221 protein-coding genes, 2 tRNA genes and 1 other RNA gene (2 of these 224 cut by a window edge) are annotated in these 219,539 nt (G+C 63.3%); 116 read left to right on the top strand and 108 right to left on the bottom strand.

The window, feature by feature from the left end; translation table 11 throughout:
- The 3 genes from atpD to ACGYLC_RS05005 all read left to right on the top strand — a co-directional run.
- Window positions 1-328 carry the 3' portion of a F0F1 ATP synthase subunit beta gene (gene atpD, locus ACGYLC_RS04995; RefSeq protein WP_394401800.1) on the top strand. The gene continues 1,097 nt to the left of window position 1, outside the view, so only the last 328 of its 1,425 coding nucleotides appear in the window; the start codon falls outside the window, past its left edge; it ends in the stop codon at window positions 326-328.
- Window positions 329-340: 12 nt separating this feature from the next.
- Window positions 341-781 (top strand): F0F1 ATP synthase subunit epsilon, encoded by a 441-nt coding sequence (locus tag ACGYLC_RS05000; protein WP_394401797.1) that lies wholly within the window; start codon window positions 341-343, stop codon window positions 779-781.
- Window positions 782-891: 110 nt separating this feature from the next.
- Entirely contained in the window at window positions 892-1,242 is a 351-nt protein-coding gene (locus ACGYLC_RS05005; RefSeq protein ID WP_394422002.1) for an H-type lectin domain-containing protein, read from the top strand.
- A gap of 75 nt (window positions 1,243-1,317) precedes the next feature.
- Here the strand turns inward: ACGYLC_RS05005 and ACGYLC_RS05010 are convergent, their stop codons facing one another.
- Window positions 1,318-2,337, bottom strand: a complete 1,020-nt coding sequence (locus tag ACGYLC_RS05010) for a ribose-phosphate pyrophosphokinase (protein ID WP_067262737.1) — start codon at window positions 2,335-2,337, stop codon at window positions 1,318-1,320.
- A gap of 102 nt (window positions 2,338-2,439) precedes the next feature.
- On the opposite strand from ACGYLC_RS05010, the gene ACGYLC_RS05015 reads away from it, so the two are divergent.
- Both ACGYLC_RS05015 and ACGYLC_RS05020 read left to right on the top strand, forming a co-directional pair.
- Window positions 2,440-3,036, top strand: a complete 597-nt coding sequence (locus tag ACGYLC_RS05015) for a 2-hydroxychromene-2-carboxylate isomerase (protein ID WP_067262740.1) — start codon at window positions 2,440-2,442, stop codon at window positions 3,034-3,036.
- Complete coding sequence (locus tag ACGYLC_RS05020; RefSeq protein WP_394422003.1) at window positions 3,033-3,830, top strand: alpha/beta fold hydrolase; 798 nt, start codon at window positions 3,033-3,035, stop codon at window positions 3,828-3,830. The genes ACGYLC_RS05015 and ACGYLC_RS05020 overlap by 4 nt, the downstream gene beginning before the upstream one ends.
- A gap of 4 nt (window positions 3,831-3,834) precedes the next feature.
- Here ACGYLC_RS05020 and ACGYLC_RS05025 read toward each other — a convergent pair whose 3' ends face one another.
- The 6 genes from ACGYLC_RS05025 to ACGYLC_RS05050 form a co-directional block, all read right to left on the bottom strand.
- Window positions 3,835-4,869 (bottom strand): threonine aldolase family protein, encoded by a 1,035-nt coding sequence (locus ACGYLC_RS05025; protein ID WP_394422004.1) that lies wholly within the window; start codon window positions 4,867-4,869, stop codon window positions 3,835-3,837.
- Complete coding sequence (locus ACGYLC_RS05030) at window positions 4,869-5,339, bottom strand: YcgN family cysteine cluster protein (protein WP_394422006.1); 471 nt, start codon at window positions 5,337-5,339, stop codon at window positions 4,869-4,871. The genes ACGYLC_RS05025 and ACGYLC_RS05030 overlap by 1 nt, the downstream gene beginning before the upstream one ends.
- Window positions 5,336-6,268: a bifunctional riboflavin kinase/FAD synthetase gene (locus ACGYLC_RS05035; protein WP_394422007.1), complete on the bottom strand. Its 933-nt coding sequence runs from the start codon at window positions 6,266-6,268 to the stop codon at window positions 5,336-5,338. The genes ACGYLC_RS05030 and ACGYLC_RS05035 overlap by 4 nt, the downstream gene beginning before the upstream one ends.
- 62 nt (window positions 6,269-6,330) lie before the next feature.
- Entirely contained in the window at window positions 6,331-6,774 is a 444-nt protein-coding gene (locus ACGYLC_RS05040; protein WP_394422008.1) for a MaoC family dehydratase, read from the bottom strand.
- Between the two features lie 89 nt (window positions 6,775-6,863).
- Window positions 6,864-7,736 (bottom strand): TIGR01459 family HAD-type hydrolase, encoded by an 873-nt coding sequence (locus tag ACGYLC_RS05045; RefSeq protein ID WP_394422009.1) that lies wholly within the window; start codon window positions 7,734-7,736, stop codon window positions 6,864-6,866.
- 50 nt (window positions 7,737-7,786) lie between these two features.
- Window positions 7,787-8,707, bottom strand: coding sequence for a manganese-dependent inorganic pyrophosphatase (locus tag ACGYLC_RS05050; protein WP_394422011.1), 921 nt, complete (start codon window positions 8,705-8,707; stop codon window positions 7,787-7,789).
- Between the two features lie 198 nt (window positions 8,708-8,905).
- Between ACGYLC_RS05050 and ACGYLC_RS05055 the strand changes: the two genes are divergently transcribed.
- The 3 genes from ACGYLC_RS05055 to groL all read left to right on the top strand — a co-directional run bounded on the left by ACGYLC_RS05055 (window position 8,906) and on the right by groL (window position 11,747).
- Entirely contained in the window at window positions 8,906-9,586 is a 681-nt protein-coding gene (locus ACGYLC_RS05055; RefSeq protein ID WP_394422013.1) for a DUF2161 domain-containing phosphodiesterase, read from the top strand.
- 166 nt (window positions 9,587-9,752) lie between these two features.
- Window positions 9,753-10,040, top strand: a complete 288-nt coding sequence (gene groES / locus ACGYLC_RS05060) for a co-chaperone GroES (RefSeq protein WP_067267338.1) — start codon at window positions 9,753-9,755, stop codon at window positions 10,038-10,040.
- A 63-nt stretch (window positions 10,041-10,103) separates the two neighbouring features.
- Window positions 10,104-11,747, top strand: a complete 1,644-nt coding sequence (gene groL / locus ACGYLC_RS05065) for a chaperonin GroEL (RefSeq protein WP_394401766.1) — start codon at window positions 10,104-10,106, stop codon at window positions 11,745-11,747.
- A gap of 100 nt (window positions 11,748-11,847) precedes the next feature.
- On the opposite strand, the gene ACGYLC_RS05070 is transcribed toward groL, so the two are convergent.
- Entirely contained in the window at window positions 11,848-12,276 is a 429-nt protein-coding gene (locus ACGYLC_RS05070) for a response regulator (protein WP_067267334.1), read from the bottom strand.
- Between the two features lie 23 nt (window positions 12,277-12,299).
- Complete coding sequence (locus ACGYLC_RS05075) at window positions 12,300-14,375, bottom strand: ATP-binding protein (RefSeq protein WP_394422015.1); 2,076 nt, start codon at window positions 14,373-14,375, stop codon at window positions 12,300-12,302.
- An 11-nt stretch (window positions 14,376-14,386) separates the two neighbouring features.
- Here ACGYLC_RS05075 and ACGYLC_RS05080 point away from each other — a divergent pair, with 11 nt between their 5' ends.
- The 3 genes from ACGYLC_RS05080 (at window position 14,387) to ACGYLC_RS05090 (ending at window position 17,664) form a co-directional block, all read left to right on the top strand.
- The gene (locus ACGYLC_RS05080) at window positions 14,387-15,817 is read left to right on the top strand and encodes an ABC transporter substrate-binding protein (RefSeq protein ID WP_394422016.1); all 1,431 of its coding nucleotides are present in this window, start codon (window positions 14,387-14,389) and stop codon (window positions 15,815-15,817) included.
- 70 nt (window positions 15,818-15,887) lie between these two features.
- Complete coding sequence (locus tag ACGYLC_RS05085; RefSeq protein ID WP_394422018.1) at window positions 15,888-16,637, top strand: ATP-binding protein; 750 nt, start codon at window positions 15,888-15,890, stop codon at window positions 16,635-16,637.
- A 178-nt stretch (window positions 16,638-16,815) separates the two neighbouring features.
- Window positions 16,816-17,664, top strand: coding sequence for a DMT family transporter (locus ACGYLC_RS05090; protein WP_394422020.1), 849 nt, complete (start codon window positions 16,816-16,818; stop codon window positions 17,662-17,664).
- On the opposite strand, the gene ACGYLC_RS05095 is transcribed toward ACGYLC_RS05090, so the two are convergent.
- Window positions 17,630-18,094: an NUDIX domain-containing protein gene (locus ACGYLC_RS05095; protein ID WP_394422021.1), complete on the bottom strand. Its 465-nt coding sequence runs from the start codon at window positions 18,092-18,094 to the stop codon at window positions 17,630-17,632. The genes ACGYLC_RS05090 and ACGYLC_RS05095 overlap by 35 nt on opposite strands.
- 66 nt (window positions 18,095-18,160) lie before the next feature.
- Here ACGYLC_RS05095 and ACGYLC_RS05100 point away from each other — a divergent pair, with 66 nt between their 5' ends.
- Together ACGYLC_RS05100 and ACGYLC_RS05105 are read left to right on the top strand one after the other, a co-directional pair.
- Window positions 18,161-18,958 (top strand): esterase/lipase family protein, encoded by a 798-nt coding sequence (locus ACGYLC_RS05100; protein ID WP_394401752.1) that lies wholly within the window; start codon window positions 18,161-18,163, stop codon window positions 18,956-18,958.
- On the top strand, window positions 18,945-20,087 hold the full coding sequence (locus tag ACGYLC_RS05105; RefSeq protein ID WP_394422022.1) for an alpha-D-ribose 1-methylphosphonate 5-triphosphate diphosphatase: 1,143 nt from the start codon (window positions 18,945-18,947) through the stop codon (window positions 20,085-20,087). The genes ACGYLC_RS05100 and ACGYLC_RS05105 overlap by 14 nt, the downstream gene beginning before the upstream one ends.
- A 2-nt stretch (window positions 20,088-20,089) precedes the next feature.
- Here ACGYLC_RS05105 and ACGYLC_RS05110 read toward each other — a convergent pair whose 3' ends face one another.
- From ACGYLC_RS05110 to ACGYLC_RS05120, 3 genes are all read right to left on the bottom strand, one after another.
- Entirely contained in the window at window positions 20,090-21,160 is a 1,071-nt protein-coding gene (locus ACGYLC_RS05110) for a 5-(carboxyamino)imidazole ribonucleotide synthase (RefSeq protein ID WP_394422023.1), read from the bottom strand.
- Window positions 21,153-21,638 (bottom strand): 5-(carboxyamino)imidazole ribonucleotide mutase, encoded by a 486-nt coding sequence (purE, locus tag ACGYLC_RS05115; RefSeq protein WP_394401744.1) that lies wholly within the window; start codon window positions 21,636-21,638, stop codon window positions 21,153-21,155. Before purE ends, ACGYLC_RS05110 begins: the two co-directional genes overlap by 8 nt.
- Window positions 21,639-21,733: 95 nt before the next feature.
- A complete protein-coding gene (locus tag ACGYLC_RS05120; protein ID WP_067267347.1) occupies window positions 21,734-21,958 on the bottom strand; it encodes a YdcH family protein in 225 nt (74 codons plus the stop codon).
- A 163-nt stretch (window positions 21,959-22,121) separates the two neighbouring features.
- On the opposite strand from ACGYLC_RS05120, the gene ACGYLC_RS05125 reads away from it, so the two are divergent.
- From ACGYLC_RS05125 to ACGYLC_RS05135, 3 genes are all read left to right on the top strand, one after another.
- Window positions 22,122-22,535: an Hsp20 family protein gene (locus tag ACGYLC_RS05125; protein ID WP_394401741.1), complete on the top strand. Its 414-nt coding sequence runs from the start codon at window positions 22,122-22,124 to the stop codon at window positions 22,533-22,535.
- Between the two features lie 4 nt (window positions 22,536-22,539).
- Window positions 22,540-22,758 carry a DUF1150 family protein gene (locus ACGYLC_RS05130; RefSeq protein WP_394401738.1) on the top strand — a complete coding sequence of 73 codons (219 nt, stop codon included), beginning with the start codon at window positions 22,540-22,542 and terminating at the stop codon, window positions 22,756-22,758.
- A 77-nt stretch (window positions 22,759-22,835) separates the two neighbouring features.
- Window positions 22,836-23,714: a PhzF family phenazine biosynthesis protein gene (locus ACGYLC_RS05135; RefSeq protein ID WP_394401735.1), complete on the top strand. Its 879-nt coding sequence runs from the start codon at window positions 22,836-22,838 to the stop codon at window positions 23,712-23,714.
- Window positions 23,715-23,774: 60 nt separating this feature from the next.
- Here ACGYLC_RS05135 and ACGYLC_RS05140 read toward each other — a convergent pair whose 3' ends face one another.
- Window positions 23,775-25,487: a bifunctional sulfate adenylyltransferase/adenylylsulfate kinase gene (locus ACGYLC_RS05140; protein WP_394422024.1), complete on the bottom strand. Its 1,713-nt coding sequence runs from the start codon at window positions 25,485-25,487 to the stop codon at window positions 23,775-23,777.
- A 193-nt stretch (window positions 25,488-25,680) separates the two neighbouring features.
- Complete coding sequence (gene trxB / locus ACGYLC_RS05145) at window positions 25,681-26,685, bottom strand: thioredoxin-disulfide reductase (RefSeq protein WP_394422025.1); 1,005 nt, start codon at window positions 26,683-26,685, stop codon at window positions 25,681-25,683.
- A gap of 216 nt (window positions 26,686-26,901) precedes the next feature.
- Here trxB and ACGYLC_RS05150 point away from each other — a divergent pair, with 216 nt between their 5' ends.
- Window positions 26,902-27,402 (top strand): Lrp/AsnC family transcriptional regulator, encoded by a 501-nt coding sequence (locus ACGYLC_RS05150; RefSeq protein WP_067267317.1) that lies wholly within the window; start codon window positions 26,902-26,904, stop codon window positions 27,400-27,402.
- 2 nt (window positions 27,403-27,404) lie between these two features.
- Here ACGYLC_RS05150 and ACGYLC_RS05155 read toward each other — a convergent pair whose 3' ends face one another.
- The 5 genes from ACGYLC_RS05155 to lgt all read right to left on the bottom strand — a co-directional run bounded on the left by ACGYLC_RS05155 (window position 27,405) and on the right by lgt (window position 31,496).
- Window positions 27,405-28,118, bottom strand: coding sequence for a Hint domain-containing protein (locus tag ACGYLC_RS05155; RefSeq protein WP_394422026.1), 714 nt, complete (start codon window positions 28,116-28,118; stop codon window positions 27,405-27,407).
- A 271-nt stretch (window positions 28,119-28,389) separates the two neighbouring features.
- Window positions 28,390-28,533 (bottom strand): hypothetical protein, encoded by a 144-nt coding sequence (locus tag ACGYLC_RS05160; RefSeq protein WP_169306083.1) that lies wholly within the window; start codon window positions 28,531-28,533, stop codon window positions 28,390-28,392.
- A 271-nt stretch (window positions 28,534-28,804) separates the two neighbouring features.
- Window positions 28,805-29,560, bottom strand: a complete 756-nt coding sequence (pgeF, locus tag ACGYLC_RS05165) for a peptidoglycan editing factor PgeF (RefSeq protein WP_394422027.1) — start codon at window positions 29,558-29,560, stop codon at window positions 28,805-28,807.
- Window positions 29,557-30,615, bottom strand: a complete 1,059-nt coding sequence (locus tag ACGYLC_RS05170; RefSeq protein ID WP_394422028.1) for a class I SAM-dependent methyltransferase — start codon at window positions 30,613-30,615, stop codon at window positions 29,557-29,559. Before ACGYLC_RS05170 ends, pgeF begins: the two co-directional genes overlap by 4 nt.
- On the bottom strand, window positions 30,612-31,496 hold the full coding sequence (lgt, locus tag ACGYLC_RS05175) for a prolipoprotein diacylglyceryl transferase (RefSeq protein ID WP_394422029.1): 885 nt from the start codon (window positions 31,494-31,496) through the stop codon (window positions 30,612-30,614). The genes ACGYLC_RS05170 and lgt overlap by 4 nt, the downstream gene beginning before the upstream one ends.
- A gap of 93 nt (window positions 31,497-31,589) precedes the next feature.
- Between lgt and ACGYLC_RS05180 the strand changes: the two genes are divergently transcribed.
- From ACGYLC_RS05180 to ACGYLC_RS05200, 5 genes are all read left to right on the top strand, one after another.
- On the top strand, window positions 31,590-31,832 hold the full coding sequence (locus ACGYLC_RS05180) for an accessory factor UbiK family protein (RefSeq protein ID WP_394401720.1): 243 nt from the start codon (window positions 31,590-31,592) through the stop codon (window positions 31,830-31,832).
- Window positions 31,833-32,133: 301 nt separating this feature from the next.
- On the top strand, window positions 32,134-32,634 hold the full coding sequence (locus ACGYLC_RS05185; RefSeq protein ID WP_394422030.1) for a YbjN domain-containing protein: 501 nt from the start codon (window positions 32,134-32,136) through the stop codon (window positions 32,632-32,634).
- Window positions 32,635-32,664: 30 nt separating this feature from the next.
- Window positions 32,665-33,480, top strand: coding sequence for a pyrroline-5-carboxylate reductase (gene proC / locus ACGYLC_RS05190; protein ID WP_394422031.1), 816 nt, complete (start codon window positions 32,665-32,667; stop codon window positions 33,478-33,480).
- Window positions 33,473-33,811 carry a tRNA-binding protein gene (locus tag ACGYLC_RS05195; RefSeq protein ID WP_349578529.1) on the top strand — a complete coding sequence of 113 codons (339 nt, stop codon included), beginning with the start codon at window positions 33,473-33,475 and terminating at the stop codon, window positions 33,809-33,811. Before proC ends, ACGYLC_RS05195 begins: the two co-directional genes overlap by 8 nt.
- Entirely contained in the window at window positions 33,808-34,758 is a 951-nt protein-coding gene (locus ACGYLC_RS05200) for a 2-hydroxyacid dehydrogenase (protein ID WP_394422032.1), read from the top strand. The genes ACGYLC_RS05195 and ACGYLC_RS05200 overlap by 4 nt, the downstream gene beginning before the upstream one ends.
- Here the strand turns inward: ACGYLC_RS05200 and ACGYLC_RS05205 are convergent.
- A complete protein-coding gene (locus tag ACGYLC_RS05205; RefSeq protein ID WP_067267300.1) occupies window positions 34,755-35,336 on the bottom strand; it encodes a thymidine kinase in 582 nt (193 codons plus the stop codon). The two genes, ACGYLC_RS05200 and ACGYLC_RS05205, sit on opposite strands and share 4 nt — an antisense overlap.
- A 77-nt stretch (window positions 35,337-35,413) precedes the next feature.
- Window positions 35,414-36,538: a beta-ketoacyl-ACP synthase III gene (locus tag ACGYLC_RS05210; protein WP_394422033.1), complete on the bottom strand. Its 1,125-nt coding sequence runs from the start codon at window positions 36,536-36,538 to the stop codon at window positions 35,414-35,416.
- Window positions 36,539-36,953: 415 nt separating this feature from the next.
- Between ACGYLC_RS05210 and ACGYLC_RS05215 the strand changes: the two genes are divergently transcribed.
- Genes ACGYLC_RS05215 through ACGYLC_RS05225 form a run of 3 tightly spaced genes read left to right on the top strand, consistent with a single transcriptional unit; the run spans window position 36,954 to window position 39,729 of the window.
- Window positions 36,954-38,642 (top strand): pilus assembly protein, encoded by a 1,689-nt coding sequence (locus ACGYLC_RS05215; protein WP_394422034.1) that lies wholly within the window; start codon window positions 36,954-36,956, stop codon window positions 38,640-38,642.
- Window positions 38,639-39,169, top strand: a complete 531-nt coding sequence (locus ACGYLC_RS05220) for a TadE/TadG family type IV pilus assembly protein (protein WP_394401702.1) — start codon at window positions 38,639-38,641, stop codon at window positions 39,167-39,169. Before ACGYLC_RS05215 ends, ACGYLC_RS05220 begins: the two co-directional genes overlap by 4 nt.
- Window positions 39,166-39,729 carry a TadE/TadG family type IV pilus assembly protein gene (locus ACGYLC_RS05225; RefSeq protein ID WP_394422035.1) on the top strand — a complete coding sequence of 188 codons (564 nt, stop codon included), beginning with the start codon at window positions 39,166-39,168 and terminating at the stop codon, window positions 39,727-39,729. The genes ACGYLC_RS05220 and ACGYLC_RS05225 overlap by 4 nt, the downstream gene beginning before the upstream one ends.
- A 54-nt stretch (window positions 39,730-39,783) precedes the next feature.
- Here the strand turns inward: ACGYLC_RS05225 and carB are convergent, their stop codons facing one another.
- Together carB and ACGYLC_RS05235 are read right to left on the bottom strand one after the other, a co-directional pair.
- A complete protein-coding gene (gene carB, locus ACGYLC_RS05230; protein WP_394422036.1) occupies window positions 39,784-43,143 on the bottom strand; it encodes a carbamoyl-phosphate synthase large subunit in 3,360 nt (1,119 codons plus the stop codon).
- Between the two features lie 156 nt (window positions 43,144-43,299).
- Window positions 43,300-44,085, bottom strand: coding sequence for an alpha/beta fold hydrolase (locus ACGYLC_RS05235; RefSeq protein WP_394422037.1), 786 nt, complete (start codon window positions 44,083-44,085; stop codon window positions 43,300-43,302).
- Between the two features lie 54 nt (window positions 44,086-44,139).
- Here ACGYLC_RS05235 and ACGYLC_RS05240 point away from each other — a divergent pair, with 54 nt between their 5' ends.
- Window positions 44,140-44,514, top strand: a complete 375-nt coding sequence (locus tag ACGYLC_RS05240; RefSeq protein WP_394422038.1) for a hypothetical protein — start codon at window positions 44,140-44,142, stop codon at window positions 44,512-44,514.
- Window positions 44,515-44,532: 18 nt separating this feature from the next.
- Here the strand turns inward: ACGYLC_RS05240 and ACGYLC_RS05245 are convergent, their stop codons facing one another.
- Window positions 44,533-44,931 (bottom strand): cupin domain-containing protein, encoded by a 399-nt coding sequence (locus ACGYLC_RS05245; protein ID WP_394401691.1) that lies wholly within the window; start codon window positions 44,929-44,931, stop codon window positions 44,533-44,535.
- Between the two features lie 275 nt (window positions 44,932-45,206).
- A complete protein-coding gene (gene glyA / locus ACGYLC_RS05250; protein WP_394422039.1) occupies window positions 45,207-46,484 on the bottom strand; it encodes a serine hydroxymethyltransferase in 1,278 nt (425 codons plus the stop codon).
- Window positions 46,485-46,665: 181 nt separating this feature from the next.
- On the opposite strand from glyA, the gene ACGYLC_RS05255 reads away from it, so the two are divergent.
- Both ACGYLC_RS05255 and ACGYLC_RS05260 read left to right on the top strand, forming a co-directional pair.
- On the top strand, window positions 46,666-47,427 hold the full coding sequence (locus tag ACGYLC_RS05255) for an NAD kinase (protein ID WP_067267283.1): 762 nt from the start codon (window positions 46,666-46,668) through the stop codon (window positions 47,425-47,427).
- Between the two features lie 125 nt (window positions 47,428-47,552).
- Window positions 47,553-47,750, top strand: a complete 198-nt coding sequence (locus ACGYLC_RS05260; RefSeq protein WP_394401683.1) for a CsbD family protein — start codon at window positions 47,553-47,555, stop codon at window positions 47,748-47,750.
- Window positions 47,751-47,816: 66 nt separating this feature from the next.
- On the opposite strand, the gene ACGYLC_RS05265 is transcribed toward ACGYLC_RS05260, so the two are convergent.
- From ACGYLC_RS05265 to ACGYLC_RS05275, 3 genes are all read right to left on the bottom strand, one after another.
- Entirely contained in the window at window positions 47,817-49,058 is a 1,242-nt protein-coding gene (locus ACGYLC_RS05265; RefSeq protein WP_394422040.1) for a saccharopine dehydrogenase NADP-binding domain-containing protein, read from the bottom strand.
- A 19-nt stretch (window positions 49,059-49,077) separates the two neighbouring features.
- Entirely contained in the window at window positions 49,078-50,172 is a 1,095-nt protein-coding gene (locus ACGYLC_RS05270; RefSeq protein WP_394422041.1) for a carboxynorspermidine decarboxylase, read from the bottom strand.
- A gap of 224 nt (window positions 50,173-50,396) precedes the next feature.
- The gene (locus ACGYLC_RS05275) at window positions 50,397-52,289 is read right to left on the bottom strand and encodes a propionyl-CoA synthetase (protein ID WP_394422042.1); all 1,893 of its coding nucleotides are present in this window, start codon (window positions 52,287-52,289) and stop codon (window positions 50,397-50,399) included.
- A gap of 191 nt (window positions 52,290-52,480) precedes the next feature.
- Here ACGYLC_RS05275 and ACGYLC_RS05280 point away from each other — a divergent pair, with 191 nt between their 5' ends.
- Entirely contained in the window at window positions 52,481-53,242 is a 762-nt protein-coding gene (locus ACGYLC_RS05280; protein ID WP_394422043.1) for a MipA/OmpV family protein, read from the top strand.
- A gap of 141 nt (window positions 53,243-53,383) precedes the next feature.
- The gene (locus ACGYLC_RS05285; RefSeq protein WP_067267274.1) at window positions 53,384-53,494 is read left to right on the top strand and encodes a malic enzyme; all 111 of its coding nucleotides are present in this window, start codon (window positions 53,384-53,386) and stop codon (window positions 53,492-53,494) included.
- 57 nt (window positions 53,495-53,551) lie between these two features.
- Here the strand turns inward: ACGYLC_RS05285 and ACGYLC_RS05290 are convergent, their stop codons facing one another.
- Window positions 53,552-55,825, bottom strand: coding sequence for an NADP-dependent malic enzyme (locus tag ACGYLC_RS05290; protein WP_394422045.1), 2,274 nt, complete (start codon window positions 55,823-55,825; stop codon window positions 53,552-53,554).
- Between the two features lie 222 nt (window positions 55,826-56,047).
- Here ACGYLC_RS05290 and ACGYLC_RS05295 point away from each other — a divergent pair, with 222 nt between their 5' ends.
- From ACGYLC_RS05295 to ACGYLC_RS05315, 5 genes are all read left to right on the top strand, one after another.
- On the top strand, window positions 56,048-56,440 hold the full coding sequence (locus tag ACGYLC_RS05295) for a cytidine deaminase (RefSeq protein ID WP_067267269.1): 393 nt from the start codon (window positions 56,048-56,050) through the stop codon (window positions 56,438-56,440).
- A 4-nt stretch (window positions 56,441-56,444) separates the two neighbouring features.
- Window positions 56,445-57,749: a thymidine phosphorylase gene (locus ACGYLC_RS05300; protein WP_394422046.1), complete on the top strand. Its 1,305-nt coding sequence runs from the start codon at window positions 56,445-56,447 to the stop codon at window positions 57,747-57,749.
- Window positions 57,749-58,939, top strand: coding sequence for a phosphopentomutase (locus tag ACGYLC_RS05305; protein ID WP_394422047.1), 1,191 nt, complete (start codon window positions 57,749-57,751; stop codon window positions 58,937-58,939). Before ACGYLC_RS05300 ends, ACGYLC_RS05305 begins: the two co-directional genes overlap by 1 nt.
- A gap of 70 nt (window positions 58,940-59,009) precedes the next feature.
- The gene (gene upp / locus ACGYLC_RS05310; RefSeq protein WP_394401659.1) at window positions 59,010-59,651 is read left to right on the top strand and encodes a uracil phosphoribosyltransferase; all 642 of its coding nucleotides are present in this window, start codon (window positions 59,010-59,012) and stop codon (window positions 59,649-59,651) included.
- A gap of 87 nt (window positions 59,652-59,738) precedes the next feature.
- Window positions 59,739-61,178: an SPOR domain-containing protein gene (locus ACGYLC_RS05315; RefSeq protein ID WP_394422048.1), complete on the top strand. Its 1,440-nt coding sequence runs from the start codon at window positions 59,739-59,741 to the stop codon at window positions 61,176-61,178.
- Window positions 61,179-61,246: 68 nt separating this feature from the next.
- Here ACGYLC_RS05315 and ACGYLC_RS05320 read toward each other — a convergent pair whose 3' ends face one another.
- Window positions 61,247-62,260, bottom strand: a complete 1,014-nt coding sequence (locus ACGYLC_RS05320) for a hypothetical protein (protein WP_394422049.1) — start codon at window positions 62,258-62,260, stop codon at window positions 61,247-61,249.
- Window positions 62,261-62,344: 84 nt separating this feature from the next.
- A complete protein-coding gene (locus ACGYLC_RS05325) occupies window positions 62,345-63,970 on the bottom strand; it encodes an AMP-binding protein (RefSeq protein WP_394422050.1) in 1,626 nt (541 codons plus the stop codon).
- Between the two features lie 94 nt (window positions 63,971-64,064).
- Here ACGYLC_RS05325 and ACGYLC_RS05330 point away from each other — a divergent pair, with 94 nt between their 5' ends.
- Together ACGYLC_RS05330 and ACGYLC_RS05335 are read left to right on the top strand one after the other, a co-directional pair.
- Window positions 64,065-64,997: a DMT family transporter gene (locus ACGYLC_RS05330; RefSeq protein WP_394422051.1), complete on the top strand. Its 933-nt coding sequence runs from the start codon at window positions 64,065-64,067 to the stop codon at window positions 64,995-64,997.
- The gene (locus ACGYLC_RS05335; protein WP_394422052.1) at window positions 64,994-65,635 is read left to right on the top strand and encodes a sulfotransferase family 2 domain-containing protein; all 642 of its coding nucleotides are present in this window, start codon (window positions 64,994-64,996) and stop codon (window positions 65,633-65,635) included. The genes ACGYLC_RS05330 and ACGYLC_RS05335 overlap by 4 nt, the downstream gene beginning before the upstream one ends.
- 228 nt (window positions 65,636-65,863) lie before the next feature.
- Here ACGYLC_RS05335 and ACGYLC_RS05340 read toward each other — a convergent pair whose 3' ends face one another.
- From ACGYLC_RS05340 to ACGYLC_RS05370, 7 genes are all read right to left on the bottom strand, one after another.
- Window positions 65,864-68,065 (bottom strand): 3-hydroxyacyl-CoA dehydrogenase NAD-binding domain-containing protein, encoded by a 2,202-nt coding sequence (locus ACGYLC_RS05340; protein WP_394422053.1) that lies wholly within the window; start codon window positions 68,063-68,065, stop codon window positions 65,864-65,866.
- A 20-nt stretch (window positions 68,066-68,085) separates the two neighbouring features.
- Window positions 68,086-69,300, bottom strand: coding sequence for an acetyl-CoA C-acetyltransferase (locus tag ACGYLC_RS05345; RefSeq protein ID WP_394402974.1), 1,215 nt, complete (start codon window positions 69,298-69,300; stop codon window positions 68,086-68,088).
- 15 nt (window positions 69,301-69,315) lie between these two features.
- Window positions 69,316-69,954 (bottom strand): glutathione S-transferase family protein, encoded by a 639-nt coding sequence (locus tag ACGYLC_RS05350; RefSeq protein ID WP_394422054.1) that lies wholly within the window; start codon window positions 69,952-69,954, stop codon window positions 69,316-69,318.
- Window positions 69,955-70,088: 134 nt separating this feature from the next.
- Window positions 70,089-71,237, bottom strand: a complete 1,149-nt coding sequence (locus ACGYLC_RS05355; protein WP_394422055.1) for an acyl-CoA dehydrogenase family protein — start codon at window positions 71,235-71,237, stop codon at window positions 70,089-70,091.
- Window positions 71,238-71,260: 23 nt separating this feature from the next.
- Window positions 71,261-71,473 (bottom strand): hypothetical protein, encoded by a 213-nt coding sequence (locus ACGYLC_RS05360; protein ID WP_007119072.1) that lies wholly within the window; start codon window positions 71,471-71,473, stop codon window positions 71,261-71,263.
- A gap of 48 nt (window positions 71,474-71,521) precedes the next feature.
- Entirely contained in the window at window positions 71,522-73,303 is a 1,782-nt protein-coding gene (locus ACGYLC_RS05365) for an acyl-CoA dehydrogenase C-terminal domain-containing protein (RefSeq protein ID WP_394422056.1), read from the bottom strand.
- 52 nt (window positions 73,304-73,355) lie between these two features.
- Window positions 73,356-73,757: a MerR family DNA-binding transcriptional regulator gene (locus ACGYLC_RS05370; protein WP_067261195.1), complete on the bottom strand. Its 402-nt coding sequence runs from the start codon at window positions 73,755-73,757 to the stop codon at window positions 73,356-73,358.
- 185 nt (window positions 73,758-73,942) lie between these two features.
- On the opposite strand from ACGYLC_RS05370, the gene ACGYLC_RS05375 reads away from it, so the two are divergent.
- A complete protein-coding gene (locus tag ACGYLC_RS05375) occupies window positions 73,943-74,704 on the top strand; it encodes a LuxR C-terminal-related transcriptional regulator (protein WP_394422057.1) in 762 nt (253 codons plus the stop codon).
- A 99-nt stretch (window positions 74,705-74,803) separates the two neighbouring features.
- Window positions 74,804-75,028, top strand: a complete 225-nt coding sequence (locus tag ACGYLC_RS05380; protein ID WP_394402962.1) for a hypothetical protein — start codon at window positions 74,804-74,806, stop codon at window positions 75,026-75,028.
- Between the two features lie 9 nt (window positions 75,029-75,037).
- Here the strand turns inward: ACGYLC_RS05380 and ACGYLC_RS05385 are convergent, their stop codons facing one another.
- Window positions 75,038-75,418: a MerR family DNA-binding transcriptional regulator gene (locus tag ACGYLC_RS05385; protein WP_394422058.1), complete on the bottom strand. Its 381-nt coding sequence runs from the start codon at window positions 75,416-75,418 to the stop codon at window positions 75,038-75,040.
- 118 nt (window positions 75,419-75,536) lie between these two features.
- Between ACGYLC_RS05385 and ACGYLC_RS05390 the strand changes: the two genes are divergently transcribed.
- Genes ACGYLC_RS05390 through ACGYLC_RS05400 form a run of 3 tightly spaced genes read left to right on the top strand, consistent with a single transcriptional unit; the run spans window position 75,537 to window position 77,843 of the window.
- Complete coding sequence (locus ACGYLC_RS05390; protein WP_394402958.1) at window positions 75,537-75,959, top strand: PaaI family thioesterase; 423 nt, start codon at window positions 75,537-75,539, stop codon at window positions 75,957-75,959.
- Window positions 75,956-76,468, top strand: a complete 513-nt coding sequence (locus ACGYLC_RS05395; RefSeq protein ID WP_209218213.1) for a PaaI family thioesterase — start codon at window positions 75,956-75,958, stop codon at window positions 76,466-76,468. Before ACGYLC_RS05390 ends, ACGYLC_RS05395 begins: the two co-directional genes overlap by 4 nt.
- Before the next feature lie 22 nt (window positions 76,469-76,490).
- Window positions 76,491-77,843 carry an MATE family efflux transporter gene (locus tag ACGYLC_RS05400; protein ID WP_394422247.1) on the top strand — a complete coding sequence of 451 codons (1,353 nt, stop codon included), beginning with the start codon at window positions 76,491-76,493 and terminating at the stop codon, window positions 77,841-77,843.
- On the opposite strand, the gene arsC is transcribed toward ACGYLC_RS05400, so the two are convergent.
- From arsC to ACGYLC_RS05415, 3 genes are read right to left on the bottom strand one after another with little or no spacing between them, the layout of a single operon-like run.
- Window positions 77,840-78,181 carry an arsenate reductase (glutaredoxin) gene (arsC, locus tag ACGYLC_RS05405; RefSeq protein WP_394422059.1) on the bottom strand — a complete coding sequence of 114 codons (342 nt, stop codon included), beginning with the start codon at window positions 78,179-78,181 and terminating at the stop codon, window positions 77,840-77,842. The genes ACGYLC_RS05400 and arsC overlap by 4 nt on opposite strands.
- Window positions 78,178-79,218 carry a quinone-dependent dihydroorotate dehydrogenase gene (locus ACGYLC_RS05410; RefSeq protein WP_394422248.1) on the bottom strand — a complete coding sequence of 347 codons (1,041 nt, stop codon included), beginning with the start codon at window positions 79,216-79,218 and terminating at the stop codon, window positions 78,178-78,180. Before ACGYLC_RS05410 ends, arsC begins: the two co-directional genes overlap by 4 nt.
- A complete protein-coding gene (locus ACGYLC_RS05415) occupies window positions 79,218-79,568 on the bottom strand; it encodes a DUF952 domain-containing protein (RefSeq protein ID WP_271693120.1) in 351 nt (116 codons plus the stop codon). Before ACGYLC_RS05415 ends, ACGYLC_RS05410 begins: the two co-directional genes overlap by 1 nt.
- A 129-nt stretch (window positions 79,569-79,697) precedes the next feature.
- Here ACGYLC_RS05415 and ACGYLC_RS05420 point away from each other — a divergent pair, with 129 nt between their 5' ends.
- Window positions 79,698-81,257: a bifunctional metallophosphatase/5'-nucleotidase gene (locus ACGYLC_RS05420; protein ID WP_394422060.1), complete on the top strand. Its 1,560-nt coding sequence runs from the start codon at window positions 79,698-79,700 to the stop codon at window positions 81,255-81,257.
- Window positions 81,258-81,477: 220 nt separating this feature from the next.
- The gene (locus ACGYLC_RS05425; protein ID WP_394422061.1) at window positions 81,478-81,891 is read left to right on the top strand and encodes a VOC family protein; all 414 of its coding nucleotides are present in this window, start codon (window positions 81,478-81,480) and stop codon (window positions 81,889-81,891) included.
- Window positions 81,892-81,962: 71 nt separating this feature from the next.
- Here the strand turns inward: ACGYLC_RS05425 and ACGYLC_RS05430 are convergent, their stop codons facing one another.
- Both ACGYLC_RS05430 and ACGYLC_RS05435 read right to left on the bottom strand, forming a co-directional pair.
- Window positions 81,963-82,292, bottom strand: coding sequence for a hypothetical protein (locus ACGYLC_RS05430; RefSeq protein WP_394422062.1), 330 nt, complete (start codon window positions 82,290-82,292; stop codon window positions 81,963-81,965).
- Between the two features lie 89 nt (window positions 82,293-82,381).
- Window positions 82,382-83,281 (bottom strand): LysR substrate-binding domain-containing protein, encoded by a 900-nt coding sequence (locus ACGYLC_RS05435; RefSeq protein WP_067263618.1) that lies wholly within the window; start codon window positions 83,279-83,281, stop codon window positions 82,382-82,384.
- A gap of 97 nt (window positions 83,282-83,378) precedes the next feature.
- On the opposite strand from ACGYLC_RS05435, the gene ACGYLC_RS05440 reads away from it, so the two are divergent.
- Together ACGYLC_RS05440 and ACGYLC_RS05445 are read left to right on the top strand one after the other, a co-directional pair.
- Window positions 83,379-84,602 (top strand): acyl-CoA dehydrogenase, encoded by a 1,224-nt coding sequence (locus ACGYLC_RS05440; RefSeq protein ID WP_394422063.1) that lies wholly within the window; start codon window positions 83,379-83,381, stop codon window positions 84,600-84,602.
- A gap of 136 nt (window positions 84,603-84,738) precedes the next feature.
- Window positions 84,739-86,913 (top strand): thiamine pyrophosphate-dependent enzyme, encoded by a 2,175-nt coding sequence (locus ACGYLC_RS05445; protein ID WP_394422064.1) that lies wholly within the window; start codon window positions 84,739-84,741, stop codon window positions 86,911-86,913.
- Window positions 86,914-87,090: 177 nt separating this feature from the next.
- Here ACGYLC_RS05445 and ACGYLC_RS05450 read toward each other — a convergent pair whose 3' ends face one another.
- From ACGYLC_RS05450 to ACGYLC_RS05465, 4 genes are read right to left on the bottom strand one after another with little or no spacing between them, the layout of a single operon-like run.
- Window positions 87,091-88,323: a mandelate racemase/muconate lactonizing enzyme family protein gene (locus ACGYLC_RS05450; protein WP_394422065.1), complete on the bottom strand. Its 1,233-nt coding sequence runs from the start codon at window positions 88,321-88,323 to the stop codon at window positions 87,091-87,093.
- A 26-nt stretch (window positions 88,324-88,349) separates the two neighbouring features.
- Window positions 88,350-89,192, bottom strand: a complete 843-nt coding sequence (locus ACGYLC_RS05455; RefSeq protein ID WP_394422066.1) for an NAD-dependent epimerase/dehydratase family protein — start codon at window positions 89,190-89,192, stop codon at window positions 88,350-88,352.
- Window positions 89,193-89,204: 12 nt separating this feature from the next.
- Window positions 89,205-89,984, bottom strand: a complete 780-nt coding sequence (locus tag ACGYLC_RS05460) for an HpcH/HpaI aldolase/citrate lyase family protein (RefSeq protein ID WP_394422067.1) — start codon at window positions 89,982-89,984, stop codon at window positions 89,205-89,207.
- Window positions 89,981-91,183, bottom strand: coding sequence for an NAD(P)/FAD-dependent oxidoreductase (locus tag ACGYLC_RS05465; RefSeq protein ID WP_394402938.1), 1,203 nt, complete (start codon window positions 91,181-91,183; stop codon window positions 89,981-89,983). The genes ACGYLC_RS05460 and ACGYLC_RS05465 overlap by 4 nt, the downstream gene beginning before the upstream one ends.
- Window positions 91,184-91,439: 256 nt before the next feature.
- On the opposite strand from ACGYLC_RS05465, the gene ACGYLC_RS05470 reads away from it, so the two are divergent.
- The 4 genes from ACGYLC_RS05470 (at window position 91,440) to msrB (ending at window position 93,920) form a co-directional block, all read left to right on the top strand.
- Complete coding sequence (locus ACGYLC_RS05470; RefSeq protein ID WP_394422249.1) at window positions 91,440-91,940, top strand: sigma-70 family RNA polymerase sigma factor; 501 nt, start codon at window positions 91,440-91,442, stop codon at window positions 91,938-91,940.
- A complete protein-coding gene (locus ACGYLC_RS05475) occupies window positions 91,937-92,629 on the top strand; it encodes an anti-sigma factor domain-containing protein (RefSeq protein WP_394422068.1) in 693 nt (230 codons plus the stop codon). Before ACGYLC_RS05470 ends, ACGYLC_RS05475 begins: the two co-directional genes overlap by 4 nt.
- A gap of 171 nt (window positions 92,630-92,800) precedes the next feature.
- Entirely contained in the window at window positions 92,801-93,355 is a 555-nt protein-coding gene (locus ACGYLC_RS05480; protein ID WP_067268384.1) for a fasciclin domain-containing protein, read from the top strand.
- Window positions 93,356-93,437: 82 nt separating this feature from the next.
- Window positions 93,438-93,920 (top strand): peptide-methionine (R)-S-oxide reductase MsrB, encoded by a 483-nt coding sequence (msrB, locus tag ACGYLC_RS05485; RefSeq protein WP_394422069.1) that lies wholly within the window; start codon window positions 93,438-93,440, stop codon window positions 93,918-93,920.
- A 54-nt stretch (window positions 93,921-93,974) separates the two neighbouring features.
- Here the strand turns inward: msrB and hrpB are convergent, their stop codons facing one another.
- Entirely contained in the window at window positions 93,975-96,416 is a 2,442-nt protein-coding gene (gene hrpB, locus ACGYLC_RS05490; protein ID WP_394422250.1) for an ATP-dependent helicase HrpB, read from the bottom strand.
- A 61-nt stretch (window positions 96,417-96,477) separates the two neighbouring features.
- Between hrpB and meaB the strand changes: the two genes are divergently transcribed.
- Window positions 96,478-97,494, top strand: coding sequence for a methylmalonyl Co-A mutase-associated GTPase MeaB (gene meaB, locus ACGYLC_RS05495; RefSeq protein ID WP_394422070.1), 1,017 nt, complete (start codon window positions 96,478-96,480; stop codon window positions 97,492-97,494).
- Here meaB and ACGYLC_RS05500 read toward each other — a convergent pair.
- The 3 genes from ACGYLC_RS05500 to ACGYLC_RS05510 form a co-directional block, all read right to left on the bottom strand.
- The gene (locus ACGYLC_RS05500) at window positions 97,449-97,877 is read right to left on the bottom strand and encodes a PACE efflux transporter (protein ID WP_394422071.1); all 429 of its coding nucleotides are present in this window, start codon (window positions 97,875-97,877) and stop codon (window positions 97,449-97,451) included. The genes meaB and ACGYLC_RS05500 overlap by 46 nt on opposite strands.
- 105 nt (window positions 97,878-97,982) lie before the next feature.
- Window positions 97,983-98,927: a tyrosine recombinase XerC gene (locus ACGYLC_RS05505; RefSeq protein ID WP_394422072.1), complete on the bottom strand. Its 945-nt coding sequence runs from the start codon at window positions 98,925-98,927 to the stop codon at window positions 97,983-97,985.
- Window positions 98,924-99,631: a DUF484 family protein gene (locus tag ACGYLC_RS05510; RefSeq protein ID WP_394422073.1), complete on the bottom strand. Its 708-nt coding sequence runs from the start codon at window positions 99,629-99,631 to the stop codon at window positions 98,924-98,926. Before ACGYLC_RS05510 ends, ACGYLC_RS05505 begins: the two co-directional genes overlap by 4 nt.
- Window positions 99,632-99,901: 270 nt before the next feature.
- Between ACGYLC_RS05510 and ACGYLC_RS05515 the strand changes: the two genes are divergently transcribed.
- Window positions 99,902-100,822, top strand: a complete 921-nt coding sequence (locus tag ACGYLC_RS05515; protein ID WP_394422074.1) for a nitrilase-related carbon-nitrogen hydrolase — start codon at window positions 99,902-99,904, stop codon at window positions 100,820-100,822.
- Between the two features lie 63 nt (window positions 100,823-100,885).
- Here the strand turns inward: ACGYLC_RS05515 and fsa are convergent, their stop codons facing one another.
- Window positions 100,886-101,539, bottom strand: coding sequence for a fructose-6-phosphate aldolase (gene fsa / locus ACGYLC_RS05520; protein ID WP_067263530.1), 654 nt, complete (start codon window positions 101,537-101,539; stop codon window positions 100,886-100,888).
- 122 nt (window positions 101,540-101,661) lie between these two features.
- Between fsa and ACGYLC_RS05525 the strand changes: the two genes are divergently transcribed.
- The 4 genes from ACGYLC_RS05525 to ACGYLC_RS05540 all read left to right on the top strand — a co-directional run bounded on the left by ACGYLC_RS05525 (window position 101,662) and on the right by ACGYLC_RS05540 (window position 106,916).
- On the top strand, window positions 101,662-103,851 hold the full coding sequence (locus tag ACGYLC_RS05525) for a primosomal protein N' (RefSeq protein ID WP_394422075.1): 2,190 nt from the start codon (window positions 101,662-101,664) through the stop codon (window positions 103,849-103,851).
- A gap of 422 nt (window positions 103,852-104,273) precedes the next feature.
- Window positions 104,274-105,506, top strand: coding sequence for an MFS transporter (locus ACGYLC_RS05530; protein ID WP_394422076.1), 1,233 nt, complete (start codon window positions 104,274-104,276; stop codon window positions 105,504-105,506).
- A gap of 82 nt (window positions 105,507-105,588) precedes the next feature.
- Window positions 105,589-106,461, top strand: a complete 873-nt coding sequence (locus tag ACGYLC_RS05535) for a 50S ribosomal protein L11 methyltransferase (protein WP_394422077.1) — start codon at window positions 105,589-105,591, stop codon at window positions 106,459-106,461.
- 110 nt (window positions 106,462-106,571) lie between these two features.
- Window positions 106,572-106,916: a hypothetical protein gene (locus ACGYLC_RS05540; protein ID WP_394422078.1), complete on the top strand. Its 345-nt coding sequence runs from the start codon at window positions 106,572-106,574 to the stop codon at window positions 106,914-106,916.
- A gap of 91 nt (window positions 106,917-107,007) precedes the next feature.
- Here ACGYLC_RS05540 and ACGYLC_RS05545 read toward each other — a convergent pair whose 3' ends face one another.
- Window positions 107,008-107,226: a DUF1127 domain-containing protein gene (locus ACGYLC_RS05545; RefSeq protein ID WP_394422079.1), complete on the bottom strand. Its 219-nt coding sequence runs from the start codon at window positions 107,224-107,226 to the stop codon at window positions 107,008-107,010.
- 353 nt (window positions 107,227-107,579) lie between these two features.
- On the opposite strand from ACGYLC_RS05545, the gene ruvC reads away from it, so the two are divergent.
- From ruvC to folD, 17 genes are all read left to right on the top strand, one after another.
- A complete protein-coding gene (gene ruvC, locus ACGYLC_RS05550) occupies window positions 107,580-108,086 on the top strand; it encodes a crossover junction endodeoxyribonuclease RuvC (RefSeq protein WP_394422080.1) in 507 nt (168 codons plus the stop codon).
- Complete coding sequence (ruvA, locus tag ACGYLC_RS05555) at window positions 108,083-108,760, top strand: Holliday junction branch migration protein RuvA (RefSeq protein WP_394402915.1); 678 nt, start codon at window positions 108,083-108,085, stop codon at window positions 108,758-108,760. The genes ruvC and ruvA overlap by 4 nt, the downstream gene beginning before the upstream one ends.
- Before the next feature lie 76 nt (window positions 108,761-108,836).
- Entirely contained in the window at window positions 108,837-109,856 is a 1,020-nt protein-coding gene (gene ruvB, locus ACGYLC_RS05560) for a Holliday junction branch migration DNA helicase RuvB (RefSeq protein WP_394422081.1), read from the top strand.
- A 30-nt stretch (window positions 109,857-109,886) separates the two neighbouring features.
- Window positions 109,887-110,510: a hypothetical protein gene (locus tag ACGYLC_RS05565; protein ID WP_394402990.1), complete on the top strand. Its 624-nt coding sequence runs from the start codon at window positions 109,887-109,889 to the stop codon at window positions 110,508-110,510.
- Window positions 110,507-110,905 (top strand): YbgC/FadM family acyl-CoA thioesterase, encoded by a 399-nt coding sequence (locus ACGYLC_RS05570; RefSeq protein ID WP_209218189.1) that lies wholly within the window; start codon window positions 110,507-110,509, stop codon window positions 110,903-110,905. The genes ACGYLC_RS05565 and ACGYLC_RS05570 overlap by 4 nt, the downstream gene beginning before the upstream one ends.
- 130 nt (window positions 110,906-111,035) lie before the next feature.
- The gene (tolQ, locus tag ACGYLC_RS05575) at window positions 111,036-111,731 is read left to right on the top strand and encodes a protein TolQ (protein WP_394402912.1); all 696 of its coding nucleotides are present in this window, start codon (window positions 111,036-111,038) and stop codon (window positions 111,729-111,731) included.
- A gap of 3 nt (window positions 111,732-111,734) precedes the next feature.
- Window positions 111,735-112,208, top strand: a complete 474-nt coding sequence (gene tolR / locus ACGYLC_RS05580; protein WP_394402911.1) for a protein TolR — start codon at window positions 111,735-111,737, stop codon at window positions 112,206-112,208.
- 3 nt (window positions 112,209-112,211) lie between these two features.
- The gene (locus ACGYLC_RS05585; RefSeq protein WP_394422082.1) at window positions 112,212-113,372 is read left to right on the top strand and encodes an energy transducer TonB; all 1,161 of its coding nucleotides are present in this window, start codon (window positions 112,212-112,214) and stop codon (window positions 113,370-113,372) included.
- Window position 113,373: 1 nt separating this feature from the next.
- On the top strand, window positions 113,374-114,717 hold the full coding sequence (tolB, locus tag ACGYLC_RS05590) for a Tol-Pal system beta propeller repeat protein TolB (RefSeq protein ID WP_394422083.1): 1,344 nt from the start codon (window positions 113,374-113,376) through the stop codon (window positions 114,715-114,717).
- Window positions 114,718-114,816: 99 nt separating this feature from the next.
- Complete coding sequence (gene pal / locus ACGYLC_RS05595; RefSeq protein ID WP_067262930.1) at window positions 114,817-115,341, top strand: peptidoglycan-associated lipoprotein Pal; 525 nt, start codon at window positions 114,817-114,819, stop codon at window positions 115,339-115,341.
- 73 nt (window positions 115,342-115,414) lie between these two features.
- The gene (gene ybgF, locus ACGYLC_RS05600) at window positions 115,415-116,275 is read left to right on the top strand and encodes a tol-pal system protein YbgF (RefSeq protein WP_394422251.1); all 861 of its coding nucleotides are present in this window, start codon (window positions 115,415-115,417) and stop codon (window positions 116,273-116,275) included.
- Window positions 116,276-116,281: 6 nt separating this feature from the next.
- Window positions 116,282-117,553: a tRNA lysidine(34) synthetase TilS gene (gene tilS, locus ACGYLC_RS05605; RefSeq protein ID WP_394422084.1), complete on the top strand. Its 1,272-nt coding sequence runs from the start codon at window positions 116,282-116,284 to the stop codon at window positions 117,551-117,553.
- Window positions 117,554-117,654: 101 nt separating this feature from the next.
- Entirely contained in the window at window positions 117,655-119,571 is a 1,917-nt protein-coding gene (ftsH, locus tag ACGYLC_RS05610; protein ID WP_067262909.1) for an ATP-dependent zinc metalloprotease FtsH, read from the top strand.
- Window positions 119,572-119,716: 145 nt separating this feature from the next.
- Window positions 119,717-120,370 carry a hypothetical protein gene (locus ACGYLC_RS05615; protein WP_394422085.1) on the top strand — a complete coding sequence of 218 codons (654 nt, stop codon included), beginning with the start codon at window positions 119,717-119,719 and terminating at the stop codon, window positions 120,368-120,370.
- Window positions 120,371-120,409: 39 nt separating this feature from the next.
- Window positions 120,410-120,994, top strand: a complete 585-nt coding sequence (locus ACGYLC_RS05620) for an MOSC domain-containing protein (protein ID WP_394422086.1) — start codon at window positions 120,410-120,412, stop codon at window positions 120,992-120,994.
- 111 nt (window positions 120,995-121,105) lie between these two features.
- Entirely contained in the window at window positions 121,106-122,782 is a 1,677-nt protein-coding gene (locus tag ACGYLC_RS05625; RefSeq protein WP_394422087.1) for a formate--tetrahydrofolate ligase, read from the top strand.
- 74 nt (window positions 122,783-122,856) lie between these two features.
- Complete coding sequence (folD, locus tag ACGYLC_RS05630) at window positions 122,857-123,747, top strand: bifunctional methylenetetrahydrofolate dehydrogenase/methenyltetrahydrofolate cyclohydrolase FolD (RefSeq protein WP_394422088.1); 891 nt, start codon at window positions 122,857-122,859, stop codon at window positions 123,745-123,747.
- Here folD and ACGYLC_RS05635 read toward each other — a convergent pair.
- The 15 genes from ACGYLC_RS05635 to ACGYLC_RS05705 form a co-directional block, all read right to left on the bottom strand.
- Window positions 123,744-124,166 (bottom strand): PaaI family thioesterase, encoded by a 423-nt coding sequence (locus ACGYLC_RS05635; protein ID WP_394422089.1) that lies wholly within the window; start codon window positions 124,164-124,166, stop codon window positions 123,744-123,746. The two genes, folD and ACGYLC_RS05635, sit on opposite strands and share 4 nt — an antisense overlap.
- Entirely contained in the window at window positions 124,166-124,837 is a 672-nt protein-coding gene (pdeM, locus tag ACGYLC_RS05640) for a ligase-associated DNA damage response endonuclease PdeM (protein ID WP_394422090.1), read from the bottom strand. Before pdeM ends, ACGYLC_RS05635 begins: the two co-directional genes overlap by 1 nt.
- A 285-nt stretch (window positions 124,838-125,122) precedes the next feature.
- Window positions 125,123-127,576, bottom strand: a complete 2,454-nt coding sequence (locus ACGYLC_RS05645) for a ligase-associated DNA damage response DEXH box helicase (RefSeq protein WP_394422091.1) — start codon at window positions 127,574-127,576, stop codon at window positions 125,123-125,125.
- A gap of 44 nt (window positions 127,577-127,620) precedes the next feature.
- Window positions 127,621-128,928: an ATPase gene (locus ACGYLC_RS05650; RefSeq protein ID WP_394422092.1), complete on the bottom strand. Its 1,308-nt coding sequence runs from the start codon at window positions 128,926-128,928 to the stop codon at window positions 127,621-127,623.
- A gap of 127 nt (window positions 128,929-129,055) precedes the next feature.
- Window positions 129,056-129,550, bottom strand: coding sequence for a prepilin peptidase (locus tag ACGYLC_RS05655; protein ID WP_394422093.1), 495 nt, complete (start codon window positions 129,548-129,550; stop codon window positions 129,056-129,058).
- A 3-nt stretch (window positions 129,551-129,553) separates the two neighbouring features.
- The gene (locus ACGYLC_RS05660) at window positions 129,554-130,405 is read right to left on the bottom strand and encodes a tetratricopeptide repeat protein (RefSeq protein WP_394403751.1); all 852 of its coding nucleotides are present in this window, start codon (window positions 130,403-130,405) and stop codon (window positions 129,554-129,556) included.
- A gap of 27 nt (window positions 130,406-130,432) precedes the next feature.
- Window positions 130,433-131,032 (bottom strand): tetratricopeptide repeat protein, encoded by a 600-nt coding sequence (locus ACGYLC_RS05665; protein WP_394422094.1) that lies wholly within the window; start codon window positions 131,030-131,032, stop codon window positions 130,433-130,435.
- Window positions 131,032-132,009 carry a type II secretion system F family protein gene (locus ACGYLC_RS05670; RefSeq protein WP_394422095.1) on the bottom strand — a complete coding sequence of 326 codons (978 nt, stop codon included), beginning with the start codon at window positions 132,007-132,009 and terminating at the stop codon, window positions 131,032-131,034. The genes ACGYLC_RS05665 and ACGYLC_RS05670 overlap by 1 nt, the downstream gene beginning before the upstream one ends.
- A 10-nt stretch (window positions 132,010-132,019) precedes the next feature.
- Window positions 132,020-132,982: a type II secretion system F family protein gene (locus ACGYLC_RS05675; RefSeq protein ID WP_394403748.1), complete on the bottom strand. Its 963-nt coding sequence runs from the start codon at window positions 132,980-132,982 to the stop codon at window positions 132,020-132,022.
- 11 nt (window positions 132,983-132,993) lie between these two features.
- Entirely contained in the window at window positions 132,994-134,463 is a 1,470-nt protein-coding gene (locus ACGYLC_RS05680) for a CpaF family protein (RefSeq protein WP_394422096.1), read from the bottom strand.
- Between the two features lie 24 nt (window positions 134,464-134,487).
- Window positions 134,488-135,732: a CpaE family protein gene (locus tag ACGYLC_RS05685; RefSeq protein ID WP_394422097.1), complete on the bottom strand. Its 1,245-nt coding sequence runs from the start codon at window positions 135,730-135,732 to the stop codon at window positions 134,488-134,490.
- A gap of 289 nt (window positions 135,733-136,021) precedes the next feature.
- On the bottom strand, window positions 136,022-136,720 hold the full coding sequence (locus tag ACGYLC_RS05690) for an OmpA family protein (RefSeq protein WP_394422098.1): 699 nt from the start codon (window positions 136,718-136,720) through the stop codon (window positions 136,022-136,024).
- A gap of 4 nt (window positions 136,721-136,724) precedes the next feature.
- Window positions 136,725-138,152, bottom strand: a complete 1,428-nt coding sequence (locus ACGYLC_RS05695) for a type II and III secretion system protein family protein (RefSeq protein WP_394403744.1) — start codon at window positions 138,150-138,152, stop codon at window positions 136,725-136,727.
- 203 nt (window positions 138,153-138,355) lie between these two features.
- Window positions 138,356-139,216: a Flp pilus assembly protein CpaB gene (gene cpaB, locus ACGYLC_RS05700; protein WP_394422099.1), complete on the bottom strand. Its 861-nt coding sequence runs from the start codon at window positions 139,214-139,216 to the stop codon at window positions 138,356-138,358.
- 409 nt (window positions 139,217-139,625) lie between these two features.
- Window positions 139,626-139,820 (bottom strand): Flp family type IVb pilin, encoded by a 195-nt coding sequence (locus ACGYLC_RS05705; RefSeq protein WP_394422100.1) that lies wholly within the window; start codon window positions 139,818-139,820, stop codon window positions 139,626-139,628.
- Between the two features lie 359 nt (window positions 139,821-140,179).
- Between ACGYLC_RS05705 and ACGYLC_RS05710 the strand changes: the two genes are divergently transcribed.
- On the top strand, window positions 140,180-140,995 hold the full coding sequence (locus tag ACGYLC_RS05710; protein ID WP_394422101.1) for a lytic transglycosylase domain-containing protein: 816 nt from the start codon (window positions 140,180-140,182) through the stop codon (window positions 140,993-140,995).
- A gap of 44 nt (window positions 140,996-141,039) precedes the next feature.
- Here ACGYLC_RS05710 and ACGYLC_RS05715 read toward each other — a convergent pair whose 3' ends face one another.
- The 6 genes from ACGYLC_RS05715 to tldD form a co-directional block, all read right to left on the bottom strand.
- A complete protein-coding gene (locus ACGYLC_RS05715) occupies window positions 141,040-141,663 on the bottom strand; it encodes a CoA transferase subunit B (protein ID WP_394422102.1) in 624 nt (207 codons plus the stop codon).
- Complete coding sequence (locus ACGYLC_RS05720) at window positions 141,663-142,367, bottom strand: CoA transferase subunit A (protein ID WP_394422103.1); 705 nt, start codon at window positions 142,365-142,367, stop codon at window positions 141,663-141,665. Before ACGYLC_RS05720 ends, ACGYLC_RS05715 begins: the two co-directional genes overlap by 1 nt.
- A 95-nt stretch (window positions 142,368-142,462) precedes the next feature.
- Window positions 142,463-143,050, bottom strand: coding sequence for a L,D-transpeptidase (locus ACGYLC_RS05725; protein WP_394422104.1), 588 nt, complete (start codon window positions 143,048-143,050; stop codon window positions 142,463-142,465).
- 151 nt (window positions 143,051-143,201) lie between these two features.
- Window positions 143,202-145,886, bottom strand: coding sequence for a type I DNA topoisomerase (gene topA / locus ACGYLC_RS05730; protein WP_394422105.1), 2,685 nt, complete (start codon window positions 145,884-145,886; stop codon window positions 143,202-143,204).
- A gap of 231 nt (window positions 145,887-146,117) precedes the next feature.
- Window positions 146,118-147,272 (bottom strand): DNA-processing protein DprA, encoded by a 1,155-nt coding sequence (gene dprA / locus ACGYLC_RS05735; protein WP_394422106.1) that lies wholly within the window; start codon window positions 147,270-147,272, stop codon window positions 146,118-146,120.
- A 96-nt stretch (window positions 147,273-147,368) separates the two neighbouring features.
- Window positions 147,369-148,790, bottom strand: a complete 1,422-nt coding sequence (gene tldD, locus ACGYLC_RS05740) for a metalloprotease TldD (protein WP_394422107.1) — start codon at window positions 148,788-148,790, stop codon at window positions 147,369-147,371.
- 179 nt (window positions 148,791-148,969) lie between these two features.
- Between tldD and coxB the strand changes: the two genes are divergently transcribed.
- The 10 genes from coxB to ACGYLC_RS05790 all read left to right on the top strand — a co-directional run bounded on the left by coxB (window position 148,970) and on the right by ACGYLC_RS05790 (window position 158,040).
- Complete coding sequence (coxB, locus tag ACGYLC_RS05745) at window positions 148,970-149,887, top strand: cytochrome c oxidase subunit II (protein ID WP_394400378.1); 918 nt, start codon at window positions 148,970-148,972, stop codon at window positions 149,885-149,887.
- A gap of 68 nt (window positions 149,888-149,955) precedes the next feature.
- The gene (gene cyoE / locus ACGYLC_RS05750; protein WP_394422108.1) at window positions 149,956-150,891 is read left to right on the top strand and encodes a heme o synthase; all 936 of its coding nucleotides are present in this window, start codon (window positions 149,956-149,958) and stop codon (window positions 150,889-150,891) included.
- A complete protein-coding gene (locus tag ACGYLC_RS05755; protein ID WP_067267789.1) occupies window positions 150,891-151,058 on the top strand; it encodes a cytochrome C oxidase assembly protein in 168 nt (55 codons plus the stop codon). The genes cyoE and ACGYLC_RS05755 overlap by 1 nt, the downstream gene beginning before the upstream one ends.
- Window positions 151,058-151,633 carry a cytochrome c oxidase assembly protein gene (locus tag ACGYLC_RS05760; RefSeq protein WP_394400375.1) on the top strand — a complete coding sequence of 192 codons (576 nt, stop codon included), beginning with the start codon at window positions 151,058-151,060 and terminating at the stop codon, window positions 151,631-151,633. The genes ACGYLC_RS05755 and ACGYLC_RS05760 overlap by 1 nt, the downstream gene beginning before the upstream one ends.
- Window positions 151,634-151,668: 35 nt before the next feature.
- A complete protein-coding gene (locus ACGYLC_RS05765; RefSeq protein WP_394400373.1) occupies window positions 151,669-152,475 on the top strand; it encodes a cytochrome c oxidase subunit 3 in 807 nt (268 codons plus the stop codon).
- A gap of 95 nt (window positions 152,476-152,570) precedes the next feature.
- Entirely contained in the window at window positions 152,571-153,257 is a 687-nt protein-coding gene (locus ACGYLC_RS05770) for an SURF1 family protein (RefSeq protein WP_394422109.1), read from the top strand.
- A 4-nt stretch (window positions 153,258-153,261) separates the two neighbouring features.
- Window positions 153,262-154,650 (top strand): threonine synthase, encoded by a 1,389-nt coding sequence (gene thrC, locus ACGYLC_RS05775; protein WP_394422110.1) that lies wholly within the window; start codon window positions 153,262-153,264, stop codon window positions 154,648-154,650.
- Window positions 154,647-155,909 carry a M16 family metallopeptidase gene (locus ACGYLC_RS05780; RefSeq protein WP_394422111.1) on the top strand — a complete coding sequence of 421 codons (1,263 nt, stop codon included), beginning with the start codon at window positions 154,647-154,649 and terminating at the stop codon, window positions 155,907-155,909. Before thrC ends, ACGYLC_RS05780 begins: the two co-directional genes overlap by 4 nt.
- A complete protein-coding gene (locus ACGYLC_RS05785; RefSeq protein WP_067267819.1) occupies window positions 155,906-156,490 on the top strand; it encodes a GNAT family N-acetyltransferase in 585 nt (194 codons plus the stop codon). Before ACGYLC_RS05780 ends, ACGYLC_RS05785 begins: the two co-directional genes overlap by 4 nt.
- A gap of 134 nt (window positions 156,491-156,624) precedes the next feature.
- The gene (locus ACGYLC_RS05790; RefSeq protein WP_394422112.1) at window positions 156,625-158,040 is read left to right on the top strand and encodes an FAD-binding oxidoreductase; all 1,416 of its coding nucleotides are present in this window, start codon (window positions 156,625-156,627) and stop codon (window positions 158,038-158,040) included.
- On the opposite strand, the gene ACGYLC_RS05795 is transcribed toward ACGYLC_RS05790, so the two are convergent.
- On the bottom strand, window positions 158,037-158,567 hold the full coding sequence (locus tag ACGYLC_RS05795; RefSeq protein WP_394422113.1) for an adenine phosphoribosyltransferase: 531 nt from the start codon (window positions 158,565-158,567) through the stop codon (window positions 158,037-158,039). The two genes, ACGYLC_RS05790 and ACGYLC_RS05795, sit on opposite strands and share 4 nt — an antisense overlap.
- A gap of 168 nt (window positions 158,568-158,735) precedes the next feature.
- Window positions 158,736-159,608: an S-methyl-5'-thioadenosine phosphorylase gene (locus ACGYLC_RS05800; RefSeq protein ID WP_394422114.1), complete on the bottom strand. Its 873-nt coding sequence runs from the start codon at window positions 159,606-159,608 to the stop codon at window positions 158,736-158,738.
- A gap of 267 nt (window positions 159,609-159,875) precedes the next feature.
- Between ACGYLC_RS05800 and ACGYLC_RS05805 the strand changes: the two genes are divergently transcribed.
- Entirely contained in the window at window positions 159,876-161,507 is a 1,632-nt protein-coding gene (locus ACGYLC_RS05805; RefSeq protein ID WP_394422115.1) for a SulP family inorganic anion transporter, read from the top strand.
- 268 nt (window positions 161,508-161,775) lie between these two features.
- On the opposite strand, the gene ACGYLC_RS05810 is transcribed toward ACGYLC_RS05805, so the two are convergent.
- Entirely contained in the window at window positions 161,776-162,381 is a 606-nt protein-coding gene (locus ACGYLC_RS05810; RefSeq protein ID WP_394422116.1) for a flavin reductase family protein, read from the bottom strand.
- A 103-nt stretch (window positions 162,382-162,484) separates the two neighbouring features.
- Here ACGYLC_RS05810 and ACGYLC_RS05815 point away from each other — a divergent pair, with 103 nt between their 5' ends.
- A complete protein-coding gene (locus ACGYLC_RS05815; protein WP_394422252.1) occupies window positions 162,485-162,964 on the top strand; it encodes a GNAT family N-acetyltransferase in 480 nt (159 codons plus the stop codon).
- A 51-nt stretch (window positions 162,965-163,015) separates the two neighbouring features.
- Window positions 163,016-163,783 (top strand): EcsC family protein, encoded by a 768-nt coding sequence (locus tag ACGYLC_RS05820; RefSeq protein WP_394422117.1) that lies wholly within the window; start codon window positions 163,016-163,018, stop codon window positions 163,781-163,783.
- Here ACGYLC_RS05820 and modC read toward each other — a convergent pair whose 3' ends face one another.
- From modC to modA, 3 genes are read right to left on the bottom strand one after another with little or no spacing between them, the layout of a single operon-like run.
- Window positions 163,784-164,869 carry a molybdenum ABC transporter ATP-binding protein gene (modC, locus tag ACGYLC_RS05825; protein WP_394422118.1) on the bottom strand — a complete coding sequence of 362 codons (1,086 nt, stop codon included), beginning with the start codon at window positions 164,867-164,869 and terminating at the stop codon, window positions 163,784-163,786.
- On the bottom strand, window positions 164,869-165,561 hold the full coding sequence (gene modB, locus ACGYLC_RS05830) for a molybdate ABC transporter permease subunit (protein ID WP_394422119.1): 693 nt from the start codon (window positions 165,559-165,561) through the stop codon (window positions 164,869-164,871). Before modB ends, modC begins: the two co-directional genes overlap by 1 nt.
- A complete protein-coding gene (gene modA / locus ACGYLC_RS05835) occupies window positions 165,551-166,288 on the bottom strand; it encodes a molybdate ABC transporter substrate-binding protein (RefSeq protein ID WP_394422120.1) in 738 nt (245 codons plus the stop codon). The genes modB and modA overlap by 11 nt, the downstream gene beginning before the upstream one ends.
- Before the next feature lie 110 nt (window positions 166,289-166,398).
- Here modA and ACGYLC_RS05840 point away from each other — a divergent pair, with 110 nt between their 5' ends.
- The 5 genes from ACGYLC_RS05840 (at window position 166,399) to ptsP (ending at window position 171,828) form a co-directional block, all read left to right on the top strand.
- Window positions 166,399-166,866 (top strand): NUDIX hydrolase, encoded by a 468-nt coding sequence (locus ACGYLC_RS05840; protein WP_394422121.1) that lies wholly within the window; start codon window positions 166,399-166,401, stop codon window positions 166,864-166,866.
- Between the two features lie 92 nt (window positions 166,867-166,958).
- Window positions 166,959-167,426 (top strand): DUF1178 family protein, encoded by a 468-nt coding sequence (locus ACGYLC_RS05845; RefSeq protein ID WP_394422122.1) that lies wholly within the window; start codon window positions 166,959-166,961, stop codon window positions 167,424-167,426.
- Window positions 167,427-167,452: 26 nt separating this feature from the next.
- Window positions 167,453-168,097 carry an SDR family NAD(P)-dependent oxidoreductase gene (locus ACGYLC_RS05850; RefSeq protein ID WP_394422124.1) on the top strand — a complete coding sequence of 215 codons (645 nt, stop codon included), beginning with the start codon at window positions 167,453-167,455 and terminating at the stop codon, window positions 168,095-168,097.
- An 87-nt stretch (window positions 168,098-168,184) separates the two neighbouring features.
- A complete protein-coding gene (locus ACGYLC_RS05855; protein ID WP_394400341.1) occupies window positions 168,185-169,423 on the top strand; it encodes an aspartate kinase in 1,239 nt (412 codons plus the stop codon).
- 161 nt (window positions 169,424-169,584) lie between these two features.
- Window positions 169,585-171,828: a phosphoenolpyruvate--protein phosphotransferase gene (ptsP, locus tag ACGYLC_RS05860; RefSeq protein ID WP_394422125.1), complete on the top strand. Its 2,244-nt coding sequence runs from the start codon at window positions 169,585-169,587 to the stop codon at window positions 171,826-171,828.
- Between the two features lie 9 nt (window positions 171,829-171,837).
- On the opposite strand, the gene ACGYLC_RS05865 is transcribed toward ptsP, so the two are convergent.
- Complete coding sequence (locus ACGYLC_RS05865; RefSeq protein WP_394422126.1) at window positions 171,838-172,860, bottom strand: NAD-dependent epimerase/dehydratase family protein; 1,023 nt, start codon at window positions 172,858-172,860, stop codon at window positions 171,838-171,840.
- 197 nt (window positions 172,861-173,057) lie between these two features.
- On the opposite strand from ACGYLC_RS05865, the gene ACGYLC_RS05870 reads away from it, so the two are divergent.
- Entirely contained in the window at window positions 173,058-174,686 is a 1,629-nt protein-coding gene (locus ACGYLC_RS05870) for an alkaline phosphatase family protein (protein WP_394422127.1), read from the top strand.
- 49 nt (window positions 174,687-174,735) lie between these two features.
- Here ACGYLC_RS05870 and ACGYLC_RS05875 read toward each other — a convergent pair whose 3' ends face one another.
- The 5 genes from ACGYLC_RS05875 to ACGYLC_RS05895 all read right to left on the bottom strand — a co-directional run bounded on the left by ACGYLC_RS05875 (window position 174,736) and on the right by ACGYLC_RS05895 (window position 180,326).
- Window positions 174,736-176,424 (bottom strand): amidohydrolase, encoded by a 1,689-nt coding sequence (locus ACGYLC_RS05875; protein WP_394422129.1) that lies wholly within the window; start codon window positions 176,422-176,424, stop codon window positions 174,736-174,738.
- A 77-nt stretch (window positions 176,425-176,501) separates the two neighbouring features.
- On the bottom strand, window positions 176,502-177,521 hold the full coding sequence (locus ACGYLC_RS05880) for an extracellular solute-binding protein (RefSeq protein ID WP_394400331.1): 1,020 nt from the start codon (window positions 177,519-177,521) through the stop codon (window positions 176,502-176,504).
- A 20-nt stretch (window positions 177,522-177,541) separates the two neighbouring features.
- The gene (locus tag ACGYLC_RS05885) at window positions 177,542-178,345 is read right to left on the bottom strand and encodes an ABC transporter permease (RefSeq protein WP_394400329.1); all 804 of its coding nucleotides are present in this window, start codon (window positions 178,343-178,345) and stop codon (window positions 177,542-177,544) included.
- Window positions 178,338-179,249: an ABC transporter permease gene (locus tag ACGYLC_RS05890; RefSeq protein ID WP_394422130.1), complete on the bottom strand. Its 912-nt coding sequence runs from the start codon at window positions 179,247-179,249 to the stop codon at window positions 178,338-178,340. Before ACGYLC_RS05890 ends, ACGYLC_RS05885 begins: the two co-directional genes overlap by 8 nt.
- A 3-nt stretch (window positions 179,250-179,252) precedes the next feature.
- Window positions 179,253-180,326 carry an ABC transporter ATP-binding protein gene (locus ACGYLC_RS05895; protein WP_394422131.1) on the bottom strand — a complete coding sequence of 358 codons (1,074 nt, stop codon included), beginning with the start codon at window positions 180,324-180,326 and terminating at the stop codon, window positions 179,253-179,255.
- A gap of 171 nt (window positions 180,327-180,497) precedes the next feature.
- Here ACGYLC_RS05895 and ACGYLC_RS05900 point away from each other — a divergent pair, with 171 nt between their 5' ends.
- Window positions 180,498-181,256, top strand: coding sequence for a LuxR C-terminal-related transcriptional regulator (locus tag ACGYLC_RS05900; protein ID WP_394422132.1), 759 nt, complete (start codon window positions 180,498-180,500; stop codon window positions 181,254-181,256).
- Between the two features lie 254 nt (window positions 181,257-181,510).
- Window positions 181,511-181,702, top strand: a complete 192-nt coding sequence (locus ACGYLC_RS05905) for a hypothetical protein (RefSeq protein ID WP_394422133.1) — start codon at window positions 181,511-181,513, stop codon at window positions 181,700-181,702.
- A 484-nt stretch (window positions 181,703-182,186) separates the two neighbouring features.
- On the opposite strand, the gene ACGYLC_RS05910 is transcribed toward ACGYLC_RS05905, so the two are convergent.
- The gene (locus ACGYLC_RS05910; RefSeq protein WP_394422134.1) at window positions 182,187-183,116 is read right to left on the bottom strand and encodes a hypothetical protein; all 930 of its coding nucleotides are present in this window, start codon (window positions 183,114-183,116) and stop codon (window positions 182,187-182,189) included.
- Window positions 183,117-183,120: 4 nt separating this feature from the next.
- Window positions 183,121-184,425, bottom strand: a complete 1,305-nt coding sequence (locus tag ACGYLC_RS05915; RefSeq protein ID WP_394422135.1) for an AAA family ATPase — start codon at window positions 184,423-184,425, stop codon at window positions 183,121-183,123.
- Window positions 184,426-185,465: 1,040 nt separating this feature from the next.
- On the opposite strand from ACGYLC_RS05915, the gene ACGYLC_RS05920 reads away from it, so the two are divergent.
- Both ACGYLC_RS05920 and ACGYLC_RS05925 read left to right on the top strand, forming a co-directional pair.
- Window positions 185,466-186,473: a tyrosine-type recombinase/integrase gene (locus tag ACGYLC_RS05920; protein WP_394422136.1), complete on the top strand. Its 1,008-nt coding sequence runs from the start codon at window positions 185,466-185,468 to the stop codon at window positions 186,471-186,473.
- Window positions 186,474-186,777: 304 nt separating this feature from the next.
- The gene (locus ACGYLC_RS05925) at window positions 186,778-187,011 is read left to right on the top strand and encodes a hypothetical protein (RefSeq protein WP_394422137.1); all 234 of its coding nucleotides are present in this window, start codon (window positions 186,778-186,780) and stop codon (window positions 187,009-187,011) included.
- A gap of 15 nt (window positions 187,012-187,026) precedes the next feature.
- Here the strand turns inward: ACGYLC_RS05925 and ACGYLC_RS05930 are convergent.
- A tRNA-Cys gene (locus ACGYLC_RS05930) sits at window positions 187,027-187,100 on the bottom strand.
- Between the two features lie 143 nt (window positions 187,101-187,243).
- Here ACGYLC_RS05930 and ACGYLC_RS05935 point away from each other — a divergent pair.
- The 6 genes from ACGYLC_RS05935 to ACGYLC_RS05960 all read left to right on the top strand — a co-directional run bounded on the left by ACGYLC_RS05935 (window position 187,244) and on the right by ACGYLC_RS05960 (window position 194,154).
- Window positions 187,244-187,897, top strand: a complete 654-nt coding sequence (locus tag ACGYLC_RS05935; protein WP_394422138.1) for a protein-L-isoaspartate O-methyltransferase — start codon at window positions 187,244-187,246, stop codon at window positions 187,895-187,897.
- 121 nt (window positions 187,898-188,018) lie between these two features.
- Window positions 188,019-189,455: a TolC family outer membrane protein gene (locus ACGYLC_RS05940; protein ID WP_394422139.1), complete on the top strand. Its 1,437-nt coding sequence runs from the start codon at window positions 188,019-188,021 to the stop codon at window positions 189,453-189,455.
- Between the two features lie 93 nt (window positions 189,456-189,548).
- Window positions 189,549-190,748, top strand: coding sequence for a hypothetical protein (locus ACGYLC_RS05945; RefSeq protein ID WP_394422140.1), 1,200 nt, complete (start codon window positions 189,549-189,551; stop codon window positions 190,746-190,748).
- A gap of 127 nt (window positions 190,749-190,875) precedes the next feature.
- Window positions 190,876-191,334 carry a (2Fe-2S)-binding protein gene (locus ACGYLC_RS05950; RefSeq protein WP_322328186.1) on the top strand — a complete coding sequence of 153 codons (459 nt, stop codon included), beginning with the start codon at window positions 190,876-190,878 and terminating at the stop codon, window positions 191,332-191,334.
- A 1-nt stretch (window position 191,335) separates the two neighbouring features.
- Window positions 191,336-193,576 (top strand): molybdopterin cofactor-binding domain-containing protein, encoded by a 2,241-nt coding sequence (locus ACGYLC_RS05955; RefSeq protein ID WP_394422141.1) that lies wholly within the window; start codon window positions 191,336-191,338, stop codon window positions 193,574-193,576.
- A complete protein-coding gene (locus tag ACGYLC_RS05960) occupies window positions 193,573-194,154 on the top strand; it encodes a hypothetical protein (RefSeq protein ID WP_394422142.1) in 582 nt (193 codons plus the stop codon). The genes ACGYLC_RS05955 and ACGYLC_RS05960 overlap by 4 nt, the downstream gene beginning before the upstream one ends.
- Here ACGYLC_RS05960 and ACGYLC_RS05965 read toward each other — a convergent pair.
- Window positions 194,145-195,086, bottom strand: coding sequence for a YihY/virulence factor BrkB family protein (locus tag ACGYLC_RS05965; protein WP_394400307.1), 942 nt, complete (start codon window positions 195,084-195,086; stop codon window positions 194,145-194,147). The genes ACGYLC_RS05960 and ACGYLC_RS05965 overlap by 10 nt on opposite strands.
- Window positions 195,087-195,254: 168 nt before the next feature.
- On the opposite strand from ACGYLC_RS05965, the gene ACGYLC_RS05970 reads away from it, so the two are divergent.
- The 5 genes from ACGYLC_RS05970 (at window position 195,255) to ACGYLC_RS05990 (ending at window position 200,075) form a co-directional block, all read left to right on the top strand.
- A tRNA-Gly gene (locus ACGYLC_RS05970) sits at window positions 195,255-195,328 on the top strand.
- A 154-nt stretch (window positions 195,329-195,482) separates the two neighbouring features.
- Entirely contained in the window at window positions 195,483-197,294 is a 1,812-nt protein-coding gene (locus ACGYLC_RS05975; protein ID WP_394422143.1) for an ABC transporter transmembrane domain-containing protein, read from the top strand.
- Between the two features lie 148 nt (window positions 197,295-197,442).
- Window positions 197,443-199,323, top strand: a complete 1,881-nt coding sequence (locus tag ACGYLC_RS05980; protein WP_394422144.1) for an acyl-CoA synthetase — start codon at window positions 197,443-197,445, stop codon at window positions 199,321-199,323.
- A 259-nt stretch (window positions 199,324-199,582) separates the two neighbouring features.
- Window positions 199,583-199,825, top strand: a complete 243-nt coding sequence (locus ACGYLC_RS05985) for a DUF1127 domain-containing protein (protein WP_394400301.1) — start codon at window positions 199,583-199,585, stop codon at window positions 199,823-199,825.
- Complete coding sequence (locus ACGYLC_RS05990) at window positions 199,815-200,075, top strand: hypothetical protein (RefSeq protein WP_394400299.1); 261 nt, start codon at window positions 199,815-199,817, stop codon at window positions 200,073-200,075. Before ACGYLC_RS05985 ends, ACGYLC_RS05990 begins: the two co-directional genes overlap by 11 nt.
- Window positions 200,076-200,267: 192 nt before the next feature.
- On the opposite strand, the gene dtd is transcribed toward ACGYLC_RS05990, so the two are convergent.
- The 9 genes from dtd to ACGYLC_RS06035 form a co-directional block, all read right to left on the bottom strand.
- On the bottom strand, window positions 200,268-200,714 hold the full coding sequence (dtd, locus tag ACGYLC_RS05995; protein ID WP_394422145.1) for a D-aminoacyl-tRNA deacylase: 447 nt from the start codon (window positions 200,712-200,714) through the stop codon (window positions 200,268-200,270).
- Window position 200,715: 1 nt separating this feature from the next.
- Complete coding sequence (locus ACGYLC_RS06000) at window positions 200,716-201,393, bottom strand: nitroreductase (RefSeq protein WP_394400295.1); 678 nt, start codon at window positions 201,391-201,393, stop codon at window positions 200,716-200,718.
- A complete protein-coding gene (locus ACGYLC_RS06005; protein WP_394422146.1) occupies window positions 201,390-202,502 on the bottom strand; it encodes a primosomal protein N' (replication factor Y) - superfamily II helicase in 1,113 nt (370 codons plus the stop codon). The genes ACGYLC_RS06000 and ACGYLC_RS06005 overlap by 4 nt, the downstream gene beginning before the upstream one ends.
- A 111-nt stretch (window positions 202,503-202,613) precedes the next feature.
- Complete coding sequence (locus tag ACGYLC_RS06010) at window positions 202,614-203,735, bottom strand: SPFH domain-containing protein (RefSeq protein ID WP_394400291.1); 1,122 nt, start codon at window positions 203,733-203,735, stop codon at window positions 202,614-202,616.
- Window positions 203,736-203,770: 35 nt separating this feature from the next.
- The gene (locus ACGYLC_RS06015; protein WP_394422147.1) at window positions 203,771-204,733 is read right to left on the bottom strand and encodes a DUF2927 domain-containing protein; all 963 of its coding nucleotides are present in this window, start codon (window positions 204,731-204,733) and stop codon (window positions 203,771-203,773) included.
- Window positions 204,734-204,755: 22 nt separating this feature from the next.
- Window positions 204,756-205,952, bottom strand: coding sequence for a toxic anion resistance protein (locus ACGYLC_RS06020; protein WP_394422148.1), 1,197 nt, complete (start codon window positions 205,950-205,952; stop codon window positions 204,756-204,758).
- Entirely contained in the window at window positions 205,952-206,866 is a 915-nt protein-coding gene (locus tag ACGYLC_RS06025) for a 5-bromo-4-chloroindolyl phosphate hydrolysis family protein (protein WP_394422150.1), read from the bottom strand. Before ACGYLC_RS06025 ends, ACGYLC_RS06020 begins: the two co-directional genes overlap by 1 nt.
- Window positions 206,867-206,869: 3 nt before the next feature.
- Window positions 206,870-207,085 (bottom strand): hypothetical protein, encoded by a 216-nt coding sequence (locus ACGYLC_RS06030; protein WP_394422152.1) that lies wholly within the window; start codon window positions 207,083-207,085, stop codon window positions 206,870-206,872.
- Window positions 207,086-207,212: 127 nt separating this feature from the next.
- Entirely contained in the window at window positions 207,213-208,289 is a 1,077-nt protein-coding gene (locus tag ACGYLC_RS06035; RefSeq protein ID WP_394422154.1) for a pseudouridine synthase, read from the bottom strand.
- Between the two features lie 62 nt (window positions 208,290-208,351).
- On the opposite strand from ACGYLC_RS06035, the gene ACGYLC_RS06040 reads away from it, so the two are divergent.
- Window positions 208,352-208,807 (top strand): nucleoside deaminase, encoded by a 456-nt coding sequence (locus ACGYLC_RS06040; protein ID WP_394422156.1) that lies wholly within the window; start codon window positions 208,352-208,354, stop codon window positions 208,805-208,807.
- Between the two features lie 260 nt (window positions 208,808-209,067).
- Here the strand turns inward: ACGYLC_RS06040 and rpmG are convergent, their stop codons facing one another.
- From rpmG to gatC, 6 genes are all read right to left on the bottom strand, one after another.
- The gene (gene rpmG, locus ACGYLC_RS06045) at window positions 209,068-209,235 is read right to left on the bottom strand and encodes a 50S ribosomal protein L33 (protein ID WP_007119221.1); all 168 of its coding nucleotides are present in this window, start codon (window positions 209,233-209,235) and stop codon (window positions 209,068-209,070) included.
- Window positions 209,236-209,394: 159 nt separating this feature from the next.
- Window positions 209,395-209,876, bottom strand: an RNA gene (gene rnpB / locus ACGYLC_RS06050) — RNase P RNA component class A.
- A 33-nt stretch (window positions 209,877-209,909) separates the two neighbouring features.
- Window positions 209,910-210,578, bottom strand: a complete 669-nt coding sequence (locus ACGYLC_RS06055; RefSeq protein WP_394422158.1) for an N-acetylmuramoyl-L-alanine amidase — start codon at window positions 210,576-210,578, stop codon at window positions 209,910-209,912.
- 3 nt (window positions 210,579-210,581) lie between these two features.
- On the bottom strand, window positions 210,582-211,340 hold the full coding sequence (locus tag ACGYLC_RS06060; RefSeq protein WP_394422160.1) for a hypothetical protein: 759 nt from the start codon (window positions 211,338-211,340) through the stop codon (window positions 210,582-210,584).
- Between the two features lie 37 nt (window positions 211,341-211,377).
- Window positions 211,378-212,865: an Asp-tRNA(Asn)/Glu-tRNA(Gln) amidotransferase subunit GatA gene (gene gatA / locus ACGYLC_RS06065; RefSeq protein WP_394422161.1), complete on the bottom strand. Its 1,488-nt coding sequence runs from the start codon at window positions 212,863-212,865 to the stop codon at window positions 211,378-211,380.
- Complete coding sequence (gene gatC, locus ACGYLC_RS06070) at window positions 212,865-213,152, bottom strand: Asp-tRNA(Asn)/Glu-tRNA(Gln) amidotransferase subunit GatC (protein ID WP_394422162.1); 288 nt, start codon at window positions 213,150-213,152, stop codon at window positions 212,865-212,867. The genes gatA and gatC overlap by 1 nt, the downstream gene beginning before the upstream one ends.
- Before the next feature lie 269 nt (window positions 213,153-213,421).
- On the opposite strand from gatC, the gene ACGYLC_RS06075 reads away from it, so the two are divergent.
- From ACGYLC_RS06075 to ACGYLC_RS06085, 3 genes are all read left to right on the top strand, one after another.
- Window positions 213,422-214,114, top strand: a complete 693-nt coding sequence (locus ACGYLC_RS06075; protein ID WP_394422164.1) for a metal-dependent hydrolase — start codon at window positions 213,422-213,424, stop codon at window positions 214,112-214,114.
- Between the two features lie 86 nt (window positions 214,115-214,200).
- A complete protein-coding gene (locus tag ACGYLC_RS06080) occupies window positions 214,201-214,359 on the top strand; it encodes a hypothetical protein (protein WP_156505794.1) in 159 nt (52 codons plus the stop codon).
- 16 nt (window positions 214,360-214,375) lie between these two features.
- Window positions 214,376-215,065, top strand: a complete 690-nt coding sequence (locus ACGYLC_RS06085; RefSeq protein WP_394422166.1) for a VIT family protein — start codon at window positions 214,376-214,378, stop codon at window positions 215,063-215,065.
- Window positions 215,066-215,143: 78 nt separating this feature from the next.
- On the opposite strand, the gene ACGYLC_RS06090 is transcribed toward ACGYLC_RS06085, so the two are convergent.
- Entirely contained in the window at window positions 215,144-215,920 is a 777-nt protein-coding gene (locus ACGYLC_RS06090; RefSeq protein WP_394400270.1) for a Bax inhibitor-1 family protein, read from the bottom strand.
- A gap of 628 nt (window positions 215,921-216,548) precedes the next feature.
- Between ACGYLC_RS06090 and ACGYLC_RS06095 the strand changes: the two genes are divergently transcribed.
- The 4 genes from ACGYLC_RS06095 to ACGYLC_RS06110 form a co-directional block, all read left to right on the top strand.
- Window positions 216,549-216,923 (top strand): helix-turn-helix domain-containing protein, encoded by a 375-nt coding sequence (locus ACGYLC_RS06095; RefSeq protein ID WP_394400268.1) that lies wholly within the window; start codon window positions 216,549-216,551, stop codon window positions 216,921-216,923.
- Window positions 216,924-217,006: 83 nt separating this feature from the next.
- The gene (gene hisN / locus ACGYLC_RS06100) at window positions 217,007-217,807 is read left to right on the top strand and encodes a histidinol-phosphatase (RefSeq protein ID WP_394422167.1); all 801 of its coding nucleotides are present in this window, start codon (window positions 217,007-217,009) and stop codon (window positions 217,805-217,807) included.
- Between the two features lie 134 nt (window positions 217,808-217,941).
- Complete coding sequence (locus ACGYLC_RS06105; RefSeq protein ID WP_394422169.1) at window positions 217,942-219,276, top strand: 8-oxoguanine deaminase; 1,335 nt, start codon at window positions 217,942-217,944, stop codon at window positions 219,274-219,276.
- A protein-coding gene (locus ACGYLC_RS06110; RefSeq protein WP_394400262.1) for a CAP domain-containing protein crosses the window boundary here: on the top strand, window positions 219,273-219,539 show its 5' portion. Its footprint extends 153 nt past the window's final position; only the first 267 of its 420 coding nucleotides appear in the window; it begins with the start codon at window positions 219,273-219,275; its stop codon lies beyond the right edge, outside the window. The genes ACGYLC_RS06105 and ACGYLC_RS06110 overlap by 4 nt, the downstream gene beginning before the upstream one ends.

The following is a 219,539-nucleotide window of genomic DNA, read 5'->3' on the forward strand; positions in this document are numbered from 1 at the left end:
GGCGACAGACGTGCAGCAGGTGCTTCAACGCTACAAATCGCTTCAGGACATCATCGCCATTCTCGGCATGGATGAACTGTCGGAAGAGGACAAGCTGACCGTGGCCCGCGCCCGTAAGATCGAGCGTTTCCTCAGCCAGCCCTTCGACGTGGCTAAGGTCTTCACCGGGTCCGACGGCGTTCAGGTGCCGCTGGAAGAAACCATCGCGTCCTTCAAGGCCGTGGTTGCCGGTGAGTATGACCACCTGCCCGAAGGTGCCTTCTACATGGTTGGCGGCATCGACGAAGTGAAGGCGAAAGCCGAGAAAATGGCGGCAGACGCCGCTTAAGGAGCGCTGACAATGGCAGACACAATGCAATTCGACCTCGTTTCGCCGGAACGGCGGCTGGCATCGATGCAGGTGACGGCCGTGCAGATTCCGGGCACCGAGGGCGACATGACGGCCATGGCCGATCATGCGCCCACCATCACCACCCTGCGTCCGGGCCTTCTGCGCGTGGAAGGGCCGGAGGGCACGACCGAATACGTCGTGACCGGCGGCTTCGCCGAAATCGGCGGTCAGGGCGGCGTGTCTGTGCTGGCGGAACGTGCCGTGGCGCGTGCCGACATGACGCAGGAGCAGATGGACAGCATGGTGGCAGAGGCGCATGCCGTCTACACCCGCGCCAAGGACAACTGGGAGAATGAGCCCGGTCCCGTGGATGACGCCGCCAAGCTGCTCGCCGATATGGTTGCCGTGGGCGATCACATCGGGTTGTCGAGCAAACAGCCCAACCTGTAATGCGTTGAAAATCAGTGAAAAGCCCCGCCTTGGCGGGGCTTTTTGCTTTTCTGCCTCTCTCTGCTGCGGCATCATTGTGCGGTGATTACAAAAGCGGGCAGGCTAGGAATATGAGACGACTGCGCAGCCATACCATCGGCGTGGACAACGGCGATGTGATGCTGTTTTCCGAGTTCGAGGACGGTGGTTCGATGTGGACGGGCCATGGCCAGCGTGAACGCCGCCGTCGGATCAGCTTTTCAGAACCCTTCCGAGAGCCGCCCCATGTTCAGGTCACGATGTCGCTGTGGGACATCGACGCCAGCACCGTCACCCGCGCCGATATCTGCGCCGAGGCGGTGACCGAGGCAGGCTTTGACCTGGTGTTCCGCACATGGGGCGACACCCGCGTGGCACGCGCGCGGCTGGCGTGGACGGCAATCGGATCACTGGGGGAGGAAGATGACTGGGTCATCGGCTAGGCCCGTCATGCTGGGAGAGGGACCTAGCAGGGGTGGGCGGCCCGCTGGGGCCAACCCTAGATCACAGCACAAGGCCTAGCTCGCGGCATACATCCCGTCATAGATCGGGCCCAGCGTTTCCGCCTCGAACAGCGAGGAGACCGAGGTGCCATTCCAGATGTTCAGGATCGCTTGGGCGAACATCGGCGCGGTGGGCACGATGCGGATGTTCGGCGCTTTCTTAACCGCAGGGGTCGGCGCGATGCTGTCGGTGATGACAAGCGATTTCATGACGGAATTGGCCACACGTTCGACCGCCGGGCCGGACATGACACCGTGGGTGATGTAGGAGTGCACTTCCTTGGCGCCGTTCTCCAACAGCACTTCGGCGGCTTTGCAGAGCGTGCCCGCAGTGTCGCAGATGTCGTCCACGATCAGGCAGGTCTTGCCCTTCACATCGCCGATCACGGTCATTTCGGCCACTTCGCCGGCCTTTTCACGACGTTTATCGACGATCGACAGGGGGGAGTTGATCCGCTTGGCCAGTTCGCGCGCGCGGGCCACGCCGCCGACGTCGGGGCTGACGACCATCAACTCATCCATACGGTCTTTGAAAGCGTCCTTGATATCCAGCGCGAAGATCGGGGAGGCGTAGAGGTTGTCGACCGGAATGTCGAAGAAACCTTGGATCTGCGCGGCGTGCAGGTCCATCGTCAGGATCCGCTCGATCCCGCTGCCGGTCAGCATGTTGGCGACCATCTTGGCGGTGATCGGGGTGCGCGCCTTGGTGCGGCGGTCTTGGCGCGCGTAGCCGAAGTAGGGCAGCACGGCCGTGACCCGCGCGGCCGAGGACCGGCGCAGCGCGTCGGCCATGATCATCAGTTCCATCAGGTTGTCGTTCGCGGGGTTCGACGTGGGCTGGATGATGAACATATCCTCGCCGCGCACGTTCTCATAAACCTCGACGAAAATCTCGCCATCGTTGAACCGCTCGACCCGTGCGTCGACAAGGCCGACATTGACGCCGCGGTGCAGCGACATGCGCCGCGCGATGGCCTTGGCAAGCGGCATATTGGCATTGCCTGAGATCAGTTTAGGTTCTGAAGTGCGTGGCATAGGAGCTCCGGGGCAGCGGTAGGTTGCAGATTCGTGACGTTGACACCGCTTAGCATGCGCTTACGGTCGGGCAAAGCTGCACCGCCCCCGAAGGAGAGCCAAATGGCCCGGATCGACTATTTTTTCGCAACGCTGTCACCCTATTGCTACCTCGCCGGGAACAGGCTTGAGGCGATTGCCGAAAAGCACGGGGCCGAGATCGTTTACAAACCTTTCGACATCGTGGCAGCATTCCCGCGCACCGGCGGGCTGCCCCCGGCAGAGCGTCATCCCAGCCGGAATGAATACCGCGCCCAAGACCTGCCGCGGCAGGCGCGCAAGCTGGGCCTGCCGTTCAACCTCAAGCCCGCGCATTGGCCGACGAATGGCGCGCCCGCGGCCTATGCGGTCATTGCGGCGCAGAATGCGGGCGGGGGCGATTTGGGCAAGCTGACCCATGCCATCACCCGCGCGGTCTGGGCCGAGGAAAAGGACATCGGCCATGACGATGTGGTCCGCGCCTGTCTGAGCGAGGCGGGGTTCGATCCGGCTCTGGCCGACAGCGGGTTATTGCAAGGCGCCGAGACCTATGCCGCGAACCTTGAAGAGGCGGTGGCGCAGGGGGTTTTTGGCGCGCCGTTCTATATCGTCGGCGATCAGAAGTTTTGGGGGCAGGACCGTTTGGAAGACCTCGATCTGCACCTCGGGGGCAAGCTGTGACCCCAGAGATCAACGCGCGTCGGTTTGGTCACGGCCCGCGCCCGGCCTTGGCGATCCACTGCTCGCTGGCGCATTCCGGCGCGTGGCGGGGGATCGGGGCGGCGCTGTCGGATGAGTTGACCCTGCGTGCTTTCGACCTGCCGATGCACGGGCGGTCGGGCGATTGGGACGGGCAGGGGAATATCCACGACGTGGCGACAGAGATGGCGCTGAGCCTGCTCGAAGCGCCGATGGACCTGATCGGCCATTCCTTTGGGGCGACGGTGGCCATGCGTTTGGCGATCGAGCATCCTGAACTGGTGCGTAGCATTACCCTGATCGAGCCGGTCTATTTCGCCGCCGCCAAACAGGATGATCCCGAGGCGATGGCCGAATACAACGAGCAGAACGCGGCTTTTGAGGCGGCACTGGCAACGGGAGACGCGGAAACCGCCGCGCGGCTGTTCAACCGCGTTTGGGGCGATGGCACGAAATGGGATCAAATCCCCGCGCCAACCCGCGCCTATATGGTCGATCGCATCGGCTTCATCCCCGCCTCTTCGCTCTTTTTGGGGGAGGATAGCGCGGGGTTGCTGGCGCCGGGCATGTTCGACCGTGCGTCGATGCCCGCGCTTTTGGTCGAGGGCAGGGCCTCTCCCAAAGCGGCCCATGCGATCAACGCGTCGCTGATGCGCCGCTTGCCGGACGCACGGCGCGTCTCGGTCGAGGGGGCAGGGCATATGGTGCCCATTACCCATGCCGCCGAGGTCGCCGAGGCGATCCGCGATTTCCTGAAGGACGTGCCGCTGGCGTAAACGTCTAGAAGTGGCTTAGGAACTGGTCGATCCGCTCACGGCTGATCGACCAGTCGCAGACCATACGCGCCGCGACCATCTCGTCGTCATCGCCGTCGAGCGTGCCGTTCCACAGATAATAGCGCGCGCCTGCTTCGTGCAGCTTGCGGTGAATGGCGCGGGGGAAGCGGGCGAAGATCATGTTCGCCGCAGGCTCATGCAGGAATTCCGCCCCCGCCGCGCGTAGCCCTTGGGCAAGATGGGCTGCATTGGCATTGGCTGTCTTGGCCGTTTCCAACCATGTCCCTTCCGCAAGGTAGCCCGCCATCTGCGCCGAAAGATACCGGTGTTTGGAGAAGAGATGCGCACCGCGCTTGCGGCGCAACTCGAACTCCCACGCTTTTTGGGGGTCAAAGAACACCACGGCTTCGACGCCCATGCAGCCGTTCTTGGTGCCGCCAAAGCTCACCACATCAACACCCGATTTCCACGTCATCTCAGCCGGGGTGCAGCCCAGTGCCACCAGCGCATTGGCAAAACGCGCGCCGTCCATATGGACGGGCAGGTCGTATTCCTTGGCCACCGCGGTCAGCGCGCGCAGTTCTCCAAGGCTGTGCACCCCGCCGCGTTCCGTCACCTGCGTGATCGACACCGGGCCGCGTTGCGGCGTGTGCACGTCGCCCGCCACCCGCGCGACGATGGCCCGGCGCAGGGTCTCGGGGGTCATCTTGTCTTCGGTCTCCACCAGCGTCAGCTTGGCCGCACCTGCGTAGAACTCGGGCGCGTTGCACTCATCCTCTTCGATATGCGCGACCTTGGAGCAGAAGATCGTCTGCCACGGCTGGGTGTAGCAAGCCAGCGCCAGCGCATTGGCCGCGGTGCCGGTGGCGACGAGGTAGACCTCGGCCTCGGGTGCCTCGAACTGCTGCCGGATCTGGTCGCGGACCTCATCCATGATCGGGTCTTTGCCGTAGGGCATCGCGTAGTCCGTATTGGCGGCGATCACGCGCTCCATCACCTTGGGATGGACGGGGCCGGCATTGTCAGAGGCGAAAAACATCAGGTGGGCTCCTCGATAATATGGTCTTCCCATTCTTCGAACGGGGTATCAAATTCGGACACGGTATCAAATTGCACGCTCACCCCGGCGTCATGCACGCTGTCGGGCGTGCCGGTCTTGAGCGGGTGCCACTCGGGCAGGGGCTTGCCCTCCCACAGCAGGCGGTAAGCGCAGGTCTGCGGCATCCAATAGGCGTGGGTATCAAGGTTGTCGGGGCGCAGCACGATGCAATCGGGCACGAATTCATGCCGGTTCTCGTAATGCACGCAGCGGCAGCTGCTGTCGTCGAGCAGGCGACAGGCGACGCGGGTCAGGACCACTTCGCCGCTGTCTTCGTCTTCGAGCTTGTTGAGACAGCATTTGCCGCATCCGTCGCAGAGCGCTTCCCATTCGGTCTGGGACATCTCCGTCAGGGGTTTCTTCTCCCAGAACTTCGGGGTCAGACCCTTGCGGGGGATCGGATCGCTCATAACGCCGCCAGAATGGCCCGGGCGCGGTCGCAGTCCTGCCCCATTTGGCTGATCAGCGCATCGAGGCTGTCAAACTTCTCTTCGCCGCGCAGATGTTCGACCAGACCGACCGAGAGCGGGGCGCCATAAAGGTCGCCTTTGAAGTCAAAGACATAGGTCTCGATATTGGCTTTGTTCTCACCGAACATCGGGCGGGTGCCGATGCTGGCCGCCCCGTGGTAGCTGCCCTTATGCGGCCCCTCCAGCACGTCGACCAGCACGGCATAGACGCCGAAGGCGGGCGGGTGCAGTCCGTCGATGGACATATTCGCGGTGGGAAAGCCCAACTCGCGGCCACGCTGCTCGCCCGAGATCACGGGCCCGTCAATGCGGTGCCAATGGCCCAGCATGGCGGCGGCTTCGCGTGGCGCGCCGCGGGTCAGTGCCTTGCGGATGGCGGTGGAGGAGACGGTCAGCTCATCGCGCGCCATCAAGGGGGCGATGGTGACGCCAAAGCCATATTGCGCGCCAAAGCGGATCAGATCGTCGGCGGTGCCCGCGCGGCCCTTGCCGAAACAGAAGTCGGCACCGACGACCACATGGGCCAGCCCCAGCCCTTCATGCAGCACGTCACGGGCAAAAGCCTCGGGCGAGAGGCCCGCCAGCGTGCTGTTGAAGGCCAGTTCATAGAGCCGTTTGACGCCGATCTTTTCCAGCCGATGCGCGCGGGCCTCGCGGCCCATCAGGCGAAAGGGCGGGGCGTCGGGGGCGAAATATTCGCGGGGATGCGGCTCGAAGGTGACGACGCCAAGGGGCGCGTCGGGGGCCGCCTGCTGCGCCAGTTCGATCACCGACCGGTGGCCAAGGTGCACGCCATCGAAATTGCCGATCGCGGCGGTGGCACCGCGATCTGGCAGGTCGACGAATTGATAATCTCGGATGATCCGCATGCGCCTTGCCTAGCCGTGCTACGGGGCAAGAGCAAGATGCACAGGCGGCGAAAACCGCCCCTTCAGTCCAGCTTGGCCGAGGGGGCGAGGACCGTGGCCTCTCCGGCCAGCACGGGTTTGCCGTCGACCGTACAGCGGCAGTCCATTTTTACGCGGCGTTTGGCGATGTTCATGTCGGTCACGGTGACTTCGGCCAGCACCATATCGCCGGGGCGCACGGGGCCGAGGAATTTGAGCGATTGCCCAAGGTAGATCGTGCCATGACCGGGCAGCTGTTCCCCGATCACCGCCGAGATCAGCCCGGCGGTCAGCATGCCATGGGCGATGCGCCCCTCGAATATCGTCTCGCGGGCATAGTCGTCATCCAGATGCACCGGGTTGCGGTCGGTCGAGACCTGCGCGAAAAGTTCGATATCCATATCGGTCACGACCTTGCGCAGATGGCGCGACATGCCGATTTCGATATCTTCGATGCAGATCGTCCCGCGTGGCATATTGTCCAACATGACGGCTCCTTGGTAACAAAGTGACGCTAGGCTGCGCCGAGTTGCAACTTTATTACTTCGCAGGCGCAGAAAATCAAGATCTTTCTGGGTTAGCGCAGGAACCCGATGGCATAGGTCGGGGCCGATGCTTCGCGGTCGAGATAGGCGCGGAGTTTGGCTTCGTCTGGCTGCTCGGTCGTGGCGGTTTCCGCCGCGGCCAGCCCCCCGGTGATGAAGAGCGAATCGATGCCTTCGTCCATCGCGCCTTTGACATCCGTCAGGATGCCGTCGCCGATGGCGAGGATGCGACTGTCGGGGATGTCGACCTCAAGCGCGGCAAGGCGGCGGCGGGCGAGGTCATAGATCGGGGCGTGGGGCTTGCCGAAATAGAGGCTTTCGCCCCCCATTTCCGTATAGAGCTTGGCCAGCGCCCCGGCGCACCATTCGCGCACCTCGCCCCGGTCGACCACGATATCGGGGTTGGCGCAGAGCAGCTTCAGCCCGCGGGCGATGGCCTGCTCAAACTCGGGGCGCATAACTTCCGGGTCGGCCATGGCATCGACGGGGCCGGTGCAGACGATGCCCTCGGCCTGCGCCAGGGGGACGGTCTCGATCTCGACCGGGTCTTTCAGAATGGTTAACGGCTCGAAAAATTTGCGCTCTCTGGGATGGCCGATGAACCAGACCTTCTCGCCCACGGCCCCCCGGAACATCGCCGAGCGCGCGGAATCGCCGGAGGTGGCGATGCTGTCCCATGCGTCTTGCGGCACGCCGAATTGCTGCAACTGTTTCTCCACGCCCCCGCGGGGGCGGGGGGAGTTGGTGACCAAGACGACCTTGCCGCCGGTCTTGCGATAGGCCTGCAAGGCCGCCACCGCCGCGGGCAGCGCTTTGCGCCCGTCATGCACGCAGCCCCAAAGATCGACGAAAAGCGCGTCATATTGATCGGATACGTCGGGCAGGGCAGAGATAATGCGGGTCATGGGGCGGCCTTTCAAAAAGTGAGGGCGGGCACTTGGCCCGCCCGTTTGGCTTACATCTTGAGGTTCGGGATGATCTGCTTTTTGCGGCTCATCACACCGGGCAGCACGACCGTGTCGCCGGAGACCTCAGCGCCGAAGCTCTGCTCGGCGATGTGTTTGACCATGTCGTTGGGCACCAAAAGGGTCGCCTCTTCTTTCAGAATGTCGACGATGAACAAAAGCACCTGCGCGGCACCGTCGGCTTCGGCCACTTTGGGCATCTCGGCCATCAGCGCGTCCTTACGCTCCAACAGCGGCGCGGGGGAGGTGGTCTCCAACACGCTCACGCGCAGGTTGGTGCCGTCAAGGTCGAAGCCCTTGCTGTCCATGCGCAGCAGTTCCGCTTCGCTGAAGGAAGACACATCGGATTTCGCGGCGAACATTTCGGCCGCGTAATCCGTGATATCGACGCCGAGATCCTGCGCGATGTCATGGGCGATGGCGCGGTCTTCCTGGGTGGTGGTGGGGCTGCGGAACTCAAGCGTGTCCGACAGGATGCAGGACAGGGCCGCGGCCTTTACCCCGCGCGGGGCCTGCGCCCAATCCTTGCCGATCATCTTGTACATGATCGTCGCGGTGCAGGCGAGCGGCTGGATGTTGATCTCGATTGGGCCGCGTGTCTCAAGCCCTGCCACCAGACGGTGGTGGTCGATGATGCCGGTGATGTCGGCGTCATTGATGTTGTCGGGCAGTTCGGCGGGGTTGTTGGTGTCGACGATGACAACCTTGGTGTCGGCCTCAAGCTCGGTCAGGATTTCGGGCTTTTCGAGGTTCCATTTGTCGAGCACGAAGAGCGCTTCGGTATTCGGCTCGCCCAGCAGGACGGGTTTGGCGGGAATGCCTTTGATCTCATTAAGATACCATGCCCAAACGATCGGGCTGCCGGTGCTGTCGGTGTCGGGGGATTTATGGCCAAAAACAAGCGTTGTCATGGGGCGGTCCTGTCTGTTCGGGTGGATTTGCGCGCCTTATAGCAGGTTGAATAGGCTTGTCACCTGCGCGCGCTGCAATGCGGCATTGCGCGGGAGGGCAGGAGCCCCGGCCCGCGTGCGTTTCCTTGCGGATAGCGCGGCGCTTTCAAGCTGCGACGCCCTTTGCATAGCGCCGCGCGATGGGGCAAGTTGCGCGCCATGAGCAATCCGCGCGAAACCGATCTTTACCCGCCGATCAAAGCCTTCCTTGAAGATCAGGGCTATGTGGTGAAGGCCGAAGTCGGCGCGGCGGATGTGGTCGCGCTGCGCGGGGGGGAACCGCCGGTGGTGGTGGAACTGAAACTCGGTTTTTCGCTGACGCTGTTCCATCAATGTCTGGCGCGGTTGAAAGTGGCGGATGATGTCTATCTGGCCGTGGCCCGCCAACCGGGCAAACGCTTTGCCAAGGCGGTGAAGGACAATGTCACGCTGGCGCGACGGTTGGGGCTGGGGCTAATCACCGTGCGGCTGTCGGATGGGCTGGTCGAGGTGCATTGCGATCCCGGCCCCTATGCGCCGCGCAAGAATGCCAAACGGGCGGCGCTGCTTTTGCGGGAGTTTGCCCGGCGACAGGGCGATCCGAACGACGGCGGCCAGACCCGGGCGGGGTTGGTGACGGCTTACCGACAGGATGCGCTGAAGCTCGCGCTCTACCTGTTTGAGGCGGGCGCAAGCAAAGGCGCGGATGTGGCCCGCGCGACCGGCGTCTCTGCGGCGACCCGCATGATGCGCGACGATCACTATGGTTGGTTTGAAAAGGTCGACAAAGGCATATACGGCCTGACCCCGAAGGGGGCCGAGGCCGTGGCGACTGCGGGGCGCGTTTTGGGGGCCGGGTAATGGTTCCAATGCGCTCAAAATTTTTCGATGCCGTTGTTGACAGGCCGCGGGCCGCTCCTTAGCTATGCATCGTTATCACTCACATGGGTCGAGTGCTAACGGCTGCACCCCTCGCCCGGAGGGGGTGGCTTGGAAGAGTAACTTTGAGCCTTAAGGAGCTGCAAAGATGGCATTGAAACCGCTTCATGACCGTGTGCTGGTCAAGCGCACAGAAAGCGAAGAGAAAACCGCCGGCGGGCTGATCATCCCCGATTCCGCCAAGGAAAAGCCTTCCGAAGGTGAAGTCGTGGCTGTCGGCACCGGCGCCCGCAAAGACAACGGCGAGCTGATCGAAATGGCCGTCGCGCCCGGCGACAAAATCCTGTTCGGCAAATGGTCCGGCACAGAGGTCACCGTCGACGGCGAAGAAATGCTGATGATGAAAGAAAGCGACATCATGGGGATCATCGCGTAAGCCACCCGGCTTGCCGAACCCTGACGACGCTGACATCAATCCAAGATTTTAGGAGAAGACAACATGGCTGCTAAGGACGTCAAATTTGACACCGATGCCCGCAACCGGATGCTCAAGGGTGTGAACATTCTTGCCGATGCGGTGAAAGTCACACTCGGCCCCAAAGGCCGGAACGTGGTTCTGGACAAATCCTTCGGCGCACCGCGCATCACCAAAGACGGTGTTTCCGTGGCGAAGGAAATCGAACTGGAAGACAAGTTCGAGAACATGGGCGCGCAGATGGTCAAGGAAGTCGCTTCCCGGACCAATGACGAAGCCGGTGACGGCACCACCACCGCGACCGTTCTGGCCCAGGCTATCGTGCGCGAAGGCATGAAATCGGTTGCCGCTGGCATGAACCCGATGGACCTCAAGCGCGGGATCGATCTGGCGACTGCCAAGGTCGTCGAGGCGATCAAAGCCGCTGCACGCGACGTGTCCGACAGCGACGAAGTCGCGCAGGTCGGCACCATCTCCGCCAACGGCGAGCGTGAAATCGGCCGCCAGATCGCGGATGCGATGCAGAAAGTCGGCAACGAAGGCGTGATCACCGTCGAAGAGAACAAAGGTCTGGAAACCGAGACCGATGTCGTCGAAGGCATGCAGTTCGACCGTGGCTACCTGAGCCCCTATTTCGTCACCAACTCCGACAAGATGACTGTCGAGCTGGAAGACGCGATCATCCTGCTGCACGAGAAGAAACTGTCGAGCCTTCAGCCGATGGTGCCGCTGCTCGAGCAGGTAATCCAGTCCCAGAAGCCGCTTCTGATCATCGCCGAAGACGTTGAGGGCGAAGCCCTGGCGACCCTCGTGGTGAACAAGCTGCGTGGCGGTCTGAAAATTGCTGCTGTGAAGGCACCGGGCTTCGGTGACCGTCGCAAAGCGATGCTGCAAGACCTCGCGGTTCTGACCGGTGGTCAAGTGATCTCCGAAGACCTCGGCATGAAGCTCGAGTCCGTGACCATGGACATGCTGGGTTCGGCCAAGAAAGTGTCGATCACCAAAGACGAGACCACCGTTGTCGACGGCGCTGGCGAGAAGGCCGAGATCGAAGCACGTGTTGCTCAGATCCGCAACCAGATCGAAGAGACCACCTCCGACTACGACCGTGAGAAGCTGCAAGAGCGTGTTGCCAAACTGGCAGGCGGTGTGGCCGTGATCCGCGTTGGCGGCATGACCGAAGTCGAAGTGAAAGAGCGCAAAGACCGCGTTGACGACGCCCTGAACGCGACACGTGCCGCTGTTCAAGAAGGCATCGTCGTTGGCGGTGGTGTGGCTCTGGTGCAAGGCGCCAAGAAGCTGGAAGGCCTCACAGGCGACAACAACGACCAGAACGTCGGTATCTCCATCGTCCGCAAGGCGCTGGAAGCGCCGCTGCGTCAGATCGCTGAGAACGCTGGTGTGGACGGTTCGGTTGTTGCCGGCAAAATCCGCGAAAGCGACGACCTGAAGTTCGGCTTCAACGCTCAGACCGAAGAATATGGCGACATGTTCAAATTCGGCGTCATCGACCCTGCGAAAGTGGTGCGCACCGCACTGCAAGACGCAGCTTCGATCGCAGGTCTGCTGATCACCACCGAAGCGATGGTTGCCGACAAGCCCGCCAAAGAGGGCGCAGCCCCCGCAGGCGGCATGCCCGACATGGGCGGCATGGGCGGCATGATGTAAGCCAGCCCTTTCGGCTGAAGTTTCGGAGGCGCGCCAGCAATGGCGCGTCTCTCTGCGTTCAAGGGGGCTGCCATCTGTGGCTTGTCCGGTTCTGATCGGGTCAACTGGGCAGCTCTACGATCCGCGCATAGGTGTTCAGCATGTCGAGCGCATTGGCAAAGGTCTCTGACGGGTTCTCCTTCACGATATAGCCCGCGACATTTTTGCTATAGGCCGATTGCACGTCCGTGGGCATATCGGAGGTGGTGAAGACGAAAACCACCATACGCTCCAAGGCGGGATCGGCCCGGACGACTTCCAAAAATTCAAGCCCGCCCATGCGCGGCATATTCAGGTCGAGCGTGATGATATAGGGTGGCAAACGCCCATGCCGTTTCACTTCCTCTGCCAAAAACTCAAGCGCTTGTTGTCCGTCATGGCAAACCGCCGTCTCGTTAACGATCTTCAACTTGCGCATTGCGCGTTGCATGGCCATCACGCTGACTTTGTCATCATCGACGATAAGAAATTTCGCGGGCGTCGTTTTCATCCGATATTCCTTTCCGACTTCTGTCACGCGGCCGCCGCCACGGGCAGGGTTTGAGGCGCAGGTAAAGCCAAGGGAAGTTCGACCACAAAGGTTGCGCCGCGCCCTTTGACGGGATTGGAAATTAGCGTGACCTTGCCTTTTTGGTGGGACGCGAGCTTGCTGACGATGGCAAGGCCCAGGCCGCTCCCCTCGACTTCATCGCGGGGTTTAAGGGTTTGGAACAGTTCGAATATTTTCCCCTGGTGTCGAAGCTCTATGCCTGGCCCATCATCGCGGATGGTCAAAACCAGACGGTCCCGCCTCTTTTCCGCACTGATATGGATCGTCCCATGATCCCGGTCATGGTGTTTGATCGCATTCGAGATGAGATTGCCCAAGATTTGCTGCAAGGGTGTGAGTTGCGCATCGACGACCTGCTCTGCCCCGGTAAAGGTGACTTTGAAACGGCCTTCGGTATCGATGTAACGGGCGAGCTCGGCAACCAAACGTCCAAGATGCACGGGCTCCGGCGCAGGCTGGTCCTGCCCTGCGCGAGCGTAGTCCAAAAGATCGGCCAAAAGACGGTTTAGCCGGTCGATCCGTTGTTGAGACATCAGCAAATAACTTCGGCTATCGGCGCTTAGCGCGTTGTCCTCGTCCTCCAGCACCCAAAGGCTCAATTCATGCACTGCCCGGAGGGGTGAACGCAGATCGTGCGCAGCGATATAGGCGAATTTCTCCAGTTCGATATTCGAGCGCCGCAGCTCCTCCGCCGTGGTGCGGAAGACGGTCAACGCGCGCGCCATCTCTCCAAGCTCGTCCCGGCCTCTCACGGTAATCGGATGGTCGAGGTTCCCCCGAGCGATCGCGGTCACTGACTCGGTCAAGCGTCTGATGCGCCGGTTAAATTGCCGTTCGATAACCAAGCCGTTGGTCAGAGCAATCACGAGGAAAGCAGCGGCGATGGTGAGGCCCACCGTCCAAATGACCCGGTTGATGGTATCCCGTAGAGCCGCCGTCGCAGCATCCACCCGCTCTAGGGTATTCTGGGTCAGATCGGAGGAAATATCGGAGATTTCCACGATCATGGGCAAGTGTTCCGCGCGCAGCGTTTCAAAGTTGTTGTGAAACTGCAGGCGGGCCGTTGTATGGGCGAAAAAACCGGTTTCGGGGCCAAGCAGTTCGTCGCGCAGGGCATCAATTTGGCGGGCCAGCGACTGCCTGCTGGCCGTATCGTGGATGCGTGGTAATCGAGTGATGGCATCCTGAAGATGTTCTTCGACAAGCAGTTTCGCACGCTCGAATTGAAAGGGTTGGTTCTCTAACCCCTGCGACATAACGACGTTGATGAGCGTATCGAGACTGAGCCGAATGTCATTCAAATTGACCGCACTTAACAGCAGGTCTGGAAAGCGGGACGTAGAATTTTGAATCTGGCCGGAACTCGGAGGCCTAAAGGCTTCGGTTTGCCTTGAAAGCCGATAGGCCAGGTCATCAATGATGATGTGACTATGTTCTTGAATTTTCTCGACTAAATCGAGAGTCGAGGCGATCTTTGCCTCCGCATGCCGCATCTCCTGAAGGCTGACAACCGTCGCATTCGTCGCGCGCCGCGCCATCTCCAGACGCTTTTCCAACCGGGCTGCCAAGGGGGGCGCGATCTCCGACCTCGACACGTCATTTAAGAGCTTGGAGATCTTGCTTATCTTTGCCCCGATTTCCCGGCTGAGAGCGGAGGATGAGGCGGCGTTACCTTGTTGATTTAACTGTTCAATTAAAAGAAATACGCCATTCAATGACCGCTCGATCTGTTGGGACACGGCCAACATCGGCAGCGCTTCTTGGCTTAGGTGAGCATGGCTGGCCAAGACAGCGCGCATTTGCCCTGTAGCAATCCAACCCGCCAGACCGATGATAGCGGCAACGAGAAGAAATGCCGCCCGGAGCCGGGTGCTGATGCGGCTGCCGAAAAGTTGTAGCAGTCGCCAAGGGAGATGCATCGTTTTCATGTCATCTGAATAGCGGGGACCGATTAACGCAATGTTAATCGCCTTGGCCTTAAACCAGCAGCTAGAGGGGACGATGTCCCGGCAGCGGATCGGAGGATTGAACCGTGTCATGCGGGCGCAGGTTGACAAGGCGAAAGTTTTCTATCGGTTTGGGAGCCGGAGTCAGCACGCTGATCGCCGCACCGGCATTTGGGGAGGCAATCGATATAAAGGTGGCCGCGCAGGTCCGCGATTTGGGAGGTAGCGCCAAGACGCTTTCGGTTCTGTTGCCAGAAGGGTCGCGGGCCAATCTGGAGCCGGTCGCAAAGGTCTTTACAGAACGGACCGGGGTCGAGGTCGACTTGCAAGAAGTACATGTCGATCAGATCAACGCGGAACTGATGCTCAATAGTGTGCTTGGGGAGGCGCGATATGACGTGGCTTTGCCCGCGACTTTTGGTGTTGCAGACCTCGTGGCCGCAGGTGCGGTCCATGCTTTGGATGGCTTCGCCGCACGCTATGAACCGCCGGGGTTTCGCGATCCTATGCTGTACCAAGAAGGTGATAGGTTCGACGGTAAAACCTATGGTTTTCAAACAGATGGCGACGCCTATCTGATGTTCTACCATCGCGATATGCTTCGCGACCCGGATGAACAAGCGCGTTACGCCGATCGTTTCGGCTATCCACTTGTTCAGCCAGAAATTTGGGAGGAATTGGACCGGCAAATCCGGTTTTTTCATGCACCAGAGGCCGGTCGATTTGGTGGGTTGTTGTTCCGCACGCCGGGGTATCTCGCATGGGAATGGTGGGTGCGGTTTCACGCCAAAGGCTATTGGCCGCTGACCCCCGATATGACCCCGCAAATCGCAGATGAACCGGGTGTGGCGGCGCTGGAGGAGTTGATTGCGATTACGGACTGCCTTGCGCCCGAAACCTCAAGCCTTGGACTGTTTGGAAATTGGGCGCGCTACGCGAAGGGTGATGTCTTTTGCAACATTGGCTGGGGCGGAACGCAGAAATTCCTTAACTCTCCTCGATCGTCGATGCGCGGACGGATGGTCTATGGGCCAACCCCCGGGGGGCAGCTGGGGGAGGAATTGCTCGAGATCCCCTATTTCAATTGGGGATGGAGCTTTGTCATCAGCGCGGCATCGACCCAAAAAGAACTCGCCTACCTATTCGCCCTTTTCGCGGTCACGCCGGCAATGTCGACACTCGCCGTTCGACAGCCGGATGGGTTTTTCGACCCTTTTCGTCATGAGCATTATAGTGACCTGGGGGTAGAGGCGGCCTATTCAAAATCCTTTCTTGAGGTGCATCGCGCGGCGCTTAAACGTGCGATTCCGGATTTTTATCTGAAAGGACAGTCTGAGTATTTCCAAACATTGGGGAGGGGATTGGATAAGGCGCTTCAGGGCGAGGTTTCGCCCAAAATGGCTCTGACCCGGGTGGCACAGCAATGGCAGCTGATCACCAGCCGGGTTGGTCGCGAAAGGCAAATACAAAGGTGGGCGCGTCTGCGTGCGAAATATCCGGCCGAGGCGCGTCGACTCCTGAGGGAGATCGCTTGATGAAGCCGCTATTTTTAGTTCGCGCGCCCGGGGTAGTTCGCTCACGCGCCGATCGCTGGGAGATCGCGATATGACGCAGCGGCTGTTAAAGCTACCTGCAGGCCATGAGCTACCCTCGCGCGAACCGCCGCAGCCTCCCGGCGCGGATGCCGAGGAATTTATTCATTTGGTGAGCCACGATCTGCGCGGCTCCATTCGCGCGTTGTTGGAACTGCCTGAATGGATCGCCGAGGATATTGAGGACGCGGGGCTGGAGGTAAGCCCTGCGGTCCACAGTTCCATCGCCTTGATGATGCGGCATACGCGGCGGTTGGATCGGATGCTGGTCGACCTGCTTCAATACTCGCGCGCCGGAAGGGGCCGCAATGTGTCTGAGGTCGAGCTTCGGCAGGCCTTTGATGCCGCGGTAGAGGAAGTCGGGCTGCCAAAGGGTTTTGAGATTGACCACTACTTTGGGTGCGATTTTGTCCGCGTTGACGAACAGGACTTGCACAGTCTCTTCGCCGCATTGATTGGAAACGCGATCAAGCATCATGATCGGTGTTCCGGGCGGGTCGAGGTGGTTGTAAAAACCGAAGGGGCGGCCATGATAGTTACCGTTTCCGATGATGGGCCGGGAATACCGCCACGTTATCATGAGCGTGTCTTCCAGCCGATGACAACATTGCGATCGCGCGATGAAGTCGAGGGGTCGGGCTTGGGGCTGGCCTTGGTTCGCAAAATCGCCACGGCCTATGGGGGCCATGCCGGTTTGATATCCACGGGGGCCGGGCGTGGTACGACTGTATCCGTGCGTATGGAGGGGGTGGCAATGAAGTAGCAACCGCGGAGAGCCAAGACATTCCCACTGGCGCCATTAAAGTCATCCAAGGCTCGCACCACTCTATCCGTCCAAGCCAGCCGACGCGAAGGAGGAGATCATCACGACCCAGTTAGGGCACGATGCAAAATTCAATCCGCGCTTGGCGCGGCTGGTGAGGGCGGCTAAGCGATATGACATGCAGCTTTTTCTTCTTTCCGCTCTCACCATGTGCGCTTTTGCGGCGAACTCGATTTTAACCCGGATGGCCGTCGACGGCGGGCATATCGATCCGGCGGGCTTTGCTCTTGTTCGGGTCGGGGCGGGGGCTTTGGTCTTGGCAGTGATGGTTGCGCTGCGGGGCGGGCGGCTGCCGCTTTTGCGACGCAACAGGATCGGTGGGGCCGTGAGCCTGGCTGTCTATATGATCGGGTTCAGTCTGGCGTATCTGACGTTGGACGCGGGGCTCGGGGCGCTCATTCTCTTCGGCGTGGTGCAGATCACCATGTTCACCTACGCCGCTTTGACTGGCGCGGCGCCCACCGCGCGGCAGATCACGGGTGCTGCGGCAGCTTTTGCGGGATTGGTTTTGGTCCTTTGGCCGGATGGGCAGGGTTCCACGGATCCAATCGGCGCCGGGCTGATGGTGCTAGCGGGGATCGGCTGGGCCGCCTATACGATCATCGGTCGCAGAACTGGCGATCCGCTGGCAGCGACTTCGGCGAACTTTTTGCTGTGCTTGCCGTTCATGCTCATCCTGCCCGCTTTTGCGGGGGCGCATTTCAACGTGACGGGGCTTTTGTTGGGCGCGCTGTGTGGTGGGGTGACCTCGGGCCTCGGCTATGCCCTGTGGTATGCGGTGCTGACGCGGATCGACGGAGGCACGGCGGCGGTGGCGCAGCTGAGCGTGCCGATCATCGCGATTCTCGCCGGAGCGCTGCTGCTGGGTGAGCCGCTGAGCTTGACGCTTGTCCTCGCAACGGCCTTGGTTTTGGGCGGGATCGCTTGGGCGATTAGCGCAAAATCGGCTCCAACGGATCGTAGGTGATTGCCGCCTCCTCGGGGCCAAAGGCGACCGTGCCGAGGCTATCGGGCTTGTGCGGGACTTGTGCCAGTTCCGCTTGAGTGACCCATTGATGCCGCGTGACGATGGCTTCCCGGTCTTGCCATTCGGGGGCGATTTGGGCGGATCCGAGGATGTGGCATCTGAAATAGATGTCCACCTGATGGAAATCGCCGCCGGGGTCGTGGAACTCATTAACCAGACAGAGCGCGCCGACCGAGATCGTGAGGCCCGTTTCCTCAAAAACCTCGCGGCGCAGGTTGTCGGGGAGGGAGGCACCGGCCTCCACTCCACCGCCGGGGGCGCACATCAGGCCGAGCCGATCATCGGCATAGGCGTTGACCAGCAGCAGCCGGCCTTCGTGCAGCAGCACGGCGCGGGCGGCCAATCGAGGGCAAGGGCGGGGCATCGGCATACTTTCGTCAGGTAACGCGCCAAGACCATTTCACAGTCTGGGCAATCAGTCTATCTGGAGGGCATGATGAGAACTTTCACCCTGCTGATTGCCGCGATCTGTTTGGCGATCCCCCTGCCTGCCGCGGCCGAAAACGCGGCGGGGCGCTGTGTTGTTTTGCTGCATGGGCTGGCCCGGACCGAGATGTCTTTTGCCGTGATGGAAGCCGCCTTGGCCGCCGAAGGCTACCGCGTGGTGCGCCCGGGCTACCCTTCGACCGAGGCCAATATCGCGGAACTGGCCAAACAGACCCTGCCGCGCGCGATTGACGCCTGCGGCACCGCGCGGATTGATTTCGTGACCCATTCCATGGGCGGTATTCTGGTGCGCAAATGGGTGGCCGAGGCCGGGGCCGACCGGGTCGGGCGCGTGGTGATGCTGGGGCCGCCCAATCACGGAAGCGAGGTGGTGGACGAACTGGTCGAGAACCCCGCCTTCGAGTGGTTGAACGGCCCCGCGGGGGCCGAGATCGGCACCGATGCCGAGGCGCTGCCGAACCAATTGCCGCCGGTCCCATTCGAGTTGGGCGTGATTGCCGGGTCACAGTCGCTCAACCCCTATTTTTCCAGCCTTTTGCCGGGGCCGGATGACGGGAAAGTCTCGGTCGCCTCGACCCGTGTGGCGGGGATGAAAGACCATATCGTTCTGCCGGTGACCCATACGTTCATGATGAACAACCCGCGCGTCATCGCGCAAACGATGGCCTTTCTGAAAACCGGCCGTTTCGACCGGTCGATGACCTTTATCGACGGGGTCTTGAATGCGATCGGCTGCCCCGAAGCGGGCTGCCTGCCTGGGTTGGGAGGGGACGATGCCAAACCTTGATCTCGTCAACGCAGAGGTGCTTCACCCCGAGGGGCTGAGCCGCGCGCCGCTGTCTTTTGCCGGTGGGGTGATTGCCGATGCTCCGGTGGGGCGGCCTGTCGATCTGACCGGCTTTCAGGTCTTGCCGGGGATCGTCGATCTGCATGGCGACGCGTTTGAGCGGCATTTGGCTCCGCGTCGCGGGGCGATGAAGCAACTGTCCGAAGGGTTGGTCGCGGCGGAGGCGGAGCTTGCGGCCAATGGCATGACCACCGCGGTCCTGGCCCAATTCGTCAGCTGGGAAGGTGGGCTGCGGGGGCTGGCGTTTGCCGATCAGGTCTTTAGCGGCATCCGCGACACCGCGCCGGAGTTGGTCACCGACATCCGCCCGCAGCTGCGGTTCGAGACCCATATGCTCGACCTCTACGACAGCCTGCCGCAGCGCATGGCGGAGTGGGGCGTGGGCTATGTGGTGTTCAACGATCACCTGCCGCATGACCGTTTGGCGGCCGGTAAGACCCCGAAACGGCTGGTCGGGCAGGCGCTAAAGGCCGGGCGCAGCCCGGAGAGCCATTTGGCGCAGATGCAGGAGATGCACGCGCGGCGCGACGAGGTGCCCGCGGCGCTGGACGGGCTTTGCGCGGAACTGGCGCAGCGAGGCGTCAAGATGGGCAGCCATGACGACCAGACCGCCGAGGGCCGCGCCCTTTGGCGGGCGCGGGGCGTGACTCTGGCGGAATTCCCCGAAACGCAGGAAGCCGCCGAGGCTGCGCATGGGGCGGGGGATGCGGTCATCATGGGCGCGCCCAATGTGGTGCGCGGCGGGTCGCACAACGGCAACCTTTCGGCGCTGGACCTGATCAGCATGGGGCTCTGTCATGCGCTGGCGTCGGATTATCATTACCCCTCGCCGCGCCGCGCCGCCCTGATGCTGGCGCAGAGCGGGTTGCTGGACCTTGCGGGCGCTTGGGCGCTGGTCTCATCCGGGCCGGCGCAGGTGCTGGGGCTTTCGGATCGCGGCACGCTGGCGCCCGGCAAACGCGCCGATATCGTCGTCTTGGACAAAGCCACGGGCCGCGTCGCCGCCACTTTCGCGGCGGGGCAGGTGAGCTTCATGTCCGGCGCAGTGGCGGAACGGTTCTTCGGCTGACCTCAGCCGCGGGTGATCTGGTTGACATGGCCCATCTTGCGGCCCGGTTTGACCTCGGCCTTGCCGTAGAGATGCAGCGCCGTGTCGCGGGCGCGGGCGAGTTCTGGCACGCGGTCCATGTCATCGCCGATGAGGTTGGTCATCACCACATCCGCATAGCGCTGCCCGTCGCCCAAGGGCCACCCGGCCACGGCGCGGATATGCTGCTCGAACTGGTCGATGGTGCAGCCATTCTGGGTCCAATGGCCAGAGTTATGCACCCGGGGGGCGATCTCATTCACGATCAGCCCCTGCGGCGTGACGAAAAGCTCGACCCCCATGACGCCGACGTAATCCAGCGCGTTCAGCACGCGACCGGCGAGCAGCACCGCGTCGGTGCGCTGTGCATTGCTGATCTTGGCGGGCACGGTGGTGGTGTGCAGGATGCCGTCGCGGTGGACATTTTCGCCGGGGTCGAAACAAGCGACTTCGCCCGTGGCACTGCGCGCGGCGATGACAGAGATTTCGGCGCTGAAGTTCACGAAACCTTCGAGCACGGAAGGCGCGCCGTTCATCTCGGTCCAGGCGGCGTCGAGGTCGGTATCGTCTTTCAGCCGCGCTTGGCCCTTGCCGTCATAGCCGAAACGCCGGGTCTTGAGGATTGCAGGCGTACCGATCTGGGCCACGGCGGCCTTCAGGCTGGCGGCGTCGGTCACATCGGCAAAAGGGGCCACGCGCAGGCCAAGATCGCCGAGGAAGGTCTTCTCGGTCAGCCGGTCCTGAGAAATGCGCAGCGCCTCGCGGCCCGGGCGCAGCGGGGTGATCGCCTCGACCACGTCGAGCGCTTCGGTGGGGATGTTCTCAAACTCGAAAGTGACGATGTCACAGGCGCGGGCGAAAGCCTCCAGCGCCTCGTGGTCGTCATAGGGGGCGGTGGTCACCGCATGGGCCACATCGGCGGCAGGCGGGTTTGCGCCCGGCTCGAAGATATGGCTGCGAAAGCCAAGCCGTGCGGCGGCGACGGAAAGCATACGGCCCAATTGACCGCCGCCCAGAATGCCGATGGTGGCGCCGGTTTGCAGGGGGTCAGTCATGCGGCACCTCGGGGATCGAAGCGCTGAGCGCGTCGCGCCAATCGTCCAGCCGCTTGGCCAGTTCCGCGTCCTGTAGCGCAAGGATGCCCGCCGCCATCAAAGCGGCATTGGCCGCGCCTGCGGCCCCGATGGCCATGGTCGCGACCGGAAAGCCGCGCGGCATTTGCAGGATGGAATAGAGCGAATCCACCCCCGACAGCGCCTTGGTCTGCACCGGCACACCGATCACCGGCACGCGGGTTTTGGAGGCCATCATGCCCGGCAAATGCGCCGCCCCGCCTGCGCCCGCGATGATAACTTGCAAACCCCGGTCCACCGCCGTCTTGCCATAATCCCAGAGCCGGTCCGGCGTGCGATGGGCCGAAACGATGCGCGCCTCGAAGGGGATGTTAAGCTCGTCCAGCAGGGCTGCTGCTTCGCGCATGGTGGCCCAGTCGGACTGGGATCCCATGATGATGCCAACCGGGGGCGTGGTCATTGCTGCGGGCCTTCTCTTGGTGGATCAGAGCGCGCACTATACCCATCACGGCCCATCTGGCAACGCCGATTGCCGCGGGCCATGGGGATAATGGGTCAGGCGATGATATCGGGCGTCAGCCGATCTTCGATCTGGGCGATCAAATCCTTGAGACGCAGTTTGCGTTTCTTGAGGCGTTGCAGGGTCAGTTGATCCCCGGTGCCGCGTTCGACCAGCGCATGGATGGCGTCATCCAGATCGCGATGTTCCCGTCGAAAGACCTCAAGCTCGACACGCAGCACTTCGTCCGTTTTCATCGACAGATCGGTAGGGGCATTCATGGGCAGGTGATTCCGTTGGGCATCTGAACTTTGAATATAAGCGGTTGAGATCATTTGGCATAGCCCTTGCGCCCTTGCCGAAGCCCCCCCATATTCAATGCAACGGGCTGCCGGTTGCGGGGCCTGTGAAACACTGTCGCTTGACCTGATAAGGACGTGTCGCATGACGAAATTAACGCTTGCCTCTTACCCGCATATGCTTGGGTTTGAACAATTGGAACGGGTGCTTGAACGCAGCGCCAAGGCCGGAAACGAAGGCTATCCGCCGTTCAACATCGAACAAACCTCAGATTACAGCTATCGCATCACGCTGGCGGTGGCGGGTTTTTCGGAACAGGATCTGTCGATAACCGTTGAGGATAGACAGCTCGTGATCCGTGGGCGTCAGTCCGACGATGGCGAAAACCGGGTGTTTCTGCACCGTGGAATCGCCGCGCGTCAATTCCAGCGCTCGTTCGTACTGGCCGATGGGGTCGATGTGGGTGAAGCGGTTATGGAGAATGGTCTGCTGCATGTCGACCTGACCCGCGCCAAGCCTGAAACGGTGGTTCAAACCATCAAGATCAAGAAGGGGTAACATCATGCAAGACGCAATCACCCACGGAAACAACCGTATGGTCTATGTCAAAACCATCGCTGTCGCCGATCTGCCGCGCGAGGTGCGCGATCAGGCCGAGGGGCTTGAGCTTCTCTATGCCGTACACGATGCCGAAGGGCAGCAATTGGCGCTGGTCGGCGATCAGAAACTCGCCTTCTCATTGGCGCGAGAGCATGACTACCGCCCGGTGATGGTGCATTGACGCCGCACGGCACGACGATACGCTAAGCCCGATGCAAGGCCGCAGTTCGCTGCGGCCTTTTTATTGGGAGCGGTCTTATGGATTTCGATTTCGACTGGGTGGATGCCTTCACCGACCAAGTCTTCGGCGGCAATGGCTGCGCCGTGGTGCATGGCGGGGCAGGGTTGTCGGATGAGCTATGCATGGCCTATGTGCGCGAGACATCTCTCGTGGAATGCACCTTTACCGGCCCGTCGGAGGTCGCGGATTTCAGGGTGAAATACTACCTTGCCAGTCGTGAGATACCTTTTGCGGGCCATCCCACCATCGCCACCGTCGCGGCGCTGCGCCATCGCGGGCTGATCGGCGAAGGGCCGCTGCGGTTGGAGACCGGCGCGGGGATCGTTGAGGTCGAGGTCCGCGGCTCCCAAATCGCCATGACCCAGATCGCGCCGGTTTTCGGGGAAGAAGTGCCTGCCGATCTCGTCGCCAAGGTGGGTGGCGTGGCCCCCGAGGATATCATCGCGCCGCCGCAGGTGGTCTCCACCGGGTTGCCGTTCTGTATCACCGTTCTGCGCAGCCGCGCCGCCTTGGAAGGGCTGAAGCTCAACCCCGAGGCGCTCGCGGCCTATGATGCCCATCTGGGGCAGGGCAGCGATATGATGGAGCCTTTCTGGGTCACCCTCGAAGGCGCGACCGCGGCGGGCGATACCTATGCGCGGCTGCTGCTGGCCCCACCCAGCCCCGCCGAAGACCCTTTCACCGGATCGGCGACGGGTGCCATGGCGGCCTATCTCTGGGCGCGCGGATTGATCGACAGCCCGGCCTTCGTGGCTGAGCAAGGGCACCTCATGGGCCGCCCCGGTCGGGCAGGGGTTGAGGTGCTTGGCCCCCGCGATGCGATCACCGGTGTCCGTGTGGCGGGGCAGGGGCGTGTGGTGATGTCGGGCCAAGTCTTCATGCCAGAGACGGCCTGAGCCGAAACGCAAAACGCAGCCCCGAGGGGCTGCGTTTCCATCCTGCGGAGGCTCAGCGGTTTACCCCGCGATCAGCCCCATATTCTCAAGCTTCAGCAACACCTGATGCGCGCAGTTGTCGACCTCGACATTCTCGGTCTCCAGCACCAGTTCGGCGTTCTGCGGCACGTCGTAGGGGTCGGAAATGCCGGTGAACTCTTTGATCTTGCCTTCGCGCGCCAGTTTGTAGAGCCCCTTGCGGTCGCGGCGCTCGCATTCCTCGATAGAGGTTGCGACATGGACTTCGACGAAGGCGCCGAAGTTCTCCACATCCTCACGCACGGCGCGGCGGGTGGTGGCATAGGGCGCGATCGGCGCACAGATGGCGATGCCGCCGTTTTTGGTGATCTCTGACGCGACATAGCCAATGCGGCGGATGTTCAGATCGCGGTGCTCTTTGGAGAAGCCCAACTCAGAGGAAAGGTTCTTGCGCACGATATCGCCATCCAGCAGCGTCACCGGGCGGCCGCCCATCTCCATCAGCTTGACCATCAGCGCATTGGCGATGGTGGATTTGCCCGAACCGGAGAACCCGGTGAAGAAAACGGTGAACCCCTGTTTCGAGCGCGGCGGCGAGGTGCGGCGCAGCTCCTTCACGACCTCGGGGAAGGAGAACCACTCAGGGATCTCCAGCCCTTCGCGCAGGCGGCGGCGGAGCTCGGTGCCCGAGATGTTCAGGATGGTGACATCGTCTTTGTCCTTAATCTCATCCATGGCCTCATATTGCGCGCGTTCCTGCACCCAGACCATATGTTTGAAATCGACCATTTCGATGCCCATCTCCTCCTGATGCGCGCGGAACAGGTCCTGCGCATCATAGGGGCCATAGAAATCCTCACCGGCGGAGTTCTTGCCGGGGCCAGCGTGATCGCGGCCAACGATGAAATGGGTGCAGCCGTGGTTCTTGCGGATCAGCCCGTGCCAGACGGCCTCACGCGGGCCAGCCATGCGCATGGCGAGGTTCAAGAGGCTCATCGAGGTGGTGGCGGCAGGGTATTTGTCGAGCACAGCCTCATAGCAGCGCACGCGGGTGAAGTGGTCCACGTCGCCGGGTTTGGTCATGCCGACAACGGGGTGGATCAGCAGGTTGGCCTGCGCTTCACGGGCGGCGCGGAAGGTGAGTTCCTGATGCGCGCGGTGCAGCGGGTTGCGGGTCTGGAAGGCCACCACGCGGCGCCAGCCCAGCTTGCGGAAATAGGCGCGCAGCTCGTTGGGCGTGTCGCGGCGGGCGCGGAAATCATAGTGCACGGGCTGCTGGATGCCGGTCACCGGACCGCCGAGATAAACGTTGCCCGCTTGGTTGTGCAGGTAGTTCACCGCCGGATGCGCCTCGTCATCGGCACCAAAGACCTTCTCGGCCTCGCGGGATTTGTTCGGGGTCCAGCGGTCGCTGACGGTCATGGTCGCTAGGATCACGCCCTCTTGGTCACGCAGGGCGATGTCCTGCCCCAGTTCCAGCTTCTCGGCAAAAGCCTCGGTCACGTCAAGGGTGATCGGCATCGGCCAGAGGGAGCCGTCCGCCAGCCGCATATTCTCGACCACGCTGTCGTAGTCCTCTTCGCCTAAGAACCCTTTCAGCGGGTTGAAGCCGCCGTTCATCAGGAGTTCCAGATCGCAGATCTGGCGCGGGGTGAGGTCAAGGCTGACCAGATTGCCCGCCTCCACCTTCAGCTTTTGCGAAGACTCGTAAGAGACGTAGAGTTCGGGGATCGGCGTGAGGTTGCTGGGCATCATGACTATCACTTTTCTTCAGGGAACAGGCGGCTTCGGTCCTGGCTGCCATAGCTGCAATGGCAGTGAAAAGTCTATAGTTCTAAGGGATGTCGCCCCGTTAAAGGCCGAAATCCCACGATCCGAGGGTGGCCTGCAATTCGGGTGCGGAGGGGCGGCGGAAACCAGAATTATCTCCGCCGCGCCTTCGTCTGACTTAAACGTCTTCCTTCACCTCGGCCCCGTAGCCGAGCGGGAGGGAGGTATCTTTGCCCTCGTCATCGCCCACTTCGGCAAGGAAACGCTCGGCCTCAAGTGCGGCCATGCAACCCATGCCGGCGCTGGTGACCGCTTGGCGGTACTTGTGGTCGGTCAGGTCACCGGCGGCAAAGACGCCGGGGATCGAGGTCTCGGTGCTGTCGGGTTTGGTCACGACATAGCCCCCCATATGGGTCTCCAGCGTGTCCTTGACCAACTCGTTGGCGGGCGCGTGGCCGATGGCGACAAAAACGCCCTTGGCGGGAATGTCGGTGATCTCGCCGGTCTGGGTGTGCTTGACCTTCACGCCTTCCACGCCGAGCGGGTTGTCGGTGCCGTAAACCTCGTGCAGCTCGTGGAACCACAGCGGCTCGATCTTGGGGTTTTTCATCAGGCGGTCGATCAGGATTTTCTCGGCGCGCAGCTCATCGCGGCGGTGGATCAGCGTGACCTTGGAGGCGAAATTGGTGAGGAACAGCGCCTCTTCCACGGCGGTGTTGCCGCCGCCGATCACGACGATCTCTTGGCCGCGGTAGAAGAACCCATCGCAGGTGGCACAGGCCGAGACGCCGAAACCCTTGAACTTCTCTTCGCTCTCCAGCCCGAGCCACTTGGCCCGCGCCCCGGTGGCGAGGATCACTGCATCGGCCACATAGGTGGTGCCACTGTCGCCCTTGGCGTGGAACGGACGGCTCGACAGGTCGAGGTCGGTGATGATGTCGCCGATGATCTCGGTCCCCATCGCCTTTGCGTGTTCCTGCATACGGATCATCAGGTCGGGGCCCTGCACCTCGCTGTCGCCGGGCCAGTTCTCGACCTCGGTGGTGGTGGTCAGCTGGCCGCCAGGCTCGATGCCTTGAACGAGGATCGGCTCCAGCATGGCGCGGCTTGCGTAGACCCCGGCGGTGTAACCCGCAGGGCCGGAGCCGATGATCAGTACCTTGGTTTTACGTGTCTCGGCCATCTGGCGCCCCCGGGCTGTCATTGATATTGCCCGCCTCATATAGCGATAGCCGCGAAGCCGTTAAACCCCTGCCGTCGCGGCCCCGTCATGACGCCTACGTGAACGGGGGGGGCGGTTGACGTAAAGGGTCAGGGTAAAGAATATTGCGCTTGTGTGAAACTTTATTGCGCGCACCACGCAGGCTGCTATAAGAATCGAAAATTCACTGAGGATGTTATGGCGGGTACACGACTAGATCCGATAGACCGGATGATCTTGGCCGAGTTGCAATCTGATGGCCGGATGACAAATGTCGAACTGGCCAAACGCGTCGGTATCTCTGCACCGCCCTGTTTGCGCCGCGTGCGCACCTTGGAAGAGCAAGGCTATATCAAAGGCTATCATGCGGATGTCGACGCCCGCGAACTGGGCTTCGAGGTGCAGGTCTTTGCCATGGTCGGGCTGGCCTCTCAGGCCGAGGCCGATCTGAGCGCGTTTGAAGAGAAATGCCGTGGTTGGCCGCTGGTGCGCGAGTGCCATATGCTCAACGGTGAAGTCGATTTCATCCTGAAATGCGTGGCACCGGACCTGTCGAGCTTTCAAAGCTTCCTGACCGGGCAATTGCTGACCACGCCCAATGTGGAAAGCGTGAAGACCAGCCTCGTGATCCGCGGGGCCAAGGATGAGCCCGGCGTGCCTTTCGACGTGTTGGAAGCGCGGCTCTCGACCGCGCCTTAAGGTCAGCTGTCGGCGGGGTCTTTTGCCGTCTCAGGCGCGCGGGGATGGGCGAGGGGGCCGAAATCCCGCCCATGCGCGATCTGCGGAAACATGGATAGAAAGCGATCCCGCAGGCCGGGTGCCACCTCGCGCAGCGCTTGAGCGCCGGGGTGAAAGGTCTCCATCTCTAGCCCGCCTGCCTTGATGACCGCATGGCGCGACAGGCAGATGTGAAACAGGCGCACCGGGGTTGGCGGGGTGACCTCGATCACATTAACCCCATCCACGAATTCGCGCAGCGTGGTGAGCAGGCGATTGCCCTCCGCCGCGGCCCGCAGGCGGGGCGGCGTCTGAAGCACCCGCGCGGCGGGGCCGAGGGTAAGGAAGGCACTCGGGCGCCCCTCGCCGAAACTGTCGGGCATGATGCGGATGAGGGGCAGCCGTCCACTGTCCGCCGGGATGAAACGGCTCGACCCGATCCAGATCAGCGGCGCCGGTTCTGTGGTGCTTGTGTTGATCATGTCGCCGGGCTGGAGATCCTCGATGGCAATATCGCCCCGCACCGTTTGGATCGGCGTCCCGCGGGCAAAGGCCGCGAAAGCGGCTTCGAAAAGCGGTGCGGCGGGGGCGGTGTCTTGGCCGATATAGAGCGACCCGTCGGCGCGGAGCGCGGCGACTTCGTAGCTGCGCATCGGCGCGGGCGGCGGGCCTTCGGATTTGGTGGCGGTCTCAGTCATGCAAAACCCTGTGTCGGCCCGGCGCAGCGGTGCCAGTGCGGCACGCACCGGCGCGGGCTGCTGGATACTGCGCCATGTTCTGCGGGATTTGTCAAAATATCCGGCCTGAGTGCTGCGCTTTGCGCGCCAATCTCGGCGGAATGCGGGGGGCTGTTTCCGGGCCGGGTGCGTGATCGCCATATTCGCATGAAAACGCCCCTCGCAACGAATCAACGTTACGAGGGGCGGTCTGCTATACCGGGCACGTGGCACCGGTACCGGGGGAAACTTTTCAGGCGGTCTTGCGGACCGGGGCGTTGCCGGAGCGTTTGGCGATGAATGCGGCGCGGCGCGCACCGCGGGCCCAAGGCATGACGGTGTCGGTCTTGGCCGCCGTTTCGACAACGGATTTGATGAAGCGCGGGTTCTTTTTCATGGCTCTGTTCCTCTTCGGGTCACGCGGGCATCGTTGCATCCACTATCGCAGTGCAATCGGGCCGGTTTTTGACCGTGGGCGAGAAACTTGTGGGAATTTGGCGGGTTCGAAGGGCGGTTTGGGGCACCCTTGCCTTACTTCAAAAACTGTTATTTTTCGGCAGTTTGCGGGGTTCGCGGGAAACAGTGGCGCTGTTTTAGCTGGATTGGCTCAAATTTTACAACAGCAATGCGGCGCGAAGCGGGCAGGCGTTGCCGCAATTCCGCCCCGTTCAGAGGGTGATCGCCGAGAGCAAGCGACCATAGTCCGCTTCCTTGGCATGGGTCGTGCGCCGGTAGGAATAGAATCGCGCGGCATCGGCGTAGGTGCAATGCCGCGTCCATTCCGCGTGGCCCACCCCCGCCGCGCGCAGCCGGTTCAGGCCAAAGCCGGGCAGGTCGAAGTGTAGCCGGTCGCCTTCGCCCTGGGCAAAGTAGCGGGCAAACTCGGGGTCGGCGTTCATGAAGTTGTCCAGAAACTCCGGCCCGACCTCATAGGCGCGCTGGCTGATGGAGGGGCCGATCACCGCGGTGATCTTTTCGCGGGTGGCGCCGAGATCGACCATCGCATCGACGGTCGCTTCGAGTATCCCGTAAAGCGCACCGCGCCAGCCAGCATGGGCCGCGCCGACCACGCCGGCTTGTGCATCGGCGAAGAGCACAGGTTGACAGTCAGCGGTCAGGATCGACAGGGCGATGCCGGGGGTCTTTGTCACCAAGGCATCGGCGCGGGGTTTGTCGTCCTGCGGCTCCGTCACCGTGACCACCGTCGCGGAATGCACCTGATGCACCCCGACAAGGTGATCGGCAGGCAGGCCCATCGCCTCGGCGGCGCGGGCGCGGTTGATGCGCACGATCTCGGACTGGTCCGAGCTGCCGCTGCCGCAGTTCAGCCCGGAAAACACCCCCGACGACGCGCCGCCACGGCGGGTGAAAAACCCGTGCCGCAAAGGCGCAAGCGCATCGGATGTCAGAATTTCGAGCGTCATACTTCTGTCCCCTGGGGCGGCGTCTGACCCTTTTGGTAGAGCCCCATCACTTTGAACAGGTTTCCCATTTCCGCCGGGTGCGTCAACCGTCGATGTGCGGCAATATGGTTGCCAAGCGCGTCACCGGTCAGCGCCTCGGCCAATCTCTGCGCGCGGGGGGTGATGCCCAACCGTTCCAGAAAAACGCCTTGGGTGACCACGCGGCTATGGGGGCAGGGGCAGGCGCGGGCCAGCGCCTCGAAATCGACATGGGCGGTCAGGTCGGCCTGCCCGGGATTGGCGAGCGGATCGGCGGGGCTGTGGTTCTCCAGCGCTTGCAGCGTGTCGCCCAAGGCGCGCCAATCGCCATAGTCGATGATCAGCCCCGCCCCGCCGTGGGCCGCGATGCGTTTGCCGATCTCTTGCATGATCTCTGCCGCCGGGGCGCAAAGCTCGATAAGGTCGCCGTCCTTGGTATCCTCTAGCCGATGGGCGAGGGCGGGCTGTGGGGTCACGGGGCCGAGGCCAAAGGTCAGCGCCCCCTCTGCCGCACCCACCCGGCGCTCGGCCCAGCCTGCGCCTTGGCGGAGGAATTGCCGGATTGGCAGCGCGTCGAAAAACTCATTGGCGATGAGGAATAGCGGCGCGTCCGGCAGGTCAGCGGCACTTTCGGCCCAAGTGACCTCGACCCCTTGCAGGGTCTTGCGCTGCGCGTCGCGTAAGGAGGGGGAGGCTTCGATAAGCGTGACCTGTGCCGCCGCCTGAAACCCCGGCACCCGCGCCGTGGCACGCAGGATATCGGCCATCAACGTCCCGCGCCCCGGCCCAAGCTCGGCCAGTGTGAAGGGGGAGGGGGCGCCCTGATCCAGCCAGCTTTGCGCCAGCGACAGGCCGATCAACTCGCCAAACATCTGGCTGATCTCGGGGGCGGTGATGAAGTCCCCCTCCGGGCCGAAAGGCGCGCGGGTGGTGTAGTACCCCCAGTCGGGATGCATCAGGCAGGACTGCATATAGGCGTCCAGCCGCATCGGCCCTTCCAGCGCGATCCTTGTGAGCAGATGGTCCTTCAGGCTCATGCCTGCCGCCGCGCTCGGATGATCAGGAAGACGCCCACAGCGATCATCGGCAGCGATAGGATTTGCCCCATGGTCAGCCCCCAGCCGCCGATATGCCACGCCAGCCCCAGCGGGTTGCCGGGGGTGACGAATTGCGCGTCGGGCTGGCGCAGGAATTCCACCGCGAACCGCGCCGCGCCATAGCCCGCAAGGAAAGTGCCGCCAATCAGCCCCGGCATCTTGAGCGCGCCACGTTTCCACGCCATCCAGATCAGCACGCCGCCCAAGAGCAGCCCCTCCAGCAGCGCCTCATAGAGTTGCGAGGGGTGGCGTGCACAGATGCCCGCCACATCGGGGCAGAACTGCGCCGCCTCGCCGGGGAAGGCGACGCCCCAAGGCAGATCGGTCGGGCGGCCCCAAAGCTCGGCATTGATGAAATTCGCCAGCCGCCCCAGAAACAGCCCCGGTGCCAACCCCAGACAGACCATATCCCCGGTCGAGATCACCGGGATCCGGTGCCGCCATGTGTAGAAAAGACCGGCGAGAATGACCCCAAGCGCCCCGCCATGGAAGGACATGCCGCCCTCCCAAAGCTGCAAGATCGCGGCGGGGTTCGACAGGTAATAGGCCGGTTGGTAAAACAGCACATACCCCAAGCGCCCGCCGAGGATCACGCCAAGGATGACCCAAAAGAGCAGGTCTTCGACCTGAGCGGGCTTCATCACCGGCGTGTCGTTCTTCCACAGATGGGGGCGCTTGACCGCTGCGGTGGCGATGCGCCAGCCCAGCAAAATGCCCACGATATAGGCCAGCGCATACCAGCGCAGCGCGAAGGTGGAACCAAACAGGGTCACCGAAAAGATTTCCGGCGCGATATCGGGGAAGGGGAGCATGGCTATCATGCTGCTGATTGAGCAAGGCCGCGCGGGGAAGTCAACCTTGCGAGCAAGGGCGTCGCGCCCCATATAGAGGCTAACAACCTCCGGAGGCCAGACATGCAGACCCGTAACAAGTTTTTCGACGACGTTTCACAGATGATGACAAATGCGATGGGCGTCGCCCAAGGCGCCAAGGACGAGGCCGAGACCGCCTTCAAAGGCATGCTAGACCGTTGGCTTGCCGATCGTGATTTCGTCACCCGCGAGGAGTTCGACGCGGTGCGCGCCATGGCGCAGAAGGCCCGCGAAGAGAACGAAGCGCTGAAAGCGCGGCTCGACAAGCTCGAAGCCAAGGGCTGAGCCCGATAAAATTCGATCAGCCGCCCCGGCCCGGGGCGGCGATCCCCGGCGTGGACAGGGACCGTGCACGGCCCGTCGCACCCTCTCCCTCCAAATTATAGACGTTTTCCGCGATTTACCCACAAGTTATTGCGGTTATCCCCTATCAATTGTGGTTATCCCCAAGAAGAACCTTGCCAGACTGTTCCGCTGCAAGCACCATATCTTGTATAGGTGATGTGAACCTACACGCCTATTTGTGCAGGCTTCCATGCATGGTGGGCCAAGTCCCGCCCCGTGGAACAGATTGAGAGGTGGCGAAATGGCCCTGTCCGAGCATTACCTTGAAGAAGAAATCCACCCCATTGATATCGTTGAGAATATCGCGGCCCACCATGATTGGGAGTTCGACCGCGTGGCGGATGACCAGATCGCCATGGCAGTCGAGGGGCAGTGGCGGACCTATTCGATCACGCTGGCATGGTCGGCCTATGACGAAACGCTGCGCCTGATCTGCACCTTCGAGATGGAGCCTCCGGCTGAAAAACTGCCGGAACTTTACGAATTGTTAAACCTCGTCAACGATCAATGCTGGGCGGGGGCCTTCAGCTTCTGGGCCGATCAGCAGCTGATGGTCTACCGCTACGGGCTGGTTTTGGCGGGCGGACAGGTCGCGGGGCCAGAGCAGATCGACACGATGATCGGCGCCGCCGTCATGGGCGCGGAACGCTACTATCCCGCGCTGCAATTGCTGGTCTGGGGCGATCAAACCCCCAAGGCCGCGATGGACGTCGCCATTGCAGAGGCTTACGGCCGGGCGTAACAAAGTCCCCGAACAACTTCGGGGGATAGGATGAAAGACGGGAGAGTGGCACGCGACGGTCTGGTTTTGCTGGGCTGTGGCAAAATGGGATCGGCCATGTTGGAGGGCTGGCTGGCGAAGGGTCTGCCTGCAAGCGCGGTCTGGGTCGTGGACCCGAAACCCTCCGATTGGCTGCAAGGGACGGGCGTGAACCTGAACGCCGACCTGCCCGCCGCGCCGGCGGTGGTGCTGGTGGCGGTCAAACCGCAGATGATGGCGGACGCGCTGCCAACGCTTCAGGCGATGGGCAATGGCGAAACACTTTTCGTCAGCGTCGCGGCGGGCACGACCATCGGCTATTTCGAAAGCGTCCTTGGTGGCGACACGCCCATTGTGCGGGCCATGCCCAACACGCCTGCCGCCATCTCCAAAGGGATCACCGCCATTGTCGGTAACGCCAAGGCGGGCAGCCGGTCCTTGGATGAAGCCGAAACGCTGCTGAGCGCGGTGGGTGAGGTCGTCCGCCTGACCGAGGAGGCGCAGATCGACGCGGTCACCGGGGTCAGCGGCTCCGGCCCGGCCTATGTCTTTCACATGATCGAATGCATGGCCGCCGCCGGTGTGGCCCAAGGCTTGCCCGAGACATTGGCGATGCAATTGGCCAAGGCCACCGTGGCCGGGGCAGGGGCGCTGGCGATGCAAGCCGATGAAGACCCGGCGCAGCTGCGCGTCAACGTCACCAGCCCCAATGGCACGACCCAAGCGGCGCTTGAGGTTTTGATGGATGAGGCCGAGGGCTTCCCGCCCCTTCTCAAGCGCGCAGTCGCCGCCGCGGCAGACAGATCGCGGGAGCTGGCCAATGGCTGAGATCACTTTCGACGATTTCCTGAAGGTCGACATTCGCGTCGGCACCGTGACCCGGGCCGAAGCCTTTCCAGAAGCGCGCAAACCGGCGATCAAACTCTGGGTGGATTTCGGCGCGGAGATTGGCGAGCGTAAGACCTCGGCCCAGATCACCGCGCATTATACGCCGGAGACGCTGGTGGGGCGGCAGGTCGTGGCCGTGGTTAACTTCCCCGCGCGCCAGATCGGGCCTTTCATGTCCGAGGTGCTGGTGCTCGGCCTGCCTGACAAGGACGGAGAGATCGTGCTTTTGTCGCCCGATCAAAAAGTGCCCGAAGGAGGGCGGATGCATTGAAAAAGATATTGATTGCCAGACCCTTGCCCAAGGAAGTCACCGAAGCGTTGAAGGGCTGCGAAGTGACGGTGCGCGAAGAAACCGCGCCGCTTTCGGGCGAAGAAATGCGCGCCGCGCTGCGCGACTATGACGGGGTGATGCCGACCCTGGGGGATGCTTTCTCGGCCGAGGTTTTCGCCGATGTGCCCAAGCCGCGCTGCAAGATCCTTGCCAATTTCGGCGTTGGCTATAACCACATCGACGCGGCCGCGGCCCGCGCGGCGGGGGTGGAAGTGACCAACACGCCCGGCGCCGTCACCGATGCCACGGCGGATGTCGCCATGACGCTCATGCTGATGTCCGCCCGCCGCGCTGCCGAAGGGGAGCGGCTGGTCCGCTCAGGCGCATGGGCCGGTTGGCACCCGACGCAGATGCTGGGGCTGCACCTGACCGGCAAGCGGGTTGGCATCGTCGGCATGGGCCGGATCGGGCAGGCCATCGCGCGGCGCTGCCACCATGGGTTCGACATGCAGGTCAGCTATTTCAATCGCAGTGAGAAAGACCTCGATTTCCCCGCCACCCGTGTCGAAAGCCTGACCGCGCTGGCCGAAGCCGTGGATGTGCTTGTCATCGCCGTGCCCGGCGGCGGCGAGACCCGGCATCTGATCGATGAAACCGTTCTCCGCGCGATGCAGCCCCATGCCCATCTGATCAACATCGCCCGCGGCGATGTGGTGCAGGAGGCCGCGTTGATCGAAGCCCTTCAAGCGGGGCGCATTGGCGGTGCGGGTTTGGATGTCTATGAGTTCGAGCCCAAAGTGCCGCAGGCGCTGCGTGATCTCGACAATGCTGTGCTGCTGCCGCATCTCGGCACCGCGGCGCATGAGGTCCGTGTCGATATGGGGCTGATGGCGGTGGCCAATCTGCAAGCCTTCATCGACGGAGAGACCCCGCCAAACCGGGTTTAACCGTCGCCTACGGCGGCGCGCCAGTGTTTGCGGCAGAGCGAGACATAGGTCTCGTTCCCGCCGATCTGCACCTGCGCGCCGTCGCGCATCGCTTGGCCTTCGGCGTCGCGGCGCACGACCATCGTGGCCTTCTTGCCGCAATGGCAAATGGTGCGCACTTCGCGCATCTCATCGGCCAACGCCAGCAGGGTGGCGGAGCCGGGGAAAAGCTCACCCCGGAAATCGACCCGCAGCCCGAAGCACATGATCGGCACGCCCAGATCATCCACCGCACGGGCCAGTTGCCAGACCTGCTCGACCTCCAAAAACTGCGCCTCATCAACGAAGATACAGGCGCAGGGGCCTTGCTCCAGCCGGGCTTCGATCTTGGCCAGAAGGTCTTCGCCCGGGGCGAAAGTATCCGCCTCTTGCCCGATGCCGATGCGGGAGGCGATGCGCCCTTCGCCCGCGCGATTGTCGAATTGCGCGGTGAGCAAAAAGGGCACCATGCCGCGTTCCACATAGTTATGCGCCGCTTGAAGCAGCACCGTGGATTTACCGGCGTTCATGGTGGAGTAATTGAAGTAAAGCTTTGCCATGGGCAGGGTGTTACGCCGCCCATGACAGCGGATCAAGATGCAAACCCCGCCCCGATCTTAGGGCCGGGCGTTGCGCGTCAGCCGCGCTTTTTGACGATGACGGAGCCCACGGAATAGCCCGCCCCGAAAGAACAGATCAGCCCAGTGTCGCCGTCTTCCAGATCGTCGGAGTTCTTGGCGAAAGCGATGATCGACCCGGCGGAGGAGGTATTGGCGTAGTCCTGCAGAATGTTGGGCTGTTCGCCCGGCTCAGGCTCACGCCCCAGCACTTTGCGCCCGATGAAATCGTTCATCGACTTGTTCGCCTGATGCAGCCAAATGCGCTTGAGGTCGGCGGATTCCAGCCCGTTGTCGGCCATATGCCCGCCGATATGGTCGGCCACCATGGGTAAAACTTCCTTAAACACTTTGCGCCCATTCTGCATGAACTGCATATCGCGCCGGTCGCTCAGCCCGTCCGGGCGGGAGCGGCGGAGGAAGCCGTTGTTGTTGCGGATGTTGTTGGAATATTCGGTCGCGCAGCGGGTCGAGATGACGTCGAAACAGGGGCCGTCGACATCTTCGGCGCGTTCCAGCAGCGTGGCGGTGGCCACGTCGCCAAAGATGAAGTGGCAATCGCGGTCACGCCATTCGAGGTGGGCGGAGCAAATCTCGGGGTTCACCACGAGGGCAGAACGGATGGAGCCGGAGCGGATCATATCCGCTGCCGCCTGGATGCCGAAAGTGGCCGAAGAACAGGCGACGTTCATGTCGAAGGCGAAGCCCTTCACGCCAAGAAGCTCCTGAATCTCGATGGCCACGGCGGGATAGGCACGCTCTAAGTTCGAAGCGGCGCAGATCACCGCGTCCACATCCGCCGCGGTCTTTCCCGCGGCGGCAAGCGCTTTTTGCGCGGCATCAATGGCCATTTCAGCCATGAGGGAAGGTTCCTCATCCGCGCGCTGGCGCAGCAGGGGGTGCATCACATTGGGATCCAGCACGCCGGATTTATCCATGACATAGCGCTGCTCGATGCCGCTGGCTTTGACGATGAACTCTTCCGAGGAATGCGCCTTGGCCTCTAGGGTGCCCGCTTCGATTGCCTCGGCATTCTCGGCGTTGTAGAGGTCGGCATAGGCGTTGAAGGCTTCGACCAGTTCGGCGTTGGTGATGGTTTGCTGCGGCGTGAAAACGCCCGTACCGGTGATGGCGGCTTGATACATCGCTGTGATCCCTTTCTCTCCAACGGCATGGCTGGTCTAGTAAAGCTGAGCAGCCCCGGACGAATTGCAAGGGCCGTTGTCATGTCGGTGCACTTTGATGCAGGGGGCAGCAAGGTGCGGGTTCCATAGTTTAGCGAAACCGCACAGGACTTGCCACGGCTTTGACGGGGCAGACGTGTGAATGCCGCTACAGTCGGAAGGTTTGATCGCCCCGGCCCGCGCGCGCTGACTTGACTATACAACCGGAAGCGCGCAGTGATCGGTCATTAGCAATTATTAATTGAACAAAAACAGACACGATTTTTAAAGGCAGCGACCCCTCCGGCGCGTGATGTACAGGCCCACGATCCGCGGATGCCGCAGCCTAAAGCACAGAATGTGCTTGAGGATTCAACCTCCGAAAAAGAGAGGTGTCATGAGGCGCAGTATGATTGGTCGAATGTTTTGCGCGTGGGCAGAGCGTTTTCGCAAGGACGAGGCCGGCGGTATGCTGGTCCTCATGTTGATCGTGTTTTTCGGCATTACGATCTTTGGCGGGCTGGCCGTGGATCTGGCCAACCACGAGCGGACGCGGACCACCTTTCAGACCCATCTCGACAATGCTGTACTGGCCGCGGCCAGCCTGTCGCAAGACCTCGACCCGGAAGAGGTCGTGCGCAGCTATCTGACCTCAGCGGGGCTTGATGCCTCCGAGGTGGTGATCGCTTCGAGCGAAGAAAAGATCGGCGGCATTCTGGTGGGGCGCACCGTCGAAGCCTCGCTCCCCGCCGGGCTGAACACCTATTTCTTCCGGTTTTTCGACATTGATTCACTCGGGATGACGATCAGCTCCGAGGCGACCGAGCGGGTGGAGGATATCGAGATTTCGCTGGTGCTGGATGTCTCGGGGTCGATGGGGGAAAGAACCAGCGACCGTAGCCGGATGGTCAAACTTGACCTGCTCAAGAACGCGGCCAGCGATTTCGTTGAAACGATCCTAAGCGATTCCGAAGAGGGGCGGGTGTCGATTTCGATTGTCCCTTATTCGACCAAGGTGAACCCCGGCTCGGCGTTGCTTGGTCAGTATGCGGTGACGTCAGAGCATAATTATTCGCATTGCGTGGATTTCGATGCGGATGATTTCAGCCGTCTCGGGATCAGCACGAGCGCAGAGTTGCAACGGACAGGGCATTTCCTGATCGGGAATGAGTCGGCCTCATATCCGACTTCCGGTCAATGGGTCTGTCGCTTTGATGCCGGTTTCGCGATCACGCCCTTGTCGAGTTCGATCCAAGCGCTGAAAGCGCAGATTTCGGCGCTCACGGCTCTGGGGTCCACCTCGATCGATATGGGGGCGAAATGGGGCTTGGCGTTGCTTGACCCTTCGACGCAAAACCCGGTCTCCGGATTGATCGCCTCGGGGCAAATCGATGCGGCCTTCCGGGGCCGCCCCCATCCCTATGATGCCGACAACAGCATGAAGGTTCTGGTGCTGATGACCGACGGGGAGAATCGCGAGGAATATCGCCTAAGATCCCAATATGCCTCTGGGGAATCAGACCTGATCAAGACAACCTATCGCGGCAACACCTATTATTCGGTCATTTCCTCAGAAAGCTATTACGAGAATGACGATGACAGAGCTTACCCTGAATCCTACTTCTACGCAGAGCATCCATTCGGCAACCAACGGATGTGGGACGACGATACCATCGCGAACAATTCCAGCTATCGCTATGGAAACAGGAGCGAGGAAGAACGCCTAGATTGGCCTGAGGTCTGGGCGGAAATGTCGCCTTATTACTACGGCTACAACATGTATGGGCGGCGCTACAATTGGAGCTGGTACTGGGGGTCGCGTGCGTCCTTGTTCCGCAACAGCATGCAATGGACCGTCGACGCCGGTGAAAAAGACCGCCGCCTGCGCCAGATTTGCGGCCTCGCCAATAGCGCAGGGGTCGTCATTTATTCCATCGGCATGGATGTCGATAACACCAACTCCCTCAACCTGTTGAAAGACTGCGCCTCTTCCGAGGCCCATTACTTCGACGTTCATGGTCTGGAGATCCAAACCGCATTTGACATGATCGCGGCGTCCATCTCCATGCTGAGGCTGACCAAATGATCCGCTTCGTCAAAGACCGCTTTCGCCGGTCCGAGGCGGGCGGCGTCACCATCGAGTTCGTCATTCTCTTGCCGCTCGTCTTTTACTTCTTCTTCCTCGCGCTGGAGACGGGGCTGTGGAGCGCGCGTGAGATCATGCTGCGCCGTGCCACGAATTTGGCGGTACGGGACGTGCGTTTGGCCACCGGCTCTGTGCCAGGCTATGACGCGATGAAGGCGTTGATTTGCGAGCGGTCGGTTTTCGATGCGGGCTGCATCGAGAATATCCGGATCGAGATGCGCGCCATGCCGATCGCCGATTGGGCCGACTTGGGCGGGCCTGCGCCCTGTGTTGACCGGGATGAGGATTTCGACCCGGCAAATGGCTTTCTGCCCGGCCAGCAGAACAACCTGATGATGATGCGGGTCTGCCGTCTGTTCGATCCGCTTTTGCCGGGGACCGGCTTGGGCCGGAAATTACCCGAAGGGTCGGATGGCACATATGGCGTGCGGGTCACCACTGCCTTCGTGACGGAGCCGCGCGGATGACGGGAATGGTGTTCAAACGTTTCATCCGGTCCGAAGAGGGCAGCCAGACGATTGCCTTTCTGGTTCTGCTGCCGCTGCTGGTCTGGTCGATCATGGCGATGCTGACCTTTACCGATGCCTTTCGGGTGCGCGGAATGGCGACCGATGCCACCGCCGTCATCGCCGACAGCCTGTCGCGGCAGACGACGCCGATCAACGCCGCTGACCTTTTGGGCCTGCAATCGGTGGCAAAGCAGCTCACCGGTTACGAAGTCTCTCTGCGCGTCACGCAGGTGCGCTGCATTCTGAATTGCGACAGTCTGACCCGCCGGATTTTGGCGGTGGATTTCTCTCAAGGCATCGGACTGGACAGCCTGCTTGACCTCGACTTCATCGCGGGGCTTTCGCGCGACCGGGTGCCGCTGATGGCCAATGGTGACCGTCTGGTGCTGGTCGAGACCTCTTTCATGCACGAGCCGATTGCGCAGATCGGTTTGGAGGGCACGGAGGTCAACGTCTCGCATGCCACGCGGATGCGTTTCGCGCCTCAGCTTTGCTGGGTCAGGTGCATCATCAGCTAGGCGGGCATCATGCCCAGATGCGAAAGGGGCCGCCCGATGGGCAGCCCCTTTTTCTTATCCCTGAAGCGCTTTCACGCCGATCGCATCCTCGGCCTGCGCCTTGATCGCCAAGGCGGCGGCATGGGCGCCTGCGGCGGTGGTGAAATAGGGGATCTTGTCGTAAAGCGCGATAGAGCGGATCGACTTGCTGTCTTCGACCGCCTGCGCCCCTTCGGTGGTGTTCATCACCAGATGCACATCGCCGTTCTTCATCATATCGGTGATGTCGGGGCGCCCTTCGTAGACCTTGTTCACCACATCGCAGGCATGGCCATTGGCGGTGAGCCATTCCGCCGTGCCGCGGGTGCCGATGAGGGTAAAGCCTTGGTCCAGCAGGATCTTCGCCGCCTCCAGCATGTTCTGGCCCTTATCCGCATCCTTGACTGACAGGAAGGCGCAGCCCTTGCGCGGCAGCGGGTTGCCCGCGCCCATCTGCGCCTTGAGGAAGGCGCGGGGGAAGTCGCGGTCCCAGCCCATGACTTCGCCGGTGGAGCGCATTTCCGGCCCCAGCAGCGTGTCGACGCCGGGGAAGCGGGCAAAGGGCAGCACCGCCTCTTTGACCGAGAACCAAGGCATATTGGGGTCGGCCAGCGTCATCGGATCGCCCAGGGGCAGCGTGTCTTCATAAGCGGCCTGATCGGGGTAGGGCGGGCGCTGCGGGAAGTTCGACAGTGGCTCGCCGGCCATGATCCGCGCGGCGATGGAGGCGATGGCGCTGTCGGTCGCCTTGGCCACGAAGGGCACGGTCCGCGAGGCGCGGGGGTTGACCTCGATGAGGTAGATCTCGCCGTCCTTCACCGCGAACTGGATGTTCATCAGGCCCACAACGTTGAGCGCCTTGGCCAGCGCGCGGGTCTGTTCTTCGACCTCTTCGATCACTTCGCGCGGGAGGGAGTAGGGCGGCAGCGAACAGGCGCTGTCGCCGGAGTGGACGCCCGCCTCTTCAATATGCTGCATGATGCCCGCGACATGGACATTCTCACCATCGCAGAGCGCGTCGACATCAAGCTCCACCGCGCCCGACAGGTAGCTGTCGAGCAGCACCGGGCTGTCGCCCGAGACCACCACGGCATTGGTGATGTAGCGCTCAAGGCTGGCCTGATCGCGGACGATTTCCATCGCACGGCCGCCCAGCACGTAGGAAGGGCGGATCACCAGCGGGAAGCCGATCTCCTTGGCGATTTCCATCGCCTCCGCATCGGAATGGGCGATGCCATTGCGCGGCTGTTTCAGGCCGAGGTTCAGCACAAGCTGCTGGAAACGCTCACGGTCTTCGGCCAGGTCGATCATGTCGGGCGTGGTGCCGAGGATCGGAATACCCGCTTCTTGCAAACCATTGGCAAGCTTCAAGGGGGTCTGCCCGCCGAACTGAACGATGACGCCGTGCAGCGTGCCGTTCTCCTGCTCGACGCGCAGGATCTCCATCACGTGCTCAAAGGTCAGCGGCTCGAAATAGAGGCGGTCGGAGGTGTCATAGTCGGTCGAAACCGTCTCGGGGTTGCAATTGACCATGATGGTCTCATAGCCCGCATCCGTCAGCGCGTAGCAGGCGTGGCAGCAGCAATAGTCGAACTCGATGCCCTGACCGATCCGGTTCGGGCCGCCGCCGAGGATGACGACCTTCTTGCGGTCCGAGGGCCGCGCTTCGCATTCCGCCTCATCCATCAGCGGGGTCTCATAGGTGGAATACATGTAAGGCGTCTGTGCCTCGAACTCGGCGGCGCAGGTGTCGATGCGTTTGAACACGGCCTTGACGCCAAGTGCCAGCCGCGCGTCGCGGACCTGCGCCTCACGGCCGTCAGTCAGCATGGCGAGGCGGGCATCGGTGAAGCCCATCATCTTCAATTCGCGGAAGGTATCGGCGTCGCTCGGCAGGCCATGCGCGCGAACGCCTTCCTCGGCCTCGATGATCTCACGGATGCGGGCAAGGAACCACGGGTCGAACATCGTATGCGCGTGCAGATCGTCGTCGGACATGCCGTGGCGCATCGCTTGCGCGATGGTGCGCATCCGGTCGGGCGTGGGCGCCGACACGGCTTTGATAAGTGCGGCCATATTCTCGGGCGCATCGCCGGGCAGGTCTTTGTTGAGACCGGCGATTTCCACCTCGTCAAAGCCTGTGAGACCCGATTCCATCGACGCCAGCGCCTTTTGCAGGCTCTCGTGAATGGTGCGGCCAATGGCCATAGTCTCACCCACCGATTTCATCGCGGTGGTGAGGTAAGGTTCGGCCCCGGGGAACTTCTCGAAAGCGAATTTCGGGATTTTGGTGACCACATAGTCGATGGTCGGCTCGAAGGACGCGGGCGTGACGCCGGTGATGTCGTTGTCGAGCTCATCCAGCGTGAAGCCCACGGCGAGTTTCGCGGCGATCTTGGCGATGGGGAAACCCGTGGCCTTGGACGCCAGCGCCGAGGAGCGGCTGACGCGCGGGTTCATCTCAATCACCACCATGCGGCCATCGGCGGGGTTTACGGCCCATTGCACGTTGGAGCCGCCGGTCTCCACCCCGATCTCGCGCAGCACCGCGATGGAGTGGTTGCGCATGATCTGGTATTCTTTGTCCGTCAGCGTCAGCGCGGGGGCCACGGTGATGCTGTCGCCGGTGTGTACGCCCATCGGGTCGATGTTCTCGATCGAGCAGACGATGATGGCGTTGTCGGCGGTGTCGCGCACCACCTCCATCTCGTATTCCTTCCAGCCCAGCAGGCTCTCGTCGACGAGGATCTGGCCCATCGGCGAGGCATCCATACCCGAACGACAGTAGAATTCGTAATCCTCGCGGTTGTAGGCCACGCCGCCGCCGGTGCCACCCATGGTGAAGGCAGGGCGAATGATCGCCGGAAGGCCCACATATTCCAGCGCCTCGAGGGCAAGGTTCACGCCTGCGGCGAGGTCTTTCTTACCGTCTTCGCGCTTGGGCGCGGTGACGATGGTGGCCTTGGGGTTTTCGATGCCCAGACGGTCCATCGCCTCGCGGAAGAGTTTGCGGTCTTCGGCCATCTCGATGGCTTCGCGCTTGGCGCCGATCATCTCGACGCCGAATTTCTCCAGCACGCCCATCTCTTCGAGCGCCAGCGAGGTGTTGAGGCCGGTCTGGCCGCCCATGGTGGGCAGCAGCGCATCGGGGCGCTCTTTCTCGATGATCTTGGCGACGATTTCGGGCGTGATGGGCTCGATATAGGTGGCATCGGCGAGCCCGGGATCGGTCATGATCGTGGCGGGGTTCGAGTTGACGAGGATGACGCGGTAGCCTTCCTCTTTCAGCGCTTTACAGGCTTGGGCGCCGGAATAGTCGAACTCGCAGGCTTGTCCGATGACAATCGGCCCCGCACCAATGATCATGATCGACTGGATGTCGGTACGTTTCGGCATGGCGGCCCCCTAATTTTGCAAATTGTCCTGCCTTATAGGGATGGCGGCACGGGCTGCAAGGGGGGAATGGCTTTAACGGCCCCATAAATAAGGGCGGGGGCGCCTGTTCAACCCTTGCGGGCGCTGTGCTGGGGCGATCTGACAGGGCCGAAGCGGTCAGACCACAGGCGCGGCGCCTTCGGCGTTTAGAAAGATGCGCAGCGTGGCTTCGAACTCGCGCGGTTTCTCTGCGTGCAGCCAATGCCCCGCGCCGGGGATTTTGGCAAAGCGCGCTTGTGGGAACAGCGCCTTGATCGGCTCGCGGTGTTCGGGCTGTACATAGTCCGAGGCGCCGCCCGACAGAAACAGGGTCGGCCCCGGGAACTGGCCGGTCACATCCTCGGGCCAGCCGACGATCTTGGGCATCTCCGCCTCAAGCGCGTCGAGGTTCAGCCGCCAGCGCTTGCCGGGCAGGTCGAGCGATTGGGTGAAAAAGCTCTGCAAGGCGCGCTCCACCCCCGCCTCGGCCAATTGCGCCTCGGCGTCAGAGCGGCGCTCGACCCTGCTTAGGTCCACGCCGCGCATGGCGTCGATGAACATCTGTTGCGTGTGGCCGTAAGCGACGGGCGCGATGTCGGCGACGATCACGCGGCGCAGCAGCTCGGGCCGGGTCAGCGCCAGCATCATCACCGCCTTGCCGCCCATGGAGTGGCCGCAAATGTCCACCGGGCCGCCCAGATGCGTGATCACCTCGGCCAGATCCTGCGCCATTTCGGGGTAGCTGTGGGTGTCGTGATGCGGGCTGCCGCCGTGGTTGCGCATGTCGACGGTGACGACATGACGCGCGTCCGCAAGCCGTTTGGCGATCACGCCCCAGTTGCGGCCAGAGCCATAGAGGCCATGGACGATAAGCAGGGTAGGGCGGTCGGTGGCGGCTTCGCCATATTCGGAGTAATTTAACATGTGGGCAAATTTAAGGGCATTGCAGCCCGGGGGCCAGAGCGATTAGATGCGCCCATGATTGACCGCGAAGATTTCGACACCCGCGCCGAGGCGCTGCGCCCCCTGTTCGAGGACAGGCTCCGCATCAAGGCCCGCGATCTGCGTCAGGCGTTTCACCGCGCCGGGCCGGAACTGCCGCGCGGCATTCGCAGCGATGGGGTGTTGCTGAGCAAGACCGAGTATCTGGTCGCCAATCCCCATATCGCCCGCCAGTTGGAAGATGCCCCGGTCTGGGCCGCCTTCAATCGGGTTACGGCGCATTTGAAAGAGATCGACCCCAAAGCCCGGCGGCGCGGCATCATCCTTGACCGTCTGGCCGGGGTGGCCTTTAACATTCTGGTGGTTTTCGCAGGCTTTGTGATCTGGCTTTGGTGGCGCGGCTACGTGTAAGCCGCCGCGCCCAAGGGCTTAGGCCGGGTCGTAATCCGCGTCCGAGACTTTCTCCATCCATTCGACCGCCTCACCGACCTGTGCTTCTTGCAGGGCGATATGGGTCATGGCGCTGTCGGGCGCGGCCCCGTGCCAGTGTTTCTCTCCGGGGCCGAACCAGACGACATCGCCTTTGTTCAGCGTTTGCACCGGGCTGCCTTCGGTCTGGGCGCGGCCTGTGCCTTCGGTGACGATCAGGGTCTGGCCAAGAGGGTGGACATGCCACGCCGTGCGCGCGCCGGGCTGAAAGGTCACCGTCACGCCGCGCAAGCGGGCAGGCGCCGGGGCCGAGATCAGCGGGGCCATCTCGACCTCTCCGGTGAAGTAATCGTCAGGGCCGGGTTCAGAGGGGCGGCTGCCCTTGGGGTGAATGATCATGCGGTTCTCCTTTGCGAGAGAATGTGGCGCGGGGAGGGGGATCGGCAAGGGGGGTGTCTGGCGATGATCGCCCGCAATCAAGGCGCTTTGCGCCGCCGGGCAGCGCCCGACCGCCCCATGTGCGGGCGCTTTTGCTGCCGGGCACATCACCTTGACCGCACATCATGGTTGAGAAATAAAGGGGTAGGAACGCAGGTTGCGATGCCCACCCGCGGTCAGGCGCCGCCCGGCCTGAGGGTAAAGTGGCCCCCGCATCGCTGCGAGGGCCAAATTGCTTACAGGTTCGGATACATCGGGAAACGCTGGCACAGCGCTTCGACCTCGGCTTTCACCTTGGCCTCGACCTCGGCATTGCCATCGGCACCATTGGCCGCCAGCCCGTCGACCACTTCGATGATCCAATCGGCGATCTGGCGGAATTCGGCCTCACCAAAGCCGCGTGTCGTGCCTGCAGGGGAGCCAAGACGGATGCCGCTTGTCACCATCGGCTTTTCCGGGTCAAAGGGCACGCCGTTCTTGTTGCAGGTGATATGCGCCCGGCCCAGAGCCTTCTCGGTGTCATTGCCCTTCACGCCTTTGGGGCGCAGATCGACCAGCACCACATGGGTGTCGGTGCCATGGGTCACGGTATCAAGGCCGCCTTTGATCAATTGATCCGACAGCGCCTGCGCGTTGGCGATGACCTGTTTGGCATAGGCTTTGAACTCGGGCTGCTGCGCTTCGCCAAAGGCCACGGCCTTGGCTGCGATCACATGCATCAGGGGGCCGCCCTGAATGCCGGGGAAGATGGCGGAGTTGATTTTTTTCGAGATCGCCTCGTCATTGGTCAGGATCATGCCGCCGCGCGGGCCGCGCAGGGTCTTGTGGGTCGTGGTCGTCGCCACATGCGCATGAGGGAAGGGGGAGGGATGCTCGCCCGCCGCCACAAGCCCCGCGAAATGCGCCATGTCGACCAGCAGATAGGCGCCCACGCTGTCGGCAATCTCGCGCATCTTGGCAAAGTCGATCTGGCGCGGGATGGCAGAGCCACCGGCGATGATCATCTTGGGCTGATGCTCAGCCGCCAGTTCGGCGACCTGCTCATAGTCTAGCAGGTTGTCTTGTTTGCGCACACCGTATTGTACGGCGTTGAACCATTTGCCCGACTGGTTCGGCTTGGCCCCGTGGGTCAGGTGTCCCCCGGCATCAAGGCTCATCCCCAAAATGGTGTCGCCCGGTTGCAGCAGCGCGGTGAAGACACCTTGGTTCGCTTGGCTGCCGGAGTTCGGCTGGACATTGGCGAATGCGCAGTCGAACAGCGCGCAGGCGCGTTCGATGGCAAGGTTCTCGGCCACGTCGACATGCTCGCACCCGCCATAGTAGCGGCGGCCCGGATAGCCTTCGGCGTATTTGTTGGTCATGATGCTGCCCTGCGCCTCAAGCACCGCAGCCGAAACGATGTTCTCGCTGGCGATCAACTCGATCTCGTCGCGCTGGCGGCCCAGTTCGGCATTGATCGCAGCGGCGAGGGCGGGGTCGGAATCAGCGAGAGATTTGGTGAAGAAATCGGACATCAGGGGATCCTCATTGGAGCTGGTTTCGCGTGTTGCCTATCGGAAACGCGGGCCGAGGTGAAGGCTGTAAACCGACAGGTTGCAAGATATGTGCGTCAACACTGGTGGCGCTCGGAATAATGTGATTGTTTTGGCCTCAAACGCCGATGATCGGAAACTTCGCCGGGATGAGCCTGCTGACATGTCCTTAAAGATCGCTTTTGTGGCCAGCCGGGCCAGCGTGGCACAGACGGCGCGGGCCGCCCTGATCGGGCGGTATGGCGATGTGCCACTGCGTCAGGCCGAGGTGATCGTGGCGCTTGGGGGCGACGGGTTTATGCTGCATACGCTGCACAGCACCCAAGACATGGACGCGCCGGTCTATGGGATGAACCGCGGCACCATCGGCTTTTTGATGAACGCCTACCGCGAGGGCGACCTGCAAGCGCGGTTGGCGGCGGCGGAAGAGGCGGTGATCAACCCGTTGGTCATGCGCGCCACGCATATTGACGGGACCATCTCGACCGCGCTGGCAATCAATGAGGTGTCCCTGCTGCGCGCGGGGCCGCAGGCGGCCAAGCTGCGCATCACGATAGACGGGCGCCAGCGGATGGAGGAACTGGTCTGCGACGGGGCGTTGGTGGCGACCCCTGCTGGCTCCACCGCCTATAACTACTCCGCCCATGGGCCGATCCTGCCCATTGGCTCGGATGTCTTGGCCCTGACCCCCATCGCCGCCTTCCGCCCGCGCCGCTGGCGGGGGGCGTTGCTGCCGAAACGGGCCACGGTGCGTTTCGATGTGCAAGAGCCGCAAAAGCGCCCCGTGATGGCCGATGCCGACGGCCAGTCGCACCGCGATGTAACGACGGTCGAAGTCTCGTCAGACCCCAGTGTCAGCCACCGGATCCTCTTCGATCCCGGCCATGGGCTGGAAGAGCGGTTGATCTCGGAACAATTCAACTGACCCGGGGGGGGCGGCGCCTTTCCGCCGCACCTCGCGCCCTGCCGGAACCCAAACTTCGCGCCTGCGTTGAACCTGCAAGAGCGGGATCCCCCCGCATCTTAACAGCCGAAGAAAGGAGACCTGAGATGAATTGGGACCGTATCGAAGGCAATTGGAAGCAGATGACCGGCGCGGTGAAATCGCAATGGGGCGATCTGACCGATGACGAAATCACCGAATCTCGTGGCAACCGCGAGCAGCTGGTGGGCAAAATCCAAGAACGCTATGGCATCGCCAAAGACGAGGCCGAGCGTCAAGTCGATGACTTCGCCGCGAAATACTGATATTCGTCGGCAGACTTAAAAAAAAGGCGACCCCGTGCGGGTCGCCTTTTGCGTTTCAGGAGAGGCTCAAGCCTCGTGCCAAGCGCGGTCGCCCTTGTCGTCTTTGACGCGGGTGGGCAGACCGATATCATCCAGCAAGGCGAACAGGGGCTTGGGGTCCAGCTCTTCGACATTGACCATGGTGGCGGTGTCATAGGTGCCATCGGCGATCAGCATCGCAAAGGCCACCGGCGGCACGCCCGCGGTGTAGGAGATGCCTTGGCTGCCCACTTCGTTATAGGCGTCCTTGTGATCGGCCACGTTATAGACAAAGACCTCGACCTCTTCGCCGTCCTTCACGCCTTTCACCAAGTCACCGATGCAGGTCTTGCCGGTGTAGTTGGGCGCAAGGCTCGACGGGTCGGGCAGCACGGCTTTCACCACCTTCAGCGGCACAACCTCAAGCCCCTCGGCAGTGGTGACCGGCTGTTCGGAGAGCAGCCCGAGGTTTTGCAGCACGGTGAAGACGTTGATGTAATGATCGCCAAACCCCATCCAGAAGCGCACGTCGGCCTGCGGGTAGTTGGCCGAGAGCGAATGCACCTCGTCATGGCCCGACAGATAGGCTTTCTGCTTGCCGACCACGGGCAAGTCCCATTCGCGGCCCACTTCGAACATCTTGTTCTCTTGCCACGCGCCCTCTTGCCAGCTGTAGACCGTGCCGGTGAACTCGCGGAAATTGATCTCAGGGTCGAAGTTGGTCGAGAAATACTTGCCGTGGTTGCCGGCGTTGATGTCGACGATGTCGATGGATTTGACCTCATCCATGAACTCATCGACGGCGAAACGCGCAAAGGCGTTGACCATGCCCGGATCGAAGCCAGCGCCGAGGATCGCGGTCACGCCCGCTTCGGCACAGGCCTCGCGGCGCTTCCACTCGTAGTTGCCGTACCACGGCGGGGTCTCGCAAATCTTGCTCGGGTCTTCGTGGATCGCCGTGTCGATATAGGCGGCCCCGGTGTCGATGCAGGCCTGCAGCACGGTCATGTTCACGAAGGGAGAGCCCACGTTGATCACGATCTGGCAGCCGGTCTCCTTGATCAGGGCGGCCACGGCATTGCTGTCCATCCCGTCGACGGCATGCGCTTTGAAGACGCCATCCTGCTTCATCGCGTTTTTCTCATGCACGCTGGCGATGATTGCCTCGCATTTGGAAACCGTGCGGCTGGCGATATGCAAGTCACCCAAACGGTCATTATTCTGCGCGCATTTATGCGCCACAACCTGTGCGACGCCGCCCGCGCCGATGATAAGAACATTGCGTTTCATAGTGTTGACCTCTTTCTTGTCACGACAGGGCGGCGGCGAAATCGTCATAGTCGAAATCGCGCACCATTCGGGTGGTTCCGTCCAACTCGCGCAGCGCGATGCCGGGCATCTTGACGCCGTTGAACCAGTTTTTCTTGACCATCGTGTAGCCAGCCGCATCCTGGAACGACAGCCGGTCGCCTGCCTTCAGCGGCGCGTCGAAGCGAAATTCACCGAAGATATCGCCCGCAAGGCAGGATTTGCCGCAGATCATCCATTCGTCGTCACCGCTGTCAGGGCTGACCTTCGCTGGCTCGCGGTAGATCAGCAGATCGAGCATATGCGCCTCGATGGAACTGTCGACGATGGCAAGGTTCTTGCCGTTGTACATCGTGTCGAGCACGGTGACCTCCAGCGTCGCCGCGCCGGTGATCGCGGCCTCGCCGGGCTCCAGATAGACCTGCACGCCAAAGCGGTCGGCAAAGGCCTTGAGCCGCAGCGCCAGATCGTCGAGCGGATAGCCCTCGCCGGTGAAATGGATGCCGCCGCCAAGGCTGATCCACTCCATCTTATGCAGCACCGCGCCGAAGCGCTCTTCGATCAGGGTCAGCATCTCGTCGAAACGGGCGAAGTCGTCATTCTCGCAGTTGTTGTGGAACATCAGCCCGCTGATCCGATCCGCAACCGCGTCGATCGCCGCAGGCTCATGCTCGCCCAGACGGCTGAACGGACGGGCCGGGTCGGCGAGGTCGAAGTCCGAGGTGGAAACGCCGGGGTTCACCCGCAGCCCGCGGACATGGCCTGCGGATTGCGCATCGAACTTGTCGAGCTGGCCGATGGAGTTGAAGATGATCTTGTCGGCATGGCTTAGCACCTCGTCGATCTCATGTTCGGCATAGGCGACGGAATAGGCATGGGTCTCGCCGGGGAATTTCTCGGCCCCCAGTCGCACCTCATAGAGCGACGAGGAAGTTGAGCCGTCCATATACTCGGACATCAAGTCAAAGACCGACCATGTGGCGAAGCATTTCAGCGCCAGCAGGCAACGCGCACCGGAAAGCGCGCGGAGGCGGGCGATCTTCTCCATATTGTCGCGGAGATTGGCCTTGTCGATCAGGTAATAGGGTGTCTGCACGTCGAAAACCTTTCTGCGCGGCCGGAGGGCAAGCTCCGGGAGGGAAAAGACCCACTGAATGTGCTGTCGTGGTTGGCCCCGCCAGGGGGCATTTCCGGGGGCGCTTCGCATATTTTGCGCAAGCAACGCAATTGTAAAAAACGCGCGGGCTGGTCTGCGCGCGCGTTTCTGTGGGGTAACTGTAGCGCCGGACAGGCAAAGGTCCATCGCCATGTGGTTCTTGGTTAGCCCTGCGGGTAGCCGATACCCTCAAGCGCTGTGCGGATTTCGTCCAAAATCGCCGGATCGTCGATGGTGGCGGGGGTCTTGAAATCCTCCCAATCGGCGATCTTCACCATCGTCGCGCGCAGGATCTTGCCCGAGCGGGTCTTGGGCAGACGGTCCACCACCACGGCCTGTTTAAAGGCGGCGACGGGGCCGATCTGGTCGCGCATCCGGGTGACGCATTCGGCGACGATTTCCTCATGCGGGCGGTCGACACCCTTGGTCAGGCAGAGGAAACCGACGGGCATCTGCCCTTTAAGCTCATCGCTCACCCCCACAACGGCGCATTCCGCCACATCGGGGTGACCGGCCAAGACCTCTTCCATCGCGCCGGTCGAGAGGCGGTGCCCCGCGACGTTGATCACATCATCGGTGCGCGCCATGATCCAGACATAGCCGTCCTCGTCGATCCGGCCCGCATCGCCAGTCTCGTAATAGCCGGGGAAGGTGCTGAGGTAGGATTTGCGAAAGCGGTCTTCGGCGTTCCAGAGCCCCGGCAGGGTGCCGGGGGGCAGGGGCAGTTTGATGGCGATGGCGCCCAACTCTCCGGCGGGCAGGGGATCGCCGCGCTCATCCAGAATTTGCACGTCATAGCCCGGCATCGGCACGGTAGGAGAGCCGACCTTGACCGGCAGCGCCTCAAGCCCTGCCGGGTTGCCGACGATGGTATAGCCGGTCTCGGTCTGCCACCAATGGTCGTAGACCGGCTTGCCCAGTTTCTCCTGCGCCCATTCGACAGTATCGGGATCGGCCCGCTCCCCCGCGAGATAGAGCGCACGCAGGCTCGACAGGTCGTATTTCTTGATCTCCTTGCCCTCGGGGTCTTCGCGTTTCACGGCGCGGATGGCGGTGGGGGCGGTAAAGAAGCTTGCCACGCCATGTTCCTCGATCACCCGCCAGAAGGTGCCCGCATCGGGGGTGCCCACGGGCTTGCCTTCGAATACGATGGTGGTGTTGCCCGCGATCAGCGGCGCGTAGCAGATATAGCTGTGCCCCACGACCCAGCCCACGTCCGAGGCGGCCCAAAAGACCTCTCCCGGCTCGACGTTATAGACGTTTTTCATGGTCCAGTTCAGCGCCACCAGATGCCCCGCCGTGGGCCGCACCACGCCCTTGGGCGCGCCGGTGGTGCCGGATGTATAGAGGATATAGGCCGGGTGGTTCCCCTCCACGGGCACGCAAGGAGCCGGGCGCACGCCGTCTTGGGCGGCGTACCAATCAATGTCCCGCTCGGGGTTCAATTCGCAGGGTTTCTGGCCGCGTTGCAAGATAATGCAGGTGTCTGGCTTGTGGCTGGCCTGTTCGATGGCCCCGTCGAGCAGGGGTTTGTAATCCACCACCCGCGACGGCTCAACCCCGCAAGAGGCGGCGATGATCACCTTGGGTTTGCAATCGTCGATCCGCACGGCCAACTCGCTTGAGGCAAAACCGCCAAAGACCACCGAATGGATCGCGCCGATGCGTGCGCAGGCCAGCATCGCCTCCACCGCTTCGGGGACCATGGGCATATAGATCACCACGCGGTCGCCTTTTTCGACCCCTTGGGCCACCAGCGCCCCGGCGAGCGAGGCGACATGGGCCTGCAATTCCCCATAGGTCAGGGTGGAGTTGCTGCCGGTGATCGGGCTGTCATGGATGATCGCCACGCGGCTGCCATTGCCTTGATCGACATGGCGGTCCACGGCGTTGTAGCAGGTGTTCACACTGGCATCCGCGAACCATTCGTAGATATGGTCGCCCCGGTCAAACAGCGCGCGCGTCGGCGCGATGTCCCAGTCGATCGCCTCGGCTTGCTCAAGCCAATAGGCTTCCGGGTCGGCCTTCCAGCGGTCGTAGGTGTCGCGATATCCCATGGTGTTCCTCCTCCTGTTGCGCTGTGCGGCAAACCCACAGGACGGGTATAGCTGTGGTGACGCGCAATTATTTCCAGTCACTCTGGCCGCTTAGGAAGATTTCGGCAAGCGGATCGCTATTGTTCCTGTCAGTCGCGGCGCGTCATGCTAGATTGCGCAGGAATTCAACGCTTTTTCCGGAGCCTGCCCCTATGCGCCTCGCCCTTTCCCTGCCTCTTGCCTCCTGCCTTGCCATTGCTGCCGCGCTGCCCGCGGTGGCGCAGGATCGTTCGTTCAACTTCGCGCTGCGCGGTGGGGTGGGAGCGGCGCCGGATTATCCGGGCGCCAGCAGCTATCGCGCGACGCCGGATTTGGCCTTTACCTTTGGTTCGCTGGAATGGGGCGGGCGCAGGATCGGCACCAACATCGGCGAAGCGCCCAAGACCGGTTTCGGCTTTACCGGCGCGTTCCGCTATCTGGGCGAGCGTGACAGTTCCGATCACGCGGAGCTTGCGGGGCTTGAGGATATCGACGCGGCGGTCGAACTGGGCTTTGGCGTGGTCTACCGCGAGGTGAACTGGCAGGTCTTCGGCAAGGTGCGCCGTGGCTTTGGTGGCCATGAAGGCGTGACCGGCGACATCGGTGCCGATGTGATCTTCCGCCCGGATGAGCGCTGGACCATCACAGCAGGCCCGCGTTTCAGCCTTGGCAACGGCACCTATGCCGACACCTATTACGGCGTCGACACCGCCACCACGAACTTCGCTGCCTATGAGGCCGGTGGCGGTCTGCTGGGCGCGGGGGTCGAGATCGAGGCGACCTACCGTTTGGATGACGCATGGGCGTTGGAAGGGGCCGTGGCCTATCAACGTCTGCTGAATGACGCCGCCGACAGCCCGATCACACAGGCCGGGTCAGAGGATCAATGGACCATGCGCATCGGCGTCAGCCGCGCCTTCACCTGGCGGTTCTAAGCGGCTTCGCGCCGCCTTTCGGGGCGGCGCGATATTTGCGACATCTTGGTCGAAAACGGATCAGCGCCGAAACACGACTTTGCCATGATGCCCATAGGCGCGGCATGATGCCAGCGCCGCTTGCATGCAAAGGGCCCGACCATGGGTGACAAAATCGGCAATAAGAAGAAGCAAGCCAAGGCCGCGGCAAAACCCGCCGCCAAGGCCCCGTCCTCCGTCGCGGACATCAAACCCGCCACGCCCCGCAAATAACCCTAAATTTGACCATGTAACGCCGTCCCCGAAAGGGGGCGGCGTTTTGCGCAGGCTTTAGCCGTAATGGGCGACCGGCGTGCCCGCGATGGCGCCCACGTTCAGCAGGCCGCGCGCGGTGATCGAGGGCGACACGATATGCGCCCGGTTGCCCATCCCCATCAGGATCGGACCGACCTCAAGCCCGTCACCCTTCATTTTCAGGATGTTGCGCACGCCCGAGGCGGCATCGGCATGGGCGAAGACCAGCACATTGGCGGCCCCTTCCATCCGGTTGCAGGGCAGCAGCCGCGCGCGCAACTCGGCATCAAGCGCGGTGTCGATGTTCATCTCGCCTTCGTAGACGAAATCATGGTTGCCCGCGTCGAGGAGTTGCAGCGCCGCGCGCAGACGTTTGCCCGACCCTTCGCCCTGATTGCCGAACTGGCTTTGTGAGCAGAGCGCCACTTTCGGCTCGATTCCAAAGCGCCGGACGTGGCGGGCGGCCCCGATGGCGATCTCGGCGATCTGTTCGGGGGTGGGGTGCAGGTTCACTTGGGTATCCGCGATGAAGAGCGGCCCGTCTTCGAGGATCATCATCGACAGCGCGCCATGCGGGCGGAAACCGTCGCGGCCCAGCACTTGGTTGACGTAATTGAGGTGCCAGCCAAATTCGCCAAAGGTGCCGCAGATCAGGCTGTCGGCCTCTCCGCGGTGCACCATGACCGCGCCGATGGCGGTGGTGTTGGTGCGCATGATCGCCCGCGCGATGTCAGGGCTGACGCCGCGGCGGCACATCAGGCTGTGGTAGGTCTCCCAATAATCGCGGTAACGGGGGTCGTTCTCGGGGTTCACCAGATCGACGTTTTGGCCCAGTTGCAGGTTCAGACCCGCCTTTTCGATGCGCCGTTCGATCACCTCGGGGCGGCCAATCAGAATGGGCCGTTCCACCGTCTCTTCGATGATCGCTTGCGCGGCGCGCAGCACCCGTTCGTCCTCGCCCTCGGCAAAGACCAGACGGCGGGGGGAGGAGCGGGCGGATTCGAAGACCGGGCGCATGATCAGCGCCGATTTGAAAACCGACCCGTCGAGTTTGCGTTTATAGGCGTCGAGGTCTTCGATGGGCCGCGCGGCCACGCCCGTCTCCATCGCGGCCTTCGCCACGGCGGAAGAGACCACGCCGATGAGACGCGGATCGAAGGGTTTCGGGATCAGATATTCCGCGCCAAAGGTCAGCTGTTCGCCCTGATAGGCCGCTGCCGCCTCCGCGCTCGTCGTGGCGCGGGCGAGGGCGGCGATACCGTCGATACAGGCGATCTTCATCTCATCGTTGATCGTGGTCGCACCCACATCGAGCGCGCCCCGGAAGATGAAGGGGAAGCAAAGCACGTTGTTGACCTGATTGGGAAAATCGCTGCGCCCTGTGGCGATGATTGCATCCGGTGCCACGGCGCGGGCCACGTCGGGCAGAATTTCCGGTGTGGGGTTCGCCAGCGCAAAGATGATCGGGCGCTTGGCCATCTTCGCCACCATCTCGGGCGAGAGCACACCGGGGCCGGAGAGGCCGAGGAAGAGATCGGCCCCGTCGATCACATCGTCCAACGTACGCAGGTCGGATTTCTGCGCATATTCGGCCTTGCTGGGGTTCATGTCCTCGGTCCGGCCCTCATAGACGAGCCCGTTGATGTCGCAGAGCCAGACGTTCTCGCGCTTGACGCCGAGTTTCAGTAGCATGTTGAGGCAGGCGATGCCCGCAGCCCCGCCGCCGGTGGAGACGATCTTGATGTCCTCAAAACGTTTGCCCGCCACATGCAGCGCGTTCTTGACCGCCGCGCCGACGACGATGGCGGTGCCGTGCTGATCATCATGGAAAACGGGGATGTTCATGCGCTCGCGGCAAATCTTTTCGACCACGAAACAATCGGGCGCCTTGATGTCTTCGAGGTTGATCGCGCCAAAGCTCGGCTCCATCGCGCAGACGATCTCGGCCAGTTTCTCGGGGTCGGATTGATCGAGTTCGATGTCGAAACAGTCGATATTGGCGAATTTCTTGAAGAGCACGGCCTTGCCCTCCATCACCGGTTTCGAGGCCAGCGCACCGATATTGCCCAGCCCCAGCACCGCGGTGCCATTGCTGACCACGGCCACCAGATTGCCGCGCGAGGTATAGCGCGCGGCGGCGTCGGGGTCGTTCTTGATTTCGATGCAGGCTTCGGCCACGCCCGGTGAATAGGCCCGCGCCAGATCGCGGCCATTGGCCAGCGGTTTGGTCGCGCGGATCTCCAGTTTCCCGGGCCGGGGGTGTTCGTGGTAATCCAATGCAGCTTGGCGCAGGTTGGGGGTGTCGGACATCGTTTATGCTTCTCCCAAATAATGGTTTAGCGTTAAACTAATTTTCGCGCGCAAGCAAAGCGGCTTTTGGCGGCGGGCGGTCTGGGTGCCGGATGGCTGTGCCCCAGCGTCGCCCTTGCAGGTCATTTTGCAAGGGTTTTAAGAGGCGATTGACGTGACATGTGGTTTTGCATCGCACAGGGCGGGGCAATTTTCTATAGTTCGAAAAAAAGGGAGAGCCTAATGACTGATTTGCGCGACGCGGCTGTGTTGGTGCGGGAAAACGCCCATGCGCCCTATTCGAATTTCAAGGTCGGCGCGGCGATCCGCACCGCCTCGGGCGCGGTGTTCAGTGGCTGCAATGTCGAAAACGTCGCTTACCCGCAGGGCACCTGCGCCGAGGCGGGCGCGATTGCCGCCATGGTGGCGGCAGGCGAGCGTGAGATCGCCGAGGTCTATGTCGTGGCGGGCAGCGATATGCCGGTGACGCCCTGCGGCGGCTGCCGTCAGAAATTGGCGGAATTCTCGGGCGGGGATGTATCCGTGACCATGGCCACGGTGGCGGGCAAGGAACAGCAAACCACCATGGGCGACCTGCTGCCGGGGGCCTTTGGCGCCGCCCATATGCAGGGTTAACCGCATGAGCGCGCGGGACATTTTGGCGCGGCTGCGCCATGGTGAGGCATTGGATGCAGAGGCGCTGACCTGGATGGCCGGGGCGCTGGCCGATGGCCGTATCAGTGACGCGCAGGCCGGGGCCTTTGCCATGGGCATCTGCCTCAATGGCTTGGACCAGCCGGGCCGCGTGGCCCTGACCCTTGCAATGCGCGATTCGGGGCAGGTGTTGGACTGGGATTTGGACGGCCCCGTGCTCGACAAACACTCCACCGGCGGGGTGGGCGATTGCGTCTCGCTGATCCTTGCCCCGGCGCTTGCGGCTTGCGGCGCTTACGTGCCGATGATCTCGGGCCGGGGGCTGGGGCATACGGGCGGCACGCTGGATAAGCTTGAGGCGATCCCCGGCGTCAGCACGCAGTTGGATGAGGCGCGGTTTCGCGCGGTCGTGCGGGATGTGGGCTGCGCCATCGTCAGCGCCAGCGGCGACATCGCCCCGGCGGACCGGCGGCTTTACGCGGTGCGGGATGTGACCTCGACCGTGGATTCGCTCGACCTGATCACCGCGTCGATCCTGTCGAAAAAGCTCGCCGCCGGGTTGGATGGTCTGGTGCTCGATGTGAAGGTCGGCTCGGGCGCTTTCATGAAGGAGCTTGCACAGGCGCGCGCCTTGGCCGAAGCGCTGAGCGGCACCGCCACGGCGGCGGGTTGCCCGACGACGGCGGTGATCAGCGACATGAACCAGCCGCTGGTGCCGAGCCTTGGCAACGCGCTGGAGGTGGCCGAGGTGATGCGGGTGCTGACCGGGGCGGTGACGGGGCCGATCCTTGATGTGACGGCTGAATTGGGCGGCGGGCTTCTTGCCAATGGCGGTCTGGCCGCGACCGCTGAGGCGGGGGCCGACGCCCTGCGCGCGGCGGTCGCCGATGGCCGCGCGTTGGCGCGTTTCACCCGGATGCTCAGCGCCATGGGCGCGCCCGCCGATTTCGCCGAAAACTGGGAGCGCCTTCTGCCCAAAGCCCCTGTGATCCGAACGGTCCTCGCGCCGCGCGGCGGCTACGTGAGCACGATCGACGGCGCGGCGCTTGGCATGGCGGTCGTCAATCTCGGCGGGGGACGGGTGGTCGAGGCGGACCAGATCGACCCGGCGGTGGGCCTGTCGCAGGTGCGGCGCTTGGGCGAAGAGGTCCGCGCGGGCGCGCCATTGGCCACGATCCACGCGGCGGGAGACGCGGCTGCGGATAGGGCAGAGGCGGCGGTTCTGGCGGCGATCACGCTTGGGGACAGGGCGGTTGAAGCGCCGGATTTGATCTTGGAAAGGATCGGCTGATGGGACGTGCATTCTTGGTCGTGATCGATTCCGTCGGCATCGGCGGCGCGCCGGACGCGGGGGATTTCTTTAACGGTGATCTGCCCGATACCGGGGCCAATACGCTGGGCCATATCGCGCAGGCCTGTGCGGCGGGAGAGGCCGAAGAGGGGTGCAGCGGGCCGCTGGCCCTGCCCAATCTCGACCGGTTGGGTCTGGGGGCCGCGCTGAAGCTCGCCAGCGGGATGGAGGCGCCGGGGCTGGGTGCTGCGCCCGAAGGCCGCTGGGGCGCTGCGACGGAGGTTTCGCAGGGCAAAGACACCCCCTCGGGCCATTGGGAATTGGCCGGGCTGCCGGTGCCTTGGGCATGGCATTACTTCCCGGATGAGACGCCTGCCTTTCCCGCCGCCCTGACCGCAGAGGTCGCGCGGCTGGCGGGCACCGATGGCATCTTGGGCAATTGCCACGCCTCTGGCACGGCGATCATCGAACGGCTGGGGGCGGAGCATTGCGAAAGCGGCTGGCCGATCTGCTATACCTCTGCCGACAGCGTATTCCAGATCGCCGCGCATGAAGAGACCTTTGGCCTCGACCGCCTTTTGAAGCTTTGCCAAGACATCGCGCCCCGCCTGCATGAGATGAAGGTGGGCCGTGTCATCGCACGGCCCTTCACTGGCGAACCGGGCGCATTCCAGCGCACCGCGAACCGGTGCGACTACGCCATCACCCCGCCGAAACCAGTGCTCACCAATTGGGTGCAGAACGCCGGAGGGCGGGTCTATGCGGTGGGAAAGATCGGCGATATCTTTACCATGCAGGGCATCGACGAGCTGCGCAAAGGGCCGGATGCCAAGCTGATGGACCATCTGCATGATCTGGTGGATGAAGCCGAAGACGGCAGCCTGACCTTCGCCAATTTCGTGGAGTTCGACAGCCTTTACGGCCACCGCCGCGATGTCTCGGGCTATGCCCGCGCGTTGGAGTGGTTCGACGCCGAGATCGGCAAGGTGATCGCCGCGCTGCGGACGGGCGACATGTTGGTCGTGACGGCGGACCATGGCAATGATCCGACATGGGCAGGCAGCGATCACACCCGCGAAAGGGTGCCGGTGCTGGTTGCGGGGACCGGGGCAGGGGCATTGGGGCAGATCGGCTTTACCGATGTCGCAGCCCTCGTCGCCGGGCATCTGGGGGTAGAACTGCCACGTTAGCCGCGCAGCCTTTGCTTGCGAGCGAGGCGCTTGTGCGGCTAGAAGCAGGGCAAATAAAGGAGCCTGCCGCATGACCGATACCCCCAATCACCTGACGATCGTCGACCATCCGCTGGTGCAGCACAAGCTGACCATCATGCGCGACAAAGCCACCTCGACCGCCGCCTTCCGGCAGTTGCTGCGCGAGATCAGCCAGCTTCTGGCCTATGAGGTGACGCGCGGCCTGCCGATGACGACCAAACGGGTCGAGACCCCGATGCAAGAGATGGACGCGCCGACGCTCGACGGCAAGAAACTGGCGCTGATCTCGATCCTGCGGGCGGGCAACGGGCTGATGGACGGGGTGCTCGAATTGATCCCCTCGGCGCGAGTCGGCTTTGTCGGTCTTTACCGTGACGAAGAGACCCTCCAGCCGGTGCAGTATTACTTCAAAGTGCCCGAGGCGATGGAAGACCGTTTGGTCATCGCCGTGGACCCGATGCTGGCCACCGGCAACTCCTCGGTCGCGGCGATCAATCTGCTGAAAGAGGCAGGCGCCACCAATATCATCTTCCTTTGCCTGCTGGCCTCGCCCGAGGGCGTCGCCACGATGAAAGCCGCGCATCCGGATGTGCGCATCGTCACGGCCTCGCTGGATGAGGCGCTGAACGAAAAGGGCTATATCATCCCCGGTTTGGGCGACGCGGGCGACCGGATGTTCGGCACCAAGTGATCGGGTAAGTTTCGCTAATCGGCGCGCGGTGCTTTACTCAGGCCGCGCGCTGATGCATCGTTCTACCAGATAGTGTGGGGGCATTAGATGACACTTACCAGAAGTATTGCCATGGCGATGATCGTCGCGGCCTTGGGCATCGGCGGATCGCAGACCCAAGCGCAGGACAGCCGCAGCCAACCGGCAGAGTTTCCGCCGTCTTCTTACAAGGGCAAGCAATATGTCGACAGCGCGGGATGTGTGTTCATCCGCGCGGGCATTGACGGCAATGTGTCTTGGGTGCCCCGCATGAGCCGTGCGCGCGAGCAAATCTGCGGGTTCCAGCCCACGAATGGCGTGAAAATAGCCGAGGCCAAGGTTGAGGCGGCGCAGCCCAAAGTCGACCCGGCCCCGGCCCCGGCCAAGAGGCCCCCGGCCCGTGTTGCCGAAGCGCCTGCGTCCAAGGCGAAACCGACAGCCCCCGTGGCCCGGCCCGCGCCGCAGAAGGTGGTGCGCCGTGTCGCGCCAGCCCCGGCCCGGAGCACTGCCCCCAAGGTCGTGCGCGAGACCGCGCCGCGCCCCGTGCCCGTGGTGCCCAGCAAACCCGTGGCACTGGCCACCCCGGCACCGGCTGGCTTCGTCACCGCGTGTCCCGGCGCGTCGCCCCTGTCGCAGCGCTACATGCGGCGCGGAGATGGCTATAGTGTGCGCTGTGGTCCGCAGGCGGAGCCGATTGTGACAGGGCGTCTTGCCCCTTCGAGCCCGCAGCGCGGCACCGCACCGCAGCCCTACCGCAACGCGGGGGTGATGCCCGGCGTTGCCGCCGCACCCGCGCGGATCGTGGCCCCTGCCGCCGTGGCCGCCCCGGTGGTCAGCGCCAAACCCGCCCGTGCGGTGGGCACGCAGACGCGGATCGTGCCGAAACATGTGGCGATCAACCGGGTGAACGCCACCAATGTGAAAGTCCCGAAAGGATACCGGAAGGTTTGGGAAGACGACCGTCTGAACCCGCACCGGGCCGAGCAAACCCTGGAAGGCCGCGCCGACATGCTATTGGTCTGGACCCAGACCGTGCCGCGCCGTTTGGTGAACAAGGCCACCGGCGAAGACGTGACCGCCAAAGTGCCGCTGATCTATCCTTATCTCGATATCGAGACACAGCGCCGTAAACTGGGGCGGGTCAAGATTGTCGAGCGGGATGGCCAAGTGGTAAAACGGGTGCTGCGCTACCGCAATGCCGCGCCGATCCACCGGGATGCCCGTCCGATCAAGACAGCGCCCGTCTATTCCAGCCGCTCGGCCCCGGCGGCGCAGCCCAGCACCAAGGCGGGCTATGTGCAGGTCGGTGTCTTCGGCAGCCCCGCCAATGCGAAGCGCGCGGCGCGGCAGATCGCGGCCTTGGGCCTGCCCGCCCGCGTCGGCAAACAAACCCGTGGCGGCAAGACCTATCACAGCGTTCAGGCAGGCCCGATTGCGGGCGGCTCGGCCCAAGCGGCGCTTGGCCAATTGCGCCGGGCGGGATACCGGGACGCCTATCTGCGGCGCTAAGCGTTTTGCAATCAAGGTAAAAGGCCAGCCGCGGTGCTTCCCGGCTGGCCTTTTTCTTAGCCAATCAGTCAGCCGCCGCAGATGCTTTGCAATCTCAGCCAATCGGCATCCGACATCAGCGGCGCGGTCAGCTTGCCGTTCATCGGATCACCTTCGATCAGGGGCAGGGTGCTTTCGCCGGTGATGTCACGGGCAAAGGCATAGGGTTTGCTGCGCAGCTCGGCCTTGGCAAATCGCGCCAGTTGAGCCTCGACCGTCGGGGTCGCGGCGGGGCGCATCAGCAGTTGTTCGGCATAGGCATCAAGCGCCTCGGAAGAGATATCGCCGGTGGTCAGCAGGCGGAAGTTCTCGCGCAGGCCCACAGCCTCCAAGAGCGCGCGCAGCGGGTCATGTTCCCGGCGCGCCACATCCTCGGTCAGCACATAGCCCGCGGCGACATCGGGTTCTTCGTAATCCTCCAGCACCGCGCGGTCGAGCACGATAAGACGGCCCGGCAGATGCAGGCTGGCGCGGGTCATATCGGGCAGGATCGCCACGCGCCCGACCTCCAGCCGTTTGGTGAGCCGCGCCAGCGCGGCGCTGCCGCCGGGGCTTTCGCAGGCAGGGCCAGAGACGCGTTCCAACCGCTTGAGCAGCGCCGTGCCCAAGGAGACGCGCTTGACCTCTGGCACCACTTTGATCGCGTGATCGCGCAACGCGCCGGGCATCCAAAAGACCGCCAGCGCCGCCACCACCGCGACGGAGGCCAGCATCCCCACCGACCGCAAACGCCCCGGCTTGGGACGGCTGCGATTGATCGCGCGGCGCAGCTTTTCGATGGCCTCGATCATTTCGGTTTCATTGTCGGGCAGTTCCAGCGTCTCGCCCGGATCGCCGTCTGGATGATAGAGCGCGGGGATCTGGCCGGGGTTGGACCTGTCGACAGCGGCCAGCGACCAATGGGTCAGCGCCTGATCCTTGAGATCGCTGATCACCAGCGTCGCGTCACCGATCGAGACGATCACCTCGCGCCGCTGCGCATCGGGCGTGGCGCGCCAAAGACCCGTCGCTTCGAGCCGGGCGTATTTTGTCAAGGCGGTCATGGGGTTCTGCTGCGGGCCTGTCAGTTTTCGCCACTCTACCACGCGCTGCGGGATCAGCAATGGCAGGTGACATAATGCTCCGCCTTAGAGGCACGCTGCCTGTTTGCGCAACTCAAACTTCTGGATTTTCCCGGTCGAGGTTTTGGGCAATTCGCCAAAGACCACCCGCTTGGGCGTTTTGAACCCGGCAAGGCGCGCGCGGGCGAAGGCGATCAGCGCCGTTTCGCTGGCCTCCGCCCCCGGTTTCAACTCGACAAAGGCGCAAGGCACCTCGCCCCATTTCTCATCCGGCTGCGCCACCACGGCGGCGAGGTTGACAGCCTCATGGCCCATCAACACGCCCTCGACCTCGACGCTCGAAATATTCTCTCCGCCCGAGATGATGATGTCCTTGGCGCGGTCGGCGATCTGGATGTAGCCATCAGGATGCTGCACCGCGATGTCGCCAGAATGGAAGTAACCGCTCGCAAAGGCTTCGGCCGTGGCCTCGGGGTTCTTGAGGTAGCCTTTCATCACCGCATTGCCGCGGATCATGATCTCGCCTTGGGCGGTGCCGTCGCGCGGGGTCTGGGCCATCTCGGCGTCCATCACGGTAATCTCTTCCATCATCGGCATGGCGACACCTTGGCGGGCTTTGATCCCGGCGCGCTCAGGCTCGGGCAGCCCGTCCCATTCGCCTTGCCAGAGACATTCGGTGACATGGCCAAAGGTCTCGGTCAGCCCATAGACCTGTGTGACGTTGAAGCCCAGCTTTTCGATCTTCGACAGGGTCGCAGGGGCCGGGGGCGCGCCTGCGGTGAAGACCTCGACCCGGTGATCGAAGGCACGGCGGTCTTCTGCGCGCGCGTTGACCAGCATGTTCAGCACGATGGGTGCGCCGCCGAAATGGGTGACGCCGTGATCGGCGATGGCGTCATAGATCGCCGCGGCGGTGATGTCGCGGCAGCAGACCAGCGTGCCGCCCAGAAGCGGCATCATCCAAGTGTGGTTCCAGCCGTTGCAGTGAAACAGCGGCACGATTTGCATGAAGACCGGGCGCAGCACCATCTGCCAAGAAATCACCGTGCCCATGGTCATCAGGTAAGCGCCGCGGTGGTGATAGACCACGCCCTTGGGCCGCCCGGTGGTGCCGGAGGTGTAGTTGAGCGCAAGGCTCTCCCATTCGTCGTCGGGCATGATCCACCGGAAGTTCGGATTGGCCTCGGCCAGCAGGTCTTCGTATTGCGGGTGCCGCCCGCTGGCGGGGAAACCGGCAGGCGCGTCGGGCACTTCGATGATGGCAGGGCAGGTGCCCTCCATTCGCGCGCAGGCGTCTTCGGCCAGCGGCAGGAACTCGGTATCGACCAGCAGCACCTTGGCGCCGCCGTGATCGAGGATATAGGCCACGGTGCCGGGATCGAGCCGGATGTTGATGGTGTTGAGCACCGCACCGCAGGCGGGCACGCCGAAATGCGCTTCGGCCTGCGCGGGCAGGTTGGGGATGAGGGTGGCGACCACATCGCCGGGGGCCACGCCGATCTCGGCCAAAAGCGCGGCGAGGCGGGTGCAGCGGTCGTGGTACTGGGCATAGGTGACGCGGTGGTCGCCGTGGATCACCGCCGTCTGGTTCGGGAAAACCTCTGCGGCGCGGGCCAAATGCGACAGGGGCGTGAGCGGCACGAAATTCGCCGCGCATTTCTCAAGCCCGCTTTCATCCGTCATCCACCCCATGCGACCCCTCCCAAGGCATTGGTTGCGATTTGGGGTTGAGTATTGCTGCCCGGACGTGACTTTGAAAAGAGGGCAGGAGGGAAAAGGAGGGCAGATGCAGGACACAGCGGTAAAATCGGGGCTGGCGGCGCTTTGCGCGGTGAGCGGTATGGCGGCTTTGGGGCTGACGGCTAATTTCGTGCCCTTCATCACCGAGCGTGGCTCGCTCTGGCAGTTTCACTTCCTGCGCGGGCTTATGGCGGTGGCAATTCTGATGGTGCTCGCGACTTTGGGTTTCGGCATCCTGCGCCCGCGGCGGTTCTGGGCCGTGGCGGGGCGCAGCCTGTTTCAGGCGGGGGCGATGTTGATCTATTTTGGCTGTCTGGCCTTTCTGCCCATCGGTGTCGTGGTCGCCGGGCTGTTCACCTCGCCGCTTTTCGTGCTGATGATCTCGGCCCTGTTTCAGGGCAAACGCGTCGGCCCATGGCGGTGGGGTGCCGTCGCCGTAGGCTTTGCCGGGGCCTTGATGGTGATCCGCCCGGACCCGAGCGATCTTGACCCCGTGGCCTTCCTCCCGCTTTTGGCCGGGGCGCTCTACGCTATCGGCGCCGTGGCGACGCGGGCGTGGTGCGAGGGGGAGAGCACGATGGTGATGACCGCGGGTTTCTTTGGCATGTTGGCTGTCATGGGCGGTATCGGTGTCTTGGTCTTGCCGGGGGCGGAGGTGGCGGGTGCCGAAGGTTTCGTCAGCCGCACATGGGGACCGCTTGATGGCGCGATGTGGTTCTGGATCGCGGTGCAGGCGGTTGGCTCGCTGGTGGGCATCGGCTTTCTGGTGCGCGCCTACCAGTTGGGAGAGGCCGGGCATGTGGCGATTTTCGAATATTCGCTGCTGATCTTCGCCAGTTTCTGGGCCTATGTCCTTTGGGACCAAGAGGTGCCGCCCTTGGCGTTTGCGGGCATGGCATTGATCGCACTGGCCGGGGCGGTGATCGCCCTGCGCAGCGATGAGCCTTCGACCCTGCGCGCGCCGGAGGCGGTGGAGTGATCATCAGTCGCGGTCGGCGTTACGTCTTCGTGCATATCCCCAAGACCGGAGGCACCTCGCTGGCGCTGGCGCTTGAAGATCGCGCGATGAAGGACGATGTGATGCTGGGCGACACGCCAAAAGCGCTGAAGCGGCGGCGGCGTTTGCAGGGGGTGCAGGCGGCGGGGCGGCTGTGGAAACATTCGACGCTGGCGGACATCGACGGGCTAATGCGCGCGGAGGAATTGGACGGGCTGTTCCGCTTCACGCTGGTGCGCAACCCATGGAACCGGGTGGCGAGCTATTACCGCTGGCTGCGGGGGCAGGGGTTCGATCATCCGGCGGTGGCCTTGGCGAAGGCCACGGATTTCGCCGGGTTCCTGCGGCATCCGCAGACGCAAGCGAGCCTGCGCGCATGGCCCGCGCGGCGGTATATGCAGGATGCGACCGGGCGGGAGCGCTGCGATCTTTATATTCGGCTGGAGCATTTTGCGCGGGATGCGGTGCCTTTGTTTGAGCATCTTGGGTTCGAGCTCGATTTGCCGCAGGTCAATGCATCGGAGGGGGAGGCGGCCTATACGCCCGAGTTGCGCGATATCGTGTCGAAGATCTGCGCCGAGGATATCGCGCGGTTTGGCTACGCTTACGAGGGGCACTAGGGCCATCGCCTGCCCGTGGGGTGGCGATAACGCCCTCTGTTCATGCCACTTTATGGTGCTGCGCTAGGATGCCTTTGCGGCGATGCGCCCAGCTTCACCATATCGCCAGCCCGCCGGGACGGGCAGGCGATGGCCCGGCGCCTGCGGCTTGATTCCGGGCCGGGTGGCAGCCATGGCGATGACCCTCCTACCAAGTAAAAAGGGGCGCCGAAGCGCCCCCTCTGACCCTCACGCCGCCTTGGCGTCCGGGTTGAACCGTCCATAAAAGCTCTGGTTCTTCTGCGCCATCTCGCGCAGCAGGTCCGGACAGGCAAAACGCTCACCGTATTTCTCGGCCAGCTGGTCACAACGCTCAGCCGCATAGGGCGCGCCGATCATGTCGAGCCAGCTCAGCGGGCCGCCGGACCAGGGCGCGAAGCCCCAGCCGAGGATCGCGCCGACGTCACCCTCGCGAATGTCCATCAAGACACCTTCCTCCAGCGCGCGCACGGCTTCCAAGGTCTGCGAGAACAGCAACCGGTGTTGCACCTCGATCAACTCGGGCTGCTCTTCGGCGACGGGATACTTCTCCCCCATGCCGCGCCACAGCCCCTCGCGCTTGCCCTTGGCGTCATAGCTGTAGAAACCGGCGTTGGCCTTGCGCCCCAAACGGCCCTCTTTCTCCATCCAGAACACCAGCGGGTCGATGTCATCGTTCGGATAGGCATCGCCCATCGCCGCCTTGGTGGCCCGCGCGATCTTGGCGCCGAGATCGATCGAGGTTTCGTCCATCAGCTGCAGCGGGCCAAGCGGCATGCCGACCAGCTTCGCAGCATTCTCGATCAGCGCAGGCTCGACGCCCTCCTGCACCATGCGCACACCCTCGTTGATGTAGGGAATGATGCAGCGGTTGGCGTAGAAGAAACGCGCGTCGTTGACCACGATCGGCGTCTTGCGGATCTGGCGCACGTAGTCGAGCGCCTTGGCCACCGCCCGGTCGCCGGTTTCCTTACCCTTGATGATCTCCACCAGCAGCATCTTCTCGACGGGCGAGAAGAAGTGGATGCCGATGAACTGCTCGGCGCGGCTCGAGGCCTTGGCGAGGTCGGTGATCGGCAGGGTCGAGGTGTTGGAGGCGAAAATGCAATCCTCGGGGATCACCGCTTCGACCTTCTGGGTCATCTCGGCCTTCACCTTGGGGTCCTCGAATACCGCCTCGATGATCAGGTCGCAGCCTTTCAGCGCGTCCAGATCGGTGGTCGCGGTGATCAGGTCAAGCGCGGCCTGCTTCTTCTCCGGGGTGGCTTTCTTGCGGGCGATGCCCTTGTCGAAATAGCCTTCGGTATAGGCTTTGCCCTTGTCAGCGGCTTCTTGCGTCTGGTCGATCAGCACCACTTCGATCCCGGCCTGCGCCGAGACCAGCGTGATGCCGGCCCCCATCATGCCCGCGCCCAGAACGCCCAGCTTCTTCACGCGCTGGTCCGGCACAGCTTCGGGACGCACGGCGCCTTTCTCCAGCGCCTCCTTATTGAGGAAGAGCGAGCGGATCATGTTGCCCGACGACGGGTTCATCAGGACATTGGTGAACCAGCGCGCCTCGACCTTCAGCGCCGTGTCGAAGGGCACAAGCGCGCCTTCATAGACGGCTGACAAGAGCGCCTTGGCCGCCGGATAGACACCTTGTGTCTTGCCGTTGACCATCGCATTTGCGCCGACGAAGGTCATGAAGCCCGCCGGGTGGTAGGGCGCGCCGCCGGGCATCTTGTAACCCTTGGCATCCCACGGCTTGACCAGATCGGCATCCTTGGCGTTCAGTACCCAGTCGCGCGCCGCGGCCATCGGGTCTTCGCTGACCTCGTCGATGATCCCGGCCTTTTGCGCGGCAGCGGGCGCCACCATTTTGCCTTCCAGAAGGAAGGGCGAGGCCGCCATGGCGCCGAGCTTGCGCACCATCCGCGTGGTGCCACCTGCACCGGGGAAGATGCCCACAAGGATCTCCGGCAGGCCAATGCGCGCCTTGGGGTTGTCGGCAGCAAAGGTGCGGTGCGTGGCCAAGGGCAGTTCCAGCCCGATGCCCGCGGCGGTGCCGGGGATCACGCAGGCCACAGGCTTGCCGCCCTTGTTGGTCTTAGGGTCCATGCCCGCGCGCTCGATCTTGCGCAGCAGGGCGTGCATTTGCATCGTGCCCTCGAAGAGACCCTTGGCCGGATCGTCGCCCGCGTCTTCCTTCATCTTCGCCAGCAGGTTCAGGTCCATGCCCCCGGCAAAGGAACCTTCCTTGCCGGAGGTGATGACGATGCCCTTCACGGCCTCGTCAGCCAGCGCGTCGTCGATGTGCTTTTCCAGATCGCGCAGACCGTCGAAGGACATGACGTTCATGCTCTTGCCCGGCACGTCCCAGGTGATGGTGGCGATGCCCTCGGCATCTTTGTTCATTGTGAAATCGGTCATTCTCTTGCTCCCTTCGCGGCTCACACGCGCTCGATGATGGTGGCGGCACCCATGCCGGACGCGATGCAGAGCGTGGCCAGCCCCACTTCCTTGTCGGCGCGCTCCAACTCATCGAGCAGGATGCCGATGATCATCGCCCCGGTGGCGCCCAGCGGGTGCCCCATGGCAATGCCGCCGCCGTTCACGTTGACCTTGCTGTCGTCCACGTCGAAAGCCTGCATGAAGCGCAGCACCACGGCGGCAAAGGCCTCGTTGACCTCGAAGAGGTCGATGTCGCCGATGGTCATGCCGTTGTCCTTGAGGATCTTCTCGGTCACCGGCACCGGGCCGGTCAGCATGATGGTGGGATCGGTGCCGATCTTGGCGGTGGCGCGGATGCGGGCGCGGGGCTTTAGCCCGTGCTGTTCGCCGAACTCCTTGTTGCCGATCAGGACGGCGGCAGCGCCGTCCACGATGCCCGACGAGTTGCCCGCGTGGTGGATGTGGTTGATCCGCTCCAGATGCGGGTATTTCATCAGCGCGACCTTGTCGAAGCCGGGCATGACCTCGCCCATCTGCTGGAACGCCGGGGTCAGGCCGCCAAGGCTCTGCATGTCGGTCTGCGGGCGCATGTATTCGTCGCGGTCGAGGATCGCGAGACCGTTCTGGTCGCGCACGGTGATGACCGATTTGTCAAAGCGGCCTTCTTCCCAAGCCCGCGCGGCGCGCTGCTGAGACTGCATGGCCAGTTGGTCGGCCTCGTCCCGCGAAAAGCCAAACTCGGTGGCGATGATGTCCGCCGAGATGCCCTGCGGCACGAAGTATTTCTCCATCGCCAGCGTCGGGTCCACGGCGATCGCGGCACCGTCGCTGCCCATGGCGACGCGGCCCATCATCTCGACACCGCCGGCGATATAGCCGTTGCCGGCGCCGCCCTTTACCTGGTTCGCAGCAAGGTTCACGGCCTCCATGCCCGACGCGCAGAAGCGGTTGATGGCAAGGCCCGGGATGCGCTCATCAAGGTCCGAGGCCAGCACCGCCGAGCGCGCCAGACAGCCGCCCTGTTCCATCACCTGGGTGACATTGCCCCAGATCACGTCCTCGACGGCATGGCCCTCGAGGTTGTTGCGCTCCTTCACGGCGTTCAGGGTCTGCGCCGACAGCCGCAGCGAGGTCACCTCGTGCAGCGCGCCGTCCTTGCGGCCCTTGCCGCGCGGGGTGCGCAGGGCGTCGTAGATGTATACGTCTTGGGTCATGTCATGTCCTCCGGGTCAGGCGCGGTCAGCTGGGCTGCCGGGCATCAAATCATACGGGGCTTTCCAGCCCGGTGTTTCGCTCAGACGCGTGAGCCACGCGTCGATATGGGGCCAGTCGCTGCGATCAAAGCCGAAGGGCTCGGGGTAGTAGAGATACCCGCAGCAGCTGAGGTCCGCGTTGGTCAGTCCGTCGCCCACGATCCAGTCGCGGCCGTCGAGATGGTCGTTCAGCACCCCGTAGGCCGCCTTGAGCCGACCCTGGTTGAAGCCGATGACCTCGGCGGGGCGTTTGTCTTCGGGCAGGAAGTTCATCAGGAAACGTGTCATCCCGGCCATGGAGCTAAGCTTGTGGTTGTCCCATAGCACCCATCGCAGGATTTCGCGCCGTTCCGTCGCGTCGCGCCCGCCGAATTTGCCCGATTTTTCCGCGACGTAATCCTGAATCACGCCCGATTGGGTGAGCCGCAGATCGCCGTCGATCATCACCGGCGCCTCGCCCATGTTGTTGATCTGCGCGCGGTAGTCGGGCTGGCGCGTCTCGCCGCCGAAGAAGTCCACCTTCACCGGCGCCCAGTCGAGCCCCGACAATTCGAGCGCCAGCGCCGCCTTGTAGGCATTGCCAGATTCGCCAAAGCAATAAAGTTGGATGGTCACCTGTCATTCCTCCTCTTCTGTCGGCGCCCGCTGAAATGTCGGACGGTATTTGTGAAAGGATGAAGGGGGCAGGGGGCGCCTTATCTTCATCCTTTTGCAAATACCTCTGCGCCGGTGTTTCAATCCGCGCGCGGTCAGAGGTTGCGCGCGATCAGTTCCTTCATGATCTCGTTGGTGCCACCGTAGATGCGCTGCACCCGCGCGTCGGCCCACATTTCGCCCACCGCGTATTCCTGCATGAAGCCGTAGCCGCCGTGCATCTGCAAGCAGACATCGAGCACCTCGCCTTGGGTGTCCGTGAGCCAGTATTTCTGCATCGCTGCCTTGTCGACGCTGAGCTCCCCGCGCAGGTGTTCCGCGATGCATTCGTCGAGGAAGGCGCGGGCCACGGCAGTCTTGGTTTTCACTTCGGCCAGTTGGAAGCGCGTGTTCTGGAACTGGGTCAGCGGGCCGCCGAAGGCTTCGCGTTCCTTGCAGTATTGGATCGTGCGCGCCACGGCGCCTTCCATGGCACCGACCGCGCCGCAGCCGATGATCAGGCGCTCCTGCGGCAGTTGCTGCATCATCTGGTAGAAGCCTTGGCCTTCTTCCTGGCCAAGGATGTTCTCGGGCGGGATCTCGACGTTGTCGAAGAAAAGCTCGGAAGTGTCGGCGGCATGCAGGCCGATCTTGTCGAGGTTGCGACCGCGCTGGAAGCCCTCGGCCTTGTCGGTCTCCACAACCACGAGGCTGACGCCTTTGGAGCCTTCGCTGGGGTCGGTTTTGGCCGCCACGATGATCAGGTTGGCGTGCTGGCCGTTGGTGATGAAGGTCTTCTGGCCCGAGAGCCGGTAGGCATTGCCCTCGCGGATCGCCTTGGTCTTGATGCGCTGCACGTCCGAGCCGGTGGAGGGTTCGGTCATCGCCAGCGCGCCGACCAGCTCGCCCGAGACCATCTTGGGCAGCCAGCGTTTCTTCTGGTCCTCGGTGCCATAGGCGAGGATGTAATGCGCGACGATGCCGGAGTGAATGCCATGGCCCCAAGAGGCGAGGTTGGCGCGGGAGCCTTCGATGAGGATCGCGGCCTCATGGCCGAAGTCGCCACCAGCGCCGCCGTATTCTTCGGGCACCGAAGGGCAGAGCAGGCCAAGCCCACCGGCCTGGGCCCAAGTGTCGCGGTCCATTTGGCCCTGCTTGCGCCATTTCTCGAACTTGGGCGCCCATTCGGTGTTGATGAACTGCGCCGTCGTATCGGCGATCATCTGGTGTTCTTCGGTCATCCAGCTGGATGTTTTGGTCTGCATCTTCCGGCCCCCTCCCCAAGGGTTCAGCGTTTGCGGGCGTCCAGTTCGGCGTTGAACAGGCGCAGCCGCGCGGTCAGGTTTTCCTCGTTCATGACCGAGTTGAAATTCTCGAACAGGAACGACAGCGCTTCCCCCTCATCGAGACCTGCGTCGGTGCTGAACTTCTTCAGCCTGCGGTAGCCTTCCTCGGTCATGGCGACGGGGAAGCGGCGGGTCAGGCGGAAGCGTTTGGGCATGGTCTCTCCGGGTGTTGGGCAGGGTGGGGGCGTGCCCCACCCCCCGTTTTAGAAGTTTGCGGCCTCCAGCGCCATGACCGTATCAGCGCCCGATTGGATGCGTGTCAGATGCAGGGCCGTGGCGGGCAGTTGGCGCGCCATATAGTAACGGCCGGTGGCGAGCTTGGTCTCGTAGAAGGTGGCGTCGCCGCTGCCGTTCTTCAATGCTTCTTTCGCCGCCAGGCCCATCTTGGCCCACATCAGGCCGAGGCAGACATGGCCGAACATATGCATGAAGTCATTGGACCCGGCGAGCGCATTGTTGGGGTTCTTCATGCCGTTCTGCATGAAGTACATGCCCGCCGATTGCAGATCCTTGCTGGCCGCCTTCAGCGGCTCAAGGAAGGCCGCGTCGAATTCGGCATCCTGACCTGCGTTCTCTTTGATGAAGCCTTTCACGAGGTCGAAGAAAGCCATGACGTGCTTGCCGCCGTCCTGCGCCAGTTTGCGGCCCACGAGGTCAAGCGCCTGCACGCCGTTGGCCCCTTCGTAGATCTGCGCGATGCGGGCGTCACGGGTGAATTGGGACATGCCCCATTCCTCGATATAGCCGTGGCCGCCATAGACCTGCTGGGCCTTCACGGTCATGTCGTAGCCCTGGTCGGTCAGGAAGCCCTTGATGACCGGGGTAAGCAGCGACACGAGGCCGTCGGCGTCCTTATCCTCGGCGCGGTGCGCGGCGTCGATCATCGTGGCCCCCCAGAGGATGAAGGCACGGGCGGCTTCGACAAAGCTTTTCTGATCCATCAGCGAACGACGGATGTCGGGGTGCACGATCAGCGGGTCGGCGGGTTTTTCGGGGGCGACGGCACCGGTGACGGCACGGCCTTGCAGGCGGTCCTTGGCGTATTCGAGGGCGTTTTGATAGGCGACCTCGGCCTGGGCCAGACCCTGCATGCCAACGCCGACGCGGGCTTCGTTCATCATGGTGAACATGGCGCGCATGCCCTTGTGTTCGGTGCCCAAGAGATAGCCGGTGGCGCCGTCGTAGTTCATCACGCAGGTCGAGTTGCCGTGGATGCCCATCTTCTCTTCGATGGAGCCGACGGAGACGCCGTTGCGCTCCCCCAAAGACCCGTCTTCATTGACCATGAACTTGGGCACGATGAAGAGCGACACGCCCTTGATGCCCTCGGGCCCGCCTTCGATCTTGGCCAGCACGAGGTGGATGATGTTGTCGGCCATGTCATGCTCGCCCGAGGAGATGAAGATCTTCTGGCCAGAGATCTTGTAGCTGCCGTCGTCCTGCGGCGCGGCCTTGGTGCGCATCAGGCCCAGATCGGTGCCGCAGTGCGGCTCGGTCAGGTTCATGGTGCCGGTCCATTCGCAGGAGACCATCTTGGGCAGATAGGTGTCTTTTTGCGCATCGGTGCCATGAGCGAGGATCGCCGAGGCCGCGCCATGGGTCAGGCCTTGGTACATGGTGAAGGCTTGGTTCGCGGCGGAGAACATCTCGCCCACGGCGGTGCCGAGGACGTAGGGCATGTTCTGCCCGCCATAGGCTTCGGGCATGTCGAGGCCGGTCCAGCCGCCTTCCTTTACCTTTTCAAAGGCTTCCTTGAAACCCTTGGGCGTATAGACGACGCCGTTTTCCAAACGGCAGCCTTCCTTGTCGCCCACGACGTTCAGCGGGGCGAGCACTTCGGAGGTGAGCTTGCCTGCCTCTTCGAGGATGGCAGAGGTGAAATCAGGCTCCAGCTCATCATAGCCGGGGGTCTTGCTTTCGGTCACCTTCAGCACGTCGTGCAGAACGAATTGCAGGTCTTTGGTGGGGGCTGTGTAACTGGGCATCTTTGCTCTCCGGGTCGTCTTTTTATGGATGTAAGCGGCGGCGTCGCCGGGGTTATTCGGCGGCGCGGCGGGGTTGGTTCATGGAGGCGATCATCTTTTCCCCCCATTTCAACTGGTCCTTGAGGTCTTCGATGGCCTCGTTCAGCTCTTCGCGGCGCGACTCGAGGTCGGCCAGACGGGCGCGGGCGATCTCATAGGCTGCGGCGATCTGCGTCTGCTGCTGGTCGCCCATATGATAAAGGTCGAGCAGCTGGCGGATCTCTTCGAGGCTAAAACCAAAGCGTTTGCCACGCAGAATCAGCTTGAGCCGAGCGCGGTCGCTTTTGGTGAAAAGGCGTTTCTGGCCCTCGCGCAACGGGAAGAGCAGCTCTTTCGCTTCGTAGAACCGCAGGGTGCGGGGGGTTACTTCGAAAGCGTCGCACATCTGGCGAATGGTCAGCGTGTCAGCAGTCATCTCATCACTCTCCAATCGTCGTTTTATGACTTCAGTTGGGGGCTGGCCCCTCTGATACAATGGGAGTTGACGTTGACGTAAGTGATACGTTGCGTCACTTTATGCGCAGGGGAATTTCATTTAGGTTTGAAAGGCTGGCGGGCGTGCGCCGCCCCCATAGCGCTGGGCATCAGAACGGGTGGGAGATGGCAAACCTCGATCAAAGCGGGCCGACGACGCTGGACGCGCTGGTCCACTGTGCGCAGAACGCCACAAGTGCGGCGGGCATTCTGGCCTGCGGTCTTGGCTACTATCAGCGGCTTGGAATTGATCTGGTCAGCTATCATGGCGACAGCCCCGGCGCGCCCGCGATCCTTTATAAGTTCGACGGTACGGGCACGGTGGGGGCGCAGTGGCATTCGCAATTCCTGGATGTGGAGAAACTGCGCGAAAGCCCGGTCGAGGCGCTGGCCCGGCAGCAGGTGATGCCGATCTACTGGTCCGATGTGGCCCGCACGGCGCGGCTGACTGCTGCGGAAGACCACTATATGAAAGGGTTGATGCGGCGTTATCCGAATGACGGCGTGTCGCTCAGGGTGCATGGCCCGGGCGGGGATTCCGCCGTGGTGGGGCTGGGCTTTGCCGCGAAACAGGCGCGGCTGTCCCCGGGGGAGCTGTATAAGCTTCTCAGCGCCGCACAAATCGCGCATCTGCGCTATTGCGCCTTGGCCGAAAGCCAATCGCCGCGTGATTTCGGCCTGTCCCCGCGCGAGGTCGAGGTGTTGGAGTGGATTGCCACGGGCAAGAGCAACGGGGTCATTGCCGAGATCCTTGGGATTTCGCCTCATACGGTCGATACGATCGTGCGGCGGATTTTCTCCAAACTTGACGTGAACGACCGCACCACTGCGGCCATTCGCGGGCTCGGCGCGGGGCTGCTGCGCCGCCCGAAAGAGGGCGCGCCCTAGCGCAAGGTTGACCTTGCGTCGTTGTGGCGTGACTGCGTGACATGACCCCATGTCCTGGGCGCTATAGGTGCGGGCGCTCGACCTAAAGAGGCACGAGGCATGTCAGAAAAACCAGAGCAGGCAGGTAGCGGAGCCGAAAACGGTTGCGTGAATGAGACACGCGCGCGCGTGGTGGCCGAGCTGAAAGGCGCGTCCGAGACCATTGAAAACGCCGCATTCGATCTGGCCGGAGACGTAAGCGCGGATGTGGTGTCCGATCTCATCCGCATCACGGCGGACCTGCAGATGCTGATCGCGCAATTGGCGCAGCGCAACAGCCGCTGAGCCCGGCGCTTAGCCCTTGTCTAAGGCGATGGCCGCGGCGGTGTCATCGCGCAGCTTTTGCAATTCCGCCATGGCTTCGTCCAGCTGGCGGCGCTGCTCGGCCAGCTCTTCCAATTGACCATCGGCCATGGTGACCCAAGCGCGCATCTGCGCCTCGGTCCCCTCTTTTTCGTAGATCAGCAGCCACTGGCGGATGTCCTCCAGCGCGAAGCCGAACTTGCGGCCCCGCAGGATCAGCTTCATCCGCGCCCGTTCGCGCGGGCCATAGAAACGCGAGCGCCCCTCACGGTGCGGTTGCAGCAATTCGATATACTCGTAATAGCGCAACGTGCGTGGCGTCACGTCAAATGCCGCGCACATCTCTTTGAAAGTCAGGCGTTCATCGTCCAAAGCATCTTCTCCCTTCCGGCAAACTATGGTCACGCGCGGGGATGCGCAACAGGCGGTCTTGCCCTTTGGCTATCTCGCCCTGATAAAGGACGAAACCAGAGGCAGAGGGTTGGGTTGCATGTCCGACAAATTAAAGCTGGCGCGACAGTTCATTCAGGCGCTGCCCCATTCCATGGCACTGGGGATGGAGTTGCAGGAGTTGGGCGATGGCTCTGCCGTGATCACCATGCCCTATGACGAAAAGCTGATCGGTGACCCGCAGACCGGGGTGATCAGCGGCGGGGCGGTCTCGGCGCTGATGGACACCTGCTGCGGGGCTGCGGTGATGAGCCACCCCAGCAACCCGGCGGCCACTGCCACAATGGATCTCAGAATCGAATATCTGCGCGCGGCCACACCGGGGCAGACGATCATAACCCGCGCGACCTGCTATCACGTCACCCGTTCGGTCGCCTTCGTGCGGGCCACGACGACGGATGAGGACGCCGACAACCTTGTCGCCACGGCGACCGGCACTTTCACCGTGGAGGGGCACACATGACCACACGTCGCAAGCCGGAGCCGGTTCAGGTCATCAAGCAACGCCGCGACGGGGTGCTGCGCGCCATGGTCGAGGGCGTGCCCTATATCCGCTTTCTGGGCATCGAGTTCGAGCGCCGTGGCGATGAGCTGACCGGCATCATGCCCTTTTCCGAGCAGCTGATCGGCAACCCGATCCTGCCCGCTCTGCATGGCGGGGCCACGGCGGCCTTTCTTGAGGCGACCGCGATCATCACCCTCAGTTGGGGGCTGATCTGGGAGGACATGGAAAGCGGCGCGCTCGATCTGGACAATCTGGATGCCGACCATCTGCCCCGGCTGCCCAAGACGATCGATTTCACCGTCGATTACCTGCGGTCGGGCCTGCCGCGCGATGCCTATGCGCGGGCGCGGATCAACCGCTCGGGGCGGCGCTATGCCAGCGTCCATGTCGAGGCATGGCAGGACAACCGCAGCCGTATTTTCGCGCAGGCCACGGGCCATTTCCTGATGCCGCAACGGCGTGGCTGAGCCGCAATCAGAGACCGAGCCGCTGACCGACGCAGAGGTGCGCGCGGTTGAGCGTGGCACGCTGGCGGCGCGTGATGTGGTGACCCACCGCCGCGTGCTCAAGATCGCGGTTCCCATTGTCATCTCCAACGCCACCGTGCCGATCCTCGGGGCGGTCGATACCGGCGTGGTGGGGCAGATGGGCGCTGCCGCCCCCATTGGCGCGGTGGGGCTGGGGGCGATCATCCTCTCGGCGCTCTACTGGATTTTCGGCTTTCTGCGGATGGGCACCGTGGGCCTCACCGCGCAGGCGGCGGGCAATGGCGAAGAGGGCGAGGTCGCCGCACTGCTGACGCGCGGGCTTTTGATCGGCGCAGGCGCGGGGCTGGCTTTGATGGCGCTGCAATGGCCGCTTTTCTGGGCCGCGTTCCAAATCGCCCCCGGATCGCCCGAGGTCGAGGGGCTGGCGCGGCAATATATGGCAATCCGCATCTGGTCTGCGCCTGCCGCGATCTCGATCTATGCGATCACCGGCTGGCTCATCGCGCAGGAGCGCAGCCGCGCCGTGCTGGTCTTGCAGGTCTGGATGAACGGGCTGAACATCCTGCTGGATCTGTGGTTCGTGCTGGGTCTCGGCTGGGGCGTGGAGGGCGTGGCCATCGCCACCTTCCTTGCGGAATGGAGCGGGGCGGCCTTGGGCCTGTGGTTCTGCCGCGCGGCTTTCGCGGGGGTGGCCTGGCGCGATTGGGCGCAGGTCTTTGACGGGCCGCGCTGGACGCGCATGATGCAGGTGAACACCGATATCCTGATTCGCTCGCTTCTGTTGCAGGCGATCTTTGTCTCCTTCCTCTTTATGGGGTCGGGCCTGGGCGATGTGACCTTGGCGGCCAATCAGGTGCTGCTGCAATTCCTGATGATCACCTCCTACGGGCTGGACGGTTTCGCCTTCGCCGCCGAGGCGATCATTGGCCGGGCCTACGGCGCGGGGCAGCGCGATGTCCTGCGGCGCGGGGCGGTGCTGACCTCCGCTTGGGCGCTGTTGGTCAGCCTGCTGTTGGCGGTGGTCTTTGCCGTCAGCGGCGGCGCGATTATCGACCTGATGGCCAAGGCCCCGCAGGTGCAAGACCTCGCCCGGGTCTATCTGCCCTATATGATCGCGGCGCCGCTGCTGGGCTGTGCGGCCTATATGTTCGACGGTATCTTCATCGGCGCCACGCGGTCGCGCGACATGCGCAATATGATGCTGGTGTCGTTTCTGATCTATGCCGTGACCGCACTGGCTCTAGTGCCAAGCCTGGGCAATCACGGGCTTTGGATATCGCTTCTGGTGTCCTTCGTGGTGCGCGGCATCACGCTGGCGCTGCGCTACCCGGCCTTGGAACGCGCGGCGGGCTAGAGCAGCGCCTGTACCGCTTCGGGCGGGCGGCCGATCACGGCGCGGCCATTGGCAAAAGCGATGGGGCGTTCGATCAGGATCGGATGGGCCGCCATCGCGTCGATCAGCGTCTCTTCGGGGCTGTCTTTGCGGAGACCCAATTCTTTGAACAGCGTCTCGCCCGTCCGCATCATCTCGATCACGGGCAGGTCAAGGGCATCACGGGCGGCGATGATCTCATCCCGTGTCGGCGCGTCTTCGAGGTAGCGGCGAAGGGTGACCTTCCCCCCGCCTGCTTCGATCAGGGCCAGCGCCTGCCGCGATTTCGAACAGCGCGGGTTGTGCCATAGGGTGATCATAGCCAATCCTCGCGTTTGCTGCCCACGGCCTCGGCCACGTTGGCGAAACCATCGCGGGCCAAGAGCGCATCCAGCCCGGTGGTGATCTCTCGCACCAGTCCGAGACCACCGAAGACCAGCGCGGTGTAGAGTTGCAGGGCCGAGGCCCCGGCGCAGATCTTGGCATAGGCGGTCTGCGCGTCCGACACCCCGCCGACGCCGATCAGCGGAATATCCGTCAGCCCCGCCAGCCGCGCCAAGACGCGGGTCGAACGTTCGAACAGCGGCGCACCGGACAGGCCACCCGCCTCGCCCGCATGGGCGCTGGCAAGGCCGGTCCGGTCGAGGGTGGTATTGGTCGCGATGATGGCAGCAACGCCCGAATTTTGGGCAACCTCGGCCACATCCTCAATCTCGGCCTCGCTGAGATCGGGGGCGATTTTCAGGAAAACCGGCGTGGCGCCGCGCACGTCCATCACCCCTTCGAGCAGGGCCGAGAGCGCCGCTTTGCCCTGAAGGTCGCGCAGCTTCTCGGTATTGGGGGAGGAGACATTGACCGTCGCGAAATCGACGTGATTGCGCGCGGCGGTCATCACGCGGGCAAAGTCGGCGGCGCGGTCCTTGCTGGTCTTGTTCGCGCCGAGGTTCAGCCCCACCGGCACCCCCGCACCCCGGCGCGAAAGCCGGGCGCAGATCGCCTCCATCCCCTCATTATTAAAGCCGAAACGGTTGATCGCGGCGCGGTCCTCGGTCAGGCGAAACAGGCGCGGGCGCGGATTGCCGGGCTGGGGCAGGGGCGTGGCAGCCCCCACTTCGACAAAGCCGAAACCGGCGCGGGAGAGGGGGGCGATCGCGGTGGCGTTCTTGTCAAACCCCGCCGCCAGCCCGACAGGGTTCGGCAGGTCCAGCCCCGCAAGCGTGGTGTGCAGCCGCGCCGAAGTCTGCGGCCCCGGCGCGGGCGCAAGCCCCGCCCGCAGCGCGCGGATCGCCAGTGCATGGGCCGCTTCGGGATCGACCCGGTGCAGCGCCCGCAGGCCCAGCCTTTCCAAGAGCGGCATCATTTGCTGGCCTCGCCCAATCCTGCGGGGAATTCATGCACGCCATCCACCAGCGGCAAGGGCTGCGCCCAGACCACGTCCTCGATCTTGAGCGGGCGGTAGAGATGGGGGAAAAGCGCGCCGCCGCGCGAGGGTTCCCATTTCAGCGCATCGCCCAGAGCGTCGGCCTCAAGCGCGAGGAGGAAGAGACCGTCCTCCCCCTTGAAATGTTTGGCTGCGGTTTCCGCTGCCTGTTCGGCGGTGGAGAAATGTACATAGCCATCGGTGACATCGATCGGCGCCCCGTCCGAGACCCCGTTCTTGCGCAGCGCAGCCCATTCGTCTGCTCGGAATATCTTGAAAATTAGCATGGCTTCTGATGCCCGCCGGGCGGGGCGGGGTCAAGACCCGCGGGTGACCATAGGGCAGGTCATATGACCTTTGACACGGGCCAAACCCCGCGCCACGATACCGGCATAACAAGCAACAGGGGAACTATCATGAAACGATTCCTGACCGCGACCGCCGCGCTGGCTTTGACCAGCGGCATGGCGGCGGCCGAGTATAATTTGACCATTCTGCACACCAATGATTTCCACGACCGGTTCGAGCCGATCAGCAAATATGACGGCCCCTGTGGCGCCGAGGACAATGCCGAGGGCAAATGCTTTGGCGGCGTCGCGCGGATGGTCACCGCCATCGCAGCCGCCCGCGAACGCGCGGGCGAGAACCACCTGCTGCTGGATGCGGGCGACTGGTTCCAAGGCTCGCTTTTCTACACCCGCTACAAGGGCGACATGGCCGCCGAGTTCATGACGAAGCTCGACTATGACGTGATGGCCGTGGGCAACCACGAGTTCGACGACGGCCCCGAGGGGCTGGCCGATTTCGTGGCCAAGGTCGATTTCCCCGTGCTCTCGGCCAATATCGACGTCAGCGGTGTCGAGGGGCTGGAGGGCGAGATCGGCAAATCCACCGTGGTTGAGGTTGGGGGAGAGCGGATCGGCATCGTTTCCGTCCTTGCCGAAGACACGCCTGAGACCTCTTCGCCCGGGGCGGAGGTGATCTTCTCTCCGGCAGCGGATGCGGCACAAGCCGAGATCGACGCGCTGACCGAGGATGGGGTTAACAAGATCATCCTGCTTACCCACATCGGGCTGGCGGGCGACAAGCGGCTTGCCGAAGAGTTGACCGGCGTCGACCTGATCGTGGGTGGCCATTCCCACACGCTTCTGAGCAACAGCGAGGAACGGGCCGAGGGCGCTTATCCGACCATGGTCAACGACGTGCCGATCGTGCAGGCCTATGCCTACAGTAAATATCTGGGCGAGGTGAATGTCACCTTTGACGATGCGGGCGAGGTGACCGCGATCTCCGGCGATCCAATCCTGCTCGATGCTTCGGTCGAAGAGGATCAGGCGACGGTCGATCTGGTGGCCGAGCGCGCCGCCCCGCTGGAGGAGTTGCGCCAGAAGGTCGTGGCCGAAACGTCGGAAACCATCGAAGGCAGCCGTGACATCTGCCGCGCGCAGGAATGCGCCATGGGCAATCTTGTCTCCGACGCGATGCTGGACCGGGTGAAGGATCAGGGCATCGACGTGGCGATCTCCAACGCGGGCGGTCTGCGTGCCTCCATCGACGCGGGCGAGGTGACCATGGGCGAGGTGCTGACGGTGCTGCCGTTCCAGAACACACTCTCGACCTTCCAGATCAGCGGCGCCACGCTCGTCGAAGCGCTGGAAAACGGGGTGAGCCAGTTGGAAGACGGCGCAGGCCGTTTCCCGCAGGTGGCGGGCATGTCCTATACCTTTGATCCCAAGGCCGAGCCCGGCAGCCGCATCAGCGATGTGATGGTGGGGGGCGAACCGATTGATCCCGAAAAGACCTATGGCGCCGTGTCCAACAACTATGTCCGCAATGGCGGCGACGGCTACGCGATGTTCAAGGACGCCGAGAATGCCTATGACTTCGGCCCGGATCTGGCGGATGTGACGGCGGAGTATCTGGCGAAAAACGGCAGCTACAAGCCCTATACCGATGGCCGTATCAAGATGAAGTAAGCTCATTGACCTGAGCGAAAGGGCGTGTCCGGTGGGGCGCGCCCTTTTTGTTTGAGGGGGCCGGGCAGCGCCTGCCGGTGCGGGCGGTCTGGCGCTGCCCGGCGGGCGTGCGCCCTTGATTTCGGGCTATTGCGCCCGCTGCCAAGCCCGCACAAACCTACCGCCCCTTGCACCTCTCCCGCCAAGGGATACACATGCGGTAACCAAACAGGAGACCGCTATGCTCACCCCCTTCCACCTTGCCTATAACGTCCGCGACCTTGATGAGACCCGCGCCTTCTACGGCGATGTGCTGGGGTGCACCGAAGGCCGCTCGACCGAGACTTGGGTCGATTATTCCTTCTTCGGCCACCAGATCTCCATGCATCTGGGTGAACCTTTCAAGACGGATGCTACCGGCAAGGTTGGTGAGCACATGGTGCCGATGCCGCATCTGGGCGTCGTCCTGCGGATGGAAGATTGGAAGGCGCTGGCGGAGCGGCTGAAGGGGGCTGAGGTCGACTTCGTGATTGAACCTTCGCTGCGTTTCGAGGGGGAGCCGGGCGAGCAGGCGACCATGTTCTTCCGTGACCCATCGGGCAATCCGATCGAGGTCAAGGGTTTCGCCGATATGGACCGCGTTTTTGCCCAGTAAGGCCAAGCGCTGAAATGACAAAGCCCCGCTGTCGCAAGCGGGGCTTTGAATGGCTGAGGCGGTGGGCGGGCTCAGTCGAAGCTGATCGCCCCTTCGAATGCAGGCTCTTCCAAGGTCTGCCCGCTGAACGCTGTCGGGGTCTGTGCGGTGATGTCGAGCGTGTAGCTGCCGTTCACCGGGATCGGCCCGCTGGTCCATGCCTCGTCTTGGCCGGTGATCGTATGGCTGCCGGTGGCGTTGTTGGTAAAGACCACCTGATCGCCCGGCTGCACATGAGACAGCGATGGGAAATAGGCGCCATCAACGATCAGCACGTTGCGGCTTTCAGCCATGGCGCCAGCGGCGCAGAGGCTCAGGGCAAGGGCCAGAGCGCCGGCGCTTTTGCGGTATGAACTTAGCATCATCTGCTCCTTTGAAACGCCCGATGTGGGCGGGTTAGCCGGTTTCATACAAGGTAAATGCGGCATAACTTAGGCCAGTGTTGAGGCGATCATCCCGCCGTCGCAGGCTCTGCCTGCTGCGCCAGCCAGCCGCGGAATGACGCAAGCGCCGCCGTCTCATCCCGGTCGTCGGGCCAGACGAGGTAGTAGTTCCCGATGCTCTGCGTGGTTGGCGAGGCGGCCAGCACCAATTGCCCGTCGCGTAGATAGGGGCGGGCGAAAAAGGTCGGCAGCAGCGCCACCCCCAGCCCGTGAATAGCCGCCTGCGCCATGGTCGAGAATTGATCGAACATCATGCCGCCGGGCGGCTCATCCGTCACCCCGAGCGAGGACAGCCAGCGTGCCCATCCGCGCGGGCGGGTCTCCAGATGAAGCAGAGGCAAATGCCGCACGTCGCGCGCATCCTCCAAAGGTGCGGGCAGCAGGTCGGGCGCGCAGACCGCCACCACCGTTTCCGGTAAAAGCGGCAGGTAGCGCACGCCGGGCCAATCTTCATGACCAAAATGAATGGCGGCGTCGAATCGGCTGCCCGCAAAGGCGAAGGGCCGCAGCCGGGTCGATAGGTTCACCGTCACCTCCGGGTGATCCCGCGCGAAATCGCGCAGGCGCGGGGCCAGCCAATGCATCCCGAAGGCCGGCAGGATCGCCAGATTCAACGTGCCCCCCGTGGGGTTCGTCCGCGCCGAGACCGAGGCCTGCGCCAGCCGGTTCAGGATGTCGCGCACCTGCGTTACATAATCCAACCCCGCCTGCGTCGGGGTCAGACGGCGGCCCTGACGGATCATCAGCGTCACGCCCAATTGCTCCTCCAGCGTCTTGATCTGACGGCTGACCGCGCTCTGCGTGAGGTTCAATTCCTGCGCCGCCGCCGTGGCGGTGCCGAGCCGCACGACCGCCTCGAAAGACAGCAGGGCCGAGATCGAAGGCAGGAAGCGGCGCGGCGCGATCATATGACTTTTTCTCATGAACTCAGGACAAAGCAGCGATAGAGTTCGCGCCGCCGATTTGCAATACTGCCGCAAATCACATCACCCGAAAGGATGCATCATGACCGCTGACGCCCCCAAGCTGCGCGCCAAGGACAAACCCGATCTTGGAACCTTCGACTGGCAGGATCCCTTCCGCCTCGACAGCCAGTTGACCGAAGACGAGCGCATGATCCGCGATTCCGCCCGCGCCTATGCGCAGGAAAAGCTGCAGCCGCGCGTCATCGAAGCCTTCGCCGAGGAAAAGACCGATCCGGAAATCTTCCGCGAGATGGGCGAGATGGGCCTCCTCGGCGTCACCATCCCCGAGGAATACGGCGGCTTGGGCGGCAGCTACGTCTCCTATGGCCTCGTCGCCCGTGAGGTTGAGCGTGTCGACAGCGGCTACCGCTCGATGATGTCGGTGCAGGCGAGCCTCGTCATGTACCCGATCTACGCCTATGGCTCCGAAGAGCAGCGCCAGAAATACCTGCCCAAGCTCTGCTCGGGCGAATGGATCGGCTGCTTTGGCCTGACCGAGCCCGATGCGGGCTCCGACCCTGCGGGCATGAAGACCCGCGCCGTGAAGACCGAGAACGGCTACAAGCTCACCGGCTCGAAGATGTGGATTTCGAACTCGCCCATCGCCAATGTCTTCGTGGTCTGGGCCAAGTCCGAAGCCCATGACGGCAAGATCCGTGGTTTCGTGCTGGAAAAGGGCATGAAGGGTCTGAGCGCGCCGAAGGTGGGCAACAAGCTTTCTTTGCGCGCCTCGATCACCGGCGAGATCGTCATGGACGGTGTCGAAGTGGGCGAAGACGCGCTGCTGCCGAATGTGCAGGGTCTGAAAGGGCCCTTCGGCTGTCTCAACCGTGCGCGCTATGGCATCTCTTGGGGTGCGATGGGTGCCGCCGAGTTCTGCTGGCACGCCGCGCTGCAATACGGGCTGGACCGCAAGCAGTTCAACAAACCGCTGGCGCAAACGCAGCTGTTCCAGAAGAAACTGGCCGACATGATGACCGAGATTTCGCTCGGCCTGCAGGGCTCGCTGCAGGTGGGCCGCCTGATGGATGCCGCCAATGCCGCGCCTGAGATGATCTCAATCGTGAAGCGCAACAACTGCGGCAAGGCGCTCGACGTCGCGCGCATGTCGCGTGACATGCACGGCGGCAACGGCATCTCGGGTGAGTTCCAGGTGATCCGCCACATGATGAACCTTGAGACGGTGAACACCTATGAGGGCACCCACGACGTGCACGCGCTGATCCTGGGCCGCGCCCAGACCGGCCTGCAGGCGTTTTTCTAAGCACCGGCTTCGGGGGGGGGGCACCCCCCCGGCCACCGGACTCCAAAATATTTATGGCCAGAAAGAGGGGCGGCGCCTTTCTTTCTGGCCGACACGCTTTCGCCGAGAGCGATTAATTTCTATTCCAAGAGGCCCCATGGACCGCGTTGCCATCGTTCATGAGAACTTCCTCCGTCGCGTTGCGGCGGGGGATTTTCCCGTTTCCACCTCCCCGCACAAGGCGCTTGATCGCGGCCAGTTGGAGCAGCTTTACCGCGCGCAGGTGCTGAGCCGGGCGCTCGACCTGCACAGCCGCGTCATGCAGAAAGAGGGGCAGGGCTTCTACACCATCGGCTCATCCGGCCACGAGGGGATGGCGGCGGTGGCGGCGGCGCTGCGCGTCGATGACATCGCTTTCCTGCATTACCGCGACGCGGCCTTCCAGATCGCCCGGGCCGATCAGGCCGGCGGGCAGGACATGATGCGCGACATGCTGCTCAGTTTTGCCTGTTCGGCGGAGGATCCGACCAGCGGCGGGCGGCACAAGGTGCTGGGCTCGCGCCCGCTGATGATCCCGCCGCAGACCTCGACCATCGCCAGCCACCTGCCCAAGGCGGTGGGGGCGGCGCATTCCATTGGCATGGCGCGGCGGCACCGGCCCGAACATGCGATCCTGCCGCGCGATGGCATCGCCATGTGCAGCTTTGGAGATGCCTCGGCCAACCACTCCACCGCGCAGGGCGCGATCAATGCCGCCTGCTGGACCGCCGTTCAGGGCGTGCCGCTGCCGCTTCTGTTTGTCTGCGAGGACAACGGCATCGGCATTTCGACCAAGACCCCGACGGGCTGGATCAAGGCATCGATGTCGGCGCGGCCGGGGCTGAAGTACTTCGAAGGCGACGGACTGGACCTGCATGCGGCCTATGCGGCGGCGAAGGAGGCGGCGGATTACGTGCGCGTGCACCGCAAGCCCGCCTTCCTGCATCTGCGTACCGTGCGTCTTTACGGCCATGCCGGGGCGGATGTGGCGACCTCCTATCTGCCGCGCGCCGAGGTCGAGGCCGACGAGGCCAACGATCCGTTGCTGCATTCCGCGCGGCTGTTGGTCGAGGCCGGTGTGCCCGCCGAAGAGGCGCTGTCGATCTACCGCGATACGCAGGAGGCGGTCGCGAAAGCTGCGGATGAGGTGGTGAAGCGTCCCCGACTGAAAACCGCATCGGACGTGATGGCGAGCCTTGTGCCGCCCAAGCGCGACTGCGCGCCCAGCAACGGTCCGAGTGCCGAGGCGCGGGCCGAGACCTTCGGCGGCGACATGGGGCAGATGGACAATCCGCAGCCGATGTCTCGGCTGATCAACTGGGCGCTGCACGACCTGATGCTGGCCCATCCCGAGACCATGCTGATGGGCGAGGATGTGGGCCGCAAGGGCGGGGTCTATGGCGTCACGCAGAAGCTTCAGGCGCGCTTCGGCCCCGGTCGCGTGATCGACACGTTGCTGGACGAGCAGAGCATCCTCGGCCTCGCCATCGGCATGGCGCACAATGGTTTCGTGCCGATGCCGGAGATCCAGTTCCTCGCCTATCTGCACAACGCCGAGGACCAGCTGCGCGGCGAGGCGGCGACCCTGCCGTTCTTCTCCAACGGTCAATGGAGCAACCCGATGGTGCTGCGCATCGCGGGGCTGGGCTATCAGAAGGGGTTTGGCGGGCATTTCCACAACGACAATTCGCTTGCCGTGCTGCGCGACATTCCGGGCATCGTCATCGCCTGCCCCTCTGCCGGGGACGAGGCCGCGATGATGCTGCGCGAGGCGCATCGTCTGGCGCGCGAGGAGCAGCGGGTGGTGGTCTTTGTCGAGCCCATCGCGCTCTATCCGATGCGCGACCTGATGGAGGCCGGGGACGGCGGTTGGATGCGGCACTACCCGGCGCCGGACCGGCGGATCGCTCTGGGCGAGGTCGGTGTGTCTGGCGCGGGCGCGGATTTGGCGATCGTGAGCTACGGCAACGGGCATTACCTGAGCCAACAGGCGGCGCGCGATCTGGCCGAGGCGGGCGTCGATGCGCGGGTGATCGACCTGCGCTGGCTCGCGCCCTTGCCAGAGGATGCCTTGATCGAGGCCATCGGCGACCGGCAGGTGCTGATCGTCGACGAGTGCCGCCGGACGGGCGGGCAGGCCGAGGCGCTGATGGCGTTGATGGCGGAGCGCGGTGTGGCAAAGTTCGCGCGGCTGACGGCGGAGGACAGTTTCATCGCCACGGGGCCAGCCTATGCGGCGACGCTGCCCTCGCGGGAAGGGATCGTGGCGGCGGCGCGGGACTTGCTGGGGTAGGGTTAGCTTCTGCCACCCGGCCCGGAACAAGCCGCAGGCGCCGGGCCATCGCCTGCCCGCCCCCCGGGTAGGCGATTTGGTGAGGCTGGGTGGCACATTGCTCAAGCACATCATGGTTGAACCATAAAGCGGCACGAAGGCACGTTGGATCGCCGACCCGCGGGCAGACGATGGCCCTTAGTGGCTCTCCGCCGGTGCGCCGCCTTGGAACTTATTCCCGTTCACATAATCGCAAGGCTCTTCGCGCATTTCCAGATGCAACCCGTCGCCGGTATAGGGATGCGCGCGGGCGAATTCCTCATCCACTTCGATCCCCAGACCGGGTGCTTCGGGGGCGGTGATAAAGCCATCCTCCACCCGGATCGACCCTTTGATCAATTTGTCATGGAAAGGCGTCTCGATACATTCGCACATCAGGATGTTGGGGATCGCGGTGGCAAGCTGCACATTCGCGGCCCATTCCACCGGCCCGGCATAGAGATGCGGCGCCACCTGCGCGTTATAGACCTCGGCCATGGCGGCGATTTTCTTGGCCTCCGCGATGCCGCCCACACGGCCAAGCGCCGGTTGCAGGATCTCCGCCGCGCCCGCCCGCAACAAAGGCGCGAATTCGGCCTTGGTGGTCAGCCGCTCGCCGGTGGCCACAGGGACGCGCACGCCGCGCGCGACCTTGGCCATCTGCTCGGGCGCGTCTGGGGGGATCGGCTCTTCGTACCACAGCGGGCTATAGGGTTCGATCGCTTGGCCCAGCCGGATCGCGCCCGCGGTGGTGAACTGCCCATGGGTGCCAAAGAGCAGGTCGGCGCGGTCGCCCACCGCCGCGCGGATGGCCTTGCAGAACGCCGCCGAGGTGCTGATATCCGACATCGCAGGCATATGCCCGCCGCGCAGCGTATAGGGGCCGGCGGGGTCGAATTTCACCGCCGTATAGCCGCGCGCCACGCAATCCGCCGCCGATTCCGCCGCCATCTCTGGCGAGGTCCAGAAATCCGCCATGCTGTGATGCGGCAGCGGGTAGAGGTAGGTATAGCCGCGCACCCGATCATTGGTGCGCCCGCCGATCAGCGCATGCACCGGGCGGTTGCGGTCCTTGCCCAGAATGTCCCAACAGGCGATCTCTAGCCCCGAAAACGCGCCCATGACCGTCAGGTCTGGCCGCTGGGTGAAGCCTGCGGAATAGGCGCGGCGGAACATCAACTCGATATTCTCGGGGTTTTCGCCCTGCATATGGCGGGCGAAAACATCTTTGATCACCGCGCGCATCGCGTCCGGCCCGACGCTGGCGGCATAGCATTCGCCCCAGCCGGCCACGCCGGTGTCGGTGGTCAGTTTCACGAGGATCCAATAGCGCCCGCCCCAGCCGGGGGCGGGCGGGGCCGTCACGAGGATATCGAGGTCTTGCAGTTTCATGACGGTCCCTCCTTTTCGACCTGCGGTCAGGTCTCTTTCTTGTCGTTGACGATGGTCATCTGCGCGATGCCGCTTTCGCCCAGATCGACCTTGGCGAAGGGGCCGCCGTGGCACATCTGGCCGGGGTCGGTGATATCGACCGGGCCTTCCTCGGCCAGCACCTTTTCGGCAAATTGCTCGGCGTTGTCCTTAGGCCGATACCCGAGGAAAGAGGCTTTCGAGTTGTCCACCGGCGCGCGGTCGTTGTTCGACACGCCGTAGATCACCGAGAAGCCGACCGAGGGCGTGTCCACCGCGCGGGTCACCAGCTGGATCAGGTCGTCATAGCTGAGCCACGAGCCGAGCGCGCGGGCGTTGTTGACCTGTGCCGCGCTCAGGATGCGCAGATGCACGGATTCGAGCTGGCGCTTGTCCCAGTACATGGAGCCGAGGTCTTCGGTGAAGCATTTGGCGAGGCCGTAGAAGGTGTCGGGCTTATGGGCCGCGTCGATGCCGATGAAATCGGCCTTCTTGTGCATCCCCACGGCGTGGATCGAGGAGGCATAGACCACCCGCCGCACCCCGGCCTGATAGGCCGATTCCCACACGTTGTAGGAGCCGACGAAGTTCGGGCCCAGAAGCTCCATGAAGGGTTTCTCGTCCACGATGGCGCCGAAATGCACCACCATATCGGCACCCTCCATCAGCGCCGCGACCTCGTCGTAGCTGGCCAGATCGGCCTTCTGGTAACGCTCACCATCGTAAAGCTTGCCAATGTCCTCGGCGATGTCGGAGCTGACCAGTTCCTCGCACATCGCGGCCAGCGGCTCGCGCAGGTAGGAGCCAAGCCGCCCTGCGGCGCCTGTCAGGACCAGTTTCTTAAATTTCATAACATCTTCCTTTCACGTCTCAGAAATCTTATCGCGCACCTTGGCGCGCAGCGCGTCGGCGCCTTGGGCCAAAAGGCCCACATCCGTGCCGCAGGCGACAAAGGTAAAGCCTTCGTTCAGCAGTTGGGCGGCGAAATCGGGGTCGGTCACCAGCGTGCCGACGGGAATGCCATTGTCCATCAGAGTTTTGGCGGCGGGGCGGATCACCTCCCAAACCTCGGGGTGCAGGGTCTGACCCAGATGGCCCAGATCGGCGGCGATATCGGCGGGGCCAAAGAAGATACCGTCGATCCCCTCGACCTCGGCAAAGGCGGCGGCGTTTTCGACGGCGGCGCGGGTTTCAAGCTGGATCAGGATGGCGGTCTGATGCTCGACCGCGACATTGTAATCCGCGACCCGGCCAAACTGATTGGCGCGGTTGAGCCCGGCCACGCCCCGAATGCCGCGCGGCGGGTAGCGGCAGGCGGCCACGGCGGCGCGGGCCTCATCAGGGGTCTGCACCATGGGAAACAGCAGCCCCGGCGCGCCGAGGTCCATCAGCCGCTTGACCTTGACCGCATCGTTCCAGTCGGGCCGCACCATCGCCGTGGTCTCACTGCCCGAGAACGCCTGCAACTGGCCGAGTACCGAAGCCATGTCGCTGGGCGCATGTTCCATATCCAGCATCACCCAGTCATAGCCCGCATGGGCCACCACCTCGGCGGCATAGCCGTTGGAGAGGGAGACCCAGAGGCCCAGCTGCTTTTGCCCGGCGCGGATGGCCGTGAGGAAGCTGTTCTCGCGCAATTTCATATCACGGCCCTTTCGACGAATTTCTCGGAGCGCACGATACGGGCGTAGTCCAGCGGGGTAAGGTCGAGCGTGCGGTAGCCGCCATGGGTGATCAACTCTGCCGTGCCGCGCCCGATGGCGGGGGCCTGTTGCAAGCCGTGGCCGGAAAAGCCGTTCATAAAGACGAAGTTCGCGACCTTGTCGTGCCGCCCGAGGATCGCGTTCTGATCGACGGTGTTATAGGCGTAATGCCCGACCCATTCGTTGATCACCTTGACCCGCTCAAAGGCCGGAACGCGGGTGGCGATGATGGGCCAGACCTTCTCTTCCCAGATCGAATGGTCGAAGGCGAAATCGTCATAGGCCGCGTCATAGTCATCCTCAGGCGGGCAACCGGCCATGTAATATTTGCCTTCTTGGCGCATATGCACGCCGCTGGGGTCGATGGTCAGCGGCAGGTCCATCTCAAGCGGCTCAGCGGCGTCGAAGATGAAGGTGTAGCGTTTGCGCGGCACCACCGGCAGGGTGATCCCGGCCATCTGCGCCGTTGCCGCCGCGCGGGGGCCGGAGGCATTGACCACCGTCCCGCAGGAAACCCTCGCCCCGGACTTCAGCGTCACCGCATCCACGGCGCTGCCTGCGGGGTTCAGCACCATGCCCGTCACCTCGTCATGGACAAAGGTCACGCCGCGACGCTTGGCCATACGCTTGAACCAGTCGAACATGGTGCCGCCGTCGAAATAGCCCTCATCCACCGTGTTGTGATTGGCGGCAATCACATCGTCGAGCATGTAGAAAGGATAGCGCACGGCGACCTCATCCTTGGTCATATGCCGGGTATGCGCGCCCATGGAAGTCTGGATGCCCTGCGCCTCGCGCAGGGTCTGGGCAAACTCGGGCGTGTCGGCAAGATAGAGGTAGCCAAAGCTCTGCAGCGCCAGTTCCGGCACCTCGGGATCGTCATGCATGAAGTGGCGGAAGTTCTTGATGAACTCGGCCCCGAATTGTGAAATCTGGATGTTCACGGGGGCGCTGAACTGCTGGCGGATGCAGGAATTCGTATGGCTGGTCGAGGCGAATTCATAGGTTGGATCACGCTCGACCACCAGCACCTCGCCATCGAACCCCGGCGTGTTGGTCAGCCACCAAGCCAAAGCCGAGCCATAGATGGCCCCGCCCACGATCACCACGTCATAGGACGTCTCAAGCGCGTTTTTCATGCACAGTCTCCCTTTGCGCATTCCCCTCTGAATCGTGGGTAGCCTAAGCATTCAGAGCCTGCAATCTTTGTGAACAGCGGCGTGAATTTTCGTTTTGCGGCGATGGGTTGCGCCCGTGCCCATGGATGAGGCAGGGTTGACTTTTACCGTGGCTGTCGCACCATGAGCGCTATGCCGCAACACAGATGACCGCCCAAAGGAGTGGCCCTTGGACAGCGACCGCGAAGAGATTGAGCGTCTGATTGCGCAGGTCGCAATGGGGGACCGTGCCGCCTTTGAGGCGCTCTATGATCGGGTATCTGCGAAACTATTCGGGGTCTGCCTGCGTGTGTTGGATACACGCGCCGCAGCAGAGGATGCCATGCAGGACAGTTTCGTCAAAATCTGGAACAATTCCGACCGCTATCGGGCCAATGGCCTGTCGCCGATGACGTGGCTGATCACCATTGCCCGGAATACTGCGATCGACCGTTTGCGCGCCACCCGCAAGGGCCATCAGGACATCGACACGCCGGGGCTGGAACTGGCCGCCCCGGGGCCGAACCCCGAACAATCCGCCGTGGCCGCGTCGGAGGCCAAGCGGCTGACCAATTGTCTGGATGACCTCGAAGCGGATCGCGGGGCAGCGGTGCGCGGGGCGTACCTTGATGGCGACAGCTATGCCGAACTTGCGCAGCGTTTCGACGTGCCACTCAATACCATGCGCACATGGCTGCGCCGTGGTCTGATGGCCCTGCGGGAGTGTATGAGCGTATGAGCGACACCCCCATCACCCCGCCCGAAGACGACGATCTGCTGGCCGCCGAAATGGCCTTGGGCCTGTTGGAGGGCGAAGACCGTGCCGCGGCGCGCACCCGCCTGATGCAAGACCGTGATTTCGCCCGCCGCGTGGCCGATTGGCAGGAGCGTTTCGTGGCGATGACCGACGATATCGCCCCTGTCGCCCCGCCCGCGAAGCTGCGCCGCGCGCTGATGTCGCGGCTCTTCCCTGCGCGGCAGGTGCCGCTGTTGCAGCGGCTCTGGCTCTGGCAGGGGGTTTCGGTGGCAGCACTGGCCACCGTGGCCTTCCTTGCCCTGCCGATGCTGCGCGAGCCGCCGATGCAGCCCCCGGCGGAGGTCTATGCCACCCGCATGGCGGCCGAGGACAGCGCGCTGGAATTGCTTGCCGTCATGGACATGTCGCGCGGCGATATTGCGCTGCGCCGTGTCTCGGGCGACGCGCCCGCGGGCCGCGTGCTGGAGCTTTGGGCGATCCTGCCGGACCGCGCGCCAATCTCTTTGGGCGTGCTGTCTGAGGGGGAGGTTAACCGCGTGACCTTGCCCGCCGATCTGGCACCCGAGGCGGCGCAGATCACCTTGGCGATCACGGATGAGCCACCGGGCGGCGCACCCGGCGGTGTCCCCACCGGGGCCGTTATGGCCGCCGGTGCCGTGGCGGAACTCTAAACCCCGAAACGCCCTGCTTTGGCCGAGCAGGGCGTTTCATTTTTCGGTTCCTTTACAGAGCGTTATGATTTTGCCGCAAATTTTTTGACCCATTCTGAAACTCCTCTCACGTCTGCCCCGTGGGTCCAGTATCGCCGCCCACAACGGGGGGCATTCAAGGGAGGAAATCCAATGAAGACGCTCAAGACATTCGCCGCCGCCACCGCCACCGCCGCGCTTTTGGCCACCGGTGCCATCGCCGCCAATCCCGAAGTGGGCGGCGCGCCCATGTTCGAGAATAAGAACATCGTCGAAAACGCCGTGAACTCCGCCGATCACACCACGCTGGTCGCCGCCGTGAAGGCCGCAGGTCTGGTCGACACGCTGGCCTCCGAAGGGCCGTTCACCGTTTTCGCCCCGGTCAACTCCGCCTTCGACGCGCTGCCCGCGGGCACGGTCGAGACCCTGCTCAAGCCCGAGAACAAGGACATGCTGACCAAAGTGCTGACCGCTCATGTGGTGGCCGGTAAATGGTCCGCCGCCGATATCGCCGCCAAGGCCCGCGCCTCCAGCGATGGGTTCTACCATTTCAACGCCGTCTCCGGCGATGCGCTGTCGGCGCAGGTGAAGGGCCGCAACGTCTATATCATCGACGAAAGCGGTAATGCATCGCGCGTGACTATCGCAGATGTGAACCAGTCCAACGGGGTGATCCACGTTGTAAACAGCGTGCTGGTGCCCAAGTAAGAGGCAACCCGCATGATGTGGCCGGGCCAGTACCTCCATGCTGGTCCGGCGTTAACCCAATCCGAACGCGAGGAGTAACACCATGAACAGACGTCATTTTCTGACATCGACCTTTCTGGGCGCCACCGCCATCGGGTTGGGCGCGCGTGGCGCATCGGCGGCCTATGTTGAGGGCAACTTCGAGGTCACCCGCACTGAGGCCGAGTGGCGCGCGATGCTGAGCGAGCTGGAATATGCCGTGATGCGCGAAGGCGATACCGAGCGTGCCTTTACCAGCCCGCTGAACGACGAGAAACGCCCCGGCACCTTCATCTGCAAAGGCTGCGATCAGCCGCTTTACGATGCGGCGACCAAGTTCAAAAGCGGCACCGGCTGGCCGAGCTTCTATCAGCCGCTCGACAATGCGGTCGGGACCATGGCCGACAACAGTCTCTTCATGCGGCGGACCGAAGTGCATTGCGACCGCTGTGGCAGCCATCTGGGCCATATCTTTGATGACGGGCCGGAGCCGACGGGCAAGCGGCATTGCATCAACGGCGTCTCGCTGAAATTCGTCGCGGCTTAACAGATTGGTCTCACCCAAACGGAGCGCGCGCCGCTGTCGGCGCGCGTTGCCCTGTCAGGTGCCGCGCGGTTTGGCGCGCAGGGTCGGGTCCGCCACTGTGGGGTCTTCGGGCCAGGGGTGACGCGGATACCGCCCGCGCATGTCCTTTCGCACATCGGCATAGGAGCTTGCCCAAAAGCCGGGGATGTCCATCGTGACCTGCACCGGGCGCTGCGCGGGCGACAGCAGGGTGACTTGCAACGGCTGGCCGCCCACCGTCGGGTGCCGCGTCACGCCGAACATCTCTTGTAAACGCAGCGCGATGCCGGGGGTCTCACCGCTATAGTCGATGGCCACGCGTCGCCCGAGCGGGGTCTCGAAATGGGCCGGGGCCATGCGGTCCAACGCTTGCTGTTGCTCCCAACTTAGCCGGGCTTTGAGCGCCGGGGTGATGTCGAACCCTTTCCAATCGGCGCTGCTGCGCACGCCCGCCAGATGCGGCAGCAGCCAGTCCTCCAGCGTTTCCATCAGATGCGCTTCACTGAAATCGGGGAAGGGCACGGGCATCAGCCGGGCGCGGGCCAGAAACAGCGCCGCCGCCTTGCCGGGGTTCAGCCCCAATTGCCGCACACCGTCCAGCATCGCAACCGCCACCGCATCGGCGGGCGCATCGGGCCATGTGCGGTCTTCCAGAACCAGCGCGCCGAAGACCTCTTGCTTGCGGGTCAGCACACGCCCCTCGCGGCGCGACCATAGGCAGACATCCTGCCAGTGGATTTGATCGGCAAAGGTGGCGCGCAGCTCGACGTCCGAGATCAGCGCCGCCTGCCGGATACGCGCCTCACGCGGGTCGCCGTCGAGATCGGTGGCCACCAAAAGCCGCGCACCCGCCATCGGGTCGGCCTCAGGCAGCACCGCGCCCTTGCCGCCCGAAAGCACGTAGCGCGGCGCCTCGCCCTTGCGGCGCAGGCCGACGCGGTCGGGGTAGGCGAGGGCCGCCAGCCCGCCCAAGGCGTCCGGCCCGTCGCCCTTCGCACTGCGGGCAAGGCGTTTCGCCTCGGCCTTGATGCGGGAGAGCGTGGGCGCATGGGGCGGCGTGGCGGTGCGTTTTCCGGCCAATGCGTCCATCCGCAGCGCAAGGTCGACGGTCGCGCCGCGCATCGGATCGCGTTCGGCCAGCAGGGCGGCCAGCATCGGCGCACGTGGCCCGCCGCGCGTGACCATATGCGCCAGCCTTGGGTGCAGGGGAAGCTTTGCCAAGGCGCGGCCATGTTCGGTGATGCGCCCTGCAGCGTCGAGCGCGCCCAACATCTGCAACACCGCCTGCGCCTCGGCCAGACGGCCCGCGTGGGGCGGGGTGACGAAGCTCAACTCCTCGGCCTGCGCGCCCCAGAGCGCCAGTTCCAGCGCGAAACCAGTGAGGTCGCCAGCCTCGATCTCGGCTGGGGGGAAGGCCGCCAGCGCGCCTTCCTCGCCGCGGGTCCAGAGCTTGTAGGCGACCCCGGTGTCGAGGCGTCCGGCCCGGCCCGCGCGCTGCGTGGCCTCGGCGCGGGTCACCCGCTCGGTCACCAGCCGCGACATGCCGGAGGCGGGATCGAAAAGCGCGCGGCGCGATCGGCCGCCATCGACGACGATGCGGATGCCTTCGATGGTGAGGGAGGTCTCGGCGATGGAGGTCGCTAGCACCACCTTGCGGCCCGAGGGCGCGGGCGCGATGGCGGCCTGCTGGGCCTTGAAGTCGAGCGCGCCGAACAGGGGCGCGAGGGTGCAGTCTTGGGGCAGGGCGGGGCGCAGAAGCGCCTCGACGCGGCGGATTTCGCCCTCGCCGGGCAGAAAGACGAGGGCCGAGCCGGGCGCCTCGGACAGCGCCTTCAGGGTAAGATCGGCCACGGCATTCTCAAACCGCTGCTTGCCCACGGGCTTGTCGCGCCAGCGCGGCTCGACCTCGAAGCTGCGGCCCTCTGAGGTCACGATTGGGGCGTCCATCAACGCGGCCACTGGGGCGGCGTCGAGCGTGGCGGACATGGCCACCAGCATCAGGTCGTCGCGCAGCGCACCCGCGACTTCGAGCGCCAGCGCAAGGCCCAGATCGGCGTTGAGCGAGCGTTCGTGGAATTCGTCGAAGATCACCGCACCGACGCCGGGCAGGTCCGGGTTGTCCTGCAACATCCGGGTGAGGATGCCCTCGGTGACCACCTCGATGCGCGTGGATTTCGACACCGCCGAGGCACCGCGCACGCGGAAACCGACGGTCTGGCCGGTCTCTTCGCCAAGGCTTTCCGCCATCCGCGCGGCGGCGGCGCGGGCGGCAAGGCGGCGCGGTTCCAGCATCAGGATGCGGCCTGGGGTCAGCCCGGCCTCCAGTATCGCCAGCGGCACCCGCGTCGTCTTGCCCGCGCCGGGGGGCGCCTGCAGCACCACACGGCCCGTGTCGCGCAGGGCGGCGATCACATCCGGCAGGACGGCGTCGATGGGCAGGGCGAAATCAGCGTTGGACATGGCGCGGTTATCGGTCATCGCGCGCGCCGCGCCAAGGGTGGGGATGGACAATTCCACCCTCCCCCCGCAAAAGTTGGCCATGGATATCGAGAGATTGGCCGAGGGCCTCATAGCAGGAGAGCGCCGCGCCTTGGCGCGGGCGATCACTTTGGTGGAATCGGGCCGCGCCGATCACCGCGCGGCGGCGGCGGAGCTGCTGGCCAAGCTGCCCAGCGACCGGCAGGCGCTGCGCATCGGGCTGTCGGGCACACCCGGGGTGGGCAAATCCACCTTCATCGAAAGCTTCGGCATGATGCTGACCGCGCAGGGCAAACGCGTGGCGGTGCTGGCGGTGGACCCCAGTTCGGCGCGCACCGGCGGTTCGATCCTGGGTGACAAGACGCGGATGGACCGGCTCAGCCGTGATCCGCGCGCCTTCATCCGCCCGTCACCCAGCCAGACCCATCTGGGCGGCGTCGCGCGGCGCTCGCGCGAGGCGGTGCGGCTTTGCGAGGCGGCGGGCTTCGACGTGGTGCTGATCGAGACCGTGGGCGTCGGCCAGTCGGAAACCGTCGTGGCCGAGATGTCGGATGCTTTCGTGCTGCTGCTGGCGCCGGCGGGCGGGGATGAGTTGCAGGGCGTGAAACGCGGCATCATGGAGATTGCCGACCTCATCGTCATCAACAAGGCCGATGGCGATCTGAAATCCACCGCCGCGCGCACCCGGGCCGATTATGCCGGTGCCCTGCGCCTGTTGCGCAAGCGCCCGCAAGACCCCGAGGGCTTTCCGCGCGCCACCGCCGTCTCTGCGCTGGAGGAAAACGGCCTCGATGAGACCTGGGCAGCATTGCAGGAGCTGATCGACTGGCGCCGCGAACACGGGTTCTGGGACCGCACCCGCGCCGCACAGGCGCGCTATTGGTTCGAGCAGGACGTGAAGCAGCGGCTTCTGGCGCAGCTTGAGACACCGCAGGCCAAGGACGATCTGACGCGGCTCAGCGATGCCGTGGCGGAAGGTGTGCGTGATCCGGCGGAAGCGGCGGCGGAATTCGTCCGCCGCCTTGGGGCGGATCAAGACGCGCTTGCGGGTTCCGAAACGGGGAAGAGCACGTCGTAGACCCAGTTAAAGACGAAGGCGTAGATCAGGTAGAACACCGCCAAGGACAGGTCGATCAAGAAGGCTTCGCGCAGGGAAATCTCCAGATACCACGCGATGAAGGGCAAGAGCACGAAGAGCAGCCCGATCTCGAAGCTCACGGCATGAAGCAGGCGGATCGGCACGGTCTTTTTCACCGTGCCGCGCAACCGGCGCAGGGCGTGGTCAAAGCCGAGGTTGTAGACATAGTTCCATCCCGTCGCGATGCTGGCGCTGACCACGGCAACAACGCCGATATGGCCGATGGGCTTGTCAAAGAGCCAAGCACTTGCGGGGGTGACGATCAGCAGGGCGATGATCTCGAAACTGAGGGCGTGGCGGATGCGGTCTGCGGTGCTGCGCATGGGGTGTCCCGGTACTGGTCGGGTCGTCCCGAGTGGCTGCCCAAATGGGGGAGGTCGTCCTCGCTTGCTGCCAATATGGCGATTGCCGCGCGGGGTGCAAGGGGCTCAGCGGCCCGCCTTGGGATGGGCGTTGTTATAGACCTCCATCAGCCGCGCGGTATCGACGGCGGTATAGGCCTGCGTGGTCGAGAGCGAGGCATGGCCCAGAAGCTCCTGAATGGCGCGCAGATCGCCGCCTGCGTCCAGCAGATGGGTGGCAAAGCTGTGGCGCATGGCGTGGGGCGTGGCGCTGGCGGGCAAGCCCAGTTGCATCCGCGCATCGGCCATCACCTGCGCCACGGCGCGCGCGCCCAGGCCACCGCCGCGGATGGCGCGGAACAGCGGGGCCTGCGCCTCACGCGGGTGCGGGCAGAGGGCGAGGTAGTCGTCGACGGCGGCGCGGGCGGCGGGCAAGACCGGCACGACACGTTCCTTCCCGCCTTTGCCAAGGATGCGCAGGCTGGCGGGCAGCGGCGCATCGCCGCCTTTCAACGCCAGCGCCTCGGAAATCCGCAGCCCGCAGCCCCAGAGCAGGGTCAACACCGCCACGTCACGCGTCGCGACCCATGGGGCGCGGGCTTGGGTCTCGACACAGTCGATCAGCGCGCGGGCGGCGTCTTCGGCCAGGGGGCGGGGCAGTTTCTTGGTGAACTTCGGCGACCGGGCGAGGAGGACGGCAGTTGGCTCGAACCCCTCCCGCTCGGCCAGCCAGCGGTAAAAGGCCTTCACCGCCGAAAGTTTGCGCGCCACCGACCGTGATCCCGCCCCGCCGCTGCGGGTGCTGGCCATCCATGCGCGCATATCGCTGATGGTAATCTTCGCCAGCGCCCCCAGACCTTGGGTATCGCCCTTATGCAGCGTCATGAAGGTGAGGAATTCGGTCACATCGCCCCGGTAGGCGATGATCGTATTTTCAGCCGCATCCTTTAGCGCGCTCTGATGCGTCAGCCACGTCTGAAGCGCGTCCCGCGCGGCGGGGCTGATCAGCAGCGGATTTGCCCTCTCGCTCAAGACAGCCAGCGGCGCATGGAGCGCTCTAGCACGCCGGTGAAGAAGGTGAGCAGGTCGGTGCCCTGTTGCGGGCCGAACATATGCGGGTCTTCGGCGCCCATGACCAACAGGCCGGGCAGCCGTCCGGGGCCGAAGTCAAGCTTGAGACAGGCTTCGGACCGGATCCACCCCGCCTTGCCGCCATAGAGCACTTCGGACCCGTCTTGCAGCGCGCGCAGGGTCACCTGCCGCACCATGCCGCCGCGCCCTTGGCTGAGGTAGTCGTCGATAAACCCCGGTTCGGCCACGCTGAGCACATCGCCCAAACGCTGCACCGCCGGGTCATTGTCGTTCTGGGTGGATTCCAACACCAGCCGCACCGCATCGACGCGCAGGATATCGGCCACTTCACCGCCGAGATCGCGCAGAAAGGTTTCGAACTCCACCGGGTCGAGCATCCGCAGGATGGCACGGTGGATCTGGTTGGTCCCGGCAAGGTTTTCATAGGCCGCCGCGATGACGCTGCGGTGGGTGTCCTCCAGCCGGTCGAGCCGGGTTTCCAGACGCTCCATCGCGATGCCGCGCAGATCGACGATATTGCCGCCCATGGCCTTTTCATTGGCCGCGATCAGCGCCTGCATCACGTCGCTGTCGTAAAGGATGACATCGGGCGCTGAGATGATCGCCTCCCGCAGGGCGTCGTCGATTTTGGGGCTGCTGCTCATGGGCGTCTCTTTTTGATTTGCGGTGTCATAGCATGCTGGGGCGTCAAGATCTGCCCCCAATTGGTCACGTGTCCTGCCGCCTGCGGTCTTGTTGCCGCCTTGCGTCAGGCCGGGATGTAGAACGAAGCCTGCCGGAACAAAAGCAGCGCAGACGTGTTGGCCCCGGTCGACGCGCGGATTTCAGCCGTAGGGGCGCGCGCCTCTGATCGAAGTCTGCCGTATATCCCCGGATGCGGTGGGACTGGTTTTTGCCGGGAGAGGAAATCTTACATGGAACATGTCTCTGTCGATCTGTGGGCCGCCAACCTTCAGGTCGCGCCGGACTCGCTGCAAAGCTGGCTCGCCAGTGTCGAGACGCGTCTGCAACAGGCCGCCGCGCGTGAGGCGCAGCTTTTGGTGATGCCAGAGTTCTGCTGCGCGCAGTGGCTTAGTTTTGCCCCTGCCGACCTGCCCGCGGAAGGGCAGCTTGGCTGGCTCGCGCAGACCGCCACACTGGCGCTTGACCCGATGCGGCGCATGGTCGAGCAGACCGGCGTGGCCCTGCTGCCCGGCACCTTCCCCGTGGCCTTCCCTTCGGTCGATGCGCCCGAAGGTTACCTCAATCAAGCGTGGTTTCTGACCCCCGATGGCGGGCTGCAAGTGCAGAACAAGCTGAGCCTGACCCCGCTTGAGGCGAATGGCGCCAGCGGCGTGACCATCGCGGGCACGGGGATCAACCTGTTCGAGTGGAACGGGCTACGCTGCGTCATCGCGATCTGTCTGGACGCGGAATATACCGCGCTCTGGTCCAAACTGGGAGAGTTGGACCTCGATCTGGTGATCATTCCCGCCAAGACCGACATGATCACCGGCTATAACCGCGTGTTCAGCTGCGCGCGGGCGCGGGCGATCGAATTGCAGACCGCCGTTTGCTGTGTCGGCGCGGTGGGCGCACCGCTCACCCCATGGCAGCAGGATACCGGCGTGGGCGGGGCGAGCGTCTATTTGCCCTGCGATGTCTCCGTGGCTTTGGATGGGATGCATGCGGCCCTGCCGCCCCAGACAGCGGCGGAAGGTATGGATTTGGTCTTGCAAGCTCCGGCGATTCCCGTGGGGCAATGCCGCCGCATCCGCGCGGGCGCGGCAGAGGCAGAGGTGCGCCCGGGCCTGTGGTCGGGCGATCACCTGACGGTCGAAGGCAGTGCGGCATAGGGCAAAGAAAAACCCCCTCCGCCAAGGGCGGAAGGGGGTTGGTGTTCGGGCATTGAGGCCGGATCAGAGGATGTTCTGACCGGTCTTTTTCCAATCGGCCATGAACTGCTCCAGCCCCTTGTCGGTCAGCGGATGCGCGGCCAGTTTCTTGATCACCTCGGGCGGCGCGGTCATCACATCAGCACCGATGCGTGCGGCGTCCAGAATGTGGTTCACGCTGCGGATGGAGGCGGCGAGGATCTGCGTTTCAAACCCGTAGTTGTCGTAGATGGTGCGGATGTCTTGGATCAGGTCCATGCCATCGAGGTTGATGTCGTCCAAACGGCCAATGAAGGGCGAGATAAAGGTCGCGCCCGCCTTGGCCGCGATCAGCGCTTGGTTCGCCGAGAAGCAGAGCGTCACGTTGATCATATGACCTTCGCCCGACAGAACCTTACAGGCTTTCAGCCCGTCCCATGTCAGCGGCAGCTTAATGGTGATGTTGTCAGCGATCTCGGCCAGTTTGCGGCCCTCGGCGATCATCGCGTCGGCTTCCAGCGCCACGACTTCGGCAGAGACGGGGCCGTCGACGAGGTCACAAATCTCTTTGGTGACTTCAAGGATGTTACGGCCCGATTTCAGGATCAGGGAGGGGTTGGTTGTCACGCCGTCGACCATGCCAAGGTCGTTGAGTTCGGCGATGGCGTCGATCTCGGCTGTATCTACGAAGAATTTCATGGGCTTTCCTTCCGGGTTGGAATGTGATCGCTATCGGGGCAATTCGTTGCCTTGGCTTTACCGCATGATCTGCGATGCTTAAAGCCTCAATTCCCCCAAGCAACACGGAGCAGGCGGCAGGTATGGCTGAATTCTACCACCATGGTGAGTTGTTGTCGGTAATGACCACCCAGCCTCTGGGCCGCGCGCTGGATTACCGCGCGCCCGAGGGCGGTTGCCGGGCCGGGGCCTTTGTCGAGGTGCCGCTGGGGCCGCGCAAGGTGATGGGCGTGGTCTGGGGGCCGGGGGCCGGGGATTATGACATCACCAAGGTGCGCCATGTGATCCGAGTGCTCGACGCGCCGCCGATGCGCGAGGAGATGCGCGAATTCTTGCTGCGCGCGGCGGACTATACGCTGACCCCGCTGCCCGCCATGCTGCGGCTCGCCACCCGCGCGCCGGGTCTGGGCGATCCGCCCTCGATGCGCAAGATCTACCGCGCGGGCGAGGGCGTGCCGTCGCGCATGACCGATGCGCGGCAAAGGGTCATGGCGGTGCTGGAGGAATATGGCGATCTGGCTTTCACGCTAAAGGAATTATCGGAGATGGCCGGGGTGACCTCCTCGGTTGTGAAAGGGCTGGTCGACCAAGGCGCGGTGCGCGAGGAGGAAAGCCCCCGCGATCTGCCGTTCCGGCGGCTTGATCCATCCTTGCCTGGCAAGGCACTGACCGAGGATCAGGCCAAGGCCGCCGCGGTGCTGCGCGAGGGGATCAAGTCCGAGACTTACGGCACGACGCTTTTGCGCGGCGTCACCGGTTCGGGCAAGACGGAGGTCTATCTCGAAGCCGTGGCGGCGGCGGTGCAGGCCGGGCGGCAGGCGCTGGTGCTCTTGCCTGAGATCGCGCTGACCGAGCAGTTCCTCGAGCGGGTCGAAGAGCGTTTCGGCGCCAAGCCCGCCGAGTGGCATTCCGGCGTGACCATGACTGAGCGCCGCCGCATCTGGCGCATGGTGGGCGAGGGCAACGCGCAACTGGTGATCGGCGCGCGTTCGGCGCTGTTCCTGCCGTTCCAGAACCTCGGGCTGATCGTCGTGGATGAGGAACACGACACGTCCTACAAGCAGGAGGACGGGGTGCTTTACAACGCCCGCGACATGGCGGTGCTGCGGGCCTCGATCTGCGGTGCGCAGGTGGTGCTGGCCAGCGCCACGCCGAGCCTTGAGACATGGGCCAATGCGCAGGCGGGCAAATACCGGCGGCTGGAATTAACCTCGCGCTTCGGCCCGGCGGTGATGCCGAAGATGGGGGCCATCGACATGCGCGCCGCCGGGCTGCCCGGGGACAAATGGATCTCGGGCGAGATGAAGCGCGAGGTCGACGCGCGGCTCGAACGCGGCGAACAGGCGATGCTCTTCATCAATCGCCGTGGCTATGCGCCGGTCACGCTTTGCCGCGCCTGTGGCGAGCAGATCGGCTGCGATCAATGCGATGCGCGGATGGTGGAGCATCGGTTTCTCAAGCGGCTGATCTGCCACCAATGCGGCGAGAGCAAACCGATGCCCGAGGCCTGCCCCTCCTGCGAGGTCGAGGGCAAGCTGGCCCCCGTGGGGCCCGGGGTGGAGCGGCTGGGCGAGGAGGCCGCCGCCCTCTGGCCCGAGGCGCGGATCGCGACGCTCAGTTCGGACATGTACGGTTCGGCCCGGGCGCTCAAGGCCGAGATTGCGGGCATCGCCGAGGGGGCTGCGGATATCATCATCGGCACGCAACTGGTGGCCAAGGGGCATAACTTCCCGAAGCTGACGCTGGTGGGGGTGATCGACGCCGATCTCGGCCTCACCGGGTCGGACCTGCGCGCGGCGGAGCGGACGTTTCAACTGATGCGGCAGGTGGCGGGGCGGGCAGGCCGGGCCGAGGCGCCCGGCGCGGCGCTCTTGCAAACCTACCAGCCCGAGCACCCGGTGATCCGGGCCATTCTGGCGGGAGAGGAGGAGGCCTTCTGGGCCGCCGAGGCGGGCGAGCGGCGGCAGGCCGGGGTGCCGCCCTACGGGCGCATGGCCGGGATCATCCTCAGCGGCAGCGATGCGGCGGCAGTCTTCGATCTGGGCAACCATCTGGCGCGGCACGACGCACCGCTGCGGGCAGTGGGCGCGCAGGTCTTCGGCCCCGCGCCCGCGCCGATCGCCCGGGTGCGCGGGCGGCACCGTGTGCGGCTTTTGGTGAAGGCGGACAAGGGCGTGGCGCTGCAAGAGGCGCTTAGCCGCTGGGTCGGGGGGCTGCGGCTGAAGGGGGATCTGCGGCTGGCGGTGGATATCGACCCGCAGAGTTTTTATTGAGGCTTTAGCTATTGCAGGACGAGGGCCAGCGTCTGCCCGCGGGTTGGCGATGCAAAGCTAGGCGCGTGCCACTTTATGGCTCAGCCGTGATGTGCCTTCGCGAGGTCGCACCCAGCCTTGGCAAATCGCCTACCCGGGGGGGCGGGCAGGCGATGGCCCGGCGCCTGCGGCTTGTCCCGGGCCGGTGCCAATTGATGCCCCGCTTGAAACAGCCCGAAATCAAGACCGAAGGCCGCCGGGCAACGCCAGACCGGTGCATGGTCGGGCGCTTTTGCAATCGGAGTGGCGGCTTGCGCGTGGTTCTTATGAGTTGCCGCCATAGGGTGACCAACTGATACGGGCAACCCCAGCCCCGGTCTGGCACTGCCCGGCTCTGCGCGTTTTCTCTCGCCATTCCCGATACCCCGGCGTAATGAAATCCCATGACCCGTTTCATCACCCTCGAAGAGGCCAAGCGCCTGCCGTTCTGGCGCCGCCCCGTGGCCCTGCTGTTTCTCATGGCACTGGCCATGCCGATTGCGTTCAACACATGGTCGGCGCTGCTCAATAACTTCGTGATTGAGGTCGCGGATTTCGACGGGTCCGACATCGGGCTGTTGCATACGGTGCGCGAGATCCCGGGTTTTTTCGCCATCGGCGTCATCGCCATTCTGCTTTTCATGCGCGAACAGGTGCTTGGGCTGGTCTCGCTCGCGCTTCTGGGCGCGGCGACGGCGGTCACGGCCTATTTCCCCTCCATGGGCGGTATCCTGACGATCACCATGCTCAGCTCCATCGGCTTTCACTACTACGAGACGGTGAACCAGTCGCTGCAACTGCAATGGCTCAAGATCGAAGACGCCCCGCGGATGATCGGCTGGCTCATGGCCGCAGGCTCGCTGGCCACGCTGGTGGCCTATCTCGCGATCATGGCGCTGTGGGAGACCCTGAGCCTCAGCTACAACATCGTCTACATGATCGGCGGGGGCGTTACCGTCGCCATCGCGCTTGTCGCCATGCTGGCCTATCCGCAGTTCGAGGCGCCCACGGTGCAGAACAAGAAGATGGTGCTGCGCAAACGCTACTGGCTCTATTACGCGCTGCAATTCATGTCGGGCGCGCGGCGGCAGATCTTCGTGGTCTTCGCGGGCTTCATGATGGTCGAGCGTTTCGGCTTCGAGGTGCATGAGATCACGACGCTCTACCTGATCAACCTCGTCGCCAATATGCTCTTTGCCCCGCTGATGGGCCGCGCGGTGGGCCATTTCGGCGAACGCCGGACTCTGGCGGTGGAGTACATCGGGCTGATCTTGGTCTTTCTGGCCTATGGCGGGGTCTATTACCTCGGCTGGGGCGTGGTGATCGCGGCGGCGCTCTATGTTATCGACCATATGTTCTTTGCCCTCGCACTGGCATTGAAAACCTACTTCCAAAAGATCGCGGATCCGGCGGATATCGCGCCCACGGCGGCGGTGGCTTTCACCATCAACCACATCGCCGCGGTCTTTCTGCCCGTGCTTCTGGGGCTGTTGTGGCTGGCCTCCCCGGCGGCGGTATTCTTCCTCGCTGCGGGCATGGCGGCGGTGTCGTTGATGCTGTCGCTGCTGATCCCGCGCCATCCCGCGCCGGGGCATGAGACGATCTTTCAACGTGCCGTGCCGCAGGCCGCCGAATAGGGCGCGAAACCTGGCATGGCTTGACCCGGCGCGCGCGCGGCCCTAGGCGAAACGCAACCGCACCGCAGCAAAGGACCGCGCCATGCCCACGTTCACCGCCCTGACCACCCTCGAAGGCCGCGACCCCGCCTATGCTCTGGGCGAGGCGATGGAGCGGCTGAGCCCCGAACCCACCGGCGTGGGCGTGTTCGAGGTCGAGGACGGCTCGGGCCTTTGGGAGGTCGGTGGCTATTTCGAGGAGAAACCGGACACCGCAGCGCTGGCGGTACTTGCCAAGGCGATGGGGGCGAAGGACTTCACCGTCTCCGAACTGCCCGAGACCGACTGGGTCGCCCATGTCCGCCGGGAGTTGGCGCCCGTCGAGGCGGGCCGCTTCTTCGTTTACGGCAGCCATGACGTCGACAAGGTGCCCGAAGACTGCGAGCCGCTGCTGATCGAGGCCGCCATGGCCTTCGGCACCGGGCACCATGGCACCACCTTGGGCTGCCTCAAGGCGCTCGACCGGCTGGCGAACGAGGGGTTCCACGGCAAGAACGTGGCCGACATCGGCTGCGGCACCGCGGTGCTGGCGATGGCCGCCGCGCGGATCTGGCCCGAGAATGTGCTTGCCAGCGACATCGACGAGGTCGCGGTCGAGGTGGCGCAGGCCAATGTCGACGCCAATGGCCTTACGGGCCGCGTGACCTGCGTCGAGGCGGCGGGCTTCGACCACCCCGCGCTGGCCGAGGCCGCCCCCTTCGACCTGGTCTTCGCCAACATCCTCAAAGGTCCGTTGGTGGCACTGGCCCCCGACATGGCGGCGGCGCTCCAACCCGGGGGCTATGCGATTCTCTCCGGCCTGCTGAACGAACAGGCGGAGGAGGTGATCGAGGTTTATGCACGATCCGGCATCAATCTGACCCACCGTGAGAGCATTGGCGACTGGACGACACTAACGCTGCAAACGAAAGTATAATTCGCGCCTCATTTTCGTTGCATTCGACCCTTTTGCCGCTTTCTCGCCACATTTGGACTTTATTCAAAATGGCAGCAAACGGTGGGGGCCGGATTGCTACGGAGGCTGTGATGGCTGAAGGACACGCTCAATTCGCGAAACGGATCGAACTTCTCGGGCGCAAGCATCGGAAGCTGGAACGAGGATATGTCACCCGCGTAGGGCGCGACGGGTTGATCTCGGTTTTGCCGAAGCGCGCCCGCCGGAGGTTCCCGATGACAGGGCTTTTTCTGATCGTGCTGGTGTTTTTCGGCTTCAAGGCCTTCACCCTCGCGGCGATCGGCCCGGTGACCTATAACGAACGCCTCTCGCGCCTCGCCAATGGGTCGAACTTTGAGCAGGTCGGCGCCAAGATGATGGCCATCGACCCGGTGACCCAGACCTTGGCCGAGCTGACCGGCCCGATCATGCGGTAACGTGGCACCGCCCCTTGCGAAAAGAAAAAGGCCGTAGCGGAGGCTCTCCACTACGGCTTTTTCTAATTGGGCTGATGCTTATCCCGTAAGATCAACGCACGAAGTGGTTCTGCGCCACAAGGTCGATGTCGCCCCGGATCAAGCCGATGTCCTGCAGTTCAAGATCGGTCAGGTCCGACAGCGCCTTGCGGGTGGCGCGGCTGTCTTGCCAAGTCTCAACCGCGGCGAAGAAGGCGCCGAAAAAGCTAAGGATGCGGGTGACGGCCGAGGGGGAGCCGTAAGCGGTGCGGGTGGTGTCGAAAGCTGCCATGGGGCCGTCCTTTGTTTGATCTCAGGTTACGTCAGCGGGGGAGGGTGTAGCGCCCCTTGCCGAACAGAATTTTCGGCAAGTATGCCCGAAAGTCGCCCCGCGCAATCCCTCAAAAACGACAGTGAGGCTTGCGTTTTTTGCATGGGTCGAAAATAGGGTTAACCCACTCCCATTGCGGGAAAAATTCGCTGCCTGGCATGTCGGTTTTGAACCATGGAGGGGCGCAATTCGACACCGCGGTTCAAAAGCGACAGGGCGCCTGTCGCAAAGCGCCCGCCGCGCATCAGGGCTTTGCGATGTTCGCCTTTCGTGCTAGTGCACCAAAAAAGCAACAATTTTACCGAGGGGCAGAGATGATACGGGTGATCGGCATAGATCCGGGGCTGCGCAATCTGGGCTGGGGCGTGATCGATGTCTCGGGCAGCCGAATCGCCCATGTGGCCAATGGCATCTGTCACTCCGAAGGCGACGACCTTGGCGCGCGGCTCTTGTCCTTGCATGGGCAGCTTACGCGCGTGCTGACGGCATGGAGGCCCCAAGCGGCAGCGGTTGAGCAGACCTTCGTGAACAAGGACGGGGCCGGGACGCTGAAGCTGGGGCAGGCGCGGGGCATCGCGATGCTGGTGCCCGCGCAGTTTGGTTTGACGGTGGGCGAATATGCCCCCAACAAGGTCAAGAAAACCGTGGTCGGCGTTGGCCATGCGGATAAGGGGCAGGTGGCGCATATGGTTAAGATGCAGATGCCGGGGGTCGAGATTGCCGGGCCAGATGCCGCCGATGCGCTGGCCATCGCGATCTGCCACGCACACCACGGCGGCGCGAGCACCCTCGCGCAGGCGGTGGCGAGGGCGAGCGCATGATCGGCAAGCTCTCGGGCCGCATCGACTACCGCGCCGCCGATCACGTGCTGATCGACGTGCGCGGGGTGGGCTACCTTGTCTATGTCTCCGACCGGACCATGGCCGCGCTGCCGGGTGTGGGGGAGGCGGTGGCGCTTTATACCGACCTCGTGGTGCGCGAAGACCTGATGCAGCTTTTCGGTTTCCAGACGCTGGTGGAGAAGGAATGGCATCGGCTGCTGACCTCGGTGCAGGGGGTGGGGGCCAAGGCCTCGCTCGCGATCCTCGGCACGCTGGGGCCGGACGGGGTCAGCCGCGCCATCGCGCTTGGCGACTGGAACGCGGTGAAGGCCGCCAAGGGCATCGGCCCCAAGATCGCGCAGCGCGTGGTGCTGGACCTCAAGGATAAGGCGCCCGGCGTCATGGCGATGACCGGCACCGTGGCCGACGCCATGGGCGAGACTGAGGCCGCCGCCGACGAGGCGGTGATCGAAGCCGCCGCCCCGCGCCCCGCGCCGAAACCCGCCGCCCCCAATGCTTCGGCCCAGTCCGAGGCGCTCTCGGCACTTGGCAACCTTGGCTATGCACCGGGCGATGCGGCGGGCGCCGTGGCGCAGGCCGCCGGAGAGGCGCCCGAGGCCGATACCAAGGCGCTGATTCGCGCGGCGCTTAAGTTGCTGGCGCCGAAGGGGTGAGCAGGAACGCGCGCGGCTGCTGGTGCGCGAACCTTCCGCTGGAAGAACCACGCACCCTACGGCATAACGAGGCTCTATGACCGACATCGACCCCACCGTGCGGCCCGACCCGCTGCCCGAAGACACCGACCGCGCGCTCCGGCCGCAGATGCTTGGCGAATTCGTCGGGCAGGCGGAGGCACGGGCGAACCTGTCGGTCTTTATCCAGTCCGCCCGCCAGCGTGGCGAGGCGATGGACCACACGCTGTTTCACGGCCCGCCGGGACTGGGCAAGACGACGCTGGCGCAGATCATGGCGCGCGAGCTTGGCGTGGGCTTTCGCATGACCTCCGGCCCGGTCCTGGCCAAGGCCGGTGACCTCGCCGCGATCCTCACCAATCTCGAGGCGCGCGACGTGCTCTTCATCGACGAGATCCACCGGCTCAACGCCTCGGTCGAAGAGGTGCTCTACCCGGCGATGGAGGATTTCGAGCTCGATCTGGTGATCGGCGAGGGCCCCGCGGCGCGCACGGTGCGGATCGAGTTGCAGCCCTTCACGCTGGTGGGCGCCACCACCCGCATGGGGCTTTTGACCACGCCGCTGCGCGACCGTTTCGGCATCCCGACGCGGCTGCAATTCTACACCGAGGACGAGCTTTACATCATCGTCGACCGCAACGCCCGCAAGCTGGGTGCCCCGGCGGACGAAGGCGGCGCGCGCGAGATTGCCAAACGCGCCCGGGGCACGCCGCGGATCGCGGGCCGCCTGCTGCGCCGGGTGGTGGATTTCGCGGTGGTCGAAGGCGATGGCCGGGTGACGCGCGAGTTGGCCGACATGGCGCTGACTCGGCTCGGTGTCGATCACCTCGGCCTTGACGGGGCGGACCGGCGCTACCTGCGGTTGATGGCGGAGAACTATCAGGGCGGACCGGTGGGGATCGAAACGCTCTCGGCCGCGCTTTCCGAAAGCCGCGATGCGCTGGAGGAAGTCATTGAGCCCTTCCTGTTGCAGCAAGGGCTGATCCAGCGTACCCCGCGCGGCAGAATGTTGGCGGCCAAGGCGTGGACACACCTTGGCATGGCCGCGCCAAAGGGGCAGAGCGACCTTTTTGGCTGACGCTTCGAAGCGAAGGTAGACCAGATGAAGATGACCGCAGAGCAGATCGAGACCCTATTCACCCGCCGCGACGGGCAGTTCGCCTTTGCCCGCTGGGGCCGCCCCATCGCCCCCGTGGCCTTTGGGATCGAGGAAGAGGCGTTGCCGGTGGTCAAGGGCGCACTCGAAGCGGTGGCCAAGCTCGCCGGTCACGACATGGCCGAAACCGACCCCGAATTGGGCAGCAACCTGATGATGTTCTTCTTCGCCGATTGGGCGGAGCTGCTCGACGTGCCGGGGATGGAGGGGCTGGTCCCCGACCTCGCGGCGCAGGTCGACCGCTTGCAGACGGCAGGCGCGAACCAGTACCGTTTTTTCCGCTTTGACGAGACCGGCGCGATCAAGGCGGCCTTCGTCTTCCTGCGCATGGACGAGAGCCTGCAAGACATGTCCGCGCAGGTGCTGGCGCTGAGCCAAGCGGTGCAGGTCATTCTGCTGTGGTCCGAGGATGCCTTTCAAGGGCAATCGCCGCTGGCGATGGCCGATGACGCGCTGGTGCTGCGCCCTGAGGTCGCGGATGTGATCCGCGCCGCCTATGACCCGGTGATGCCGCCCGCCGCCAATGATGCCAGCCACGCCCTGCGCCTTGCCGCACGGGTGCAGGTGGCGTCATGAGCCATAGCTTCCCGGTCCGCATCTTCTATGAAGATACCGATATGGCGGGCGTCGTCTATTACGCCAACTACCTGCGCTATATCGAACGGGCGCGGTCGGACATTGTCGAACAGATCGGCCTTGATCAACGTGCCATGCGCGACGAGGGGCTGGTCTTTGTCGTAACGCGGGTGGAGGCGGATTATCTCGGCGCCGCGCGCTTTGGCGATCGACTAGAGGTGCAGACGACCCACCAGGCCGAAGGGCCGGTGCGTTGGGTGTTCGACCAAGACGTGCTGCGCGATGGCAAGGTCATCTTTCGCGCCAAAGTGACCGCCGTTTGCATGACGACGGGCGGAAAACCCACGCGGCTGCCAGCGAAACTCCGCCTGTCGGACGGCGATCCGGCGCGCTGATACCATAATTCTAGCAATCCCGGTTGCAGTCCGTTAGCTTTGCTCCAAATAGAGGCCGGAAAATAGGGCCCAGAGATAGAACCCAGAGGCAGAATGCCCCGAAGGGGCGGCAGTAAAAGAGCATAGTTAAATGGAAGCAGAGACGCTGGCATTGGCACAGGGGATCGATTTCTCCCTGTGGGGTCTGTTCGCGAAGGCGACGGTCACGGTCAAACTTGTAATGATCATGCTGATCGGGGCCTCTTTCTGGTCTTGGTCGATCATCGTTCAGAAAACCATCCAATACCGCAAAGCCCGCGCCGAGGCGGCGCAGTTCGATCAGGCCTTCTGGTCGGGCGAGCCGCTGGACGGTCTCTTTGACACCATTGGCGCCGACCCCGATGGGCCGTCGGAAAAGATCTTTGCCGCCGGCATGTCGGAATGGCGCCGCTCGCACCGCGAGGATGGCGCGCTCATTCCCGGTGCCACCGCACGCATCGACCGGTCGATGGACGTGGCCATCGCCAAGGAAGCGGAGCGTCTGCAAAAGGGCTTGCCGGTACTGGCGACCGTGGGCTCCACCGCGCCTTTCGTCGGCCTGTTCGGCACCGTCTTCGGGATCATGAACTCCTTCATTGAGATCGCCGCCCAGCAGAACACCAACCTCGCCGTCGTGGCCCCGGGCATCGCCGAGGCGCTTCTGGCGACCGGCATCGGCCTTCTGGCCGCGATCCCGGCGGTGGTCTTCTACAACAAGCTGAGCGCCGACAGTGACCGCATCTTGGGCACCTACGAGGCTTTCTCTGACGAATTCGCCACCATCCTTAGCCGCCAGTTGGACAGCTAAGCCATGGGTGCGGGTGTCATGAAAAAACAAGGCGGCAAGGGGCGGCGGCGTGGCCGCGCCCAGCCGATGGCCGAGATCAACGTCACGCCCTTCGTGGACGTGATGCTGGTGCTGCTGATCATCTTCATGGTCGCGGCCCCGCTTTTGACCGTCGGCGTGCCGGTGGAACTGCCCAAGACCGCCGCCACGGCCCTGCCATCCGAGCAGGAAGAGCCGCTGACCGTCACCCTCACTGCCGAAGGGGCGGTGCAAATCCAGACCACCGACACGCCGCGGGATCAACTGGTGACCAAGCTGCGCGCCATCGCCTCGGAGCGGGCCAGCGACCGGGTGTTTCTGCGCGCGGATGGCAAGGTGTCTTATGCGCAGGTCATGGAAGTCATGGGCGCGCTCAACGCGGGCGGCTTTTCCAACATCGGTCTGGTGACCGACATCGGCGGCCCGGCGTTGGACGGCAGCGACACGTCGGGTGGCTGAGCGGTGCATACCGGGCATTACATATCAGGTGCCGGGCATCTGGGTCTTATCGGCTGGCTGTTGTTCGGAAACATTTTCACTTCCGAGCCTGAGCCGGTTGAGATGACCGAGGTCTCAGTGATCTCGGCGGCGGAATATGACGCGCTGGTCGCGGCCCAGCAGCCGCCAGCCTCGGCCACCGAGGTGGCCCAGCCCGCATTGCCCGCGCCGAGCGAGGAAGCGCCCGAGGTCACCGCCGAGCCGGACACGCAGATCGAACAGCCCGAGCCGGTACAAACAGAAACCCCGCCCGAAGACCTCCCCCCCGAGGTGACCGAGCTGGAATTGCCGCCGCAGACAGAAGTGGACGACACCGCGCCCGAAATGAACGAGCCCATCGGCGATACCGCCGTGCTGGTGCCCGAGATCGCCCCCGAAGCCCGGCCGCGCGAAGCGCCGCGTGTGGCGCCCGAGCCTGTCGCGCCGCCCGAACCCGAAGCGCGCCCCGACCTCGACGAACAGCCCGCCGTGACGCCGGAGCCAGAGGCCGAGCCCGAAGTCGTGGTCGAGGAAGAACCGCAAGAGGCGCAGACGCCCGAGGATACCACGACCGAGATCGTGACCGAAGCCGACAAGGCCCCGGCGGCCTCGCCGCGCCCGCCCGGTCGCCGTCCGTCCCCGCCGCCGCCCGTCGAGGTGGCCGAGGCGCCCGAAGAAACACCTGCCGAGACCGCGCGGCCGGACCCCAAACCCGCGCCCGAACCTGTCGACGAACCGGCGACATCCAGTTCGACCGATGATGCCATCGCCGACGCGCTGAGCGAGGTTCTGGGCCAGCCCGAAGCCGAAGCCCCCGCACCCAGTGGCCCGCCGCTGTCGTCTGGAGAGCGTGAAAGCCTGCGGGTGGCGGTCTCGGCTTGTTGGAACATCGGCGCATTGTCGACAGAGGCGGCCCGCACCACGGTCGTGGTCGGCATGCAGATGAATCAGGACGGCACGCCAGTGGCCAGTTCGATCCGCTTGCTGAGTGCCAGCGGCGGCAGCGACACCGCCGCGCGGCAAGCCTTTGAAGCCGCGAAACGCGCGGTCATCCGTTGCGGCAGTCGTGGCTATGACCTGCCGCAGGAAAAATACAGCCAATGGCAAGACATCGAGATGACATTCGACCCAATGAGGAGCCGATAACATGCTGACGAGACTTCTGGGACTTCTGGCACTGGGGGCCGCGACCGTCTTTGCGGCGGCCCCGGACACCGCGCGCGCCGAGCCGTTGCGCATCGTGATTGACGACCCGACCATCGAGCCGCTGCCCTTCGCCGTGCCGAGCTTCCAGCCCGAAAGCGGTGAGGCGGGCCAGTTGGCGACAGACATCGCCCGCGTCGTCTCGGACGATCTGACCGGCACTGGCCTGTTCCGCGAAATTCCGGCCAGCGCCTATATCTCTACCGTGAGCGACTTTAATGCGCCGGTGGAATATGCCGACTGGAAGGCGATCAACGCGCAGGCGCTGATCACCGGGGCTGTCAATGTCACCGGCAACAGCGTGAACGTGAAGTTCCGCGTCTATGACGTTTTCTCAGGCGAGGAACTCTTGGATGCCAGCGGGCAGGGCGGTCTGCAATTCAGCGGCACCGTCGATGGCTGGCGCCGCATGGCGCATAAGGTGGCCGATGCGGTCTATAGCCGGATCACCGGCGAGGGCGGCTATTTCGACAGCCGCGTGGTTTTCGTCTCCGAGACCGGGCCGAAGGACAACCGCCAGAAACGTCTGGCCGTGATGGACTATGACGGGGCAAACCTGAAATACCTCACCGAATCCGGCTCCATCGTGCTGGCGCCGCGCTTCTCGCCGAGCGGGGACCGTGTGCTCTACACCAGCTATGAAAGCGGTTTTCCGCGCATCTATGTCTTGGATATCGGCACCGTCCAGCGCCGCGGGCTGCAAAGCGCCGAAGGCTCCATGGCCTTTGCCCCACGTTTCTCGCCCAGCGGTCAGACGGTGGTCTATTCGCTGAGCCAAGGCGGCAACACGGATATCTACTCGATGGACATCAACAGCGGCCAGTCGGTGCGCCTGACCAACACCCCCGCGATCGAGACCGCGCCGAGCTTCTCGCCCGATGGCAGCAAGATCGTTTTTGAAAGTGACCGTTCCGGCAGCCCGCAGCTTTATGTCATGCCCGCCACCGGGGGGGAGGCGACGCGGATTTCCTTTGGCGAGGGGCGTTACGGCACGCCCGTCTGGTCGCCGCGCGGGGATTTGGTGGCCTTTACCAAGCAGAACAAAGGGCGCTTCCACATCGGCGTGATGCGCCTCGATGGGTCCGAAGAGCGTTTGCTGACTGCGTCGTTCCTCGATGAGGGGCCGACTTGGGCACCGAACGGGCGGGTCATCATGTTCGCCCGCGAAACCCAAGGGGCGGGCGGATCCTCCTCGCTTTACTCCGTCGATATTTCGGGGCGCAACCTCAAGCCCGTGCGCACGCCCGAAGGCGGCTCTGACCCCTCGTGGTCACCGCTGCAAAACTGACGCCTTACTCATATCATCCACAGGTGCGGGCAATTCCAATGATCCCGCGCCTGTGTTAATACCAGCAACGATAACGCCACCACATAGAAGGCAGACCCCATGAAACGCATTCTGACCAGCACGCTTTTGATTTCCGCATTGGCCGTGTCGGCCTGTACCAACCCTGACCGCTTTGGTGCCGATGGCATGGGCGGGGCAAATGCAGGGGCCGGGGTCAACGCCGGCGTGGTGCCGGGCAGCGCGAATGACCCGACCTCCACCGCCTATTTCCAGCAGGCCGTGGGCGACCGGGTGCTGTTCTTGGTCGACCAATCCACCCTGACCGACGAAGGCCGCGCCACCCTTGACGGGCAGGTTGCATGGCTGCAGGCCAATTCCGACTACCAAGCCGTGATCGAAGGCCACGCCGATGAGCAGGGCACCCGCGAATACAACATCGCCCTTGGCGGTCGCCGTGCCAACGCGGTGCGTGAATACATGATCTCGCGCGGGATCGCAGCCTCGCGGCTCAAGACAATCAGCTACGGCAAGGAACGCCCGATCGAAATCTGCTCGGCCGAGGCGTGCTATGCCAAGAACCGCCGCGCGGTGACCGTGCTGGCCGGCGGCGCGCTGACCAGCTGATCGCGGCAACAGCCCAAGCAATGACCAATCCAAGGAGGCCGATGTGCTGAAGCGATATATTTTCGTGGCCGTGATGGGGCTGATGACCGCCCCCGCCGCGCTTATGGCGCAGGACAACGATCAAACGCTGGCGGATATTCGCCAGCAGTTGACCGTGCTCAATGTCGAGGTGCAAAAGCTGCGCCGCGAACTGTCGACCACCGGCGGCGCCTCGGTCGAGACCGGCGGCAACTCTGTGTTGGAGCGGGTCAGCACCATGGAGAGCGAGTTGCAGCGCCTCACCTCCAAGACCGAGGAAATGGAGAACCGCATCAACCGGATCGTCGCTGATGGCACCAACCGGATTGGCGATCTGGAGTACCGTCTGGTCGAGCTTGAAGGCGGCGATCTGGGCGCTTTGGGTGAGACGTCGACCCTCGGCGGCGGGGCGGCGCCCGCCGTGGCGGCTCCCGCGCCCGAAGCGGGCCGCGAGGTGGTCGAAGTGACCCCCGGCAGCGGTAGCGCAGGTACATCTGGCGGCATCATCACCCCGATCAACGAAGCAGAGCTGGCGGTCAGCGAGAAGGCCGATTTCGAGCGGGCGCAGGAGGCGCTCGCATCGGGTGACTTTCGCAGCGCCGCCGATCTCTTTGCGTCCTTCAATACGACCTATCCCGGCGGTCCGCTAGCCGCCGAGGCCGAGATGCGCCGGGGCGAAGCTCTGACCGGTCTGGGCGATAACCGCGAAGCGGCGCGCGCCTATCTCGCGGCCTTCAGCACCGACCCCGAAGGGCCGGTGGCCCCGCGGTCGCTCTTCGAGTTGGGCCGCGCCCTTGGCGTGTTGGAGCAGACCCAAGAAGCCTGCGTGACCCTCGCTGAAGTCGCCGTGCGCTTCCCGAGCGCCCCGCAGGTCAGCCAAGCCGAGGCGCAGCGCCAGACGCTGGGTTGTTCCTGACCGCGGATGACTGCACCCGCCGCAACGGCTGATGCAGCGCTGACCGAGGGGCTGCTGTCCGGCTTGGGCGGCGCGCTGCCACCCCGCCTTGGCGTCGCCGTCTCTGGCGGGGGCGATTCCATGGCCTTGCTGTCGCTTCTGCATGGGATGGCGGTGGCAACCGGTAGTCATCTTGAGACCGTGACCGTCGACCATGGGCTGCGCCCGGAAGCGGCGGAAGAGGCCGCCATGGTCGCGCGCCATGCCGCCCGACTGGGGTTGGCCCATGAAACTCTGCATTGGCGCGATTGGGACGGGCAGGGCAATCTTCAAAGCGCCGCGCGAGAGGCGCGCTATCGCCTGATGGCCGATTGGGCCACGCGGCGCGCGCTTCCCGTCGTGGCCCTTGGCCATACGGCGGACGATCAGGCCGAGACGGTGCTGATGCGCTTGGCGCGGCGGTCGGGGGTCGATGGGCTTGCGGCGATGGCGCTACGCAGCGAAAGGTTCGGTGTCACATGGCTGCGCCCGTTGCTTTTCGCCCGGCGTGCGGCGCTGCGCGATCATCTGCGACGGGCGGGGCTTCACTGGGTCGAAGACCCCAGCAACGATGACCCGCGCTATGCCCGGATCAAAACTCGCCAAAGCCTCGATGCCCTCGCGCCACTTGGCATTGATGTAGAAACCTTGGCCGAAGTCGCGCGCAACATGGCCATGGCCCGGGCAGCGTTGGAGGCGCAAACCGACTGCGCCGCGGGCGATATCCTGCGTATCGAAGCGGGGACGCAGGTGATGCAGGCCGGTGCCTTCTTCGCCGCACCGGAAGAGATCCGCCGCCGCCTGATGCTTCGGGCACTTGGGCAGGTCAACGGCGGTGCCTACCCCCCGCGCCGCGGCCCCGTCGCCGCCCTGATCGCGGGGCTGGCGGAAGGGCAGGCGGCCACGCTGGCGGGCTGTCAGGCGCTGCGCCGGCGCGGTGAAATCTGGGTCTTTCGCGAGTATAACGCGGTGCGCGATCTGCGCGTGCCTGCGGATCAGCTTTGGGACGGGCGCTGGCGTGCGATTCCCCCCGAAGGGCTGCCGCCCGAGGCCGAATTGCGCGCGCTTGGCCCCGAGGGGCTGGCCCAATGCCCCGATTGGCGCAGCTTTGGGCGACCCCGTGCCGCCCTGCTGTCGACCCCGGCCATCTGGCAAGGCCCGCGGCTGCTTGCCGCGCCCCTTGCCGGGCTGGATCAGAAATGGCATGTCCGGCGCGAAAGCGGGGCGGAATGGAACAAAACCGCGCCATTATCGCATTGAACATGAGCGCATCATGTCTATCTTAGTATGGTGGTTGCCCGAACGGGCGCCCCTTGGGTTGCGGGACTTGCCTGCGGCCATGTGAATTTAGGAGAATTCCCTTGGGAAATGTTCGTAACCTCGCCTTCTGGGTTGTCCTGATGTTGCTTGTGCTGGCGCTGTTCAACCTGTTCAGCGGGTCCAGCGGGTCGCTGCAAAACAACGAAGTCAGCTATTCCGAATTCGTCACCTCCGTACAGGATGGTGATGTCCGTAATGTGACGTTGGATGGCGAGCAGGTGCGATTCCGCCAAGCGGATGGTGCCGACTACCTGACGATCAAACCCGGCGATGCGGAGCTGACCCAGCTTCTGATCGACAACGACATCCCCGTCAAAGCGCGCCCCCAGCAACAATCCGGCTTCCAGACCTTCCTGATGTCGCTGCTGCCGATCGCGCTGCTGATCGGTGTCTGGATCTACTTCATGAACCGCATGCAGGGTGGCGGCAAAGGCGGGGCCATGGGCTTTGGCAAATCCAAGGCAAAGATGCTGACCGAAAAGCATGGCCGGGTGACCTTTGACGACGTGGCGGGCATCGACGAGGCCAAGGAGGAGTTGGAAGAGATCGTCGAATTCCTGCGCAATCCGCAGAAGTTCTCGCGCCTCGGTGGCAAGATCCCCAAAGGAGCGCTGCTGGTGGGCCCTCCGGGCACCGGTAAGACCCTGCTGGCCCGCGCAATTGCGGGTGAGGCGGGCGTGCCCTTCTTCACCATCTCAGGCTCCGATTTTGTCGAGATGTTCGTCGGCGTGGGTGCCAGCCGCGTGCGCGACATGTTCGAACAGGCCAAGAAAAACGCGCCCTGCATCGTCTTCATTGACGAGATCGACGCCGTGGGACGCCACCGTGGCGCGGGCTATGGCGGCGGCAATGATGAGCGTGAGCAGACCCTGAACCAGCTTCTGGTCGAGATGGACGGTTTTGAGAGCAACGAGGGTGTCATCATCCTCGCCGCGACCAACCGGCGCGACGTGCTCGACCCCGCGCTGCTGCGTCCGGGCCGCTTTGACCGTCAGGTCACCGTGCCGAACCCCGACATCAAGGGCCGCGAGAAAATCCTCTCGGTCCATGCCCGCAAGACCCCGTTGGGGCCGGACGTGGACCTGCGCATCATCGCGCGCGGCACGCCGGGGTTCTCGGGTGCTGACCTTGCAAACCTCGTGAATGAGGCCGCGCTGATGGCCGCCCGCGTCGGGCGCCGCTTCGTCACCATGGTCGACTTCGAGCAGGCCAAGGACAAGGTGATGATGGGGCCTGAGCGCCGCTCGATGGTGATGACCGCCGAGCAGAAAGAGATGACCGCCTATCATGAGGCTGGCCATGCCCTCGTGGGCATGACGTTGCCCAAATGCGACCCGGTCTACAAGGCCACGATCATCCCGCGCGGCGGCGCGCTCGGCATGGTGATGAGCCTGCCCGAGATCGACCGCCTGAACATGTTCAAGGACGAATGCCACCAGCGTCTGGCCATGGCCATGGCAGGCAAGGCGGCTGAGATCCACAAATACGGGCCGGACTCGGTCTCCAACGGCCCGGCGGGCGACATCCAGCAAGCCTCTGCGCTGGCGCGTGCGATGGTGCTGCAATGGGGCATGTCGGATAAGGTCGGCAACATCGACTATTCCGAAGCCGCGCAGGGCTATCAGGGTAACACTGCGGGCTTCTCCGTCTCGGCCAATACCAAGGAGCTGGTCGAGAAAGAGGTGCAGCAGTTTATCCAAGACGGCTATGACCGCGCGATGAAGATCATCACCGAGAAAGAGGTGGAGTTCGAGCGTCTGGCCCAAGGTCTGCTGGAATATGAGACCCTGACCGGCGATGAGATCAAGCGCGTCATGGACGGCCTGCCGCCGGCGGAGGATTCCGACGACGACAACTCCGACACCGGCAGCGCGCCGAGCGTCACCGCGATCCCCAAGGCGAAGGGCAAGAAGACCCCGCCAAAGGATGGCGGGATGGAGCCTGAACCTTCGGTCTGATCCGACGCTTCGATATATGAAAGACCCCGCTTCGGCGGGGTCTTTTCGTTTCGGCACTCCCGCCGGTCGGGGCGGGAATTCCACTATCGCCTCAGAGCCGCCCTCGCGTTAGACAGGGACGGAATTCTTGAACAAGCCGGGTCTTATGCGACGCATCCTTTCTGCCCTCGCCCTTCTCCTCGCCCTCAACGCCGGACCTGTCTGGGCCGATCCGCAGACCTATGTGGTCGACCTAGGCGGGCGGCAGCTGGGGACTTTACAGTTCAACGGGCAAAGCCGGAACGCGGCCTTCCTGCTGTCGCTCGACAACGCGCCTTTCGGCATCAAGAACGGCAGCTTCAAGGCGGTCACCCAGTCAAGTGGAACCGCGGTCAGCTACCTTGGATCCAACCGGGGGAGCGAGACGCGCGATATTGCGATTGATCGGGCCGGGGGGCAGGTCACCTCGGTCAAGATCACCCCGGCGTCGGAAATGACGGAAATGTCGAAGGCCGGCGCGGTGCCTGCCGGTGTCCTCTTCCCGCCCGAGGTTTTCGCCGCGCTCGCCACCGGCAAAAGCTGCCCCGCGCCGCTGTCGCTCTACGATGGCCGCCGCGTGGTGCAGATCGCGACGCAAAGCAGCCGGGAAGAGGGGGCTTCGGTGGTCTGCGATATGTCCTACCGTGTCGTCATGGGGCCGGGCTATGTCTCGCCCTTTTATCTCAAATCCTTCGGGATGTCGCTTGTCTACACGGCGGGCACCCTTGCCAAAGCCTCACTAAGCGGGGGCGGTTTCAAGGTGCATCTGGTCCGGCAATAGGCATAGGATGCCACAGCAAACCACGTCAAAGGACGCCCCATGCCCGAACTGCGCAAGACAGACCATACCGCCCGGATCACTTGGTTGGGCATGGTCCCTCAGAACCGCGAAAACATCCGCTCGGTCGCGGTGGAGCAGGCTTTTGCGACATATGCGGGCTTCGAAGGTGATTTTCACGCAGGGCTGACCCGTCCGGCCTGCGTGCGCGTGCGCAACCTGCATGCCAAGGGCACAGAGATACGCAACACCCGCCAGCTCTCCATCCTCTCCGCCGAAGAGACGGCCGAGATCGCCGCCGCCATCGACCTGCCCACGCTCGACCCGACCCTGCTGGGCGCTTCGATCATCCTGGAGGGGATCCCGGATTTCACCCTTGTCCCGCCGGGGTCGCGGCTGCAAAACGCGCATGGCACCACCTTGGTCGTGGATATCGAGAACGGCCCCTGCAACCTCCCGGCCCGTGAGATTGAGGTGGAGGCCCCGGGCCATGGCAAAACCTTCAAAACCGCCGCCCAAGGCAAACGCGGCGTGACCGCATGGGTCGAGCGGGAGGGGCCGTTGAACCTTGGGGACGTGTTGCGGCTTTTCGTGCCGAACCAACCGGTCTGGCCGCATCTGGGCTAAGCGCGCGCCGTTTCGCGAACTTTGAGTGTCGGAAACACGGCCCCCCGGCGGGGGCTTGTCGCGCTATGGCTAAAGGATAAAGATCGCCACCAACGGCAACAGGGGATTCTCATGGCTTTTAAAACCGACATTCAAATCGCCCGCGAAGCGGCGAAACGCCCTATTCAGGAGATCGGCGCGAAGCTGGGCATCTCAAGCGACGATCTGCTGCCCTATGGCCATGACAAGGCGAAGGTGAGCCAATCCTTTATCGACTCTGTGCAGGATCGTGCGAATGGCAAGCTGATCCTCGTTACCGCGATCAACCCAACCCCGGCGGGGGAGGGCAAGACCACCACCACCGTGGGGCTCGGCGACGGGCTGAACCGGATCGGCAAAAAGGCGGCGGTCTGCATCCGCGAAGCCTCGCTCGGGCCGAACTTTGGGATGAAGGGCGGGGCCGCGGGCGGCGGCTATGCTCAGGTGGTGCCGATGGAAGAGATGAACCTGCATTTCACCGGCGACTTCCATGCCATCACCAGCGCCCACAACCTGCTGGCGGCGATGATCGACAACCATATCTATTGGGGCAATGAGTTGGAGATTGACACCCGCCGGGTCACATGGCGCCGGGTGGTCGACATGAACGACCGCGCTCTGCGCCAGATCACCGCCTCCTTGGGTGGTGTGCCCAACGGTTTCCCGCGCGAGACGGGTTTCGACATCACCGTCGCTTCCGAGGTCATGGCGATCCTCTGTCTGGCCAAGAACCTCACCGATCTGCAAGAGCGCCTTGGCGCGATGATCGTCGCCTATCGCCGCGACCGCAGCCCGGTCTATGCCCGCGACATCAAGGCGGATGGGGCGATGACGGTACTCCTGAAGGACGCGATGCAGCCGAACCTCGTCCAGACGTTGGAGAACAACCCCGCCTTCGTGCACGGCGGGCCTTTCGCCAATATCGCCCACGGCTGCAACTCGGTCATCGCCACGACCACAGCGCTGAAACTGGCGGATTATGTGGTGACAGAGGCGGGCTTTGGCGCCGATCTCGGGGCCGAAAAATTCATGAACATCAAATGCCGCAAGGCAGGGCTCGCGCCTTCGGTGGTGGTCGTCGTCGCCACCGTGCGCGCGATGAAGATGAACGGCGGCGTGGCGAAAGCCGATCTCGGGACCGAGAATGTCGAGGCCGTGCAAACGGGCTGCGCCAACCTTGGCCGCCACATCGAAAACGTGAAATCCTTTGGCGTGCCCGTGGTGGTGGCGATCAACCATTTCGTCACCGATACCGACGCCGAAGTGGCGGCTGTGAAAGACTATGTCGCGGCCCAAGGGGCCGAGGCGATCCTGTCGCGCCACTGGGAGCTGGGCTCGGAAGGCTCCGCCGATCTGGCCACCCGCGTGGCCGAGATCGCCGATGGCGATCACGCGAATTTCGCCCCGCTCTACGCCGACGAGATGCCGCTGTTCGAAAAGATCGAGACCATCGCCAAACGCGTCTACCGCGCCGATGAGGTGCTGGCCGACCAAAAGGTGCGCAACCAGTTGAAGGATTGGGAGGCGCAGGGCTACGGCACTCTACCGGTCTGCATGGCCAAGACCCAGTACAGTTTCTCGACCGATCCCGACCTGCGCGGCGCGCCCACGGGTTTCAGCGTCCCCATCCGCGAGGTGCGGCTCTCGGCGGGGGCGGGTTTCGTCGTCGTCATCTGCGGTGAAATCATGACCATGCCGGGCCTGCCGCGGGTGCCTTCAGCCGAGGCAATCAAGCTCAATGCCGATGGCGATGTGGAGGGATTGTTCTAAGGCGGGTTGCAATGCCCCGCCGTCGCGGTGATGTAGAGCGTGTTCAACCTTTAGCGAGCGAAAGTGAGACGGATATGGCAGCGACAATCATCGATGGCAAAGCCTTTGCAGCAACGGTGCGTGAGAAAGTCGCGGGCCATGTCGACCGGCTGAAGACGGATCACGGCGTCACCCCCGGCCTCGCCGTGGTGCTGGTCGGCGAAGACCCGGCAAGCCAAGTCTACGTCCGCTCCAAGGGCAAGATGACCCGCGAAGTCGGCATGAAATCGGTCGAACACAAGCTGCCCGCGACCGTCGATCAGGGCGAGTTGCTCAAGCTGATCGACGCATTGAACAACGACCCCGAGATCCACGGCATCCTCGTGCAACTGCCGCTGCCGGATCATCTGGACGAAACCCGCGTGGTCAACGCCGTCTCGCCCGCCAAGGACGTGGACGGATTTCACATCTCCAACGTCGGCCTGCTGGGCACGGGGCAGAAAAGCATGGTGCCCTGCACCCCGCTGGGCTGCCTGATGATGCTGCGGGACCACCATGGCGATCTGACGGGCATGAAAGCGGTGGTCATTGGCCGTTCCAACATCGTCGGCAAACCGATGGCGCAGCTGCTCTTGGGCGATAGCTGCACCGTGACTATCGCGCATAGCCGCACCCGCGATCTGCCCGAAGTGGTGCGCCGTGCCGATATCGTGGTCGCTGCCGTTGGCCGCCCCGAGATGGTGCCCGGCGATTGGATCAAAGAGGGTGCCACGGTGATCGACGTGGGCATCAACCGGATCGAGATCGGCGAGAAGACCAAACTGGTCGGCGACGTGGATTTCGACAGCGCCAGCGAGCGTGCAGGGGCCATCACCCCCGTGCCCGGCGGGGTCGGGCCGATGACCATCGCCTGCCTGCTGGCCAATACGGTCACCGCCTGCTGCCGCGCCAACGGGTTGGCAGAACCCGAAGGGCTGACCGCCTAAGCGCCCGGCACAGGCACGATGGTGCCCTGCAGGATGGCGATGAGCTTGGCCGCGCCGTCCGTTTCCGCATGCACCTCTGCCGTGACCACACAAAGCCGCCGGCCCGGTTTCATCACCCGGCCCGTGGCAATCAGCCGGTCCCCCCGGGCGGGCGCCAGAAGGTTGATCTTGATCTCCGAAGTCACGACATCGACCTCTGGCGGCAACATGCTCAAGGCTGCATAGCCCGCCGCGGAATCGCCGATGGAGAAGGTCAGCCCCGCATGGCCAAAACCCTGCTGCTGCATCGCGCCGGGCAGGACCGGCGCCGCGAGTTTGACCAGACCCGACTGCACTTCGATGACCTCGGCCCCCAAGGTCTGCATCATGGTCTGCTTGGCAAAACTCTCCCGCACCCGGCGTTCAATCTGATCATCCATCATCGCTTCTTTCCGGGCATGGGGATCGCCACAGGTTGCGGCCCCGTCAGCACCGCACAGGCCTCTGGCCCCATTAAATCACAAAGCACCCGCGACTGGCTGCGCAGCCCGCCGGTATAGGTGCCATATGCAGGCAGGATCAGCCGCTTGCTGTCAAACAAAAACGCCGGACGCGAGATGCTGCGGCCCCGCGCGCGGATCGATGCCTTGGGGTGATAATGCCCCGACACCTCGCCGCAGGCCCGCTTGGCCGCGATATGCCGAAAAGTCAGCGGGCCGAGCGCCAGTTCCCCCAAATGGGTACCACCCAGCCCAACGGGGCCCGGATCATGATTGCCCTCAATCCAATCCCATCGCCGCCCGGCCTGCAAGCCAAGGATCCACAACCGCTCTTCCTCTGGCAGCGCCTGTGCCGCGCCGAGGTCGTCGAAACTATCGCCAAGGCAGATCACATGCCGCGCCTGCGTGAATGACAGGTCGGCCGCCAACCGGTTCAACGTGTCGCGCGTCTCATAAGGCGGCAGCGCCGACCCGCCGCGCCGCGCGATCCGTTCCGACTTGCCCAAGTGAAGGTCGCTCACGCAGAGCAAATCCCTTTCGCGCCACCAAAGCGCGCCAGAGCCAAGCGCGCTCAGCCCGGCCCCGGCGAATGAAAACTCAAGTCCGTTCATCCTTTGTTCATCTGAGATCGCCGCTGATTTGGCAAGGGCCAAACGCGAAGGTAGCGCAGACGGAAAGGTCAGTGCAGAGGTATTTAAGAAAGGATGAATTGCAGAAAGCGCGCCCCGCGATCGGGTGGTCACCGGACCGGAGACGCGCCTTCATCCTTTGCGGTCATCGGCTCCTCAGCCTGTACCGCGAGAGGAAGATGCGCCACCTTGGTTAAAGAACCCTTAATCATCTTCATCCTTTTTCAAATACCTTGCAGAACCTCTCTGCCCGCGAAACGCCAATGTTCAACGACCGTCCCGCCAGAGTGGCTGACCCGACGGCGGCGGGGTGAGTTGCGCGAGGCCTGAGGCCTCCATCAAACGTTCCGCCTCTTCCGCCAACAGGCGATCCTGCCCCGCGCCTTCGACCGGCACCCGGCCCATTTCGAGAAACAGCGGCGCGGCCAGGGGGCTGACGCGGGAGAGCTTGCGGTGGGTGATCCGCCCGGCTATCCGCCCGAGCATTTCTTCGATCCTGCCGAAATCCACCAACCCGCTCAGCGCTTCTTCTCGGGTGATGTCGAGCATCAGGTGATCCGGGTCATAACGTTGCAGCGTATCGTAGAGGATGTCGCTGGAGAAGGTCGTTTGCCGTCCGGATTTCCGCGCCTGCGGGCTGTTGCGCTCGATCAGCCCGGCGATGGTGGCGGCGGCGCGGAAGGTGCGTTTCATCACGGCGTTGCCGGCGAGCCAACTGTCGAGCCCCTCGTGCAGCACCGTCGGATCGAGCAGCGGCGCCGGATCGTCGACGGGGGAGAGCCCCCAGATCAGCGTGGCATAGTCTGTCGCCACGAAGCCCAGGGGCCGAAGGCCGAGGTCCTCCATGCGTTTGGTGAGCAGAAGGCCGAGCGTTTGCTGGCCGTTGCGTCCGGCGAAGCCGTAGAACACCGTCTGTTCGGCAAAGTCATGGGGGAAGCTTTCCACCAGCAGCGTGCCGGGCTGCGGCAATTGGCTGACCTCGCGTTGCAGGCTGAGCCATTCGGCGGTGTGGGGCGGCAGTTCGGGCCAGCTGTCTTGGGTGAACATTTGTTGCACGCGGGCCGAGAGTTGGGTGGAGGTGGCGAATTTCGTGCCGCCGAAAGTGGCCACTTTCGGCTTTTTGGCGGCGTTGCGGCTGACCTCGACCACGGTTTCGCGCAGCCCTTCGTAGCGCACGATTTGCCCGCCGATCAGAAAGGTGTCGCCCTTGGTGAGCGTGGCGGCAAAGCCTTCTTCGATCTCACCCAGGGGCTTTCCGCCGCGGTTGCGTTTCATACGGACCTTCAGTTTGTCGGTGTCCTGAATGGTGCCGATGTTCATGCGGATGCGTTGCGCGGCGCGGGGGTCACGCAGTTGCCATTGCCCGTCGGGGCGTTGCAGGAGCCTTTGCCAGCGGTCGTAGGCGCGCAGCGCATAGCCCCCCGTGGCGCAGAAATCGAGGCAGGCGTCGAAGGCGGCGCGGGAGAGGTTGGCATAGGCCCCGGCGGTGCGGATCTCTGCAAAGAGCGCCTCGGCGTCGAAGGGGCCAGCGCAGGCGGTGATGAGGATGTGTTGGCAGAGCACGTCGCGCGGGCCATCCCCCCGTGGGTCGCCGTCGAGCGCGCCTTCAAGCACCGCCTCCAACGCCGCCACGCATTCGACCACCTCGAAGCGATTGGCGGGGACGAGAAGCGCCTTCGAGGGCGCGTTGTAGCGGTGGTTGGCGCGGCCGATCCGCTGGACTAGACGTTTCACGTTCTTGGGCGCGCCGATCTGGATGATGAGGTCCACATCGCCCCAGTCGATCCCCAAATCCAGCGTGCCGGTGCAGACGATGGCGCGCAGATCGCCGCGCACCATCGCCGCCTCGACCTTCTCGCGCTGCGCGCGGTCGAGGCTGCCGTGGTGGATGGCGATGGGCAAAGCGTCCTCGTTGGCGAGCCAGAGCTTATGGAAGAAGATCTCGGCCTGCGCGCGGGTGTTGTGGAAAATCAGCGTCGTCTTGTGTTGGCGCAGCTGTTCGAGGACCGCGGGGATCGCATAGGCGGCGCCGCCGCCGGCCCAGGGTGGGGCTTCGTCGGTGCGCAGCATCTGGATGTCGGGGGCGGGGCCGGGATCGGCCATGAGCACCTCGCAGGGGTCGGGGTGGCGCGCCATCAGGTGGGCGATGGCGGCAGGGTCTTCCACGGTGGCCGAGAGACCGACGCGCTTGAGGTCCGGGCAGAGCGCCTGCAACCGGGTGAGCGCCAGCATCAGCTGGTCGCCGCGTTTGCTTTCGGCCAGCGCGTGGATCTCGTCGATCACCACCCGTTTGAGGCCGCGAAAGGTGCGCGCGGCGTCCTCGTAGGAGGTCAGCAGGGCGAGGCTCTCGGGCGTGGTCAGCAGGACGTGCGGCGGGTCGGCGCGCTGGCGGCGGCGGCGCGACTGCGAGGTGTCGCCGGTGCGGTCCTCGATGCGGATCGGCAGGCGCATCTCCTCGACCGGGCGGGTGAGGTTGCGCTTGATGTCTGCCGCGAGCGCCTTCAGCGGCGAGATGTAGAGCGTGTGCATCCCCTCGTGATCATGCTCGGCCAGATCGACGAGGGTGGGCAGGAAACCGGCCAGCGTTTTACCCCCGCCCGTGGGGGCGATGAGCAGCAGGGCGGGAGCCTCGGCACGGTCCAGCATCTCTTGCTGGTGCGGGTGCAGGGACCAGCCGTTCTGGGCGAACCAATCGGCGAATTTGGGGGGTAGGGCGCGCATGCACCCAATGTAGTATCGGCAGAGCGCGGTGCCAGCGGCGGCGGCTATTTAACGATCACCTCATCGCGAACGAACATATTGGCCCATGCGCGGTCCACCAGATCGGGGTTCATCTGATAGGGGATGCCTTCAAAATCACAGATCGCGATCATCTGGTCGATCAGGAAATTCGGCTGATAATTCGCATAGACGTTGTTAATCGTGGGGTATTTCACCTTGAGCAGATGAACCAGCGTCGCCTCGTCCAGCGGCATGCCGCGTTTGCGGGCCACCATGGCAAAGATCTTGAGGAAGTTCTCTTGGTCCGGCCCGTCGATCTTGATCTTAAAAAAGATACGCCGCAGGGCGGCTTGGTCGAAAATCTCGTTCGGGTGGAAGTTGGTCGAGAAGATCACCAGCGTGTCGAAGGGCACCTCGAATTTCTCGCCCGATTGCAGGGCGAGGATGTCTTTGCTTTCCTCCAGCGGCACGATCCAGCGGTTGATGATGCTTTGCGGCGGCTCTTTCTGCCGGCCAAGGTCGTCGACGATGAAGATGCCGCCCGTGGCTTTGAGGTGCAGCGGCGCCTGATAGGTCCGCGCCGTGGGGTTGTAGACCAGATCGAGCATATCGAGTGACAGTTCGCCGCCGGTGATGACGGTGGGGCGTTCGCAGCAGACATAGCGGGCGTCATAGCGCGTGATCCGGCGCAGGGAGGTGGGGTCTTGGACCTCGGCCTCGGCGGCGGAATGGACGATCGGGTCATAGACGGTGATGACTTGGCCTGCGTATTCGATGGCGCGGGGGACATAGACCCGATCGCCAAGCGCGTCGCGGATGCCGTTGGAAATGCTGGATTTACCGTTGCCCGGCGGGCCGTACATCAGGATCGACCGCCCGGCAGAGACGGCAGGGCCGAGGTGATCCAGCAGACTGTCGGGCAGCACCAGATGGCCCATGGCCCCGGTCAGCTGATCGCGGGTGATTTGCAGGTTGCGCACCGATTGGCGCTTGACCTGTTCGCGGTAAACCTCAAGCGGGACGGGCATGGCGCCGAAATATTCCGACTGCGCCAGCGCATCCAATGCGCGCGCCTTGCCTGCATCGGTCAACTGGTAGCCCATCTCATTGCCGCTGGTGGCGCTGAGCGTGCCGGTGGCTTCGATCAGGCGCTGGCTGCGGGCTTGGTCGACCATCTCTTGCGTGACGGGGATCGGCAGGCAGAGCGCTTGGGCCAGATCGCTGACCATCTCGACGTTCTTGCGAAAGATCGTTTTCAAAAGGATATCGCGCATCATCACGATGGGCAGTTTCATATCCTCCAACCGCTTGGGGGGCGGCGGGGCAAGCACGGAGCTGGTCGGGGCGTTCATCAATGGCTTCCTTGGAAAGTCATGCGGGGGTGCGGCTTGTCGGTAAGACTGAAGGGTAAATCTTGAATATGGCGTGAATGTGGACGCATTTGCGCGATGAAAAAGAGTTTGCACCTGAGCGAAGTGGTCAGACCCCGAAGAGCGCCCCCAAGATCAGATAGAGCCCCAGCGTGGTGCCAAGGGCGAGGCCCATGGGGAACTTCTTGGTCTCCTGCCAGCTTTGCCAATCGGGGGCGAGGCGGCGCAGGGGGGTGTATTTCACCCCGCGATGCGTCGCGGCGGCGGCGAGAAGGGTGGCCATGAAAAGCATCATCAGCAATCGCAAATCGCCCCATGCGATATAGGGCGCGGCGGCGGCGGCGAATTTCGCGTCACCCGCCCCCATGACCCCGGCGGCGTTCAGGACGATGCCGACCACCAGAACCACGACAAGGCCCAGCAGACGCCAGAGATAGGTGTCGAAGGGCAGCAGAAACAGCCCGAGCAGCACAAAGATCGCGGCAAGCGCCAAGACCGCCTGATTGGTGATGCGCATCTGCTTCATGTCGGTGAAGGCGACATAAAGGCAGATCGGCAGGACGAAGGGCAGAAACCACAGGGCCGCCGTGGCAGAGATCGCCATGGATCAGCCGTTTTCCAATGCGCGCAGAGAGCGGACGGCGGCTTCGAAATGCTGCGGGTGCGTGTCGATCGCTTCGCGCAGCAAGCCCTTGCCGGTCTCCACATCGCCGCGTTTGATCGCCGAGAGGGCCATCGTGTGCAAAAGCTGGGCGCGCTCTGATTGCTCCATCGGCATGACGGGCAGGGTGTAGTCGCGCTGCGCGGCGCGGGCCATGATGAGGTTGTTCTTGGCGGTGAAAAGCGTGTTGTCCTGACGGATCGCCTCGCCGAACAGACGCTCGGCCTCGGGGTAATCCCCGCGGGTCAGTTTGGAGTAGCCCCAGTTGTTCATCACGGCGGCGGGGGTCGTGGTCAGGCCGACGGCGATCTCGTAAAAGCTGTCGGCGCGGTCCCACTGCTCTTTGCTGTCGGCGACCATGGCCTCAAGCCGGTAGCGGGCAAAGGTCTCATGGGTGGGGGGGATGCCGTTAAGCACCGTCTCGGCCCGCGCCCAATTGCCCGAGCGGATCAGCGCATCGGCCAGTTGCACGCTGTCTTCGGGGGTGGCACCCTCCATTTTGACGACTTTGTCCCATTCGCTCACGGCCTCGGTCGTGCGTTTGGCGCGGACCAGTGACGCGGCAAGCCCGCGCTGGTGGTCGATGCGGTCGGGGCTTTCCTTGACCGAACGCGCGAAATAGCTCACCGCCTCATTCGGGTCGGCCACGGTCAGCATCACGTCGGAGAGGTTGGTCTCATCCACCACATTGACGTCCTTGAAGGCCCGTTCAACGGTGGCGTTCGCGTCTTTTTCACCGCAGCCAGCAAGGGCGGTGACGCCTGCCATGCAGACGGCCAGAATGATTGGATGGCGCATTTTGCGTCCTCTTACTGCTCTGCCGGGTCATGGTGTCGGACGGATCAGGTAGTCCCCGCTGCCGCGCCGCACCAATTTGTAATTATCCTCATTGACTTCTGTTATAACAGATTTCTCCGTTTTTGCGAGTGCCAAGCGCAGATTGTCCCGGATTGCGTCACTTTCGCCATTGTCGAGCGCATAAGCTTTGCGGAAAATCTGCTCGGCCTCGGCGGTCTGGCCGCTTTCCATCAGCACGACGCCAAGATTGTTCCAGACCTCCGGCTCGGCGGCGTCTTTCTCCACGGCGCGGCGCAGCAGGGTTTCCGCTTGTCCCAAACGCCCCAGCCCGAGGTTCGCGCTGCCAAGCGCTGAGAGGATTTCCCCGGTCAGCCCGTGATCCAGCGCGGCGCGGTTGAAGGATTTGATGGCCAATTCATATTGCCCCGCCGCGATCAGCCTATGGCCCACTTCGATTCCGTCGACAGCTTCGGCCCGCTGGTCCACGCCGGGGGCATAGAGATTTTCTGGCGTTTGATCCCCACGCAACGCGGAAAAGCCGCCTGTCGAACAGGCGGCCAGAGCAAGGGCCAAGATCGGCCCGATGAAAACGGCGCGGGTGAGGCTGCGCCGAATTTTGCCCGTCATTAATTCCCTACCTGACCCAGTTGCGAGATGCCATGTGCCGAGGGGCCGATCAGAATGATCAGCAGCGGCGGCACGGTGAGGCCCATAGTGGCAAGGGTCATCTTGGTTGGCAACTTGTTTGCCGCTTCCTCGGCCCGCATCACACGTTTGTCGCGCATCTCGGCGGCATAGACGCGCAGGGCGTCGGCGATGGAGGTGCCGAAGGCCGCCGATTGGATCAGCACGGTCACGAATGAGGAGACATCCTGCACGCCGCAACGCTCACCCATGTCGTTGAGCACCGATACTTTGTCCTTACCGGCTTTCATCTCATAGGCGACCATCTCGAACTCTTCAGAGAGGGCGCGGTAGGAGGCGCGCAACTCGCGTGCGACGCGGACGATGCATTGATCCAGCGATTGCCCGGCTTCGACGCAGACCAGCATCATATCCAGCGCGTCGGGGAAGCCCCGGGTGATCTCTTCTTTGCGGGCATCGACCCGGCGGCGGACCCAGTATTTCGGCAGGTAGTAGCCAATGGCGCCGGGGCCGATGGCCCACATCATGGTCTGCTGCGTGGTCATCCCTTCGCCGCCGCCCAAGACATTTGTATAGACCAGACCGCCGACCAGCCCGAGCATCCCAAGGGCGAATTGCGCAAAGTAATAAAGCCGCACCGCATCGCGCGAGCGGTAGCCTGCTTGGCGTAGCATCAACTGTTTGGCGCTGAGTTCGGCCACGTCCTCCGGCTCAAGAAACTTGGCGAATTTCTGCAACTGCGCGTTTTGGTCCGATTGGCGCAGCTTCTCGCGCGAACTGTCGCCCGTGGGGGCAGAGCTGGTGCGCTTGAGCTTGGTCAGCGGGTCTTCGGGCTGGCGCAGCATCAAGACCAGCGTGATCGCCACCAAGGTGACGCCCAGTGTGCCGATGATGATGATCAGCCCCATCGGCCCCAAGGCTTGGTTGATCTGATCGTTAAGCTGATTGAGAAATTCCATCACCGGCCTCTCAGACTTTGATATTGGTAAGGATGCGCATCACGAAAAGGTTCAGCACAAGGAAGATCCCCACAAGGAAACAGGCGGGAATGAAATAGGGGTGATCGCGCACCTCGTCGTAGTAATGCGGATCGCCGAGGTTGATCACCACCAGCGCGGCGAGCGGGAAGGCCGACAGGAACTTGCCCGACCATTTCGCCTCGGCCGTGATTGCTTTAACACGACGGAACAGGCGAAAACGGGCGCGGATCACCTTGGCCAGACCGGCGAGGATCTCGGCCAAGTTGCCGCCCGATTGCTGCTGGATGGTGACGGCGACAGCAAGAAAGCGCAAATCCTGCATGTCGAGCCGTTCGGCCATATCTTTCAACGCCTCGCCCAGATCGCGGCCATAGGCGGCCTCATCGGCGATTACGCCAAATTCCGAGGCAAGCGGGTCTTGGATTTCCTTGGACACGATGGAAATCGCGTTGGAGAAAGGGTGCCCCACCCGCAGGCTGCGCACCATCAGTTCCACCGCATCGGGAAGCTGTTCTTCGATCATCGCCATGCGTTTGCTGGCCTTATGGGACACCCAGAAGAACACCGCGCCCACGCCCATGGCGATGGACATCAGCGCGCGCACCGACACGGAGGTATCGGTGCCGATGGTCAGCCCCAGAAAGGCCAAAGCGGCCAATCCGGCCATGATCATCAGCAACTGCTGCGGCGTGAAGGCAATCGCGGCCTTCTGCGCGCGTTCTGACAGCAGGGAGTAGAGCGGGATCGACTTGGCGTTCATATGCTGCTGCATTTCCTTGCGCAGCTTATCGAGCACCTCTTCGCGGCGCGCGCCTTTCTCCAGCATCTCAAGACGCCGGTTCACGCGGCTGTTGAGGCTGATGGATTTGCCGAATGCGACAAGGTACAGCCCCTCGACCAGCACCAGAACACCGATGAAGATCAGACCATAGATGATTGGTTCGGCACTCATTGCATCAATCCTTACTGGGCCGCCACGGGTTCATAGATGGAAGCGGGCAGGTCATAGCCCCACATGCGGAACCGCTCGGAGAAGTGGCTGCGCACGCCGGTGGCGGTGAAATGGCCGATGATTTTGTTCTCGGGCGTCAGGCCGACGCGCTGGAAGCGGAAGATTTCCTGCATTGAAATGACCTCGCCCTCCATGCCCGTGATCTCGGTGATCGAGGTCATCCGGCGCGAGCCGTCTTGCAAGCGGCTGGCCTGCACGATCAGGTTCACAGCCGAGGAAATCTGGCTGCGCATCGCTTTCAGCGGCATTTCGATCCCGGCCATGGCGATCATGTTTTCCAGGCGGCTGATGCCATCACGGGCCGAGTTGGCGTGGATTGTGGTCATGGAGCCGTCGTGGCCGGTGTTCATGGCCTGCAACATGTCGATGACCTCTTCGCCGCGCGTCTCGCCGACGATGATGCGATCGGGGCGCATCCGCAGGGCGTTTTTCAGACAGTCGCGGGGAGAGACTTCGCCCTTGCCTTCGACGTTGGGCGGGCGGCTTTCCATCCGGCCCACATGGGTCTGTTGCAGTTGCAATTCGGCGGTGTCTTCGATGGTCAGAATGCGTTCGGCATTGTCGATGAAAGACGACAGCGCGTTGAGCGTGGTGGTCTTACCCGAGCCCGTACCGCCCGACACGATGATGTTGAGACGGGTCGCCACGGCGGCCTGCAAATAGGCGGCCATCTCCTCCGAGAAGGCGCCGAAGCTCACCAGATCGTCAATGCCCAGCTTGTCTTTCTTGAACTTACGGATGGACACGAGCGAGCCATCGACGGCCACCGGGGGCACCATGGCGTTGAAACGCGAGCCGTCTTTGAGCCGCGCGTCGACATAAGGGTTGCTTTCATCCACCCGACGCCCCACCGCCGAGACGATCTTGTCGATGATCCGCAGCAGGTGCTTTTCGTCCTTGAAAGTGATGTCGGTCAATTGCAGCTTGCCGTCGCGTTCGACAAAAATCTGCTGCGGGCCGTTCACCAGAATATCGTTGACGCTGTCGTCTTTCAGCAGCGTCTCAAGGGGGCCAAGACCGGTGACCTCGTCATAAAGCTCGGAGTTCAGCGTCATGCGGTCTTCGCGGTTGAGTACGATGCTCTTTTCCGAAAGGATTTCGACGGCGATGTCGTTGATTTCTTGCCGCAAATCAGCTTCCGAGGCATGTTCCAGCGCGGCGAGGTTGAGGTTGTCCAAAAGCGCGCGGTGCAGTTCGAGCTTGATCTCACTCATCCGCTGCTTGCGTTTGACCTCACGGTCCTCGGGGGAGGCGGCGGCGGGTTTGACCGCGCGGCGCATCGAAACCGGTTTGGCTGCCGGAGCGGGCGCAGGCGCCGCGGGGGCGGGCTGGGCCGCATTGGCTGGCTTGGCCTCGCGCGCCGGCGCGGGGGCGGCGGCTTTCGGGCTGGCAGGGGCTGGTTTCTTGTATTTCGAGAACATCGATACGCTCTTTCGCTAGGGGGCTCAGGCGGCTTTGGCCTGCTCGCCCTTGAGATCGTGGATGGAGCTTGCCAGTTTGGCGATTTCGCGGCGCAGCGGGCTTTTCGGCGCGGAATTGGCCAGCGGCAGCCCGTGGTCATTGGCCTGCGTCACCGCCTTGCCGCCATCGGGCAGTTGCACGTCGATCGAAATGCTCAACGATTCGGCCATGCGCTTGACCCGGCTCTTGGCGCTGAGATCGGTGAATTTCGGCGCGCGGTTCATCACATAGCGCAGCTTTTCAAAGGGCAGTTCCTCAGACTGTAGCGCCCGTTTGAAGCGCAGCGCGTTCTGGGCCGAGCGCATGTCGAGTTCCAGCATGGCAAAGTAGACATGCGCGCTGGTCAGCACGGTTTCGGACCATTGCACCAGCGTCGAAGGCATGTCGACGATGACATAGTCGAACTGGTTGCGGGCCATGTTGAGGATGCGGTCGATATCTTCGTTGGTTACGATGTCGAGCGGCAGCATCTCTGCCGGGGCGGTCAGCACATGCAGCTTGTCCTCAAAGGTTTGCAGCGCTTGACCAAAAATCTCTTCGTCCATGGATTCCGTGTCGGCCATCATCTCATAGACCGCCTCGCGGCGTTGCAGATCGAGGAAAGTCGCGACCGAGCCATATTGCAGGTCGAAATCCAGCAGGCAGACCGAGGGCGGGTTTTTCTTCTCGGCGTTCGCCAGTTCCCAAGCGAGGTTCACGGCAAGGGTCGTGGCCCCGGTGCCGCCAGCCAAACCATGCACCACGATCAGCGCGCCATCCTTTTGCGCCCCGGCCTTCAATTGCGGTGTACTGCTGTCGGCTGCGGGGGCAGGGGGGGCGTTCTCTCCGGCGCGGACGCGGGCAATGGCCTGGGCCAATTCGCCTTCGGGCAGCGGATAGGGGACGAATTCATCCGCCCCCTGCCGCAGCAGCGAATGCAGCGCGGCGGGGGTCATGTCTTCGGCGATGAGGATCACCCGGATGTTGCGCGCCTTGGCCTGCGTGATGATTTCGCTCATCAAAACGAGGTTGTCCTCGTCCGTCTCATCCATGGCGAGGGCGACGAATTCCATCGCCTCGGCTTCGGGTTGGCCGAAGAAGGCCAGCGCCTCGGCGAATCCCAGATCGCCCCAGCTTTCGCCCAAAGTGGCTTCCATATCTTCGATCAAGAGGTCGAAGTTCTGTACATCGCGGCTGATTGTGCAGGCAACGATCGGCGCTGCTTCGGGTTGTGGCATAGTGCTGCTCATGACCTTTTGTCCTTTACATCAACGGTTTGGCCGGAGGGCGGCGATATTCTGTCGCCGCGAACGCTCTGACCTCTGCCTTATGCGCGGCCCTTGAGCCGGGCACATTTATCCTTCTGCGTCGAATATCACCCCCAACTGGGGCGAGATTGGGGCCAAAAAGCCTCTATTGTTGGGTATCTTGAAACGATAGGTCCATTCGCGCCCGATTGGACATTCCTTTTCAGAGACGAAAACCCCCGCGACCCAAAGGCGCGGGGGGATATTTTCCATGCGAAAGAGGGGTTTACTCTTACTCTCCGCCGCCGCCGCCGCCGCCGCCACCACCACCGCCCGACGCGGTGGCACTGGTGCTCAGCTGCGAGGGGGGCACGGCGCTGGCGACATATTCGCGGTAGATGATCTGCGCATATTTTCCGTCCAGCAACATCGGGTGGCCGTGCACAAAGCCGCTGACCTCGGTCACCGTGCGCCGGTTGCGACGCTCGCGGCCCTGGGTCACGATGAGGGGCTGTGTTTCGCCAAAGGAAACAACGGCTTCCAACCGGCTGGGGCTGATTCCCAAGGTCGAGAGATAGCGCACCACCGCCTGCGCCCGGCGCAGCCCCAAGGCGCGGTTATAGGCCTGCGAGCCGACCAGATCGGTGTGGCCATAGACCCGGAAGCGAATCTCGGGGAATTGGCGAATCCATCCGGCCTGCTGGCGCAGGATTGCCTGCGCATTGGCGTCCAACCGGTCGGAGTTGAACGCAAAGGTCACGGTCGAGCGGACCTCACTGGCGAAACGGTTCGCCAGATCGAAGGTGACCCGCTTTTCACCGGTCATGACTTGGCGGTTGTGCAGCGTGGCATTGCCGAATTGGCCCGTGTCCACGACCGACCCTGCCTCGCGGTAGAACTGCGTATAGATCGGATCGTTGCTGGGCGCGCAGGCAGCGAGCCCGGCAAGGGCTGCGGTGCCCGCGATCAACGTGATATGTCTGCGTGTCATCGGATCAATCCAGTACATAACCGTAGGAGCCGCGGAAGTCCTGCTTGGCCACTTCGCCCGCAGCACCCCGGCTGGGGGTGCGGGTGCCATCTGCCGTGCGCCCGTGCAGGAACAGGTCTTTCTCGGAGGGCGGCTTGATGCGGTCGGTGGGCAGGGCCAGCGCTTCGCCGCGTGTGGGGGTAACCAGATGGGCGGTGACGATGATGACCAGTTCGGTCTGGCTGCGCTGGTAATCTGCCGACCGGAACAGCGCGCCCAGCACCGGCACATCGCCGATCCACGGCAGTTGACGCGTGCTGTCGGTGAAGTCGTCGGTCAAAAGGCCCGCGATGGCAAAGCTTTCACCGTCGCGCATCTCGACCGTGGTCGAGGTCTCGCGGCGGGTGAAGGCGGAAATCTCGATCCCGTTGCCCAGGGCGATGCTGTTACTCGCATCAATGGCCGAGACGGCAGCGTTCATCTCAAGGTTGATGATATCCTTGTCCACGACGCGCGGGATAAAGGCGAGTTCTACGCCGAAGGGTTTGAACTCCACAGCGATCGTGTCACCGGTCTGAGCCACGGGCACGGGGTATTCCCCCCCGGCGAGGAACTTCGCCTCTTGCCCCGAAAGCGCCACGAGGTTCGGCTCGGCCAAGAACCGGACGACGCCCTTTTCCTCCAATGCTTCCAACAGGATGCCCACCTGGGTCGAGCCTGCGTTGAAACCGAAAAGCACCGCGCCTGCGTTTTGGTTCGACCCGGGGATCGACCCCCCGAGCGAGGTTGCGACCCCGCCTGACGTATTGGTGCTGCCGGTGCCCGCGCTGAAGTCGGAGCCGCCGTTGATCGCTAGCGAAGAGCCGAGCGATTTCGACACGTTGCGCTGCATCTCGGCAAAGCGGACCTTCATCATCACCTGCTGGATGCCGCCCACGCTCATCAGGTTGCTGACCCGTTCGGGGGCATAGCGTTCGGCAAGATCGAGCGCGCGTTGCAGCCGTTGCGTGGAAGAAACGATGCCCGACAGCACGATACCGTCATTGGCGGTGCGCACTTCGATCTTCTCACCCGGCAGGATTTGACGCAGCCGTTCTTTGAATTCAGAAACATCCGCCGCGACGCGGACATCGACATTGGTGATCAACTGCCCCGCCGCATCGAGCAGCGTGAGCGTGGTCAGCCCCGGCGATTTGCCCAATACATAGATCGTGCGGTCAGACAGGGAGGAGATATCCGCAATGCCGGGGTTGGCGATGCTGAGTTCCGCGAAGGGGATGTCGCTCTCCACCACCACGGCGCGGTTCATCGGAACGTCGAGGCTGGAATTGGTGCCGCGTTTGACAACGCGCAGCGTGTCGGCGCCAGCTGAACTGGGCAGGGTCAATGCCATCGGCATCGCGGCCAGTGTCAGCCCCAGCAGGGCCGCTTTCAGAAATCTATCGATTTTCATGTGACCTGCCTTTTTGATCACGCCTCGGGATGGGTCTTTTCGCCCGCATTTGGCAACACTCTGCGGCAATTCCAAATTTATTGCAAGAATCAAGCTCTTCGCGGGCGCTGTGCATGTGGGCTATGCGCAACATAACGAGATTGGAAAAGACGCCGCATGGGGGTGCGGCGTCTGGTTCAACTTAGCAAGAGGCTGTTTTCAGGTCAGTTTGTGCAGGGGATCGGCAGTTCGACCACCTCGGCCCCGCGGCGAGTGCGGATCGTGCAAACCTTCTCTTTCGCGACCTCTGCGATGGTCTCTTGCGCCTCGATCCCCAGAAGCGAGCGTTGGTCGACTTCGATGGCCTCGGCCACGGTATCGTCATTCGTGCCGACAAGAGCGAGGGAGAGTTTGCCGGTCGATTGCGCTTGGGCGAGGGCGGCCACCTGTTGCGGCTTTACGGCCACGGTTACGGTCTTGGCGATTGAGGCCTCCTCCATCACCAGCGCATCGGCGCTCTGGTCGATGGCGATCAGTTGTACGCCAGATTCGATCAGTTTGGTCACATCGCCGTTGCTGGATTGGTTGCCCACGTTCACGCGGCCCGTCCAATAGACGTCTACTCGGTCCCCAGGGCGCAGGAAGCCCGAAACACCGCTAGAAACGTCGACCTTGATGGTGAAGGCGCGCGTGCCGCGGGCCAAGCGGGACGTAAGACCGGAATCTTCGCCGGGCTCGGTTACCTTTACGGCCATGATCGCTTCATCTTTCTCGATGTTGCGCAGCACGATGCGTTGTTCTTTGGTATTCTCAGGGAAGAGGGCGAGCTCTTCGACGAAACTACCCTCGGGGATGGCATTCTCGGGCCAATTCACCGCGCGCACGTCGTCGCGGGTGAGGGGCTGCCCGTATTTCAAGGGCTTGTCGGCCACCCAAACGGTTTTCGTTGGCACGACCTGCGCCAGCGCGGCCTGCGCTTGTGCATTGGCGGCTTGATACTGTGAAATCCGGTCTTTCGCCAGATAAACGGCCCCACCGGCAAGCGCGACACCTACCAAAAGAACCAATCCGAATACGGCTCGCATGATGTTACCTCTTTGCTATGGAAGCGAATCTCGGCTCGCTTTGATCACCCCGGCAAGTTAGCTGCCGAATATGGCGAGAATTGGTCTGGGCGGGGGCGATGGGGAGGAGTTTGGCGCAGCGCGCCGCGGCACACGATGGCTCAAGTTGCGAGCTTTACCCGGATATATTCAACAAGGACATCTAGGCTGTCGGAGAAGACGCTCAGCGCTAGGATTGCCAGGCCGACCAAACCGGCGGTCAGGACGAGCCAATCTACAGTGATGGCACCAGATTGACTGCGTAAAAAATGGTGAAGGGCGCGGCGCATAAGGTTTTTTCCTAAGAAGCTTCGTGCCTAGTTTGAAGCAAAAGAGGGCCGCTCCCGGCTGGAGGTGCGGCCCTGATGATAAGACTTCGCTTAACTAGCGATTAGTTGCTGCGGTCAGCTGTCGTTTCGAAGTTGGTGATGTCTGTGGCGATATTGCCCGACATTGTTTCGACGTTGTCGCCGATTGTGTTGAACGCAACAATGGCCAGACCAACGATCGCAGCGGTCAGAACGACCCAGTCAACTGTCACGGCACCGTCTTCGTCTTTGCGGAAGTTTTTGATAAAGTTCATCATGTCATGTCCCTCCAAGGATCACTGAGTAAAAGGTCTTAACCTCGCCGTCCGGTTTGCCTCGCTCTCTCATTTGAAGCTGTCCGACTTGGTATGACCCTTTATAGCCGCCGGATTGGGGCGCTAATTTGGCAGCAAAAGTCCCTTTTTCAGACTGTTGCCGGTTTTCTTGTGAAAACTTGTTAACCCATTGTTCAGATGCACTTTAATTTTCAAAATTCGCCTTCTGACTGTGCATTCGCACCCTCTAGCACCGCAATTGCGGCGAAATCGCCATGATCCCCGCCTCCAACGCTGGCCCGATTCCACGATTCGTGAGATATTGCCGGGCAAAGGCGCGTCAGACGCAAGGTAGAGCAGGCATGTATCGCATATTGGCATTCTCGCTGGTCACGGCCCTCATGGCCCCTGCCGCCATGGCAGAGGGGCCGAAACCGTTCCCTGAGTTCTCGGCCAAGCGGGTCGGTCCGCCCAAGAAAGGGGCCAAACGCATCACTGTGCAAATTGATCCGGCGGCCCGTGCCGCCGCTGCGGCGGAGGTGGATACAGGCCCCGCCGTTGCCGCCACCCCGAGCGGCGCGATCGCGCCTTTGAACGCCGGGCAGTTCGATTGGTTCTGGGATAAAATCTCTCCTGCGGCTGAGCGGAGCGGGGCAGGGCGGTTGGCCCCGGCGATGGCGGCGCTTTCCGGTGGCCAAGTCCCCGCCCCGCGCCTGCAACATCTGCAAGATATCGCGCGCAGCAACGGGGTGGATATCCTGCGCGCCACCGTTGGCACCAATGTCTCGCCCGCGCTGGTGCTGGCGGTGATCAGCGTGGAATCCGCAGGCCGTGCCGATGCGGTGAGCCGGGCGGGCGCGGCTGGTCTGATGCAACTGATGCCCGATACCGCCGCCCGTTTTGGCGTGCGGAACACTATGGTCGCGGCCGAGAATATCTCGGGCGGGGTGAAATACCTCGACTGGCTGATGGGGGAGTTCGACCGCGACCCGATTCTCGTGCTCGCGGGCTATAACGCCGGGGAGGGGTCGGTGCGCAAACATGCGGGCGTGCCGCCCTTTGCCGAGACGCGCGACTATGTGCCCAAGGTGCTGGCGGCGTTTCAGGTGGCGCAGGGGCTTTGCCTGACACCGCCGGAACTGATCAGCGATGGCTGCGTTTTTGCCGCGATGAACTGAGCGCGACAGGCATGCCCCCGGCGGATGCCGCCGAGGGCTGATTTTCAAACGATGGTCGCTTGGGTCGCGGCGCGCAGCTCTTCCTCGGTCACGCCATCGGCGCATTCGACGATCTTCAAGCCACCGTCGACCACATCGAGCACGCCGAGGTTGGTGATGATCCGATCGACCACGCCCTTGCCGGTCAGCGGCAGGGTGCATTCTTTCAGCACTTTCGAGTCACCGGCCTTGTTCTGGTGGTCCATCACCACGATGACCTTGCGGACGCCGGCCACGAGGTCCATCGCGCCGCCCATACCTTTGACGAGCTTGCCGGGGATCATCCAATTCGCCAGATCGCCGTTCTCGGCCACTTCCATGGCACCGAGGATCGCCGCCGCGATCTTGCCGCCACGGATCATGCCAAAGGACATGGCGCTGTCGAAATAGGCGGTGCGGCTCAACTCGGTGATGGTCTGCTTGCCGGCGTTGATCAGGTCGGGGTCTTCCTCGCCCTCGTAAGGGAAGGGGCCCATGCCCAACATGCCATTCTCGGACTGAAGGGTGATGTCCTTGTCGCCGACATAGTTCGCCACCAGCGTCGGAATACCGATGCCGAGGTTCACATACATACCGTCTTCGAGTTCCTCTGCGGCCCGTGCCGCCATCTGATCTCTATCCCAAGGCATTATGCGTCCTCCCGCTTGCGTGTCGTGACCTTCTCGATGCGTTTCTCATGCGCGCCTTGAATGATGCGATGCACATAGATGCCCGGCAGGTGGATGTGGTCGGGGTCGAGGCTGCCGCGTGGGACGATCTCTTCAACCTCGACGATGCAGACCTTGCCGCACATGGCTGCGGGCGGGTTGAAATTGCGCGCGGTCTTGCGGAAGACGAGGTTGCCCGTGTCATCGGCTTTCCACGCTTTCACGATCGACAGATCGGCAAAGATGCCCTCTTCGAGGATGTAATCCTCGCCGTTGAACTGCTTCACTTCCTTGCCCTCGGCAATCTGGGTGCCGACGCCGGTCTTTGTGTAGAAACCCGGGATGCCCGCACCGCCGGCGCGCATCCGCTCGGCCAGGGTGCCTTGGGGGTTGAATTCAAGCTCAAGCTCGCCCGAGAGATACTGGCGCATGAACTCGGCATTCTCCCCCACATAGGAAGAGATCATCTTCTTCACCTGCCGCGATTGCAGCAGAATGCCGATGCCGAAGTCATCGACGCCCGCATTGTTCGACGCAAAGGTGAGGTCTTTGGCCCCGTTCTCCTTGATCGCCTGCAACAGCAATTCCGGAATGCCGCAAAGGCCAAAGCCCCCGGCGGCGATCAGCATGCCATCCGACAGAACGCCTTCCAGCGCCTCGGCGGCGGATCCATAGATTTTGTTCACGGGCGACCTCCCTACAGTTTCGCTGCGCCATATGTGACCCTGCGTCGGGGCAGTGTCAATTACGTGGTGCTACGCAGGAAAGGCCGCCCGGAAGGTCAGATGATGCGCACCTGCGTGCCCACGGGGCAGAGGCCGAAAAGCTCTTCGATCTTTTCGTTATAGAGCCCGATGCAACCGTCCGAGGACCGCCGCCCGATCTTGCGCGTGTCATGGGTGCCGTGAATGATATAGGCAGGCCAGCTGAGGTACATCGCATGGGTGCCCAGCGGATTGTCCGGGCCCGGCGGCATGTATTTGTAATGCGGAAAACGCTCCATCATCGAGGCTGTGGGCGTCCAATCGGGGCCGACCTTCTTGCGCACGATCTCGGTGTAGCCGCGTTTGGTCAGCTCTTCGGTGGCGGGTACGGAGGTCGGGTAGACCTTGTAGGTCTGGCCGTCCGCGCTCCAGTAATGCAGGGCGCGGCTGGTGGTGTCCGCCACGATCGCGCCTTTGCCAAGGCTGTCGAAATGGTTCTGCCAGCGCTGCGTGGCAAAGCTCGACGTGTTGCGCGACACGGGGGCTTCGGTGGAAAACTCGCGCGGCGCTTGGCCGGGCTCCTGTGCCCGCAGGATTTGCGGCGTCATCAGCGCCGCGCCGCTTGCGGCGATCAGCCCGCGCCGGGTGAATTTCATGCCTGACATTGATCTGCCTTTCATATTGGTCTTGCCACCGCCCCTGATCCGAAAATCGCAGGGGAATGGCAAATCACATATTCATGATGCTGGATATAAAGGCTGGCCACAGGCGGAACCGCGCCGATCCCCCGGCGCGGTTGCTGGGCCTATGCGCGACTTACGCGCTGTCGGCTTTTTTCGCGGTTGTTTTCTTCGCCGCGGGTTTCTTGGCCGCCGTCTTTGCCGGTGCCTTTTTTGTGGCCGTCTTTTTCGCCGCCGTCTTCTTGCCAGCGGTCTTCTTGGCCGCCGTCTTCTTAGCGGGTGCCTTCTTCGTCGCCGCTTTGCGTTTGGCGGGGGATTTGGCGAGCTTCTCTTCGATCAACTCCACCGCGCGTTCCATGGTCAGGTCTGCCGGTTCGATCTCCTTGGGGATCGTGGCGTTGACCTTTTCCCATTTCACATAAGGGCCGTATTTGCCTTCCATGACGTTGACCGCGCCACCCATGTCCGGGTGTTCGCCCATCTCGCGGATCGGTTTCGCGGCCTTGCCCCGGCCACCGCGGCTGGCGACCTTTTCGGCCAGAAGCTGCACGGCGCGGTTCATGCCCACGGTCCAGACCTCGTCAATGCCTTCGAGGTTAGCGTTGGTGCCGCCGCGGTCCGAGGTGCTTTCAGCGTGTTTGATGTAAGGCCCGTAGCGGCCGATGTTGGCCCAAACCATGACGCCATCCTCGGGGTGGGGGCCGATCTGGCGCGGGAGCGACAAGAGCATCACGCCCTGTTCCAGCGTCAAGTCCTCGGGCACCCAATCCTTGGGGATCGACTGGCGCGGGGGTTTTTTGTTCTCTTCGGTCACCGGCCCGCGCTGTACGTAGGGCCCGAAGCGGCCTTTGAAGACGCGGATCTCGTCGCCCTGATCCTCGCCCAGAAGCTTGCCGTCGGGAGGGATGGCGGAGGCTTCGGCCTCCGGGTCGGGCGGGCCGAAGGGGCGGGTGTAGCGGCAGTCGGGGTAGTTCGAGCAGCCGATGAAGGCGCCGCCCGAACGCGCGGTGCGCATCGACAGGCGGCCAATCTCACAGTTCGGGCAGAGCCGCGGATCGCTGCCGTCTTCGGTGGGCGGGAAGAGATGTGGCTCCAGCACCTCGTTGATCTTCTCCAGCACCTCGGTAATGCGCAGTTCTGACGTTTCGGCGATGGCGGCCGAGAAATCGCGCCAGAAGCGGCGCAGCACTTCTTTATAGGCGGCATCCCCGGCGCTGACCTTGTCGAGTTGGTCTTCCAGATCGGCGGTGAAGTCGTAGCCGATGTAGCGGCGGAAGTAGTTCTCAAGAAAGGCGGTCACCAGACGGCCCTTATCCTCGGGAATCAGGCGGTTGCCGTCCTTGCGGACATATTCGCGGTCCTGAATCGTGGTGACGATGCTGGCATAGGTCGAGGGGCGCCCGATGCCGAGCTCTTCCATCTTCTTGACCAGCGTCGCTTCGGTGTAGCGCGGCGGCGGTTGGGTGAAATGCTGTTCGGGGGTGACGGCGCGCTTGTCCATCGCGTCGCCCTGATGGATCTGCGGCAGGCGCTTGTCGTCCTCATCAACCACATCGTCGCGGCCTTCCTCGTAGACCTTGAGGAAACCGTCGAAGAGCACGACCTGACCGTTGGCGCGCAGCCCGACCTGCGCGTCGTCGCTGCCGATCTCGACCGTGGTGCGTTCCAGCCGGGCGCTCTCCATCTGGCAAGCCAGCGTGCGTTTCCAGATCAGGTCGTAGAGCTTGGCCTGATCGGCGTCGAGCTTCAGCGCCTTGGCATCCTTGGTCATATCCGTGGGGCGGATACATTCGTGGGCTTCCTGCGCGTTCTTAGCCTTGTTCTTGTAAATACGCGGCTCTTTCGGCACGTAATCCGCGCCAAAACGGTCCTTGATCGCGTCGCGCGCCATCGAGACGGCCTCGGGCGCCATGTCGATGCCGTCGGTCCGCATGTAGGTGATGTGGCCTGCTTCATAAAGGCGCTGCGCGGTCGACATGGTCTGGCGCGCGCCCATGGAAAACTTGCGGCTGGCCTCCTGCTGAAGGGTCGAGGTCATGAAGGGGGCCGAGGGATTGCGGCTGGCCGGCTTCGCCTCGACGTTCATCACCTTGAGCGCGCGGGAGGTGATCGCCTGCACCGCCATCTCGGCCTGCGTGGCATCGGCCAGATCGAAGCGCTCCAGCTTCTTGCCGGCGAGCGAGACGAGGCGGGCCTCGAATTCCTGACCGCGCGGGGTGGCGAGCAGCGCCTTCACCGACCAGTATTCGCGGGCGCGAAAGGCCTCGATCTCCATCTCGCGTTCGACGATGAGGCGCAGGGTGACCGATTGTACGCGGCCCGCGGATTTCGCGCCGGGCAGTTTGCGCCAGAGCACGGGGGAGAGGTTGAAGCCCACCAGATAGTCCAGCGCGCGGCGGGCGAGATAGGCTTCGACCAGCGGCATGTCGACCTGGCGGGGGTTCTGCATCGCCTCGGTCACGGCCTTTTGGGTGATCTGGTTGAAGACCACGCGGCTCACCGGCGTGTCCTTCTTGATCGACTTGCGCTTGGTCAGCGCTTCTTGCAGGTGCCAGCTGATCGCCTCGCCCTCGCGGTCGGGGTCGGTCGCGAGGATCAGTGCGTTGTCTTGGGCCAGCGCGTCGGCGATGGCCTTGACGTGTTTCTTGCTGTCGCTGGCCACCTCCCATTTCATGTCGAAATCGGCGTCAGTGTCGACCGAGCCGTCTTTCGGCGGCAGGTCGCGGACGTGGCCGTAAGAGGCGAGAACGGTGTAATTGTCGCCCAGATATTTGTTGATCGTTTTGGCCTTGGCTGGGGATTCGACGACGACGACGGGCATAAATACAGGCACCTTAGATCAAAAACGGGGGCGGCTTTGCGCTGTCTCATGTGGGATGGCAGGGGTGTTTGTCAATGCGGCTGCTGCGTATCACGGGTTTGCCGCGCAGCGGTTTCGCAGGCCGGATGGGCCGTTTCGGCGGCATTGATGCCTAGGCGCGGCTCGGTCGAGTATCACGCGCATGGCCCCCGGTTCCCGTGGTCTTCGGCCCGGGACTGCGTCATCGCGGCGTCAGGCGGAGCGGCTGAGCAGCCCGCCGGGTTGGCGCTGAATTTCTCCCGCCATCTCAAGATCGAGGAGCGCGGGGGCGACGTCGCTGCTGGGCACTTGCAGGTCGCGGATCAACTGGTCTTCGGCCAAGGGCGCATGGCCGAGACGGGAGAGGATTTGCGCGTGGAGTTTCGCGACGGGGCTTTGATTTCGCGGCGGCGGTTCCGGGCGAGGCGCTGCGGGGGGCTTGCTGCGAGGTGCCGAGGTCTGAACACCCCCCTCCGGCAAGACCTCCAACACATCCGCGGCGGAGCGCACCAGCACCGCGCCGTCGCGGATCAGCATGTTGCAGCCTGCCGCGCGGGCGTCCATCGGATGGCCGGGGACCGCAAGCACGTCGCGCCCCTGATCCAGCGCATCGCGTGCGGTGATCAAGCTGCCCGAGCGGGCCGCGGCCTCGACCACCACCGTTGCACGGCTCAGACCCGAGATGATGCGATTGCGGCGTGGGAAATGCCGCGCCATTGGTTGCAGGCCCATCGGTTGCTCTGACAGGCGCAGCCCCTGCGCGGCAATTTGACCGGCCAGCGCGGTGTTCTCGCTGGGATATATAATGTCGACCCCGCCTGCCTGCACCGCGATGGTGCCGTGGGCCAAGGCAGCCTCATGCGCTGCCGCGTCGATCCCCCGGGCAAGGCCAGAGACGACGACGAAGCCAGCCTCCCCAAGTTCGGCGGCGAGGTTGCGGGCCATGCGCAGCCCAAGCGAAGAGGCGTTTCGCGCGCCCACGAGGGAGATCATCGGCCGGCCCAGCAGCGCCGGGTCGCCGATCAGCCATAAGAAGGGGGGTGCATCGGGGAGGTCGCGGAGCAGGCGCGGGTAGGGTGCCTCCCCCTCGACCAGTAGCCGCGCCCCGGCGCGGCGGGCGGCGTTGAGTTCAGCCTGAACGACCCCTTCGGGGCAGATACGATAATCCGATATCCCGGCGGCACGCGCGACTTCCGGCAGCGCCTTCAGCGCCTCCTGGGCAGAGCCATGTTCATCCAGCAAGCGCCGGTAGGTCGAAATTCCCACACGGCGAGAGCGCAACAGACGAAGCCGGGCAAACTGTTCGTCTTCCTGGGTGGGTGGGAGTGGGGGGTGAGTGGAAGAAGGATGTAGGTCCTTGTCAGTCATCCCGAAACTCCGTCCGTTGCAGAATCAGGTATAGGATTTAGTGCTTAACAACCTATGAACATTTCCCCACGCATTTGATGCAACCCCTGCGTGCTGTCAGGTCGCGGCCCCGCCGACGGTCAGCCCGCCGATCATCAAAGTGGGCTGGCCCACGCCCACCGGCACCCATTGCCCCTGCTTGCCGCAGTTGCCCATGCCGGGGTCGAGCGTGGGGTCATTGCCGATAGCGCGGATCTTTTGCAAGGCCGTGGCCCCATCGCCGATCAGCGTGGCGCCTTTGACCGGGGCGCCGATCTTGCCGTTCTGCACGCGGTAGGCCTCGGTGCAGGAGAAGACGAATTTGCCGTTGGTGATATCGACCTGCCCGCCGCCGAAACCCACGGCATAGATCCCGTCCTTGAGGTCAGCCACGATATCGCCCGGAGCCGCCTTGCCGCCCAGCATATAGGTGTTGGTCATGCGCGGCATCGGGATATGCGCATAGGACTGCCGCCGCCCGTTCCCCGTTGAGGCACCGCCCATCAGCCGCCCGTTCTGACGGTCCTGCATATAGCCGACCAGCTTACCATCTTCGATCAGCACATTGCGCGCCGAGGGGGTGCCCTCGTCATCGACCGAGATCGAGCCGCGCCGGTCGGGGATCGTGCCATCGTCCAGCACGGTCACGCCCTTGGCGGCGATTTGCTGGCCCATCAGCCCGGCGAAGGCGCTGGAACCCTTGCGGTTGAAATCGCCCTCAAGCCCGTGGCCGATGGCTTCGTGCAGCAGAATGCCGGGCCAGCCGGGGCCGAGCACCACGTCCATCACGCCCGCGGGGGCAGGGACGGCTTCGAGGTTCACACAGGCGATGCGCAGGGCTTCGCGGACCTTGGCCTGCCAGTCTTCGGGGGCGAACATCCCATCAAGCCCGATCCGCCCGCCGCCGCCGACACCGCCGCTTTCGCGGCGGCCATCCTGCTCGACGATGACCGAGACGTTGACGCGTGTCATCGGGCGCAGGTCACGCACCGAATGCCCCTCGGGGCGAAGGATCTCGACCTCTTGTATGCTGGCGGCGATGGTGGCGCTGACCTGCACGACGCGGGGGTCGAGCCCGCGGGCATAGGCGTCGATCTCGCGCAGAGTCTCGACCTTGACCGGGAAGGCATGGCCGGCGATCGGGTCTTCATCCGTATAAAGCCGCGTGTTGCTGGCCTGAGGCGCATCCGCCCAAGTGCCGCCGCCATCGCCCACCGCCAGCCGCGCCGTTTCCGCCGCGCGGCGCAGGGCGGCCTCGCTCAGTTCGGTCGAATGGGCGTAGCCTGCCACCTCACCGCGCACGGCGCGCAGGCCAAAGCCCTCGGCAGCATCGTAGCTCGCGGTTTTAAGGCGTCCGTCGTCGAACACCAGCGCTTCGGAGCGGCGCCGTTCGAGGAACAATTCGCCGTCATCGGCACCGGCCACGGCCTCGCGCAGCACGCTCAGAGCGGTTTCTCGGTCCAGATCGGCCTCGAAGGGGGTGAAATGCGCGCGGCTCATCGGGGGTATCCTTGCTTGCTGTCACAAAACTGTCTCGCGCGGCTCTATGACGCAAGCATGTGACTTTATCTTGTAGGCAGAATATGATTGTAAGCACCCAGGATTACAACGGCACCGGATCGCAGCCGCGGTTTGGGGTGCTTATCGGCTTCTTAATGGTCACAAGATCAGGACGACATATGAAACATCTACTCCCCCTTTCCGGTCTTTTGACCAGCCTTGCCGCCCTGCCCGCATTGGCACAGGACAGCCTGCGCATTGACGGGCTTGATGTCATCGGCAGACCTGTTGACGGCGAGACAGGCTTTCAACCCGCCGTTACCGAATTGGCGCGGGATATCCATGATTTGGATCACCTGATTCTGGTGATCATCACGGCAATCACCATCTTCGTGACCGGTCTGATCGTCTGGGTCATGGTCCGCTACAACAAAAAGCGGAACCCGAACCCCTCGTCCTTCACCCACCACACCCCGATCGAAATCGCTTGGACCATCGGGCCGATTCTCATTCTCGTGCTGATCGGTGCCTATTCGCTGCCGATCCTGTTCCGCCAGCAGGAAATCCCCGAAGCGGACATCACGATCAAGGCGATCGGCAACCAGTGGTACTGGACCTATGAATATGTCGACGAAGAGATCGCTTTTGACAGCTACATGATCGGCGCCCCGGCGACGCTGGGCGACGGCGATGAGGACGTGACCCCCTTCGTGCTGAATGACGCGATGGTCGCCAAGCTCGAAGAAGAAGGCTACAGCCGCGACGACTTCCTGCTGGCCACCGACACATCCGTCGTGATCCCCGTGGGCAAGACCATCGTCGTGCAGGTCACCGCCAGCGACGTGATCCATTCTTGGACCATCCCCGCCTTCGGCGTGAAACAGGATGGCGTGCCGGGCCGTCTGGCCGAACTGTGGTTCACTGCCGAGCAAGAGGGCGTCTACTTCGGCCAATGTTCCGAGCTTTGCGGTCAGGCCCATGCCTATATGCCGATCACCGTCAAAGTCGTCTCGGAAGAGGCTTATGCGGAATGGCTTGGCAACGCCAAGGCGGAATATGCTGGCATCGAACAGCCGCTGACCGTCGCCTCTAAGTAAGCAAGTGCCACGGGGCAGGGCGCAGGCCCGTGCCCCGTGTTTCCCCTTGGAAGGTTCGAAGGTTCGGGATGACTGACATCACCAATACGCCGACACGTGAATACGACGCGCAGCTGGGGGATTACTTCGCCCTGCTGAAGCCGCGCGTCATGTCGCTGGTCGTTTTTACGGCCTTCGTGGGTCTGTTGGCCGCGCCGGTTTCGGTCAACCCCGTCATCGGCTTTTGCGCGATCTTGTTCATCGCCATCGGCGGCGGGGCCTCGGGCGCGCTGAATATGTGGTGGGACGCCGATATCGATGCGGTGATGCGCCGCACGCGCGGGCGCCCGATCCCCTCGGGCCGGGTCCAACCCGGTGAGGCGCTGACGCTTGGCGTGGCGCTCTCGGGTCTGTCGGTGATGATGCTGGCGCTGGCGACCAACCTGCTGGCGGGGGGGATGCTGCTTTTCACCATCCTTTTCTACGCCGTTTTCTATACCATGTGGCTCAAGCGTCTGACACCGCAGAACATTGTCATCGGCGGTGCTGCGGGGGCCTTCCCGCCGGTGATCGGCTGGGTCGCCGCCACGGGCAGCTTCTCAGTCGAGGCCTGGCTGATGTTCGCGCTGATCTTCATGTGGACGCCGCCGCATTTCTGGGCGCTGGCGCTCTTCATGCGCTCGGATTACGACGACGCGAAGGTGCCGATGCTGACCGTGACCCATGGCCGCCCGGCCACGCGGCTGCATATCTTCGTCTACACCGTCCTTCTGGCCGCTCTGGCCATCGGCACGGCTTTCACGGCCATCGGCGGCATCTTCTATTTCGCCGTGGCGCTGGTGCTGAACGCGGCTTTCCTCTTGGGGGCCTACCGCATCTGGAAACGGGATGAGGTCATGGCCGAGGGTGACGATTATGCCGAAGAGCGCAAATTCTTCCGCCTGTCGCTGGCCTATCTCTTTTTGCACTTCGGGGCGATCCTGGGCGAAGCGGCCCTGCGCACCTTTGGCTTGGGGGGCTGGTAATGGGCATCCGACCCGAGCATGAACTGCACGACCGCCGCCGGGGCCGCAACATCGGCGTGGGCCTGATGCTGGGCGCCTTCGTGGTGCTGATCATGGCGCTGACCTATGTCAAGATCACCCAGACCGATTTCGAACTCCCCCCGGAGCAACGCGAGGTGACACAGTAATGGCGCTTTCCGGTCCTCAGAAAACAGTGATGCAAACCGTCGGCGTGGTGGTGCTCATGGGCGGCCTCGCCTGGGCGTCGGTGCCGTTTTACGACTGGTTCTGCCGCGTCACCGGCTTTGGCGGCACGCCGGGCCAAGTCTCTGCCGCCAGTGCCGATGTGCTGGATAAGACGGTCAAGGTGCGGTTCGACGGCTCGTTGAATGACGGCATGCCGTGGGAGTTCAAACCCGTGGTGCGCGAAATGGAAGTCCGCATCGGCGAGACCGGCTTGGCGTTCTATGAGGCGTACAACCCGACCGACCGACCCGTGGCGGGGCAGGCGAGCTATAACGTCACCCCCTATACCGCCGGCGCCTTCTTCGAGAAGATCGACTGCTTTTGCTTTACCGAACAGGTGCTGGCCCCGGGCGAGCGCGTGCAGATGCCGGTGAGCTTCTTCGTTGACCCGGAAATGGTCGAAGACCGTGATGGGAAGTTTGTACATACCATCACTCTGTCCTATACATTCTACGAAATTGACCTGCCCGAGGGCTATGCCGCCCTTGATCAGGACAGCGCCACAACAACCAATTAACGACCTGATTGAACAAAGGTGAGGGACCCGCAACCATGGCCCATGCAAAAAACCACGACTACCATATTCTCCCCCCCTCGACCTGGCCGCTGCTGGGGTCGGTAGGCGGATTTGTCATGCTGGCGGGCGCTGTCCTGTGGATGCACGGGATGACGCCCTTCGTCTTCTTGGGCGGTCTGGTCGCCACCCTCTACGTCATGTTCGGATGGTGGGCCGAAGTGGTCTCCGAAAGCGAAGTGGGCGATCACACCGGCGTGGTGCGGATCGGCCTGCGCTATGGTTTCATCCTCTTCATCATGTCCGAAGTGATGTTCTTCGTCGCGTGGTTCTGGTCCTTCTTCAAACAGGCCCTTTACCCGATGTATGAATATGTCGGCACGCAATACGTCCAGCCCGAGATTCACGCGGTCGACGCCTTTCACCTGCCGCTGATCAACACGCTGGTCCTGCTGCTGTCGGGCTGTGCCGTGACATGGGCGCACCACGCGCTGGTGCATGAGAACAACCGCAAAGACCTGATCTCGGGCCTGACCATCGCGGTGATCCTCGGCGTGCTCTTCACCGGGCTGCAGGCTTACGAATACTACGAACTGCTGGTCCACGACGATTGGACATTCGGCGGCGACATGTATTTCTCCAGCTTCTTCATGGCGACCGGCTTCCACGGTTTCCACGTGATCATCGGCACGATCTTCCTCTTCGTCTGCCTGCTGCGCGCCATGCGCGGCCACTTCACCCCCGAACGCCATGTCGGCTTCGAGGCGGCGGCGTGGTACTGGCACTTCGTCGACGTGGTCTGGCTGTTCCTCTTCTTCGCCGTCTACATGTGGGGCCAGCCCTAAACATAGGGCGGGGTTGCATCCGCGCCCCACACCCGTAAAACCCAAACGCGCGAAGCCCTCTTCGCGCGTTTGTCGTTTCAGCCAGAGAGATTCGAATGCGGCGCAGCCTGTTCTTCATCATCGTCGGCCTTGGCGGGGCCGCCATCCTTGTCGCGCTTGGGGTCTGGCAGGTGCAGCGGCTGGCGTGGAAAGAAGCGATCATCGCCGATATCAACAACCGCATCGCCGCCGCGCCCGTCGCCTTGCCCGCCGATCCTGACCCCGAAGCCGACGCCTATCTGCCCGTCACGGTCAGCGGAGAGATCGGGGAGGACGCGCTGCATGTGCTGGTCAGCCAAAAGCAGAAAGGCGCAGGCTACCGCGTCATCGCGCCCATGGCACTGGAGAGCGGGCGGCGCGTGCTCATCGACCTCGGCTTTACCGCCACGTCGAACAAAGACGCTATCGCCCCCGCAGGCGCCACCACCCTGACCGGCAACCTGCAATGGCCCCAGGAGGTCGACAGTTTCACCCCCGCGGCCGACATGGATCGCAACATCTGGTTCGCCCGCGATGTTGAACTCATGGCCGAAACCCTCGACACCGAACCGCTCTTGATCGTGATGCGCGAAGGCACCGGGCCGGACCCAAAGATCACCCCGCTGCCCGTGGACACCGCCCGCATCCCCAACGATCACTTGCAATATGCGATCACCTGGTTTTCCCTCGCCGCCATCTGGCTGGCGATGACCGTCCTTTTCCTGCGCCGCCGCCGCGCCCCTGCAACGCCGAAAGTCGACTGACACTATGCGCTATATCTCTACCCGTGGCTCCGCCCCCGTTCTGTCCTTCGAAGAGGCGATGCTGACCGGCCTCGCCCGTGACGGCGGCCTCTACGTCCCCGAAACGATCCCCGCGCTGAGCGCGGAACAGATCGCGGCCATGCAGGGCCAAAGCTACGAAGAGGTGGCCTTTACCGTCATGCGCCCCTTCATCGGTGACACTTTTACAGATGAAGAATTCCGCGCCATCATCGCCCGCGCCTATGAGGGTTTCGGACACACAGCTCGCGCGCCGATGGTGCAACTCGCGCCGAACCACTTCCTGCTGGAACTCTTCCACGGCCCGACTCTGGCGTTCAAAGACTTCGCCATGCAGTTGATCGGCCAGATGTTTCAGGCCGCTCTGGGTCGCAAGGGCGAGCGGGTGACCATCGTGGGCGCCACCTCGGGTGACACCGGCTCCGCCGCGATCGAAGCCTTCAAGGGGCTCGACAATGTCGATGTCTTCATCCTCTACCCCCATGGCCGGGTGTCGGATGTGCAGCGCCGCCAGATGACCACGCCCGCGGAATCCAATGTGCACGCGCTGGCCATCGACGGTGATTTCGACGATTGCCAAGCGCGCCTCAAGGACATGTTCAACGATTTCGACTTCCGCGATTCAGTGCGGCTGGCGGGCGTGAACTCGATCAACTGGGGCCGGGTGCTGGCGCAGGTGGTCTATTACTTCACCGCCGCCACCAGCCTTGGCGCGCCCCTGCGGGAGATCAGCTTCACCGTGCCCACGGGCAATTTCGGCGACATCTTCGCGGGCTATATCGCCAAGCGCATGGGCCTGCCCATCGCCGATCTCGTCGTCGCCACCAACCAGAACGACATCCTGCACCGCTGCCTCTCGGGCCAAGGCTATCACAAAGGGGGCGTGACCCCCTCGATCAGCCCCTCGATGGACATTCAAGTCTCCTCGAACTTCGAGCGTGCCCTCTTTGACGCCTATGATCGTGACGCCGGTGCCGTGGCGCAGCTGATGGACGAGCTGGGTCGAGGCGGGTTCGACGTCTCCCAAGGGGCGATGCAAGCGCTGCAAGACGTCTACCGCTCGGGCCGCGTCTCCGAAGAGGAAACCACTGCCACCATCGCCGACCGCCGTCGCACCACGGGCGAGTTGCTCTGCCCGCATTCCGCCGTTGGCGTGAAAGTCGCGGATGATCTGCGCGATCCGGCCACGCCGATGGTCACGCTGGCCACCGCCCATCCGGCAAAATTCCCCGACGCGGTCGAAGCCGCAACCGGCATCCGCCCCGCCTTGCCGCCCCGCATGGCGGACCTTTTCGACCGGGAAGAACGTTTCACCCGGCTGCCCAACGACCTCGACGCGCTCAAAGCGCATATCAAAGGAAACCTCTCCGCGTGAGCCTTCAACAGACCACATTGCCCAACGGCTTTCGCATCGTTACCGAACATATGGAGGGGCTTGCCTCCTCTGCCATCGGCGTCTGGGTCAACGCAGGCGCGCGGCATGAGACGCCGCAGCAAAATGGCATCGCGCATTTCCTCGAACATATGGCGTTCAAAGGCACCGCGACCCGTTCTTCGCTGCAAATCGCCGAGGCGATTGAGGATGTGGGCGGCTATATCAACGCCTATACCTCGCGCGAAGTGACGGCCTATTACGCGCGCGTGCTGGAAAACGACGTGGCGCTCGGCCTCGATGTGATCGCCGATATCCTGCGCAACCCGGTGCTGGACCCTTCGGAGGTTGAAGTCGAACGCGGCGTGATCCTGCAAGAGATCGGCCAAGCGCTCGACACGCCCGACGATGTGATTTTCGACTGGCTGCAAGAGCAGGCCTACCCGGATCAGCCCATCGGCCGCACGATCCTTGGGCCCGCCGAGCGGGTCTCGGCCTTCTCGCGCGACGATCTGCAGCTCTTCATCGCCGATCACTACGGGCCGGAACAGATGATCCTTTCGGCGGCCGGTGCGGTAGACCACGACAAAATCGTCAAACTTGCCGAAAGCCTCTTTGGCGATATGCCCGCCAAGACGCTCTACCAGATCGACAGCGCCCGTTTCGGCGGCGGTGAATATCGACAGGTCAAACAGCTGGAACAGGCCCATTTCGCGCTTGGCTTTGAGAGCCCGGGGTATCGCTCCGACGACATCTACATCGCCCAAATCTATGCCTCGGCCTTGGGCGGCGGGATGTCCTCGCGCCTGTTCCAAGAGATTCGTGAGAATCGCGGCCTTTGCTACACGATCTTCGCCCAAGCCGGTGCCTATGCCGACACGGGGATGACCACGATCTACGCCGGCGCCAGCGCCGAGCAATTGCCCGAACTGGCCAATATCACCATCGACGAGATGAAACGCGCGGCCTCAGACATGTCGCCTGCCGAAGTCGCCCGCGCCCGTGCGCAGATGAAGGCCGGGCTGCTCATGGGGCTGGAAAGCCCCTCGAACCGTGCCGAACGTCTGGCCCGGCTGATCCAGATCTGGGACCGCGTGCCGCCGCTCGAAGAAACCGTGGCCCAGATCGACGCCGTGACCACCGGCGACGTGCGCGATTTCGCCGAGCGCATGGCAACGCAGGCGCCGGCGGCGCTCGCGCTCTACGGCCCGGTCGAGGCCGCGCCGACGCTGGGCGACCTCCACAACAGACGCGCCGCGTGATGCTGGGGCGACGCAAACTGCGGATAGAGACGGAACGGCTGACCCTGCGTCCGCCGATCCATGCCGATTTTCGCGCCTGGGCCGCCCTGCGCCGCGCCAGCAACGACTACCTGCGCCCGTGGGAGCCGACATGGGCCGAGGATCACCTCACCCGCAAGGCTTTCACCAACCGCGTCTACTGGGCGCAGCGCTCGGTCTCCTCGGGCAACGCCATGCCGCTCTTCCTGATCCGGCGCAGCGATCAAAACCTCGTCGGCGCGATCACCCTTGACAACATCCGCCGCGGTCCTGCCCAATCCGGCACTTTGGGCTATTGGACGGGCGAACCCTTCGCCCGCCAAGGCTACATGCGCGAGGCGATCGAAGCGACGGTGCATCAGGCCTTCACCCGGCTCGACCTGTCGCGCATCGAAGCAGCCTGCCTGCCGGAAAACCAAGCCTCCCGCGGCCTGCTCGAAAAGGCGGGCTTCAAATACGAGGGCGTCGCGCAGAGCTATCTGCAAATCGATGGCCGCTGGCGGACCCATGTGCTCTACGCCTCCCTGCGTAAAGATCGGCGCGGCCGCACGGACGTAGGCTAAGCCGCAGCCCGAAACCTTTCGCTGACAACACAAGCATCGCCGGGGCATTTCGCCCCGCCTCACGCCTCGCATTCTCCCAGCCGTTCGGGCGCTTTGCCCTTGCATCCGCGCGCCCCGCGCAGGATCAAAGGCCCATGACATTGAACCCAGCCGACACCGCCTTCATCGACACCCTGCGCGCGCAATTGCCCGATGATGTGCTGCGCGACCCCGAGCAGCGCTACCTCGAAGAGCCGCGCGGCCGCTACGCAGGGCAGGGGGGCGTCTTGGCCCTGCCGCGTAGCACCGAAGAGGTCGCCACCCTGATCCGCGCCGCCCATGCCGCCCGCGTGCCGGTCGTGCCCTATGGCGGCGGCACAGGCCTTGTCGGCGGCCAGATCAGCAGCGATGGTCCAGCACCCCTGATCCTCTCCCTCGAACGCATGAGCCGCATCCGGGCTGTCCTGCGCGAAGAGAATGTATTGGTCGCCGAAGCGGGCACGATCCTCGCCGATGTCCAAACCGCCGCCGAAGAGGCAAACCGGCTCTTCCCCCTGTCCCTCGCCGCCGAAGGGACCGCGCGCATCGGCGGCACGCTTTCGACCAACGCAGGCGGCACCGGCGTGCTGCGCTACGGCAATGCGCGCGACCTCTGCCTTGGCCTCGAAGCCGTCCTGCCTGACGGCCAAATCTGGCACGGCCTCACCCGCCTACGCAAAAACAACACCGGCTACGATCTGCGCAACCTGCTGATCGGCGCGGAAGGCACGCTCGGCGTGATCACCGCCGCGGCCCTCAAACTCTACGCGCGCCCCGCCCGCAGCGGCACCGCGCTCATGGTGGTCGAGAGCCCGGCCGCGGCATTGGCGCTCCTCTCCCTTGCGCGCGACCACTTGGGCGAAATGATCAGCGCTTTCGAATTGATGCACCGAAGAGGTTTCGATTTCCTTAACGAAACCCTGCCCAACATCCGCCAACCCTTCGCCGAAACCCCGCAATGGTGCGTCCTGATCGACATCGGCACTCCCGGAGAGATCGACACCGACGCCGCCCTGGAGACGCTCTTCGCCGCCGCCCTCGACGCGGGCCTCGTCTACGACGGCCTCATCGCGCAAAACGCCCAGCAGGCCCAAGACTTCTGGACGATCCGCGAAACCATCCCCGAGGCCAACCGCTTGGTCGGCTCGGTCTCCAGCCACGACATCTCGGTGCCTCTCGGCGCGATCCCCGAATTCATCACCCGCGCCACCGATGCGCTCTCGGCTCTCAGCGACTTCCGCATCAACTGTTTCGGCCATGTCGGGGACGGTAACCTGCACTACAATGTCTTCCCCGCAAAGGGCAAAAGCCGCGCCGATTACGAAGGCCAACGCGACGCGGTGAAACGTCTGGTCCATGACCTCGTCCATGAGCTCGGCGGCTCGTTCAGCGCGGAACATGGCGTGGGCCGCATCAAGGTCGACGACCTCGAACGCTACGGCGACCCCGCCAAACTCACCGCCATGCGCGCCATCAAAACGGCGCTCGACCCCCAAGGCATCATGAACCCCGGCGCCGTCCTAAGGGCCTAAAGCCCGTCGAAAGCGCAGAGCGCATGCACCTCTTTGCCAAGCGCTTCCAAACGCTTGCGCCCGCCCAATTCAGGCAGATCGATGATAAAGGCGCAGGAGACGATCTCGCCGCCCAAACGTTCGATCAGCTTGATCCCGGCCTCCGCCGTGCCGCCGGTGGCCAAAAGGTCGTCCACAATCAAAACCTTCTCACCCGGTTTGATCGCATCGTCATGCAGCTCGACGATGGCCTCGCCATATTCAAGCTTATAGTCCTGACTGATCACTGTGCCGGGAAGTTTGCCCTTCTTGCGGATCGGCACGAAACCCACGCTCAGCTGATGCGCAATCGCGCCGCCCAGAATAAAGCCGCGCGCCTCCAGCCCCACGACCTTATCAATCGCAATCCCCGCATAGGGGTGCAGCATCTGGTCGATCGCCATGCGAAACCCGCGCGGATCGGCAAAAAGCGTTGTCACGTCACGAAACATGATCCCCTCATGGGGGAAATCTACGATCGTGCGAATATAGTCCTGAACCTGTTTCATGCCGCCCTTCCGTGTGTTTGACCGGACCCGTCTTAGCGCAACGCGCCGCCCGGGCGAACCCCCCATCTGCGCGCGCCGCACAACATCCAAAAAGGGGCGCCAAACCCCCTCCCTTCATCCTTTCTTAAATACCTTCCGCACTCCGCCAAGCAAAGCCGCCGCCTGCGGTCAAAGCATCCGCCTCGCCACCGCATCCAGCTTGGCCAGCAGTTCCGGATCGCGCGCATCCGGCTGGGTCAGGATCGCAAATTCCAGCGCCCGGTCACAGCCATGCGGGCAGGGCGCGCGCTCGGCCCCCAGAAGCGCGGGCAGGCGCGAGACCATGGCGCGGCCCTTGTCGGCGTTGCCCATCAGCGTGGCGATGATCTGGGTCACATCCACCTCGCCGTGCTCCGGATGCCAGCTGTCGTAATCGGTGATCATCGCGACGCTGGCATAGCAAAGTTCCGCCTCGCGGGCGAGTTTCGCCTCGGGCATATTGGTCATGCCGATCACATCCGCCCCCCAGCTGTCGCGGTACATCTTGGATTCAGCGAGCGTCGAGAATTGCGGCCCCTCCATCGCCAGATAGGTGCCGCCCCGGTGCACGTTGATGCCCGCGTCTCGTGCGGCGGTCTCGCAGGCGTCCCCCAAGCGCGGACAGGTGGGATGGGCGGCCGAGACATGGGCCACACAGCCGGGGCCGAAGAAGCTCTTTTCCCGGGCCATGGTGCGGTCGATGAATTGGTCGACGATCACGAAGTCGCCCGGGGCCATCTCCTCGCGGAACGACCCGCAGGCCGAGACGCTGATCACATCCGTGCAGCCAAGCCGTTTCAGCGCGTCGATATTCGCGCGGTAGGGGACGGAGGTCGGCGTATGCACATGCCCGCGGCCATGGCGCGGCAGAAAGACCATGGCGACCCCATCCAGCGTCCCGGTCAGCACCTGATCCGAGGGCGCGCCCCATGGGGTCTCCACCGTGACCCAATCGGCATCCTGAAGCCCGTCGATGTCGTAAATGCCGGAGCCGCCGATCACGGCGATTTTCGTATCTGTCATGAGGGGTAAGCCTGTGCTTTGGATGGTTGCCGGTAAGGGTCAAAGAACCTCATAGAATGCCCCGCGGATCAAGTGTTTTTGCCGGGAGGCGAAACACGACTGCGTCAGGGGAAGGGGGCGAGGGTGTTTCTGCCTTGCAGCAACTCCCATCGCCTCGCCGCCAAGACGCTTTTCTTTGCAGGGAAATTCCTCTAGGTGCAGCCAAAAGCGCCCCGCATCCGCGGGCACGACGCTATACCCGTTTTCCGAAAGTCAAAGGACGCCCCCATGCGCGCCACGCTGCACAATTTCGCCAAGAACCTCGATGTGACCGATCTGCGGTGGATGCCGGATGACGGTTTCTCTGTCGGGCGGCTGCGGATCGAACTGCTGTCGGGGCTGACCGTGGCGCTGGCGCTGGTGCCCGAGGCGGTGGCCTTTGCCTTCGTCGCCGGGGTGCACCCGTTGGTCGGCCTCTACGCCGCCTTTCTTGTGGGTCTCATCACCGCGCTGATCGGCGGGCGGCCCGGGATGATCTCGGGCGCCACGGGCGCTTTGGCTGTCGTCATGGTGGCTTTGGTTTCGCAACACGGGGTCGAATACCTCTTTGCCACCGTCGTGTTGATGGGGCTGTTGCAGATTTTCGCGGGCGTCATGCAATGGGGTAAGTTCATCCGGCTGGTGCCGCATCCGGTGATGCTGGGCTTTGTCAACGGTCTGGCGATCGTGATTTTCCTCGCCCAGATGAGCCAGTTCAAAGTGCCCGGCACCATGGTCGACACCGGCCATGGCGTGGGCGGTGGTGAATGGCTTTCGGGCCAGCCGCTTTACCTGATGCTGGCGCTGGTGGCGGCGACCATGGCGATCATCTGGATCACCCCGCGCATCACCAAAGTGATCCCCGCGCCGCTTGCGGGCATCGGCGTGATTGCCGCTTTGGTAATCGGTTTCGGCCTCGACGTGCCGCGGGTGGGCGATTTGGCGTCGATCCAAGGTGGCTTGCCAAGCTTGCATATCCCCATGGTGCCGCTGACTTGGGAGACTTTCGAGATCATCCTGCCTTACGCCGTCATCCTCGCCGCCATCGGCCTGATCGAAAGCCTGCTGACCCTGAACCTCGTTGGGGATCTCACCGGCAAGCGCGGCGGCGCGAGCCAAGAATGTATCGCCCAAGGTGTGGCCAATACGGTTACCGGTTTCTTCGGCGGCATGGGCGGCTGTGCGATGATCGGCCAGTCGATGATCAACGTGAAATCCGGCGGCCGCACCCGCGTCGCCGGGATCGCCGCGGCAGTGTTTTTGCTGCTCTTTATCCTCGTCGGCTCGCCGGTGATCGAGCTCATCCCGCTCGCCGCTCTCGTGGGCGTGATGTTCATGGTGGTGATTGGCACCTTTGCGTGGAACTCGCTCACCATCCTGCGCAAAGTGCCGCTGATGGATGCCTTCGTCATCATCCTCGTGACCGTGGTGACGGTGATGGAGGACCTCGCTGTGGCGGTTGTCGTCGGCGTGATCGTCTCGGCGCTGGCCTATGCGTGGAACAACGCGCGCCGCATCCACGCGACCACGCGCGAGTCGGTGACCGAGAAGGGCGCCAAGGTCTATGAAGTCCACGGGCCGCTGTTCTTCGGCTCCTCCGACGGCTTTGCCGAGCTTTTCGACGTGGAGAACGACCCGCAGGTGGTGATCGTCGATTTCGCCGACAGCCGTGTGGTGGACCAATCCGCGCTACAGGCGATCGAGGCGATGGCCGCGAAATACGAGGCTGCGGGCAAACGTCTACAACTGCGCCATCTCAGCCGGGATTGTCACCGTCTGCTGAACAAGGCGGGGCATCTGATGGTCGATAGCGATGACGACCCCGATTATGAATTGGCGGTTGATTACGATGTGCGCACCGGGGTTCTGGGCGGGCATTGAATGGAAAACCCGGCGCCAAAAGGTGCCGGGTTTTGTCTTTTGTTCGAGGTTACCACAGGCCCGGAATCAAGCCACAGGCGCCGGGCCATCGCCTGCCCGCCCGTCACGCCAAAGGCGTGCCGTATTATTCTGAGCGCACCTTCGGTGCGACCGGGTAGGCGATCTGGTGAGGCTGGGCGCGACATAGAGAACGCACATCACGGCTGAGCCATAAAGTGGCACGACCCTAGCGTTGCATCGCCGACCCGCGGGCAGGCGATGGCCCTCATCAATCATCCGGCCGCTTCAACTCGAACACATCCTGCACCACCGAATAATCCCGATACCCCAAACGCGACAGCGGCTGGAACCGGGTCACGTCGAACCGCCCATCGACCACGCAATCGTCGCGCATATGCACGCCCACGACCTCACCGAAAACCGCGAAGTTCGCCTCGCCCGGCAGTTGCACGATCTGGGTCAGCTTGCATTCAAGGCTCGCGGGCGCATTCGCCACCCGCGCGCAGGCGATCTGCTCGCATTCGGCCTTGTCTATCCCGGCACGGGCAAACTCGTCCTCGCCATGGGGCAGGGTGGCGGAACTCACGTTCATCACGTCACGCGCCGCATATTCCACCACGTTTACGCAGAACACCCCGGTCTCGCGGATATTGGCCACGGAATCCTTGGTGCCGTCTACATCTTCCTTGGCGCTGGTCGAGGCGAACATCACCTGCGGCGGCACATAGGCCACGGCATTGAAAAAGGAATAGGGCGCGAGGTTGTCTCGACCCGCGCCATCACGGGTGGAGATCCAGCCGATCGGGCGGGGGCTGATGATGGCATTGAAGGGGTTGTGCGGCAGACCATGGCCGTCTTCGGGACGATAGAACATGTACACTCCTTTGGTTTGCACCCATGGCTAGCCTCATGCTACGTCCAGCGCCACCCGCAATTGCTCCTGAAAGCCTCCGGCCTTGCATCAGACGCCCTACAAGATGACCCCGGAGGTGGCCGCCGACCATTGGGAGGTCGAAGCGCTCTATGACACCTGTTTCGCGCCGGGGCGCGAGGCGCTCTCGTCCTACCGGCTGCGCGATGGCGTGCCGCCGGTGGCGGGGCTGAGCCATGTGGCGCGCGACAGCGGGGGAATTCTGGCCGGGGCGATCCGCTATTGGCCCGTGCGCATCGGCACGGCAACGGCGCTTTTGCTGGGCCCGGTGGCGGTGCATCCCACAAGACAGGGCGAAGGGCTGGGCGCGGCGCTGATCGAAGCCTCGCTGGCGCAGGCGGCCCCGCTGGGCTGGGAGCGGGTGATGCTGGTGGGCGACGCGCCTTACTACAACCGCTTCGGCTTTACCCTGTTGCAGGGTGTCGAGATGCCGCCGCCGACGAACCCCGCGCGCATCTTGGGCCGCGCCCTGGCCGAGGGGGCTTGGGCCGGGGTGACGGGCAAGGTTCGCCGCTGGCACGATTGATTTTACCCCGCCCGCGACCCACATTGAGCCTAAGCTCAAAGGGGGACGCCCATGCAGATCGAAAGCAACCTGCCCAGCACCATTGATGTCGATGCCCGGCTGGATGAGATCGCCCGCCGCTACAAACAGGCCGGCGGTGTGGGCATCCATGTCCTTAACCTCATCGGCGGCAGCGCGGATGGGTTGATCGACCGTCTGCCGGGGGCGGTGCGCCGCAATCTAGAAGGGGCGACGATGAAGGCGCTTGGCCATGCCATGCAGGCCGCCCATTCCAGCCGCAGCTATGTGAAAGACCAGCAGGGCTGGCTGAACCAAGCGGTCTCGACCGCAATGGGCGCGGCAGGCGGGGCCGGGGGGCTGCCGACCGCCTTGGCGGAACTGCCGGTGACCACAACGCTGCTGTTGCGGGTCATTCAAGGGGTGGCGGCGGAATATGGGTTCGATCCCTCGGCGGAGAATGTGCAATTCGACTGCGTGCATGTCTTTACCGCTGCCGGGCCGCTGGCGGATGACGATAGCGCCGATCTGGGGTTTCTCACCGTGCGCATGGCGCTCACGGGCCGCGCGATGAACGCGGTGATCGCCCGCGTGGCGCCGCGTCTGGCGCTGGTCATGGGGCAAAAGCTTGCCGCGCAGGCGGTGCCGGTGTTGGGCGCGGTGGCGGGGGCGGCGACGAACTATGCCTATACCAGCTATTACCAAGACATGGCCCATGTGCATTTCGGCCTGCGCAAACTGGCGATTGAGGCGGATATTCCGCAAGAGGAGCTGGTCGCCCGCCTCCGAAAGAAAATGGGCAGGACGCCGCCCAAACTATGATCAGCGCCCGATGCTTCCCGGGGCCACTGTGGTGGCCTTGAGGATGGCATAGCAGCCCATGCCCTCGCGCAGATCAAGGTCGCGGACCGCCCGGGCCGTCACCCGCGCTAAAAGGCGGTCTCCGCCTGCGTCGAGTGCGATGGCCGCACCCGGCCCGTCGCCCGGATGCACGTCCTCGACCCGGACGGGCAGGATGTTGACCGAAGACAGCCCCTCGGGCCGCGCGCGTGACAGGATCACGTCCTGCGCCAAGACCCGCAGCCGCACCCGCGCGCCGACTGGCGCTTGCACGCCGGGAAGCTCCAACTGTCCCGCCCGCACGGCGAGGGTCGAAAGCCCATCTTCGGCATGAGCGATGACATCCGCTTCCAGCACCGCGCCGGCTTCGCGCACGCCGAGCAGCGGCACGGCTGCCGGGTCGGCCATCACGTCGAACAGCGCGCCCTGGGCCTTCAGCCGCCCGTTTTGCAGCAGCACCAAGCGATCGGCGAGGCGGGCGATTTCATCCACCGCATGGCTGACGTAGAGGATCGGCAGGCCCAACGCCCCGTCGCGCAGCCGTTCGAGATAGGGCAGGATCTCTTGCTTGCGCGGCCCATCGAGGTTGGCCAGCGGTTCATCCATCAGCAACATGCGCGGATGGCACAGCAGCGCCCGGCCAAGGGCGACGCGCTGTTTTTCTCCGCCCGAAAGCGTTGCCGGGGCACGGTCGAGCAGGGGCGATAGCCCCAGCAGCGCCACGACATCCGCAAAACCCGCGCCTTGGCTGCCGCGGGGCGCATATCGCGCGCCGAAGGTCAGGTTGCCGCGCACGTCCAAATGGGGGAAAAGCCGCGCGTCTTGAAAGACATAGCCCAGTCTGCGGCGATGCGGTGGCACCCAGATGCCGCGCTGCGTATCCAAAAGCACCTCACCGTCCAGCACCACGCGCCCGACATTGGGGCGCAGCAATCCGGCAAGCGCATTGATCACCGTCGTCTTGCCCGCGCCGGAGCGGCCAAAGAGCGCGGTGATCCCGCCTTGGGTGGTGAAAGACAGGTCCAGATCGAAGCCGTCGAACCCATGGCGCAGCGTGACCTCAAGCATCAGCGCGCCCCCGAAATGCGTTTGGCGACCCGCCGGGCCAAGGCTTCGGACAGCAACACAGCGGCCAGTGCCACCAGCCCGGCCAGTCCGGCCATGGCCAGCGCACGGTTCTCACCGCCCGGCACCTGCAAGGCCGTCCAGATCGCGCTTGGCAGGGTTTGGGTCTGGCCGGGGATATTGGCGACAAAGGTGATCGTGGCGCCGAATTCGCCCATCGCCTTGGCAAAGCCCATCACCGCCCCGGCGAGGATGCCGGGAAAGATCAGCGGCAGGGTGACGCGGCAAAATACGCTCAGGCGCGGCGCGCCCAAGGTGGCGGCGGCGTCTTCGATCCGGGGGTCGACCGCTTCGATGGCCAGTCGCATGGCGCGGACCATCAGCGGGAAGCCCATGATCAGCGCTGCCAGCACCGCGCCTGTCCAGTGAAAGGCAAGACCGATGCCGAGGCTCTCCAACAGGCGGCCCAAAGGGGCGTTGCGGCCAAAGCCGAGCAGCAGCAGGTACCCCGTCACCACCGGCGGCAGCACCAGCGGCAGGTGGACCAGCGCGCTCACCACGCCTTTGCCGCGAAACTCCTTCCGGGCGAGGATCCACGCCACCCAAAGCGCCAGCGGCAGGGAACAGAGCATCGCCACGCTGGCCACCCGCAGCGACAGCGACAGCGCGGCCCAAGCGGCGGCGTCAAGACCCATGATCGGCCCGAAGAAACCCGTGGTCCACAAGGATCGCCTGCGCCGCCTCGGTGGTCAGGAAATCGACCAGCGCCTTGCCCTCGGGCGTCAACGCCGCGGCGGGATAGGTGATCGGGGCATGGGTCTCGGCGGGCACCTCATAGACGGTCTGCACCTCCGGCTCGGCCTGCGCGTCACTGGCGTAGACCACGCCAAGCGGCGCATCGCCCCGCGCGACCAAGGCCAGTGCGGCGCGGACATTGTCGGTCTCGGCCAAGCGGCTTTGCAGCCGCTGCCAAAGCCCCGCATGGGTGAGCCATGCGCGGGCATAGCTGCCTGCGGGAACGGCATCGCGTTGTCCTATGGCAAGCCGCCCCTCGGCGCCGAGCCGGGCGGGCAGGTCGGCGGGATCGGCCAGCGAGGCGCTGTCCGCGGGGGCAATGACAACGAGCCGGTTGCGGGCGATGATCTGCGCAGTTTCGGCCCCTGCCACGCCTTTGTCCGCGAGCCATGTCACCCAGTCGCTATTGGCAAGCACGACCACATCGGCGGGCGCCCCGGAGGCTACCTGCCGCGCCATCGTGCCCGATCCGCCGTAAGACAGCACCACCGGCGCGGGGAAACCGGCCGCTACCTCCTCCAAGGCGCCGCGCAGGCTGGCGGCGGCAAAGACCGTCACGGGGGCCTCGGCCCGGAGGGGCAGGGCAAGGCTGCAAAGCACTGTCAGGATAACGGAAAATCTTATCATTTCGGTAGTATCTTTGATGCGATGAAAGGGGGCAAGGGGATATGGTCAGACGGGGAACGCCGCGCTAGGGTCACGGGGAAACAACCTGCCAAGGGGCGCGGCTGCAGCGGATGGTGGAACAGGCTCCGATATCCTTGAACGGCGGACAGAAGGATGAGCTGCGCATTCAATTCGCGGCGCTTTGCTGGCGTCGCAAACGGGGCAAGTTGCAAATTCTGCTGATCACCTCGCGCGGGAGCAAACGTTGGATCATTCCCAAGGGCTGGCCGATGGAGGGAAAAACCCCCGCCGCTTCGGCCTTGGTCGAAGCCTGGGAGGAAGGCGGCGTCGTGGGGCAGGCGCGGGGGCAATGTCTGGGCGTCTACAGCTATGCCAAAACGGGCGAGGACGGGGTGTTGCCCTGTCTGGCGATGCTCTATCCGGTGAAGGTCAAGGCGCTGGCCAAACAGTTCCCCGAGAAGGGGCAGCGCAAGCGGATGTGGTGTTCGCGCCGCAAGGCCGCCCGGCTGGTGGAGGCCCCCGATCTGGCGCGGCTGATCCGTGATTTCGATCCGCGCAGCGGTGGTTTGGCGGGCTGACCGCGCGGCGTGGCGATGCGCGCCGCGCGCGGCTGTCTTGACCTCTTTCGCGCCGCAGCCCATTTAAAGCAGAGAGTTTGAGGACCGGGCGAATGATCCGTTATGCACTGAAATGCGAGGCCGGGCATGGTTTCGAAAGTTGGTTCCAATCCGCGGCTGCCTTTGACAGCCTCGCCCGTGCGGGCCATCTGAACTGCGCGGTCTGCGGCTCGACGGAGGTGAGCAAATCGCTGATGGCCCCGCGGGTCACCTCGGGCGGCAGCGCACCGGCTGCGCCGGACGCGTCGGAAAAGCCGCAATCTGCCAAGACACCCGCCTCGGCCCTGTCCAATCCGGCAAATGACGTGGAAAAAGCGCTGACCGCCCTGCGCAAAAAGGTCGAAGCTACCTCCGATTACGTGGGTAAGAATTTCGTGAGCGAGGCGCGGGATATGCACGCCGGGCGTACCCCCGAACGCCCGATCTATGGCGAGGCGCGGTTGGATCAGGCGCGGGAATTGGTGGCGGAGGGCGTGCCCTTGATGCCGCTGCCGTTCAAACCAAAACGCCAACTTTCCTAAAGGCCCGCTGTCAAAAAGGATCGCCCATGACCATCGTTATCACAGGCGCCAGCCGCGGCATCGGCGCGGCGCTGGCCCGCCAGTATAAAGGCGCGGGCGAAGAGGTGATCGGCACCGCACGCGGCGCAGGCGCGCAGGCCGTGCTGGACGTGACCGACCCGGCAAGCCACGCGGCTTTCGCGGCCAGCCTGCAAGACCGCCCGCTGGAGCTGCTGATCTGCAACGCGGGGGTCTATCTGGACAAAGGCGATGACTTGGACACCGGCTTTGGCCCTGACCTCTGGGCGCAGAGCTTTGCGACCAATGTGACCGGGGTGTTCCTCACCGTGCAGTCCCTTTTGCCAAACCTGCGCGCGGCGCAGGGGGCGAAAATCGCGATCATCGCCTCACAGATGGGGTCGCAAACGCGGGCGCCGGGGGGCAGCTATATCTACCGCGCCTCCAAGGCGGCGGCGATCAATCTGGGGCGCAATCTGGCGGTTGATTTGAAGCCCGAGGGCATCGCGGTGGGCATTTACCACCCCGGCTGGGTGCGCACCGATATGGGCGGCGATCAAGGCGAGATCAGCGTCGCGGAGTCCGCACAGGGCCTCGTCGGACGGATCGCCGCGCTGGACCTTACCCTGACGGGTTGTTTCGAGACATGGGATGGCCGCGCGCATCCGTTCTAGGCGGCGCTACATAACGTCATGTTAAATAGGCTTGCCCTTGCCGTGCCGTGGGCTTAGACCGCGCTGGACTGTTGCGCGGGGGACAATATGCCTGTTCTGGTTATGAAATTCGGTGGGACTTCGGTTGCCACTTTGGACCGTATCCGCCGCGCGGCAAAGCGCGTCGGCGTCGAGGTGGCCAAGGGCTATGACGTGATCGTCATCGTATCCGCCATGTCGGGTGAGACGAACAAGCTGGTGGGCTTCGTCAATGAGACCTCGCCGCTTTATGATGCGCGCGAATATGACGCCATCGTGTCGAGCGGGGAGAATGTCACCGCTGGCCTGATGGCGCTTACTTTGCAGGAAATGGACGTGCCCGCGCGGTCTTGGCAGGGCTGGCAGGTGCCGGTGCGCACCACCGATGCCCATTCCGCCGCGCGGATCGAAGAGATCCCCACGGACAACATCACCGCCAAGTTCGGCGAAGGCATGAAGGTGGCCGTGGTCGCAGGTTTCCAAGGCATCAGCCCGCAAGGCCGGATCACCACGCTGGGCCGGGGCGGATCGGACACGACCGCCGTCGCCTTTGCCGCCGCTTTCGATGCGGAGCGCTGCGATATCTATACCGACGTCGATGGTGTCTACACCACCGACCCGCGGGTCGAATCCAAAGCACGCAAACTTGACAAGATCTCCTTTGAAGAGATGCTTGAACTGGCCTCTCTCGGGGCGAAGGTTTTGCAGACCCGTTCGGTTGAACTGGCGATGCGCTACAAGGTCAAACTGCGGGTGCTGAGCAGTTTCGAAGAACAATCTGACGATGCCGGGACGCTCGTCTGCGATGAGGAGGAAATCATGGAAAGCAATGTGGTGGCCGGGGTCGCGTTTTCCCGTGATGAGGCAAAGATGACCTTGGTGTCCGTGGCGGACCGCCCCGGCATCGCGGCGACGATCTTTACCGCGCTCAGCGAGGGCGGCGTGAATGTCGATATGATCGTTCAGAACATTTCCGAAGAGGGGCGCACCGATATGACGTGGTCCTGCCCCGTCGATCAGGTGATCCGCGCTGAAAAGGCGATGGAAAAGGCCCATGACGAAGGGATCATCAACTATCAGGAGTTGATCGCCGACAAGGCCGTGGCCAAAGTCTCAGTCGTGGGGATTGGCATGCGCAGCCACACCGGCGTGGCCGCCAAGATGTTCAAGGTGCTTTCGGACGAGGGGATCAACATCAAGGTGATCACCACCTCCGAGATCAAGATCAGCGTGTTGATCGACCGCAAGTATATGGAATTGGCCGTGCAAGCGCTGCACGATGCTTTCGAGCTCGATAAAGCGGCCTAAGCGCCTGAGAAGAAATGGCTTTTACGCAAGGTGACCCCTTGCGTAAAACTGCAGCATCCCGCCGATATGCTGGCCGAGGATGTAGGGTATGGCGCGAATAGCATTTCTATCCTTGCGCGAGTGCGCTAAACCCTGCTCCAGAGGGACAGGGACCGGAGCATATGGCCGAACGGGTTGAAACAGAAAGCCGCAAGCTGCTGGGGCGGCTGCGTGATGCGATGGCCAGCGATGTGGCGGGCCAAGCGCGGCTGGACAAGATCACCCAGTTGATCGCCAATTCCATGGGCTGCGAAGTCTGCTCGATCTATCTGTTCCGCGACGAAGACACGCTTGAGCTTTGTGCCACCGAAGGCCTGAACGAAGCGGCGGTGCATGAAACGCGCATGAAACTGGGCGAAGGTCTGGTCGGTCGGGTCGCCAAGAGGCGCACGGTCATCAATACGCCCGATGCGCCCCAAGCCGCCGGTTTCCGCTTCATGCCCGAGACGGGGGAGGAGATTTATTCCTCCTTCCTTGGGGTGCCGGTGCAACGTCTGGGGGAAACGCTGGGCGTCTTGGTGGTGCAGTCCAAAGTCGCGCGGGAGTTCTCCGCCGATGAGGTCTATGCGCTTGAGGTCGTGGCGATGGTGCTGGCCGAAATGGCCGAGCTTGGCGCCTTTGTCGGCGAGGGGGCTGCGATGTCGGCCCGGCATAGCCAGCCGGTGCTGCTGCGCGGCACCGTGGGGCAGGAGGGTGTGGCCGAGGGGCACGTCTGGCTGCATGAGCCGCGGGTGGTGGTCTCAAACCCCATTGCCGATGACCCTGAACGCGAGACGGAGCGGCTGACCGAAGCGGTCGAGCAATTGCGGCTCAGCGTTGACCAATTGTTAAGCCTTACCGCCGACAAAGAGCAGCAGAAGGTGCTCGAAGCCTACCGCATGTTCGCCAATTCCAAAGGCTGGATGCGGCGCATGGTGGAGGATATCAAAAGCGGGCTGAGTGCCGAGGCCGCGGTCGAGAAAGAGCAATCCATGGCCCGCGCCCGTCTGGGGCAGGTCAATGATGCCTACCTGCGGGAGCGGCTGTCGGATCTGGATGATCTGTCGAACCGCTTGCTGCGCAATCTGACGGGGCAGGGCAGCGATACCGGGGCCGAGATGCCGGTCGATCCGATCCTTGTCGCGCGCAACATCGGCCCGGCGGAGCTGCTCGATTACGGGCGGTCGCTGCGCGGCATCGTGCTGGAGGGCGGCTCGGTCGGGTCGCACGCCGCTGTCGTGGCGCGGGCACTGGCGATTCCGCTGATCGTCCATGCCAGCCGCGTGACCAATGACGCGCTGAACGGTGATCACATCATGGTCGACGGTGAGCAGGGCGTGGTGCATCTGCGCCCCGACGATACCGTGGCCACGGCCTTTCGCGACAAGATCGCGATGCAGGCAGCAGCGCAGGAACGCTATGCCTCGATCCGCGATAAACCGGCCGAGACGAAATGCGGGCGGATCATCAGCCTGCAGATGAACGCAGGTCTGATGGCCGATTTGCCCTCGCTCGAAGGCTCGGGGGCCGAAGGGGTTGGGCTCTTCCGCACCGAATTGCAGTTTCTGGTGCGCAACCAGATGCCCCGCCGAACCGAGCTTGCGGCGCTTTATGCCCGTGTGCTCGACGCCGCTCATGGCCGCCGCGTGGTGTTTCGCACGCTCGACATCGGGTCGGACAAGGTGTTGCCCTATATGAAGCCCCATGATGAGCCGAACCCGGCCTTGGGCTGGCGCGCGATCCGGGTGGGGCTGGACAAGCCCGGTGTCATGCGGATGCAGTTGCAGGCCCTGATCCGCGCCGCCGCGGGCCGCCCGCTGGCAGTGATGTTCCCTTTTATCGCCCAGTTCGAAGAGTTTCGCGCCGCCCGGGCCGAGGTCGACAAGGCGATGGAGCGCGAGCGCATTCTGGGCCATGTCCTGCCCGAAAAGCTGGAGGTCGGCGCCATGCTGGAGACCCCCAGCCTCGCCTTTGCGCCAAAGAAATTTTTCGAAGAGGTCGAGTTTCTGTCGATCGGGGGCAATGACCTGAAGCAGTTCTTTTTCGCCGCCGACCGTGAGAACGAGCGGGTGCGGCGGCGCTATGACACGCTGAACGTCTCTTTCCTGACCTTCCTTGAGGGCATCGTGGACCGCTGCGCCGAAACCGATACCGCGCTGTCCTTCTGCGGGGAGGATGCGGGCCGCCCGGTCGAGGCGCTGTGTTTCGCGGCCATCGGGCTCAAGACCCTGTCGATGCGCCCGGCCTCCATCGGGCCGGTCAAAAGCCTGCTGCGGCGTTGCAACCTCGATGAGGTGCGCGCGGTGATCCACGCGGCGCGAGAGCGGGGCGAGATGTCGGTCAGGGGCGCGGTGATGGACTACGTCCGCCAGCAGCACCAGCACTAAGCGCTGCGGCTATCTGCCGTGATAGTCCCGAAACCAAGCCACGAAACGCGCGATGCCGTCGTGAATGTCGGTCTGCGGGCGGTAGCCGGTGAGCCGATGTAGCAGGGTCGCGTCGGCCCATGTGGCGGGGGCATCACCCATCTGCATGCCCATGTAATTGCGGATTGCCCGTTTGCCGAGCGCGGCTTCGATCGCCTCGACGAAATCCAGCAGGCGCACCTTTTCGGAGTTGCCGATGTTCACCACGCGGTAGGGGGCCGCGGGAGAGAGCGAATCCCAGGCCGGCGGCGGTGGCGCCGTGCCCGGTTGCGGCGGGACGCAATCCATCAGCAGCCGGATGGCGCGCACCAGATCGTCGACACAGGTGAAATCGCGGTACATCTCGCCGTGGTTGTAGATGTCGATCGGGCGGCCATCGAGGATCGCTTCGACAAATTTGCTCAAGGCGAGGTCGGGCCGCCCCCAAGGCCCGTAGACGGTGAAAAACCGAAACATCGTGGTCGGCAGACCCCAAAGGTGGGCATAGGCATGGGCCATCCCCTCATTCGCCTTTTTCGTGGCGGCGTAGATCGACAGGGGCCGGTCGGTGGCCCCGGTCTCGGCGAAAGGCATATCGGTATTGGCCCCGTAGATCGACGAGGAGGAGGCCATAAGGAGGTGTTTCACCTCCAACCGACGCGCGGCCTCCATCACGTTGAAGGTGCCGGTGATATTCGCCTCCAGAAAGGCGCGGGGGTGGTCGATGCTATGACGCACACCCGCCTGAGCGGCAAGGTGCACGATCATGTCGGGGGCAAAGTCATCGACCAGCGCGTCGAAGGTCTCGCGGTCTTCCAACAGGGCTTCTTTGGTAGTGAAATGTTCATGCTGCAGCAGCATCGCGTGGCGGCGTTGTTTCAGGGCGACATCGTAGTAATCGGTCATCCCGTCATAGCCCTGCACCCGCGCGCCTTCGGCCAGCAGCAGCCGGGCAAGGTGGAAGCCGATGAAACCGCCCGTGCCGGTGACAAGTATCCTTTGCGTGCTGTCCATTCTGGCATCCTCGCTTGGCGCGGCCTCAGTTGCCTTTCCCATCGTCCTGGTGAAGGTTGGGCCGTGAATGCTAAAAATTTGGTTAAATTTGGGCCGGAACCTGCAAAGCATTGTCAGGCGGGCCAAAATCAAGTCCCGGCAGGACGAAACCCTTCGCGGGCAGGGCGCGTGAAGGACCATCACAGGGAAGGCGGCCCATGCCCAAGAACGTTCTTTTCATCATGTGCGACCAACTTCGCTGGGATTACCTCTCCTGCACCGGCCATCCGCATCTGCACACGCCGCATATCGATGCGCTGGCCGCGCGCGGCGTGCTTTTCGACCGCGCCTATGTGCAATCTCCGATCTGCGGCCCCTCGCGCATGTCCTTCTACACGGGCCGCTATGTCAGCTCGCATGGGTCGACTTGGAATGGCATCCCGCTGAAGGTGGGGGAGATGACGCTGGGCGACCATCTGCGCCCCTTGGGCGTGCGCACGGCGCTCTGCGGCAAGACCCATATGGCCGCCGATATCGAAGGGCTGCGCCGTCTTGGCCTAGCGCCCGACAGCGAGATTGGCGTGCTGATCTCGGAATGCGGGTTCGAGCCCTATGAGCGGGACGACGGGCTGCACCCTGACGGCGGACCCTACGCCCGCAACCCCGCCTATGACGCGCATATGAAGGACCGCGGGTGGCAGGATGAGAACCCTTGGCATTCCGTCGCCAACAGCGCCGAGGACGCAGAGGGCAATATCCTGAGCGGCTGGTTTTTGGACCATGCCGACAAACCGGCCCGCGCGGCGGATGAGGAGAGCGAGACGCCCTATATCACGGGCCGCGCGATGGATTTCATCCGCGAGGCCGGGGATCAGCCCTGGTGCCTGCATCTGAGCTATATCAAGCCGCATTGGCCCTATATCGTTCCCGCGCCCTACCATGATCTTTATGGGTCTGAGAGCCATCTTGACCCGGTGCGCAGCGCGGCGGAAAAGCGCGATCCGCATCCCGTCTATGGCGCATTCATGCAAGAGCGCGTCTCAAAAGCCTTTGCCGATGACGCGACCCGAGGCCGGGTTCTGACCGCCTACATGGGGTTGATCAAACAGCTCGACGACCAGATCGGCCGGCTGATGGCTTTCCTGACCGAAGAGGGGGTCGCGGATGACACGATGATCGTCTTCACCTCGGATCACGGCGATTACCTTGGCGATCACTGGATGGGCGAAAAAGAGCTTTTTCACGACCCCTCCGCCCGCATCCCGATGATCGTTGTCGACCCCCGCCCCGAGGCCGATGCGACGCGCGGGGCAAAACCCACAGCACTGGTGGAGGCGATCGACGTGGTGCCCACCATCCTCGACTATTTCGGCGGCGCTGCCGTGCCGCATATCATCGAAGGCCGATCCCTCTTGCCGCTGCTGCATGGCAAGGCCGAGCGGCTGCGCGATTTCGTGGTCTCGGAATACGACTACGCGCAGCGCGACGTGCGCAAACGCTTGGGGGTCGAGGTGAGGGACGCCAAGTTGACGATGCTCTTCGACGGGCGGTGGAAATATGTCTTTGCCGAAGGGTTTCGCCCGATGCTTTTCGACCTTGAAAGCGACCCCGATGAGTTGGTCGATCTGGGGGCCGACCCCGCCCGTGCGCCTGAGCGCGCCCGGCTCGAGCAACTGCTGTTCCGCTGGACGCGCCGCACCGCTCAACGGACCACCATCTCCGACGCCAAGATCGCGGCAAGCGATGCCACGATGGGGGAGGCGACGGCGGGTATTCTGATCGGCTACCGCAATGAGGATGAGTTGCGCGCGGTTTTGGCGGCGGCGGGGAAAAGCGGCGAGGTGTGAGACATGGCCGCGCCAGCGCCGCCATGTCTGCGCTCGAGTGCCTAAAACATCAGCCTGCGACGCCCCGCTGAAACGTGATCTGACCGTCCATGATCGCCGCAATCGCCTTCACATCGGTGACCGCCTCTGCAGGGCATTGGGTCAGGTCGTGGGTTAGCACCGCGATGTCAGCGTCCATGCCCTCTGCCAGCCGCCCGCGGCTGCCTTCCGCGAACTCTGCCCAGGCATTGTCGCGGGTATAGCTGGCGAGGGTGTCTTGCAGGCTCTGCGTTTGATCCGGCCACGCCTTGCCAAGGTCCAGCGGCGCAATGGCGGCTTTGATCGTGGCCATCACATCGACCGGGATCACGGGCCAGTCGGTTGAGAAAATGACCTTGGCCCCCGTCTCCCGAAGGGTTTGCCATGCATAGGCGCCTTTGATCTGCTGGGGGTGGATGTAGTTGCCCACGCCGGTAGGCGGAAAGATATGGCCGCGGGGGGCGTGCCCGGGTTGGAGGGAGGCCACGATGCCCAAGGCGGCAAGCCGGGGAATGTCGTCGGGATGGATCACTTCGATATGCTCGATCCGGTGGCGGCTGTCGCGTGTGCCATTTGCCTTTTGGGCGGCCTCGAAAGCGTCGATGGTGCGGCGCACGGCGGCATCGCCGATGGCATGGACAGCGATCTGAAACCCCAGCCGATCCGCTTCGACACAGGCCGCGACGAAATGCTCTTGGGTGAAAACCTCATCGCCGCAATTGCCGTCTTTGCCCATTTCGCCCGGATAGGGCTGAAGCATCAGCGCGGTGCCGCTTTCGATCACCCCGTCGATGAACATTTTGACGTGGCTACAGCGGACCTTATCGCCTTGAAAATCGGCGCGCAGGGCAGGGGCTTCGCGGGCCAGCCGCGCAACGGGGTCCGTGCCTTTGAGGTGAAAGGGGACAAGACAGCGGCAGAGCAGGCGGCCCTCGGCCTCCAACTCGGACAGGAGTTCGAGTTGATAGCGGTTGCCGTCCATCAGATGCAGACCGGTGATGCCCTGCGCCGCGCAATGGGCCAGCCCGCGTGCGATGACATCCTTATCCATCTCACGTTCTGCCGGTGTGGCGGGCGGCTCGGGGTCGCGCCCGGCGGTGAGGCCCAGCATATCGCGGCCGCCATATCGGGTGAGCGACAGGATCGGACTATAGGCGCCGGGCTCAAGCAATTCGCCGCTGGCAAGCCCGTCATCCCCCATCACGATCTCGGAGCCCGCATCGACCGTGCCACCTTGCAGCAGCCCTGCCGCCTTCAATGCTGCGGTATTGGCCCAGACGGTGTGATGGTCCGGGGCGAACATCGCCAGCGGGCGGTCGGACAGGATGGCGTCAAGGTCATGGCGGGTGAGGGTCTTGCCGGTGCCCAGAATGCCGTAATCCGCCATGACGCAGAACAGCATCTTATCCTCGGGGTTGGCCTCGGCATAGGGCAGGATGGCTTGGCGCATGTCCTCCAGCCCGGTGATGCCGTAGAGGCTGAGATATTCCAGTTCGACCGATCCGCCAAAAAGATGCACATGGCTGTCGATGAACCCGGGCAGCACCGTGCCGCCCTGCGCGTCGATCACCTTGGTCGTTGGGCCGATCAGCGCCATGATCTGAGCGTCGGATCCGACCGCCGCAATCTTGTTGCCGGTGATGGCCAGAGCGCTGGCATGAGGCTGGTCCGGATCGAAGGTGACCAACGCGCCGTTATGGATGACGATATCTGCCGACATGGGCTTGAAGTCCTTATTGCGATGCGCGCCCCGACCAAGGGCCGGGGCGCAATGTGTGTATCGAGCCGGGGTTGGCGTTACTTCTGAAGGTCGGTCCAGATCGCGGTGTAGAGCTTTTGCGCCTCGGGCGGGCAGACCTTGGCGACATAGGCGGCCCCCTTCAGGTCTTCTGGCACCACCACTTCCGGGGCAGACTTCATGTCTTCTGGCATGAACGCCTCGGAGCCCTTGATGCCATTGGCATAGCGGGCGAACTCGGACAGCATTGCAGCATTTTCCGGGTCCATGATGAAGTTGAGGAAGGTCTTGGCCTCTTCCACATTCTGAGCGTCGGACAGGATTGCGGCATTGTCCATCCAGACCGGATAGCCCTCTTGCGGGTAGCCGAAGGCGATGTCCGGGTTCTGGTTGCGCGCACGGAAGGAGGCGCCGTTCCAGTTCACCCCGGCGGCGAGGTCACCCTTGGCGTATTTCTCGATATTGCCATAGTCCATCGACAGCCAATTGGGCTTGGCCTCGCGCAGGATGTCGCGGACTTTCTTCAGCATTTCCTTGTCGGCGGTGCACTGCTCCCCGCCCGCAAAGTGGATCGCCATGCCCATCACGTCATTCATCTCGGGCACCACGTTGATCTTGCCCTTCAACTCTTCTGGCGGGTCAAAGATCACGGCGGCGGTGTTGATGTCGCCGTCATAGACCGCGGTGTTCACCGTCACGCCGACGGTCCCCCATTGCCACGGCACGGTGTAATTGCGGCCCGGATCGAATTCCACATCGACCCATTGCGGGTCCATATTCTTGAAGTTCTCCATCTCGTTGGGCTTGCTTTCCATCAAAAGCCCTTCGCCCACGAAGATTGGCACATAGGTGCCCGAGGGCACGACGATATCAAAGCCGTGACCGCCCGCTTTGATCTTGGCCAGCGCCGTATCGTTGCTGTCGTAGTCGGTGATTGTGACCTTGATGCCGGTCTCTTTCTCGAACTTCTCGATCATCTCGGGGCTGGTGTAATTGCCCCAGTTGTAGATGTTCAGCTCGCCCTCGGCCATGGCTGGCCCGGCGAGGATGAGGGTAAGCGCCGTCAGTGTCTTTTTCATTTTAAGCTCCCGTTGGTTGATTATTTTTTGACTTTGCTGAGCAGGGTATAGGCGATCACCATCGTCACGGAGATAAAGAGCAATACGGTCGATATTGCGTTGATCTCAGGTGTCACCACCCGCCGTAATTGGCCCAGCATATAGGTTGGCAGGGTATCCTGCCCGGCGGATTTCACGAATTCGGTTATGACCACGTCATCAAGGCTGATCACAAAGGCCAGCATCGCCCCGGCAAGGATCCCCGGCCAGAGCTGGGGCAGGGTCACATGGCGGAAGACCTGAAACGGCGTGCCATAGAGGTCCGCCCCCGCCTGTTCGAGGGTCAGGTCCATGCCTTGCAGCCGTGCGCGGATCGGAAGATAGGCAAAGGGAATGCAAAAGGCCGAATGCGCAATGATCAGATACATCAGGCCAGTATAGCCCGTGACGACCTTGATCGAGGCAAAGAAGATTAGCAGCGCCACGGCGGTCACGATCTCGGGCACCATGAGCGGCTGATGGATTAGCGCGAAAACAGCGGTCTGGCCCCGAAACTTGCCCGTGCGGGTGGTGCCGAGGGCGGCGAGCACCGCCACACTGGTCGAGATGGCCGCGGCGGAGACGGCGATCACGAGGCTGCGCACCGTGGCCTCCTGCACCATCTCATTGTCCCAAGCCGAGACGTACCACCGCCAAGAAAACCCCTCCCAGATCGCGACCGAGGTGCCCGCGTTGAAGGAATAGACCACCAGCAGGATGATCGGCATATAGAGCATGAAGAAACATGCCATCGCGATGGTGGAAAAGCCCGTAAGCTTGCGAATGTCGAAGCCGCGATTAGCCATGTTTCACCTCCTCATTCCCCGCCGCGCGGACATAGGCCAGCAGAGCCACCATCACGATGGCGAGCAAGGTGATCGACAGCGCCGCCCCCAAGGGCCAGTTGCGCCCCTGTCCGAATTGCAATTCGATCAGATTGCCGATCATCAATTGATTGCCCCCGCCCATGACGCGCGGCGTCACATAGGCTCCCAGCGACGGCACCAACACGAGGATAGACCCCGCGATCACCCCCGGCTTCACCAGCGGCAGGATGACCCGGCGCAGCACGTGAAAGCGCGTCGCATAGAGGTCGTAGCCTGCTTCGACGAGCCGGAAATCCAACCGCTCAAGCGAGGCATAGATCGGCAGGACCATGAGCGGCAGGTAGACGTACACCATGCCCAGAATGATCGAAAACTCGGTGAAAAGCATTTGGATCGGTTCATCAATGATGCCAAGCGCGATGAGGATCGAATTTACCGTGCCCTCGTTTCGGATCAATTCCAGAATGGCGAAGGTGCGGATCAGCAGGTTCGTCCAAAAGGGGATGATGATCAGCAACATCCAGAATTCGCGCTGCTTTTTTGGCCGCGTGGCGATGAAATAGGCGGTGGGGAAGCCAAAGAACAAACAGGCGAGCGTTGTCAGGATCGACAGTTTGAGCGACCGCCAGAAGATGCTGAGATGGGCATCCGACCAGCCCAAAGTGTCGTCGAAGATATCGCGCTGCATCAGCACGCCGAACCACGCATCGGTGGAGAAATCCCAAACCACCCCGCCATAGTCGCCGGGCGTGAGGAAGGAATAGAACAGCGTGATCAGCAGGGGGCCGCTGGCGGCGAAGATCAGGATGATCAGCGCGGGCGTCAGCAGCAGCCACCGGTTGCGGGCAGCGCGTTTTGCGACGGTGTTGGAAAGCTCTGCCATGGGTCAGTCCCTCAGAACCTGAGCGGCCCCGGCGGGGAAGGAGACGCCAACCCGATCGCCGGTCACATAGGAATGCGCGACCTCGGGGCCGTTTTGTTGGCGCAATACGAATTCGCTGCCGTCATCGAGGTCGACGTGAAAATGCGTATCGGTGCCGAAGTAGACCACCTCGCGCAGGCGCCCGGCCAGAAGACCGTCAGCCTCTGGGGTCAGTTCCGCATGTTCGGGCCGCAGGGCGAGGGTCACCCGACCTGTGGCCGCTTCATTCGCGTGGGCCGCGATCATCTTCCCTGAGGGCAAACGCAGCTGCGCGGTCTCACCTTCCCGGCCAGTGATCTCGGCAGGCAGAAAATTGGTATCCCCGATGAAATCCGCCACGAAACGGTCCGCGGGGCGGTCGTAGATTTCGCGGGGGCGCCCGACCTGACGCACGGCGCCGTTGGACATGACCGCAATGCGGTCCGACATTGTCAGCGCCTCCTCTTGGTCGTGGGTCACGAAGATGAAGGTGATCCCCGTCTCGGTCTGTAGCCGCTTCAACTCCAATTGCATTTTCTTGCGGAGCTTGAAGTCCAAGGCGCTCAGCGGTTCATCCAGCAACAGGATCTTGGGCCGTGGTGCCAAGGCGCGGGCGAGGGCGACGCGCTGCTGTTGCCCACCGGAGATCTGGCTGGTCTGACGATCCGCCATCTGGGTCATTTGCACCAGTTCCATCATCTCATCGACGGTGGATTTGATCGCCGATTTGGGCGTGCCCAGCATCTGCAAGCCAAAGCCGATATTCTCAGCCACGGTCATATGGGGAAACAGCGCGTAGTTCTGAAAGACGGTATTGATGGGCCGTTTGTAAGGGGGCGAGGCAAGCAGGCTTTCGCCAAACATGTCGAGGCGGCCCGAGGTGGGGTGTTCGAACCCCGCGATCAGGCGCAGCAGGGTCGTCTTGCCACAGCCCGAAGGGCCGAGCAGCGTAAAGAACTCATTGTCCTGAATTTCCAGATCGATACTTGCAAGCGCTTCGACCGGCGGGTTGCCGGGGTATACTTTGCGCAGCGCCTGTGCGGTAATTGCCTTGGTCATCTTTCCCCCTGATAGCCCATCTTGTTTCTTGTTTTTGAGCAAAGCTTGGCTCGTATGATTGCGCCAATAGTAATTGCTGAATATACCCCCTTGGGGGTAGTGTTCTTGGAATTTTGATCAGATTTTGGAGTATCTTTGGGCGAAAGGCTGATAAATATAGCGATTGAGCAATTGCGCGATGCGCTTCGTGCGGTCGGCACCCCGGATTTTTTCGAGGCTTTCAAAAGCTTTTTCAGCAGCCGCATCACATTCGGCACCTTCTTGATACTGCGCTTCGATGCCGATCAGCCGCCCTTGTTGCTGGACTATTGGATCGAGCCCGGAAAACTGATCGGGCGACCGCTCGAAGACTATATGGAGAGCAGCTACGGCTTCGATCCCTTTTATCTGCACCGTAGCCTGCCCAAGGGGGGCGGGCTGTTTCGTCTGGCCGACATCGCGCCGGACCGGTTCTTTTCCAGCGAGTATTATCTGCACTATTATCGCGGCACCGGGCTTTGCGATGAGATCGGCCTGCTTGCCCCGCTGGGGGACGGTGGGGTGGCGCATCTGTCGATAAGCAGGCGGGATGGTCAGGGGCCGTTCCGCCGAAACGAGCTTCGGCATCTGGAGGCCTTTGCGCCCTTGTTGCTTGAGCTTTTGGTGCAGCATTGCCGGACTGTGGCACCGACCCCTGTTGGCCAACAGGCAACCCGCCCCCCGCTTGCCGATGCCATCCGGCTTCATGCTGGGGATCGGTTGAACATCGGCCTGACCCTGCGCGAGGCGCAGATCGCGGGGCTGGTGCTTCAGGGCCATTCCAACGCATCCGCCGCCAAGCTTCTCAATATCGCGACAGAGACCTGTAAGGTGCATCGCCGGAACCTTTACCGCAAGCTTGTCATCTCATCGCAGAGCGAGCTTTTCGGCGTGTTCAAACATCTGTTGTAGCGGCTCTGCGGTGCGTTTGCGCTAAGGGCGCCCCATTGGCCCGGGCGGACCTGCGCGCCCGAGATGTCCCCCATCCCCAAGGCCGCAGCGCGCTTGATGCATGCAAATGGATGGGCGAGCGTTTTGCCGAAGGGCGCCAACACATCGGTTTCTGAGGGGGGGTATGGGATCGTGAAAGCACTGAGCCGTATGTCCGCGAAATCCACCCCATTGAAGTGCTGTGCAAAGGCCCGCTAGGGCACAAGCCGGGCTACATGATCCACCACGGCAGCGTCGCCTATGGGTCTTTCGACTTTGAGAACGACCCGCCGATGATCCGCAACGCCTATATCGAGAATTCGGTCCGGAACACGGTGCATGACCCCGAAGAGCGCTATGCGGGCGGTAAATTCGTTTTGCTGCGAGTGGCAGTTTCGCGCCGATCCGCGCAACCGCGGGCGGGGTGAAACTAGCTCATATCGGGGGGGATGGAGGCGAGTACCGGAATCGAACCGGTGTACACGGATTTGCAAGACTTGGTATGTGATTGAAAAATGATGATTTATTGTTTAGATTTGTTCCGCTATGGCGAAGAACATACCGGGAATGTTTAGACATCAATATACGCTAATTCGGGAGCTCATTTCTCGGTGCGTAGGAAGGGTATACTTGAAAAGTGGTTTTGAACTGCAAGCCTTCGCTTTCCGGAAAAGGTTCCCGCAGAACAAGTTGTCCCATCGCAGGTTGTTTGCGTTACCGTTGAGAAAGCTGCTGCATTAGGAGCGGCTCTTGCTTTAATTTCAGAGCGTTTGGATAACAGTTCTAATATCCCTGCCTGAAGCAAGAATTTCGTGTAGCCCATTAGTCGCCACCTCTGACGTACTGAAGATATTGATTGTTCGGGCTGAGATTCCGTACTAAGAAGCTCAGTATCAGGGAAATTGAGAGTGACTATTTTTTAAGAAAGTTCAACACCTTTTCCAATGATGGCGGCAGTATTTCAAGCTGTGAATAGTATTCCCGCATCCGTTCTTCCCATGCTTCCTTTCCTTCAGTAAAGAACCTGTCTGCTGATGTTTCAGGTACACCCATGGAAATCAGCTTAGAAGCGATTGTGGCCCTAACGATTTCCTCTCCTAAGTGGCCGTGCAAATAGAATTTGATCGGACCGAATTCGAAGTCTCCGATCATTTTTTGGTACAACTCTGTAATTCGATCTAACTTCTCACGCACCCCATCAATCTCGCGTTCAGTCATTCTTGTCATCAGTCCGTTGCGGTCATTTAAAGCAAGCTCGTCGGGAGCGTCCCATGAAAAGTCGGAAGGTCTAAAAAGGCCTAGAGACCTTTTGAGTATTTGAGCTTCTGAGAAGACCTCAGATATTGCTAAAGCCATTATGAGACAGCTTCTGAAGTTCGAATGTATCTGATCTGCCTGACCTATTACGAAGAATTCATAACACTTCGCTATTATCGCTTCGGTGAAATAGTCGGGTTCAAACGAATAGTTCTCGATAGAATGACCAGAGGTAATAAACTTATTCCCGCACGTCGCTGGGGCCTTGAACCTAGTCCAGGTGCCCTCACTACTCCGAAGCCCTTCCCACTCGCGGTCAACCAATATCGCAAATTTCGCGTTCCGCTTCAGCTGGGAATAAGCTTTTAAGACCTTGGCCTTGTTGCCGATATCGTCCCAGTCGACTTCCGGGGGGAGTCGAATATACTCAGCGGTATCAATCACATAGTCGTCGGGTGAACATTCGGTCTCATTGGCTGCGAGCCGATGAATAATGCGCTTGTCAGAGCTTCCTTCGACTAGAAGCGTTTTAGTTTTTCTAATATCAACAGAAATTAAGTATCCGTTAAATGAAGGTTTTTGCATACTCTCAATCTGTCCGGGGACGTCCTTCAAAGGAGAAGCGATCAAATACTTGGTAACCGCTATCCAGATCGGCAGCTACTTCAGGTGAATGTGTGCATGCAATTATTTGCTGCTCACTTTGTTTATGCATTTCTTCTAGGATGCGCCGCTGCCAATCGATGTGTAGAGATATTTCTGGTTCGTCAATGAGCATTAGCTTGGACTCGTCAGGGCCTTGCCATGCTGCAAAGAGAAGCGTAAGTAACTGCCGTTCCCCCGAGGAGAGGCCCGATATATAGTAGTCCCGCTTCGCACTGTTCCTGAATGCAATTTTCGGTTTCGGTTTGTTTGAATACTTCCCTCCAATAACGAAATCACGGTCTGGGCCGAGAAACCTATTCATAGACTGGGTGAACCTGTCGATCTTCTTGAAAAGAGAATTCCTGCTGCTGCGCGCCTCAATGAGCGCGCTCACATAAAGCACCGCCATCTCTGTTGGGTTGTTTTCTTTTGATTTATTCGCGTGGCCGGCCCTCGCAATCGCTTGGGCAAAGTCCTCGCGTATTTCGCCTACTCCTATTCCAGTTTCTGGGAGATCATCCAAAAGGCTATCTATAATTTCCTTAAGCTCATTTGGCGTCTGGCCTAAGAGATCTGCGAGGATTTGGTTTGTCGCCTCACTTACTATCCTTGCCTGCTCTCTTCTCGCAGCACTATCTGCCCGTACCCAGTAGCTTTCGAGTTCGGCCTCGGCTTCCTCAACGCTGGGATACCGGATTATAGGCACAAATTTTCCAAACCAATCTCGGCACTGTTCGGTTTTTGCCTGAACCTGTTTGCTTTCATCGCCCAGTATGTCTTTTCCCATATTAAGAAGCCCGCGGGTAACGTTCAGGGTATCCCAAGGGTTTCTCTGTCGATCATCCATTTTCTGAAGTACGTTCCTGAACGCGGGGACATAAACGGGGCGTTTGCCGAAATACTTATGAAACAGTGCCCGTTCGGCTTCCGAACCTTCCGGCATACTTTCAGAAACAGAAAGCTCTTCGCCGTTTATTGATACAGTCGGTACCTCAGATTTCTTTTTCATTACGACGGAAATAGTAGTTCCATCATTCATCGTAAGGGATGCTTCTTCGAACGAAATATGCCTAAATCTACTGAAATCGAAATTGGCGATGTTTGATAGAATGTGTAGTAGTGTCGTCTTTCCTACCCCATTGTCGCCGTAAATTACATTTATACCTTTGTTAAATTCAGCACTGATCGTCAGTTCTCCGTGCAAACGGTCAATGAAGACGTGTTTGAGCCACAATCTTTTATTCGCCACTGTGAAGGTATCCTTGGACTAAGGCTCCGGGGAGCATCTATTTGTTACATCCTACATGGTTGTTGTTCTGATTGTCACTGGTGTCGCGCAGATTACCTATGATATTAATTATTAGATATTGGTGAATTAAAAGAAGGAAGTAGTTTGTGCTTTTCCTCGGTCAGGGGAGGTGGCTATCAAGACGCTCGACTGGGGATGTTCACTTCTAACCTTTCTAGTTCGAGATGGAGCATCCGGCTCTTGTTCCAGTCTTGGTCTGAACTGGGCGCTTGCGACTACTTGCGACCAGGTTGCTTGCCGAACCTTGTTCGATTTGGCATGTGTGCGCTCCTGAAGCTATTGGTGCAAGACTTGACACAGCGCGTGTTCTGAATCACATCAGTAACACGCGCTCATGCGTATACCCCTCGATACAATACTGCATCTAGTGGTCCCACCTCGAGCTGCTGCTTGTAAAAGTAGGTGCCGGAAGTAGACCTGTTCAGATCACGATTTGTTACAGGCCCGTATATGCACCTAGTGGTCCGCGCAGTCTTGCCCGGATTGCGGCATACCAAAAACTCTGTCCTAGCTGTCTCTGAGAGCGGTTTGCATGGGTCCTTTCCCATTCGTCTGATCGGACGCGCGAACCCGAACTAGGAAAGACGTCAGCGATGGACGCTATATCTAAGTTTCTTGGCATTCGGGCATATCTGAGTGATCTATTCTGCAAGTTATTGAACAGGTTCATTTCGGCAGAAACCTATCGAGCAGTCGCGAAGCCGAACCGTCAAACGGGCGGCGAAGCTAAGCCGCGTCTGCGGCGCATATCTCCCTCCTGCAATACTTCACCAGACGGCTTCGAGGGGCTACCACTAGTATCCCTCTCAAGGTGGATATAATGTCCACCTCTAGTGTCGAGCAACGTGCACTCTCCCTTCTCAGGGCGTTCGAAAATGCAGGCAAAGCGGTGAGCCGTGTCACAGTTGAAGGCAAAAGGATTGAACTTGTGCTATCCAAAGAGCGTGACGATGACGAGTACGCGGGGATAGATATGCGCCATGACCAAACGTGAGCTGCCGAAGCACGTCTACAAGCAGCGCAACGGACTGTATTTCCAGCGGCGTGGATGGTCGTCCCAGAAGTTTGAAAATGAGTTCGGGACGCCTGCATTCTGGAAGGAATACGCGGACATACTCAGTCAAAAGGAAAAGCCGCGCGTCGTCACGTCTCGAACTTTTCATGCGCTCATCAAGAGCTATCACAAGTCGCCCCGATACGCGAATTTGAAGACCCGCACGGCGCTTGACTACGACAAGCACCTCGTTTTCTTCGCCACTATTATGGGAGACCGGAACCCGGCAAAGATGCAGCGCAAGGATGTGATCCGCCTGCGCGATGCAAACGCCGAGAAGGCGTATTTCGCGAACTACTCGCTCCGTGTCCTCAGGGTGCTCATGGAGCACTGTGTGGACCTTGGCTGGCGTGACAACAATCCGGCGCGCGGTGTTCCTGAACTCAAGACCGTCAAGCAAGAGCGTGAACCATGGCCTCAGGAGCTTTTGGAGGCCTATCGTAACGATTGTCCCATTGGGACACGGGAGCGCCTTGTAATGGAGCTGTGCGTCGGTACGGGTCAGCGGATCGGCGACGTCTTGGATATGCGGTGGTCCGACATTCAGGATGGTGCATTCTTCGTACGGCAGAGTAAGACGAAGAAAGAACTATGGGTTCCAATTCTCGACGAGCTGCAAGCCGCTCTCGATGCGGCAAGTCGACACTCAATCTTCATCCTTACAAATGAGCGTGGGACCAACCGTTGGTCATACCGGGGTGCCTCTGCTGCGGTCAGGAAGGTTAGGGACCGGATCGGTGCGCTCGACTATGACATCCATAGCTGGCGCTACAACGCGGCCTGTGAGTTGGTCGAGGCTGGCTGTAGTGATGATCTGGTTGCTGCCGTAACGGGCCAGAGTCCTGCAATGGTTCTGCACTATACGAAAAAGGTCCGCCAGCGTATCAGGGCTGTGGAAGCTCAGAGGTTAAGGAAATCTACGCGTTCTGATTGAGCCGCGCGAAAAGGTGTGACGGAACCTGGCTAATAGCAGGTCGTCGTGGAAGTGTATCCATAACCGGAGGTGTAGCAGGTAGTGGATGTTGGTGTTGCAGCCTCGATGCTGGCTGCAATCGCCGCTGCCGCTTGATCTTCCTTATCTTCGAGCCGTGAAACTTCGCTTTGTAGACACGTCGCATAGGCAGCTGAGCCTGTCTTGTGGCCGAAGCTTCCACATCGCGCTTCGGCTGCGGGTAGAAGCCGCGCGAACCGCTGCTCAGTGGTTTCGCAGCCGGCGAGGGCAAAAATGGCGACCAAAAATGGGTAAGTTCTTGGCGGCATGGGTATCTCCGAAAGCTCTAAAATGCGCTGTTTGTGGCCCTCGTCTGGGGCTGGAAATGTTGGCCCAAGAACAGCGTTTCGCTGCAACCTTTGCCGTTAGCTTAACGCTGGGAGGAGGCTTCTGTTCCAATGTGCTGTCAGAACAGAACAAAAACAGAATGTTTAGACAATTGTTTAGACGCGTATCGCGCAAAAACAAAGCACTGATCTAAGGCATTGATTTTTAATGGAGGCGAGTACCGGAATCGAACCGGTGTACACGGATTTGCAATCCGCTGCGTAACCACTCCGCCAACTCGCCGACCGGTGGTTGGCGCACTGCTAACGGATCGCGAAGGGGGCCGCAAGTCCCATATGCGCGCGAAAATGCGGTCAGGGCGTTGCCGCTGGCCCGGCAATGTGGCACATCACTCTTCAGACACCCTGAACGAACGAGTTTAGCTGATGAGTGATTTCGCCGCCCGCCGCGTAACCATGGTAGATACGCAGGTTCGTCCTTCGGATGTGACCAAGTTTCCAATCATCGACGCGATGCTGACCGTGCAGCGCGAAGACTTCGTGCCGGCGGCACAGCGCGAGGCTGCCTATTTGGGGGAAAACCTCGATCTGGGGCAGGATCGGGTGCTGCTCGACCCGCGGACATTGGCCAAGATGCTCGATCACCTCGACATCACCAACAAAGAACTCGTGCTCGATATCGGTTGCGCCATGGGCTATTCCAGCGCCGTGATCGCGCATATGGCCGAGGCAGTCGTCGCCGTTGAGGAAGACGAAGCCATGGCCGCCGAGGCGCAAGAGGCGCTGGCGCAGGCGGGCGCGGACAATGTGATCGTCCATGTCGCCCCGCTGACCGAAGGCGCGCCGCAGCATGGGCCCTATGACGTGGTCATCATCCAAGGTGCAGTAGGCGAAGTGCCCGAGGCGCTGGTGGAACAGGTGAAAGAGGGCGGGCGGATCGCTTGTCTCTTTATGGATCGGGGGCTGGGTGAGGTGCGCGTGGGCTATAAGCGCGGCGGTCACGTATCCTGGCGGCCCGAATTCAACGCCGGTGCGCCGGTGCTGCGTGGCTTTGAGCGTCAGGCAGAATTCCAGCTGTAAGCGATAGGATGGCGCGCCGGTTCTACCGCGCGCCACTTCGCTTTCAGGGGAGGGGCACCCGCCCCGATCGGCCCACGGGCCGGTCTAAAGGTCTATAAAAGCCATTCAGGGGCATTGAGCCATGAGCGCGAACAGTTTCACGAAATCCCTCAAACGTTATGCCATCGCCGTGCCGGTGAGCCTCGTCCTCGCCGGCGGGGCCGCCCTGCCGCGTGTGGCTGCCGCCGAAACATTGGCCGACGCGCTGGTGGGGGCCTATGAGCATTCTGGCCTGCTGGAGCAGAACCGCGCGCTTTTGCGGGCCGCGGATGAGGATGTGGCTGCGGCGAAATCGGCGTTGAAGCCGGTGCTGCGGTGGGCTGCGGGGCTGACGCAAAGCTTTGGCACCACGCGCAGCTCTTCGCTTTTGCCAGCCCAGTCGACGGAAAGCCTGAAGGCGTCGATCAGCCTGATTGGGGAGCTTTTGCTCTATGATTTCGGCGCGAGCGCCTATCGCGTGGAGGCGGCGAAAGAGGCCGTGCTGGCCACCCGTCAGACCTTGGTCAACCTAGAGCAACAGGTGCTGCTGCGCGCGGTTGCGGCCTATATGGGCGTGATCGAAGCCTCGGAAACGGTTGAGCTGCGCAACAACAACCTGCGTCTGCTGACCCAAGAGCTGCGCGCCGCGCGGGATCGTTTCGACGTGGGCGAAGTCACCCGCACCGATGTGGCCTTGGCCGAAGCGCAGCTTGCCAATGCCCGCAGCGGGCTGGCTGGTGCCGAAGGCGCGCTGCTGCGCGCGGTCGAGGAATATCGCAACGCCGTGGGGCATGCGCCGGGCAACCTCAGCCAACCGCCGAGCCTGCCGAATGTCGGCGGCAGTCTGGCCTCGGCCAAGGCGTTGGCCGTGCGCACTCACCCGTCGATTATCGCAGCACAGCATCAGGTGGCGGCGGCCGATCTCAACGTCGAAGCCAATGAGGCGGCCATGGGCCCGCGGATCACGCTGAACGGCCAATATGGCCTGAACGAGACCTTCGACAGCGAGGCCTATACCCGCAGCGGCAGCGTTGGGGTCGAGGTCGGTCAGACCATCTATCAGGGCGGGGCGCTGTCTTCGGCCGTGCGCAGCGCAATGGCGCAGCGGGACGCGCAGCGCGCCAACCTACATGTGGTGCGCCGAGACGTCGAGCAGGAGGTGGGCAACGCCTATGCTGCGCTGGCCTCGGCACGGGCGCAGTTGGAGGCCTCCGACCGGCAAATTCGGGCCGCGCGTATCGCCTTCCGGGGCGTCCGCGAGGAAGCCACCCTCGGCGCGCGCACCACCTTGGACGTGCTGGACGCAGAGCAATCGCTGCTGGATGCGGAATCGACCCGCGTGTCGGCCCGCGCCAACCTTTATGTGGCGGCCTATTCCGTGCTTGCGGCCACGGGCCGTCTGACTGCGCAGGATTTGAAGCTGCCGGTGCAGATCTATGACGCGGGGGCCTATTACAACCTTGTTAAGGACGCCCCTGCTAAATACTCGAAAGAGGGCCAAGCACTGGATCGGGTGCTGCGCGCGCTGCAAAAAGACTGACGTTTGCACGGTCGTTCGGCATTTTGCACCGCCCCATTGTGAGAATCCTTCCACGCGGTTAAGCTATCCGCGAGGCAAGAGTGGTAGAGAAATATGTCCGAACCCGTCAAAAACGCGGAGGTGGAAGACGTCCTGTCGTCGATTCGCCGATTGGTGTCCGAAGACAAGCGTCCCCTGCAAACGTCCAACCCGACGCCGGTTTCCAAGCCGGAGGCCACGGGCGCCGCGCATGACGCCGGGGCTACGCCTGTGGTGCGCCAGCCACAGGGCGAGGGCGCCGCGTTCAAGAGCACGCAGGGCGGCGCGTTGGACGGGCCGACATCGGACAGCCTCACGCCTGAGGATTTTACTCCGCATCTGTCGCTGCGCACCGCTTCGGGCGGCACGGCGCGCCCTGCTTCCGACGCAGGCATCGGTGAAACACGCAAAGCCGCGCCGCCGCCGCTGAGCCTGACCCAAGCCATGCAGGCAGAGGCCGACGACAACGCCGATGACGCAGAGCGTCCTTTCGTCTCGGCCCGCCATCCCGCAACTCCGCCTGCCGAGAGGGCACCCGTGGCGTCGAGCGACCGTTTGGTCCTGACCCCCGCGCTCAGGGTTGCCACCTCCGATGGCGCGGATCGGCCAAAGGCCGCTGCGGTTGATCCGGCCAAAGTCTCGCCCTTGGACTACGACATGCTGCATGACGATCCGAGCGATCTGCATGCCGAGGATTACCGCACCCCCGCGCCAGAGGCCGCGGCTGAGGCCCGTACCCGCGCCGTCTCCGACACCGTGGCGCAATCCTCGGGGGGCAGCCGCAGCGACAAGCTGGCGGCGCTTGAAACGGCCATTGGCAAGATTTCGGACGATTGGGATCCGGACGCGCCCGGCGATAACGACTATTCCGGCACCGAACCTCCGGCGATGGAGTGGAAAGACGAGGCGGAGCTTGACGCGCCAGAGGCTCCGACTGCCGACACGGCCACGGTAGAGGCCGAGACCCCCGCGCCGCCCGCCCCCCGCCGCCCGCAGGCTTCGACACCGCAGGTGGAAGAGCAGGTGCGCCGTTTCGCCGACAGCGGCCCGCGTGTCGCCGATCCTGCCGCCACCGCGCCTGAATTCGACTATGCCACTCCGGCGCAGGACGCGGGCGAGGATCAGTTCCTCGACGAAGAAGCGCTGCGCGATATGGTGACCGAGATCGTTCGCGCCGAGCTTCAGGGCGCCTTGGGTGAGCGGATTACCCGCAATGTGCGCAAACTGGTCCGCCGCGAAATTCACCGCGCGCTGACGGCGCAAGACCTCGAATAAGCGAAGCGGCGGCGCAAGCCACCATGACCGCCCCGCCAAGGTGACGCTGCGCGACCCGCCGCGCGCGTGGTCTTGCGCGATATGTGCTACCGGCTACATTGGGGGCACCAGCGCGGAAGGATCACCGATGGAATTGACGGTTAACGGCACGGTCCACGAGGTGGATGTGGAAGACGACATGCCGTTGCTCTGGGTCTTGCGCGATGAATTGGGCATCACCGGGCCGAAATACGGCTGCGGCATCGCGCAATGCGGTGCCTGCACCGTGCATGTCGATGGGCTGGCCGTGCGGTCCTGCCAATTGCGGGCGGCGGATGTGAACGGCGATGTCACCACCATCGAAGGCTTGGGCACGCCCGAAGCGCTGCATGTGGTGCAGGCGGCATGGGTGGAGCATCAGGTCGCGCAATGCGGTTACTGCCAATCGGGGCAGATCATGCAGGCGGCCTCGTTCCTGGAGCTGAACCCCGAGCCGACCGACGATCAGATCGACGCCGCGATGAGCGGGAACCTCTGCCGCTGCGGCACCTATCCGCGCATCCGTGCCGCCGTTCACAGCGCCGCCGCGCGGCTGCGGGGGGCCTGACATGTCGCGCCTGCGCACCATCACCCGCCGCAGTTTCATCGTCGGCTCCGTCGCCATTGCCGGGGGCGTGGCCTTTGGCACCTATCTGTACAAACGCGACCTGAAGAACCCGCTGCTCGAAGGCTTGCCACCCGGCGCGGCGGCGATCACGCCCTACGTCAAGATCGACGCGAGCGGCGTCACCCTGATCACCCCGCGCGCCGATGTGGGGCAGGGGGCCTATTCGATCCAAGCCCATATGATCGCCGAGGAATTGGATGTGGACCTCGACACGGTCCGGATCACGCCCGGGCCGCCTTCGCCGGTCTATTATAACGGCGTGGTCGGGGTTGAGGCGATGCCGATCGCCGCGACCTCGGAAACGCTGCTGGCGCGGACCGGGCGCGGCGCCTCGGATGTGGCTGGAAAGCTGCTTGGCCTGCAATTGACCGGCGGCAGTTCGACCGTGCCGGATATGTACGACCGGCTGCGCATGGCCGGGGCCGTGGCGCGCGAAACTCTGCTGGCCGCCGCCGTGGCGCAGACGGGGCTGGAACGGAGCCAACTCAAGACCGAGGCGGGCGCGGTGGTGCTGCCCGACGGCATGCGGCTGGCCTATCAAGACCTCGCCGCCGCCGCGGCGGAGATCGACCCGGTGACCGAGCTCACGCTGCGCGATCCCGGCGCGTGGCGGCACCTTGGCAAGGCCCAGATGCGCACCGATATCATGGCCAAATCCACCGGCACCCAGACCTATGGCATCGACATGGCGATGGAGGGGATGCTTCACGCCACGACCCGCACCAACCCGGCGCAGGGCGGGGCGATCATGGGCTTTGACGCGGGCCGCGCCGAAAAGATGCGCGGCGTGAAGGCGGTCTTGCCGATCACCGGCGGCGTCGCCGTGGTGGCCGACAACACATGGCGGGCCTTTCAAGCCGTGCAGGCGGTGAAATGTGATTGGGGCGCGTCGCCCTATATCGGCGACACGGCGGATCAGTTCGAGGCCGTGGCGGCCTCCTTCACCGATGACCGGCAGGACAGCCGGTTTCGCGATGACGGTGATGTCAGCGCAGCCCTGGCCGATGGGGAGGTGTTGGAGGCCGAGTACCGCATCCCCTATCTGGCCCATGCCCCGCTGGAGCCGATGAGTGTCGTGGTGAAGCTTGACAAGGCCCGCGTCGATATCTGGACCGGCACGCAGATCCCGCGTTTCATGCAGGCAAATGTCGCCGCGCTGACCGGGATCGACGCCGAGAACGTGCATATCCATGTGCTGATGTCGGGCGGCAGTTTCGGGCGGCGGCTTGAGGATGACTATACCCTGCGCGCCGTCGAAGTGGCGATGCAGATGCCCGGCACGCCGATCAAGATGGTCTGGTCGCGCGAGGAGGATTTCACCCATGATTTCCCCCGCCCGCTGGCCATGGCGCGGGCGCGGGGCAAGGTTTCGGACGGGCAGATCGCGGCCTATGATCTGGCCATCGCGGCACCTTCGACGGCGGAATCGCAGATGGCGCGGCTGAACCAGCCGGTCTTCGGCCCCGACATCGCCATCGTCGCAGGCGCATGGGATCAGCCCTTTGCGATCCCCAATTACCGCGTGACCGGCCACCGTGTGCCCGCGATGGTGCCGGTGAGCTCATGGCGCTCGGTCGGGGCGTCGGGCAACGGCTTCCTGCACGAAAGCTTCATGGATGAGATGTGCCATGCCGCGGGCGTCGACCCTTTGGAGGAACGGCTCAGGCTGTGCAGCCATGCGCCCTCGCGCGGGGTCTTGGAGGCCGTGGGCGAGATGTCGAACTGGGGCGCAGACCTTGGGCCGGGGCGGGGCCGGGGGCTGGCGTTCTGCCTGTCCTTCGGCGTGCCGGTGGCCGAGGTGGTCGAGGTCAGCCAAACCGACGCGGGGCTCAAGATCGACCGCGTTTTCGTTGCCGCCGAAGTGGGCCGCGTGATGGACCCGATGAACTTCGAGGCGCAACTCTCCGGCGCGGTGATCTGGGGCTTGGGCCATGCGATGAACTGCGAACTGACCTATCGCGACGGGGTGCCGCAGCAGGACAACTATCACCTCTACGAAGGGCTGCGCCTGTATCAGACGCCAAAGATCGAGGTGCGCGGGCTAGAGAATGGCGGCAAGCTGCGCGGCATCGGTGAGCCGGGCGTGCCGCCTGCCGCGCCGGCGCTGGCCAATGCAATCTTCGCCGCCACGGGCCAGCGGATCCGTGAACTTCCCCTCTCCAAATCCGTGGATTTCGCATGAGATATCTATCGACCTGCGCCGCCCTCATGCTGGCCGCCCCCGCCGTTGCGCAGGAGGCGCCTGATCGCGCCGAAGGGCTGGCCGCTTGGGATCGGATTTTCACCGTCACCGCGCATCCGCGTTGCACCAATTGCCATGTGGGCGAAGAGGGCCGGCCGATGTGGCAGGGCTTGGGCTATGGGCCGGAGGCGGTGCACGGCATGAATGTGCGCGCGGGCGAGAGCAGGATCGGGGCCGAGAGCATCCCTTGTGACGCCTGCCACGTCACCTCTGCCGCTGCGAATACCGTGCCCCATGCCCCACCGCATATCGACGATGCCTGGCGGCTGCCGCCGGTGGAATTGGCGTGGTTCGGCAAATCCTCTGTCGAGGTCTGCACCCAGTTGCGCGACCCTGAGACCAACGATGGGCATGACATCGCCTCATTGGTCGATCACCTGCAAAACTCGGCCTTCGTGAACTGGGGCTTCGCCCCCGGCGCGGGGCGATCGGTGCCTGAAGGGACGCTCGATGCGCTGGTGCATGACGTGACGGTCTGGGGCGCTGCCGGCACGCCCTGCGCAGGGGATCAGGGCTGATCGCTCATCGCGCGGGCCAGTCTGCGGATGCGCAAGGCGCGGTTCAACTCACCGCCAAAGATCAGCACCAGTGCCGCGAGATACATGAAGTAGAGCGCCGCGATGATTCCCGCCATGCCCGCGTAATAGCTGGCATAGGTGCCAAAGCTGCGCAGGTAGGATGAAAACAGCACCGCCAGCACGGTCCAAGCGGCGGCGGTGGCAACCACGCCGGGCCAGATGTTGTTGAACCGCGTCCGCCGTGCGGGCAGGATCACATGGGCCGCGAAGAGGGCCACCAGCAGGATCGTGGCCGAGGCGGGAAAGCGGACCAGCCCTACGGTAACCGAACGCGGATCGAAACCCGGCATCAGCATATGCAGCCAAGACCCGGCCCGGGGGGCGAGCACCAGCAGATAGCCCACGATCACGAGGATCAGGCTCGCCAGCAGCACCATGGCCACCTGCACCGCGTAGATCGTAAAGACCGACCGCGTCTCGCGCAGCCCATAGGCGCGGTTCAACCCCACGCGCACCCCATCGACCCCGCCCACGGCGAACCAGACGGTCAGCAGGATACCCACGCTTAGCAGATCGCCGCGCGGCACGGTCATGACCTTTTCCACCTCCGTCACGATCGGTTCGATCAGGGCAGGGGGGACGATGGCGATCAGGAAATGGATCAGGTCATCGGCCATCGACCGATCGCCGACAAAGGCGGTCAGCGAACTTGTGAAGATCAGGAAGGGAAAGATCGCCAGCAGCGCGCGAAAGGCCACGTTTCCGGCCATGCCGAAAGCATCATCGCTCCACAGCCGCAGCACCGCCTCGTGCAGGACGGCCCGCACGACCCGCAGCCCGGTGCCGTGAAACAGATCCTCGGGATCCTCGCTGAGAACACCGTGGGTCATGACGACCTCGCGCTTTTGGTCTTGGGCCGGTCTGGCGTCCATTCCAATGCCTCGTTTTCATCCCATGCGGCTAAGCTAGTGCCCCTTTGCCCGGGCCGCCACCATGATGACGGGCCACAGGCGAGAGCAGGCTCATGTAATTGATCTTACCAAAGGGGCGTCGGTCCACTTGACGCTCAGGGAGCGATAAAATAGGAGAGGAGCCGTAGCGCGGGCGTTGTGTAATGGTAAGACCTCAGCCTTCCAAGCTGATGATACGGGTTCGATTCCCGTCGCCCGCTCCACTCTTTCTCCGAAGCTTTCGTGACCGCCGCCGCGCGGGATAGATGCGCCCGCCGCAGCCTGTCGGGGGCGGCAGATTGTCCTCATTGGGGCGGTCTTGCTTGACCCCGCTCAGCCCCCGCGCCATGACCGATGTGGAAAGACAAAGGAAAGCCCATGGCACGCACCCCAGCCCCCGCACCAAGCGCCAAAGACGAACGCGAAAAGTCGCGGCGGATCGGGGCTTTGGCGGCGCTGATGCCCTTCATGGCGCCCTATCGCTGGCTGATGGCCGCCGCCGGGGCAGCGCTGGTGCTGACCGCGATGATCTCGCTCACCCTGCCCTTGGCGGTACGGCGGGTGATCGACAATTTCGGCACGGGAGAGAGCGAATTGCTCGACCTCTATTTCTTCGCGGCGCTGTTGATTGCGGGGCTGCTCGCCCTTGGCACCGGGCTGCGCTATGCGCTGGTGACACGGTTGGGCGAACGGGTGGTGGCCGATATCCGGCGCGCGGTGTTTGACCGTGTCGTGGGCATGAGCCCCGCCTTTTATGAACGCATCATGACCGGCGAAGTGCTGAGCCGGATCACCACCGACACGACGCTGATCCTCTCGGTGATCGGCTCTTCGGTCTCGATCGCGCTGCGCAACCTGCTGATCTTTGTGGGCGGCTTGGGGCTGATGCTGCTGACCTCGGCCAAACTGACCGGGCTGGTGCTGCTGATCGTGCCCGCCGTGGTGATCCCCATCCTGACGCTGGGCCGCCGCCTGCGGGTGCTCAGCCGCGAGAACCAAGACTGGATCGCGGCAAGCTCGGGCAACGCCTCTGAAACGCTGGGCGCGGTGCAAACGGTGCAGGCCTTTACCCATGAGGCCGCAAGCCGGGGGCAATTCGCGCAGATGACCGAAGCCTCTTTCGATGCCGCGCAGCGCCGGATCAAAACCCGCGCCGTGATGACGATGATCGTGATCTTTCTGGTCTTCGCGGGTGTGGTCGGCGTGCTGTGGATCGGCGCGCGCGACGTGCGGGCGGATGTGATGAGCGCGGGCGCGCTGGTGCAATTCGTGATCTATGCGGTCATGGTCGCGGGCGCGGTCGCCGCCCTGTCCGAGATCTGGGGCGAATTGCAGCGCGCCGCAGGGGCCACGGAGCGGCTGATCGACCTGTTGCAAAGCGAGGATACGGTGCAAGACCCGGCGCCCACAGCGCAGAGCAGCCTGCCGCAGCCTGTCGCGGGGCGGATCGCCTTTGAGAACGTGCAGTTCACCTATCCGGCACGCCCCGATGTGGCGGCGCTGGATGGTGTCGACCTTGAGATCAACCCCGGTGAGACGGTGGCCTTTGTCGGCCCCTCGGGCGCGGGGAAGACGACGATTATCCAGATGATCCTGCGCTTTTACGATCCGCAGTCGGGGCGGGTCACCTTGGATGGGGTCGACCTGCGCGACGTGGCGCGGGACCACTTCCGCCGTTCGGTGGCGCTGGTGCCGCAAGACCCGGTGATCTTTGCCGCCACGGCGGCTGAGAACATCCGCTTCGGTCGCCCCGACGCGACTGATGCCGAGGTCGAGGACGCCGCCCGCGCCGCCGCTGCGCATGACTTCATCACCGCGCTGCCCGAGGGCTATGACAGCTATCTGGGCGAACGCGGCGTGATGCTGTCGGGCGGGCAGAAACAACGCATCGCCATCGCCCGCGCCATCCTGCGCGATGCGCCGGTCCTGCTGCTGGACGAGGCGACCTCGGCGTTGGATTCCGAGAGCGAGGGGCTGGTGCAGGCCGCCGTCGACCGGCTCAGCGCGGATCGCACGACGCTGATCGTGGCGCACCGTCTGGCCACCGTGAAAAAGGCCGACCGTATCGTGGTGATGGAGGCTGGGCGCATCGCGGCCATCGGCACCCATGACGAATTGGTCGCCAGTGACGGGCTTTATGCGCGTCTGGCGCGGCTTCAGTTCACCGATGGGGCCGCCGCCGCGGCCTGAGCCGGTCTTGAACAGCGCAACCCCGGCGTTACGTCACCTTCGTGTGACGTTGCGTTTGTTGCCGCCGATTGCTTGCGAAACGGCGCGTTTCGCCGCAATCTGGCGCAAGGAGAATAAGCCGGAACACCGGCACAGGGGAGGAGAGACCATGACATTCGCCGGGATCGAAGACCGCAATGCCATCGCGGCGGAAATGCCGTGGGAAGACCGCGACGTGGCCAAGACGCTGTACGGAATGCTGAGCAATACGGCCGCGAAATTCCCCAACCACAATGCCGTCAGCTATCAGATTTTCTCGGGCCCCAAGGACAAGGCCGAAACGCTGTCTTGGAAAGAGTTGCATGGCCGCGTGACGCAGGCGGCGAACCTTTTCCGCAGCCTTGGCGTGGGCGAGAAGGACGTGGTGGCCTATGTGCTGCCGAACTGTAACGAGACGACGATCACCCTGCTGGGTGGTGCCGTGGCCGGGATCGTGAACCCGATCAACCCGCTGCTCGACGCCGAACAGATCGGTGCCATCTTGCGCGAAGTGGGCGCCTCCGTCGTCGTCACCCTGCGGCCTTTTCCCAAAACCGATGTGGCCCAAAAGACCGCCGAAGCGGTGCGGCTTGCGCCCAAGGTGCACACGGTGCTCGAAGTCGATCTCGTTCGCTATCTCACCCCGCCGAAAAGCTGGATCGTCCCGCTGGTGCGGCCCAAGGGGATGGTGAACAATCAGGCGAAATACCTCAATTTCAATGCCGAGATCGCCAAGCAGAACACCTCGCTCAACTTTGAGGATGTGCAAGAGGATCGCGTTGCCTGCTATTTCCACACCGGCGGCACCACCGGGATGCCCAAAGTGGCGCAGCACAAGTATTCGGGGCTGATCTACAACGGTTGGCTGGGGCATCGGCTGCTGTTCAGCGAGCAGGACAACATCATGTGTCCGCTGCCGCTGTTCCACGTCTTTGCCTGTCATGTGATCCTGATGGCCGCCGTGTCCTCGGGCGCGCATGTGGTTTTCCCGACGCCGCAGGGCTATCGCGGGGAAGGGGTGTTCGATAACTTCTGGAAGCTGGTCGAACGGTGGAAAATCACCTTTATCATCACCGTGCCCACGGCGATTTCAGCCAAGATGCAGCGCCCGATTGACGCGGATGTGAGCACGGTGAAGACCGCTTTCTCTGGCTCCGCGCCGCTGCCGCTGGAGCTCTTCCGCCGGTTTGAGAAGGCCACGGGCGTCACGCTGGTCGAGGGCTACGGCCTGACCGAGGCGACCTGCCTTGTCTCTTGCAACCCGACGGATGGCATCAAGAAGGTCGGCTCCATCGGTATCGCCTTCCCCTATTCGGACGTGCGGATCATCAAGGGCACCGTCGACGGGCCGATTGATGCGGAGACGGATGAGATTGGCGAGATCTGCGTGTCGAACCCCGGTGTCTTTGCAGGCCACACCTATGTCGAAGAGGACAAGAACAAAGACCTCTTCTACCATGGCAAATACCTGCGCACCGGCGATTTGGGACGGATCGATGCGGATGGCTACATCTGGATCACGGGCCGGGCCAAAGACCTGATCATTCGCGGCGGGCACAACATCGACCCTGCCGAGATCGAAGAGGCGCTGCTTGGCCATGAGGCTGTCGCCTTTGCCGGGGCCATCGGCCAGCCCGATCCCCACGCGGGCGAGGTGCCTTGCGCCTTTGTCGAACTGGTCGAGGGCGCCAATGTCACGGAAGAGGAACTGCTGGCCTATGCGTGTGAGCATGTTGCCGAACGCGCAGCCCAGCCCAAGCACCTCAAGATCATGGACGAGTTGCCCAAGACGGCCGTCGGCAAGATCTTCAAACCCGATCTGCGCAAGGATGCGATCACGCGGATCTATAACGGCAGCCTCGAAAAGGCGGGCTGTGCCGCGCGGGTGACCGAGGTGGTGGACGACAAGAAGCGCGGCTTGGTGGCGCAGGTGACGATGAACGACGCGAGCCATGACGACGTGGCGAAGGTGCTCAACGTCTACACCCGTCCCTGGGAGCCGGCGCGCTAAGCGACTCGCGCGGGCAGGGCGGCACGCCGCCTTCGATCCCCAAATTCCCGAATTGCAGCCCCGCTGCGTTGCGCCGATGCACATTTCCTGTGTATCGGCGCAAAAATTTTAGGCTATTTACCTATAGTTAGCCCCCGGCCTTTCGTGACGGGCATAGCGCCTATGCAAATTCTGCGGGTTCAAAATAGGGTCAGAGCGTACTACTTCTGCATTGCAGCATTGATAATGCACTTGCAGCATTCTGAAAGGAGTTGCGCTTATGACGATGGCAATCTCACGTGGCACTACCCTGAGCTCCGCGCTCGATGGGCTTTTTCACACCGTTGACGGCATGCGCCGTCGCGTGGCCCAGATCAAGGCCCGGCGCGCAGCTTACAACCGAACTTTCACAGAACTCAACGCACTGAGCGATCGCGAACTGTCCGATATCGGCATCGCACGGTGCGATATCCGGCGTCTGGCGTCGGAAGAACTTTCAAAGGAACAGACCTATGAAGTATGACAACACCCTATCCGCCCCTCACGGTTTCTCCCTGCGCGATGCGACCGCTCCAGTCTTCGGTGCGCTTGGCACCGCTGCTGGCAAAGTCGGCGCCCTGCTGGCGCGTGGCGTTACCCAGATGCAAATCTCGCGCATGCAGGCCGTTCTCAACAGCATGAGCGACGCGCAGCTTGAGCGTGCGGGCATCGACCGCAACCAAATTCCCCAGCACGCCCAAGCGCTGGTGACCGAAGAATACGACGGTCTCTAAGCCACTGCGCTTTTAGACCCTCAGCCATCAATGTTGCGCCACCGCGCGCTGCATTGTCAGGTGCCGGACCCCGCTCCTTCCCGGGTTGATCTGACACCGCATATTAACGGTCCTCCTCCTCCCGGACCCGTTATACCGGCTGGCAAGCTTACCTCCTCCCAAGCTTGCCGGCCCATGCTTTCCACCGAGATATCAGGGCGCTGCGCTGTCGAGCCAGAGGGTCACCGGCCCATCGTTGACCAGCGCCACGGCCATATCCGCGCCGAACTGTCCGGTCTGCACAGGGATGTCGAGCCCGGCGAGGCTGCGGGCGAAATGGGAATAGAGCGCCTCGGCCATCTCGGGCTTTGCCGCGCCGGAAAAGCCGGGGCGGTTGCCGCGCGCGGTATCGGCGGCGAGGGTGAATTGGCTCACCACCAAAGCGCTGCTACCGGTTTGGGCAAGGCTCAGGTTCATCTTGCCACCCTCATCCTTGAACAGCCGCAGCTTGGAAACTTTCAGGGCCAGTTTCTCGGCGGTTTCTTCGGTGTCCTCGGGCATGGCGCAGACGAGGATCAGCAGGCCGGGGCCGATCTCTCCGATCACCTCACCCTCGACCGTGACCGAAGCCTCGGTCACCCGTTGCAGCAATGCGCGCATGTCAGTCTTTCCAGTCGATGATGTCGGAAGGGGTGGCCCGCTCGGTGCGAAAGGCGTTCGCGGGGTGCGTCTCATCGGCATAGCCGAAGGAGATCGCGCAGAGCACCAGCCGATCCCCGGGCAATGCCAGCACCTCGCGCACCAAGGGCGCATAGGCGGCGATGGCGGCCTGCGGGATGCTGGCCACGCCGAGCGCCATCGCGGCGAGGGTAAAGGCGGTGACGAAACCGCCGCAGTCCATCGCGCCATAGGGACCAAGCTCGGCCGGGGCGGTCACGATGGCCACATGGGGCGCGTCGAAAAGCGCATAGTTGCGCAGCATCTGCGCTTGACGCGCGGCGCGGTCGGATTTGGCGATGCCCACCGCATCGTAAAGCTGGAAGCCGCAGGTGCGGCGGCGTTCGGCATAGGCGCCGGAATAGCCCGTGGGCCATGGCAGGTCCGGCGCGACCGGGGTATTGGCGCTGGCGGCTTCAAGGAGCGCTGCGCGAAAGGATTCGGTGCCCCCGCCGCGCGTGATGGTCACCTGCCATGGCTGCGCATTGCACCACGAGGGCACATGGCGCGCGGCGCTGACGATTTGGGTGATGGTCTCTTCGGGGACGGGGTCGGGCCGAAAGGCGCGGCAGGAATAGCGCGCCTGCAAGAGGTCGGTGAATTGCTCGTAGCTTTGGGTCATTGCTGGGCCATGAAATAGCCGACGATGGCGGCGGCGATCAGCCCCAGCACCACGGCAAAGGTGATCTTGATGGCGGAATAGGGGCGTTCGCCCTGCACCTTGCCGGAATGGCCGTTGACCACGAAACGATAGGTCTTGCCGCGGTATTTATAGGCGGCAAGCCAGACCGGCAGCAGGATATGTTTGAAGGTCACATCGCTGACTTGGGTGTTGATGTCATGCACGCGCTGGCGGTCGCCCCCGATATCGAACTTCACGTCACGCTCGATCACCCGGTCCATATGGGCGCGGGCCTGAACGAAGCCTTCCTCAAGCGTGATGCCGTAAGCCTCGGCCCGGAAACCCGCGAGGTATTCGGGCGCATAGGGCTCCAGCGCCGAGAGATCCCAAGGGTGCAGCGCGTCGGTGTGTTTCTTGGGCAGCGACCGGGAGGCAAGCACCAACACATCATCAAAGAACCGTGCCACCCGCCCCGAAGCGGCCCGCCAGCGAATTTTCGGCACCTGCTGCTGCACCCGCTTGCCATCGCGCATGACGGTGCGGGTGACGTAATAGACGGTGCCACGCTCCCCGCGATAGCTTGAGGCTGTCTGCGCGTCATAGGTCCAAAAGGGCACATAGATGCCCTGCATTCGGCGGCCCTTGCGGGCATATTGTTGCAGGCCATTGGGCGCGAACCAAAGGCTGCCGAGCCAGTCTTTCATCGCGTCGCGGGCGCGTTCTTCGGGCAGGGCGAAGGGCAACACGGCGCGCGGTTTGATATGGCGGTTGGTGCCGGTGTCGATCACCACGGGCGTCGCGCAAAAGGGGCATTCGGCGGCGTGTTTGCCGGGCTCGAATTCCACCTGTGCTGCGCAGTTGGGGCAGGTGGTGACGCGGGTCTCTTCCATCTCGGCGTCGGGCAGGGCGGCCTCTAGCCCCGCGCGGAAGTCTTGCTCGGCGATGGCATGGGCGTGGCGGCCCGTGCCGTCAATCGGCTCCACATTGCCGCAGTGATCGCAGATCAGCAGCGCCTGCGCCGGGTCAAAGCGCATGTCCGACCCGCAGGTGTCACAGGGGAAACGGTGCTCTTCAAGCGGGGTGGCGGGGGGCAGATCGGTGGCGGACATAAGGGGTGCTTTGCAAGGTCAATCGCGGCGGAGCGGATGGGGGGTGGCCCGTGGTCCTGAGAGGCCACGGGCGGGATGCGCGCGAAGGTCTTGGGCCGACGCGCCTTTGGATCAGGCCGGGGGCGGCGGCGGTGGCGGGGGCATCACGGTGAAAAGCTGCGCCAGTTCGGCCACGTCTTCGGCCCGCTGCCAGCCATCTTGGCCCGGCGTCCAGACCAGAGACTCGCGGGTAAGGCTACCCTCGCTCGCCTTGCGGCCCATCGCGGCTTTGGAAAACGGGCCAGAGGTCGCGCCGTCCTTGGCGATATGCCAGACCTTCTCGACCGGCGGCGGCGGGGGCGGCACCGGTGCGGCGGCGGCGGGGGCGGGGCGCGCGCCCCAGGGTCCGGCTTGCGCGGTGGCGGCTTGGGCCATGCTCATTCCCAGCCCTGCGCCAAGGCCCGTTTGCATCGCGGCCCCGCCCGCACCTTCGCGGCCAAGCGCTTCGGCGGCTTGGAACTGCATGTATTCATTAAGGTTTCCGACCACGCCCATCGAGGTGCGCTTGTCCATCACCGCCTCGACCGCGGGCGGGAGAGAGATATTCTCGATGTAAAGCTCGGGCATCGCCAGCCCGTATTCCGCGATCTGGGCGGCGATATCCTTGCCCACCAACTGCCCCAACTCGCGCGTGTTGGCGGCCATGTCGAGCACCGGGATGCCGGAGGAGGCCAGCGTGCGCGAGAAAGCCTGAACGATGATGTTGCGGATCTGGAATGAGATTTCGTCCATGGTGAACTCACCATCGGTGCCGACGATCTCGGTCAGGAACTTCGCGGGGTCGCTCACCCGCACGGAATAGGTGCCATAGGCGCGCAGGCGCACGGGGCCAAACTCAGGGTCGCGGGCGATGATCGGGTTCTTGGTGCCCCATTTCAGATCGTTGAAGCGGGTCGTGTTGACGAAATAGATCTCGGATTTGAACGGGCTGCGAAATCCGTGATCCCAGTGTTGCAGGGTCGTCATGATCGGCATGTTGTTGGTCTCAAGCATATAGAGACCGGGGGTGAAGACATCCGCCAACTGCCCCTCATGCACAAAGACCGCCGCTTGCCCCTCACGCACTGTCAGCTTGGCGCCGTATTTGATCTCATGGCCCTCACGCTCGAACCGCCAAACCATCGTGTCGCGGGTGTCGTCTGTCCAATGGATGACGTCGATGAACTGGCCGGAGAGGAAATCGAAAATGCCCATGGGGGTGGTCCTTATTCTTTCGTCGTCATGCTGCGTTACACCGGCCCGTCCGTCAACTCGCGCGCGATGATCCGGGTGATCGGGTTGACCTGCTCTGCCGTCATGCCGGGGCGCAAGCGCCGGTCATAAAGCATTTTAAGCAGGAGTTCGTCGTGTTTGGTGAGCAGGGCAAATTCGTCGTCGTCATTGAAGATCGACGGTCGCGCGGCGGGGCTGTCATTGGCAAGGCCCAGGCCCTGCGCCAATTCCTCGTGAATGCAGGAAAGCCGCAGCAATTCGGGGTTTTCCGAGCGGATCACGGCCACGGCGGCGGTATAGACATTCGGGTTGTCGCCCGCGGCATAGGCGGCCACAGCGCAATAGGTGTCGCGGCGCATGTTGCGCATGGCCCGGAGCGATGATTTGCTGACGCCCGCGACCTCTTCCGCCGCTTGGGCCAGCGCATCTATGCGGTCATCTTCCGAGGCCACGACCACCATGAAATTCGGCCTGTCGCCGAGCGAGACCGAATGCCCGGTCACCCGCGCCAAACGGCGGGCGAAGGCACCAATCTTGGCGGTGTCGGACCGACGCTGCGAGGGCGGCACGCCGTCGCCAAAGATGATCTGCATCCGCACCGGCGCCTCCCAGCGGCGCAGCGGGCTGGCGCCGCCTTGGCCTGAGAAATTGCCGTCATATTCGTTATATAGCGCGATCTGCTCAAAGTTGCGCGCCAGCATTTCGCTGGTAAAGGGCGTGTCTTCTCCGCCGCCGTCTTGGCGCAGCAGGTCTTGGCCCAACTGCGCCTTTTCGACCTGATGCAGATAGCTGCGCAGCATGGCGCTTTTCTGCGAGGTCGGTTTGGCCACCGCCGCCGGGGCAGGGGCGGCGGCGGCAGGGCGGGCCTGCGGTTTGGCGACCTTTTGCAAGACGGGCGCAGGCTCGGCGCAGGCCAAGAGCAGCGTGCTGAGCACCAGCGCCCCTGCGGCGCGCAGATTTCTGCGCAGACGTCCTTGCATGGCCTCTTCCCTCACCTCGGTCTTAGCTTGGCACCGCGTTGCCGGTGGTGTCGCCCAAACCCGTTTCGCGGGCCTTGGCAGCGGCGAGCGTGTCGCGCAGACGGCCTTCCATCTCCTGCAACTCTTTCTCGGCTTGGGCGCGTTTCGCCTTGCCCTCATCCGCGATTTGCAGGGATTCTTCGATGGTGCCGATCAAGTCTTCGTTGGCGCGTTTCACCGCTTCGATATCAAAGACCCCGCGCTCCATCTCCTGACGGATCACCTTGTTGCTCTCGCGCAGGTTCTTGGCGTTGGAGGTGAGCAGTTCGTTGGTCAGGTCATTGGCCTCGCGCACCGCATTTGCCGCCTCACCGCTGCGCTGGATGGTGACGGCCTGTGCCAATTGCGTCTCCCACAGGGGCACGGTGTTGACCAAGGTCGAGTTGATCTTGGTCACGAGGCTTTTGTCATTCTCCTGCACCAGACGGATTGAGGGCAGCGACTGCATGGTGACCTGCCGGGTCAGCGTCAGGTCATGCACCCGACGCTCCAGATCATCGCGGGCGGCACGCAGATCGCGCAGCTCTTGCGCGCGCATGACCTGATCGTCCTCGCTCGCTTTATCGAGCGCGGTTTGCTTGGCGGGGATGGTCTTGTGATCCAACTCTTCGATCTTGGCCTCACCGGCAGAGATATAGAGCGCCAGTTCGTCGTAGAATTGCAGCGTCTTTTCATAAAGCAGGTCGAGCGATTTGATGTCTTTCAACAGCCTATGCTCATGCGCCAGCAGGTTGTCGGTGATCCGGTCGATCTGGCCCTGCACCTCTTCGAAACGGGCGGTGAACTTGGCAAAGGGCGTAGCGCGGCCCAGCAGTTTCTCCCACCAGCTTTGTTTGCGCCGCACGTCCAATTCCGAGACCGAGAAGCCGCGGATCGCGCTGACCATGGTGCGCAGGCTGTCGCCCGCGGGGCCGACATCCTTGTTGCGCACATCCGCCAGCATGGATTGGCTGATTTCTTGCAACTCGGCCTGCGCGGCAGAGCCGAAGCTGACGATGGATTGGGTATCGGTCACGTCGATCTCGGCCATGCGCTTTTGGATTTCCGCGCTCTGTTCGGGATCGGCTTTGTTCAGCGGCACGATGGCATTGGCATCCGCCGGTTCGGGCAAGACGGTTGCGTTCACTTCTTCCACCAACCCTTGCGATTGGGCAGCTTTGTCACGGAGGGCATCGGTCATCACTGTTCTTCCTTAGTATTTGCAGGGGTGGGTTGTTCCAGTCGGACCCCCTCACGAGAGAGGCGCGCCCGCAGCACGTCGATTTCCACGTTCAGATCGCTGCGGTCATCCAGCAGCGATTTGGCCGTGCGCGCGGCGAAGTTCTGATCCAGATCGTCGAGCAAGGCGAGGTAGTCGTCGCGCGCTTGGGTGTCCTGATTGCGGGCATAAAGGTCGGCGAATTTCACCGTCGCGTCATGCGCCCCGCGCAGATAGACGACAAGGTATTTGCGGGCGGCGGTCAGATCGCGTGGGTCTTCTTCGACGGTGCGGATCAAATGCCGGGCGGTTTCTTGAAACTCCGCGAGCCGCGCTTCGGCGCGGCGGTCGCCTGCGCGCAGTATCGCTTGGCTCATGCCCGAGAGCAGTTTTTCGGCCTCATCCACCACGCGGGCGACCCGGTCTTGCTGGAAGGTGTCGATGCCCTCCATGCCCTTGTTCTGTAGCGGGTCGATGCCGAAGGCCGCGAGGTGCAGCGCGGTGGCGGCAACGCCATAGAGCAAGGCCGCGGCAAGACTGGGATCATTGCTATAAGCGGCGAAGCCCGCGCCCGCACCGGCCAAGAGGGCCGCGATGATTTTGCGCGGCAAGACGGGGCGCCGGGCGACTTTGCGCTCGTGGTATTCCGCCTCGGCCAAGAGACCATCGCGCAGCAACCAGACACCCGAAGCCAGTAGGAACGCCCCGCCAAGGCCAAGCACCAGCGTGCTCGCCCCCCCGATCAGCGAAGTCGCCGCCAGCAGCACCGGCGGTAGGAACATCAGGTTGACCCGACCGCCCGCCGGATCGACGCGCAGGCGCGCGGGTTTGCGTGGGGGGCTGCCGGGGGTGGCGTCGGGGTCGGGGCTATATCTGCCGCCAAAGCGCTGTGCCATAGGTCAAAGCCCCCCGAGAAAACCGCTGGTCAGCCCAAGCAGCAGCACCAGCAACGCGCCAAAGGCGATTTTCTGAAAGGTTGTTGGCGCCATCATGTTTCCCCTTTTGCTGCCCCAGATCGAGCGCAACGCCGTGCCGGCACTGTCAGCCGCACGCCCCACGAGCGAGGCTGCGCCGAGGATGATAACCACGAGCGCGGCCAAGGCCACCAAAAACATCACTATTCGCGCCATATTGCCCTTTTCTGACAGCGGTTTCGCGCTGATCTTGCCTGCCGTTCTCTATTCAACGCACGCAGGTCGGCCGCGTTCCGGAAACGCGCAGGGCAGCTGGGGGCGGGGCTGGTCAGCGGCGGGGTTTTGGCCCCCGGCCTGTGGGTTTCGGCCCCGGTTTGCCAGTCGGCCGCCCCATGGGGCGCGCCCCCGGTTTGCCGCTTGCCTTGCCAGCCGTCTTGCCCATCGCGGCCTTGCCGCGCGGTGCGTTCTTTGCCTTGCCGCCACCACGGCGGGGCGGCGGTTCGTCGTCTTCGCCCCGTTGCACGGGCAGGCCGGGCTGGCCCGCGCCGCCGAAACCGCCGGGCTTGCGGCGCGGCGGGCGGCGCAGACCGCTGGGTTTCTTGGTGGCGGTGCCGCTGGGGTCTTCCAACTCGAGCCCCAGTTGATCGCGCACGACCTTGCGGCGCAGCTCTTCCACCTCGCCGATCTTCAGTTCGCCCAGTTGGAACGGGCCGTAGGAGATGCGGATCAGCCGGTTCACGGTCAGGCCCACGGCCTCCATTGCGCGGCGAATCTCGCGGTTGCGGCCTTCGCGCAGGCCGACGGTCAGCCAGGCATTGGCCCCTTGTTGGCGGTCGAGCGTCACGTCCATCGGCTGAAAGTTCTCGCCTTCCACGGTGATGCCCTTACGCAGCGGCTCCAGCATCTCATCCGTGGGCCGGCCATTCACCCGCGCGCGGTAGCGGCGCAGCCAGCCGGTGCTGGGCAGTTCCAGCTTGCGCTTCACCCCGCCATCATTGGTCAGCAGCAAGAGCCCTTCGGAGTTGAGGTCGAGCCGGCCCACGGTCATCACGCGGGGCATATCCTCGGGCAGGGCGTCAAAGATCGTCTCGCGGCCCTTTTCGTCGCGGGCGGTGGTCACCAGACCGGCGGGCTTGTGATACAGCCACATGCGCGGCGGTTCGGGCGCGCCGACGGGGGTGTTATCGACGGTGATCTTATCCTCGAGCGTGACGTTCAGCGCGGGCGAGGTGATCTGCTCCCCGTTCACGCGCACGCGGCCTGCTTCGATCATCCGCTCGGCCTCGCGGCGCGAGGCGATGCCTGCGCGCGACAGCACCTTGGCGATGCGGTCGCCTTTGGCAGCGGCGGCATCGGTGTCGGGGTTTTGCGGGCCGGAGCCGGAGGGGGGCGTTTTTGCGTTCATACACTGCGCTTACCCTGTTTCACGGACTTGCGAAAGGGTGGCGTTTGCGGCCATGTGACGGGATGGAGTTTCGCTCGTATATGGGGCAGGCCTTGGCCGAGGCCCGCGCCGCCGCCGCGCGCGGCGAGGTGCCGGTGGGGGCGGTGGTCGTCTCTCCGAGAGGGCAGATCGTTGCCGCCGCAGGTAATGAGACCCGCGCCCGCAATGACCCAACCGCCCATGCCGAGATGCTGGCCCTGCGGGCCGCCTGCGCCGCCGTCGGCTCGGAACGGCTGATCGGTCACGCGCTTTACGTTACGCTGGAGCCCTGTGCCATGTGCGCCGGCGCCATCGCCGCCGCCCGTGTGGCGCGGCTCTATTACGGCGCGGCGGACCCCAAATCAGGCGGCGTGGCGCAGGGCGCGCGGGTTTTCTCGCATCCCCAATGCCACCATGTGCCCGAGGTCTTCGACGGGATCGCGGCGGGAGAGGCGGAAGAGATGCTCGTGAGGTTTTTTCGTGAGAAGAGAGACCGCTAGCCGGGCAGCGCCGGACCGGTGATGACATTCAGGCGTCTCAACGATTATCCGGACGCCCCGCGTCCGGATCGCGCCCGACCCGCCCCCAGGGCGGGCGCGCTATGCGCCCCCGGTGCTGAAGCACCCGCTGGCCTCAAAAGGTCCACCGGACCTTTTGCAAGCCGGCCATCGGCCCCGGGTCGGACGCGACCCTGTCCTGCACAATGCAAAGGGCCACGCGAAACCGCGTGGCCCTTTGAAACCGTCAAGGTCAGGCGATCTTACTTGATCTTGCCTTCCTTGTATTCGACGTGCTTGCGCGCAACGGGGTCGTACTTCTTGATGACCATCTTCTCGGTCATGGTGCGTGCGTTTTTCTTGGTCACGTAGAAATGGCCTGTGCCCGCGGACGAGTTCAGGCGGATCTTGATCGTGGTTGGCTTCGCCATGTGTCTTCTCCTGCTGCAGCGCCGCGCAGGCCTGCGTGAATTCTGAATTTCGGGTTCTAGTCAGACCCGCGCCCGAGTCAACCGCTATTTGCCCGCCCGGTGCCGAAAGACGCCGGTTTCGTCGAAAAACCTGCCTTTTACCGCCGAAAGAGCAGAAATATGCGCGGAAGGCCTATAAGCCGGATTTTGTACCTGCCGCAAGGGCAGGCGATGACCATTCCTCTGACCGCACCGTTGCCGATGCGGCTATAGCTGCCAACCCGGACCTGCTGGGGCAGAAGAGCCCCGCCTTTGACCCAAAGATCATCGGCGCGCGGTCCCTATTTGGCATTGCTCCCGGTGGGGCTTGCCATGCCGGGGCTGTTGCCAGCCCCGCGGTGGGCTCTTACCCCACCGTTTCACCCTTACCCCGCGGGCGTTCCGGCAGGGCCGGACCGCGGGGCGGTTTCATTTCTGTGGCGCTTTCCGTCGGGTTGCCCCGCCCGGGCGTTACCCGGCACCGTTTCTTCTTGGAGTCCGGACTTTCCTCTACGTCGCTTTCGCCCCGCAAAAGCGACGCCACGGATATCACACATGTGTGTGACGGGCGTGGTCGTCGGTCATGCGACGCGAGTCGACGCAGCGGCCATCCAGCCTTCCGCGCTGCCCCGCCCTAGACCCCGGCACGTGGCGCGTCAATGGGTTTGGGGCAGGGCGGCAAGGTCTGCGGGGGTGAGAGGGCCGCGCCCCTGAGGGCGAAAGCGCAGGCGCACGGTGCTCAGCAGCGTGGCGTCGTCGCAAGGCGCGGTGAAGCCCGCGGCACGGGCGGCCTCGCGGAATGTATCGAGGTCGACTTCGGCGGGCAGCACGCCATTGCCCGCAGGCAGCGCCAGTCCGCGCCGTGCCAGCCGAGCCCAATCGAATCGGGGGCCGGGGTCGAACTTGCGGCCCGGTGCCATGCAGGAATGGCCGATCACCCCCTCGGGCGGGATGCCGTGGCGCGCCATGATGCCGGGTAAGAGGGTTTCGAGCGCCTGCATCTGTGGCTCGGAAAAGGGGTGGTCGCCGCGGTTGTCCAACTCGATCCCGATGGAGCGCGAATTGATGTCGTCCTCTCCGGCCCATTGGCCAGCCCCCGCATGCCACGCACGCAGGTCTTCCTCGACCATTTGAACGACCTCTCCGCGCCCTGAAATCAGGTAGTGGGCCGAGACTTCGGCAGAGGGGTCACAGAGGCGCTCCAGCGCCGCTTGGGCGCTGGTCATGGCTGTGTGGTGCAGGACGATCAACCGGGGCCGCAGCCCCCCGCGCCGTGGGCCGCAATTGGGCGAGGGCTGCGCCGTCACGTCGGGCGCGGCAAGCATTTATCAGCCCTGCGCGGCCCGGCGGAAGGGGGTGGGGTCCCAGTCGCAGGCGAAGCCATCGCCATCGGGGTCCATGCCAAGGCGGTCTTTCTCGGGGCCACCGGCCTCAAGAAAGGCGATCTGCGCTTGGTCGGCGTGGCTGTATTGTGCGCAGGCGCGTTCAAACTTGCGGGCCTTGTTAAAACCGATGCGGCTATAAATCTGCTGACCGAGCGATTGGTTGGCTTGCAGCGCATAGGCGACGATATTCGGGCCGACGTTGCGGCGTTCGGGCAGGGCTTCGGGCTGGACGACCTGATACTGCGCGCGGTTGGCCGCCACGCGGGCGGCGTCGTCTTGGATGCTGCGCTGGCCCGACACGGCGTCAAAGTTGTTCTCGTTCGAGATGCCAGCGGCGTTGACCGCGGCGGGGGGCGGGTTCGACGGGCTGGCGTTCACCGGGGTCACGCCCGAGTTGGTTGCCGCGTCATTGCCCAGACCGTTGCTGGCTCCGCCGGGACGGGTCGCGGCAAGAACGCGGGCGGTTTCCGCCGCCGTCGCTTCGGGCGAGCCATCCGCCGGGGCGGGGGTTGCTGCTGCAATGGCGCTGTCGATGCTGTCGTTCGCCAGCGCCGCGTCGCGGGCGCGCCGCTCGGCCTCGAAACTGCCGTCGCCAAAGCCGACACCGCGCCCGGTGTTGATGTTCCCGGAATCGGGGATCGCCGGTTGGCAGGCTGCCAAAAGACCGCCTGCCGTCATCGCTAGAAGTGTCCGTGTGATCATCTGACCCGCTCTCGCCTCTTGTTCACCGCTCTGCGGCTTACCACCATTTCTCGGGCTTGGCCACAAAACCGGCGGCCTTCTCCAGCGCATAGGCGGAGGACAGCAGGTCTGCCTCTTCCCATGGGCGCCCGATAAGTTGCAGACCCAGCGGCAGCCCTGTGCTGCTTTGCCCCGTGGGCAGCGCCACGCCGGGCAGGCCGGCGAGGTTCACCGTCACGGTAAAGACATCGTTGAGATACATCGCCACCGGGTCGGCGTCCTTCATCTCGCCCAGACCGAAGGCGGCTGAGGGGGTCGCGGGGGTCAGGATGCTGTCGATGCCTTGGGCGAAGACGTCCTCGAAGTCCTTCTTGATCAGGGTGCGGACCTTGCGGGCGCGGTTGTAGTAGGCGTCGTAGAAACCGGCCGAGAGCACATAGGTGCCGACCATCACCCGGCGCTGGACCTCATGTCCGAAGCCTTCGGCGCGGGTCTTCTCGTACATCTCGGTGATGCCGTCGCCTTGGTCGAGCTTGGCGCGGTGGCCAAAGCGTACGCCGTCATAGCGCGCGAGGTTCGACGACGCCTCGGCCGGCGCGATGACGTAATAGGCGGGCAGGGCGTATTTCGTATGCGGCAGCGAGATGTCGACGATCTCGGCCCCCGCGTCTTTCATCATGGCGATGCCGTCTTGCCAGAGCTTCTCGATCTCCTCGGGCATGCCGTCCATGCGGTATTCGCGCGGGATGCCGATCTTCTTGCCGCGGATGTCGCCGGTGAGCGCCGCCTCGAAGTCGGGCACGGCCAGATCGGCGCTGGTGCTGTCCTTGGCGTCATGGCCGCACATCGCCTCCAGCATGATCGCGGCGTCGCGTACTGTCTTGGTCATCGGCCCGGCCTGATCGAGCGAAGAGGCGAAGGCGACGATGCCCCAACGCGAGCAGCGGCCATAGGTCGGCTTGATGCCCACGGTGCCGGTGAAGGCGGCGGGCTGGCGGATTGAGCCGCCGGTGTCGGTGCCGGTGGCGGCAAGGCAGAGGTCGGCGGCCACGGCGGCAGCAGAGCCGCCCGAGGAGCCGCCCGGCGTCAGTTCCGCCGTGTCGCCCTTGCGCCGCCAGGGGTTCACCGCGTTGCCGTAGACCGAAGTCTCGTTGGACGAGCCCATGGCGAATTCGTCCATGTTGAGTTTGCCCAGCATCACCGCACCGCTGTCGCGCAGCTTCTGGCTCACGGTGCTTTCGTATTCGGGCAGGAAGCCTTCGAGGATGCGGCTGCCGGCCTGGCTCGGGACGCCCTTGGTGCAGAAAAGGTCTTTGATCCCGATGGGCAGGCCGCACATGGCGGGGGCGTCGCCCTGTTTGATCCGCGCGTCGGCCTCGGCGGCCTGTTCCATCGCGATCTCTGGCGTGCGGTGCACGAAGGCATTGAGCGCGCCTGCGCCGTCGATGGCTTGGATGCAGGCCTCGGTCAGGTCTTTCGATGTGGTCTCGCCCTTGCGCAGGGCGTCGCGGGCCTCGGCCAGGCTCAGTTTGTTCAGATCGGTCATTATTCCACCACCTTCGGCACGGCAAAGAACCCTTCACGGGCATCGGGGGCATTGGCCAGCACGCGGTCCTGCTGGTCGCCATCGGTGACCACATCCTCGCGCCGCTTGAGCCGCTGCGGGGTGACGGAGGTCATCGGCTCGACGCCGTCCACATCCACCTCGGACAGCTGTTCGATAAAGCCGAGGATGGTGTTGAACTCTTCCGCCAGCGCCGGAAGCGCCTCGGGTTCAACCTTGATCCGGGCCAGTTTCGCCACCCGTGCGGCGGTGTTTTCGTCGATCGACATGAACATCTCCATCTCTTTGTGGCTCCTCTACCGTTTGGGGGCGGGCCTCGCAAGGGTTTGGGATGTGTAAGAGAGAGGAGGGCCAGCGCCTGCCCGGTCGCACCAAAGAAGCGCCTATATATTACTACACGCCTGTGGCGTGACGGGCGGGCAGGCGATGGCCCGGCGCCTGCGGCTCGATTCCGGGCCGGAGGCATGGGGAACCGTTTTCTTGATTCCGTCGCGAGGAAGCGCAAGTTTTAGGTAAGCCACAAATCAGGAGGATCCCCATGAACATCATCTGGCTCGGCCACGGCTCATTCCGCATCGAGATCGAAGACCAAGTGCTGCTGATCGACCCCTGGCTGAAAGACAACCCCATGCTGGACGACGCGCACCATGCCGATGCAATCAAAGGCGCCACGCAGATCCTCGTCACCCACGGCCATTTCGACCACACGGCAGACATCGCCGACATCGCCAGCCGCACCAACGCCCCGGTGGCGGGGATGGTCGAGCTGATGAGCTGGCTGGACAGCAAGGGTGTGCAGCAGACCACTGGCTTCAACAAAGGCGGGACGATCCGCGCAGGCGCGGTGGCGATCACCATGGTCCCGGCCTCGCATTCCTCATCGGTGGAAGGCGAAAACGGGCCGATCTACACCGGGATGGAGACCGGCTTCATGATCTCGGGCGAGGGGCATACGATCTATCATTCCGGCGATACGGCGATCATGGCAGATATGGATTGGATGGGCGACTATCACAAACCCGATATCGGCATTCTCTCGGCGGGCGGGCATTTCACGATGGACATGGCGCAGGCCGCCTATGCCGCAAAACGCTATTTCGATTTCAAGACGGTCATCCCCTGCCACTACCGCACCTTCGACGCCTTGGAGCAATCGGCGCAGGCGCTGATCGACGGGCTTCCGGGGGTCGATGTGGTGGAGCCGCAGGTGATGCAGCCGATCACCGTCTGACCATTTTGCCCCGACCCATCTTGCCCCGACGCCTTGCGCGCCGGGGCGGAACGGGGGATACCTGAAGGAACTGCCGGGGGAATGCCATGTTTGCCAAATCAACTGCCGTCATCTTGCTGCTGACACTGGGGGCCTGCGCCCCGCTGAGCCGGGCCGAACCCACCGGCAGTGTGGGCTTTACCGGGGTGGGCGGTGACAGGCCGGTCATTTTCCCGGCGCATCTATTGGTCTATCAGCCGCAGTAGGTACAAGACGGCTCAGATGCCCAAAGAAGGTCACTTCATCAACCGCAGCAACTGGCTGCGCGCCGCCGTTCTGGGGGCCAACGATGGTATCGTCTCCTCGGCCAGCCTGCTGGTCGGGGTGAGCGCGGCGGGCATGACGCAGGGCAATGTCCTGCTGACGGGGCTCGCGGGGCTCACCGCCGGGGCACTTTCGATGGCGGCGGGGGAATATGTCTCGGTCTCGGCGCAGGCGGATGTGGAGAAGGCCGATCTGGAGCGCGAACGCGTCGCCCTGATCGAAGACCCGGATTATGAACTCAGCGAACTGGCCGAAGGGCTGGAGAACCGGGGCGTGCAAAGCGACCTTGCCCTAGAGGTCGCGACCCAGATGACCGACCATGACGCCCTCGGCGCCCATGCGCGCGAAGAGTTGGGCATGTTCGGTCTCGCCGGTCAGGCCGACCCGTTACAGGCGGCAGGCGCTTCGGCGCTGGCCTTTGCCTTGGGGGGCGGTCTGCCTCTGTTTGCGGCGGTTGTGGCTCCGATGGGGCTGCGCGGCGTGACCATTGCGGTGGTCGCACTGCTGGCGCTGATGCTGCTTGGCGCGGGCGGCGCGCAACTGGGCGGTGCGCCAAGGCGGCCCGCCATCGGGCGCGTTGTGGTTTGGGGCGGTCTGGCGATGGCCGTGACCGCCGGGGTCGGTCATCTGTTCGGTGCGATTGGATAGGCGGCTTGGACTAAGGCGGTGGCAAAGAAAAAGGCCGGCCCTTTCGGAGCCGGCCTTTCGCATCGGGTGGCAGCGCGCTTACTCGCGGTTGCCGAAGAGCGACAGCAACATCATGAACATGTTGATGAAGTCCAGATAGAGGCTCAGCGCGCCCATGATCGCGGCCTTGCCCAGCCACTCGGTGTCGCCGTGATGGGCATGGGCCAGATACTCGGTCTTGATCTTCTGGGTGTCATAGGCGGTCAGACCCGCGAAAATCAGCACACCGATTGCCGAGATCGCGAACATCAGCGCCGAGGAGGCGAGGAAGATGTTGACGATCGACGCGACGACCAGACCAATCACACCCATGATCAGGAAGCTGCCCCAACCGGAGATGTCCTTCTTGGTGGTGTAGCCCCAGAGAGACAGGCCCGCGAAGGCGATGGAGGTGATCAGGAAGACCTGCGCGATGGAATAGCCGGTGAAGACCAGAAAGATCGAGCTGATCGAGATGCCCATGACAGCGGCAAAGGCGTAGAAAACGACCTGCGCCGTGGCGGCGGACATGCGGTTGATCATCGCGCCAAAGCCGAAGACAAAGGCCAGCGGGGCGAACATCACGACCCATTTCAGCGGCGAGGCATAGAGCGCATAACCCAATTGCGTCAGGTATTTATCCTGGCTGAGTTGGGCCACGGCTGCGGAAGGGTCGGAAGTGACCGAAAGGCCCGAGATGGCCCAGGCCGCGGCGAAGGTGATGAGCATGCCGATGGACATGGTGCCATACACCTTGTTCATATGAGCGCGCAGACCCTCGTCGATCGCGGAGACGCGCGACCCGGCAGCAGAGCGAATTGAATTGACGTCAGCCATTTAGTGACTCCCATTGGCAAAGTTGCGTGTCAAAAACCAAGCCGACACGTTCTTGGCTTTGAATATCGGGCCTGATGGGGCGAATTTCAAGTGTCTTGCAGCCTGATATCACGGCAATAATCGCGGGTTTCGCGGGAGTAAGTTGTTCGGGGAGCGCAGGGCGGGGCGGCATGGCCTGCGGTCACCGCGCCCGGCGCGTTCGCAGTTGGCCCGTCGGCGGAAAAGCACCGATGCGTTTCGCGCAGGCGCGCGTCCGCGCGGCGGGCTGTCCCACCGCCTCAACTGCGGAAACATGGCATTTGAGGCATTCCGAGGGGAACCGATTGATATCCTTTGCGTTCATCTATTGGTTGCCGAGCGGGAAGCCGACAGACCCAAAGATAATTGGGGATTTTAAGCCCGCCGGCCGTAGAATGAGAGGGGCAGTGCACCGCCTGAGGTTGCAGTCGATACAGGGCCGGTTTTTACCATCACGTGAAATTTCTTGGCCGAATTCAACGCAACCGCTATGATAGGAGGCAGAACTTTCGCGCAACCCCTGCGGTATCGTGCGAGGCAACGGCACACTTCGTCCTTGTTTGGAACTGAGATTGGCACGGTCGCATGTGCCCTATAAGGATCAGAGAATATGGTGCATGTGGTAGATGTACATGTAGGTAAGCGTATCCGACAGCGCCGCTGGCTGACGGGGATGACCCAGCAAAAACTGGCGGAACTGGTTGGGATCAAATTCCAGCAGATACAGAAATATGAAACCGGCGCGAACCGCGTCAGCGCGTCCCGGCTGTGGGATATCGCCGATGCGCTTGGGGTGCCTGTGTCCTTTTTCTTCGAAGGGTTGAAGGATGAGGAAGTCGGCGAGGGCGCGCCGATGGATGGGCTGCCTGCCGATCTGATGGCCGACAAGGAAGCGATGGAACTTGTGCGCTCTTACTACGCGATCCCAGAGAACCAGCGCCGCCGGTTGTTCGAACTGGCCCGCGTCTTGAGCGACGTGGCCTGAGCCCACCCCTTCGCGGCGGTAAGGCTCGGCTTTAACGCCCTGACAGGCTTGCGCAGAGGGGCGCAAACTGTCAGGTCTTCGCCATGATGAACACCAGTGACTTCGATCCCGATATCCGCCGCGTCGCCCATTTGATGGCGGATGCGGCGCGGCAGGTGATCCTGCCCTATTTCCGCAGGCTTGATCTGCAGGCCGACAACAAGCTCGGCACCGGTTTTGATCCGGTGACGGAAGCCGACCGCGCCGCCGAACGGGCGATGCGCGATATCTTGGCGTCGGAGCGGCCTGCAGATGGCATCTTGGGTGAGGAATATGGCGCGCAGCCCGGCACGTCGGGGCTGACATGGGTGCTCGACCCCATCGACGGGACGCGCGGCTTTCTTAGCGGTACGCCGACTTGGGGCGTGCTAATCGCGGTTTCCGATGCCTCGGGCCCGTTCTATGGCATCATCGACCAGCCCTATATCGGGGAGCGGTTCGAGGGGGCGCCGGATGGCGCGCTGTTAAGCGGGCCGCACGGCAGCCACCCTTTGGAGACACGTGCGGCGCGGGATTTGCGTCAGGCCATCGTATTCACCACATTCCCCGAGGTCGGCAGCAGCGAGGAGGCCAGCGCCTTTCGCGCCGTCGCCTCGCAGGCGTTGCTGACCCGCTATGGCATGGATTGCTACGCCTATGCGCTGGTCGCGGCGGGGCAGGTCGATCTGGTGATCGAAGCGGGGCTGAACGCCTATGACATCCAAGCGCCCATCGCGGTGATCCAAGCCGCAGGCGGGATCGTCACCGATTGGCAGGGCAACCCGGTGCATGAAGGGGGCAGGGCGCTGGCCGCGGCCAACCGCGACATTCACGCCCAAGCGCTTGCGATCCTTTCCGCCTATTGATCCAATTGTCGGGAAGCCCCGGATTGACCGGCCCAGGCGGGATGCGATAAATTCTCCCGAAGGTCGGTTCTCTCGCCCGTTTTCCATCGGCCACACACACTTTGCATGAGACGGGCATAGCGAAAGTGTGACCTATGGCAGAGACCCTCATCCGCGGCGCGGATTACCTTATCACGATGGACGACACCCGGCGGGAGCTTGCAGGCGCGGACCTGCTGCTGCGCGACGGGATGATTGCCGAGATCGGGCAGGGCCTTCGGACAAAGGGTGAGATTGTCGAGGCGACGGGCTTTGTCGTCACGCCGGGCCTCGTGAACACCCACCACCATCTTTACCAAAGCATGACCCGTGCCGTGCCGGGGGCGCAGGATGCGCTGCTCTTTGGCTGGCTGCAACGGCTCTACCCCATCTGGGCGCGCATGGGGCCAGAGCATATGTTCGTCTCGGCCCAGATTGGGCTGGCGGAACTGGCGCTTTCGGGCTGTAGCCTGAGTTCGGACCACCTTTACCTCTACCCGAACGGCGTGCGGCTGGAGGATACGATTCACGCCGCCGCCGAACTTGGGCTGCGCTTTCATCCCACCCGCGGCTCGATGAGCATCGGCGAAAGCGATGGCGGCCTGCCGCCCGATGCGCTGGTGGAACGTGAGGCGGCCATTTTGGAAGACTGCATCCGCGTGGTCGACGCCTTTCACGACCCCGCCGAAGGGGCGATGTGCCGGGTCGGACTGGCACCCTGTTCGCCTTTTTCGGTCAGCCGGGAGTTGATGCGCGACACGGCGCTGCTGGCGCGCGACAAGGGTGTGATGCTGCACACCCATCTGGCCGAGAATGCCGAGGATGTGGCCTATTCGCAGGAGAGGTTCGGCTGCCGCCCGGGGGAATATGCCGAAAGCCTCGGCTGGCTGGGCGATGATGTTTGGCACGCGCATTGCGTACAGTTGGACGGGGCCGAGATCGACCTTTTTGCCCGGACCCGTACGGGGGTTGCGCATTGTCCCTGCTCAAACTGCCGTCTCGGCTCGGGCATCGCGCCGGTGCGGGCGATGCTGGATGCGGGCGTGCCGGTAGGGCTGGGCGTCGATGGCTCGGCCAGCAACGACAGCGGCAATCTGGCCGCCGAGGCGCGGCAGGCGATGCTGTTGCAGCGGGTGGCCCGCGGGGCCGATGCGATGAGCCCGCGCGCGGCGCTCGAACTGGCCACGCGGGGCGGGGCGGATGTGCTGGGGCGGCCTGATTGCGGGCGGCTGATGCCCGGCAAACGGGCAGATGTGGCGATCTGGGATGTCTCGGGCGTGCACAGCGCGGGCAGTTGGGATCCGGCTGCGCTGCTTCTTGCCGGTCCCACGGCGGTGCGCGACCTTTTCGTTGAAGGCCGACAGGTGGTGCGCGATGGTCAAATCACCACCATCGACATGGCCGCTCAGGTGGCGCGGCAGAATGATTTGGCGAAAGGCTTGGCTGAATGAAGCCGGTTTTACTCTCGATACTGATACTGGCGGGGTTGCCCGCCTTGGCCGACCCGATGGGCTTGGACAGGGTGAACGCCCTGCGCGATGTGAAGGGATTGCAGCCCCTGAGCTATGACAGCCGTCTGGAGCAGGCGGCGCAAGACCACGCCCGCGACATGGCTGCGCATGACTATTTCAGCCACGAAGGCAGCGATGGCACCGATGTTGGCCGCCGCGCGGCGGTGGCGGGCTATGAATGGTGTTTCGTGGCCGAGAATATC

Origin of the sequence: Sulfitobacter sp. 1A12157 (assembly GCF_043557345.1) — a bacterium.
Taxonomy (GTDB): Bacteria; Pseudomonadota; Alphaproteobacteria; order Rhodobacterales; family Rhodobacteraceae; genus Sulfitobacter.

What these genes read in the sequence shown, in the direction of transcription:
- ACGYLC_RS05000 (WP_394401797.1), top strand. Translation starts at nt 341, where the DNA reads ATGGCAGACACAATGCAATTCGACCTCGTTTCGCCGGAACGGCGGCTG.
- ACGYLC_RS05005 (WP_394422002.1), top strand. Translation starts at nt 892, where the DNA reads ATGAGACGACTGCGCAGCCATACCATCGGCGTGGACAACGGCGATGTG.
- ACGYLC_RS05010 (WP_067262737.1), bottom strand. Translation starts at nt 2,337, where the DNA reads ATGCCACGCACTTCAGAACCTAAACTGATCTCAGGCAATGCCAATATG.
- ACGYLC_RS05015 (WP_067262740.1), top strand. Translation starts at nt 2,440, where the DNA reads ATGGCCCGGATCGACTATTTTTTCGCAACGCTGTCACCCTATTGCTAC.
- ACGYLC_RS05025 (WP_394422004.1), bottom strand. Translation starts at nt 4,869, where the DNA reads ATGTTTTTCGCCTCTGACAATGCCGGCCCCGTCCATCCCAAGGTGATG.
- ACGYLC_RS05030 (WP_394422006.1), bottom strand. Translation starts at nt 5,339, where the DNA reads ATGAGCGATCCGATCCCCCGCAAGGGTCTGACCCCGAAGTTCTGGGAG.
- ACGYLC_RS05035 (WP_394422007.1), bottom strand. Translation starts at nt 6,268, where the DNA reads ATGCGGATCATCCGAGATTATCAATTCGTCGACCTGCCAGATCGCGGT.
- ACGYLC_RS05040 (WP_394422008.1), bottom strand. Translation starts at nt 6,774, where the DNA reads ATGTTGGACAATATGCCACGCGGGACGATCTGCATCGAAGATATCGAA.
- ACGYLC_RS05045 (WP_394422009.1), bottom strand. Translation starts at nt 7,736, where the DNA reads ATGACCCGCATTATCTCTGCCCTGCCCGACGTATCCGATCAATATGAC.
- ACGYLC_RS05050 (WP_394422011.1), bottom strand. Translation starts at nt 8,707, where the DNA reads ATGACAACGCTTGTTTTTGGCCATAAATCCCCCGACACCGACAGCACC.
- ACGYLC_RS05055 (WP_394422013.1), top strand. Translation starts at nt 8,906, where the DNA reads ATGAGCAATCCGCGCGAAACCGATCTTTACCCGCCGATCAAAGCCTTC.
- groES (WP_067267338.1), top strand. Translation starts at nt 9,753, where the DNA reads ATGGCATTGAAACCGCTTCATGACCGTGTGCTGGTCAAGCGCACAGAA.
- groL (WP_394401766.1), top strand. Translation starts at nt 10,104, where the DNA reads ATGGCTGCTAAGGACGTCAAATTTGACACCGATGCCCGCAACCGGATG.
- ACGYLC_RS05070 (WP_067267334.1), bottom strand. Translation starts at nt 12,276, where the DNA reads ATGAAAACGACGCCCGCGAAATTTCTTATCGTCGATGATGACAAAGTC.
- ACGYLC_RS05075 (WP_394422015.1), bottom strand. Translation starts at nt 14,375, where the DNA reads ATGACACGGTTCAATCCTCCGATCCGCTGCCGGGACATCGTCCCCTCT.
- ACGYLC_RS05085 (WP_394422018.1), top strand. Translation starts at nt 15,888, where the DNA reads ATGACGCAGCGGCTGTTAAAGCTACCTGCAGGCCATGAGCTACCCTCG.
- ACGYLC_RS05090 (WP_394422020.1), top strand. Translation starts at nt 16,816, where the DNA reads ATGCAGCTTTTTCTTCTTTCCGCTCTCACCATGTGCGCTTTTGCGGCG.
- ACGYLC_RS05095 (WP_394422021.1), bottom strand. Translation starts at nt 18,094, where the DNA reads ATGCCGATGCCCCGCCCTTGCCCTCGATTGGCCGCCCGCGCCGTGCTG.
- ACGYLC_RS05100 (WP_394401752.1), top strand. Translation starts at nt 18,161, where the DNA reads ATGAGAACTTTCACCCTGCTGATTGCCGCGATCTGTTTGGCGATCCCC.
- ACGYLC_RS05105 (WP_394422022.1), top strand. Translation starts at nt 18,945, where the DNA reads ATGCCAAACCTTGATCTCGTCAACGCAGAGGTGCTTCACCCCGAGGGG.
- ACGYLC_RS05110 (WP_394422023.1), bottom strand. Translation starts at nt 21,160, where the DNA reads ATGACTGACCCCCTGCAAACCGGCGCCACCATCGGCATTCTGGGCGGC.
- purE (WP_394401744.1), bottom strand. Translation starts at nt 21,638, where the DNA reads ATGACCACGCCCCCGGTTGGCATCATCATGGGATCCCAGTCCGACTGG.
- ACGYLC_RS05120 (WP_067267347.1), bottom strand. Translation starts at nt 21,958, where the DNA reads ATGAATGCCCCTACCGATCTGTCGATGAAAACGGACGAAGTGCTGCGT.
- ACGYLC_RS05125 (WP_394401741.1), top strand. Translation starts at nt 22,122, where the DNA reads ATGACGAAATTAACGCTTGCCTCTTACCCGCATATGCTTGGGTTTGAA.
- ACGYLC_RS05130 (WP_394401738.1), top strand. Translation starts at nt 22,540, where the DNA reads ATGCAAGACGCAATCACCCACGGAAACAACCGTATGGTCTATGTCAAA.
- ACGYLC_RS05135 (WP_394401735.1), top strand. Translation starts at nt 22,836, where the DNA reads ATGGATTTCGATTTCGACTGGGTGGATGCCTTCACCGACCAAGTCTTC.
- ACGYLC_RS05140 (WP_394422024.1), bottom strand. Translation starts at nt 25,487, where the DNA reads ATGATGCCCAGCAACCTCACGCCGATCCCCGAACTCTACGTCTCTTAC.
- trxB (WP_394422025.1), bottom strand. Translation starts at nt 26,685, where the DNA reads ATGGCCGAGACACGTAAAACCAAGGTACTGATCATCGGCTCCGGCCCT.
- ACGYLC_RS05150 (WP_067267317.1), top strand. Translation starts at nt 26,902, where the DNA reads ATGGCGGGTACACGACTAGATCCGATAGACCGGATGATCTTGGCCGAG.
- ACGYLC_RS05155 (WP_394422026.1), bottom strand. Translation starts at nt 28,118, where the DNA reads ATGACTGAGACCGCCACCAAATCCGAAGGCCCGCCGCCCGCGCCGATG.
- ACGYLC_RS05160 (WP_169306083.1), bottom strand. Translation starts at nt 28,533, where the DNA reads ATGAAAAAGAACCCGCGCTTCATCAAATCCGTTGTCGAAACGGCGGCC.
- pgeF (WP_394422027.1), bottom strand. Translation starts at nt 29,560, where the DNA reads ATGACGCTCGAAATTCTGACATCCGATGCGCTTGCGCCTTTGCGGCAC.
- ACGYLC_RS05170 (WP_394422028.1), bottom strand. Translation starts at nt 30,615, where the DNA reads ATGAGCCTGAAGGACCATCTGCTCACAAGGATCGCGCTGGAAGGGCCG.
- lgt (WP_394422029.1), bottom strand. Translation starts at nt 31,496, where the DNA reads ATGATAGCCATGCTCCCCTTCCCCGATATCGCGCCGGAAATCTTTTCG.
- ACGYLC_RS05180 (WP_394401720.1), top strand. Translation starts at nt 31,590, where the DNA reads ATGCAGACCCGTAACAAGTTTTTCGACGACGTTTCACAGATGATGACA.
- ACGYLC_RS05185 (WP_394422030.1), top strand. Translation starts at nt 32,134, where the DNA reads ATGGCCCTGTCCGAGCATTACCTTGAAGAAGAAATCCACCCCATTGAT.
- proC (WP_394422031.1), top strand. Translation starts at nt 32,665, where the DNA reads ATGAAAGACGGGAGAGTGGCACGCGACGGTCTGGTTTTGCTGGGCTGT.
- ACGYLC_RS05195 (WP_349578529.1), top strand. Translation starts at nt 33,473, where the DNA reads ATGGCTGAGATCACTTTCGACGATTTCCTGAAGGTCGACATTCGCGTC.
- ACGYLC_RS05205 (WP_067267300.1), bottom strand. Translation starts at nt 35,336, where the DNA reads ATGGCAAAGCTTTACTTCAATTACTCCACCATGAACGCCGGTAAATCC.
- ACGYLC_RS05210 (WP_394422033.1), bottom strand. Translation starts at nt 36,538, where the DNA reads ATGTATCAAGCCGCCATCACCGGTACGGGCGTTTTCACGCCGCAGCAA.
- ACGYLC_RS05215 (WP_394422034.1), top strand. Translation starts at nt 36,954, where the DNA reads ATGAGGCGCAGTATGATTGGTCGAATGTTTTGCGCGTGGGCAGAGCGT.
- ACGYLC_RS05220 (WP_394401702.1), top strand. Translation starts at nt 38,639, where the DNA reads ATGATCCGCTTCGTCAAAGACCGCTTTCGCCGGTCCGAGGCGGGCGGC.
- ACGYLC_RS05225 (WP_394422035.1), top strand. Translation starts at nt 39,166, where the DNA reads ATGACGGGAATGGTGTTCAAACGTTTCATCCGGTCCGAAGAGGGCAGC.
- carB (WP_394422036.1), bottom strand. Translation starts at nt 43,143, where the DNA reads ATGCCGAAACGTACCGACATCCAGTCGATCATGATCATTGGTGCGGGG.
- ACGYLC_RS05235 (WP_394422037.1), bottom strand. Translation starts at nt 44,085, where the DNA reads ATGTTAAATTACTCCGAATATGGCGAAGCCGCCACCGACCGCCCTACC.
- ACGYLC_RS05240 (WP_394422038.1), top strand. Translation starts at nt 44,140, where the DNA reads ATGATTGACCGCGAAGATTTCGACACCCGCGCCGAGGCGCTGCGCCCC.
- ACGYLC_RS05245 (WP_394401691.1), bottom strand. Translation starts at nt 44,931, where the DNA reads ATGATCATTCACCCCAAGGGCAGCCGCCCCTCTGAACCCGGCCCTGAC.
- glyA (WP_394422039.1), bottom strand. Translation starts at nt 46,484, where the DNA reads ATGTCCGATTTCTTCACCAAATCTCTCGCTGATTCCGACCCCGCCCTC.
- ACGYLC_RS05255 (WP_067267283.1), top strand. Translation starts at nt 46,666, where the DNA reads ATGTCCTTAAAGATCGCTTTTGTGGCCAGCCGGGCCAGCGTGGCACAG.
- ACGYLC_RS05260 (WP_394401683.1), top strand. Translation starts at nt 47,553, where the DNA reads ATGAATTGGGACCGTATCGAAGGCAATTGGAAGCAGATGACCGGCGCG.
- ACGYLC_RS05265 (WP_394422040.1), bottom strand. Translation starts at nt 49,058, where the DNA reads ATGAAACGCAATGTTCTTATCATCGGCGCGGGCGGCGTCGCACAGGTT.
- ACGYLC_RS05275 (WP_394422042.1), bottom strand. Translation starts at nt 52,289, where the DNA reads ATGGGATATCGCGACACCTACGACCGCTGGAAGGCCGACCCGGAAGCC.
- ACGYLC_RS05280 (WP_394422043.1), top strand. Translation starts at nt 52,481, where the DNA reads ATGCGCCTCGCCCTTTCCCTGCCTCTTGCCTCCTGCCTTGCCATTGCT.
- ACGYLC_RS05285 (WP_067267274.1), top strand. Translation starts at nt 53,384, where the DNA reads ATGGGTGACAAAATCGGCAATAAGAAGAAGCAAGCCAAGGCCGCGGCA.
- ACGYLC_RS05290 (WP_394422045.1), bottom strand. Translation starts at nt 55,825, where the DNA reads ATGTCCGACACCCCCAACCTGCGCCAAGCTGCATTGGATTACCACGAA.
- ACGYLC_RS05295 (WP_067267269.1), top strand. Translation starts at nt 56,048, where the DNA reads ATGACTGATTTGCGCGACGCGGCTGTGTTGGTGCGGGAAAACGCCCAT.
- ACGYLC_RS05300 (WP_394422046.1), top strand. Translation starts at nt 56,445, where the DNA reads ATGAGCGCGCGGGACATTTTGGCGCGGCTGCGCCATGGTGAGGCATTG.
- ACGYLC_RS05305 (WP_394422047.1), top strand. Translation starts at nt 57,749, where the DNA reads ATGGGACGTGCATTCTTGGTCGTGATCGATTCCGTCGGCATCGGCGGC.
- upp (WP_394401659.1), top strand. Translation starts at nt 59,010, where the DNA reads ATGACCGATACCCCCAATCACCTGACGATCGTCGACCATCCGCTGGTG.
- ACGYLC_RS05315 (WP_394422048.1), top strand. Translation starts at nt 59,739, where the DNA reads ATGACACTTACCAGAAGTATTGCCATGGCGATGATCGTCGCGGCCTTG.
- ACGYLC_RS05320 (WP_394422049.1), bottom strand. Translation starts at nt 62,260, where the DNA reads ATGACCGCCTTGACAAAATACGCCCGGCTCGAAGCGACGGGTCTTTGG.
- ACGYLC_RS05325 (WP_394422050.1), bottom strand. Translation starts at nt 63,970, where the DNA reads ATGGGGTGGATGACGGATGAAAGCGGGCTTGAGAAATGCGCGGCGAAT.
- ACGYLC_RS05330 (WP_394422051.1), top strand. Translation starts at nt 64,065, where the DNA reads ATGCAGGACACAGCGGTAAAATCGGGGCTGGCGGCGCTTTGCGCGGTG.
- ACGYLC_RS05340 (WP_394422053.1), bottom strand. Translation starts at nt 68,065, where the DNA reads ATGACCGATTTCACAATGAACAAAGATGCCGAGGGCATCGCCACCATC.
- ACGYLC_RS05345 (WP_394402974.1), bottom strand. Translation starts at nt 69,300, where the DNA reads ATGACCCAAGACGTATACATCTACGACGCCCTGCGCACCCCGCGCGGC.
- ACGYLC_RS05355 (WP_394422055.1), bottom strand. Translation starts at nt 71,237, where the DNA reads ATGCAGACCAAAACATCCAGCTGGATGACCGAAGAACACCAGATGATC.
- ACGYLC_RS05360 (WP_007119072.1), bottom strand. Translation starts at nt 71,473, where the DNA reads ATGCCCAAACGCTTCCGCCTGACCCGCCGCTTCCCCGTCGCCATGACC.
- ACGYLC_RS05365 (WP_394422056.1), bottom strand. Translation starts at nt 73,303, where the DNA reads ATGCCCAGTTACACAGCCCCCACCAAAGACCTGCAATTCGTTCTGCAC.
- ACGYLC_RS05370 (WP_067261195.1), bottom strand. Translation starts at nt 73,757, where the DNA reads ATGACTGCTGACACGCTGACCATTCGCCAGATGTGCGACGCTTTCGAA.
- ACGYLC_RS05375 (WP_394422057.1), top strand. Translation starts at nt 73,943, where the DNA reads ATGGCAAACCTCGATCAAAGCGGGCCGACGACGCTGGACGCGCTGGTC.
- ACGYLC_RS05380 (WP_394402962.1), top strand. Translation starts at nt 74,804, where the DNA reads ATGTCAGAAAAACCAGAGCAGGCAGGTAGCGGAGCCGAAAACGGTTGC.
- ACGYLC_RS05390 (WP_394402958.1), top strand. Translation starts at nt 75,537, where the DNA reads ATGTCCGACAAATTAAAGCTGGCGCGACAGTTCATTCAGGCGCTGCCC.
- ACGYLC_RS05395 (WP_209218213.1), top strand. Translation starts at nt 75,956, where the DNA reads ATGACCACACGTCGCAAGCCGGAGCCGGTTCAGGTCATCAAGCAACGC.
- arsC (WP_394422059.1), bottom strand. Translation starts at nt 78,181, where the DNA reads ATGATCACCCTATGGCACAACCCGCGCTGTTCGAAATCGCGGCAGGCG.
- ACGYLC_RS05410 (WP_394422248.1), bottom strand. Translation starts at nt 79,218, where the DNA reads ATGCCGCTCTTGGAAAGGCTGGGCCTGCGGGCGCTGCACCGGGTCGAT.
- ACGYLC_RS05415 (WP_271693120.1), bottom strand. Translation starts at nt 79,568, where the DNA reads ATGCTAATTTTCAAGATATTCCGAGCAGACGAATGGGCTGCGCTGCGC.
- ACGYLC_RS05420 (WP_394422060.1), top strand. Translation starts at nt 79,698, where the DNA reads ATGAAACGATTCCTGACCGCGACCGCCGCGCTGGCTTTGACCAGCGGC.
- ACGYLC_RS05425 (WP_394422061.1), top strand. Translation starts at nt 81,478, where the DNA reads ATGCTCACCCCCTTCCACCTTGCCTATAACGTCCGCGACCTTGATGAG.
- ACGYLC_RS05430 (WP_394422062.1), bottom strand. Translation starts at nt 82,292, where the DNA reads ATGCTAAGTTCATACCGCAAAAGCGCCGGCGCTCTGGCCCTTGCCCTG.
- ACGYLC_RS05435 (WP_067263618.1), bottom strand. Translation starts at nt 83,281, where the DNA reads ATGATCGCGCCGCGCCGCTTCCTGCCTTCGATCTCGGCCCTGCTGTCT.
- ACGYLC_RS05440 (WP_394422063.1), top strand. Translation starts at nt 83,379, where the DNA reads ATGACCGCTGACGCCCCCAAGCTGCGCGCCAAGGACAAACCCGATCTT.
- ACGYLC_RS05445 (WP_394422064.1), top strand. Translation starts at nt 84,739, where the DNA reads ATGGACCGCGTTGCCATCGTTCATGAGAACTTCCTCCGTCGCGTTGCG.
- ACGYLC_RS05450 (WP_394422065.1), bottom strand. Translation starts at nt 88,323, where the DNA reads ATGAAACTGCAAGACCTCGATATCCTCGTGACGGCCCCGCCCGCCCCC.
- ACGYLC_RS05455 (WP_394422066.1), bottom strand. Translation starts at nt 89,192, where the DNA reads ATGAAATTTAAGAAACTGGTCCTGACAGGCGCCGCAGGGCGGCTTGGC.
- ACGYLC_RS05460 (WP_394422067.1), bottom strand. Translation starts at nt 89,984, where the DNA reads ATGAAATTGCGCGAGAACAGCTTCCTCACGGCCATCCGCGCCGGGCAA.
- ACGYLC_RS05465 (WP_394402938.1), bottom strand. Translation starts at nt 91,183, where the DNA reads ATGAAAAACGCGCTTGAGACGTCCTATGACGTGGTGATCGTGGGCGGG.
- ACGYLC_RS05470 (WP_394422249.1), top strand. Translation starts at nt 91,440, where the DNA reads ATGGGGGACCGTGCCGCCTTTGAGGCGCTCTATGATCGGGTATCTGCG.
- ACGYLC_RS05475 (WP_394422068.1), top strand. Translation starts at nt 91,937, where the DNA reads ATGAGCGACACCCCCATCACCCCGCCCGAAGACGACGATCTGCTGGCC.
- ACGYLC_RS05480 (WP_067268384.1), top strand. Translation starts at nt 92,801, where the DNA reads ATGAAGACGCTCAAGACATTCGCCGCCGCCACCGCCACCGCCGCGCTT.
- msrB (WP_394422069.1), top strand. Translation starts at nt 93,438, where the DNA reads ATGAACAGACGTCATTTTCTGACATCGACCTTTCTGGGCGCCACCGCC.
- hrpB (WP_394422250.1), bottom strand. Translation starts at nt 96,416, where the DNA reads ATGACCGATAACCGCGCCATGTCCAACGCTGATTTCGCCCTGCCCATC.
- meaB (WP_394422070.1), top strand. Translation starts at nt 96,478, where the DNA reads ATGGATATCGAGAGATTGGCCGAGGGCCTCATAGCAGGAGAGCGCCGC.
- ACGYLC_RS05500 (WP_394422071.1), bottom strand. Translation starts at nt 97,877, where the DNA reads ATGCGCAGCACCGCAGACCGCATCCGCCACGCCCTCAGTTTCGAGATC.
- ACGYLC_RS05510 (WP_394422073.1), bottom strand. Translation starts at nt 99,631, where the DNA reads ATGAGCAGCAGCCCCAAAATCGACGACGCCCTGCGGGAGGCGATCATC.
- ACGYLC_RS05515 (WP_394422074.1), top strand. Translation starts at nt 99,902, where the DNA reads ATGGAACATGTCTCTGTCGATCTGTGGGCCGCCAACCTTCAGGTCGCG.
- fsa (WP_067263530.1), bottom strand. Translation starts at nt 101,539, where the DNA reads ATGAAATTCTTCGTAGATACAGCCGAGATCGACGCCATCGCCGAACTC.
- ACGYLC_RS05525 (WP_394422075.1), top strand. Translation starts at nt 101,662, where the DNA reads ATGGCTGAATTCTACCACCATGGTGAGTTGTTGTCGGTAATGACCACC.
- ACGYLC_RS05530 (WP_394422076.1), top strand. Translation starts at nt 104,274, where the DNA reads ATGACCCGTTTCATCACCCTCGAAGAGGCCAAGCGCCTGCCGTTCTGG.
- ACGYLC_RS05535 (WP_394422077.1), top strand. Translation starts at nt 105,589, where the DNA reads ATGCCCACGTTCACCGCCCTGACCACCCTCGAAGGCCGCGACCCCGCC.
- ACGYLC_RS05540 (WP_394422078.1), top strand. Translation starts at nt 106,572, where the DNA reads ATGGCTGAAGGACACGCTCAATTCGCGAAACGGATCGAACTTCTCGGG.
- ACGYLC_RS05545 (WP_394422079.1), bottom strand. Translation starts at nt 107,226, where the DNA reads ATGGCAGCTTTCGACACCACCCGCACCGCTTACGGCTCCCCCTCGGCC.
- ruvC (WP_394422080.1), top strand. Translation starts at nt 107,580, where the DNA reads ATGATACGGGTGATCGGCATAGATCCGGGGCTGCGCAATCTGGGCTGG.
- ruvA (WP_394402915.1), top strand. Translation starts at nt 108,083, where the DNA reads ATGATCGGCAAGCTCTCGGGCCGCATCGACTACCGCGCCGCCGATCAC.
- ruvB (WP_394422081.1), top strand. Translation starts at nt 108,837, where the DNA reads ATGACCGACATCGACCCCACCGTGCGGCCCGACCCGCTGCCCGAAGAC.
- ACGYLC_RS05565 (WP_394402990.1), top strand. Translation starts at nt 109,887, where the DNA reads ATGACCGCAGAGCAGATCGAGACCCTATTCACCCGCCGCGACGGGCAG.
- ACGYLC_RS05570 (WP_209218189.1), top strand. Translation starts at nt 110,507, where the DNA reads ATGAGCCATAGCTTCCCGGTCCGCATCTTCTATGAAGATACCGATATG.
- tolQ (WP_394402912.1), top strand. Translation starts at nt 111,036, where the DNA reads ATGGAAGCAGAGACGCTGGCATTGGCACAGGGGATCGATTTCTCCCTG.
- tolR (WP_394402911.1), top strand. Translation starts at nt 111,735, where the DNA reads ATGGGTGCGGGTGTCATGAAAAAACAAGGCGGCAAGGGGCGGCGGCGT.
- tolB (WP_394422083.1), top strand. Translation starts at nt 113,374, where the DNA reads ATGCTGACGAGACTTCTGGGACTTCTGGCACTGGGGGCCGCGACCGTC.
- pal (WP_067262930.1), top strand. Translation starts at nt 114,817, where the DNA reads ATGAAACGCATTCTGACCAGCACGCTTTTGATTTCCGCATTGGCCGTG.
- ybgF (WP_394422251.1), top strand. Translation starts at nt 115,415, where the DNA reads ATGGGGCTGATGACCGCCCCCGCCGCGCTTATGGCGCAGGACAACGAT.
- tilS (WP_394422084.1), top strand. Translation starts at nt 116,282, where the DNA reads ATGACTGCACCCGCCGCAACGGCTGATGCAGCGCTGACCGAGGGGCTG.
- ACGYLC_RS05615 (WP_394422085.1), top strand. Translation starts at nt 119,717, where the DNA reads ATGCGACGCATCCTTTCTGCCCTCGCCCTTCTCCTCGCCCTCAACGCC.
- ACGYLC_RS05620 (WP_394422086.1), top strand. Translation starts at nt 120,410, where the DNA reads ATGCCCGAACTGCGCAAGACAGACCATACCGCCCGGATCACTTGGTTG.
- ACGYLC_RS05625 (WP_394422087.1), top strand. Translation starts at nt 121,106, where the DNA reads ATGGCTTTTAAAACCGACATTCAAATCGCCCGCGAAGCGGCGAAACGC.
- folD (WP_394422088.1), top strand. Translation starts at nt 122,857, where the DNA reads ATGGCAGCGACAATCATCGATGGCAAAGCCTTTGCAGCAACGGTGCGT.
- ACGYLC_RS05635 (WP_394422089.1), bottom strand. Translation starts at nt 124,166, where the DNA reads ATGGATGATCAGATTGAACGCCGGGTGCGGGAGAGTTTTGCCAAGCAG.
- pdeM (WP_394422090.1), bottom strand. Translation starts at nt 124,837, where the DNA reads ATGAACGGACTTGAGTTTTCATTCGCCGGGGCCGGGCTGAGCGCGCTT.
- ACGYLC_RS05645 (WP_394422091.1), bottom strand. Translation starts at nt 127,576, where the DNA reads ATGCGCGCCCTACCCCCCAAATTCGCCGATTGGTTCGCCCAGAACGGC.
- ACGYLC_RS05650 (WP_394422092.1), bottom strand. Translation starts at nt 128,928, where the DNA reads ATGAACGCCCCGACCAGCTCCGTGCTTGCCCCGCCGCCCCCCAAGCGG.
- ACGYLC_RS05655 (WP_394422093.1), bottom strand. Translation starts at nt 129,550, where the DNA reads ATGGCGATCTCTGCCACGGCGGCCCTGTGGTTTCTGCCCTTCGTCCTG.
- ACGYLC_RS05660 (WP_394403751.1), bottom strand. Translation starts at nt 130,405, where the DNA reads ATGCGCCATCCAATCATTCTGGCCGTCTGCATGGCAGGCGTCACCGCC.
- ACGYLC_RS05665 (WP_394422094.1), bottom strand. Translation starts at nt 131,032, where the DNA reads ATGACGGGCAAAATTCGGCGCAGCCTCACCCGCGCCGTTTTCATCGGG.
- ACGYLC_RS05670 (WP_394422095.1), bottom strand. Translation starts at nt 132,009, where the DNA reads ATGGAATTTCTCAATCAGCTTAACGATCAGATCAACCAAGCCTTGGGG.
- ACGYLC_RS05675 (WP_394403748.1), bottom strand. Translation starts at nt 132,982, where the DNA reads ATGAGTGCCGAACCAATCATCTATGGTCTGATCTTCATCGGTGTTCTG.
- ACGYLC_RS05680 (WP_394422096.1), bottom strand. Translation starts at nt 134,463, where the DNA reads ATGTTCTCGAAATACAAGAAACCAGCCCCTGCCAGCCCGAAAGCCGCC.
- ACGYLC_RS05685 (WP_394422097.1), bottom strand. Translation starts at nt 135,732, where the DNA reads ATGAGCAGCACTATGCCACAACCCGAAGCAGCGCCGATCGTTGCCTGC.
- ACGYLC_RS05690 (WP_394422098.1), bottom strand. Translation starts at nt 136,720, where the DNA reads ATGACACGCAGACATATCACGTTGATCGCGGGCACCGCAGCCCTTGCC.
- ACGYLC_RS05695 (WP_394403744.1), bottom strand. Translation starts at nt 138,152, where the DNA reads ATGAAAATCGATAGATTTCTGAAAGCGGCCCTGCTGGGGCTGACACTG.
- cpaB (WP_394422099.1), bottom strand. Translation starts at nt 139,216, where the DNA reads ATGCGAGCCGTATTCGGATTGGTTCTTTTGGTAGGTGTCGCGCTTGCC.
- ACGYLC_RS05705 (WP_394422100.1), bottom strand. Translation starts at nt 139,820, where the DNA reads ATGATGAACTTTATCAAAAACTTCCGCAAAGACGAAGACGGTGCCGTG.
- ACGYLC_RS05710 (WP_394422101.1), top strand. Translation starts at nt 140,180, where the DNA reads ATGTATCGCATATTGGCATTCTCGCTGGTCACGGCCCTCATGGCCCCT.
- ACGYLC_RS05715 (WP_394422102.1), bottom strand. Translation starts at nt 141,663, where the DNA reads ATGCCTTGGGATAGAGATCAGATGGCGGCACGGGCCGCAGAGGAACTC.
- ACGYLC_RS05725 (WP_394422104.1), bottom strand. Translation starts at nt 143,050, where the DNA reads ATGTCAGGCATGAAATTCACCCGGCGCGGGCTGATCGCCGCAAGCGGC.
- topA (WP_394422105.1), bottom strand. Translation starts at nt 145,886, where the DNA reads ATGCCCGTCGTCGTCGTCGAATCCCCAGCCAAGGCCAAAACGATCAAC.
- dprA (WP_394422106.1), bottom strand. Translation starts at nt 147,272, where the DNA reads ATGACTGACAAGGACCTACATCCTTCTTCCACTCACCCCCCACTCCCA.
- tldD (WP_394422107.1), bottom strand. Translation starts at nt 148,790, where the DNA reads ATGAGCCGCGCGCATTTCACCCCCTTCGAGGCCGATCTGGACCGAGAA.
- coxB (WP_394400378.1), top strand. Translation starts at nt 148,970, where the DNA reads ATGAAACATCTACTCCCCCTTTCCGGTCTTTTGACCAGCCTTGCCGCC.
- cyoE (WP_394422108.1), top strand. Translation starts at nt 149,956, where the DNA reads ATGACTGACATCACCAATACGCCGACACGTGAATACGACGCGCAGCTG.
- ACGYLC_RS05755 (WP_067267789.1), top strand. Translation starts at nt 150,891, where the DNA reads ATGGGCATCCGACCCGAGCATGAACTGCACGACCGCCGCCGGGGCCGC.
- ACGYLC_RS05760 (WP_394400375.1), top strand. Translation starts at nt 151,058, where the DNA reads ATGGCGCTTTCCGGTCCTCAGAAAACAGTGATGCAAACCGTCGGCGTG.
- ACGYLC_RS05765 (WP_394400373.1), top strand. Translation starts at nt 151,669, where the DNA reads ATGGCCCATGCAAAAAACCACGACTACCATATTCTCCCCCCCTCGACC.
- ACGYLC_RS05770 (WP_394422109.1), top strand. Translation starts at nt 152,571, where the DNA reads ATGCGGCGCAGCCTGTTCTTCATCATCGTCGGCCTTGGCGGGGCCGCC.
- thrC (WP_394422110.1), top strand. Translation starts at nt 153,262, where the DNA reads ATGCGCTATATCTCTACCCGTGGCTCCGCCCCCGTTCTGTCCTTCGAA.
- ACGYLC_RS05790 (WP_394422112.1), top strand. Translation starts at nt 156,625, where the DNA reads ATGACATTGAACCCAGCCGACACCGCCTTCATCGACACCCTGCGCGCG.
- ACGYLC_RS05795 (WP_394422113.1), bottom strand. Translation starts at nt 158,567, where the DNA reads ATGAAACAGGTTCAGGACTATATTCGCACGATCGTAGATTTCCCCCAT.
- ACGYLC_RS05800 (WP_394422114.1), bottom strand. Translation starts at nt 159,608, where the DNA reads ATGACAGATACGAAAATCGCCGTGATCGGCGGCTCCGGCATTTACGAC.
- ACGYLC_RS05805 (WP_394422115.1), top strand. Translation starts at nt 159,876, where the DNA reads ATGCGCGCCACGCTGCACAATTTCGCCAAGAACCTCGATGTGACCGAT.
- ACGYLC_RS05810 (WP_394422116.1), bottom strand. Translation starts at nt 162,381, where the DNA reads ATGTTCTATCGTCCCGAAGACGGCCATGGTCTGCCGCACAACCCCTTC.
- ACGYLC_RS05815 (WP_394422252.1), top strand. Translation starts at nt 162,485, where the DNA reads ATGACCCCGGAGGTGGCCGCCGACCATTGGGAGGTCGAAGCGCTCTAT.
- ACGYLC_RS05820 (WP_394422117.1), top strand. Translation starts at nt 163,016, where the DNA reads ATGCAGATCGAAAGCAACCTGCCCAGCACCATTGATGTCGATGCCCGG.
- modC (WP_394422118.1), bottom strand. Translation starts at nt 164,869, where the DNA reads ATGCTTGAGGTCACGCTGCGCCATGGGTTCGACGGCTTCGATCTGGAC.
- modB (WP_394422119.1), bottom strand. Translation starts at nt 165,561, where the DNA reads ATGGGTCTTGACGCCGCCGCTTGGGCCGCGCTGTCGCTGTCGCTGCGG.
- modA (WP_394422120.1), bottom strand. Translation starts at nt 166,288, where the DNA reads ATGATAAGATTTTCCGTTATCCTGACAGTGCTTTGCAGCCTTGCCCTG.
- ACGYLC_RS05840 (WP_394422121.1), top strand. Translation starts at nt 166,399, where the DNA reads ATGGTGGAACAGGCTCCGATATCCTTGAACGGCGGACAGAAGGATGAG.
- ACGYLC_RS05845 (WP_394422122.1), top strand. Translation starts at nt 166,959, where the DNA reads ATGATCCGTTATGCACTGAAATGCGAGGCCGGGCATGGTTTCGAAAGT.
- ACGYLC_RS05850 (WP_394422124.1), top strand. Translation starts at nt 167,453, where the DNA reads ATGACCATCGTTATCACAGGCGCCAGCCGCGGCATCGGCGCGGCGCTG.
- ACGYLC_RS05855 (WP_394400341.1), top strand. Translation starts at nt 168,185, where the DNA reads ATGCCTGTTCTGGTTATGAAATTCGGTGGGACTTCGGTTGCCACTTTG.
- ptsP (WP_394422125.1), top strand. Translation starts at nt 169,585, where the DNA reads ATGGCCGAACGGGTTGAAACAGAAAGCCGCAAGCTGCTGGGGCGGCTG.
- ACGYLC_RS05865 (WP_394422126.1), bottom strand. Translation starts at nt 172,860, where the DNA reads ATGGACAGCACGCAAAGGATACTTGTCACCGGCACGGGCGGTTTCATC.
- ACGYLC_RS05870 (WP_394422127.1), top strand. Translation starts at nt 173,058, where the DNA reads ATGCCCAAGAACGTTCTTTTCATCATGTGCGACCAACTTCGCTGGGAT.
- ACGYLC_RS05875 (WP_394422129.1), bottom strand. Translation starts at nt 176,424, where the DNA reads ATGTCGGCAGATATCGTCATCCATAACGGCGCGTTGGTCACCTTCGAT.
- ACGYLC_RS05880 (WP_394400331.1), bottom strand. Translation starts at nt 177,521, where the DNA reads ATGAAAAAGACACTGACGGCGCTTACCCTCATCCTCGCCGGGCCAGCC.
- ACGYLC_RS05885 (WP_394400329.1), bottom strand. Translation starts at nt 178,345, where the DNA reads ATGGCTAATCGCGGCTTCGACATTCGCAAGCTTACGGGCTTTTCCACC.
- ACGYLC_RS05890 (WP_394422130.1), bottom strand. Translation starts at nt 179,249, where the DNA reads ATGGCAGAGCTTTCCAACACCGTCGCAAAACGCGCTGCCCGCAACCGG.
- ACGYLC_RS05895 (WP_394422131.1), bottom strand. Translation starts at nt 180,326, where the DNA reads ATGACCAAGGCAATTACCGCACAGGCGCTGCGCAAAGTATACCCCGGC.
- ACGYLC_RS05905 (WP_394422133.1), top strand. Translation starts at nt 181,511, where the DNA reads ATGATCCACCACGGCAGCGTCGCCTATGGGTCTTTCGACTTTGAGAAC.
- ACGYLC_RS05910 (WP_394422134.1), bottom strand. Translation starts at nt 183,116, where the DNA reads ATGCAAAAACCTTCATTTAACGGATACTTAATTTCTGTTGATATTAGA.
- ACGYLC_RS05920 (WP_394422136.1), top strand. Translation starts at nt 185,466, where the DNA reads ATGACCAAACGTGAGCTGCCGAAGCACGTCTACAAGCAGCGCAACGGA.
- ACGYLC_RS05925 (WP_394422137.1), top strand. Translation starts at nt 186,778, where the DNA reads ATGGGTAAGTTCTTGGCGGCATGGGTATCTCCGAAAGCTCTAAAATGC.
- ACGYLC_RS05935 (WP_394422138.1), top strand. Translation starts at nt 187,244, where the DNA reads ATGAGTGATTTCGCCGCCCGCCGCGTAACCATGGTAGATACGCAGGTT.
- ACGYLC_RS05940 (WP_394422139.1), top strand. Translation starts at nt 188,019, where the DNA reads ATGAGCGCGAACAGTTTCACGAAATCCCTCAAACGTTATGCCATCGCC.
- ACGYLC_RS05945 (WP_394422140.1), top strand. Translation starts at nt 189,549, where the DNA reads ATGTCCGAACCCGTCAAAAACGCGGAGGTGGAAGACGTCCTGTCGTCG.
- ACGYLC_RS05950 (WP_322328186.1), top strand. Translation starts at nt 190,876, where the DNA reads ATGGAATTGACGGTTAACGGCACGGTCCACGAGGTGGATGTGGAAGAC.
- ACGYLC_RS05955 (WP_394422141.1), top strand. Translation starts at nt 191,336, where the DNA reads ATGTCGCGCCTGCGCACCATCACCCGCCGCAGTTTCATCGTCGGCTCC.
- ACGYLC_RS05960 (WP_394422142.1), top strand. Translation starts at nt 193,573, where the DNA reads ATGAGATATCTATCGACCTGCGCCGCCCTCATGCTGGCCGCCCCCGCC.
- ACGYLC_RS05965 (WP_394400307.1), bottom strand. Translation starts at nt 195,086, where the DNA reads ATGGACGCCAGACCGGCCCAAGACCAAAAGCGCGAGGTCGTCATGACC.
- ACGYLC_RS05975 (WP_394422143.1), top strand. Translation starts at nt 195,483, where the DNA reads ATGGCACGCACCCCAGCCCCCGCACCAAGCGCCAAAGACGAACGCGAA.
- ACGYLC_RS05980 (WP_394422144.1), top strand. Translation starts at nt 197,443, where the DNA reads ATGACATTCGCCGGGATCGAAGACCGCAATGCCATCGCGGCGGAAATG.
- ACGYLC_RS05985 (WP_394400301.1), top strand. Translation starts at nt 199,583, where the DNA reads ATGACGATGGCAATCTCACGTGGCACTACCCTGAGCTCCGCGCTCGAT.
- ACGYLC_RS05990 (WP_394400299.1), top strand. Translation starts at nt 199,815, where the DNA reads ATGAAGTATGACAACACCCTATCCGCCCCTCACGGTTTCTCCCTGCGC.
- dtd (WP_394422145.1), bottom strand. Translation starts at nt 200,714, where the DNA reads ATGCGCGCATTGCTGCAACGGGTGACCGAGGCTTCGGTCACGGTCGAG.
- ACGYLC_RS06000 (WP_394400295.1), bottom strand. Translation starts at nt 201,393, where the DNA reads ATGACCCAAAGCTACGAGCAATTCACCGACCTCTTGCAGGCGCGCTAT.
- ACGYLC_RS06005 (WP_394422146.1), bottom strand. Translation starts at nt 202,502, where the DNA reads ATGTCCGCCACCGATCTGCCCCCCGCCACCCCGCTTGAAGAGCACCGT.
- ACGYLC_RS06010 (WP_394400291.1), bottom strand. Translation starts at nt 203,735, where the DNA reads ATGGGCATTTTCGATTTCCTCTCCGGCCAGTTCATCGACGTCATCCAT.
- ACGYLC_RS06015 (WP_394422147.1), bottom strand. Translation starts at nt 204,733, where the DNA reads ATGCAAGGACGTCTGCGCAGAAATCTGCGCGCCGCAGGGGCGCTGGTG.
- ACGYLC_RS06020 (WP_394422148.1), bottom strand. Translation starts at nt 205,952, where the DNA reads ATGACCGATGCCCTCCGTGACAAAGCTGCCCAATCGCAAGGGTTGGTG.
- ACGYLC_RS06025 (WP_394422150.1), bottom strand. Translation starts at nt 206,866, where the DNA reads ATGGCACAGCGCTTTGGCGGCAGATATAGCCCCGACCCCGACGCCACC.
- ACGYLC_RS06030 (WP_394422152.1), bottom strand. Translation starts at nt 207,085, where the DNA reads ATGTTTTTGGTGGCCTTGGCCGCGCTCGTGGTTATCATCCTCGGCGCA.
- ACGYLC_RS06035 (WP_394422154.1), bottom strand. Translation starts at nt 208,289, where the DNA reads ATGAACGCAAAAACGCCCCCCTCCGGCTCCGGCCCGCAAAACCCCGAC.
- ACGYLC_RS06040 (WP_394422156.1), top strand. Translation starts at nt 208,352, where the DNA reads ATGGAGTTTCGCTCGTATATGGGGCAGGCCTTGGCCGAGGCCCGCGCC.
- rpmG (WP_007119221.1), bottom strand. Translation starts at nt 209,235, where the DNA reads ATGGCGAAGCCAACCACGATCAAGATCCGCCTGAACTCGTCCGCGGGC.
- ACGYLC_RS06055 (WP_394422158.1), bottom strand. Translation starts at nt 210,578, where the DNA reads ATGCTTGCCGCGCCCGACGTGACGGCGCAGCCCTCGCCCAATTGCGGC.
- ACGYLC_RS06060 (WP_394422160.1), bottom strand. Translation starts at nt 211,340, where the DNA reads ATGATCACACGGACACTTCTAGCGATGACGGCAGGCGGTCTTTTGGCA.
- gatA (WP_394422161.1), bottom strand. Translation starts at nt 212,865, where the DNA reads ATGACCGATCTGAACAAACTGAGCCTGGCCGAGGCCCGCGACGCCCTG.
- gatC (WP_394422162.1), bottom strand. Translation starts at nt 213,152, where the DNA reads ATGTCGATCGACGAAAACACCGCCGCACGGGTGGCGAAACTGGCCCGG.
- ACGYLC_RS06075 (WP_394422164.1), top strand. Translation starts at nt 213,422, where the DNA reads ATGAACATCATCTGGCTCGGCCACGGCTCATTCCGCATCGAGATCGAA.
- ACGYLC_RS06080 (WP_156505794.1), top strand. Translation starts at nt 214,201, where the DNA reads ATGTTTGCCAAATCAACTGCCGTCATCTTGCTGCTGACACTGGGGGCC.
- ACGYLC_RS06085 (WP_394422166.1), top strand. Translation starts at nt 214,376, where the DNA reads ATGCCCAAAGAAGGTCACTTCATCAACCGCAGCAACTGGCTGCGCGCC.
- ACGYLC_RS06090 (WP_394400270.1), bottom strand. Translation starts at nt 215,920, where the DNA reads ATGGCTGACGTCAATTCAATTCGCTCTGCTGCCGGGTCGCGCGTCTCC.
- ACGYLC_RS06095 (WP_394400268.1), top strand. Translation starts at nt 216,549, where the DNA reads ATGGTGCATGTGGTAGATGTACATGTAGGTAAGCGTATCCGACAGCGC.
- hisN (WP_394422167.1), top strand. Translation starts at nt 217,007, where the DNA reads ATGATGAACACCAGTGACTTCGATCCCGATATCCGCCGCGTCGCCCAT.
- ACGYLC_RS06105 (WP_394422169.1), top strand. Translation starts at nt 217,942, where the DNA reads ATGGCAGAGACCCTCATCCGCGGCGCGGATTACCTTATCACGATGGAC.